We start from the raw sequence: 229,817 nt of genomic DNA, 5'->3' as shown, positions 1-229,817 counted from the left end.
TGCTGCACTATATTGCCTACGGGCTGGTCATGCTGCCGGTGGGGTATCTACTGGCCTTGCACGCAGGGCAGGGGGTGCCGGGTCTGATCTATGCGGCGGCTTTGGCCAGTTGGGTGTCGGCTACCTTGCTTCAGGCGCGCTTTATGTGGCTGGACAGGAAGGCGCTGGCGAGCCTCAAGCCCGCGGGCCCCACAGAATAAGTCCGGCCCCGATCAGGCAGACCAGCAAGCCCGACCCGTCCCACAGGTCGGGTTTTTGCTTTTCGATCAGCCACATCCAGCCGAACGAGGCGGCGATGTAGATGGCCCCATAGGCGGCGTAGGTGCGTCCGGCGGCCCCGTTTTCGGGCAGGGTCAGGAGCCACGCGAAGGCCATCAGGCACATCAGGCCGGGCACCAGCCACAAAGGCGACTTGTGCAGACGCAGCACCGCATAGAGGCTGAAACAGCCGCCGATTTCGCACAGGGCGGCCAGCGCATAGATGAGCAGGGTCTTCATACCCTGAGCCTGCCCGATCAGACCCCCAAAATCCACCCTTCTTCGCCCAGCGCGATGGCGGCTTCGTCGGCGTTGAGGTGGGCCGGGGCGGCGAATTTGGCCGCCAGCGCATCCTTGTCGTCCAGTTCCGCCAGAGCCGTGGCCGTCAGGCGCACCTGCGTCGCGTCCTTGACTTCGCCGGGTTCCGCAATGCCCGGATAGAGGGACGGATAGATTTCGGCCAGCACGGTGTTCACGCCGTCCAGCGTGTCTTCGTTCAGCGCGCCAAAGCCGGTGTCAAACGGCCAGATGACCGCCTTGCCGTCGAGGGCCGTCTTCATCGCGCGCACCGCCGGGATCCCCAGCAGGGTCTGACCGCCAACCACGCCCGCACCGTGCATCTGCCACACGCTCTTGGCCTGAGACGATTTGCCGAGCTTGCGTGCCGCCTCTTCGGTCAGGCGAAACTCCGGGAAGTCGCCGTAAGAGGCCGGTTTCAGCGTCGAAAGCCACTTTTGCGCCGCGCTCTTGGGGCACCCCCAGAAGGGATAGGCCTCATCGGTCATCAGCCGGTTCATCTTGGCGGCGACGGCAAAGCGGTTATTGGTGTTGTCGGGCTTGTCGACGACGTTTTTGACGACGAAGTCCCACATCTGGGCCCAGCCCTCAAGGCCGAGCCTGGCCGTCGTGCCGCGCGGGAAGCCGAAATTGAAGTCGAAACCCACGAAAACCCGGTCGCCGCGCTTGTGCAGATCGGCGAGGAGGGTCTTCAGAAGCGCTACGGCTTCGGCGCGGGTCGCTGGATTATACCCTTCGTAGGACAGACGAAAACGCACGTCGCGCTTCATCACGCCGATCCATACCGAAGACTCGCCGGTCTTCTTGCCCTCGGCGGCGCTCCAGTCAACGATCACATAGGCTCCGAATAGACGCGCCATAGGGCTACTCCGATGCGGGGTAAACAATCGGGCGCTTTTAGCCCAAGGTGGCGGCGCGGCCAAACCCTAAACTGTGCATTGTCGCCGCGAATACCGCTTTTATGGTTACACTCAGACGGAAATCCTGTGTACAACGAAGGCTGTATATTGGCTTGCAAGGGTGTGAAGCTCATGACCGTCCTACGCGCAGGGGTCGCCGGTGCCGGCGTTTTCGGGGGGTATCACGCCAACAAGTACAAGGAGGCCGAAGCGGCCGGTCGTGTACGCTTTGTCGGCATCTACGATCTCGATAAAGCGCGCGCGGAAGCCGCGGCCGAAAAGCTGGGGGTCAAGGCCTTTGGCGGCGATGAGTTCGAGGCCTTTCTGGCAGAACTGGATGTCATTACCGTGGCCGTTCCGGCGTTCGCTCACGCGGAGGTCGCCCTGAAGGCGCTGGCGGCGGGGGTGCACACCTATGTCGAAAAGCCGCTGGCCATCACGGTTGAAAGCGGTGAAGCCATGGTCGCCATGGCCGCCGAAAAGGGCGTGGTGCTGGCCTGCGGGCATCAGGAGCGCGCCGTGTTTGAAGCCATGGGGCTTTACGCCGTGCCGGAACGCCCGCTGCGTCTGGAATCTGTGCGCAATGGCACGGTTTCGACGCGCAATCTCGACGTGTCGGTGGTGCTCGACCTGATGATCCATGACCTCGATCTGGGCCTGACGCTGGCAGCCGGTGAGGCGGGCGGTATGGAGGTTTCGGCGCGGTTTCGTGAAGCCCCCGGCTATCGGGCCGTGGGGGCGGATGAGGCCGCGGCGGAGATCAAGTTCGACGATGGTTTCGTGGCGACCTTTGCGGCATCGCGCATGTCCGAGGCGCGCGAACGCACCATGCGGCTGGTCTATCCGTCGGGTGAGGTGTTTATCGACCTGCTGAACCGCAAGTTTGAGAACGGCACGCCGTTCGACCTTAACCCGGACTTTGCGCAGGCCGATATTGCGCGTGACCCGCTGGGCACCAGCGTGTTTCGCTTCCTCGATACGGTGGCCGGGCAGCGCGACCGCCCTCTGGCCTCGGGCGAAGAGGCGCTGAAGGCCTTGTGTCTGGCGCTGGCGATTGATGATGCGGTGTCGGGTAAGGACGCGGCTTAGGCTGAATTTTACCGGCTTTTGAAAATTACGGCAAAGGCCAGCACGGCATAGCCTGCGCCCATCAGCACATATTTGTACTGGGTCATGAACTCGACGCCTTCGCCCTCGAACGGGCGGAAATAGCCGATCAGACTGGCGAACACGAGGCTCACCGAGATCAGGAACAGCAAGATTGTCGTTGCCGTCAGTTTCATGAAATACCCGCGCGTTTACCCCGGTTCCGCATTCTATCCGCAGTTATTCAAACATTTGTGATGAGATCAATGGGGCATTAAGGATTTTTTTGCGGCGTTGCACCGAAGTCGGGAAGTGGCGCGCATCCGTTCCCGTGTCGGGCGAAAAATGCAACCGTCGGCGCCGTCTTTACAACGCCGGACGCAGGAACAGCAGTTCGTGCAGCACCACCAGACAGGTAAAGACCGAGGTGGCCACCATGACGCGGAGTACCCCCAGTTCCGACGGTTCGAAGCGTACCCGCTTCTGGGCGATGGCGACGAAGGGGAGGATGGAGGTGGTGCGGATAATCGCGCGATAGGCTTCGCCGTACTGCGTTTCCCGCTTGCGGTCGATACTGTTGGCCCCCAGGAGGCTTAACGCCAGAAGCGTACCGAAAAAGACCCAGGCCGCCAGAGTGCCGGTGGTGATCAGGTGCGTGGCCGACAGCAGCGCGATTCCCGCCAGCACAGGATGACGGCTGATGCGGATGATGCCGCTGACCGGACGGTCGGTCATCCGGCGCAACGAGCCCAACGCCGTCGGGCTGGGGCTCAGAGTGCCTACCACAATCAGCATAAGGCTGACGAAATTGACCCCAAAGGCAAGAATTTTCAGAACAAAAGGCGCCGACCACAGGTGCAGGTTGGCCGGGTCGCCGCGCGAGTCGTAATAGGCGGCGATCATCCAGAAGAACCCCATCGCCGACAACAGGCTGAACAGGATGAAATAGGTGCGGGCACCGATGGCACCGATCATCTGCTGACGCAGATCGGAGCCGGATACCAGAATATGAATCAGGATGAAGAAGGCGCAGGCCAGAGCCAGGGTCCACATAGGTAAATTCGCCTTACAGGTACTGAATCAGCGGGGAATTGAGCACATCACCGTCCTTCGGGGCGGGCTTGGGGGCCGGCGGCGGAGTGTCGTCTTCGTCTTTGGTGTCAGGACGGTGATCGTGCAAAGGCGGCTTTGGTGCAAGCTCCGGTGGAGGTGGCGGGGCCGGCGGCGTCAGTTCTTTTTCGATTTCGGCCAGGGGTTTACGGATAATGGCCTCGACATGATAGAACCAGCGGCGCGCGGTTTCCATGGCGGCTCGCGGACCTTCGGCGCGCGCCGTCAGGGCGTCATTTGGGTCCCACAGGACCAGCTCGAAATCGGGCTTTGACGGGTCGTTGAACATCAGGCGGATGGTGACGCGATCGACCTGCGGTGCAATATCGTCGAACATCTTGTGCGCGCCGCCCCGAATGATGCGGGCGGAGACCTTGTTGTTGACGAACACCTCCATGCCGATCATTTCGGCCATGGTGTATATACGGGTCGGCAGCTTACCAAATTCACGCACGATGACGCAGCGATTGCCGAGATAGGAGAGGGCGGCGGCGGCTTTGCGCGCCGGCTCGATGGACACGACGTCGGCCTTGCCGCCATTCAGGGCCTCGGCCACCTCGTCTTCAAGTTTCCTGGGGGCTTCGACGCGCGAATCCCATATCCGGTACAGGATAAGCAGGATGGCCAGGGCGGCTGCCGTCAGGATGATAATGGTCGGCAGATACTGGTTCACGGCGCTTGCGTTCAACCCCCAAATACGAACTGTCAGCGCATATTAACCACGAATTGGCGCAGCCGTTAAGAGCCCGCACGCCACAGGTGTGGATTTAATCGTGGGCAGGCGGGGGCATGTGTGGCTCAGATTGTGCCGGGCGGGCCGGTGGCGCCTTTGGGCCCCCACGTTTGATGACGGAGTCGATGTGCGACAGCCATTTGCGCCCCAGTTGCACCGCTTCGCTGGCGGTTTTGGGGTAGGCGGAGTGGGTCGTCAGGTCGCCGAACAGGGTGATCTCGAACTCCGGCGTTTCCAGATCGTTGAAGATCAGTCGCAACACCACACGCGAGGCCCCCGGATAGGTTTCTTCGAGGACGCGGCGCGGTTCACCTTTTTGCGTGCGGGCGACGACGCGCTCATCGACGATCAGTTCGGCCCCTTCGATCTCATCGAAACTGAAGACCAGACCGTGCCGCCCCAGATTCCACAGTATGGCCAGATCGCCGTGTGTGAAATCGAGGCCCGCTGCCTTTTTCGTACCGGTGTCGAACAGGATGGCGTCCGGGGCCTTGCCGATAGCCGCAGTCAGGCCGCGCGTCAGGCGACGCGTGCTCTCATACCACCACAGGGCCACTGACGCGACGAGGGTCAGGAGCAGGCCCGCAAAGGCAAACCACAAGATGACGCGGAAGGCTTCTTCCATCACACCGTTTCATGACCGATCATATGCTTAATCAGTCCTTACCGGTATCGGGTTAAGAATAGGTATAGTGCCTGCTAAACGTCCAGTTCCACGCCTACCGGGACGTGGTCCGACGGTTTGGCCTCATTGTGGGTGCGACCGCGGGCGTGCTTGTGGATTTCAAAGCCTTTGAGGCGGTCGGCGGCCTGCGGCGACAGCAGGTGGTGGTCGATGCGGATGCCCTCATTTTTCTGCCACGCCCCGGCCTGATAGTCCCAGAAGGTGTAGCGGTTGCCTTCAGGCGGCAGCAGGTCGCAGGCATCGCTGTAGCCGAGATTTTTCAATGATTGATAGGCGGCGCGCGTCTCCGGCTGATAAAGCGCGTCATCCAGCCATGCCGATTCGCGGTAAAGGTCAGCCTTGGTCGGGATCGTGTTGAAATCGCCCGATAAAATACTGATCTCTTCAAAGGCCAGTATTTCTTTCGCGCGCGCCTGCAAGCGCTTGTACCAGCGGTGTTTATAGGGGTATTTGTCGGTGCCGATCGGGTTGCCATTGGGTAGGTAGATCGAGGTGACGCGCACCGGCACCGGGCCATCGACCACGGCTTCGATATAGCGCGACTGCTCGTCCTCTGGCTCGCCCGGCAGGCCGCGCACCACATCTATCAAGGGGTGCTTGGACAGCAGGGCCACCCCGTTCCACGTCTTTTGCCCATGCACAGCGGCATTGTAGCCCAGCCGTTCAAAGGCCTCATAAGGGAACTTTTCATCGAGGCATTTCAGTTCCTGAAGGGCACAGACATCGGGCTGCGTCTCCTCGAACCACTCCAGGATCAGGGGCAGGCGCGCATTGACCGAATTGACGTTGTAGGTGAAGATTTTCATGCCGGACCCTGATGGTACCAACGGCCGAAGATGCTGAGCGCATCCGGCCGTTGAAGAAGCGATAATTTCCCATATGTATCAGCAATATGAGAAATTCTCGAATGGAATACCAAGAGTCATTTTCAATGACTCTTGGTATGAGTTATTGAACGCTTCCTACCCCGCTTTGCCGCGCGCCGCTACAGTTTGGGCTGTGGTTTTTTCGGCCCCTTGAGGAAACGCGGCAGGGTCACGCCCTGCGGTTTCAGAGTGTATTTCAGCTTATCGGGCCTTGGCGGGGTCAGAAAGCTGTCGTCCGGCGTGAAGGCCGGAATATTGGGGTGCAGGCTGATGCCCAGCTTGCGAAGCTGTGTCACCGGGTGCTCAAGCTGGGCCAGGCTTTGCACGCTGGTCTGATAGCCGGACTCCACCGCCAGATCATAGGCGTGCCATTCGCGGATTTCGACGCCTTCGGGTTCGGGAATGATCAAAAGGTCGCAGGCCAGACGGCTCTGTTCCAGATCGGCCGCCGTGGTGATGGTGGCCGAACGCATCAGGATGGAGACGATCGGCGGCCCTTTGCGCCAGTCGCCTTTGAGGAACCAGGTCGGCAGGCTTTTGGGGACGTGGACGCTCTTGGGGTCGATGCCCTTGGCGCGCGTCACATCGACGCCGATGACCGTCCCCAGATGCGAATTGCGCATCATCAGGGCCGGGAAGGAGCGCATCACCGCCCCATCGACCAGCACCTGATCGTCTTCGACCACGGGCGGCATGACGCCCGGCAGGGAGATGGAGGCGCGCAGGGCCTGACGCAGGCGACCGGTCTTGTGCACCTTGATGGTACCGGAGGTCAGATTGGACGACAGGCAGAAGAAGGGCAGGGGCAGGTCTTCGATCAGCACATCGCCAAAATGCTGCTCCAGCCGCTGATCGACCTTGCGCCCGCCGGTCAGGGCGACAAACGGGAAGGTGACGTCATCCAGTGGCGAGGAGACGACAAAGGCCTCACGGATGTGGGCGTCGATTTCGGCGTCGGACCAGTCGAGCGCCACGCAACCGCCGATGATCGCCCCCATGGACGAGCCGCAGATAAAGTCGATGGGGATATGGGCTTCGCGCAGGGCCTGCACCGCGCCGATGTGCGAAAAGGCGCGCGCCCCGCCGCCGGAAAACACCACGCCGATGGAATGGCCGGTGACGATGCGGGCGATGCGCGCCGCGTCGGGCAGCGAGTGTTCGCCGACGTGGAACCAGCGCGCCGGTTTGAAGGCGTCGAGCCAGTCGCGCGTATGGGCTATCACCTTACGCCCGTCGGCCTCCTGCGCCTGAATGAGGATCAGATCGGGCGCGCGTTGCAGGCCCAGCGGATCGAGCAGTTGCGAGTCTTCGAGGTTCAGCGTGCTGGCCGGCAGGCGCGCCGGGTCGCTGTGGTGGCGCTGCGAATGGTGGCGGGCGTCGGCGATCCAGAAGGTGTGATCGACCTGACGCGAACTGAGCAGCCGCCAGTGGCTTTCCGGCTTTTCGGCAACGTGCAGCACGTAGTCGTTGTGCGCCTCGGCCTCGGCAAAAATATCGGCCCCGGTGCCGTGGTGATCCTTGTCGAGCACGGCGACGCGATAACCCAACGCGCGTACCTGTTCGGCGATGCGTTCGACCAGCGGGCGGATGACAATGTCATTGAGCGCAAAAAAGGCGAAGACATTCGGGGTGTTGTGGCGGCGGCCTTCGCGCGGCGTGCCGGAGCGGGCGCGTTCGATCATCTGCTTCGACAGGGCCAGCAGGACGTCCGGCGCGGCTTCGATGGCCTTGAGGAAGTCGGCCTTGGGCAGGACCATCAGCTCGCAGTCGCGCAGGGCAATGACGGTCGAGGTGTGCGGCGTGTCGGCGATCAGCGACATTTCGCCCACCGGCTCGCCCGGCTTGATCACCCCGATCAGGTGCAGCCCCTGATGATCGTCGTCGTGGCGAAACACGCCCATGCGGCCGCTGCGCAGCAGGTAGAGGTGATCGGACTCGTCCCCGGCGCTGAACAGGCGTGTGCCGCCGGTCAGGGTGATCCAGCTGGCGGCCTTCAATCCTGTCGGTGTGTTGAACAGTCGGGCGAGGGCGGCTTCGAGAGAGGTGTCTTCCGCCATGCGGGTGGCCTTGAATTATGAGTCTCTTGCCCATAGATAGCCCCGGCGGGCGCTGTTGCCAATGTGGTTAAAAAGCTGAGCGCATTCCAAAAAGTGTGCAGCGGTTTTTGGACTCAAATGCGCGATCAATAATGAGGCCAAGCCTATGAGCGTTAATCTGGTCAAGCTGTGTGTAGGGGCCGATACGGTTGATGATTTGCGGCGCTGGGAGCAGGGGCACAGGACCCGCACTATCCACACGCGCCAGACGCCCAAACGCGCCGAAGAACTGCTCGATGGCGGGTCGCTCTACTGGGTGATCAAGGGCGTCATTCTGGTGCGGCGGCCGATCGTGGCCATCGACACGGTTGAGGGCGACCTGCCACAATGCCTGATCACGGTTTCGACCGAACACATTCTGACCGAGCCGCAGCCGCGCCGTCCGTTTCAGGGCTGGCGCTATCTGGAGGTCAAGGATACGCCCCGCGACCTGCCGCAGGGGGCGGGAGGTGAGGCGCTTCCGGCGGACCTGATCGCCGCCCTTCGCGACGCCGGGGCGTGGTAGGTTCTTAAACCCTTATACCGCGATATTGTCGATCAGGCGGGTCTTGCCCAGCCACGCCGCCGCCAGAAGGCGCAGGTTTGGCGTCTGTGCGTCGGCCATAGCCAGCGTATCGGCGTCGCGCAGTTCCACATAGTCCACCGGGCCGAAACCGGCGGCCAGCAGGTTGGCCTTCGCCGCATCGAGCGCCTTTTCACGGTCGCCACCTGAACGCACCGCTTCAGCCACGGCGTTCAGTTCGACGATCAGGCGCGCCGCCGTCTGGCGCTCATCGGTGCTGAGATAGGCGTTGCGCGACGACAGGGCCAGACCGTCGGCTTCGCGCACGGTTGGCATCCCGACGACATTCACCGGCAGATCGAGATCGCGCACAAAGGTCTTTACGACCTGAAGCTGCTGGTAATCTTTTTCGCCAAAGACGGCGACGTCGGGTTGCACCTGATTGAACAGTTTCATGACCACGGTGGCCACGCCGTCGAAAAACTGCGGGCGGAAGGTGCCTTCCAGTTCGCGCGCCGGGCCTTCGACGTGCACGCTTGAGGCAAAGACGGCGGGGTACATCAGATCAACGCTCGGCAGATAGAGCAGGTCCGCCCCGACGCTTTCCAGAAGCTGCGCGTCCTTGTCCTCGGTGCGCGGATAGCGGTCGAAATCCTCATGCGGCGCAAACTGTTTGGGGTTTACGAAGACCGACACCACCACCACGTCGCTCAAGGTTTTGGCGTGCCGCACCAGCGCCAGATGCCCTTCGTGCAGGGCGCCCATGGTCGGCACAAAGCCGATACGCAGCCCCTTGTGGCGAAAGCCGGAAACCGCGGCGCGCAGGGCGCTCAGGTCGCGGACGCGGAGCAGGGGGGAGGCAACGGAAGCGGGCATGGGGCATTAACCAAAATTACTAACGACGATTTAAACGGCTTGTGAGAGGATGGTCCTATGCGCTCTCTCTTTTCCGTTTCAAGACTGGCTCTGCTGACCGTCGTCTGCCTGGCGGCCGGGCTGTCGGGGTGCGATAGGCCTAAGGGCGACGGCAAGTATTTCCAGCGGATGGCCGCGCGTTTAGCGGAAATCGACATCGAAGGAAAGGGTGACCAAGCGTCATCCGCTTCGGAGTCGGCTTCTTCGGCCAAGCGGGACGAACCGATTCAACTGGCTTTTGAGACGGCCAAGGAACTGACCACGGGCAAGGACGGCTTGCTGGCCGCCGTGCCGAAGGACGCCGCCGGTAATCTGATCCGTGTGGTCAATCCGCTGGATATGGACCGCCCGGACGCCGCCACGCCGCTTGATACGGGCGTTACGGCTTCTGCGACCACGACATTGGCCCAGACGCAGACCCCGACAGAGCTGCCGGTAAAGACGGTGCCTGAAAAAGGCGCGAAAGCCCTGGTGCTCAAAACCGCGGCTAAGCCCACCGATAACGGTATCGGGCAAATGGTCCGCAGCGTTCAGGTGGGGTCGTTCAGCTCGCGCGCTGTGGCCGAAGCGGCGTGGCACGACCTGCGCGCCAAACATCCCGGTCTTGATAATTTCAAGCCGATCCTGCAACCGGTCACCGCCGCTAACGGGCAGGCGCTGGTGCGCCTGCGCATCGGACCTGTGAACTCGCCCGAACAGGCCGAGCGTCTGTGCAGCCAGCTCGACATACAGGATGCCTGGTGTCGTAAGGCGGGATAGCGGCGTTCGCAATAACGCGAAAACGATTTTAGCGAATCCCCGCGCCGTGTAAGGTTAGGCGCATGAAGCATCCCAAAGACATCAAAGCCCTCGTGCTTGACATGGCCGTGGTTGCCGTACCGAAGCTGATGGGCGTCCTGATGATGCTGGCTGGCGCCTTTTTGCTGGCCTCTGTTCTTTCCCCCATCGACCCGGAAGCCATGCCGTTCGTCCGTCAGTGGCTGCCGCTTGAGGTGGTGGAATTGTCGCACGTCGCCGGTGTGGCGACCGGCGTGTTGCTGCTGTTTGCGGCGCGCGGCCTGTGGGAGCGTCTGGATTCGGCGTGGTACATGGCGCTGGGTCTGCTGATCGCCGGGGCTATCCTGTCGATGACGCGGGAACTGGCCTTCGGTGTGGCGGAGGTGATGATCCTCTGTGCCCTGATGCTGTTGCCGTGCAAGCGGGCCTTTACGCGGCGGTCGCGCCTGATGAGCCTTACGCTCAAGCCGATCTGGCTGCTGGTGACCGCCACCGTGCTGATCCTTGTGGCCACGGCGGGATTCTACTTCTATGAGCGCACCCCCTATGCGCACGAGCTGTGGCAGCGCTTTGCCTATGAGGCCAGCGTCTCGCGCTTCCTGCGCGGTCTGGTGGTCATTGCCGTGACCGTGGCGCTGTTCGCCCTTTATCGTCTGTTCGGCTTGGCCCACGCCACGCCGGACCTGCCCGATGACGAGGATCTAGAAGACCTGCGCAGTGTGGTCGGACTGGCGCAGGACCCGCAGGCGTGGCTGGCCCTTACCGGCGACAAGCATATCCTGTGGAATGAGGCGCGCACCGCCTTTGCCATGTATGGCGTATCCGGCCGCAACTGGGTGGTGTTGTCGGCGCCGGTCGGCCCTGCCGAAGAGGTGGAAAAGCTGGGCTGGCGGCTGAAAGAGATGGCGGCCCTGGCCAATGCCAAGCTGTCCATCTATCGCGTGACGACGGAGTTCCTGCCTCTGGCCATTGATCTGGGCTTAAGGCCCTTCAAGATCGGCGAAGAGGCGCTGGTGCCCGTGCAGAGCTTCGATCTGGCCGGCAAGAAGGGCTACGGCTTCCGGCAGGTGTGGCGCAAGTTCGAACAGGCCGAGGCACAGTTCGAAGTGCTGCACCCGGAGGCGGTCGAAACCCATCTGCCGCGGCTGAAAGCCATTTCTGACGCCTGGCTGGAGGAAAAGAAGGGGAAGGAAAAGGGCTATTCTCTGGGCTATTTCGATCCCGACTATATCCGCCTGACGCCCATTGCGGTCATTCGTATCGGGGGCGAGATCATGGCCTTTGCCAATCTGTGGGCCGGTGAGGGGCGCACGGCCCTCAGTATCGACCTGATGCGTTATACGCCGGAAGCGCCTCCCAATATTATGGAGTATCTGTTCCTGCGGCTGATCTTTTACGCCCGCGACGAAGGCTATCAATGGTTCAGTCTGGGTATGGCCCCGCTGGGCGGGCTGGAGGCACGGCCTTTGAGCCCCATGTGGAACAAGATCGCCGCCCTGATCTACGCCTATGGCGGCGAGATGTACAATTTCGACGGTTTGCGGGCCTATAAGGAAAAATTCAAGCCCGTGTGGAAGCCGATCTACTTCGCCGTTTCCGGCAATGAAACGGCCCTGATGCCGGCGCTTCTGGCGGTGGTGCAACTGGGTGGGCGCGTCGATAAGGGCAAAGAGGCCTAAGCCTCTATCTCCAGCGCATGGCTGTGGGTAATGCCCTCGGGCGTGACGCGAAAGGCGTGGGCCAGAAATTCGACCCCGGCCTCACGCGCGGCCGCGTAGGCCCGGCCGAACGCCGGGTCGAGATCGCGCGCCACATCAAAACGAAACACATCGTCGCGCTGTACGCAAAAGACCACAACGGCGCGTTCGCCTGCCGCCACGCGCCCGATCAGTTCCATCAGATGCCTGGTCCCGCGTTCGGTCACGCTGTCGGGAAATTCCGCCAGTCCGGGGGTGCGGCTATAGTGGACGTTCTTGATTTCAACCCAGGCATCCGGTTGCTGCGCGTGCCCCTGCAACAGCCAGTCGATGCGCGAATTCTGCCCGTAGCGGACCTCCGGGCGCTGGCAGGCATAGCCGCGCAGTTCCGGCACTTTTGCGTCCCGGATCAACGCCCCGATCAGGCGGTTGGGCCATTGGGTATTCACCCCGACCCAGGTCTTGCCTTCGCGCAGGGCCTCCAGCCGCCAGCGCAGTGTCTTTGCGGGGTCGGTTATTTCGCTCAAAAGCGCAGGCGTGCCGGGTGTCAGCAGCCCCAGCATCTTGCCGGGATTGGGACAATGGCTTACGACAGTTGCACCGGTATCCAGTTCGACATCGGCGAAGAATCGTTTGTATCTCGTTACCAGACGGCCTTGGTTTAGTCTGTGCGCGAATGGCATGAGCGGTTCCGGGGGCTAGAGCGAAATGACTTAAGGTGGAAACGCCATTTCGCTCTATATTTTTGTTTTGTCGCGATGTTTTTGCGGAGAACCGCTCACACTTTTCCGCACATCGCTCTAATGTTCAGGGTCGTGATAAGGAGCCTGCGTCATGACGGTCAATACAGAAAATCCCACCGCCGCTGTGGTCATCATCGGTGATGAAATCCTGTCGGGCCGTACGCAGGACACCAATGTCAATACGCTGGCCAAATTCCTCGGTTCGCTGGGCATCGACCTGATCGAGGTGCGCATGATCCACGACGATGCGCCGCAGATCGTGCGCACGCTTAACGAACTGCGCAGCGCCGTCGATTACGTCTTTACCACCGGCGGCATCGGGCCGACGCATGACGACATCACTGCCGACTGTGTGGCACAGGCTTTTGGCGTAACGATTGCCGAGCGCGAGGACGCGCTGAAAATCCTGCTGGACCGCTATGGGGGCGACGCGCGCCTGCTCAATCCCAACAGCCGCCGCATGGCGCGTATTCCGGAGGGAGCGTCGCTGATCCTTAATCCGGTGTCCGGTGCGCCGGGCTTTCAGATCGAAAACGTCTTCGTCATGGCGGGCGTACCGCGCATCATGGCCGGAATGCTCAATGACGTGGCTCCGCGCCTGCGTCAGGGGCAGCAGGTCAAGGCGCGCACGGTGAAGGCGACCTTTGTACCCGAAAGTCTGGCGGCCGACATTCTGACGGCGCTGGACAAGAAATATGCCGATCTGTCGCTGGGCTCCTATCCCTTCGGCATCTTCCCGGAAGAGTTCGGTACACAGCTCGTCATCCGCGGGCGCAACCGCGAAGCCCTCGATGAGGCTTTTCAGGCCTTGCTCGACGGCCTGCCCGCCGTGGTCGAAAAAGCCCGCGAACGCTTCCCCGACGCCCGTTTTGAAGAAATCGTCACTCAGGATTGATCATGAAACTCAAGGCCCTTCTTCTTATATCCGCCGCATTGGGCTGTGTTGCCGTGCCCGCGCTGGCCAAACCGAAGGCCGCTCCGGTCAAGACGGTTGCCGCGCCTGAGGCCGTCGAAGTCACGGCCGCGCGCCTGCGTGACGCGGCGCTGACGTCGGACGTAGCCTATGGCTTTGTCTCTGACCTGACCACGCGCGTCGGCGCGCGTCCGGCGGGGTCCGAGGCGGAAAAGCGCGCGGCCTACTGGGCGGCCGAGGAATTGAAACGCCTGGGCTTTGCCAATGTGAAGGTCGAAAGTTTCCCGCTCAGCCTGTGGGTGCGCGGCCCCGAAAGCATCGAGATCACCGCCCCGTTCCCGCAGGCGCTGGTCGGTACTGCACTGGGACAATCGGCCGCCGGTGAGGCGGAGGCGGAGGCCGTGCTGTTCGACACCTGGCAGGAGTTTCTCGACTCCAAGGCCGACGTGACCGGCAAGATCGTCGTTCTGCTTCAGCCGATGGCGCGGGCCTCGAACGGATCGGGCTATGGCCGTCTGTCGGGCACCATTCGCGGGCGCGGGCCTCTGGAGGCCAAAAAGCGCGGCGCGGTCGGTTTCGTCATGCGTTCGGTCGGCACCGATACCCACCGCTTCCCGCATACCGGCACCACGGCGTGGCAAGGGGAGGGCGGCCTCCCGTCGATTGCGCTCAGCGTGCCGGATGCCGAGGCGATCAGCCGCATCAAGCGCTTGCAGGCCGAAGGCAAGGCAGGTCCGCTGCGTCTGAAGATGAAGACGGGTGGCAGCTTTCCCGGCGTGGGGGAGTCGCACAATGTGGTCGCTGATCTGATCGGCAGTGAACATCCGGAAGAGGTCATCGTCGTGGGCGGCCACCTCGATAGCTGGGATCTGGGCACCGGGGCCATCGACGACGGTGCGGGCATGGCGATCACCATGGGCGCCGTCAAGGCGATGATGGATCAGGGGCTCAAACCCAAGCGCACGATCCGCGTGGTGTTCTGGGGCTCCGAAGAGGTCAATCAGCCCGGCGGCAATCATTCGGCCGGCGGTGCGGCCTTCGCCAAGGCGCGGGAAGGCGAACTGGCCCAATATGTGGTGGCGGGCGAGTCCGATTTTGGCGCGGATAAGGTCTATGCCATCTCGCTGCCGGAGACGGACGACAAAACCTTTGCCGTTAAGGTCGCCAATGTGCTGGCCCCGCTGAGCATCTATGTCGATGCGACGGCCAAACCCGGCGGCGGGGCGGATACGGCACCGCTCCACGAAGCCGGCGTGCCGGCTATCGACCTGAAGCAGGACGGCTATGATTATTTCGATGTCCACCACACGGCAGACGATGTGCTGAATCGCATTGACCCGGCGCAAATGCAGCAGAATGTGGCGGCCTGGGCGGCGACCCTGTGGCTGATCGCAAATACGGATGTGACGTTTAAGGCCCCGGCGAAATAGCCAGAGCCCAACAGCGGTCATAAAACGGGCGGAAAACCGTTTACAGTTTTCCGCCCGTTGCTATAAGGGCCGACCGGTTTGCGGGCATGGCGGAATCGGTAGACGCAACGGACTTAAAATCCGTCGGAGCAATCCATGCCGGTTCGAGTCCGGCTGCCCGTACCATTTTTCCACGCACATTCACGCTCGCCGCTCAGCGGAGCGGCTAAGGCTGAAATATCAGGCGGCGACCATGCCGCGTTGCGACTTCACCGCCTGTTCGGCGATAGGCTGCAGGATGCGACCCAGGCCATCGACGTAGAGGCCATAAAGGCGCGCAAAGCCGCCCATATCATCCTGAAGCGTCTCAACCGTAGCGGTCTGAAGATTGACCATATCCTGTACGGAACGCACGCCCATGGCCTGACGCGACAGGCGGTCATAGTGCGAAATCGACTGATTGCCGAGTTCAGTCATGGCCTGATTGAGTTCTGACATCAGGTCGGCCGTCTGATGACCGGCGGTGACGCAGGCCTTCAAGGCTTCGCTGCCCATTTCGACGCTGCGCTGGCTGAGGCGCTGGGTTTCGGCCTGCGTGCGGTTCAGGGCGTCCTGACCGATTGCCATGCCGCGTTCCGTGGACTCCTTCACGGCGTCGTGTGTGCGGTGCAAGGCCTCGGAGGCCGCAGAGGTGGCGGTCTGCGCCGCACCGCTCAGGGTGTCGGCAGCCTTTTCGACGGGTTTTTCAGGCCAGTTTTGCGGCGTTTTCAGCGGGTCCATAGTCGAATCCTTTCAGTCGGCTACGTGCAGGCATAGCCAGAGGGGAGAAGGGCAGGGTGAGGCCGGGGAGGCGGCCTCTGTATAGCCCTTTGTCCGTAAGGATGTTGCGGTGCTTCCCGCAAAGCCGGGTAAGGATTGCCTAAGGCGTATCCGGTCAGGCGCGTCGGCCGTAGGCGGCATAGAAGGCAGCGAGGGCGGCTTCGACTTCGGCTTCGATTTCGACCTCGTCCGGTTCGGGGAGGTAGTTGAGGAAACGCGCCTTTTGATAGCGGCTCTGACACAGGGCGATAAACTGATGCGCCGCACGCAGGCTGTCTTCGATGACGAATTCGCCGGCGGCAGCGGCCTGAGCCAGGAAGTTGGCGACATTGCGCGCCCCGCGCAGCGGGCCGTTCTCATAAAAGGCCCTGCCAATGTCCGGCCAGCGTTCCGATACGGCCATGATGACCCGGTAATTGCGCATGGTCGAGTCGGACGTCACGATGCGCAGATACTGACGGGCCCAGCGGCGCAGGGCTTCGCGATACCCCCCGCCATCCACCTCAAACGAGTCGATCAGGCGCGCATGGATGGCACAGTGGCGATCCACAAAGGCTTCGAACAGTTCTTCCTTGTTTTTAAAGTAGTTATAAAGGGTGCCCTTCGACCCGCCCACGCGGGCGGCAATCGCCGACATGGAAGCCGCGTCAAACCCTTCTTCGAGGAAAATCCGACTGGCCACATCCAGTATGGCTTCGCGACGGGCGTCCTTGTCGGGACGGGATTTTAACTCTTGCATCTTACCCTCGGTGTGAGGCCCGTCCTGATTTCAATACGATCGGGCGCGTCACGTTTTTAATATGTGTCGCCGGTACATCAGCTTTTCGCAGTGCGGAAAAAATTACTGACCGTACCGTACGGTTCGATTGACAATATAGCGATCGCATCGTATATGCGCAACCTATAAATGACCGTACCGTACGGTTCGAAAAACTGAGGGCGTACCTGATGTTTGTATTGAAACGATCTTCGACGGTGTTGCTTCTTGGCGTTTCCGCTCTGGCGCTCAGCGCCTGTGCGGCCTTGCCGAAAAGCGAGCCCGTCTCTCCCGTGCCGACTGCCGCCGCTGTGCCTCAGGACATGCTGATCGGTCGCTGGTGGGAGACCTATAAGGACGCGCAACTGACCGATCTGGTCGAAACGGCTTTGCGCGACTCTCCCAATCTGACCGCCGCCGCCGGGCGGCTTCTGAAGGCCCGCGCGCTCGAAGATACCCAGAAGGCGACGCTTTATCCCACGGCGACGGCCCTTGGGGCCTCCCTGCAGATGGGCGGCAAAAATCCTGCAATCGATTCACTGACGCTCGGCGGGATCAATTTCGGCTGGGAGCTGGATTTCTGGGGCAAGAACCGCGCCGGGGTAAAGGCGGCGGTGTCGGCCGCCGAGGCCGCCCGCGCTGACGGACAGGAGGCCGTGCTGGTCCTTTCGACCTCTCTGGTCAGTGCCTGGTTTGAGCTGGGCCACATGTACAAAGACCTGGATGTTGCCGAACGCAATCTGGCCATCCGCACGGACACGCAGTCTCTGGTGTCGCAAAAGGTCGAGGGCGGTCTGCGCCCGCGCGCTGAGCTGGAACAGGCCCGCGCCAATGTCGCCAACAGCAAGGGCGAAGTGGCAGCGCTGAACGAACGCATCCTCATCCAGCGTCATCTGATTGCGGCTCTGGCCGGTCAGGCCCCGGCCTTCGGGGAGACCCTGCCGAGACCCGTCCTGCCCGATACGCACGATTTCAAAGCGCCGGCGCGTATTGATCTGGAGCTGGTTGCCCGTCGTCCGGACGTGGCGGCGGCGCGGGCGCGGGCGGAGCAGGCCGTGCACGGCACGCAGCGCGCCAAGGCGTCCTTCTATCCCAATGTCAACCTGATGGCCTTTGCGGGCAAGGTGTTCCTCAACGACCTGTCCGGGTCAGGCATGGACGCCATCAATGCCGGCCCGGTGATCAGCCTGCCCCTGTTCGAAGGCGGCAAGCTGCGCGCCAATCTGCGCGGCGCCGAAGCGGATCAGTCGGTGGCCCTGGCCAGCTATAATCAGGCCGTCATCAACGCCATGCAGGAGGTCGCCGATACCGGTGCCAGCCAGACGGCGCTGAGCGAGCGACTGAGCCTGTCCAACGAAGCCCTCGCCGCCAGCGAGGAGGCCTATCGCATGGCCCGTCTGCGCTACGAGGCGGGCTTGAGCGACTATGCCAGCCTGCTGGTCATCGAACAAAATCTCCTGTCGCAGCGGACCGCCAATACGGCCCTGCAAAGCCGCGCCCTGACCCTCGAAGTCGCCATGGTCAAGGCGCTTGGCGGTTCCTACTGATTTCCACGCTGAAGAAAAAGTGACGCACCATGTCCGATACTGAAAACACCCCGCCCGTTACGCCGGCTCAGACGTCCCCCGCCAAATCCAATGATCGCCGCCGTCAGCTTCTGACCGGTCTGGCCGCCGTTGTGGCCGTGGGCGTGCTGGGCTACGGCGCCTATTACATGTTTGTCGGCTCGCACTATGTTTCGACCGACAATGCCTATGTCGGGGCCGAAACGGCGCAGGTCAACGCGCTGGTCGCCGGGCCGGTGGCCCGCATCCTCGTCAAGGAAACCCAGACGGTGAAGGCCGGTGACGTGCTGCTGGTCATCGACGATGCCGATGCCAAGATCGCCGTGGAGTCCGCGCGTGCGGCTCTGGCCACCGCCGAACGCCGCGTGATGGGCTACTACGCCAACGACAAGGCGCTTGGGGGGCAGATGGGGGCCCGCGAAGCCGACATCGTGCGCGCCGATGCCGGAATCAAGGCCGCTGAGGCCGAGGTGAACCGCACCAAATTCGAGTTCGAGCGTCGCAAGAACCTCGCCACCAGCGGCGCCGTGTCTCAGGAAGAGGTCGTGGCGACCGAAAGCGCCTATGCCGCGGCCATAGCCAACCTCAATGCCGCCCGCGCCGCCCGTATTCAGGCGCAGGCTGCGCTGGCTTCGGCCGAAGGCAACCGTCAGACCAACGCCACCCTGATCGCGGGCGTCAAGCCGGACGAAAACCCGGAGATCATGGCGGCCCGTGCGCGTCTGGCTTCGGCGCAACTGGCGCTGGAACGCACCGTCGTGCGCGCCCCGATGGCCGGGGTTGTCACCCGCAAGTCGGTTCAGGTCGGCCAGCAGGTGCAGATGGGCTCGCCTCTGATGTCGGTGGTGCCGATTTCGCAGGCCTATGTCGATGCCAACTTCAAGGAAGTTCAGCTTAAAAAAGTCCAGCCGGGTCAGGAGGTTGAGCTGACCTCCGATCTTTATGGCGAGGGCGTCAAATACAAGGGCAAGGTCGTCGGCGTCTCCGGCGGTACGGGCTCGGCCTTTTCGCTGATCCCGGCGCAGAACGCTTCGGGCAACTGGATCAAGGTCGTGCAGCGTCTGCCGGTGCGCATCCAGATCGACGAAAAGGACCTTAAAGAGCATCCGCTGCGCGTCGGCCTGTCGATGAAGGCCAAAATCGACGTGTCGAAGTAATGGCTGAATAATACCAACGGCCGAAGATGCTGACCGCATCCGGCCGTTGGTATAAGGCCCCCTCCCACGGCTTTGCCGCCACCGCCCCTGCGCGCAGGGGCGTGTAAACGAGAGGGCATCACATCATACCTCCCCATTTTGGCTGCCGCCGAGGCTGGGGAGGGGGACCTCGGCCGCGTTAGCGGTCGGGGTGGTGGGAGCCTGGCTTCCACCACCCGTTCATGGAGCGCGCCTTATGGCCTCATCTTCTTCCTCTGCCGGACCCGCACCGCTGACCGGCGTGTCGCTGGCTCTGGCCGCCGTGGCGCTGGCGCTCGGTACCTTTATGCAGGTACTCGACTCGACTATCGCCAATGTCGCCTTGCCGACCATCGCCGGTAATCTCGGCGTCGCCTCCGATCAGGGGACGTGGGTTATCACCTCCTTCGCCGTCGCCAACGGTATCTCGGTGCCACTGACCGGCTGGCTGATGATGCGCTTTGGCGTGGTGCGCACCTTTGTCGTCTCGGTGGCCTTGTTTACGCTGGCCTCGTTCCTGTGCGGTATCGCGTGGAACCTGCCGTCGCTGATCCTGTTCCGCATCCTGCAAGGGGCGGTGTCCGGCCCGATGATTCCGGGCTCTCAGGCCCTGCTGATCATGATCTTCCCGCCCGATAAACGCTCCACCGCGCTGGGGGTGTGGTCGATGACCACCCTGGTCGCCCCGGTGCTAGGGCCCATTCTGGGCGGCTGGATCTCGGATAATTTCGCCTGGGAATGGATATTCCTGATCAATGTGCCGGTAGGGATCGCCTGTACGTGGATCTGCTGGCGCTTCATGCATAACCGCGAAACCCCAAGCGTGGCGCGTAAGCTAAATATGGTGTCCTTCTCGCTGCTGGTCTTCTGGGTCGGGACTCTGCAACTGGTGCTCGACACCGGTAAGGACGCCGACTGGTTCAACTCGGTCCATATCGTCATCCTGTCGCTGCTGGCCCTGATCGGGTTTGTGGCCTGGCTGATCTGGGAACTGAACGAAAAGAACCCGGTGGTCGATCTGTCGCTGTTCAAAAGCCGCAACTTCGCCTTTGGCGTAATCGCGCTCTGTGCGGCCTATGCCGTCTTCTTCGGCAATAACCTGCTTATGCCGCTGTGGCTGCAAACCAATATGGGTTATGTGGCGACGTGGGCGGGTCTGGCCGCCGCGCCATCGGGTGTGGTTGCCGTCTTCCTGACGCCGTTCGTCGCCAAGATTTCCAACCGTATCGACGCGCGCATCATGGCGACGATCTCACTGCTGTTGTTTGCCCTGTCCTTCTATATGCGCTCGCTCTATGCACCTGATATCGACTTTGGCCACCTGATCCTGCCGATGTTCGTGATGGGGGCGGCGATGAGCGCCTTCTTCACCTCGATGATCACCGTGTCGTTCCGCGATGTCGCCCCGCACCAGATGCCGGCCGCGTCGGGGTTGTCGAACTTTGCCCGCATCACGGCGGGCTCATTCGCCGCCTCTTTGACCACCACCTTGTGGGACAACTACGAAACCCACGCCCTGAATAACATCTCAGGGGCCATGGCGGGTGGTTCGGGCGGTGGTAATTCCGGCGGTGCCGGTGGCGTCGATCAGGTCATTAATCAGATGATGCAGATGGGCATGTCACAGGCGCAGGCCGTGGCCGCCATCACACGGCAAGTCAGTCAGCAGGCCTATCTGCTGGCGACGGTCGACATCTTCCGCATCTCGTCTATCATTATTGTGTGCCTTATCCCCCTGATCTGGCTCAGCCGAAAGGCCATGGCCAATGGGCAGGTCCACGCAGCGGACTGATCTTCATATAGGCTGAAAAAAAATAGAGCCGCCGGAAAGATTCGTCTGGCGGCTCATTTTTTTTGGGTTCACACAGCATGAGTTTTCTTCGGTGGGTGGAACTTCCATCGTATTTTGATCCCGTCGAACGAAGCGAAGTGAAACTGAGGGCGCGCAGGGGGGAGGCCGCGTGGCTTGAAACTGCGGGCCGATGAACAAGAACAAGCTACGAGGCATTACAGCCCATGGCGAGCCGTCCCGAAACCACAAATATATTGTGATCTTGGGGACCCGGCTAAAATTTTTCCGTTATGCGTTGAAGGGGGCCTCCTAATTGGGAAGGTCCCGCCTAGTGCTCGCCGACGAGCGCGTCTTTTTCTCGATTAACTAGAGAATGAGACGGTGGTCGAGTCATGTCCCATGGAATCAGAACCCGATCCAATGCGCCCTCTTGAACTGACGGTTATGTGTTAAATCAAATTACCGGTTAGATTTCCTAGAAGTGTCGTGACTGGTAACCTCCAGATATTGACCAGTTGAGCCCGCTAACGTGGGACGCTAATGCGCTCAGATCAATTGCATCCAGATCGAAATACTTACGAGATGGACTCTAGAATTGAGGTTCGTATACAGAGGATGACTTTCTGGAATAAAGAAACCCCCCACCGGTAACCCGATGGGGGGCTTGTTTTTATTGTCTCGAAAGTTCTTAGAACTTCGCGAACAACGAAACCTGGAAGGTACGGCCAATCGAGCTATAGATCGAGCCGACGCGCTCGTCGACGAAGCGAGTATTGGCCACGTTGTTAACATTCAGTCGAACTTCTGCCTTGTCCGTGATGTCGTACCCGAGGAACAGGTTGTAGATCGCATAGGCGTCGCGATTAAGGTAGGGGAATGCCTCAATCGTGTAGTCCACACCACCGTTTTTATAAACCGTCGAGCTAACGGTATTAATGTTCAGGCTGGTAGAGAACTTGTCACGGCTATAGCCAATCGTCGAGTTGGTCTGCCATTCCGGATAGTCCCAACCGCCAACGTAATCCTGCAGGTCGGCAGCCTGGCCAGAAGGGGTATAGCTGTATTCCAACGTGCGATAGGCGTTGCTGTTCAAGCTAAGACGGCCCCAGTTACCTTTTAGCCCGAATGTGTCCGCAATATCGAAGCGATATTGAACCACAATATTAACCGAGCGGACATTCTGCTTGGCCAGGTTCAGATATGTCGACTGCCAACCATCTTTGATGGTGAAATCAAGGCTGGTGTTCGGAGCGGGGTCGCTCAACTTGTTGTAACGAACGAATGAACCGCAGGTGTTCGTACCGTACGCTGCACTATTGTCAGGGTAAGACGGCGAGTCATAGCAGAAGTTTGCTAGGTCAGTGAGAGACACGCGGGTAAGCATGTCCTGAACCTGAATGTCGACGTAGTCTGCCGATATGCGCAAGTTCTTTACCCAACGAGGTGCAAGGATAAACCCAGCGGTCCAGCTTTTTGCGGTCTCCGGACGCAGGCCAGAGTTACCAAAGCGAGCGCCAAGAAGGCTAAGTGAGGCAGGAGCGTAGGTGTTGAGGAAACCATTGGCCTCCGTTTCGTTCGTCGCATAACCATATTTGATTAGGTCGGCGACACAGTTAGCTTTACGTGTCGTGGGGTTGGACGAGCTGTTGATGTTAGTCAGGGTACAGGGATCAGTAGGCGTGGTGAATGCTGGTTGTCCACCGAGGAACAGCTCCACACCATCCGGCTGGCGGATTGAGCGGGTCATGTTACCGCGGAACGAGATGTCCTTGACTGGCGAGAACGTGCCGGCCAACGAGAAAATCTGGGCCGTGTCCCCTTGATAACTTGGGGTAGTAAGCGCCCCTACACGACCTTCGACAGAACTCTGGCGGTAGTACTCGGGTGCGCTACCCTTCTGGCGAGACCAGCGTACCGAGGGGTTAATTTCAAGAGAACGCACAAAAGGAAGCGTGAAATCACCGCCAAACACAGGGATGTTTAGTTCCAGCCCAAGTTCCGTTGCCTCCGTCTCATAGTCGGTCCGGGCGATTGAAGCCGAACGCGTACGACCGAACTGCGAGATTTCATCGACGCGATACTTGTTCTCAGTGGTACGATGTTCTGCGGCAAGAGCGAAACCAACGGGGCCTCCAGGCGCCTGGAATATGTCCGTGGTTGCCGAGCCTTGCAGGAAGGTCTGGACATTCTCGAACGCATACGTCTGATCAGCAGTCACATAGGCTTTGGCTGCATCTGACATTTTGCCATAGCCAAACGGGTTCAGCGGCTGGCATTGGTCAATCATGTCTTGAGTGACCTTCGGTTGGAACGCGATTTTCGCCACGCGACCATCCGGCTGGATAACATCGACGAGATTCTTAGCAGTACCCGACAGCGTCTTACCAAGGTAGGAGCTCGGTGTCGTCTTAGCCCGGCACACAACGTCGTTACCAACTTTCACTACGTCAAGAGCCAGTTGATACTCAAGGTCTTTTATGCCCTTGAACTTAACGTCGCCGTCAGACTTCCCGTAGGTGTAAGACGCATCGAACTTCCAAGGATGTCCTGCCAGTTCAAAGTTTCCTTTGAGCCCTTGCGTGAAGTTAGAAGTGTTGGTTTTGCCGAAGAGCGGATTGTCACCAAGGATATCTTGGTTGGTGCGGCCAAAGACAAAGCTGCCGTTTGTCGCCACTGCGCCCGAAGCTGTCAAGACGGCCTTAGAGGCATCTGAAAGATACGGGTTGCTGATGTTCATAATCAGGCTGGACGACTCTTGAGCCGTTGAAGTGACCGAGTTGGCGGAAGCGGAGTTCCGGGGAAGGACCGTTTCCGTCCGTGACAAAATGTTTTGGGTGTAGAATGTCAGATCATCGTTGATCTTGTAGGTCGCAAAAAGGGACACGATATTACGTGTCTGCTCATTTTGAAGCAGATTGTAATAGCTGCTATCGAATCCGTTTTGAGCCGCACCGAACACGCCCGCCTGGGTCGGCGACAAGTTCGTAAACGAATAGTTCTCGGCCTCGCCGTTCGCGTTGAAGCGAACGGGCTTCGCTATGAACGGAAAGAGGTTGCTCGTTGCGGGATCAGTGTTTGCAATGCGAGGCATGCTCGGATTGAGCGTACCGATAATCATGTTGATATCGGTATTGGGGTTGGCCGCTAGGTATTCGCGCAAAGTCGGCAGCTTGCTTTGTAAGACATTGATTGCCAATGTATTTAGCTGAGCCGTGGTCAGGCCTGATGGCGGAGTGATCCCATAACGGGTGAAGACAGCGGCAGCTGTGACCCCAGGAGCAAGAGAGGTAGGCGCAAAATTCGGGAACGTCCCCGATGCAAAGGTGCCGTAAAGTCCATTTCCGGTCGGAATCCCCGGGACCAGTTGTGTTGCAGCTGAGAAGCTGAGCGGGGTGGTTCCCCAAACGCAAGTGCTAGTCCCAAAAGCGCCAGTGCCGGTTGCAACCGTGCTCCCGGGGCACGTCAGGCCTGCTGTGGTGTTGGTGCCAACAGTTGTGTTTGGAGAAAACACAATGCCCGACGGCCACACAGTCGAAGAACGACTGTTGTAAGCGTAGATGGTCGAGGGCAAACCATCATCCGCAGACCTCAGGAACGCCCCATTGTTCTGGCCCGTAACATCGATGATTGCATTAGCTGCGAAATTTGGATTGCGCTTGGAGCCATTGGCAAAGTTTGTAACGCCGACGGCAGTGTCGATAATCCACGGACGCGCATCTGCATACAATGCGTCTGTCTTATTGTACTCATATGCGATGGCGATGTTACCCTTGCCATCTGCGAAATTGCGCCCATGCAAGACGTTGAAGCTGTAACGACCTGCGTCGCCCTTTTCGGAGGCACGGTAGCTGACGCGGGCTTCAGTTCCCACGTATTTGTCTTTGATAATGTAGTTGATGACGCCGGCGATCGCGTCTGAACCGTACGCGGCAGCCCCGCCCACGGTCAGCGTATCGACGCGGTCAATCATCTGGGTTGGGATGCCGCTAAGATCGACTTGCGAACCCGCGTAGTTGCCAGAAACGAAGAGCGTGGCCGCATTAGAAGAGACGACGCGGCGACCGTTGACAAGGGTCAAGGTGCGTTGTGGCCCAAGCGCCAAAAGATCAGCGAAGGCCATCCCGAGGCTCGAGGTTTGACCGCCGTTGTTGCCGTAGGGGCTAGCACCGGAAGAGACCATCGGCTGGCTGAGGACGACATCGTACGCATTTGTAAAGCCGCGCTGAACGATTTCTTCCTTAGTGACTTGGATCCCTGGCACTGTGCCGTCAAATTGCGGGCGCTTGATGCGCGTCCCGGTAACGACGACTTCCTGAATGTCCTTGCTTGGTTCAGATGCGGTCGTCTTGGGGGCGGTGTCTTGGGCGTGAGCTACGCCACCGGTCAGGGCCGTAGCCAGAACGCCCGTCAGCACTGCACTGCAAAACGAGGTCGTACCCAACAGGCCAAGTCGCTTGGTTTCTTTTTTCACACTCTATCTCCGGGTTATCGGCTTTTTACTGCGCTGATGCCAGCCTTGACGGCTGTTGAAAGGGTATAACGCATCGGTGTCGCCCGGCCGTCAATCTCTTGCCACAAAATTGTCAATTACGAATGAAACCTGTTTCAATAAGGTCACACAGGCAACTATGACATTCAAAGTGGGTTGTTAGAACCTTCGGCAAAGCCTTTGTCTTTCACCCTTTCCCTGTCTTTACAGGGGTATTAGTTAAAAAAAGCCTCTGCACAGCTTAAGTTTGCTTCGCGCGAAATGTGGCGCAAAGGTGGTTAAAAGGCGGCATTGCTACTCAATGTGGTGTGAATTATATCGTTGATATGTGTTTTGCGGCGCACAATAGGCAGACCGTGCGTGAGGTGTTTGCCCTGTATCGCAAGCTGGTTTAGCGTGGTGGCGGTGTTAACGGCGGTCGCGGATGAACGGCTATATTCTTTTACTGGCAGCTGCGGCCTATGTGGCGGTATTGTTTGCCATCGGGGCCTGGGCCGAAGGGCGGGCGCGGCGTGAGGGCGGGCGTTCGCCGCTGAGACTCCCGGCCTACGCCCTGTCTTTGGGTGTCTATTGTACCAGCTGGACCTTCTTCGGGGCGGTTGGTTCGGCGGCCGGGGAGGGGTGGAGCTTCGTGCCCATCTATCTGGGGCCGATCCTGTTGTGGGTGTTTGCCGCCCCCTTTCTAACGCGCCTCATTGCCGCCGTGCGCGCAGAAGGGGCGACGTCGATTTCGGACTTTATCGGGGCGCGATTCGGCAAGAGCCGCGGCGTGCCGGCGCTGGTGACGCTGCTGGCCCTGTTCGGCACCATTCCCTACGTCGCTCTGCAATTGCGGTCTGTAGGCACCAGCTTTGCGGCGGTGGCGGGAGGTGAGCGTTTATGGCCCATGACCCTGACGGCGCTGGCTCTGGCTCTGTTTGCCATGCTGTTTGGCACGCGGCACTATGTGGCCTCCAGCCGGAATGAAGGCATATTCTACGTCATCGCCACCGAATCTCTGGTCAAGCTGGTGGCGCTGGTCGCCGTGGCCGGGTTTGCCATCCTCGCGATTATGAGCGCGCCGTCTGAGTTTCGTACCGCCGGCTGGGCCAGTTTTTCCGCCCGCTTTGCGCCGTCTCAGATCAATCTGGACTTTGGGGTCATGACACTTCTGTCGATGGCCGCTGTGGTGTGCCTGCCCCGTCAGTTTTACACCGCGGTCATCGGGGCCGACCGGCCGGAGGACGCGAAGAAGGCGCGCTGGCCGTTTGTGGGCTATCTGCTGGCGACGCTGGTCGTGGTGCCGCCCATTACGCTGGCCGGACTGACCCTGCTGGGGCCGCAGGTGCCGCACGACCTGTTCGTGCTCAACCTGCCCTATGCGGCCGGACTGGCCGGCCTGACCCTGCTGGCCTTTATCGGGGGCTTTGCGGCGGCGACGGGCATGGTTCTGGTTGAGACCATCGCCCTTTCGACCATGATTTCCAACGACCTGATCGCGCCCTTCCTGCTGCGTCACCGCAGCGCCTCGGCGGCGGCGGATTTCGGCAAGCTGATGCTGTGGGTGCGCCGCGCCTCGATCGCGGCGGTGATGGGGGCGGCCCTGACCTACGCCCTGTGGGTGCCGCCGGGGCAGCAACTGGCGGTCATTGGACAGATCGCCTTCGCCGCCATCGCGCAGTTTACGCCGGCCCTGCTTCTGGCCGTCAATGGCAAGGCGCGAGATGCCGCCGCCATTCAGGCCGGCTTGCTGGCCGGGCTGATCGTGTGGACCTATAGCCTGTTCTGGCCGACCATAGCCTCGCCGCAGTGGCTTGAAGGGGCGGCCCTGACGCTGTTCGATCCGCAGGGCCTGTTCGGCGTAAAGGCCCTATGGCCGGACCTCAATCCGCTGGTGCACGGGGTGGTGGCCTCGCTGGGGGCCAATGCCGCCGCCTGGGGTCTGGCCTCGGCTTTCGGGCGCACCCGCCCGGGCTTTGGTCTGCGCCTGACGCCCAGTGTGCGACAAGGCGCGGTCCACAGTCTGGGGCAGTTGACCACGCTCACGGCGCGATTTGCCGGGCCCGAAGCGGTCGCCGAAGCCTTTGGCCGCATACAGGACCACGCCCCCATCGACCGTGCCGCCGTGCGCCGGGCCGAGCGGCTGATCGCCGGGGTGGTCGGCGCGCCTTCGGCTCACGCCATCGTGTCGTCCGCTCTGTCCGGCACGGCGATCAGCGTCGATGAGGTGGCGCGTCTGCTCGACCGCTCGGGCCAGAGTTTGCAATTTTCACGCGGCCTTCTGGCGGCGACGCTGGAAAACATCGACCCCGGCGTCAGCGTGGTCGATCAGAACCTGCGGCTGGTGGCGTGGAACACGCGCTATCTGGAGCTGTTTCAGTACCCCCCTGAGCTTGTGCGTGTCGGCACGCCGGTGGCCGAGCTGATCCGCTTCAATGCCGAACGCGGCGAATGCGGGCCGGGCGAGGTCGAAAGCCACGTCGCCCGCCGACTGGACCACATGCGGCGCGGCACCCACCATGCTTTTCAGCGGCGGCGCAATGACGGGCGGGTGATCCGCACGGTCGGCGGCCCCATGCCCGGCGGCGGCTATGTCATGTGCTTTACCGATGTGACGGGCGAGGCCGACGCCCTGTTAGCGCTGGAAACGGCGCGGGCCGAACTGGAAAGCCGCGTAGAACGGCGGACGGCGGAGTTGCGTCTGGTCAATTCGGCTCTGGCGCGGGCGACCGAGGAAAAGACGCGCTTTCTGGCGGCGGCCAGCCATGATCTGCTGCAACCGCTGCACGCCGCGCGCCTGTTTACGGCGGCTCTGGCTGAGGAGACGCAAGGCGAGGCGCGGGCGCTGGTCGAGAATGTCGAACGCTCGATTGAGGCGGCGGATGCCCTGCTGAAATCCTTGCTCGATATCTCCAAGCTCGATGCCGGGGGCGTCACGCCGCGCCCGGTGCGCTTCGACTTGTCGGTTCTGGCGCGGGATCTGAGCCTGATCTTCACGCCCCTGGCGGCGGAAAAGGGGCTGAGCCTGCGCCTGATCGCGCCGTCGGTCTGGGTGGAGACCGACCGCACCCTGCTGCGTTCGATCCTGCAAAACTTCCTGTCCAATGCCGTGCGCTACACAAAAACCGGCGGCGTGTTTCTGGTGCTGCGGCCGCGCGCTGAGCAGGTGCGGATCGAGGTCTATGATACCGGCGTCGGCATAGCCGAGGCCGATCAGGACCGTATTTTCCGTGAATTTGAGCGGCTGGGCGTATCGGGTGAAGCCGGGGTCGGGTTGGGGCTCGCCATTGTTGAGCGCACGGCGCGCCTTCTGGGGCTGCGCGTGGAGGTTCGTTCGCGCCTGGGTCGCGGCAGCCGCTTTGCCGTGACCCTGCCGCGCGTTGCGGCGGTGGAGGCCGCGACGGCGGGACCGGTGGTGATTAACGCCCCGGCGCGGCGCGTGCTGATCGTCGATGATGAGCCGGCGGTGCGCGAAGCCATGTCCGCGCTTCTTACGCAGTGGGGGTGTGCCGTGCAGGCGGTGGATGACACGCAGGCGGCCCTCAGTCAGGCCGAAACCGCCGACTGCGCTCTGATCGACTATAATCTGAACGAGGGTCAGGACGGTCTGTCGCTGATCCGGCGCTTGCGCGGGCGTAATCCAGACCTGCGCGTCGCTCTGATTACTGCGGACCGCGACCCGGCGACCGAGGCGGCCGCCGAGGCGGCGGGCGTGCCTGTGTTTGCCAAACCCGCGGAGCCCAAAACCCTGCGGCAGTGGCTGGGGGTTTAACCCACTATCCCGATGCCCAGAGCGCGGGCGGCCAGCACGGCCTGAGTACGGTTTTGCACATCCAGCTTGCGCATGATGGCGGTCATGTGCGCCTTCACCGTGGCCTCAGAAATACTTAGGTCGTAGGCGATCTGCTTGTTGAGGCGTCCCGCCAGCACGCCCAGCAGGACGCGCAACTGCGTCGGGGTCAGGTCGGCGACCTTGGCAGCGACCGTATCGACCTCCGGGTCGGCGGGTGGCGTGTCGCTGACGCGGCCTTCCAGAGCGTCGCTGATGGCCTCCTGCATGCGCGGCAGGGGCTGATCCTTGCCGATAAAGCCCACCGCGCCGAAGCGCCGGGCTTCGCGCGCCGCCTTTTCGGCGTCGGCGGCGGAGACGACCAGCACGGGGACGTGCGGCACCTCGGCGTGCAGCAGAGCGACGCCGGAAAAGCCCTCGGCACCCGGCATACGCAGATCGAGCAGGACCAGTTTGAGGTTGGTGGCCTGACGCACGGCTTCCAGCGCCGCGTCCAGCGTACCGGCTTCGAGGATATGGGCGTCCGGGCGGACCTTGCGCGCCGCCAGTATCAGAGCCTGACGAAAGAGCGGGTGATCATCGGCGACCAGAATGGAGGGTGCCGAAACGGGAAGGGGGATACTCAAGACGAAACCTCCGGCCGCATTCTTTTTATTATTGAAAATGCTGGCGCACCCAATCTGTACCCTTGCCACTTACATGTCCAGACCCAAGTGCGGCTATGGGACGCATTCCGTACCTTCATTCGACCAAGGTCTTAACGACCAAGGTCGGGGGCCGTCTCGACCAAGGTCGCCCTTCAATTCCGGCCCCTTCGGTCTGATCCTCTGTCTCACCGCTGCCCATGCAAAACACAATAAGGGCAAACAAAAGCGGGGAGGTTCACATGCGATATACCCTGATCGGCCTGACCTCTGCGGTCGGGCTGGCGCTGGCGGCTGGCTCCGTCAGCGCGCAACAGACCGCGCCGTCTGAGGCGGCGGCGCTCGAACAGAGGCTGGCGGCGATGGAGGGCGAGATGAGCCGCCTGCGCGCCGAACTGGCCGGGCTGAAGGCGGAAAAGGCCACGCCGCCCAGCCCAACCCAACAGACTACCCCCGTCCAGACCTCCGGACCTGCCGTGCGTTTCGGCGGTTTTATCAAGACCAATGCTTTGTTCAGCCGATACGATTCCGGCGATCTGGCTTCCGGATCGCTGGGGCGCGACTTCTACCTGCCGTCGCAGATTCCGGTAGGCGGCGTCCGCGAACACAGCGACGCCGATTTCATCGCCAAGCAGACCCGGCTGACGGTGTCGATGGACAGCGGTTCGGGCTTAATCGGCTATGTCGAGGCTGATTTCCAGACCACGCCCGGCGGTGGCAGCGAACGCACCACCAATGGCTATAATCTGGCGCTGCGTCGCGCCTATATCACCTATGGCCGCTGGCTGTTCGGGCAGGACTGGACGACGTTTCAGAACGTCGCCGCCCTGCCGGAAAGCACGGACTTTGTCGGCCCCACGGAAGGCACGGTCTTCGTGCGTCAGCCGCAGGTGCGTTACACGTTGCCGCTGGGGGCGGGTTACAGCTTGGCCGTGGCGCTGGAAAACCCGGAAACGGCGTCGATTACGCCCACCGCCGCGACCCTGATAGAAAACGACGACGACCGCCTGCCCGATGTGACGGCGCGTCTCAGCCTTAAAAAGCCCTATGGCGATTTCGCGGTGGCCGTTCTGGCGCGACAACTGGCCGTCGATAATGGCGCGGTGGGGGCCACCGCGTCGGGCTACGGGCTCAGCCTGTCGGGCAAGGTGCCGTTCGGTACGAAGTCGCGTCATGATCTGCGCTTTATGCTGACCGGCGGGGAAGGGATCGGGCGCTATGTCGGGCTCAACTTCGCGCCTGATGTCGTCTATGCCGGGACGCAGGGCGCGAAGATGGAGGCAGTCGGCATCACCTCTGGCTTTGCGGCGGTGAAACTGGGCTGGACGCCGCGCCTGCGTTCGACCTTCGCGGCGTCGTTCCTGAGCGCCGACTATCCGGCAGGCAGCCCGGCTCTGGCGTCGAAATCGGCACAAAGTCTGGCCGCCAACCTGTTTTTCACGCCGGTTAGAGGGCTCGATCTCGGTATCGAACTGCGCACGGGTAAACGCGAACTGTTGAATGGACAGAGCGGACGGCTGGACCGCCTCGAACTGGCGGCGAAATACGCCTATTGAGTTGGGGTGCATTGACCCCGGCCCGCTGCGGTGCTTAGGCTCAGCCCTTCGTTTTTGCCCTGAGTATCCGCATGGCCGCTTCTGCCTCCGCCTCCCTGTCCCTGCCGTCCGCCACGGATCTGTCGTCCAATTTGACCAGTAACCACTGCCTGATCGGCATAGGCGGCATTGTCACCCTGCTGCTGATCGCGTTTCTGGTGTCGGCGGATCGCAAGGCCATTCGGCTGCGCATGGTGGTGTGCGCCTTTGCGCTTCAGGTGCTGATCGGCGTGCTGGTCCTGCACACAAGCTGGGGCAAGGCGGGGGTGCAGGCCATCGCGCACGGCGTCGAAGCCCTGATGGGCTATTCCAAAGGCGCCATTGACATGCTGTTCGGCGGGCTGGTCACTGTGCCGGGCGGGGCGGGCTTTGCCATCAATGTGCTGCCGGTGATCGTCTTTTTCGCCGCGCTCGCCTCGGTGCTTTATTACCTGAAAATCATGCAGTTGATCATCAAGGTGATCGGCGGGGGCCTGGGCTTTATCATCGGCATCAGCCGCGTTGAAGCGCTGGCGGCGGCGGCCAATGTGCTGGTCGGGCAAAGCGAATCGCCGCTGGTCGTGCGGCCCTATCTGGCGGGCCTGAGCAAGGCGCAGTTGTTTGCCATCATGGCCTCGGGCATGGCCGGTGTGGCGGGCACCATTCTGGCCGCCTATGCGCAGATCGGCATCAAGATCGACTACCTGCTGGCCGCCAGCTTCATGTCGGCCCCCGGCGGGTTGCTGATGGCCAAGATCATCATTCCCGATCCCAAAGGGGCGGTGATCCATTCGCCTGAACCGATCATGGAAGACGCCGACCACCACCCCAAAAGCCTGCTGGCGGCCATTTCCGACGGCGTGCAGGACGGTCTGAAAATCGCCATTTCGGTGGGCGGCATGGTGCTGGCCTTTGTGGCCCTGATCGCGCTGGTCAACGGCATTCTGGGTGGTATAGGCGGTCTGTTCGGCTATCCGGACGTGACGCTTCAGGGGATGCTGGGCTTTGTCTTCGCGCCGGTCATGTTTCTGATCAATATTCCGTGGAACGAGGCCGTGGCGGCCGGCGGCCTGTTCGGCGAAAAGCTGATCATGAATGAATTTGTCGCCTATCTGCACCTGATGGAAGAGAGCGGGCAGCTCTCGGCGCGTTCGACCGCCATTATGAGCTTTGCCCTGTGCGGCTTCGCCAATCTGTCGTCCATCGCCATCCAACTGGCGGTGATCGGCGGTCTGGCTCCCAATCAGCGTGATATGATCGTCAAGCTGGGGCCGAGGGCGCTTCTCGCGGCCACTCTGGCCAATCTGATGAACGCGGCGATAGCAGGGTTGTTGCTGTTCCATTAGGCCGCTTCTGCGGCAACGGCATGCCGTGCGCGTCGATATTGCCGAATTGCGCGTGGGTTACCTTGCCAAAACCCAAACCATCAGCCATCACTGAGCCCTGAGCAAGGCGGGGCTGAAAGGTCAGGGCTTTCAATGCGATGCTCGCATCATGGCGGATGGAAGCGCTTAAAACGCAAAAGCGAAGGCCACTAATGCGTCGAACGCGATCTGACCACCCGCTTCGCCTTGAGTAAAGCCAGCCATGGATGACTATAATGATCAAATCGTCTTCATTTGTGCTTCTGGCCTTAATGGTTTCTGGTTGCGCCGATATTCCAGACACAAAAGAACGTGCAATAAAACAGGTCGAAAACGAGGCCGCTCAGACCTTCAAAGACCCAGAGAGCGCGCAGTTTAAAAACGTAACCGCCTCGCCGCTCGACGACACGTTCATCGTCTGTGGTGAGATTAGCGGACGCAACGCCTTAGGAGCCTATTCTGGCTTTTCCCGGTTTATCGGTGTGCCAGATCAAAAAGATTCCCTTCTGATGGAAGACAGCGAGGTGATACCGGCAAGCCACTTTCAAAGTCTGTACGACGATTGCAAGGCCGGGACGTTTCGCAGACAGCCAACGAGACTGGAATAATCTCCCGACAAATATGCGGAATTTATAAATGGCCGATAAGGCTGTTATTTCGCTCGATTTTTATTCGGTTTACTCTGGCGGTTCAGACACCCTTGATGCCGCTGGATTGTTACGATGCGTTTTGCCCTCTGTCTCCTGTCGCTTGTGCTTGTGGCCTGTTCGCCCAAGCCTGACACCTCATCCCCCACCGAAGCGGAGGCCTCGGCCTCCAGCGCCGCCTCGACCAGCGCGTCGAAAGCCGCCGATGTTGCCGCTGGCTATGTCGGGCGCTGGACCGGGCCGGAAGGTACCTCGCTTGAGGTCGTAGCGCGTCAGCACGATTACGAGGTGACGCTGAGCGGTACGAGCACACCGGGCGTCTTTACGGGGACGGTCAATGGCAATGCCATGCAGATCGAGCGCAACGGCGAAACCCAGCTCATCCGTCATACGACCGGGGCCAAAACCGGCGTCAAATATCTGGCGGACAAGTTGGATTGCGTCTCGGTTTCCAACGGCGAAGGCTATTGCCGGGATTAATTTCCATACCTGTATTGTGGAAATGAGGGTGATCGGTTAGGCAGGGCGCCACTGAAGTTACAGGAGCCCCGCCATGTCCGATGAAGAACTGATCGTAAAGGATGCCAATGGCGCACGTCTGGCGGATGGCGACAACGTCACCCTGATCAAGGACCTTAAGGTCAAGGGGTCGGGCGGTGTGACGCTCAAGCGCGGCACGCTGATCAAGAATATCCGCCTGACCTATGACGAAGACGAAATCGAGTGCAACCACGAGAAGGTGCGCGGCCTTGTCCTGCGCACCGAGTTCGTCAAAAAGGCCTGATCTCCCTTTCGTGATAGCAAGGGCGTGAACGTAATCTCTCTGGCCAGCGTATAAACAGCATATCCACCAAAAGAGAGAGTCATATGGCCCGCACCCTCACCTCTACAGACTCCGTCAGTACCGGTCGTGTGCCAGCGGCCGGTTGGCTGCTGTTGCTGCTCGGTGTGGCGCAGATTTTCAGCGGTCAGGTGCCGGAGTGGCTGGGCATTGGCCGCAGCGTTGCCGAACAGTCGGCCCTGACCTCGCACCCTCTGGTGCCGCTGGGGCCGGCCTTTGCCATCTGGGGCGTCATCTATCTGTGGGCGCTGGTCGGCGCGGTGTGGGCCATCCGTCACGCCGACACTGAAGCGTTGAAGGTCGCCTGGCCGCATACGGCGGTGATCTGGTTGCTGAATACGGTGTGGTCGATCTGGGTGCCCATCCACGGCATCGACTGGGTGAGCTTTGCCATCATCACCGTCTCGCTCACCGCAGGCCTTACCGGGCTGATGCGCCTGAAACGGCTGAGCCTCAGTAAGAGCGAAACGGGTTTTGTTGTGGCTCCTCTGGCTCTGGTCACCGGCTGGATTTCGGCAGCGACGGTGGTCAACTTTACCTCGGCACTGGTGGCGGCAGGCCTGACGCCCGACCCGCGTCAGGTCATGGTGTCACTGGGCTTCCTGCTGGGCCTGATTGCTTTTGCGGGCATCATGCTGCGCCTGACGCGTTCGCGCATTTATGCCATGCCGCTGGTCTGGGCGCTGGGCTGGATCGCGGCGGCCAATGTGCAGCGTCAGGATGAGCCGCTGATGGCCTTTACGGCGGTTATCGGCATTGGCCTGTTGCTGGCTCTGGCCCTGACGGTCAGGCGTCGTGTTTAAGCAATAGCCCCGTCAGGTGAACTGACGGGGCTCTCGGCGCTGTTTATTTGTTGCTTTTCAGCGCCGCCCGGACACCCTCGGCGTAGTCCGGGTGGATGCGTTCGAAGTGGGTGAGGGCGCGCTCGACGATGACGTCGGGTACGCCGGTCATGGAGGCGGCGATGTTCGCAAACAGTCGCGCCTTCTGACCGTCGTCGAACAGGTTGAACAGGGCGCGCGGCTGGCTGTAGTCGTCATTGCCGTCGCGGTGGTCGTACCGGTCGGCGTCGCCTGAGATGCGCAAAGGCGGTTCGCGGTATTGCGGGGCTTCGGCGGGGCCGCCGAAGCTGTTGGGTTCGTAATAGGCGTCCGGGTTCGACTGGAAATTGTCGAAAAAGCGCATCGAGCCGTCGCGGTGATAATGGTTCACCGGGCATTTCGGCGCATTGACCGGCAGGGCCTCATAGTGCGTCCCCAGACGGTAGCGGTGGGCGTCGGCATAGGCAAACAGCCGCGCCTGCAACACCTTGTCCGGCGAAAAACCGATGCCAGGCACGATGTTGGATGGCGAAAAGGCCGCCTGCTCGATTTCAGCGAAGTAGTTGGAGGCGTTGCGGTTCAGCTCGATGACGCCGACGTCGATCAGCGGATAATCGCTGTGCGGCCACACCTTGGTCAGGTCGAACGGGTTGTAGGGCGTGGTGTCGGCCTCCAGTTCCGGCATGATCTGCACCTTGACGTCCCACTTCGGGTACTGATGCGCCTCGATGGCCCCGAACAAAGCCTCCTGATAGGTTTCGCGCGACTGCCCGATCACATCGGCGGCCTGGGCATTGGTGTAATGGGCGTGGCCCTGACGGGTCTTGAAGTGGAACTTGACCCAGAAGCGCTCACCATCCGCATTGAGGAAGCTGTAGGTGTGCGAACCGAAGCCGTCCATGTGCATGGGATCGGTGGGGATGCCGCGATCGGACATCAGTATGGTCACCTGATGCAGGGCTTCGGGAGATAAAGACCAGAAGTCCCAGGCGGCGGTCGAGGAACGCAGGTTGGTGCGCGGGTGGCGCTTCTGCGTGTGGATGAAGTCCGGGAATTTCAGCGGGTCACGGATGAAGAAGACCGGCGTATTGTTGCCGACGAGGTCCCAGTTGCCTTCGGAGGTGTAGAATTTGAGGGCAAAGCCGCGCACATCGCGCTCGGCATCGGCGGCCCCCAACTCTCCGGCCACGGTCGAAAAGCGCGCCAGCAGCGGCGTGGTGGCCCCCAGCGCGAACACCTTGGCGCGGGTGTATTTCGAGATGTCGTGCGTGACGGTGAAGGTGCCGAACGCGCCCCAGCCCTTGGCGTGGACGACGCGCTCCGGGATGCGCTCACGGTTCTGATGCGCCAGCTTTTCAATGAGCTGATAGTCCTGCATCAGAAGCGGCCCGCGCGGCCCGGCGCTCAGGCTGTTCTGATTGTCCGCCACCGGCGCGCCCGCGCTGGTGGTCATGGTTTTACCGTGCATTACGGGGCACTTGCTCTCGCTCATCATCTTGTCTTTCCTAAGCCTTCTGCCCTCTTTGGGACGTAGGGCGACTATGACGAAGCTACGGGAATAAATGAAATAGATAGTCTTTGAATTTTGAATAAGAAAAACTTTAGCGCGGGTGAGTGCCCTGCTGACGGGAACTGGCAGGATAGATACGGTGAATGGCACCCTCGCCACTGGACGTGCGATCGTTTCCACCGCAAGAGACGGGACGCTTGTTCGATGCGTTGCATACATCCTCCCCTGCGAAGTGGGGGGGATTTGAGGTATTTATGTCTGTTGCCAGCCTGATCCGTCTGTTGTCTCTGGCCGCCATCTGGGGCGGGTCGTTCCTGTTCATGCGCCTGAGCGTCGGGGCGCTGGGGCCGGTATGGCTGATCGCGATTCGGGTGCTGCTGGCCGCGGTGTTTCTGACCGGCGTGGGTACTGCGACGCGCCAGACGCTACAGATCAAGGGGTTTTACAAATATTTCCTGATCCTTGGCCTGTTCAATTCGGCGGTGCCCTTCGTACTGTTTGCCTTTGCAGCCGAGAGCCTGACGGCCTCTCTGCTGTCGATCCTCAACGCCATGTCGCCTCTGTTCGCCGTCATCATCATGGCGGTATGGTCGCGGCGCATACCCGATATAAAGACGGTGTGTGGTCTGTTGCTGGGGGTGGCGGGGGTCGGTGTGCTGGTCGGGCTTGATGCCACGCACCTCAGCGTGCGTGAAGCCATAGCGCTACTGGCGGGGCTGGTTGCGGCCCTGTGCTACGCCATTGCCTCGGTTTATGCCCGTCACGCGCCGCGCACGCCAGATCCGTTGTCGAATGCCCACGGCGGCATGTGGGCTTCGGTCGTGCTGATCGCGCCCTTTGTACCGGTCTTTGCCCCCTCAACGGCGCAACTGATGACGCTGACGCCTGTGGTGGTCGCCGGTGTGGTGGCGCTGGGCGTCGTGTGCAGCGGTATCGCCTATATGATCTATTTCCGCCTGATCAATGACATAGGCGCGGCCCCCGCCCTGACCGTCACCTTCCTGATCCCGGTCTTTGGCACGCTATGGGGCTGGCTGTTCCTGCACGAGGCGGTGGGCCTGAGCACACTGATCGGCGGGGCGCTTGTCCTGTGGGGTACGGCGCTGGTGGTCGGGTTCGACCCGCGCGCCCTGTTTAGAGCGAAATGATTTCTCCTGGACTCATTCCGTTCAAGCCGCCATTGAGGCGGTGGCCAAGGTGGCGAAGCCACCGCCCGGCGACGGGCTAAACAAAAATCTCAGGCGACCTTGGAGTAACGGTTCGGCGCTTCGGATTGCCGCGCATAGGTGTCGAAGGCGCAGGCGACATTGCGCGCCAGCATCTTCAGCGGCGAATGGAAGCGCACACGGCGGTATTCGACGCTCACCAGACCCGCCGCCACAAAGTCGGACAGCCCGGCTATATCGGCATCGAGATAGTCCGCCGCATAGCCATGGCGTTCCAGTATGGCCGGAATATCGGCTTCGAAATAGCACATCAGGTCGCTGATCACCGCCTTGCGCAGCGTGTCATCGCCCTGATAGGCCCAGCCGCGCACCGTGGCCCAGTCGCCGGCCAGAATGCGGTTCTGATAGGTGGTCGATTGCGGGATATTCTGCATGATGCCGCCGTCCAGTTCCCCGATGGACGAGGCTCCCAGCCCCAGCAGATAGTCATTGGGCAGGGTCGAATAGCCCATAAAGTTGCGACGCAGCGTCCGCGCCTCAAACGCCCGCGACATCTCGTCGTCCGGCTTGGCGAAGTGGTCGATGCCGATGGCGCGGTAGCCGTGCGACGTCAGATAGTCCGACAAACGCAGGAACATGGCCACCTTCTCTTCGGTGCCGGGCAGGCGGGCTTCATCGATCAGGGTCTGGTGCTTTTTCACCCACGGCACATGGGCGTAGGAGAAGGCCGAGATGCGGTCGGGGTCCAGTTCGGACACGTGGGCGAGGGTGGTGTCGAGGCTGTTCAAAGTCTGGCCCGGCAGGCCATAGACCAGATCAATGCCGATGCGATTGAGGCCATTGTCGCGTAGGTGGCCCATCACCGTCTTGACCTGCTCCAGCGGCTGGATGCGGTTGATGGCGGCCTGCACGACGGGATCGGTGTCCTGAATGCCGAGAGACACGCGGTTGAAGCCGAAGGCGGCATAGGCCTTGATCTTGCTGAGCGTAACGCGGCGCGGGTCCAGTTCGATGGCGATTTCGGCGTCGGGCTGCAGGTCGAACGCCTCATGCAGGGCCTCAAAAAGGCGTCCCATATCAGTGGGTTTGAGCATGGAGGGCGAGCCGCCGCCGAAGTGCACGCTGTGCACCGCCGGGCGGAAGCCCAGATGCGCACCGACCATCTGAATTTCGGCGACCAGCGCCCCGACATAGGCCTCGACTGGCGCGTATTTCAGCGTCGCGCGCGTATTGCAGCCGCAGAAATGGCACATCTGCTCGCAGAAGGGGATGTGCAGATAGAGGGCAATGGGCTGATCCGGACGCAGGGACGACAGCCAGCCCTTATAGGTCTCCGGCGTCAGGGCCCCGAAATGATGCGCCGACGGATAAGAGGTGTAACGCGGGGCTTCGCGGCCCATAAAGCGCATCACATCGTGCTCTTGCCACGATTTCTCTGGCCAGGATTTTTGAGCAAAAGACGGGGGGGGAAATGCGGTGTCGGGCATGAGCAGCGTCCTGAAGCGGTACGGTCTGCTCTTACGCCGGTTTGCCCCTAGGCTTTATGTGGTTTTTCGTCGCAGCTTGCGAACTCTACCTCCCGGCCTCAGGCGGGGAGGTATGAGAAGGCACGTTACGGCAGTTTGGCGCTGTCCATCGTCGCCAGCACGTCTTTCAGACTGGCGTCGTAATAGTGTTCGGCCGGGGCGATATAGACAATGTAGTAGCCAAGGCCGCCCTTGGAGGCGGCCTGCGCCACGCCGCGCAGCAGCAGGCCTTCCGAGGTCTTGGCGGTAATGTCGAAACGCACGGCGCGCTGACCGTTCAGATCGACCGGTTTGGGTGCCGAAGCCTCGACCTTCTGATAATCGAGGGCAGCCAGCGAGTTGGTGACAAACTCGATCTGTTCCGAATAGGACATATTGGCCTTGCCGCGCGGAGCAGGGGCGTTTTTGTTGTCGCCCTTGGTCGGGTGGACCATCAGCGGGTCGGCAGCGCTCAGCCCTTCGGAGACAAACAGGCGATTGAGGCCCGGCCCGTCGATCGACAGGATTTTGACCTTCTTGGCGCGGCTGTAATAGAGCGGCGAGATGTCGGACCAGTCGCGGCTGAGGCTTACGCTGTATCCCGTTCCGACGGCCAGAGCCCCCTTGGGGGCCAGGGTCGCGCCGCCACAACCGGCCAGAAGCGCGGCCGCAAGCGTGGCGGCAGCGATGGTTTTCAGAGCGGTGAATTTACGCATGAGTGTCCCCCGATAAATCAGTTCTTGGCAGGTGCAGGCGGCGGGGCTGCGGGTGCAGGCGCCGTCTTCAGGCCGTTAAGCAGGTCTTCGACCATCCAGGCGTCTTCCGCCTGAGGATAGGTCCTGAGATAGGTTTCGTAAGCCGCGATGGCTTCCTGCGTGCGGCCCATGCGGCGATAGACCTCACCCAGTTGCCGGCGGGTTTCCCGCGGCGCGTCGGGCAGGGCGGCGGCGTCGCTATAGGCATTGGCGGCGGCCAGCAGGTCCTGAGAGCCGAGATTGTCCTTGGCCCGCAGGCGATAGGCCTCACCGGCATAGAAGGTGAGCAGGCCGCGATCGAGGCCGTCCTGCTGGAGTTCACCGATCAGGAACAGGGTCTGGCCGTAGTCCTGACGGCGCAGATCGTCTTTCAGCCAGCGCCCGAGATAGGGGCGGATGTGGGTGCGATAGGCGGCGCGCTTCTCTTTTTGCACCTCATCGGAGTCGCCCTTGACTTTGAACCCTTCGGCCTGCTGGCTGAGGGCATCGACGCGCTCGCTTTCCAGCGGGTGCGAGCCGAAGACATTGATGCGTCCGCCGCGTTTGCGCGTGCGCTCATAGTCCGACGCCTTGGTCTCGTCGATCAGATAGGTCCAGATGCGCACCGAGGCATAGGGATCGTAACCGGCCTTCAGCGCATAGCTATTGCCGAAGCGGTCGGCCTCGCTCTCATTGTCGCGCGAATAGGCGAAGTAGGAGGCGATGGCCCCCAGATAAACCGCGTCGATCAGCCCGCCCGTCAGGTTCGATATGTCGCGGGCCGCCGAATAGCTGCCCGCATTGGCGGCGGCTCCGGCCCCAATGATGGCGATGACCATGCCGGCAGCGGCGGCGGCGTTCTGGTTCGATTTGACCGTCTCAAACGCTGCCGTCGAATGGTTGTGACGGTAATGGGCAAATTCGTGCCCCAGAACGAAGGCCACCTCATCCTCGGTCTGGGCCCGCAGCAGAAGGCCGCTCCACACCTCGGTATAGCCATTGGGGGCCATGGACGCGTTGAAGAAGGGGCGATCCATCACATAGAGGCGCAGGTCGCCTTTGTAATCTCCGGCCACCCGGTCCAGCACGCTGCGCACATAGGCATTGAGCGCTTCATCATGATTGCGTTCCCCGGAAGTGCGGGCGTCGCGTTCGGCTTTTTTGGTCTCTTCCCAGATGGAAAATTCCAGCGTTCCGGCCACAGGCGTCTGGCCCGGCTGGCGCTCCGGATATTTGTCGGCGGCCACGACCGGTTGCGCGGCCGTCATCAGCAGCGCGCCCGTGAGAGCTGTGAGCGCGCGGCGCATCAGAGCGGCAGGTCCTTGAACAGTTTTTCGACCGCCGCCGTCGCCCCTTCGGCTTCGCGGATGTCGGTGCCAGAGGCCACCATGTTGAACTGATACCACACGATCTGACCGGTATCGAGATCGACCAGTGTGGACTGAAGGCCCTGACCGCCGAACTGCATCGGCCCGCCCAGAAGCGCCATGCCGACGTTCAGCGCCGCCTTGGCCGAGCTTTGATAGCTGCCTTTACAATTCAGGAACAGGGCATAGCGCGGTGCCTTATCCGCCATTGCGGCGGGGACCAGCGTGCGCGCCCCGGTGCCCAGCGTCCAGTCGAATGTGGTCTTGGTCGGCAGGCGCAGCATGGGTAACTGCTGCCAGGCGATGGCCGACACCACCTCGTCGTTCAGCTTCAGCATCTGAAGGGCGCGCGGGTCTTCGTAGGTATCGAGCGCCACTTCGCTGACGGCGTATTTTTTGGCTTTGAGAGCGGCGGTCAAGGCGGCCGACAGGTGCCCCTGCGCCGCCTTCGACCAGTCCGAACGCGGCTCCTGAACGCCGCCGGCGGTCAGAAGGGACAGGCTGACTTCGGGGGTGACGATCAGAAGCGGCGCGCCTTCGGCGGGCTTGTCGATCTTGACGAAGGATTTGATCGTTTCGGCCTTGGCCGCGACCGGGACGACGGCCGGAGACAGCGCGCAAACGCTCAGGACGGCGAGCGCAGCCGCCGCAAACAGGTGCTTTTTCATCTGGATTCCTCCCCCCGAAGGCAAATAGAGCCAGCCCGGACCTTGGGCCAATCAATCATGAGTGTCACAATTGCAAGCACAAACGCTAAACGAAAACGGACAGCTTCGCAAGCGGCCATCCGTCTTGAAAAAATTTTCAACTACAAGGCGTTGTGCCTGTTCTATTTTTGCAGCGCCGCTTCCAGCGCCTCGGCAAAGGCCTGCGGCTGATCGTACATGATGAAGTGGCGACTGTCTTCGATGCCGACGATGCGGAGCTTGGGCGTGCCCTTATATTGCTGCTCGTAAAAGCCGTAGGTCTGCGGAGCCGTAAACGGCATGGAGGCGTGGTGCGGGACAAGGACCGTCACCGGAGCCGTGATCTTCGTAAGCTCAGGACGCAGATCCAGGGTCATGTCGTCATAGAAGGCCTGAGCCGAGACGCGGCGGTCGCTCAGTGCCGTCCACAGGGCGATGCGGCGTGGGTTGCGTTCGGCGTCGGTGGTAGCCGCCGCCAGAGCGGCGCGGGCGGCGTCCTGCTGCGCCTTATAGGTGGCGTCATCGACGTTCCGCATGGCGTCGCGCATCCGGGCGGCCTGCGGGGCGATCGTATCGACCGTGGCGACCGGGTTGAACAGCACGCCGATAAAGGGCAGGGCATCGACGACGACCAGCTTCGACAGGGCCTGCGGGTGGCTTGTGGCCAGCTTGAGCCCCATCAGCCCGCCCAGCGAATGACCCACCACGATGGGGTCTTTCAGCTTGTTTTGCACGATATAGGCGTTCAGCGCCTCGACGGACGGGGTGATGACCGGGCCCTCGGCATTGCCGGCGGCGGGCTCACCGGCAAAGCCTGCGATGTGCAGCAGGTGCAGGCGATAGCGACCTTTGAGGCGTTCGGCCGTGGCCTCCCACACCTCGCGGGAGCAGTTGAGGCCGGGGATAAGGATCAGGTCGGGGCCCGTGCCCACCACCTCAACCGAAAAACGCGCCGTGGGGGCATCAGGGAAAGGGGTGGCGGCCTTCACGCCCGACGCGCAGGCGATAACAATGGCGAAGGCGATGGTCAGCCAGAAGACAAGGCCGGGGCGCGAACGCGCGCAGGGGCTGCGTTTGAACATGGTGTTTTCCTTTGTAAATCTGAGCCTTATTCGCCTGTGTTCAGGCGGTGCGGATTTTCAAAAATCGCTTCGACGGCAAGGTCGAAAATGGCGGCGATGCGATAGGCCAGATCGAGCGACGGATCATGTTTGTCGGACTCGATGGCGATAACGGCCTGCCGTGAGACGGTGAGGCGGGCGGCCAGATCGGCCTGGGTCAGACCGGCCTCGGTGCGCAATTCTTTCAGACGGTTTTTCATTTCACGGTGCGGATGAAGGCGCAGGTGACGCCGTAGCAGGCCCAGAACAGGGCATAGACGAGGTAGAGCGGCATGATCTCTAATTCAGCGAAGTTTTCGACAAAGCCAATAGCTGTGCAGATAAACAGGGTCAGTCCGGTGGCAACGATGAACCGCTTGCTCAGAAGAAGGCGGAAATATTCATCGACCCGATCCAGAAAACGCAGGGCCGTGAAGATGGTGCCGCCAATGGGCAGGGCGGGCAGCACGGCCAGTCCATACAGCAGCGGACCGGTCGGGTGATTGGCCTTGATATACAGAATCGCGCCGATGAGCAGGCCGGCATAGAGCGCCATCCAGACCATCATGTGGATCGTGTATTCGGTGGCAGGGTTTTTCAGAGTCATGGGTGTCGTCCTTGAGGCAGATAAAAGGACATCTGGCCGGATGTAAGGTGTAGCTTACATCGCAAAAATGTAATGTCAACCTGACATGAAGAAAAAATGTCAGGTTTGTATTACATGTCAATCTGTCGCGGTTGTCGAAGCGCGAACGCCGTGATATTAAGTACTGACCAGTCAGTCAGTAACGCCCATGCCCGACCTTCTGCCCAAAAAAAGAGTGCGCCTGTCGCCCGATGTCCGCCGTGACGCCCTGTTGCAGGCGGCGCACGACCTGTTCAGCCGTCACGGCTATGCCGATACGCGCATGGACGATGTGGCGGCGGCGGCGGGCGTGTCCAAAGGCACGGTCTATCTCTATTTCCCCACCAAGGAAGCACTGTTCGAGGCCCTGTTGCGGCGCGACGTGCTGCCGCGCGTCGGACGCATCCTGTTTGTGCTCAACCATTATAACGGCCCGGTGGGCTGGCTGTTGAAGCGGGTGGCGCACTTCATCGGCGGCAAGATCGACGCCGGTACCGTGCCCCTCTATCCCAAGCTGCTGGTCCGCGAAGCCTCGCGCTTTCCTGAACTGGCGCGCTTTTATCATGAAGAGGTGATCACGCCGGTTCTGGGGGCGCTCGAAGACCTGTTCCGGCGCGCCATAGGCCGCGGCGAACTGCGGGCGGGGGATGCGAAGCTCTACGCCCATCTGTTTATCGCCCCGATGGTCAAGGCGGCCCTGTGGTACTTCACCTTCGGTGAGATCAGCGCCCCGGCGGTCAAGGCGCGCCCCTATCTGAAGGCCCATGTCGAGACGTTTCTGAGAGGAGTGAGGCCATGAGCCGTCGTTGTGCGCTTTTGTGTCTGCCGCTAGTGCTAAGTGCCTGTGCCCGCGAAGAGGCCGGGCACTATACGGGCTATGTCGAGGCGCAGTCGGTGGCGGTGGCCGCGCCGCAGTCCGGCTGGCTGACGCAGGTCTATGTCGATGACGGGGCGGCGGTCAGCGAAGGCCAGCCCCTGTTTACGCTCGATGCGACGCAGCAACAGCAGGCCTTGAGCGGCGCCGAGAGCCAGAGGCGGGCCGCCGAAGCGACCGCGAGCGACCTCAGCAAGGGCGCGCGCGAGGTGGATATCGCGCCCCTGCTGAAAGAACGCGATCAGGCGCGCGCTTCGCTCGACCTCGCCCGTTCCGAAGAGGCGCGCTACGCCAGGCTGGCACCGCAGGGCTATGTCTCTCAGGCCAAACTCGATCAGTTGAAAGCGACGCGGCAGGCGGCGGAGGCCAATGTTGCTGCCATTGAGCGCAATATCGAGGCGCGGCGTCAGGCGGCGCGCACGGATCAACTGGCCGCCGCTCAGGCACAGGCGCAGGCCGCCGGGGCCGAGGCCGCTCAGGCGCAATGGGTGCTGGACGAACGGGCGGTGAATGCGCGCCTCAGCGGGCAGGTCGAGCGGCGTCTGCGCGAGGCCGGGGAATTTGTCGCGGCGGGCACGCCGGTGCTGAGCGTCTATCCCAAGGGGCGAGAATTTGTGCGCTTTTACGTGCCGCAGGGCGATCTGCCTAAAATCAAGGTCGGGCAGTCGATCCGCCTATCCTGCGATGGCTGTCAGGCGCAGACGGCGAAGGTGCGCTACGTGTCGCCGGAGGCCGAGTTCACACCGCCGGTCATCTATTCGGTGCGCGAGCGCAAGAAACTGGTCTTTCTAATCGAGGCGACGCCGCAAAAACCCAACGCGCTCAAGGCCGGTCAGCCGGTGGATGTGGCCTTATGAAGACGGGCAATTCCCAAGTTTCAGTAAGTCAGCGAGGTACAAGAGATAAGGGCCTTTCTCCCTCCCTGCGCAGCGGGGAGGGGGGACCGCGAAGCGGTGGGAGGGGCAAACCGCGCCTATACGCCCCCCTTTGTGGGCGACTGCGCACTGACACCGCCTCCGTAAACCGGGGAGAATAAAGGATGACCGACCTTGCCATTGACGTGCACGGCCTGACCAAGCGCTTCGGCGATCGCGTGGCGGTCGATAATGTCGCCATCCGTATGCCCAAAGGGCAGGTCTGGGGCTTTCTGGGGCCGAACGGGTCGGGCAAGACCACCACGATCCGCATGTTGTGCGGCCTGCTTAAACCCGATGCGGGACAGGGCACCTGCCTCGGCTACGACCTCATCGCCGACAGCCGCCAGATCAAGCGACAGGTCGGCTATATGACGCAGAAATTCTCCTTCTGGGAGGATCTGTCGATCCGCGAGAATCTGGAGTTCGTGGCGCGGCTTTATGAGTTGAAGAATATAAAACAAGTCGTTGATCAGACGCTGGAAACGCTTGGCCTGAGCAGCCGTCAGAAGCAACTGGCCGGCACGCTTTCGGGCGGCTGGAAGCAAAGGCTGGCGCTGGCCGCCTGCACCCTGCACAACCCCGCCATGCTGCTGCTGGATGAGCCGACGGCGGGCGTCGATCCGCAGGCGCGCCGCGACTTCTGGGACCAGATTCACCGGCTGGCCGCCGAAGGCCTGACCGTGCTGGTTTCGACCCACTACATGGACGAGGCCGAGCGCTGCGACGAGATCGTCTATATCGCCTATGGTCAGTTGATGACGCAGGGGCCGGTCAGCCGCATCATCGACGAGAGCGGTTTGCACACATGGGTGGCCGAAGGGCCCGGTGTACGGGCGCTGGCCGACCGTCTGCGTGGCCGCGACGGGGCTGAACACGTGGCCTATTTCGGCTCGGCCCTGCACGTGTCCGACAGCGACGCCGCCAAACTCGACGCCCTGATCGCCAGTGAAGGCGGGGCGGGCACGCAGTGGCGACGCGAACGCCCCAGCCTTGAGGACGTCTTCATCAATCTCATGAGTCAGGCGGAGGATAAATCATGAAAAAAGACCCTGTGTTTGCCGCTCCGCCTTTCTATTCCATGTTTTGTCCTCTTTTCCTCACGGAAAAAGCGGACGGGGCGGAAGACAAATCATGATCGCCCCGCTGAAACGCATCCTCGCCATACTGGCCAAGGAATTTATCCAGATGCGGCGTGACCGCATGACTTTCGGCATGATGATCATGGTGCCGATCATCCAGTTGACCCTGTTCGGTTTTGCCATCAATTCCGATCCGCGCCACCTGCCGACCGCCGTCTATCTGGAGGAAACCAGCCCTACCGTGCGGTCCATCGTTGCCGCCATGCGCCAATCGACCTATTTCGACATCAAACAGCAGGTGTTCGACCCGGCGGAGGCCGATCGCCTGCTGCAAAACGGCGAGGTCGCCTTTGTTGTCGAGGTGCCGTCGGGCTTTACGCGCGGCCTGTTGCGCGGCGACCGGCCCCAACTGCTGCTGTCGGCGGACGCCTCTGACCCTTCGGCCGCGTCCGGGGCGGTAGGGCAGATGAACGAGATTGTGCGGCGGGCTCTCAATGAAAGTCTGGGGCGCGGCTGGTCCAGCTTGCAAGGGCAACCGCCTCTGGTCGATGTGGTGGTCCATCGCCGCTATAATCCCGAAGGCATCACCCAGTACAATATCGTGCCGGGGCTTCTGGGCGTCATCCTGACCATGACCATGATCATGATTACCTCCATGGCCATGACGCGCGAGCGCGAGCGGGGCACGCTGGAGAATCTTCTGGCCATGCCGGCGCGCCCGTGGGAGGTGATGGTGGGCAAGATCACCCCTTATGTCGGGGTGGGACTGATCCAGACCGGTATCGTGTTGCTGGCTTCGACCTTCGTGTTCGGTGTGCCGTTTCTGGGCTCGCCATGGCTGCTTCTGGCCTGTGTCGGCCTGTTTATCATCGCCAATCTGGCCGTCGGGTTCACCTTCTCAACCATTGCCCGCACCCAGATGCAGGCCATGCAGATGACCTTCTTCTTCTTCCTGCCGTCGATCCTGTTGTCGGGATTTATGTTTCCCTTCCGTGGGATGCCCGACTGGGCACAGTGGATTGGTTCGGTCTTTCCGCTGACCCACTTTCTGCGCGCCGTGCGGGGCATCATGCTTAAGGGGGCCGACGCAACAGCCGTCTGGCACAACATCTGGCCGCTGCTGATCTTCATCACGGTGGCCAGCTCTATCGCGCTCAAGCGTTACCGGGTGACGCTGGATTGATACCCAAGAGGTATTGAAAATGACCCTTGGGTATGCCTTTCGAGACTGTCTCATCTTTTCGAGACACATGAGACAGTCTCGAGTTTTCAACGGCCGGAGCCGGTCAGCCTTTTCGGCCGTTGGTGTAAGGATGAATTTTTTTATATGCGGCGCAAAATTTACTCAAATTAACCGTTAGAGTCGTAAAACGCTCCTTAGTTTTTTTTCAGAACGAGGCGGAAGATGACGGTTCAGGGTATCAAGCCCCTGCGCGACGGCGTGCTGGCGGGCGCATTGGTATTTGGTGTGGCGCTGGTGGCGTCGCTGGCGGTCTATATGACGGCGCAGCACGGCATGAAGACCGAGATCCGCGACAACCTTGTTGGCCTGTCCAATCAGGCGGCGGTGCTGCTGGATACGGAAACCCTGGCGACCTTCAAGTCGGGTACGGACAAGGCCGGGGTTGATTATCAGAAGGTCGCCGCGCCCTTTCAGAAGCTCGTCAATGCCGACAAGCGGCTGGCCTATATCTACGCCATGGTCGAGCGCGACGGTAAGATCTATTTCGTCATGGACGTGCAGCCCACCGGCAGCAAAGGCGAGCCTTCCGCCGTAATGGAAGAATATGCCGATGCGTCGCCCGCCCTGCATCAGGCCTTCCGCGACCGCAAGGGTGCCACCGAAAGCGAACCGGTAAGTGACAAGTGGGGCACCTTTCTGTCGGGCTATGCGCCCTATACCAATGCCTCCGGCCAATTTGCCGGCATGGTCGGGGTGGACATTACGCTGAAAGAATATGAGGCCAGCCTCAACCGCATCCGTCTGGCTCTGGTCATCGGTCTGGGGCTGGCGGCCCTGTGCGCGGCGGGGGTCGGCCTCGGCGTCTATCGGGCACGTCAGGTCATGGCCCGCTCGCGGCAGGCCGCCGCCGAGCAGGCACAGCGCATCAGCGACATGGAGCGCCAGCGTCAGGAAACCGAGGCGCACGAGGCCGAACGCGCGGCCCAGCTACGCCGCCGCACGCTGAATGCCCTGGCCGACGAACTGGAAGCCTCGGTGACGACGGTGGTTAGCGAGGTGGTCTCGGCCACGGCCCTGCTGAAAGGCGAGGCCGATAACGTCACTCACATCGCGCAGGACACCAAGACGCGCACCCATCGCGTTTCGGGCATTTCGCAGAACGCCGCCTCCAACTCGGCTCAGGTGGCCGCCGCGGCCGAAGAACTGACGGCCTCCATCGCCGCCATCCGCGAACAGGCCGAGCACGCCGCCGCCGTGGTGCGCGTGGCGTCGGACAAGGGCGATACGGCCAAGTCGGTGATTCAACGCCTGAGCGAATCGTCGGGGCGTATCGGTGATGTGGTCGGGCTGATCAACACCATTGCCGGTCAGATCAACCTCCTGTCGCTCAACGCCACCATCGAGGCGGCGCGCGCCGGTGAGGCGGGCCGCGGCTTTGCGGTGGTGGCCTCTGAGGTCAAGGCCCTGTCCAATCAGGTGTCGAAGGCCCTGGGCGATATTTCGGCGCTGGTCGGAGCCATTCAGTCCGAAACCCAGTTGTCGGTTGAGGCGATGAACGACATCCTGCGCACCATTGCCGAGATCGAGGCGGGCACTGGCGTCATCGCCGAGGCCGTCGGTCAGCAATCGCAGGTGACGGCGGAAATTTCGCATACCATCCACGCCACGGCGGCCGGGGCGCGCGAAATCGCCGACAATATGCAAAACGTCACCGACTCGGCGGAAAACACCGGCCTGACGGCGCAGAAGGTCGCCGGGGCAAGCGTTGCCTTGCAGGGCCGCGCCCGCGAACTGAGCGACAAGGTGGACGGTTTCGTGCGTCAGATTCGTGCCTGAGGCACGGCGCAGGAGGGAAAAGGCCCGCGGCGGTTTCGTCCGACGGGCTTTTTCCTTTGAGATTTGGCGTCAGAAGTGCCAAACAGTGCGCCGGTAAAAAGCCAAGGCCGATAAAAACCCAAGGTATCTGTGATGACGAACGAACAGGTCAACCCCATCCCCAACATACTGACGGCCACCCGTCTGGTGCTGGGGATTGCCATGTTTGTGCTGATGGCGGTGTCGGCTGACGCCATTCCGATGGTGTCGGTCTTGCCGGACATGATCTTCGGGCTGCAACGCTGGGCCTTCTATCTGTTCGTTCTGGCCGCCGCGACCGACTATTTCGACGGCTATCTGGCGCGTCGGCTGAATGCCGTTTCGGTCTGGGGCTCGATCCTCGATCCCATCGCGGACAAGATTCTGGTCTGCGGCACGCTTCTGGGCCTGTTCGCCATGCACACGGGCGACCCCATCTTCGTGCTGCCCGGCGCGATCATCCTTTTCCGTGAATTCGCCGTCTCATCCCTGCGTGAAGCCACCGCCGGGCGCAGCCTGTCCCTGCCGGTGACCCTGCTGTCGAAGTGGAAGACCGCCATTCAGATGACGTCGCTGGGGGCTTTGCTGATTACCGAAAGCTGGGCCGCCTTTGGTTTGGAAAAGCTGCTGCCTCTGTGGTACGATCCCTTCTTCACCATCGCCTATCTGGCCCTGTGGTTCGCCGCCCTGGCCTCAATCTGGACGGGCATTACCTACTTTATCCAAACGCGCCGCCAACTCTAAGAGATGCCCGGAATTAGAAGGCTTACCCGGTTTGTTGAAGGTTTGGCCTTGGTGGAAGGCGCTGATAAAGAAGCGCCTTCGGCAATTTATCGAAATACAGCGGGTGAGGCCCTATTTACGATAGATCAACTGGGCATCAGGGTCCATGCAACGGACAGGCCAATTGCCTATTCGGAAATCATATCTGTCCTCTGTAACCAAGGATCAAAGGTCGATTTTTTCGATGGAGCTGTAACCCTCGTTATGAGGGATGGGGAGGACGTACAGCTTTTCATCGACACGGGCAGAGGTCAATTCGCCGATATCTTTCCGATCTTTGCCTTTATCCGGCACAAGGTCGATTGCGCCAGATAGTCAGCCATCGGTCTCCCGCGAAAAGTTAATGCGCAAACCGTAATTCCAAACGCTTCGTTAACCATGTTTTGAGAGGCTTAGAGCCTGTATGGACTCATGGTGTCGGGCGGGCAATGGCCAAGAAAGAGAAACCCAAGAAGGAAGAGGCGCCGCCGGTTGACGGTGCCGAAGGCGAAGAGGGCGAAGCCCCAAAGAAAAAAGGCCTGCCGATCATGCTGATCGCCATTGCCGGCGGTGCCGTGGTGCTGCTGGGCGGAGGCGGAGCTGCGGCCTATTTCCTGTTCCTGAAGCCCAAGCCGGCTGCCGAAGCCGGTGCGCATGGCGAAGAGGCCAAGGGCGGCCATGGCGAGGAAAAGAAGAAGGATGACGGCCACGGCAAGAAGAAGGAAGAGAAGGGCGGCCACGGCGGCGGCGGTGAAAAGGTCGATCCCAAGACCCAGCCGGTGATTGCCGAAGGGCCCGACGGCATCACCTACTTCACCCTGCCCGACACGCTGGCCAATATCCAGACAACCGACGGCAAATCCACCTATCTCAAGCTGAAGCTCACCTTCGAGGTGGCCGATCAGGAGACGGTGGACCTGCTCAATGAGAGCCTGCCGCGCATCGACGATGTGCTTCAGGGCTTTTTGCGCGAACTGCGCCCGGAGGATGTGACCGGATCGCAGGGCAGTTATCAGTTGCGGCTGGAGATCCTGCGCCGCGTCAATCTGGTGCTGGCCCCGCACAAGATCAATGCGGTGCTGATTGAAGAGATGCTGATTACCTGAATCAGGGTAACAGCAGGTTTCAGGTAAGAGTCGGGAAGCAGGAGTTCATGGCGGAAGTCGATCAGGAAGCCTTGATGGCCCAGTGGGAGGCCGAGCTGGCCGCCGAGGCCGAGGCGGCGACCTCCGGCGGTGGCGGCGACGGCGGTGCGGGCGATCTGGCGGCCGAGTGGGAGGCCATGGTTGGCGGCGGCGGCGGCGACTCGCGCATGGCCTCGCCCACCGGTGCCGAACGCATCCTCAATCAGGACGAAATCGACAGCCTGCTGGGCTTTGACCTCAGCGACGACGACTACAATGAGCGGTCGGGCATCCGCGCCATCATCAATTCGGCGATGGTGTCCTATGAACGCCTGCCGATGCTGGAAATCGTCTTCGACCGACTTGTGCGCCTGATGACGACCTCCTTACGGAATTTCACCTCCGACAACGTCGAAGTGTCGCTGGATAATATTTCGTCTATCCGTTTCGGCGACTACCTCAACTCGATCCCGCTTCCGGCCATTCTGGCCGTGTTCCGTGCCGAAGAGCTGGATAATTACGGGCTTCTGACGGTCGATTCCAACCTGATCTATTCGATTGTGGACGTGCTTCTGGGCGGGCGTCGCGGCACGGCGGCCCTGCGTATCGAAGGCCGTCCCTACACCACGATCGAGCGTGTGCTGGTCCAGCGCATGGTCGAGGTGATCCTGCACGACGCCAAGATGGCGTTTGAACCGCTGACGCCGGTCAATTTCAATCTGGACCGTCTGGAAACCAATCCGCGTTTTGCCGCCATTGCGCGTCCGGCCAATGCCGCCATTCTGGTCAAGCTGCGCATTGACATGGAAGACCGCGGTGGCCGCGTCGAGCTTCTGCTGCCCTATGCGACGCTGGAACCCATCCGCAAGATGCTGCTTCAGCAGTTCATGGGCGAAAAGTTCGGCCGCGATAATATCTGGGAAAGCCACCTGGCCACCGAACTGTGGACGACTCAGATGGAAGTACGCGCTGTGCTCGACGAACAGCAGATGCCGCTGTCTGAGGTCTTGAACTTGAAGGTAGGTGAGACCATCGTGCTCAATGCAACGGCTGATTCTCCCATCGAGCTGAGGTGCGGTACGATTCCGCTGACCAATGGCAAGATGGGGCGCAAAGGCCATAATATCGCTGTCCGCGTCGAACACCCGCTGGCGGCCTCCACCAAACGCCGATTGACGCAGATCAGGAAGAAGTAATCCGTCACCATGCCCGCCGCCGCCGGACTGATCATGGATATGGTCCTTATGGGCCTGCTGCTGGTGGCCCTGTGGTACGGCATGCGCCTCAATGCGCGCCTGAAGGCGCTGCGCAACGGGCAGGACAGCTTCATCAAGGCGGTCGCCGAACTGGATCAGGCCGCCATCAAGGCCCACGCCTCCCTGCGCGAACTGCACACCAATGCCGATGAATCGCAGGAACTGCTGCACGGGCGCATTCTGGCGGCGCGCGACCTGTTGTCGAAGCTGGAAAGCCAGATCAGCCGCGCCGAACGTGCCCGCCGCGATCTCGAAGAGGTAAATGTCGCCCCGGTTACGCGCATCGTCGAACCCGAGCCGGAACCGCCTCTGTCGGTCGCGCGCACGGCGCAACGGGACACCTGGGCCGGGGCGCGCGGTGCCGAAGGACGTCAGACCTATGCCGGACGCGGCCGTCCCGCCTATGAGGACGATGACGCCGTCGATGAAGGCCTTAACCTGCCGCTTTCGGGGCGTCTGCGCGACATGAATGATCGCCTGTCGCGCGGTCAGCGCTCCGAAACGCCGCCTGCATCGCGCCCGGAGGCCGATGAAGAGGCCGCCGTCAGCGCCATCGGGCTGGAAGCGATTAACGAAATGTTGAGAGCGTTCGCCGATCCTGAGGACCGGCAACCCCAGCGTCCGGCCACCCGTGCTCCAACGGAGGCCCCGCCGCTACGCAATGAAGGCCGCAGAAGCGCGCCGCCCGTTTCCCGTCCTGACTCTCTGCGGCTGTCGCGTACGCGGCTGCCGTCGGCGCTTGATGACGAACTGTTCGACGGAGGCCTTACCGCTGAGCCGGACAGGCCCGCACCTGAAGCCGCAGAGGCGGCCCCCAAACCCGCGCGCCCCCTGTTCCGGCGGCTGCGTTGACCCAAGCACATTCCGAAACGGAGTTCGGCGAAGCCAAAAGGTGAAGCGGTTTTCGGATTCAAATGCGCGCTAAAGCAAAAGTCTGAGTAAGTAATGGCCAATAATCTTCGCCTCCTGCCGCTGATCGCCGTTGCCGTCGGCGGCGTTATCGCCGTCCGGGCCGTCGGTTCCATCGAGGCCATGCCGGCCTTCCTCAAGAGCGCCACCGCCTGGGCCGAGGCCCCGAAGGTCGATGGCGCGGCGAAGACCGCCGAGGCGAAGGATAAGTCCAGGGGAAAGGCCGAAAAGGCGACCTCTGCCGATGATACGGCAGCCGATGCGGCGGAGGCGGCTGCCGATTCGCCGTCTGGCGACGACAAGGCCCTGTCGGTGCTGGATACGGCTCAGCCCGCCGCCGCTACGGCCAAGGCGGCCCCGGTCTGCGCCACCTCGGTCGATGATCTGGCCAAGCAGGCGGGCATGTCCCCCTCGGAGTTGAAGGTCATTCAGGCCCTGGCGCAGCGTCGCGCCGAACTGGACGCCCGCGAAAAGCAGATGGCGACGCAGGAGCAACTGATCGCCGCCGCCGAAAGCAAGCTCGATGGCCGAATCAAGCAACTGGGCGACCTCAAGACCCAGGTGCAGGCCCTGCTCGATCAGGCCAACAAGACCGGCGACGAAGACGTGGCGCGCATGGTCAAGGTCTATGAATCCATGAAGCCGAAGGACGCCGCTAAGGTCATGGAAACGCTCAAGGACGAGGTACGCCTGCCGATCGCCGCCAAGATGAAGGAGCGCAATCTCGCCGCTGTTCTGGCGCAGATGCAGCCGGACAAGGCGCGCGATCTGACCGAAAAGCTGGCGCAGCGGATGAAGCGCGCCGATGATCTGCAAAACCGTCTCGATAAGGTAAATGCCGCCGGTGGGGCCGCTGCGCCCGCGCCGGCCAAACCCGCCGCGCAGGCCCCGGCGAAAAAGTAACCGGTGCCGTATGGCCTCCGGCGGGCTTTATTTGCCTCCGGCGGGCAGGGGCACGGCCGCTGCACCCGACTATTATACCTCCCCAGTTTACTGGGGAGGGGGACCGCACGAGCCTGATGAGCGTAGCGAAATCAGGTAAGATGTGGTGGTGGGGGCTTTGGGACGTTCCGGTGCGACCGTTAACCTTATGCAGCGTGTCCCCCTTTCTTTTTTTGCGCTCCGCGCAGCGATTTACCATCGGTTACCCGACAAACTGACGGATCATTGACTCCAAAAATCAATCTTCGTTACCCTGTCGTTAACCGTGCCTTAAGCCCAATCAGGGCAAGGATTCGAGCGTCATGACGCGCCCACCTCACGACCTGTCACGGCTGAAAGCCGCGCTGAACGCGGAAACGCAGATGCGTTACCCGTCGCGCGGGGCCGCGTCTGCGGGATTCACGGTGCGCAACATCCGCTTTGCCGCCGCGGCGGTCGCCCTGACCGGGCTGGGGGCCGCCGGTCTGGCCGTATCGGCACCTCTGGCCGATCAGGTGGCCGCCGCTCTCGCTTCCAAAAGTGAAATCGACCTGCGCGTCGGGCGCAATGGGGGCGTCAGCCGCGTCGAACTCTATGGCTCCGTCGGGTCGCGCGCCTCGGTGCGCAGCGACAAGGGGCAGGTGATCATCCGCCTGCCGGGACAAAAGACGCCTGATATTGGCGATTTGCGCGTCAATCCGCCGACGGGCATCAAGCTCGTGGAGATGCGCCGCGACGCCCGGGCCAGCGAAATCGTCCTGACCCTCGACGATGGGGCCAAGGCGCGTTTCGGCCGGTCCGACGGGGCGGTCTTCGTGCAGATCGACAGCAAGGACGATCACGGCGAAGCGGCACAGGTTCTGAAAACCGTGGCTGCCGAAGACCGCAAGGACGGCGAATTGCCGCCGACCCCGGCCACCGAAACCAAGGCCAGGGTCGCCGTGCCCGTTGTCGCGCTCAAACAGGTGCGCGTTCAGGATGGGGTGCAACTCGATTTTCCCTTCCCCGAAGTCACCGGAGCGGCCGTCTTTCGCCGCGGTGAAGCCGTGTGGATGGTGTTTGACCGCGAGGTCGATTTCCGTCTGCCGGCGGGCCTGAAAGACGGCAGCGTCGTCACCGAGGCCAACTGGGTCAAGAATGACGGCTTCACCGCCCTGCGGCTGGTGGCCCCGTCGGCGGCGGGCCTGTCGGTCGATACAGAAGGGGCGACCTGGCGCGTGCGGGTCGGCGGGCGTCCGCTGACCGCCGAAGCCAGTGAGGTCGCGGTCAAGCGCGACGACACCACCGGCTCACCCACCCTGACCCTCAATCTGGCCGGGGCCAAGCGCGTGGCGTGGATTCGTGACCCCATGGTCGGCGACCGCATCGCCGTTATTCCCGCGCCCGGTCCGGCCAAGGCTGTGCGCGACGATCGCACAACGCTTCAGGCCTCCATCGGGGCCACGGCGCAAGGCGTGATGGTCGAGCGCATGACGCCCGACATTCTGGTCACGGTCGAAGGCGATCGCGTGGCGGTCACGCGCCCCGGCGGTCTGCTGTTGTCGTCCAACGGCGAAGGGGTGCAGAAACCCGACCGCGCGGGTTTTAAGCCCGCCCTGTTCCCGACCCTGCCTGACCCGTCGTGGAGCCAGATGCCGGCGGACGGTTTCCTCAAGACCTATAACCGCCTTCAGGAGGCCGCCGCCGAGGAGCAGGGGGCCGGGGCCGAAGGGCCCTATGCCGCACGCCTTGATCTGGCGCGTTTTCTGATCGGGCAGGGGATGAATTTCGAGGCGCAGGGCGTGCTTGATCTTCTGACCAAAAACAACCCGCGCAGCCTTGGCGATCCGCAGGTGCGCGGTCTCAAGGTGGTGGCCAAGGTGATGGCCGGACGTTTGTCCGATGCCCAGGTCGATCTGGACTCCTCGGCCCTGCAAAACGATCCGGCGGCCAATCTGTGGCGCGGCTATATCGCCGAACGCGGTCGTCACTACGAAGAGGCGCGCAAGGCCTTTGCCGAGGGCGTATCGGCTATGGAGGGTTTTGCGCCCGAATGGCGCACGCGCTTTGCCACGGCCAATGCCCGCGCCGCTCTGGCGCTGAAAGATACCACGACGGCCTGGGACCTGATCGTTTATGCGGCCTCGCAGGACGTGCCACCGCTCGACCGGCTGGAGGCGCAGCTTGTGCAGGCCGAAATCATCGAGGCGCAGGGCGACAAGGCGCGCGCCTATCGCGTCTATGCCGCCATCTCCAAGGCGACCTCAGACCGCATCAACACACCGGCGCAACTGCGCGCGGCGCGTCTGAAGCTGGAACTGGGCGAAGCCAAGCCCGATGCGACGCTGCAACTGCTCAGTTCCTTGCGCTTCCGCTGGCGTGGCGACGAGACGGAGCTTGAAACCATCCGCACCATGGCCGACATCTACCTCACCCAGGGCCGCTATCGCGAGGCCCTCGAGGTGCTACGCGGGGCGGGGAGTTCCTTCTTCAACCGGCCCGATGCGGTTGATATCAATCAGAAACTTACCACCGCCTTCCGCAGTCTGTTTCTGGAGGGTATGGCTGATGGCCTGCAACCCATCGAAGCCCTTGGCCTTTATTTTGATTTCAGGGACCTGACGCCGGTCGGGGCCGACGGCGATGCCATGGTGCGGCGCATGGTCCGCCGTCTGGTCGAGGTCGATCTTCTGTCTCAGGCCGCCGACCTGCTGCAATATCAGATCGACAATCGCCTTCAGGGCGTTGCCAAGGCGCAGATGGCGGCCGATCTGGCGGCCATTCACCTGATGAACCGTCAGCCCGAAAAGGCGCTTCAGGCCATCTGGAAAACGCGCAACACCCTCTTGCCCAAGCCCGTCCTGACCGAGCGTCGCGTGCTGGAGGCGCGGGCGCTGAACGAATTGAACCGCCCCGATCACGCACTGGAGGTGCTGAGCACCGACATGTCGCCCGAAGCGCTGGATGTGCGCGCCGACATACTGTGGCGGCAAAAGGACTGGGCGAAGGCCGGGGCGCTGCTGGAGCGGCGTCTGGGCGACCGCTGGAAGAAGGACGGCGCGCTGGCCATCGGCGAAGAGGCCAATCTGATCCGCGCCGGGGTGGCCTACAGTCTGGCAAGTGACCAGAAATCGCTGGACCGCCTGTTGCAGCGCTTTGGCAAATACGCCGATACGGCCCAGAATGGCGATGCGGTGCGCGTGGCTCTGGCCGGTCTGGATAACGGGCCGCTGCGCGCCTCGGACTTTGCCACCGCGGCCGCCCAGACCGATAGCTTCACCGCCTGGGTCGCGGCCATGAAGCAGAAGTTCCGCACGCAGAATGCGCCACCCGCGCCTGCGGCCCCGGCCCCCAAGACGGCATGACGATCTGGTTTTATGGGCAGACGGATGCCTACGCCGAATTTTCCAACTTCTCGCCGCACGGCTTCCAGATGGAGGGTGTGTGGTGGCCGACAGTGGAGCACTATTTCCAGGCTTAGAAGTTTGTCGATCCAGACTATCGTGCGCGCATAGCCAAGGCCTCGACGCCTAAGATGGCCAAATCAATGGGGCAGTCTCGGGCTTTTCGATTGTGGCCGGACTGGGATGAACGGCGTGACATGGTCATGCTGGCCGCACTGAGGCAAAAGTTTTCGACGCATTACAAGCTCAAGGCCCTGCTCCTGTCCACGGGAGATGAGGAACTGGCGGAGGCGTCGCCCCATGATTTCTACTGGGGTATCGGCGGAGACGGCAGCGGTCAGAACCGTCTGGGTCAATTGCTGATGCAAGTCAGGGCAGAGTTAAGGTAGCTATTTCTTCAGCAGCGGGTCGATTTGCGCCGAAAGCTCGTCGATCTCATAGCGGTTAAGCTGAACCGTCTTGCCATTGATCAGGAAGGTCGGCGTGCCGGTGACGCCGTCTTTCAGCGCCTGCTGGTTCAACTCATTGAGGGCATTCAGTCCCGCCGGATCGGTGACGCAGCGGTTAAAGTCGGCCTCGCTCAGGCCCGCCGATTGTGCGATACGCAGCAGGACCGGGCGGGCATTGGCGTACTGTTCCGGCGCGCCGCCCTGATCCATTTCCGGCTGAGCGCGCATGATCGCGTCGATCACTGTCAGGGCCTTGTCGCGCGACACGCAGTTGGCCAGCATGTGCCCTGCAGCCGCGACCGCCGCATTGCCGGTCATCATGGGGCGATAGACATAGCGCACCTTGCCCGTTTCGACATATTTGCTTTTGAAAGCGGGCATCATCTTTTCATTGACCTGCGCGCAGATGGGGCAGGCCACAGAGGCGTATTCGACCACGGTTACCGGCGCGTCGGCCTTGCCTTCGCTCAGTTCATCGACCTTGATGGCCCCCTTTGACCCGGACTGACCACAGGCGGCCAGGCCCAGCATCAGGAGTGCCGCCACCGTCAGGCGCAGAGCGGAAAAGGTTTTGGTCATGAGGGCCCCCAAAGGTGCAACGGGTGTGTTTTGCCCTTTATCCATGATGAAAATGGCGGCGAAAGTGTGTCATGCGTCTCCCCTGATCACATCCGCGTTATCGTTGTCCGGATTCGCTTTGTGGCAAAGCTGTGACCCTGTAATATATCCACATTCTCCGGTGTAACGGAGTGTAACCAACGCAAAGGTCAAGGATCGCCAAACAAAAAGCATAGCCGCTCTGAACAGATGCGCGGCCCCTGAATGAAGATGGACAGGCTGGATTTGATTTATCTTACGCCTCCGTCTGCTAGTCGAAATCTCGGCCCAGCCCATATTTGCTTTACTTGCGATCAAGCCCCGAAACCCAGACGATGCCACCCCTTTTTCAGGGCGCGTATCCTTTTGTCTTTAAACCCGCTCTCAATCCTGGAAAGGACGGATCGCGCCGGCTACCGGCGGACCGCAAACGCTTATGAATCTGAATAATCTGAACTCCGTGCCTAAACTTCCGGCCCGCTGGAAGGTCTATGCGCCTCTGGGTGCCGTGGCGCTTTTGACGCTCATCGGTCTCGCCTCGTGCGGTCAGACGATCCAGCCCGGCAATGTCGGCGTGAAGATCCGCACGCTGGGCCCCAATGCCGGGGTGGACAAGGCCGCCCTGCCGTCGGGCTGGCACCTCAACCTGATCGGGGAGCGTATCATCGAATTCCCGGCCATTCAGCGCACCTATACCTATACGCGCGAAAAGGATGAGCGCGGCCCGGAAAACGAGGAGATCAACTTCTCGGACAACAACGCCCTGCCCATGACGGCGGACGTGCAGCTTGTCATGCGCATCGACGCGGGCAAAGCGCCAGAGCTTTACAAGCGTTATCGCCTGACCTTTGATCAGATGTTCGAAGGCCCGATCCGCAACGATGTGCGTTCGGCCATTGCGGCGGAAACCGAGCTGGTCAGTGTCGAGTTCCTCTATCGCGGCGGTCGTCAGCAGGTGATCCAGAAGGCGCTGGCCCGCGTCAACCGCAAGTGGGAGCCGCAGGGCGTCAATATCAGTCAGCTCGACTGGATCGGCACCATTCGCTACCCGCAAGTGATCCTTGATTCGATTCAGGCCAAGACCAAGGCCGACGCCGACGCGGCCGCCGCTCAGGCGCAGGTCGCCGTGGCCAAGGCGCAGGCCGATGCCAGGATCGAAGAGGCCCGCGGTCAGGCCGAGGCCAACCGCCTGATTGCCCAGTCGATCGCCGCCAGCCCCGGCGTGGTGCAGCTTCGCGCCATCGAAAAGTGGGACGGCAAACTGCCTCAGGTGACGGGTTCGGCCACGCCGTTCATCGACCTGAAAAAGGCGGATTAACTGTACTCAAAGCGGAAGGGCCTCTTTGGGATCATTCCGCTCAAGCCGCCAGTGAGGCGGTGGCCAGGGTGGCGGTGCCGCCGTCGGCGAGGGTCAAAAGATAATCCAGATCATTATGTTTCCGTCGGAAACCCTGATGATCCGGAGAGGGGCCTTGCGTCCCTCTCCATTTGCGCTAGGTTTGAAACCTCTGAAAGGGAGGGGGTATTATGAAACTTTCCATTGATTTTGCCTTTGCGGGCATCGAAATCATCAAGAAGAACCCGCTGGCGGTGCTGGTCTGGGGGCTGGTCTATCTGGCGGTCAGTGTGGTGTCGTCGCTGGTTCTGGTCGTGATGGCAGGTCCGGCCCTGACGGCGCTCCAAAACTATCGGACCACGCCTGATGCCGACCCTATGCAGGTGTTCGGCTATATGGGCAATCTGGCTCCGGCCTACCTGATTCTCATTGTGCTGGGTCTGGTCGTCGCGGCCATCATCCAGTGCGCGGTGTTCCGCAGCCAGTTGCAGCCGGGTGAGGGCGGTTTTGCCTCTTTAAAACTGGGGGGCGATGAGTTACGTCAGATAGCGGTCGGGATCTTGTGGGCGCTGGCCTTCTTTCTCTTCTATATCGTGTTCGGCATTGCGCTGGCCATACTGATCGGGATTGTTTCCATCGTGGGCCAGTTCAGCGAGATTGTGGCCGGTATACTGATCTTTCTGCTGGTCGTTGGGGGCATTGGTGCCTTTCTGTACATCATCAGCCGCTGGTCGCTGGCGGCGGTACAGTCTTTTGCGGAGAAGAAGATCAATATTTTCGGCAGCTTCAAACTGACCAAGGGGCAGGGCTGGAAGCTGCTGGGCGGCTATCTGCTGCTGGGGCTGGTGATGATCGTCATTGCGATTATCGTCTATTGCCTGATCTTCGCCCTGATGATCGGGACGAGCGGGGGCTGGACGCAGGCCATCACCCAGATGAGCCGCCCCGACTTCAGTTCGCTCAGTGCCCTTCTGACTCCGATGTATCTGGTACAGACCCTCGTAAGCGGTCTGCTGATGGGCGGCTTCTACGCGCTGATCTATGGCGCCTCGGCAGCAGCCTACCGTGCCCTAAGTGACAAGGGTACGCAGTCGGTTGACGTGTTCTGACCTTGATGTGACGGCGGTCGGACGATAGGCTCTGAGCAAAGGAGCCTTTCATGTTCGACCGTCGCACCCTGCTCTTATCGTCTCTGGCCCTGTCGGTGGCAGGGCCTGTGGCCGCCGGGACGCCCAAGCCTGTGTCGGTTATTTTCCATACCGACATCGGCGGCGATGTCGATGACACCTTCGCGCTCTTATACCTTCTGCGGCGGCCGGAACTGGCGCTCAAACTGGTGGCGACCGATGCGGGCAGCCCGCAGTACAAGGCCCGCCTGACGGCCAAACTGCTCACCCTGGCCGGGCGCAGCGACGTGGCCATCGCCATGGGCCGTCCGAAGGGCGAGGAGACGGGCGCACAGGCCGAATGGCTGGGGGATTACACGCTCGCTTCCTATCGTGGTGTGGTACGCAAGGACGCCGCTCAGGCCATGATCGACACGGTGATGGCCTCACCCGATCCGGTGACCATTATCAGTGTTGGCCCGGCCACCGAACTGGCCGAAGCCTTGCGCCGCGAGCCGCAACTGGCCCGGAAAGCGCGCTTTATCGGCATGTTTGGCTCGGTTCGTATCGGCTATAAGGGCGTTGCGCCGGCCGATGCCGAATATAATGTCAAGGTCGATCCGGCGGCGCTGCGCACCATCTTCGAAGCCGACTGGCTCGGCTGTTCGATCACGCCGCTCGATACCTGCGGTCTGGTGACGCTGGACGGGGCGGACTGGCAAAAGCTGTGGCATAGCCGTGATCCCTTCGCCGTGGCCTGTATCGAAAACAGCAAGGTCTGGCTGCCCAATGCGCCGTGGATGGCCAAGGACTTCGACCTGACGCAGCAAAGCTCGGTGCAATTCGACGCTGTGGCGGTTGAAATGGCCTTTGATGAGTCGAAACTGGCGATGGAGACCCTGCCGCTCCGCGTGACGGATGAGGGGATGACCCTGATCGACCCCGCCAAGGGTCGCCCGGTACGCGTGGCGACGCAGTGGAAGGACCTGCCCGGCTTCAAACGGCAACTGGTCGGGGGCCTGACGCGTGGCGCTTGAGAGCAGCGGCGAGCGATGTTACTATCAGTTAGTAACAGATAGGAACCTGCTATGCCGACCTCGGTTGCTCTCAGTCCGCATTTCGAAGCCTTTATCAAGGCGCAGATCGCCACCGGCCGCTACAACAATGTCAGCGAGGTGATCCGCGAAGGCCTGCGCCTGCTGGAAGACCGCGAGCTGGAGAAACAGCGTCAACGCGAAGCCCTGCGCGCCGAGATTGCCAAAGGGATGGAGGGCGAAGGTGTTGACTTGGACGCAGCCTTCGCTCAGGTGCGCACACATATCGATGCCGTTAGCCGAAAAGCGGGCTGATGAAGGTCATTCTCTCGCCCCGCGCTCTGAGTGACCTGATGGATATTGCGGGTTACATAGCCGCAGATAACCCACGCCGCGCGGTGAGCTTTACAGATGAGATTGAGGTCCTTTGCCGCAAGTTGGGCGATATGCCGTCGGCAGGCCTGCTCCTCGACGAAGAGTCAGGCGTGCATCGCGTCACCCATGCCCGTTATAATATCTATTACCGCATCAATATGGATCATGTGCGTATCCTGCGCATCCTGCACGGCGCGCGGCAAGTCGGTGAAGACGATATCTGACAGGCGCCGGCCGATAAGACCGTCGCCTATCCCCCCGCGCCACCGGCCTTGGTGAAACTTTCGACCAGCGAGCCGCACACCAGCCGCCAGCCATCGACCAGCACGAAGAAGATCAGCTTGAACGGCAGGGAAACCACCACCGGCGGCAGCATCATCATCCCCATACTCATCAGCACCGAGGCGACCACCAGATCGATCACCAGAAACGGGATGAACAGAAGAAAGCCAATCAGAAACGCCGTCTTCAGTTCCGAGATCATAAAGGCCGGGGTGATGACCGTGATCGGCAGGTCCATATTGTCCTTGGGCTTTTCGACCTTGGACAGGCGGATAAACAGGTTGAGATCGCCGGCATTGACCTGAGACAGCATAAAGGTCTTGACCGGTTCGGAGGCCGCATCGAAGGCCTGCGGCATTTCCATTTCCTGATCCATCAGGGGACGGATACCGGCGTCATAGGCCGCCTGATAGGTCGGGGCCATCACCACCGCCGACAGGAACATGGCCAGCGAGATCAGAACCGCATTGGGCGGGCTCTGTTGCAGGCCTAGCGCCGTTCTGAGGAGGGACAGCACCACCACGATGCGGATAAAGGAGGTGGTCATGATGACGATGGACGGTGCCAGCGACAGGACGGTCAAAAGCCCCAGCATCTGCACGACGCGCGCCGTCAGCGTGCCGCCTTGCCCCAGGTCGAGATTGACCGACTGCGCCAGCACGTCGCCGGGGAAGATCATCAGGGCGAAACCGAGAATGCCGCCCAGCAGGGTCACGGCATAGTCGCGTTTGCGCATCGGTTTGCCGAACTGGCGAAAGAGGTCGGGCATGGCCATTACGACACCGAACGGCTTACGGTGGGGGCGGGGGCCGGTTTGGGCTTGGGTGCTGGCAGTTGCCGCGGCTCGATCAGCTCCTGACCTTCGCCCAGCAGCAGCAGGCGTTCCTCGTCATCGACGCGCACCAGCACCAGACGGCGCGCCGGATCAAGCACAAGGGTTTCGACCACGCTCAGGCGGCGCTCTCCGCGCTCCCCCTGAAAGCGCGCCAGCAGTTGCGGAGCGTAGCGACGTAAGCCATAGGCGAGGCCCAGTACCAGCCCCAGAACGATGGCCAGCGCGAAGGCCGCCCGCAACAGACTTAAAAAGACATCCATCGGGCCAATCCCTCCATCCGCGATCGTCCCCCGATATGTGTTGCAAGGTCTTAAAGTCCCATTAACTAACAGGGGGGCATATTTTGCCTGCCGCTCTGCATAGGCTGAGTCGCAGCGGACAGGTAAGGCATCGCGCATGAGCACGGAAAATATCGGCCTCCTCGGGGCCCTGAAGCAAAAGATGACCTGGCTGGGTCAGCGCCAGAAGCTGGTGGCGCAGAACGTGGCCAACGCCTCGACGCCCGGCTTCAAACCGCGCGACCTCAAATCGCTCGACTTCGCGGCGGTCCTCAAGGGGCAGCAGGAGCAGACGGGGCTGGGCCTCAGTCTGACCAATGCCGGGCATATGAATGTCGAAGGCGGCGGGAGTTTCGCCCCCAAGGCGGTGGTTTCGCCGGACTCCGAAACCACCATGGACGGCAATTCGGTCGTGCTCGAAGAACAGATGCTCAAAATGGCCGAGAGCCGCATGCAGTATGAGGCGGCTCTGGGCTTTTACCAGAAGTCTCTGGGCCTAATCCGCATGGCGGGCAAGGCACCGGGTAGATAAAGGCTAAGGGCGCATCATGCCGATCAACAAAACCACAGACACCCATCCCACCCTTTCGGTCGCCGCCAGCGCGCTCAGGGCGCAGCAGGCGCGGATGCGGATTATCGCGGAAAACATCGCCAATGCCGACTCGCTGGCCAAGACCCCCGGCGGTGACCCGTACCGCGGTCAGATTCCGGTGTTCGAAGCGACCAAAATCGACGGGGCCATGGGGGTGAAGCTGGCCTCGGTTCGCCCGGACTCCAAACCCTTTCCGGAAGAGTACGACCCCAGCCACCCGGCCGCCGATGCGCGCGGCTATGTCAAACGGCCGAACGTCGAAAGCCTTGTCCAAAGCATGGACATGCGCGACGCCCAGCGGGCCTATGAGGCGAATCTCAATGTCATCGAGACGACTCGCTCTATGGAGCAGAAGACGCTCGATATTCTGAAGCGTTAGAGGCTCGATAAATGAACCCCATGCTCGTCGCCAAGGCCTACGGGGCCGTTCAGAAGCAGGTCTCCGGCCTGCACGAAGAGGGCTCGCGCACGCACGACGTGGGGGCGGCTTTTTCCAAGGTCCTCAACGGGGCCATGGAACAGACCATGAAGTCCACCCAGAATGCCGAGTCGCAGATGATCGCGCATTCGCAAGGCAAGGCCGAGCTGATTGACGCCGTGACCGCTGTGGCTTCGGCGGAAGCCTCTCTGGAAAGCGTCATCGCCATCCGCGATCAGGTCATCAGCGCCTATCAGGAAATCCTGAGAATGCCGATTTGAAAATTGTGGCCAGCTCTCCATTAACGCCAAATTAACCACGTTGTCGGCAAAATCTGCCCAGCGGATCGGTGGGGTCCGTGGTTTAAGTGTAGGGCGATTTCTCATGACCGGTACAGAAGTTCTCAGCGTCGGGCGCGACGCCATCTGGCTGACTATTCAGTTGTGCGCACCGGTTCTGATCGTCGGCCTCATCGTCGGTGTGGTTATCGGCCTGTTTCAGGCCCTGACCCAGATTCAGGAACAGACCCTGATCTACGCCCCCAAGATTATCGCCGTCTTCGTGACACTGCTGCTGGTCCTGCCGCTGATGGGGGCGCTTCTGTCGGGCTTTATGAAAGAAATCGCCACCAAGATCGCAGGCATCTGACGCGCTGTCTGAGCGGCAAGAATCGCGTCATAGGTGGCGGTTATGATCCCCGTTACGCCCGCTCCGGATTTCCCGACCGAAGTCACCTCCTTCTTCGGTACGTCACAGGTGGTGTTCACCGCCATGCTGATATTTGTGCGCGTGGGGTCGGTCGCCATACTCATTCCGGGGCTGGGGGATCAGGCGGTGCCGCCGCGTATGCGCCTGTCGTTTGCCTTTGTCTTCACCCTGATGCTGGTGCCGGTGGTGCAGTCGCAAATGCCTGCCCTGCCGCCGAAACTCGGGGCCATGGCCGGGCTGATCATCCATGAGGCGGTGATTGGCCTGATGCTGGGGATGCTGATGCGCACTTTTCTGGGGGCACTGGCCATTGCGGGGGAGGTCGTGTCGCTGCAAACCACCCTGTCCTTTGCCCAGACCGCCAACCCTGCGCAGGCCCAGCCCTCAACCTCGATCGGCACTTTTCTGGCCATGCTGGGCCTGGTGCTGATCTATGCCACCAATCTGCACCACCTGTTCATCGCCGGGATGCGCGACTCCTACTGGGTGTTTCCACCGATGCGCCCGGTCATGGTCGGCGATGCGACGCAACTGATGATCCGCACGGTAGGCGATACCTTCATGCTGGCCATCCAGATGACGACGCCCATTCTGGTGTTCGGCCTGATTATCAATATCGCGGCCGGCTTTATCGGACGCATCATGCCGGCCTTTCCCATCTTCTTCGCGGTCACCCCGGTCAGCGTTCTGCTGGGGCTGGCCATCTTCGCCCTCAGTCTGGGCGGCACCGGTCTGGTCTTCCTTCAGCACTATGAGGAATTCCTGCGCCTCTTCGTCAGGGGGGCGTAGATGGCCGAAGAAGGCGAAGACAAGACAGAAGAGGCCTCGGCCCGAAAACTCGAAGAGGCGCGAAAAAAGGGCGATGTCGCCAAATCCAGCGACATCCCTCAGGCCCTGTCGCTGATCGCGGCCTGCGCGCTGGTCATGCTCTATGGTGACAAGATCGCCCTGTCGCTGACCGAGACCTTAAGGGTCTTCATTGCCGCGCCGCATCTGTTGCGCGACTCGCTGTTGGGCGATGGCGGGCTCAGCATTGCCCACCATCTGATGGGGCAGGTCCTGCCCATTATCGCCCTGATCCTGCTGGTGGCCGGTGCCGCCGGGGCCATAGGCAGTCTGGCCCAGACCGGGCTGATGTTCACCACCGAAAAGCTGAAACCCGACTTTTCCAAACTCAACCCCATGGCCGGGTTCAAGCGTCTGTTTGGCGTCGATGCACTGATCCAGTTTGCCAAGACGGTGATCAAGCTGATTGCCGTCGGCGTCATTACCTGGATGATCCTGAAAGGGCGCGCGGTCGATGTGGCAGGCCTTGCCGGGGCGTCGCCGCTGATGGTGCTGCCCTATGCCAAGGAGGTCTTCTTCTCTCTGGCGGTGGCGGTGTGTCTGTTCATGCTGCTGGAAGGCGGGGCCGACTATTTCATCCAGAAATTCCGCTTTGCGCAGCGCATGAAGATGTCGAAGACGGAATTGAAGGACGAATACAAGCAGACCGAAGGCGACCCGCACGTCAAGGGCCGCCTGAAACAGATCCGCATGGAAAAATCGCGCAAACGCATGATGGCCAATGTGCCCAAGGCGACGGTGGTGATCACCAACCCGACCCACTACGCCGTGGCGCTGCGCTATGATGAGGAAACGCCGGCACCGATGTGCGTGGCCAAGGGGGTGGACACGCTGGCCTTGAAAATCCGGGAAGTGGCGGGGGAGCACGAGATCGCCATTGTCGAAGACCCGCCGCTGGCGCGCGCCCTCTATGCGGCGATCGACGTCGATGAGATCATCCCCGAAGCGCATTTTCAGGCCGTGGCCAAGATCATCTCCTTCGTCATGGTGCGCAAGCGACGGGGATTTTAGAGCGCTTGCCGAAAACTGTGACGCCCTTTTCGGATAAAAAAGCGCGTCAAAAACATAGGGCCATGAGGCGGCTCATCTGAGCCGACGAATGCTCTAAGCTAAATCCGGGCAGGATTCGCAAATTAGGTTAAACTCTGGCGATTCGTTTTGGTGAAAGGTTTCCACCTTGTCTTCGTCTCCCGCCCAGACATCTACACAGACACCTACCCAATCACCTGTGCAGAAACCCACCGCTGCGGCGGCTCCGAAAAATCTGCTGGAGCGGCTGCGCGATTTTGCGTCGCCGGCGGCCCTGACGGTGGTGGCGATCATCGTGATCTGCGCCTGTGCGGCCTTCTGGTTCATTGCGGGAGAATTGCCGGTCGGCGTCGTCCTGACCATTCTCGTCATCGTGATGGGGGCGGTGGTGTCGGTGGCCCTGTTCGCGTTCAGCAACGACGAAGAGACCGAAACGCGCGGACCGGGGGTCACCGCCCTTGTCGAGGCTCTGGCTGAGCCTGCGGCCATTGCCAGCTTCGATGGTCGCCTGAACGCCACCAACCCCGCCTGGCGCGATGCCGGGGGGAATGAAAAACGCCTGCCGGGCGGTGAGGGCAGCGCCGCCCTGTTTGTCGCCATGCGTGAGGCGCGTGCGCAGGGCAGCAGCCGTGCCCTTGTGCGGCTGGGGAGCTTCGATTTTGAGATGCTGCTGGCGCGGCTGGGCGATGAGCAGGTGCTGGTCCGTGCCGCGTCGCCGGGCGTTCTGGGCACCGGATTGCTGCTCAATCACGAACTGCCCGCGACGGAGGGCATGGAACCCGTTGTTGAAACCGAGGTCGTAGCACCGGCAGTGTCCCCGGTCACTCCGGCCTTTGACGGCTCCGACGCGCCCTTTGGTCAGGCCCTGCTGGAGGGCGACGCCCTGCTGACGGCGAAAATCACCCGTATCAACCCGGTGTTTGCCCGCCTTATGGGGGCTTCTGTCGCCGAGCTGACGGGCAAGGTGTGGGGCGACCTGATCGACGCCGCCTCGCGCGAAGAGGCGCAGGCCAAGCTCGATGCGAAAAAGACCGCCTTTGAGGTCAAGTTGCTGTCCAATAAGGACCTTCCCTTACAGGTGCGTCTGGCGCACACGGCGGGGGGCTTTATGCTCTATCTGTTCGATATCAGCGAGCAGAAGCAGCTTGAGCAGTCTCTGGCGCAGGTACAGAAGATGCAGGCCATCGGGCAGTTCGCCGGCGGTGTGGCGCACGATCTCAATAATCTGCTGACCGGGCTCAAGCTGCGGGTTGAAGACCTGCTGCACAACCATCCGCTGGGGGACCCCTCCTATGGCGGGCTGAACGAAATCCGTCAGATTTCGACGCGCGCCGAGGACCTGGTGCGCAAGCTGCTGGCCTTTTCGCGCAAGCAGACGGTCAAGCGCGTCACGCTCAATCTCGGCGAACTGATCTCCGAGTCGGAGGTGCTGCTGCGCCGTCTGATGCGCGAAGACGTGAAGCTCGAAACCGAATATGGCCGCGATCTGCCCGACATCCATGCCGACAAGGGCCAGATGGAAATGGCGGTCATGAACCTCGTCGTCAATGCGCGCGATGCGGTGCATTCGTCTGGCGGCGGGCGCGTCAAAATCCGTTCGGCGGCGCTGACTCAGGCCGAGGCTGTGGCGCAAGGCTGGGCCGACGCTCCGGCGCAGGGCGCGGCCCTGATCGAGGTGTCGGACAATGGCCCCGGCATCCCGCCGGAGATCATGACCAAGGTCTTCGAGCCGTTTTTCACCACCAAGCCGCTGGGCGAGGGGACGGGGCTGGGGCTGGCGACCGTCTATGGCATCGTCAATCAGGCCGATGGTCATATCGCCATTACCTCGGTGGTCGCTCCCGACGAGGGGCATGGGGCGACTTTCAAAATCTTCCTGCCGATCAAGGTGCACGTGGCAAAGCCTGACGCCCCGAAGGTCGAAGCGGCGGCGGCGTCTCCGCCCAAGGTGACGCCGAAGGACATGTCGGGTGCCGGGCGCATCCTGTTTGTCGAGGATGAAGAAATCGTGCGCGGCATCGCCGCCCGCCTGCTGCGTCAGCGCGGCTATGAGGTGACCGAGGCGTCGGACGGTGAAGAGGCGCTCGACATCATCCAGAGCGGCGACAAGTTCGACCTGCTGATTTCCGACGTCATCATGCCGGGGCTGGACGGGCCGTCCATGCTCAAAAAAGCGCGGCCCTTCCTCGGCAATGTGCCGGTGATGTTCATTTCGGGCTATGCCGAGGCCGAATTCTCGGACCTTCTGGAAGACGAGGTGGGCGTGTCCTTCCTGCCCAAGCCGCTGGATATCAAGACGCTGGCCGAACGGGTCAAGGCGCAACTGGCGGCGTGAGTTTGGCGTTCGCCTTATACCACGCCAGTACGCTCTCAAGACCCTCAACAATGTGGGCCAGCCCCGCCGCCGGGTAGGCCAGGCTGATGTCGCGTAGCTGCGCGGTCAGACGCGCCAGCCTGTCGCCGGGGAAGGCGATATAGGGCAGGGGGCAGCCGGGGATAGCCAATACGGCAGATTGTCCAGCCGTCGTCAGAAGCTGTGCCTTTCCGAGATCACCGGTTGCGGGGTCCAGACCTTCGATCATGGGTAAGCCGAGATCGCGGCTGCCCAACCAAGCCAGACGGCCCTTCTTATAGGCCTCGGAAGTATAAAGATCGGTAGAGGCCATTATCAGGCAAAGACACAAAGCCTGAGCGGCGTCAACGCCATAGGCGTTCTTCGGCTTTTTTGCGCCTAAGCCTTCGATGAGGAAGGTACAGGCCCATCTGGCGTCCGTCTCCGCAAAGGGCCGCCAGACATAGAGATCAACACTCCCGTCCTCGTCCAGTTCAAACTGGCGATGCAGGATGGCGTCTTCTTTGCGATGGTCGATCGTCCCACCCCCCGGACCGTGCTTACTCTCCGACCGCCGGATCGTAGGTCTTGATCAGTTCCAGCGATTCCAGCAGGATGGCGCGCATGGCGTGCAGGGCCCCGTCGGCATCGCCTTTTTCAATGGCGATCAGCACGGCTTCGTGGGCCGGGATGGAGGCGGTGTGGCCGGAAATCTTGTTTGTGACGCCGATCGACAGGCGCAGGGCCGTATTGATCAGTTCGCGCAACTGCCAGAAGAAGGGGTTGCCCGACGCGCGCAGGATGGCAACGTGGAATTCGATATCGGCGGCAAGCGCCTGATCGTGTTCGGCCGCGTGCTCGCGCATTCCGTTCAGGCCGTCGCGGATGGCCTTGATGTCCTTGCGGTCGGCGTGCTGGGCGGCCAGAGACGCGGCCACGGGCTCGATAGCCAGCCGCACCTCGGTGAATTCGCGGTAGATGGTGTTGGAGAAGGGGCGTTCCATCAGCCAGCGCGTGACGTCCGGATCGAGCAGGTTCCAGCGGCTGACGGGTTCGACCTTGGTCCCCTGACGCGGCCGGGCGCTCAGAAGGCCCTTGGCGGTCAGCATCTTCACCGCTTCGCGCGCGACGGTGCGGCTGGCGGCGAAGCGCAGGCACAGTTCGGCCTCCGTCGGAAAGCCGGTGCTGTCATAATGACCGGCCACGATGGATTGACCGAGCGTTTCCAGAAGTCCGTAGGTGAGGCTGACGCCGTGTTGCGTACGCATGAATAAGGGGCCTGTAGGCATATCTGAGTCTTGTTATAAGATGAGTAATCACCGATGTTTCCGCCGCTTGTCCAGCATTAATGACAAATAAGACCAAGGGTCATTGAAAATGACTCTGGGTATGCCTTTCGAGACTGTCTCATGTCACTGACACATATGAGACAGTCTCGTGTCTTCAACGACCGGATGCGGTCAGCATCTTCGGCCGTTGGCATAAGACGCTACAGAGGGGGCCGGACACGCGCGCACATGTGAAAACGATTGAAAATGATAGCGTTATCATTTTTTGCCCTTGCGCCCTAATCCGATGATGATTAAGACAATTGTATAATAAAAAAAATGCCGCTTTGCTCAGCGGCGTACAAGGCGAGGGAACAGTGCGGTGCAGACGCACCGTCTAAAAAAAGGCGGGCGGCTGTTTATCCCTCAAGCGAAGTTCAGACGCGGACCTCAGGTGTCCGTCAAAAAGCCGCTGCGTCGCATCGGCCAGTCAGGGGAGCCGTGCATGGGTATAAGAGTATCGCGCCGTCTGTGGATGTCCGTCGCTGTGGTCAGCGTGGCTATGTGTCTTGTGCCCGCCGTTGAGGCATGGGCGCAAAACAAGCCATTGCCGCAGGTGGTCAAAAAGAACGGCAAGGCGGCGCTGATGGTCGATGGCGCGCCGTACCTCATTCTGGGGGCGCAGGCCAATAATTCGTCCAACTACGTGGCGCAACTGCCCAAGGTGTGGCCGGCGATCAAGGATATTCAGGCCAATACGCTGGAAATTCCGATGGCCTGGGAGCAGATCGAGCCCAAGGAAGGCCAGTTCGACTTCGCTTATGTCGATGAGCTGGTGAAACAGGCGCGTCAGAACCATGTGCGTCTGGTGCTGTTGTGGTTCGGGACGTGGAAAAACACCTCGCCCAACTATACGCCGGACTGGGTGAAGCTCGACAACAAGCGCTTCCCGCGTATCACCAAAAAAGACGGTACGATGTCCTATTGCCTGTCGCCGATGGAGCGCACGACGCTGGAGGCCGACAAGAAGGCCTTTGTCGCCCTGATGACGCACCTGAAAAAGATCGACGGCGACCAGCACACGGTCATCATGATCCAGCCGCAGAACGAGTCCGGCACCTATGGCAGTGTGCGCGACTATTCGCCCAAGGCGGAAAAGGTCTTCAACGGGCCGGTGCCTCAGGCGCTGCTCAAAAAGAAGGGGATCAGCAAGGGCGGCACGTGGAGCGTGGTGTTCGGCAAACACGCCGACGAATATTTCCACGCCTGGCATATCGCCAGCTATATCAATGAGATCGCGGCCGCCGGTCGCGACGTCTATGACCTGCCCATGTACGTCAATGCGGCGCTGCGTGAGCCGTTGATCGAGGTGGGGCCGGAGACCTATTCGTCAGGTGGGCCGACCCACAATGTCATCGACATCTATCAGGCGGCAGCCCCGGCCATCGATATCATCGCCCCCGATATTTATAAGCGCGACTCGGCCAATTACGAGGCTGTGCTGAGCCTCTATTCGAAGTTCGAGAATCCGCTGTTTGTGCCGGAAACGGGCTCTGATACCGAATTTGCCCGCTATATTTTCAGCGTCTTCGGCCGCGGCGGCATCGGTTTCTCGCCGTTCGGTATCGACTATACGGGCTATACCAACTACCCGCTGGGCGGCAAGGACATGTCGCCGGAGGGCCTGAAGCCGTTTCGGGAAAAATACGCCCTGTTTGCGCCGATGATGCGCGACTGGGCCAAAATCGCCTATGAAAACCCCGTCTGGGGTGTGTCGGAGGCCGATGACCGCAAGCCGCAAACGATCGACCTGGGCGGCAAGTGGAAACTCGACGTGCTCTATGGGGAGTGGCAGTTCGGCCTGACCGAATGGACGTGGATGGGCAAGGTCGATCCGGTGCCGGGCCGCGAAAAGCCCAATGGCGGCGTGGTCGTGGCGCAGCTTTCCGAAGACGAATTTCTGGTGACCGGCGTCCACGCCCGGCTGAATTTCGGGCTTGGCCCCAAAACCAAGGGCAAGAACCTGATCTTCCGTTCGGTCGAGCAGGGGCACTTTGAAAACGGCCAGTGGGTCGTCGATTTCGTGTGGAATGGCGACCAGATCGACTACGGCCTGAACCTGACCGGCCAGCCGGCCGTGCTCAAGGTCAAACTGGCGACGTATTAATGTTCAACCCCCTCTCCCCTGCGGGGAGAGGGTTGGGGTGAGGGGACGCTCAGGCCGTCCTGAATGCCCCCTCATCCGGCGCTGACGCGCCACCTTCTCCCTCAAAGGAGAAGAGATATTCGGGAGAAGACAGATGAAACCCTATATCTACGCCTCGACGCTGGCCGTCGCCATGATGGCCTCCACGGCGCTGGCCGGGACCTACAGCCGCACCGATACCGGCATTGTGGTCAAGCCGGATACCGGCACGGCGAAGGAAATCCGCCTCAATGTCATCAGCGACTCGATCATTCAGGTGGTCGGCGTCGATGACCCGGCGCGCGAACAGCTGCCGTCGCTGATGGCCGTCGCCAAGCCGGACGGCAAGTTCACCGTGACCGATGGCAAAGGGTCCGTCACCCTTAAGGCCGCCGCCGCCTCGGCGCAGGTGGACCTGACGACCGGCCGCCTGACCTTCTTCAACGCCAAGGGCCAGCCGGTGCTGAAAGAGGTCAGGAGCGCCATCACCCCGGTGACGGTCGAGGGTAAGCCCTATGTGGCCACCAGCGCCCAGTTCAACCCCGGAACGACCGAGGCCTTCTACGGACTGGGGCAGCACCAGAACGCCCAGATGAACCTCAATGGCGAAGACATCGAGCTGCGCCAGCACAATATGGATATCGGCATCCCCTTCGTGGTGTCGGACAAGAATTACGGCGTGCTGTGGGACAACAATTCGGTCACGCGCTTTGGCAATCCGGTGCGCTTCGGTCTGGCCAGCCGCGATCTGAAACTGACGGCGCTCGATGGTTCCAAGGGCCTGACCGCCAAATATTACGTCGATGACAAGCTGATCCTGACGCGCGTTGAGCCCGACATCCGCTATCAGTTCCTGAGCGATGTCGATAAGTACTGGCCGACCGATCCGGCGCTGAGCAAGGCCGCGACGACGGGCAAAAAAGTTAAGGTCGTCTGGGAAGGCTCGGCCACCTCGGACACGCCGGGCGTGCACAAGATGCGCCTGTTTGCCTCGGATTATGTGACGATGAAGGTCGATGGCAAGACGATCTTTGATCACGGCATCTGGCGGATGGGCTGGAACGCCTGGTACAACAATTTCGAGCAGACCTTCGCCAAAAACAAGCCGGTCAAGCTTCAGGTCGAGTGGCTGCCGTCGGGTGGCCTGATCTCGCTGCACCATTCCAACCCGGAACCGGCGGCGGACACACACTCGCTGCGCTTCACCTCAGAGGCGGGCACGGGCCTGACCTACTATTTCATCTCCGCCGACAGCCTTGAGGGCGTCATTTCCGGCTATCACACCGTCACCGGCAAGCCGCCGATGATGCCGAAATGGGCCTATGGCTTCTGGCAGTCGCGCCAGCGTTACGAGACGCAGGATCAGCTTCTGGGGGTGCTCAAGACCTATCGCGACAACAGGTGGCCGATCGACAATATCGTGCAGGACTGGTTCTACTGGCCGGAAGACCAGTGGGGCAGCCACAAGTTCGACCCGGTTCGCTTCCCCGATCCGCAAAAGCTGGTTGATGAGGTGCACAAACAGAATGCCCACATCATGATTTCGATCTGGGGCAAGTTCTATCCCAATACCGACAACTACAAAGAGCTGGACGCCAAGGGCTATATGTGGCGCCGCAATGTCGAGCTGGGCTTCAAGGACTGGGTGGGGCCGGGCTATCTCAACAGCCACTATTCGCCCTATAACAAGGAAGCGCGCGACATCTATTACCGCCAGATGAAGGAAGGTCTGGTCAAGTACGGCTTCGACGCCTGGTGGATGGACAATACCGAGCCGGACGTGCGCTCCAACACCAGCCCGGAGGAGTTTGCCGAGCTGATCACCCCGACCCAGATGGGGCCAGGTGCGCTGGTCCACAACGCCTATGCGACCATGAATTCTCAGGCCATGTATGACGGCCTCAAAGCCGATCAGCCGGACAAGCGTCAGTTCATACTGACCCGTTCGGGCTTTGCCGGCGTGCAGCGTAACGCCGCTGCCGTGTGGTCGGGCGATGTGGTTGGCACCTGGGACAATCTGTACGATCAGATTTCGGCGGGTGTGCAGACCGGCTTCTCCGGCGTACCCAACTGGACGCATGACATCGGTGGCTATGCGCAGGAAACGCGCTTTCAGGGCAAGGATGTTGGCGGGCTTCAGGAAAACCGCGCCGCCGGTGGCACGGGCACGGCGGAGGACCTGAAGGAATGGCGTGAGCTGAACCAGCGCTGGTGGCAGTTCGGGGCCTTCTCGCCGCTGTTCCGCTCGCACGGCGAAGGCGTGAAGCGCGAAATCCACGAAATCTCGCCCCCGGGTTCGCCCATGCGCGCCAATATGGTGTGGTTCCTTGAGCTGCGGTACCGCCTGATGCCGTACATCTATTCGGCGGCAGCAGACGCCCATTACGAGTCGGCTCCGATCATGCGCGGCTTCGCGCTGGACTTCCCGACGGATGCCAGGGGCAAGGACGTCAAGGACGCCTATATGTTCGGCAAGTCGATACTGGTCGCGCCGGTCACCAAGTATCAGGCCACGTCACGCAGCGTCTATTTCCCGGCGGGCACCAACTGGTACAATGCCTATACGGGCGAGACGGTGAAGGGCGGTCAGACGCAGACCGTCGCGGCTCCGCTCGATCAGTTGCCGCTGTTCGTCAGGGCCGGGGCGATCCTGCCGATGGGTCCGGTCATACAGTATGTCGATGAAAAGCCGGACGCGACGCTGACGATCAATGTCTATACGGGTGCCGATGGCCGCTACAGCCTCTATGAGGACGATGGTGTGTCGAATGGCTATGAGAAGGGCAAGTTCACCCGCATCCCGTTCAGCTATAATGACAAGACCGGCGAACTGACCATCGGGGCGCGCACGGGCCAGTACGACAAGATGGTGGCGGCGCGGACCTTCAAGGTGCGCTTCCTGAAGGCGGGCGACAAGACGACCGACTTCGACGCCCCGGCCATCAGCGTCGCCTATTCGGGCAATGCGGTGAAGGTGAAGCGGCCGTAATCACGCATGGCTTATACCTCCCCGGCTTGCCGGGGAGGGGACCATCAAGCGAAGCGTAGAGGGTGGTGGGGGCTTCTTTAGAGCGATGTGCGGAAAAGTGTGAGCGGTTTTCCGCAAAAACATCGCGACAAAACAAAAATTTAGAGCGAAATGACGATTCCACTCAAAGTCATTTCGCGCTAGCTTCAACGATCAGAGGATATGTTGAAACACTCGCGACGCCCCCTCCGTCATCGCGCTTCGCGCGGTGCCACCTCTCCCGGCACACCTGGGGCGTAGGAAGAGGGGAGCGGCTGACCCACGCTGAACACGTCCGGGGCATGTTTGGGGCCGGGGCGGTATTTGACGCCCTTGAGCCAGATTTTCAGCGCTTCCCAATGGATGCCCCACACGACCTTTAAGGTCATCAGCGGCATGGTGAGGAAGTATTTCATCAGCACGCGGTCGTTCAGCGCCTCGCGTTGGGCATTGAAGCTGGCGACCAGCATCTTTGCGCGGCCTTCGGGGCGCACCTGCTCCAGCAGGATGCGCAGACCAAAGCGCGCCTCCGGCGGGGTCAGGTCGAAGCTGTAGGCCATGTCCATATCCATAAACGGCGAGACGTGCAGCCGCTTGCCCGCCGCCTGATGCAGGCGGCCCTTGTCCTGCACCGGCAGGACGTAGCAATGGCGGTCGCCGAAGGTGTTGTTGACCTGATAGACCACGGCGCGCAGGTCGCCATCGGCCTTTTCGACGAAATAGAGGCTGATCGGGTTGAATACGAAGCCCAGAACGCGCGGCATGGCCAGCAGGAACAGCCGGTCGCCCGCCTCGTAAAGACCCTGTGGCGTCAGGAAGGCGATGATCCGCTCGCGCAGCGGTGTAGCCGTGTCGCCCCTGACCGGGCCGTGATCACGCTCATAAAAACCCAGCAGATTGAGACGGTTGAAGCCGAGCGTCTTTAAGGGTTTCAGGCTTTGGTCGAGGTGGTCGAGATCGAACAGGATCTGAAACACTGAATATTCCAGATGGTGCACCCTGGGCGCAAAGCGGTGGTGCATGACGGGGCCGGCATAGAGGGCCGGGCGCATCATTCCGCCGCCTCCAGCAGGGTGCGGGCCGGTTGCCAGAAGATGCGCGAGCGGCCCCAGTCGAAGGCCCACGGACGCGAAACGCCGCTGATGGCCTCGGCGACGGCCAAACCCGATTGCAGGCCGTCCTCGTGGAAGCCCGCGCCGAAATAGGCCCCGCAGAACCAGGTGCGGTTGACGCCCTGTAAGGCTCCCAACTGCGTCTGGGCGGCGATGGCGGCCTGATCGAACAGGGGATGGTCGAACATCATGCGCTTGATCACCTTGTCTTCGGCAATCGGCGTGACGGCGTTGAGCGTCACGAACACGTCCCGACCCGGCAGGTTTTGCAGCAGGTTCATCCAGTAGGTGACGCACAGCATACGCCCCGCCGTCATCTCGTCCTTGCGGCCAATATAGTTCCAACTCGCCCAGGCGTGACGGCGTCGCGGCATCAGGCTGGCGTCCGTGTGCATCACCACTTCGTTGTCGGTGTAGCGGAAGGCCGACAGCACCTTCGCTTCCTGCGGTGTGGCATTGTCGCCCAATATACGCAAGGTGTCGTGCGCGTGCGTGGCGAACACCACCTCATCGAAGTGATGAACCTCGCCGCGCGTATCGGTCAGGGTGACGCCCTCGGCGTGGCGTTCGGCCGTCACAATGCCACAGTGGGTGCGGATGCGGTGTCTGAACGGGGCGGTCAGACGCTCGACATAGGCCTGCGAGCCGCCGGTGACGGTGCGCCACTGGATGCGTTCGGCCAGATTGAGCTTCAGCAGGCCGTGGTTTTCAAAGAAGGTCATGAAGGCGCGGAACGGATAGTCCATGACCTCGGCGGCGGAGGTGGACCAGATGGCAGCGGCCTGCGGCACCAGATGATCCTCGATAAAGGGCCGTGAATAGCGCCGGCTGATCAGATACTCGCCCAGGGTCAGGCGCTCGTCCTGACGCGCCTTGTGATCGAGCGGGGCGGTCTTGTAGAAGCGTACCAGATCCCACATCAGGCGCAGGAAACGCGGGCGCACCACATTGCCCCATTGCGCCAGAAGCCCGGCCAGAGACACTGAAGCGTATTCCAGTCGCCCCTTGTCGATGGAGACGCCGAACGACATGTCAGAGGACTGATGCGGTGCGCCGATATGATCGAGCAGGGCCGACAGATTCGGGTAGCAAGGGATATTAAAGACGATAAAGCCCATATCGACCCACAGTGGGCTTTCGGTGCTGCCGATATTGACGCTGTGACTATGGCCGCCGGGCCGATCTTCTTTTTCAAACACCGTGATGTCGGCATAGGTATCCAGATGCCACGCCGCCGACAATCCGGAAATCCCGGTGCCCACAATGGCGATGCGAGGGCGGTCGCGGGATTCTACCGGGCGGCTTGCGTCGTACATCAGCATCTCCTGTAACACTATAGAAACGCTTACGCTAGGCGACGGGCGCTGGATCAGCCTATCCGCTTTTCCGGAAATGGTATGCTCTTTAATGACGACGGCTGAAGATGCGGGTGGCATCCGGGCGAAACGCCGCTTAAAAAGTCATTTTCAAATGACCCCCGGCATAAATCCAAATGTGTGGTGGCGGCGTAAAAGCATCATGACCACAGCCAAGTCCACATCGACTCCTTACGGGCGGCCTCAAATGTCCTTTGACCGCGACGATATAATCGGGTCTTCTGCGCGGATGATCGTCGCAGAGACTGGCCTGAGCCGGGGAGGGCGCCCCTTGGGCGTGCCCGAAGCCCTGATTTTACGCATCGCCGAAGGGCGTGACCGTGCGGCCTATGCGCAATTGTTCAGTCAATACGCGCCCAAACTCAAGGCCTTCATGATGGGCCGCGGTCTGACCGCCATCGAAGCGGAGGATCTGGCGCAGGATGCCCTGCTCAATGTGTGGCGAAAGGCGTCGTACTTTGACCCGTCCAAGGCGTCGGCGACAACGTGGATCTATTCCATCGCGCGCAACCTGCATATCGACGGCGTGCGCAAGCAAAAGCGCGCCCAGACCCTGCCGGAAGACCTGTGGGCCCCGGAACCGGAACAGGCCCCGGATACGCACCTGATCGGGGTGCAGGATGCCAAGACGATTGGCGTCCTGATGCAGACCCTGTCGCCGGAGCAGCGCGAAGTGGTGCGGCTGTCGTTTTTTGAGGACCTGTCGCATGGCGACATCGCGCAGGCCCTGTCCATCCCTCTGGGGACCGTGAAATCACGTCTTCGGCTGGCGCTTCTGCGGCTGCGGGCGGCCTTTGAAACCCGTGCTGAAAGTAAAAGCGTATGACGTCGATTAATCACCACCTCGATGAGGTTATCCTGCTCGACTATCACCGTGGCCGTCTGAACGCCGGTCAGTCCCTGCTGGTCGAAACGCATCTGGAAATGTGCCCGAATTGCCGCACGTCGCTGCGCCTGTTTGACGCCATCGGCGCCTCCATGCTCGAAGAGGTCGTGCCGGTCGATATGGCCGATGACGCGCTGGAGCTGGCGCTGGCGCGTATCGAGCGCCCCGAAGAGGCCCCTGAGCCGCGCGTTGCGCCCGAACTTCCCGCCTATCTTAAGGGTATCGACCTGCCGGAATCTGTGCGCGCGGCGGCCTTCAAGCCGCGCTACTGGGGCGCGCCCGGCGTGTGGATGGCGCATCTCGATGCCCCCAGGGACGGACGTGGCCTGACCTATCTGATGCACGTCAAGGGCGGCATGCAGATGCCGGTTCACGATCACCAGGGCCTTGAAATGACGCTGGTCCTGACAGGGTGTTTCAGCGACGATCGCGGGGCCTATCACCCCGGTGACTGCGTGTCGTGTGAGGCGGGGGATCACCATTCGCCGCTGATCGCGGCCGATGATTGCCTGTGCCTGATCGCGGCGAACGCGCCCATCGCGCCCCGTACACTTTTGGGTAAACTGTTGCAGCCTTTCGCGCGTATCTAAAACACACAACCTCTTGCCGTTGCGGGATATCCTGCGGCGGCACGGGGTGCCCATCCCTACCCACAGTCCCGAAGGTGAGGCATGAAGATGTTTCTGAGCGCGCTCGTCCTGACCCTGATCGCTTTTGCGGTGATAGACACCGTGTGGCTGAGCCTCACCGCCGGTCCGGTCTATAAGCCGCTGATGGGCGATCTGATGGCCACGCGCATCAATATGCCTGCCGCCATTTCCTTTTATCTGCTCTATGGCCTCGGCGTGACGTGGTTTCTGACCTTTCCGGCCCTTTCCGGCCAGTTGCCAGTGCAGGGCCTGCCGGCGGGATGGTCGCTGACGGTCAGTGCGGCCCTGCTGGGGCTGATGGCTTATGGCACCTATAATCTGACAGCCATGGCGGTGATCCGCGACTGGTCCCCGAAACTGGTGGCCATTGACATGATCTGGGGGGCGGTTTTGACTACGGCGGCGTCGCACCTGGTCGTGTTCGCCGGGCGGCTGCTCAAGATATAGATTTTTTGCAGCGCATATTTCCAATATAATAAAAAACTCAGACGGAGGCGGCCCATGTCCAGCACCTCGACATCCCTTGGTCCCCATTTCGCCACAACGAGTGCCGACCTGCATCTGGTGCCGAAGGCCCTGCGCCGGCCGTTGAAGACGCTGCGCCACAACTGGCACCGCGGCAATCTCGACATTATCCTGCCGAGCGGTACACCGTTTGAAATCCGCGGCCGCGAGCCGGGCCCGCACGGCGTCTTGAAGGTCAATGATTTCCGCTTTCTGCGCCGCGTTCTGGCGGCGGGCGATGTCGGCTTTGCCGATGGCTATGTCGCGGGGGAGTGGGACACGCCCGACCTGCCCGACCTGCTCGAAGTCTTTACGCTGAATATCGACCGTCTGACGCGCTTCTTTATCGGCAATCCGTTCATGCAGATGATGAGCCGTCTGCTGCACAGCTTCAACCGCAACACCAAGGAAGGGTCGCGGCGCAATATCTTTGCACATTACGATCTGGGTAATGCCTTCTATTCGCAGTGGCTCGACGCCACCATGACCTATTCGTCCGCCCTGTTTAAAGGCACCGAAGACCTTGAGCGGGCGCAGACGGCCAAGTACGCGGCGCTGGCGAGGCTGGTCGATCTCAAGCCGGGGCAGCGGGTGCTGGAAATCGGCTGCGGCTGGGGCGGCTTTGCCGAATACGCGGCGAAACTGGGCGCCAGGGCCACCTGCCTGACCATTTCACCGTCGCAGCACGACTATGCGGTCGCGCGTATGCAGCGGCTGGGTCTTTCCGATCAGGTCGAAATCAAGCTGCTCGATTACCGCGATGTGACGGGCGAATACGATGCCATCGTCTCTATCGAGATGTTCGAGGCGGTCGGGATGGAATACTGGGACACCTATTTCCGCAAGGTGTCGGACTGCCTTAAGCCGGGCGGCAAGGCGGCGTTGCAAATCATTACGATCCGCGACGAGCTGTTCGAAGATTACCGTCAGCGCCCGGACTTCATCCAGCGCTATATCTTCCCCGGCGGCATGTTGCCGTCGCCGTCAAAGCTGCGCAGCCACAGCGCCAAGGCTGACCTGTCGGTCCTGTCGGATCAGTCGTTCGGCCACGACTATGCCCGCACGCTCAATATGTGGGCGCGTCGCTTCGATGCCGCGTGGGCGGAGGGGCGCATCAGCGGCTTCGATGAAGCCTTCCGCAAGATGTGGCTGTTTTATCTGGCCTATTGCGAGGCAGGTTTCCGCACCGAGCGCACGGATGTGGTGCATTTCACCCTCCAGAAGGCGTGACGTCTGCCGCGTCACTTCGACAGCCGCCTGCCTCGCTACGGTGATTTAGGCACTTGTCTCCCCCCATGCGGCGGGCTACCAAACCTCTCAATGAAACGGAGCCGGAATCGTTTGCGATTCCCGCAGAGAGGCAGCGGTTTGGCCAAGAGCGGCGCAGCGCAGACACGAAACGGGGCGATTACCCTCGTGCGGCACGGCGAACCGGCCCTGTCGCGGCGCGTCCGGCTGACGGCGGCGGGCTATCGCGACTGGTGGGGGCGCTACACGCTGGCCGGTCTGCTCGAAGGCCAGATTCCGCCGCCGCAGCTGATCAAATGGGCCGAAGAGGCCGGTTTTGTCTATTCTTCGACCCTGCAACGCTCCATCGAAACGGCGCGCGCGGTGTGCAAGGGCAAGCCGTTCGAGTCGCTCGACCTGTTCGTCGAAGCGCCCCTGCCGCCGCCGGATTTCCCGACCTTCCTGACCTTTTCACCCAAATACTGGGGCGGGATTTCGCGCTTCTGGTGGTGGGCCTTTAATCACCACGCGGGCGAGGAAACGCGTAAAGACGCCGAGGCCCGCGCCGCAGAGGCCGCGCGCTTCCTGCACGAAAAAGCGCAGACGGGCGAAGACGTGCTGCTTCTGGCGCACGGCTATTTCAACTGGATGATTTCGCTCGAACTGGGAAAATTAGGCTATAGCCAAACCTGTGAGCAGGGGTTTAAGTACTGGGGCTGCCGTCGCTATGAACGGCGTGCCTGAGCGGCCGCTCCCGGACGCCGCCATCCTCCGTACCCTGTCGAGTGCGTAACGAAAGGCCGATCATGACCGAAACCCCAGCGACCCTGCCCCCTGAGACAATGTCCTTCGAAGAGGCGCTGAGCCAGCTTGAGCGCATCGTGGCGGAGCTTGAGTCCGGTCAGGCCCCGCTGGAAAAGTCTCTGGAACTGTATAAGCGCGGTGCGGCCCTGAAGGCCCTGTGCGAGGAGCGCCTTGAGGCCGCCCGCCTTCAGGTCGAAAAGATCACCCTGACCCGGACCGGTCAGGTCGAGGGCACGGCCCCGGCGGAGTTCAACTGATTTGATGCCGGTCGCCGCCAATTCCGACCTGCCGCCCCTGCATCAGCGGATGCAGGAGACCGCCGATCTGGTGACGATGGCGCTCGATGAGCTTCTGCCGCGCGCCGAAGGCTTCGAGTCGCGCCTGACCGAAGCCATGCGTTATGCCGCCCTGGGGCCGGGTAAGCGCCTGCGGCCCTTCTTTGCGCTGGAAACCGGGCGTCTGTTCGATGCGGATTCTCAGGCCGTGCTGCGGGCGGCGTGCGCGCTGGAATGTATCCACGCCTATTCGCTGGTGCACGACGACCTGCCGTGTATGGACGATGACGATATTCGCCGCGGGCAACTGACCGTGCACCGCGCCTATGATGAGGCGACGGCGGTTCTGGCCGGGGATGCGCTCCAGACGGTGGCGTTCGAGATTCTGGCTTCCGAAGACACCCATGAAGACCCGCGCGTACGCGTTGAGCTGATCTCGCGGCTGGCCCTGGCTTCGGGTGCGCAGGGCATGGCCGGCGGTCAGATGATCGACCTCATCGGGGTGTCCGACGATCTGGGCGGCGTGGCGCGGATGCAGCGCATGAAAACCGGCGCGCTGATCGTCCATGCCTTTGAAATCCCGATTATTATTGCCGATGCGCCGGAAAAGGAGGCCAATGCCCTGATCCATTTCGCGCAGGATCTGGGGCTGGCCTATCAGATTGCCGACGACCTTCTGGACGTCGAGGGCGATCCGGACCTGCTGGGCAAGGCGGCGGGCGGCAAGGATGCGGCCAAGGGCAAGACCAATTTCGTCACGCTGCTGGGGCTGGATGAGGCCAAGGCGCGGGTGCGGCTCCTGTCCGACCAGTGCAAGGCGCGGCTGGATATTTTTGGGACCGATGCCGACATCCTGCGCGACAGCGTGGATTTTGTGCTGAAACGGCAGAGTTAAGCGGGTACGTCTGCGCCGCCACAGGCAAAGTCTTCGCTACTGGACAAAACCGCCTCACAGTTTTATGTCGGTTGCGGTAGAGACGAACAAAACCATTGCCGGTTCTGATCCCGCCTGTGAGTGCACCGCTTATGCCCCAACCCGAAACGCCGGTCCTGGACACGCTGACGGTCCCGGAAGCGATCCGCCATCTGTCCGCCGCTGAGCTGAAGACGCTGGCGGATGAAGTGCGCGCCGAAACCATTGATGTGGTGTCTAAGACGGGCGGGCATCTGGGCTCGGCGCTGGGCGTGGTCGAACTGACCGTGGCGCTGCACCATGTGTTTGAAACCCCGCGCGATATTCTGATCTGGGATGTCGGGCATCAATGCTACCCGCACAAGATTCTGACCGGGCGGCGCGACCGCATCCGATCCTTACGTCAGGGGGGCGGCCTCAGCGGTTTTACCAAGCGCTCGGAAAGCCCCTACGATCCGTTCGGCGCAGCCCACGCGGCCACCTCGATTTCGGCGGCGCTCGGCTTTTGCGCGGCGCGCGACCACAAGGGCGAGACGAATAAGGTCGTGGCGGTCATCGGTGACGGCTCGATGTCGGCCGGCATGGCCTATGAGGCGATGAACAATGCCGCCGAAACGACCAAAAATCTGACGGTTATCCTCAATGATAACGACATGTCGATCGCGCCCCCGGTGGGCGGCATGAGCGCCTATCTGGCCAATCTGGTCTCCGGCGGCGCCTATCAGGCCGTGCGCCGCTTCGGTAAGAGCGTGGCCGAGCGTCTGCCGCGCCCGCTATTTGAAATGGCCAAGAAGTCGGAAGAGTTTTCGCGCACCTGGTTCACCGGCGGCACCTTTTTTGAGGAACTGGGCTTCTACTATGTCGGTCCTATTGACGGGCACGACATGGAAAACCTGCTGTCGGTCTTAAAGCGCGTGCGCGACATTACCGACCGTCCGGTGCTGGTGCACGTCGTGACGCAGAAGGGCAAGGGCTATGCCCCGGCTGAGGCCGCCGCCGACAAGTATCATGGCGTGGCGAAGTTCGACGTCATCACCGGTGAACAGGCCAAACCCAAGGCCAATGCCCCCAGCTATACCGAAGTCTTTGCCGCCGAACTGATCAAGCAGGCGCAGATCGACCCGAAGGTGGTGGCCATCACCGCCGCCATGCCGTCGGGCACCGGTCTTGACCGCTTTGCCGAGGTGTTTCCGTCGCGCTGCTATGACGTGGGCATCGCCGAACAGCACGCCGTGACCTTTGCCGCCGGTCTGGCGGCAGACGGCATGAAGCCGTTTTGCGCGCTCTATTCCACCTTCCTGCAACGCGGTTACGATCAGGTGGCGCACGATGTGGCGCTTCAGGACCTGCCCGTGCGCTTTGCCATCGACCGCGCCGGTCTGGTCGGGGCCGATGGGGCGACTCACGCCGGGACGTTCGATATCGGCTATCTGGGCACCCTGCCCGGTATGATGATCATGGCCGCTTCGGATGAGGCGGAGCTGGCGCGTATGATCGCCACGGCCACCGCCTATGATGATGGCCCTTCGGCGTTCAGATACCCGCGCGGTGAAGGTGTCGGCGTTGAAATCCCGGCCGTGCCGGAAACGCTGGCTATCGGGCGCGGGCGGATCGTGCGCGAAGGCTCAAAGGTGGCCATCCTGTCGCTGGGGGCGCGCCTGCCGGAGGCCTTGAAGGCCGCCGATCTTTTGGGGGCGCGCGGGCTTTCGACCACGGTGGCCGATGCACGTTTCGCCAAGCCGCTGGATAAGGCACTGATCCTTCAACTGGCGCGCCACCACGAATGCCTGATCACGGTCGAAGAGGGCGCCATGGGCGGCTTCGGAGCCTTTGTGCTGCACTATCTGGCGGCTGAGGGCGCGCTGGATAACGGCCTGAAAATCCGCACCCTGACCCTGCCGGATCGCTTCCAGGACCACGACAAGCCGGAAAAAATGTATGCCGATGCGGGCCTTGACGCGCAGGGCATAGCGGCTTCGGCCATGAAAGCGCTGGGGTTCAGCGAGGCCGATATCGCCAAGGCAGCGGTGCAGGGATAAAGAAACGGCGCCCCAATGGACGCCGTTTCTCATTCAATGCCTTAATTACTAAGCACGATGGCCGCAATCAGGCCCGTGGCCACGGCCGCCAGCACGTAGCGGTCATCGACCTGACGCCACTCATAGCCGCGCGGCGGCGCGTAGAGGTGGCGGTGGCGGCGGTAATCCACCTCATAGCCGCGATCCCAATCGCGATAGGCGACATAGCCACCGCGACGCCATTCGGAACGCTCGCGCCAGCCATAGTGGCGGCCACGATCATAGCTGCGGTAATAGTCGTAACGCCCGCGGCGGTCGTCGCGATCCCAGCGGTCGTACCGGTCATGGTGACGTTCGTGACGATCATAGCGGTCGTGGTCGCGCGGGTGAGCGGTGGCCACGTCGGCCATCAGCAGGGAGCCAGCCATCATGGCCAGCAAGGACGTAGTCATTATGCGTTTCATAACGGTCTCCTGTCTTGCCCCATCCCAATGCTACCCACACTAGTGCGGCGTGCCTGAACCGTGCATGAACGCAAACGGGTCGGCGTTATTCAGTCATTTCACCGAAGGATAAAGATGTAATGCCCGAAGGCCACGCGGCGACGAAGCATAGCCATCTTTATCGGTTTTCTATTTTTTGACGATTGCCATCGTTTGCACGAAATCGGAGCGGTTTACAGGCGGAAAACCTCCGCTAACCTGTGGCTTTGCAGTAAAGGAGCGCAGGGTGAACGGGCCTCAATCGCAAGACGCCATACGGCGATCCAAAGGTTTTCTGGGGCTGGTCGAAAAGGCCGGCAATCTGCTGCCTGACCCGGTGATGATTTTCGTCTGGCTGATACTGGGCCTGATGGTGCTTTCGACCATCGGCGCGCATTTCGGCTGGTCGGCCTCCATCCCCTACAGCGGCGACGAAGCCCCGCACTGGGCGATGCTCGACAACGGCGTGGTGACCTACACGGCGACCAGCCTGTTTACTGCCGAAAATATCGGGCGGCTTCTGGTCGATATGCCGAAGACCCTGACCGGTTTTGCGCCGCTGGGCGTGGTGGTCGTGGTCATGTATGGGGCGGCCGTGGCCGAACGCTCAGGCCTGTTTTCGGCGCTGATCCGCTCCTCGCTGCGCAATGCCCCGCGCGCCATCCTGACCCCGTGCGTGATCATAACCGGCATGGTGTCGCACCATGCGTCCGATGCGGCCTATGTGGTGTTCATCCCTCTGGCTGGGCTGATCTATGCCTCGGTCGGCAGGCACCCGCTGGTGGGGATCGCCGCAGCCTTCGCCGCTGTTTCCGGCGGCTATGCGGGCAATATCACACCGGGGCAGATTGATGTGCTGCTGTTCGGGTTCACTCAGGAGGCCGCCCGCATCATCGACCCGGAATGGACGATGAACCCGCTTGGCAACTGGTGGTTCATCCTCGCCATTGTCGGCCTGTTCACCCCGGTGGCGTGGTTCATTACCGATAAGGTTGTCGAGCCGCGTCTGGGCAAGTGGGGCGGTTCGCCGGACACCGAACTTCAGGCCGAACTGGCCAAGTCCGAAATCGCACCCGCCGAGACAAAGGGCCTGAAACGCGCCGGGATCGTCGCGGTGCTGGTCGTTGCCGGATTCGCGGCTTTGGCGTTGTGGCCCGGCTATACCCCCCTGATCAAGGAAGAGGCCACAGGCCCGGCGCAGCTTCAGCCCTTCTATGCCGCCCTGATCGCCGGCTTCTTCCTGCTGTTTATCACCACGGCTATCGCCTTTGGGACGGCGGCAGGGACCATCAAATCCGACAACGACGTAGTGAAGATGATGGGTGAGGGGATACGCTCGCTGGCGCCCTATCTGGTCTTTGCCTTCTTCGCTGCGCACTTTGTGGCCATGTTCAATTGGTCACGGTTGGGGCCGATCACCGCCATCAATGGTGCCGAAATCCTCAAGGCGTGGGGTTTACCCGCTCCGCTGCTTCTGGTCAGCGTGTTGTTGTTCTCGTCGATACTCGACCTGTTTATCGGCTCGGCCTCGGCCAAGTGGTCGGCGCTGGCCCCCGTGGTGGTGCCGATGTTCATGCTGGTCGGCATTTCGCCGGAAATGACCACAGCGGCCTACCGCATGGGTGACAGCTACACCAATATCATGACGCCGCTGATGTCCTACTTCCCGCTGATTCTGGCCTTCACGCGCCGGTGGGACGCCAGTATGGGCGTCGGCTCCCTGCTGGCCCTGATGCTGCCCTATGCGCTGAGCTTCATGGTGGCGGGGATCGGCCTGACGGCGGCCTGGGTGGCGCTTGACCTGCCGCTGGGGCCGGGCGCACAGGTGCACTACACCCCGGCGTCCTGATCCGGTGAGGTGGTCAGTTCACTCCACAGCGCCGCCATATCGCGCACGGCGGCCTGAGCGTGATCGACCACCCCGGCAAACAGCGGAAAGCCCAGAGGCAGGGTGTCATAGCGGCGATAGAGGGTGTGCGTGCGGCCTTCCATCAGACGCCGCGCATAGCGTTCGGCCTGAGCCGCCAGCGGATCAAGCCCGCCGGAGACGATCAGGGTCTTGGGCTGACCATTGATCACCTCTTCGCGCAGGGGGGACAGGGCGACATCGCTCAGGCCCGTGCCCGCGCCGGCATAGTGGCCGATCATGATATCAAGATCGGCGGCGCTGATCGGCCAACTTCGGGCGAAGCGGCTCGTTTTCAGGTCTGGGTCCGACAGGTCAAGCAGCGGCGTGACCAAAAGCTGCGCCACGGGCAGGGGCTTGAAATCGCGGCGCAGATCCAGACACAGGCGCGCGGCCATATTGCCGCCCATACCAATGCCACCGATGGCCGCCTGACCCGAGGTCGCGCCTAATCGGCCCAGATTGGCCAGCGCCCAGTCCCACGCCATTCGCGCGTCGTCATACCCCGCCGGAAAGCGGTGTTCGGGGGCCAGGCGATAGGCGGGTAAAAACACCGGACAGCGCGCCTCATGCGCCAGCAGGCTGGCGAAGGCGAGGCTCAGTTCGGGGCCGCCCAGCACGCCGCCCCCGTCATGGAACAGCACCAGCAGCGGGGAATTGTGGTCGATACGCTGCGGCCGGATCAATTGGCCATTGACCAGCCCGCCATCTCCGGCGGTTTCGACCTTCACCCGGACCTCAGACCCCGCGCTCATCAGGGCCGCTGCTTCCTGCCAGTCTTCGCGCGCCCCTTCGACCGAGGTGCCGGTCAGGCTGAGCGGCGTGCGCTGATCCTGACGCGCGAAAAAAGTCTTCCAAAGAAAGGTGATCTGCGTGTCGAGCGTGCGCCCGTCTACGTGGACGATGCCGCCGCCGGAGAGGAATTTCAGCACGGCAAACGGCAGGCGCAACACCTGACGCAGAAGCAGGCGTCTCAGGACGGATTGACGGGGCGGCGACAAACGCATGGCAGCCTTTGAAAGCAATAGGCGGCTATTGTTAGGCGTGTTCGTGCGAACCGACAAGCACCTTGGCGGTGTCAAGGGAGGGGCGGCTCTCATCTCATGCGGTAAAGTAACACATGATGGCCCAGAGTAAGTATTAATAATGAACTTTAACAGTCCGTCCCCGTAACAGCGATTTATTGCCGCATCCGAGGAAATATATGGGATTTTTATTTGACCGCTTCCGAAAGCTGCGTCTTACTCTCTGTCGCAATTCGTGATCTGGCTGCCGACTGCTCGGAAGCGGGATTTCCCGGTTTCCTGAACTCAAACTGCGCTACCGAGAACGACGATTGTAGGGGAGGTTTGCTCCCGAACACCTCGATACTGCTTTTGACTAAGGAGAGCACATGGCCGAAGGTACGGTTAAGTGGTTCAATGCCACCAAGGGTTTTGGTTTTATTCAACCGGCCGAAGGCGGTAACGACGTCTTTGTCCACATCACCGCTGTTCAGCGCGCGGGCCTGCAAGGGCTGGCGGACGGTCAGAAGCTCTCCTACGAGCTTCAGACCGAGCGCGGCAAGACCGCCGCTGTCAATCTGCAACTGCTGTAATTCCCTTATCTTTAAGGGTTTTCAAAAAGGCCGTCCCGTTCTGCGGGGCGGCTTTTCGTTATCCGTGGTGAGACTCTTTCACGCCTTCGGCGTCGCTGCGATCAGGGCTCTTATCGCTTCGGCGTCCATGCCTTCGTGCCGGTAGTCACGTAGGCTTTTGGAGTCCTTGCGTTTGGCAAGTCGTCTTCCCTGATCGTCGAGCAGCAAGGCGTGATGCCGATACACCGGCGTCGGCAAACCCAGCAAACCTTGCAGCAGAACCTGCGTATGGGTGGCGGCAAACAGATCGTGGCCACGGTGGATGTGCGTAATGCCCTGCCGCGCATCGTCAATCACCACCGCCAGATGGTAGGCGACGCCGATATCCTTGCGCCCCAGCACCACATCGCCATTGACCTCAGGCCGCGCCGTCTGCGGGCCGGTTTCGCCGTCGGGTCCGTGACCGTTTTCGACAAAACCCAGCCGGTCCCATTTTGCGCCCAGCGCTTCACGCGCCGCCGCCAAGGACAGACGCCACGAGGGTTCGCGCTCAGCAGGTCCATTCTCCGCTACGGCGTCCCCTTCCTGCGGGGCCCCCTGCGCTGCCTGCGCCAGCTCCTTGCGCGTCTTGTAACAGGCATAGACCAGCCCGCGTGCCCGCAAAGTCTCCAGCGCCGCCTCATAGTCGGCCAGATGATCGGATTGCCGCAATACCGGTTGCGGCCACCCCAGCCCCAGCCCGCGCAGGTCTTCATAAATCCCCGTCTCGTATTCCGGGCGGCAGCGCGTGCGGTCTATGTCTTCGATCCGCAACAGGCACTCCCCGCCCGCCTGACACGCCGCCTCAAACGCCGTCAGGGCCGCATAGGCATGACCCAGATGCAGATAGCCGGTCGGCGAGGGGGCAAAACGGGTGCGGTAGGTCATCCTCTTGATCTATCAGATTAAACAGGTACGGTCATGGTGAAAGCGCGGTGGAAAGGCACCGTCGTGGCAATTAGGGGGGAAGTTTATGGGCCGGACAATTGAAATTCCCAAAGTGCAAACGCCTTGGGGTTTGGGCGGTGTTATTGAAGATCGCTATAAGCCTATGGTCGAGCAACTGGAGGCCTTTTCACGAGATCATCCGGAGGCCTACCGCTGGCGGGTGCTGGGTGCGGCGCTGATGGGCTACGCCTTTCTGGCGTTGGTATTGGGCGGGCTGATTGTACTGACTGTAGGGGTTGTCGTCATTGCCATAGCCACACATCTGGTGGCGTTGCTGGCCAAGGTGGCAATTGTCTTTCTGGTAATGGGTTTCTACCTGGTGCGCGCCTTGTGGATAAGATTTGAAACCCCAAAAGGTGTCGTTGTCGCCGCTCGTGAGGCTCCGGCTTTGTTTGCTGCACTTGAGGAGATTCGACGCCTGACCAGAGGTCCCAAGGTTAAAAAGGTCCTGGTCACTGACGAGTTCAACGCCGCTATCGTGCAGGTTCCGCGTTTAGGTATATTCGGTTGGCACGACAATTATCTGTTGCTTGGCTTACCCTTGCTGATGGCCTTATCCGAAAGCGAGGTGAAGGCGGTGATCGCGCATGAGTACGGCCATCTGGCGGGTGCGCACGGTAAGTTATCGGCTTGGATTTATCGGGTGCGTCAAACGTGGGCGCGCCTGTCCTATGCCTTTGAGACCGGTGGCATGGCGTCTGTGCTTAAGGGCTTTTTCAACTGGTATGGTCCTTGGTTCAATGCCTACAGCTTCGTCTTGGCGCGCTCGAATGAATACGAGGCCGATCGGTGCGCCGCTCTGGTGGCGGGTCCGGCAACGGCGGCGTCGGCTCTGGTGCGAGTCAGTGCGGAAGGGCATCGCTTTGCCGCGCACTGGGACGCCCTGCAAAACTATAATCGCACGGCGAAAGCACCGGCGACCTTACCCTATGCAGGACTGGCCATGCGTTTCGCCGAACAGCCCGCAGAGGCCGATCAGGCACAGGCCTTATCTGAGGCGCTAAAAAGACAAACAGACTTGCACGATACGCATCCCTGCCTCTCAGACCGGTTGGCCGCCCTTGGAGAAGCGACACCGGCACTTGCAGTCGTCGAGTATAGCGGCGCTAAGGGATTTCTAGGCGACGCGCTTACGACGCAACTGGTGGAACGTTTTGACGCCGAGTGGTGGCGCGAAGCGGCGCCGGTATGGGAGGATATTTACAAGCAAGCCGAAAGTATGCGTGCCCGTCGGCGGGAACTCGATACGATGGCGGCGCAAGGCTCGCTTGATGAAGAGCCTTATTGGGAGCGTGTCAACCTTATCGAGTATGAAGGCGATGTGGCGACGGCACAGGCTCTGGCAGAAGCTTGGGCGCAGTCTCATCCTGACGATCTGATTGTGCGGCGCCGTGTCGCACAATTCTACCTGGATCAAGGGGATGCAAAGGGGGTTGAACACATGCAACCCGTACTTGACGGTGCCGATCATGGTCAACGCGGACAGGCTTTGTACGGTTTAGCCGCGTATTATGCGCAGTTTGATCCGGACAATCCGAAAAACGCGCAGATTATCGAAGGCATAATAGAGGCCGAGCGTTTCAGGGAGCGTGTACAGGATCATTTTTCGCGGTTACCACCCACCACGACGCTTGAGCCACCGCATCTGCCGGAAGCTACACTGAGCGCGCTCAAGCGGGTCCTTGCCGTACATTATGCCATCAAATCCCTATGGATCGCCAAGCGCAGCTTCCCGGATGATCCGGCGATCGTGCAATATATCGCCCTTTATATCTGTCGTGACCGTAAGGCGGAGATGGATATCAAAAACGAATTTATGGACGACGTGCTGAGGGTGCTTCAACCGCACGGGGCGGCACTGGCAGTTGAAAGTGTACCGGCATATGACTGGTTGCGCAGACGTTTGGTTCATCTTGAAGGCTCGGAGGTCCGCCGCCACAGTACATCTGGGGCGTAATCCTCCCTGTCATGCAAAGTTCACTGTTTTCTTTTTGTGGAATCGGGTTCTTACTGAGCTTGTGGATAAGCTTCTCAGCTAGAAGGAGTTCGGTCTTCCGGTACGATTATCCCGTTGCATCTCCGATCGCATGGAGGCGTCCATGCAGGTCCTGAAAAATCCGCCCTCTGACTGGCGGGCCCTGGTCCTGAACGCCGATTTCAGGCCGCTCTCCTATTACCCGCTTTCGACCCGGCCGTGGCAGGATGTCGTGAAGGCGGTGTTCGAAGGTCGCGTCGATGTGGTTTCGACCTATGATGTCGAAATCCGCTCGCCCTCGATGACCATGCGTCTGCCCAGCGTCATCAGCCTCAAGACCTATATCGACCAGAACCGTCCGCCGGCCTTCACGCGCTATAATGTCTTCCTGCGCGATCAGTTCAGTTGCCAGTATTGCGGCTGCCGCCACGACCTCACCTTTGACCATGTGCTGCCCGTTTCGCAGGGCGGCAAGTCCACCTGGACCAATATCATTACCGCCTGCGCCCCCTGCAACTTGCGTAAAGGGGGAAAAACACCCCAACAGGCACAGATGGCACTGGCCAAAAATCCACACCGCCCGACAATGTATCAGCTTCAGGAGCTGGGACGGCGTTTTCCGCCTCACTATCTTCACGAAAGTTGGGTAGATTACCTGTATTGGGATACGCTGCTCGAACCCTGACGGGGTGAGGGGCGTATATGGGTATTCTTCGGGCTGAGTAAGACATGTCGCAGCGCGTGCGCTTTGAGTTGGATCGCCGGAACTTCGGCGTGATACGCTTTCCCCGTGACAAGGGACAGACGGCCATTTCCCTTAAGTCGATTGAGGCGGCGCTGGCCCGGACGCTGGACGTGCAGGTCGAGGCGCGGCGTGAGCGCCTGTTCGGCCCCAAGGTGCCGCGCTTTGCCTATATGGGTGAGGTGCTGGCGGTGCGTGTGCTCGAGTCCGGCGATGCGGTGCTGGACCTGTCGCACGCCGATGATGAGGCGCGTGAGACGATCATCGAACATATGCGCCTGTCGGAAGATTTCGAGAGTTTTTGAGGGGTTTTAAACCACGGATAGACACGGATAGCCGCTGGCGCGGCCTCACGGATATTCATTGTGCGCCTGAGAGGTTCGGTGCGCGGATCATCTGTGTCAGGCGGGCTTTGCCCGCCGCATCTGTGTCATCTGTGGAGATTCTCTGCTTTGGAGTTTCAAACGCCGGTGCGGACGTCTTCGCTCTTATCTCTTCGGGCGAAGCCCTTTGTTTTTTCACCACGGATGTACACGGATAGCCGCTGGCGCGGCCTCACGGATATTTATTGCCCGCCTGAGAAGCCCGGAGCGCGGATCATCCGTGTTCGGCGGGCGAAGCCCGCCATCCGTGTCTATCCGTGGCAAAAATCTATCCCCGCAGAGACAGACGCAATTTCAACCGCTTAAGCGCATTTTCTCACAATCTGTCCCCGCCGCAGAAACCTCTGTCATGCTGCGTCCATGACACAGATCGCCGCTCACATCCCCGCCGCCCACACCGCTGCCTATGCCCGCCTGACCCGTCTCGCGGATCAGATTCTGACCGCGCTCGAAACCGCGCCGCGTCCGACCACGGCTATCGAGATTGGTCGCACCGCCCGCGCCATCATGGCCGTCGAGCGGATGTTGCGGGGGATATACACGCCGTTGCTGAAGGCGAAACCGAAGCCGGTCAAGGAAGCAACAGCCGAGACGCCCGCTGCGTCTCGCCGCCTTCGCGCCGATCCACCCGCTCCGTTGCGCCCTGACGGGCTTACAGGGGAGGAGACAGGCCGCCCCGTGACGGTAGGGGAGAAAGCCCGTGAACCGTCAGAGGCGGCAAAGTCACAAGCAGCGCCCGCCGCTTCTCCGCATGGCGAGTGGTCAAAGGGCTTGGCCGATAAACAGGCTCAGATGCGCGAACAACGCGCCGCCCGCATCGGCAAATGGCCCGACGGTTCGCCGTATAAAAAATCTGGCTAACCTCTCCTCCCTGCGGCCTTGCCGCGGGGATCGGGCCGCCGGTGCGGGTGGCAGCGAACGCCGTGAGCGGACGGAGGGGAGACTCGGAAGAGGAGCCTGCACTGGCTTTTGAAGTGCGTACCTCCCAAGTGCCGTGTATGTGACTACTAACGGCGCAATCCCCCTCCGTCTCCTCGTTTCACTCGCATCCACCTCCCCATCGCTAACGCGACAGGGAGGAGAGGACGGAGCCAGATCGAGAAAAAACCCGAGGATGGTCCATTTCACGGCTTTTCCTGTCCCGGCAACATGTTCTATACATGTTCCATGTCTTCTGCGCCCCATGACCTGTTTCAGGCGGCTGGCCTGACGCCGTCCGCCCCGACCCTGACCGCCGCGCCCGAAGGGTTCAAGCCGCTGGCTGAGCGTTTGCGGCCGCAGGCCCTGTCCGAGATCGTGGGGCAGGATCATCTGCTGGGCGAAGGCGGGGCTATTGCGCGCGCCGTCGATCGCGGGTTTTTGCCGTCGCTGATCCTGTGGGGGCCGCCGGGCGTCGGCAAGACGACCATTGCGCGGTTGCTGGCCGCCAGCGTCGGCTATGAGTTTCAGCAGATTTCGGCGGTTTTTTCCGGCGTCGCCGATCTGAAAAAGGCCTTTGAATATGCGCAGGCCCGTCGCAATCAGGGGGTGCGCAGCGTCCTGTTTGTCGATGAAATCCATCGCTTTAACCGCGCCCAGCAGGACAGCTTCCTGCCCTATGTCGAAGCCGGCGTGGTCACCCTGATCGGGGCGACGACGGAAAACCCGTCGTTTGAGCTAAACGGCGCGCTTTTGTCGCGCTGTCAGGTGTTTGTGCTGAAACGCCTCGACGATGAGGCGATGGACAAGCTCATCACCCGCGCCGAAACGCATTTGGGGCACGCCCTGCCGCTGCTGGACGAGGCGAAGGAGACGCTGAAAGGCCTGGCTGACGGCGACGGGCGCTATCTGTTGACCCTGATCGAGTCTCTGGCGTCTATGGGGTTTGAGGCGCCGCTGAACAGCGAGGCCCTGCTGCAAAACCTGCAAAAGCGCCGCCCCAATTACGATAAGGACCGCGAAGGCCACTACAACCTGATCTCGGCCCTGCATAAGTCGGTGCGCGGGTCCGACCCCGACGCGGCGCTCTACTGGTTCGCGCGGATGCTTCAGGGGGGCGAAGACCCGCTGTACATCGTGCGGCGGATGCAGCGCATGGCCTCCGAAGACATCGGCAATGCCGATCCCATGTCGCTGATCATGACCAATGCGGCGCGCGAAACCTATGAGGTGCTGGGCTCTCCGGAAGGCGAACTGGCCATTGCTCAGGCGCTGGTGCACATGGCCTCGGCCCCCAAATCGAACGCCGTCTATACGGCCTTCAAGGCGGCGATGAAGGCGGCGAAGGACACCGCGACGCTGGACCCGCCCGAAGTCATCCGCAATGCCCCGACGAAATTGATGAAACAACTGGGCTATGGCGAAGGCTATATCTACGACCCGGATGACCCCGACGGGTTTTCGGGGCAGAACTATTTTCCGGACGGTATGGCAAGGCCGCGCTTCTACGACCCGAAGGGCGAGGGGCACGAGGGCAAGACGCGGCAAAGGCTTGAATACTGGGCGCAATTGCGGGAAAAGAAACAACAGCAAAGGGGGGAGTGATGTACGATCTGGGGGGAGAGTCTTACCTTTATCTTGCGGCTGTTTCTGTGTTGCCATCTGCACTGGCGATTGCGTGGTTTAATCTCAAAAAACCTGCGGATGCCCTTCGTTTCGGAGCTCCGCCGTATGGACGGTTAAGCCTCGGCAGCGGTGTCGTGACGGCACTGGTGCGCGGGCTGAATTTCACAGGTCGCGCCACCCGCTCACAATTCTGGTGGTTTGTTCTGATCTATCTCACGGTGCTGTTTCCTGTCGGTTTTCTGGCCAAAGATTACAATCCCGTCTTGGGCGATATCGTCTATGCTCTGATTGCCGTGCCGATGCTTTCCGTGGGCGTGCGCCGTCTTCATGACATAGGCCGCAGCGGGTTGTGGTGGTTGCTTTTGCCGACAGTACTGGGTGTTCTGCCGCTGATTGTCTTATGGACCTTACCGGGGCAAAAGCGACAGGCGGAACCGGAGTCTGTGTTTTAACCAATCAAGTCACACTCACCTCTCACTCCTGTGATAATCGCTCCCCATTTCCGGCCCATTTCGCGCCCAGACTTGCCTTCACGCTGATGAAGGAGGCGCGCTATGTCACCGGAAACCCTGCAACAACTGGCCGTTCTGCTGCTGTGGATTGCGCCGGCTTTTCTGCCATTTGTCATTCATCCTAACGGACCCAACCGCTTTGGCGCGCCGCACCGCACGGAAGGGTTTGAAGCGGCGGTACGCGGCGGCCTTGCGCGCGCCTTCGATTTCAAAGGCCGGGCGTCGCGCGGCGAATATGGCGGCTTCCTGCTGCTGTTTGTCGGCGTCTATTGCGCCGCGGCCCTGATGGACGGTGCTTTTGGGCTGAGCGGCTTTTATATCGCGCCCATGCTGCTGCTGGTCCCTTATGTGGCGGTTACCACGCGGCGTTTGCACGATCTCAACCGGTCCGGCTGGTGGCAGTTGCTGGCTCTGGGGGCGGGCGTCTTCGTGCTGTTCTTCCTGCTGGCGCAACCGTCGCCGCAGCCTTTGCGCCAGACCCTGCGCCGTCCGGTGGGGCCGGTACGTATGGCTGGTCATCGTTAGATAAAGCCTGTACCGTCACCGATCAGAGCGGGATGATTTTCAAGCGGAAATCATCCCGCTCTAAATTTTTGTTAGGTCGCGATATTTTTGTCGAAAATCGCTCACCTTTTTCGACATATCGCTCTGGCGAGAGGTGACGAATGAACCGGGTCAGACAGGTTCTGAAGATACTGGCGTGGGGCGTAGCGGTGGCGTTTGCCGCCGTGGTGCTTGTGGCCCTCTATGCCCCGTATGAGGCCGGTCAGGTGTTGCGCGCCCTCAATATCGGCATCAGCGGGCAGGGGCTGGCCGTCTGGGCCGCCTTTGCGCTGGGGGCGCTGATCATCCTGGCCGCCCTGTTCGGTTCGCTGAGCGGCTCCGGCTTTCAGGGCCGTCGCGGTGCGGGCAAACGTCGTGAGGACTGAAAGGCCTATGGGCAAGCGCACACGGCTATAGTATGAGCCGCGCATGACCCCGAAAAAGCAGGACAAGCTCAACCGTAAAAAGGCCTCGCGTCAGTCGCCGCAGCACAAAGCCGCCATTGCCGAGCGCGAAGCTAGGGGGTGGGCGCGCCCCGTCCAGACGCCCAAAAACCCCAAGGCCATCGACCGGCCGCTGAAACTGTCCGACGAAGAGATCGTGTGGGTGAAATCCATGCTGATCCACGAAGATGGGGTGATTATGGGCTTTAACAAGCCGTCCAACCTGTCGTCACAGGGCGGGCGCGGCAATTTCCATAATCTCGATGACATGCTGTGGGCCTTCGCCCGCTCGAACGGCAATAAGCCACGTCTGCTGCACCGGCTGGACCGCGACACGTCGGGCATTATTCTGGCGGCCAAAACGCGCACCTCGGCGGCCTTTGTCGGCAACGCCATTGCGGCGCGCGATGTGCATAAGACCTATGTGTGCATCGTCGCCCGTCCGCACAACCTCAAAGACGAGGGCGTTATCGACGTGCCTCTGCGTCGTGAAGAGATCGGGCGCGAAGCCTATAGCCGCGTCTGCGCCGCCGATCATCCCGAAGCGCTGAGAGCCCGCACCACCTATCGCGTGCTCAGCCGCACGGACACGTCGGCGCTGGTGCAATGTGAACCCTTTACCGGGCGGATGCATCAGATCCGCGTGCATATGGCGCATCTGGGGTGCCCCATTGCGGGCGATGTGCGGTATGGCGGCGCGCTCAGCCTCGACGGCGTGCGCGTCCCGCGCCTGATGCTGCACGCCCGCGCCATAGAGTTTCCGCATCCGGATGGCGGCCGCCGTCGCTGGGAAGCGCCGCTGAGCCCCGACCTTCAGGCGCTATGTGCACAGGCCGGGCTGAATCTTGAGAAAATCTAGGTAAGCCTCTCATTTATTTACCATAAATCCGCATATTGCTTAATGCGTCATTAGGCAGATTTCTTGCCGCTTCGTTAACGTCCCAACTGTCATAGGTGCGCGGGTATGTGTATCTGACGGGCTGAGTGACATGCTGGAACCATTGCGCAGAGGTTGGCGTCAGTTGGAGCAGACGGCGCGGTCGTTGCTGTTCTGGCGCGATGTCCGGGGCAATACCGTCATCGTCTTCGGCCTGATCGCGGCGACTCTGGCGGCAGCGACAGGGGCGGGCGTCGAGTTCAGCCAGGCGCATGAGCAGACCAACCGTCTTCAGGACGCCGCCGACGCGGCGGCCCTGCGCGGGGCCTTGATGGCCAAGGACGAGACGGCGGCCAAAAGCGCTGCCGATACCGTCTTTGCCCTTAATCTGATCGACAGCGGCATTACGCCGACGTCCAAAGGCCTGAGCTTTGAAACCAGCGGATCGCACAAGACCGCCATCTATGCGGCCCGCGCGCAGATACAGACCTCTTTTCTGCGGTTGATGGGCATCAATACGCTCACTGTTGCCGCGACCTCGACCGCCGAAGCCGAACTGCGCAAATCCGAGATCGCCCTGGTGCTCGACTCCACGGGGTCCATGTCGCGGGATTCGCGCATGACCAATCTCAAGGCTGCGGTCGATAGCGTTCTGGCCTCCCTGCTGGTCAACGGCCAGAATGTGTGGGGCGCCAAGGTCGGCATCGTCCCTTTCGATACGCAGGTCAATATCAAGGGCGTGCCGGCGAGCGGCATTGCCGGGGAGTTCGGCGAAACGCCCTACAGCTATAGCTGCACGGGCAGCGGCATGAACGCCGATAGCTGTACGTCTTTGGGGACGACGCGCGATCTGATGTGCAGTGGAAGCGCCGATGTGGCGGCGTGCAAGGCCAATGCCCGTCTCTATGCCTATACCTATAACGGCAGCTATCGGGTCTTCGTGACCTCCTACTTTGCGCAGAACAACGGCTATTGCTGGGTCAATTACAGCTACAGCTATTGCGGTTATACGGTCGTGTCGCGCACCGACGCCTATTCGACGACCAACTGGGCGCGGACCTCCAGTTCCAGCAATTCGACGCCGTGGTCCTATGCGGCCTATTACAGCCGCCCCAACAGCAGCTACGCCCAATATACCGGCACGATCACCGCTACACCGACCAGTGCCGGGGGCTACGGGTCGGGCTCGACGACCACCATCAAGGACAACAGCACCATTACGGCCAATGCCGACCTTTTGGGTGTCGGCACCGATAGCTGGAATGGCTGCGTCATCGACCGCAAGCAGCCCTATGACGTGTCGGGGCAATCCCCGATCGCCAGCACGCCCGATACCCTCTACCCGGCGGCAAAATGCGCCACCAACAACCTGCTGCCCGTCATGGGTCTGACGACCGATATTGCGGCCGTGCGCGCCCACGCCCAGAAACTCACCCCGGCAGGCAATACCAATATTACCATCGGCGTACAGTGGGGGATGGAGCTTCTGTCGCCGGAACTGCCGTTCAATACGGCACAGTCCTACAGCGACAAGAGTAATTACAAGTATATGATCGTCATTACTGATGGCGAGAATACGCAGAACCGCTGGACCACCTCGGCGACCTCGATCAATCAGCGCACGCTTCTGGCCTGTCAGGCGGCGAAGGATCTGGGCATCACGGTCTATACGATCCGCGTGATGGAGGGCAATTCCGATATGCTGAAGGCCTGCGCCAGCCGTCCGGACTACTTCTACGACGTGACGGCGGCCAGCCAGCTTTCCTCCACCCTGGCCAAGGTTTTCTATTCGATCCAGAGCACGCGCCTGACGAAGTAGAGGGCGCAGCGCTATCGGCGGGCAGTAGAATGAATATTAAGCATTGGCCCATATATTGCACAGTTGATGCCGATGCGAATAACCGGATAAGCCCATGCGCCTGCCTGCCTTTCTCTTAGATCGTCGTGGAAACACGGCCGTTATGTTCGGTCTGTTTGTCTTTGTTTTGGCGGCTGCGGTGGCCGGAGCGGTCGATTTCTCGAACGTCGTGAGCCGCCGGAGCAAGGCGCAGGATGCGCTGGATGCGGCGACCCTGGCCGTTGCCATTCTGCGACCGACAACGGTTGATCAGGCCAAGGCGGCAGTTACTCTGCGTCTGAAGCAGGAGTTGGGGGACAATCCGGACGGCGTTCAGATTGATCAGTTTAATTATGACACAACCACGCGCACCTATTATGTAACGGCCAAGGGCACCTACAAGCCTTATCTGCTGGGGGTGGTGAATATCACAGCCCTGCCGTATCAGGTGCTAAGCAAGACGGTTCAGGCCGCCAACGGTACGCTGGAACTGTCGCTGGTTCTCGATAACACGGACTCGATGGGGCAACTGCTGTCCGGGAGCAAGACGCGACTGGATGTCTTGAAGACGGCGGCCACCAATCTTGTGAACACGGTGATGACCCCGGCAAACAAAGACTATGTGAAGGTCGCCATCGTACCCTATGCCGACTACGTTAATGTCGGACTGGCCAATCGCAGCCAAACGTGGATATCGGTAGGAGCCGACTACACGGTGCCGGCGGCGGCACAGACATGTACCACGATTTCGACCAAGCAGGTCTGTACAGGGGGCAAAACTACCACCTGTACTGGCCTCAAGGACGGTGTGCCTTACACCTACTCCTGTACAACAGGTCAGGTTTGCACGACCGTAAACATAACGCCCTACACTTCCTGTAATAACCCGCAACCCACGTATTACAAATGGTATGGGTGTGTGCGCCATCAGGTCGATACGAAAACCAAGATGGTGCTTATGCCGGATCCCTTGACAGCCTATACCGGAGTCCTCGATACCTCGCAAAAGTGCCCTACGGCCATACAGCCGCTGACCAATGACAGTACGGTGGTCACCAATGCTATCAAGGGGTTGGTTAACAGCATAGGTAGCTATAAGCCGGACACCTTCATTCCCGGCGGGCTTATCTGGGGGGTCAACACTCTTTCGCCACCGGCGCCATTCAAGGAAGGGCAGGCCTATGATACCAAAAACAAGGAACCGAAGAAGGTTATCGTGCTGATGACGGACGGGGCAAATACCCTCTACACAAATGCCTCCGGACAGATCGTATCGGCAGCGAGCGGAAGTCCTCCGACCATCAGTTCTACACTGATTGCCCCCACCTATACGGCTCAGGCCAATGTCTGTAACTACGCCAAGGGCAAGAATATCGAAATTTTCGTTATCGGCCTTGGGGTTACGGATGCGACCGCGCTGGCGTCCCTCAAATCCTGCGCGTCGGATGCTCAACACTATTTCGATGCGCAGAACGCCAATGACCTGATTAATGCCTTTGAGGTCATCGGCGGCAAGCTCAGCGTTGTGCGCCTGATGCAGTAGAGCGATATGTCGAAAAGTGTGAGCGGTTTTCGACAAAAATATAGCGACAAACCAGAAATAAAGAGCGGGAAGATTCTTCCATCTGAAATCCTCCCGCTCCAGCCGTGACAGAAAAGCGGCGCTGCCTCAGATAAGCGTCTTTTCTCAACCGGTTGACGGTGTTAAGCGAAGAGGAGGAAACGACGGTTTCCGCCTCTTTTGCTTTTGGATAGCCCATGACTCAGAAAATCGACTGGAGCGAACTGTTCTTTTCGTCCACTGGACGGGTGCGTCAGACGCCGTTTCTGATCGCGCTGGCGGTGCTGGTCGGGTTGTTCATGATCTATGACTCGGCCATTACCGGCGCACCGCGCGTCCTGACCGGGTGGGTGGTCTATCCGGCTCTGTTGTTCTGCGCGGCGTGCGTTTTGTCGAAGCGCCTGCACGACCGGGGGCGCTCCGGCTGGTGGGCGGCGGTAATCCTTATTGCGTTTATGATGGTGTGGCCACGCCCGGATAATTTTCTCGATTTTGTCGGCGCGCTGGTGCTGCTGTGGGCGGCTATTGACTTGGGCGCGATGCCCGGCGAGAGGGGCGCGAACAGGTATGGGCGTTCCACGCGGTTTGCATCGCCCATCGAGCAAAACTAAAAACCGAGAGAGGCGCGAACAGGTACGGGCGTTCCACGCGGTTTGCCGAGCCCCTCGAGACGATTTGACGCTTATTCGGCCAGATCCACCGGCCCGAAGCGTTCGATAAATTCCTGACGCAGGGCGTAGTCCACCTCATCCATGTTCACCGGCAGGCCCAGATCAATCAGGCTGGTCACCCCGTGTTCGGAGATGCCACACGGCACTATGCCATTGAAATGGCTGAGGTCCGGCTCGACGTTCAGGCTGACGCCGTGGAAGCTGACCCAGCGGCGCAGCTTGATGCCGATGGCGGCAATCTTGTCTTCCCGATAGCGCTGCTCAGGCGCCGCAGGGGCTCCTCGCAGGGGCTCGGTCGGCCGGTCGGCCTTGCCGGGTTCTAACGAACCCGGAGAGGGAACCGGTGTGACGCCCTTGTCGCGGCGTTCGACCCACACGCCGACGCGCCCGTCGCGGATATGACCTTCGACATTGAACTGCCACAGGGTGCCGATGATCCAGCCTTCCAGCGCCTTGATAAAGGCGCGGATGTCCTTGCTGCGCCGGTTAAGGTCCAGCATCACATAGATCACCCGCTGACCGGGGCCGTGATAGGTGAACTGCCCGCCGCGCGCGCTGTCGAACACTTCGAAACGATCGGGCTCCAGCAGGTCTTCGCGTTTGGCCGACACGCCGGCCGTATAGAGGGGCGGGTGTTCGATCAGCCAGATCAGCTCGCGCGCCTCGCCCTTGAGGATGGCTTCGACGCGCGCCTCCATCGCGGCCACCGCGTCGGGATAGGACACCTGACCCGCTGAGACGCGCCATTCCGGCAGACCCTTCTCCGGGTCTTTCAGGAAAAAGTCCGGCGACACAAAATCGGACGGAGTGTCATTGGAATCGGCGGGGCTTAACCTGTCGTTCAGCATGTTCGGCCATTCTGCGGCGGTGGGGTAGGACTCCTCCCTATATGGGTATTCAAGGGATCAAGTCGAGCGTGTCGTCTCAGGTCAATTCCGTACCGGTGGAAATCTCAGTGCTTCTGGGGCGATCCGTCCTGCCGATGCAGCAGCTTCTGCGCATGGGCCGCGGCGCGGTCATCCCGCTGGACGCGCGTGAGCACGATGAGGTGTGGATACTGGCCAACAACCACCCGGTGGCGCGCGGCGAAATCCAGATTTTTGAAGAGAAGATCTCGATCGTGGTGACCCGCCCGGCCAATGTCTATGACTTTATGGCCCTGGGGAATTAACCCCCCTCTGCTCTGCATTTTTCCGTTTGCCTCAGACGATTCAGTCGTAAGGCGTTTGCGTTTTACGTTTGTTCGGCTTAATGCTGAACCAAATGGCTCAGTATTCCAGCGCGCGCCTTGATGCTTCTTTTGCCGCTCTTTCGGACCCGACCCGCCGCGGGGTTCTGGAGCAATTGGGGCGCGCGGACGCGTCGATTACGGACCTAGCTGACCGGTTTCACATGACCCTCACCGGTATGAAGAAGCATATCAGCCTGTTGGAGAAGGCCGGCTTTGTCACGACAGAGAAGGCCGGACGAGTGCGCACATGCCGATTAGGGCATGAGCGGATGGAGGAAGAGGTCGCTTGGATCGAAAACTACCGCCGGCTTTGGGACGCCCGCTTTGAGGCACTGGATCAGGTGGTCGCGGAATTGAAGCAGAGGGAGGCAGATAATGACGCAGGCTAATCAGACTGCAATGGAGCGCATCTCCGATCGCGAATTTGTGGTGAGGCGAACCGTCGATGGTTCAGTGCGGCTGGTGTTCAAGGCGTGGAGCGAACCGGAGTTGTTCCGGCGCTGGTGGACGCCGAAATCGTTCGGCATGACCATCCATTCCTGCGAGATGGACGTGCGCACCGGCGGCGGCTACCGGCTGGTGATCAGCCATCCGTCGATGCCGGAGCCGATGGCCTTCTTCGGCAAATATATCGAGGTAGTCCCCGGCGAGCGTATCGTCTGGACGAATGAAGAAAGCGGCGAAGAGGGGGCCGTGACCACGGTGACCTTCGAGGGGCGCGGGGAGCAGACTCTGGTCGTCTGGCGCGATCTTTACCCGTCGAAAGAGGCGCTGGACGAGGCCATGGTGTCGGGGGCCACAAGCGGCTTCGACGAGCAGTTCGATCAGTTGGATGAGATGGTTGCGGAACTGGGGGCGGAGTAAATCATACATCCCCGTCTATGCCGGGGAGGGGGACCGCACGAGCCACGAAGTGGTGAGATGTGGTGGTGGGGTATCTTGAGGGGGATAGAATGAACGACGCCGTTAAGCGCAAGACTGCGTCGGCGCGGCAGATGCGCAAGGCTCTGACCACTCCGGAATGGTTGCTGTGGGAACACTTGAATCACCGCACCGATGGTCTCATCTTTAAGCGCCAGTTTGCGATAGGTCCGTATATCCTTGATTTTTATTGCTTCAAGGCACGGCTGGCTGTGGAAGTGGACGGCACCTTGCACAGTCTGGATGACCGCGCGAAAAAGACGCGGCGCGCGATGCGTGGTTACACTTGCAGGGCCTTGAGGTTTGCCGCCTGGCCGCCGCTGATTTGTACCGGGATGCTGACGGCGTCGCGGATGGGGTGAGGCTGCTGGCTTTGGAGCGAGCGGCGCGCTTTTCAAAGATATAAGAACCCCCACCACCTCATCTCACCGCCTTCGGCGGCTCGTGCGGTCCCGCTCCCCAGCAGAGCTGGGGAGGTATAAGATAGGTATTTCAACATAGTAGAACGTGGAAGACGGTTATGACCAAACGATACATTTCCGACTTTCTGTATCGCCGTCAGCGTCGAACCAAGACAATAATGCGAAACACGAAGGTGTGGTCGCAAACGCTTGCCGATGAATGGCCGGAGGCAACACCGCGTGGACGGGGATTTAATAACTGGAAAACGCCTGTTTGGAGCGGGCTGATCAATCCGCCTCGATCCTCGCTGCATACCCAGCGTCGTTATATAGAGCTTATCCTGCGCGCAGCGGCAAAGATGCAATCCTGCAAACCTGAACACCTCCGTCATGCACGGGTAACGGCCATAATCTCTTATCCAGACCTGTTTCGCAGTAGCGTCGATGTGTTTTTCGATCAGGATTATTGGGCGGCTTTCGCAATCCGTTCGGATGTGAATGATCTATGGGTGCCCATACCGACCTCGCGCAGTCTGATGAAGTCTTACGGTCTGAAAATAAAAGCAGGCTTTAGGGAGCAAGGCTACAGCACCTACTGGCGCGACGATGACTTTGATCCGCCGTATGAAAACCGTCAACAGGTCTGGATTTACAGCGAAGTGATGTAAAAAAGAGCGGGTCTCACGACCCGCTCTTTCCACATAAGACTCGAAAATTTTTCGAAGAACCGCTTCGAGAAAAATTTCCTCGCTATGGACCTTTGTCCACGTCCCGATCCGCAGGATCGGGACGTGAGCCAAATTAGAAGTCCATACCGCCCATGCCGCCCATGCCGCCGCCGGGCATAGCCGGGGCCGCTTCCTTCTTCGGGGCTTCGACCACGGCGGCTTCCGTCGTGATCAAGAGGCCCGACACCGAAGCGGCGTCTTGCAGAGCGGTACGCACAACCTTGGCCGGGTCGATGACGCCATCGGCGACCAGGTCCACGTACTTTTCGGTCTGAGCGTTGAAGCCGAAGTTGGCTTCGTTCGATTCCAGCACCTTGCCGACGACGATCGAGCCTTCGACGCCTGCGTTTTCCGAGATCTGACGGATCGGAGCCTGCAGAGCCTTGCGCACGATGGCGATACCGGCGGTCTGATCGTCATTGTCGCCGGTCAGGTCGGCCAGCTTCTTCGACGCCTTCAGCAGAGCCGTACCACCGCCCGGAACGATACCTTCGTCCACGGCCGCGCGGGTCGCGTTCAGGGCGTCATCGACGCGGTCCTTCTTTTCCTTCACTTCGACTTCGGTCGAGCCGCCGACGCGGATGACCGCGACGCCGCCGGCCAGCTTGGCCAGACGCTCTTGCAGCTTTTCCTTGTCGTAGTCCGAGGTGGTTTCTTCGATCTGTTGCTTGATCTGAGCCACGCGGCCTTCGATTTCCGCCTTTTCACCGACGCCATCGACCACGGTGGTGGTTTCCTTGGTGATCGTCACCTTCTTGGCGCGGCCCAGCATGTCGAGGGTCACGGTCTCAAGCTTGATGCCGATGTCTTCGGAGATCACCTGACCGGCGGTCAGGATGGCGATGTCTTCCAGCATGGCCTTGCGGCGGTCGCCGAAGCCCGGAGCCTTGACGGCGGCGACGCGCAGGCCACCACGCAGGCGGTTGACGACGAGCGTGGCCAGAGCCTCGCCTTCGACGTCTTCGGCGATGATCAGCAGCGGGCGGCCCGACTGAACCACGGCTTCGAGGATCGGCAGGATGGGTTGCAGGGTCGAGATCTTCTTGTCGAAGATCAGGATGTACGGGTCTTCGAGGACCGCTTCCATCTTGTCCGGGTTGGTGACGAAGTAGGGCGACAGGTAGCCGCGGTCGAATTGCATGCCTTCGACGACGTCCAGCTCGGTTTCGGCGGTCTTGGCTTCTTCGACGGTGATCACGCCTTCGTTGCCGACCTTGGCCATGGCGTCAGCGATCATCTGACCGACTTCGGTGTCGCCGTTGGCCGAGATGGTGCCGACCTGAGCGATTTCCGAGTTCGAGGTGACGGGCTTGGACGAAGCCTTGATTTCGGCGATGGCAACGGCCACGGCCTTGTCGATACCGCGCTTCAGGTCCATCGGGTTGCGGCCCGAAGACACCGACTTCAGACCTTCGACGGCGATGGCCTGAGCCAGAACCGTGGCGGTCGTGGTGCCGTCACCGGCCTTGTCGTTGGTCTTGGAGGCAACTTCACGGATCAGTTGCGCGCCCAGGTTTTCGAACTTATCGGCCAGTTCGATTTCCTTGGCGACCGAGACGCCGTCCTTGGTCGAGCGCGGCGCGCCGAACGACTTTTCAAGGATGACATTGCGGCCCTTGGGGCCAAGCGTGACCTTCACGGCATTGGCGAGGACATTGACGCCGCGCAGGATCTTGTCGCGCGCGTCCGAGGAAAACAGTACGTCTTTAGCAGCCATTTCGGGTGTTCCTTTGGTTGCGTATTATCGGGATAGGGAGGGACAGAGCGGATTAACGCTCAACCACACCCAGGATGTCGGATTCTTTGAGGATCAGCAGGTCTTCGCCGTTCAGCTTGACCTCGGTGCCGCCCCACTTGCCAAACAGAACGCGGTCGCCGACCTTCACGTCCAGAGCGACTTGCTCGCCCTTTTCGTTGCGGGCGCCCGGCCCGACAGCGACGACTTCGCCTTCTTGCGGCTTTTCCTTGGCCGTATCAGGGATGATGATCCCGCCCTTGGTCTTGGCTTCTTCTTCAACGCGCTTCACGAGAACGCGGTCGCCCAGCGGACGAAAGCTCATATGATGTCTCCGATGTTATTCAGATGAATGTTAGCACTCAGTATGTCCGAGTGCTAACGCGCCCCTGAGTTAGGGTCGGTACCGGAGAGAGTCAAGAAGTGCCGCAGCGAATTCGTGTGAAATTTTTTCGCCGGGCTTGAGGTGAAATGAGTGGGTCAAACCACAGATTTCACAGACGGCACAGATTAAGGGACTTAGGCCGAAAGCGCTTCGGTTGCCACCTCACAGGCGCGAAGCGCCCATCTGTGAAATCTGTGTCACCTGCGGTTACCTATACCTATTTCAGCTCGATATCGGCCACGATGGGGAAGTGGTCGGAAATGACCTTGCCCGAAAAGCTGTCGGTTAGGGTGGCAAAACGGGTCACAGTCAGAGCGCGTTCGACAAAGATGTGGTCGATGGCGTCGCCATCGGTCTGATGGATATCAAAGTCGTTGAAGGTGCCCGTCGGGCCGAAGCGGCGCAGGCTGGCGACGCGGGTATCTTTCAGCGGGCTGGTGTCGGCGGTGAAGCGCTTATAGGGCGCGCTGGTGAGGCCGCTGTTAAAGTCGCCCAGCACGATCAGATGCGCGCCCGGCACAGTCGGCAGGCTCAGAATCTGCGCCGCACAGTTTTCGCGCGCCTTGACACCGACATGGTCGAAATGGGCATTGCGCACATCAAAGACCTGACCACTGCGTTTGTCCTTGAGGATCAGACGGGTGAAGGTGCGCGGCAGGGCGGCATCGGCGTCCTTCGATGGCGTATCGGGCGTCTGACCGCACCACTGCGTCACGGCTGAGACTTTTTCAAAGCGGCTGCGGTGCCAGAAAACGGTTGTGCTTTCGCCGGCCTTGGCGCCGTCATCGCGACCGACCCCGTAATGGTCATAGTCTTGAAGGGCTTGCGACAGGTCATCGACCATCGGCAGCAGGGCCTCCTGTAGGCCCAGCACGTCGGGCTGAACAAAGGCGATCTGCGCCGCCATGCGCGGGCCGCGCTCCGGCCAGGGCGGCACGTCCTGCGGATTGGCGTAGCGGATATTGTAGCTCATCAGGCGCAGGGTCTCGGCAGAAACCGGTGAGGCGATAAGCAGGGCGGCGGCGAGGAGGGGTAGCAGCTTCATGGGGTCAGTTTAGGGCGTGGGATGCGCGGGGTCCAATGACATTCATATGACGTCAAAGCGCGGGTGTGGTTACGGTCGCGCCCTGCTGTTCCAGTTGCTGCAACGCTCCGCCGGGGGTGAGCAGCGCCGACAAGGGCAGAACCATTATCGACTTGCCCGGTGTTTCCAGCGCCTTGTTGATCGCTCCAACCGTCTGTTCGACCGACTGCCCCAGCATGGCCTTGGTGGACGGTGCGCCTTCGAGGCAGGCCAGTAGCGCCGAATCCGGTGACAAACGCTGCACGGCCTTAAGGTCGCCAATGGCCCAGGCCTTGGTGGCGGCGAGGGCGTTTTTGACCGCAAAGTCGATCTCATCCAGCGTGGCGGCGACGCAATACGCCTCCTGTTGCGCGCTGAAATCGTCGATGCGCCCCAGAGTCTTGGCCACGGAGAAGCTGCCCGACGGTCTGGTCTTCAGCTTCTGCGCCTTGGCAAACCGAAGCAGCGTCTTTTCCGGGTCGCGCGTGGCAATCCCCGCCTTGTCATAGACGTCTTCGCGCAGTGTGGCTGCGGCCCAGATGGACGACAGTTTTTTGTACTTTTGGCGGTCCAGACCGTAGGTGTCGGCCAGCGCATAAAAGCGCTTCGACAGATCGGGCCGCAAGACTTCATCCAGCGTTTTGCCCAGCGGCAGGCGGCGATCCATCAGCAGTCGCGCGCCGCCGATCAGCCCGCCTTTGGCTTCGGGCGCGGTGAGCAGTACATTCGACAGGCCGATAACGCGCTCGACGCGCTTCGAATCCCACGGAATACGCTTGGTCATCACCGGCATGGCCCCCAGCACATAGACCTCACTATCGCCCTTGCGCACCCGCCACAGGGCCGGACCGGGCAGGCGCGCGGTCACCACCACGTCGGTGACCCACGCTTCGCCGTCCCTGACGGTGGCACCTTCGCGGAGTGTTTCCTGTGCGAAGGCCATGGGCGCGCTCAGGACCAGCACAGCGAACAGGACGGGTTTGAACATGGTGAGGCTCCTTGTCACCCCTATATAGGCCGCACGGACGTGACCGGAATGGGGCAGGGCTCAGTCGCCGGCCTTAAGGGACAGATCCGCTGGGTCGGGAAGATATTCCATGATATCGGCGGGCTGACAGTCCAGCAAAAAGCAGATTTTCGACAGGGTATCGAAACGCATCCCCTTCACCTTTCCGGTGCGCAGAAGCGACATCTGGGTTTCCGAGATGCCGACCTGTGCGGCCAAATCCTTGGCGCGCATCTTGCGCCGGGCCAGCATCACATCAAGCGTTACATTGACCGGCATATCAGACGTACTGCTCCAGTTCCGCCGACAGGGCCTCGCGCGCCGTCTGAAGCGCGCGGATGCGCTGGCTTAGGCCAAGCAGGATGAGGCCCAGAGCCACAAATGTCAGGGTCAGCAGGACGTCATTCGTGACGCCGGGCTGCCGACCGGTATTGTTATAGACCTCGCCCCATACCCAAGGTGTGGCGTTCAGACCTATAGCCAGACCGCCAAGCATCAACCCCGCCCCGCTGCGGCCTAGCCCTTTGCACAGGACCGGCTCCCGCGGTGTATGCGGACGAAAACGGGCGATCGTGTCGGCGGCGAACCACAGGGCAATCGCGAAGAAGCCATATGGCAACAGTGGTAAGCCGCCCTGCAACAGCGCCAGACCGAAAACGTCGGGCCGATGGCCGGTATGCGCCCACAGTTTCGGCGACTGAACGATCATCAGCAGACCCATGATCCCCATCGGCAGGCCGATCATGATTTTAAGAAAAAGGGCCTTCATACGAAGCTCTCCATATCGGTTTGCAGCTTCGCCCCGGCCTGCGTAATCAGCCACAGCATCAGGCCGATCAGCAATCTGAATGAAGACATAACGACATGCCCCCGAAAAATTAATCCCGGGGGTATATAAATTTAAATCAGAATTAAAGTCAAGAGCCGGTGAGCCGCAGGCCCAATGCCTGTTTGACCTGCCGGGCCTGACGCGCCAGATCGGTCAGGGCCCAGCCTGGCACGACCATCAGCACCACGGAGGCCACGGCAAAAACCAGTGTCCGCAAGGCGCCATTATCGCCAAACATAAAGCTCAGGGCCGCCATAGCCAGCCACCCAACCGAGGGCACAATCATCCAGTCGCGGCGGCACGCCGCTCCGGTCACGGCGCTGATCAGGGCAAACACGATCGCCAGAAAGGCCATGTTTGACACAGGATTGTAGCTGTTGGCGAGGACATTGCCGATCGAATAGACGAAGATACCGGCGGCGGCGAACAGCCATGCCGCTGAGACCGCCTCGGTTCGCCAGTTGGACAACAGGCTGTGTTTGCGCACGCGCAGGGCGATGACCACTGTGCCGATCAGTCCTGCGGTAAAATAAAAGAGGCCATAGGGCAGGGCCGGCAGAAGTCCGGCATAGGCCAGACTCAGGCACAGATGGCCGATCCCCAGCACACTGCCCCACCACAGCAGGATCGGTCCCCCCGCCAGCCCGGCCGATTCTCCACGTTCCATCAGCCGTCGCAGCCGCGTCAGCTCGTCATCCATCCCGGCGACATCCTCCGCCGTCAGGGGCGGTAGCAGGTTATCGAGCCTTGGGCCCTGGATCATGGCGCGCTCCTCTTTGTTAGTATAAGCGTTACCACTGATTGCCTGAACGTAAAGCGGAATCGTGAGGGTGAACCCGGTTGCCAAGCCCGCCCGCTTTCCGATAGTTTTACCGTCATACAGGGAGCACAGTATGACGCAGCGGCGGCAATGGATGATCGGTATGGCGGCACTAATGGGGGCGACGCTCCTGCAAGGCTGTTTTCCCTCCCAACAGAAACCGGCTGAAAACGCCGAGGCTGCCAGGCCCGTGCCTGCCAAGCCCAAGCCGCTCTATCGTGACCTGCCGGTGCCACCGGACAGCGTGCGCGTACTGATCCAGACGACCAAGGGCGATATTGTGGTGGAGCTCGATGGTAAGCACGCGCCCATTTCGACCGCCAACTTTCTGCAATATGTCGATTCCGGCAAGATGACCGACGCCCAGTTCTGGCGCGCCATGAAGTCGGGCAAGGGCGGCTTCATTCAGGTCGAGGCGGCGGGCCATCGCTATCAGCCGATCCCGCACGAACCGACCTCGCAGACCGGCCTGTCTCACACCGACGGTGCGCTGTCCACGGCGCGCTATGCGGTGGGCACGGCCAGCAATCAGTTCACCATCTCCGTCGGCGACATGACCTATATGGACGCCGGGCGTGATCCGGAAGGCGACAATCAGGGCTATGCCGCCTTCGGCAAGGTGGTGTCGGGCATGGACGTGGTGAAGAAAATCCTCAACGGCAAGATCACCAAAAAGAAGATCGAGGGCGGCTGGGATGGGCAGAATCTCGAAAATCCGGTGAAGGTGCTCTCGGCTAAGCGGCTGAATTAGGCGGCGGCGTCCTCGCCGTTTCTTGAGCCTTCCTCCACGCTAAGGGGGTGAAGACTAAAAATCTGTATAAAATATCTCCAATCCGCCTTTATTAACAAAAAGCAACTTGACGCTTTTTTGACGGGGTGATCGTCTCAGCCGTAACGGGGCGGGCGCGATGCGTGGCGTTCCGGAGTATCCTTTCATTCCGGACATCTTTTAAGGAGATACGCCGTGCACAGACGCGACTTTCTGGCCATGACCGGCCTGACGGCGGGCACCCTGCTCGTGCCGTCGCTTTACGGGCGGGCCGTCGCCGCCGAAGCGCTTCAGGAGACGATCGACGTCAAGGTGAAGAAGACTCTGGCCGATGCCGGGCTGAACGCCGCGACGGCCTCCGGCGCCAGCTATTGCGACGTGCGCGTCGGGCGCTATCTGCGTCAGTTCGTCATCACGCGCGAAGACCGCGTCGAGAACGTGGTCAATACCGAGTCGCTGGGTGCCGGTATCCGCGTCATCGCCGACGGCGCCTGGGGCTTTGCGGCGACCAACGACCTGACCACCGACGCCGTGGCGAAGGCCGCCAAACAGGCCGTCGCCATCGCCAAGGCCAATGCCAAGATCCAGACCGTTCCGGTCAAGCTGGCCCCCGTCAAGGGCGTTGGTGAGGTGTCGTGGAAGACGCCGATCAAGAAAAACAGCATGGACGTGCCGATCAAGGAAAAGGCCGACCGCCTGATCGACGTCAATACCGCCGCGCTGAAGGCCGGGGCCGACTACGTCAATTCGATGATGTTCCTCGTCAACGAGCAGAAGTATTTTGCCTCGACCGACGGCTCCTACATTGATCAGGACGTGCACCGCATCTGGGTGCCGATGACGGTCACCGCCATTGACAAGCAATCGGGCAAGTTCCGCACGCGCGATGGCCTGTCGGCACCGATGGGTCTGGGCTATGAATATCTGGATGGCGAAGCCAAACACAAGTTCACCGATCCGGCGGGCGTCACCGGCTATGGCCTCAGCTATGATATGAAGGAAGACGCCATCGCCGCCGCCAAACACGCGCGCGAAAAGCTGAAGGCCCCTTCGGTCAAGCCGGGCAAGTACGATCTGGTGCTCGACCCCAGCCACCTGTGGCTGACCATCCACGAATCGGTGGGGCACCCGACCGAGCTTGACCGCGTTCTGGGCTACGAAGCCAATTACGCCGGCACTTCGTTCGCCACGCTGGACAAGCGCGAAGCGAAGTTCCAGTACGGCTCGGAAAACGTCAATATCGTTGCCGACAAGACGCAGTTCGGCTCACTGGGCTTCGTCGGTTACGACGACGAAGGCGTCAAGACGAAGAAGTGGGACATCATCCGCGACGGCAAGCTGGTCGATTATCAGGCCATCCGCGATCAGGCCCATATTCTGGGCAAGACGGAATCGGACGGCTGCTGCTACGCCGACTCGTGGTCGTCGGTGCAGTTCCAGCGTATGGCCAATATCTCGCTGGAGCCGGGCAAAAAGAAGCTCAGCGTCGCCGACATGATCAAGGGCGTCGAAAACGGCATCTACATTGTGGGCGATGGCTCCTTCTCGATCGACCAGCAGCGCTACAATGCGCAGTTCGGCGGACAGCTCTTCTATGAGATCAAGAACGGCAAGATCACCCAGATGATCGAGGACGTGGCCTATCAGATCCGCACGCCGGAATTCTGGAACGCCTGTTCAGCGGTCTGCGACGAAAGCGACTATCGTCTGGGCGGCTCCTTCTTCGATGGCAAGGGGCAGCCGGGTCAGGTGTCGGCGGTGTCGCACGGTTCCTCCACCAGCCGTTTCAACGGCATCAACGTCATTAACACCGCGCGTTCGCTCGGTTAATCGGCCGATTGGGAGATTACAGATATGGGCATCCTTACCGAAGCCGAAGCCAAGGCCATTCTCGACAAGGTCATCAAGCTGTCGAAGGCCGACGAATGCACCGCCACCCTGTCGGGGGCCATCAACGGCAATATCCGCTTTGCGCTGAACAATGTCTCGACCAGCGGCGTCGTGACCAATACCGAGCTGGGGGTTCAGGTGGCCTTCGGCAAGCGCGTCGGCATCGCCACCATCAACGCCTTTGACGACGCCTCTCTGGAGCGGGTGGTGCGCCGGGCCGAGGATCTGGCCAAACTGGCGCCGGAAAACCCGGAATTCATGCCGGCCGTAGGCAAGCAGACCTACACGCCGACCAACACCTTCAGCGAAGCGACCGCCGCCATCACGCCGGCGCAGCGCGCCGAAGTGGCCGCCAAGTCGATCACCCCGTGCAAGCAGGCCAAGCTGATCGCTGCGGGCTTCCTGTCGGACGGTCAGGGCTTCTCGGCCTTTGCCAATTCCAACGGTAATTTCGGGTATCAGAAGGCCACCTCGGTGGACTATACCTGCACGGTGCGCACCGAAGATGGTCGCGGTTCGGGCTGGGTGGCGCGCAACCTTCAGAACGTCGCCGACTTCAAGCCGGACACAGAAATCCAGATCGCCATGAAGAAGGCCGCCGACTCCGCCGACGCCAAGGCGCTGGAGCCCGGCAAATATACGGTCATTCTGGAACCGGCGGCCTCGGCGGGCCTGATCTCGTTCATGATGAACTATTTTGACGCGCGCTCGGCCGACGAAGGCCGCAGCTTCCTGTCGAAAAAGGGCGGCGGCAACAAGCTGGGGGAACAGGTCTATGACCCGCGCGTCACCGTCTATGCCGACCCGTCGCACCCGGACGCCGCCGTACTGCCGTGGGACGGCGAAGGTCTGCCGCGCAAGCGTCTGCCCATCATCGAAAAGGGCAAGGTGGCCAGCCTGCAATATTCCCGCTACTGGGCGCAAAAGCAGGGCAAGACCGCCGACGCCTCGCCCGGCAACCTGATCATGGAAGGTGGCTCGAAATCGACCATGGACCTCGTGCGTTCGACGCAAAAAGGGATTTTGGTCACCCGCACCTGGTATATCCGCATGGTCGATCCGCAAACCGTGCTGCTGACGGGTCTGACGCGCGACGGCACCTTCTATATCGAAAACGGCCAGATCAAGTATCCGATCAAGAACTTCCGCTTTAACGAGTCGCCGGTCATAATGCTCAACAATATCGAAGAGCTGGGCAAGCCGGTACGTGTCGGCGACGATGAATCGCCGTTCGTGATGATGATCCCGCCGATGAAGCTGCGTGACTTTACCTTCACGTCCTTGTCGGATGCGGTGTAGTTGCAAACATCCCCTCTCCCTTGAGGGAGAGGGTGGCGCAACGCGCCGGGTGAGGGGGAGGTCAAAAGACTCGGTATGCCGTCTGTGACTCCCCCCTCACCCCAGCCCTCTCCCTCAAGGGAGAGGGGGCTGAATCGTGCAGCGTTTCTGTCTCTGCTTGCCGGGGGGCTGGCGGCGGCGCTGGTACGTCCGGCGCGGGCGGCCAGCTATGATTTCTGGTTCACGCGCCTGAAATACGCCTCCGGTGACTGGGACGTCGATCAGCGGATGCCGGCCAATCTGATCACCTCCCTGATCGACTACACGACCCTGCGCGTTGATCCGAAGGAGCACGTGATCGACCTGTCCGATCCGAAGATGCTCAGCGCACCCTTCTGCTACATGGCCGGGCACAAGCTGGTCGATTTCAGCCCGGCAGAGCGGCGCAATTTCGAGACCTATGTCAGAAATGGCGGGTTTGTCTTTGTCGATGACTGCAATCACGACATTGACGGCCTGTTCGCCAAGTCGTTCGAGCGGCAGATGGCGACGATCTTCGGTCCACAGGCGCTGAAAAAACTACCCAATACGCACGCCATTTATAAGAGCTTTTTCCAGTTCGACGGCCCACCCAATACCTCGTTTGAGTTGAACGGCTGGGGCGACGATCTGGTTCACGACTATCTGAAGGGCATAGAGATCAATGGCCGTCTGGGCGTCCTCTATTCCAACAAGGACTATGGCTGCGAGTGGGATTACGACTGGCGCAACAAGCGCTTTCTGGCCGAAGACAATACCAAATTCGGCGTCAATATTGTCATCTACGCTTTGTCGAGTTGAGACATCAGACGGCCTTCGCCTCCGGGGCCGGATTATGGGGATTATGATATGTCGATCAGTGAAACCGAGATCAGGGAAAGGCTGGCCCGCCTCGGCCACCTGCGTCAGGCCATCGCTCAGGCCATTGTCGGTCAGGCCGATGTGGTCGAGCAGCTGCTGATCGGGCTTCTGGCCGGCGGGCATTGCCTGCTGGAAGGTGTGCCGGGGCTGGGCAAGACGCTGCTGGTGCGCTCCCTAGGGCAGGCGCTGGAGCTGCAATTCCGCCGCGTGCAGTTCACTCCCGACCTGATGCCCAGCGATATTCTGGGGACCGAGCTTCTGGAAGAGGATCACGGGACCGGCCACCGCCATTTCCGTTTCCAGCCGGGGCCGGTCTTTACCCACCTGCTGCTGGCCGACGAACTGAACCGCACGCCGCCCAAGACGCAGGCCGCCCTGCTGGAGGCCATGCAGGAGCGCACCGTGTCCTACGCCGGGGTGACGCACACCCTGCCGTCGCCCTTTTTCGTGCTGGCGACGCAGAACCCGCTGGAGCAGGCCGGGACCTATCCGCTGCCCGAAGCGCAACTCGACCGCTTTCTACTGCATATCCGCGTCGATTACCCCACGGAATCCGAAGAACACGATATCCTGCGCCAGACGACGGGTGCGGGCGGCGGGGCCGTGCCCAAGGTGATGGGGGCCGAGGACGTGCTGGTGCTGCAAAAGCTGGTGCGTGATGTGCATGTGGGCGAAGACCTGCTGCGCTGGATCACGCGGCTGGTGCGCGCCACGCGGCCGGGTGAGGCCGCCCCGCAGGCCGTCAACACCTATATCAAATGGGGGGCGGGGCCGCGCGCCGGGCAATCTCTGGTGCTGGCGGCCAAGGCGCGCGCCCTGTTGCAGGGGCGACTGGCGGCGACGCGCGACGACGTGATGGCGCTGGCGGCCCCCGTCATGCGCCACCGCCTGCTGATGTCGTTTGCCGCTGAGGCCGAGGGCGTGGCCCCCGATACGGTCGTGGCCGCTATTCTGAGCGCCGTAAAGCTCTGAACGCATGGTGTACGACCCGATCCCTCCTGAGGTGCGCCACAGGCTGAAAGGCCTGCGCCTGTTCGCGCGCCGCGCGTCCGGGGCGTCGGGGATCGGGCTGCACGCGTCGCGTTCACGCGGCGCAGGGCTGGAGTTTGCGCAGTACCGTGCCTATGAGCCGGGCGACGAACTGCGTCAGATCGACTGGAAGCTCTATGCGCGCTCGGACAAGTTTTTCGTGCGTGAATCCGAGCGTGAAAGCCCGCTGCGGGTGTGGACCGTGCTCGACCTGTCGGCCTCGATGGGGCAATCCGACGGAGCATTTCCAGAAAAAGTAGGTACCGGTTTTTCGCCCGGAAATGCGACCACTCAAAAAGCCCTCAAGCCCGGTTGGAGCCGCCTTGAGGCCGCCAAGGCCATGGCGGCCTGCGTCGGCGAACTGGCCCTGCGTCAGGGGGACGCCTTCGGCCTGATCACCCTCAGCGATCGCGGCGTGGCGGTGGTCGAGGCCGCGGCGGGGCTTAAGGCGCGCGACCGTCTGCGGCTGGAGTTGTTCAAATTGAAGACCGAGGGCGGGTTTCCGTCACTGGCGCAGTTGTCGCCGGTGTGGGGTCGCATCCGCGCGCAGGACATGGTCATGGTGTTCAGCGACGGCTTTGATGAGGCCTGCACTGAGCTGATGACGCGCCTGTCGGCGGCCGGGCGCGACGTGCTGATGGTGCAGACCCTGACGGCCGAGGAGCGCGATTTTCCGTTTCAGGGCGGCTATCGTTTCGATGATCCCGAAGGCGGGGCCGAGGTGCTGGGTGACGGCAAGGCCCTGCGCACTGATTTCCTCAAGCGCTTTGCCGCCGCCCGTCAGGCCTTTGAGGCGCGGCTGTTCGCGGCGGGGGTGCGGCACACGCCCTACTGGCTGGATGAGCCGGTGGATGCGCCGCTGTGGCGACTCTTTGGCCAAAAGCCATCAGGAAAGGAGACGGCCTGATGCCCGCCCTCCTGTTCCCGTTAGGTCTGGCGGCCCTGCTGGCCGTGGTCGTGCCGCTGGTCATCCACCTGATGCGGCGCGACGAGCTGCGTCCGGTGGTCTTCGCCGCCCTGCGCTGGCTCGATCCGCGCCCCAAACCGCGCCAGCGTATCCGGTTCAGCGAATGGCCGCTGCTGTGGGTGCGGCTGTTGCTGATCGCCGTGCTGGGCCTGCTGCTGGCGCGGCCCGTTCTGACCGCACCGCTCAGCGACAAACCCTATGTGGCTGTGGTGCCGGGGGCTGATCCAAAGGCGGCGCAGCAGGCGGCAAGGGAAGACGCCGAGGCGCATTGGCTGACGGCGGGTTTTCCACGCTTAAGCGACACGCCGGGAGCAGTGGGCGAGGTGAGCAGTCGTCTGCGGCAGCTCGATGCGCAATTGCCGCAAGGGGTAAAGCTGACCGTCGTGGTGCCGCAAACCCTTCAAGGGGTGGATGCTGAGCGCCCGATCCTCAGCCGCACGGTCGATTGGCGCATCGTGGCCGGGGCCATGCCCGCCGCTCAGTCCATGACGACGAAACTGCCCGTTCTCAGCCTGCGCTATGCGCCGGACCGCGCCGCCGATGTGCGGTGGTTCCGCGCTGTCTCCGCCGCCTGGCAGACGCCGTTCGAAGCCGCCGGGGCGGATGCCGCCCTGCCGCCAAAGGATCGGGTTTTGGTGTGGCTGGGCAGCGGTAACGTCCCGTCTGCCGTCAGGGAGCGCGTGAAATCCGGCGGAACGGTCCTCGTGGGGGCGCAGACGGTCTGGCCTGCGTCACCGCAGCGCCGCGTCGTGTGGCGCGATGCCACCGGCGCACCTTTGATGGAGGCCCAGGGCGAGGGGCGGGGGCAGTGGCTGCGCCTGACGCGGCCCCTCGGTCCGGCGGTTTTTACGGAATTGCTGGAGCCGACCTTTCCGGATCAACTGGCTGCCGTTCTCAGTCCGAACCCATCACCGGCGCGTGTCGAGGCGCGCGATTTGATCCCGGTCGTGGGGCGCTCTATTTTCACCCGCCCGTCTGAGGACCTGACGCCGTGGCTGGCCCTGCTGGTGGCGGTCTTGTTCGGGGTTGAGCGCCTGCTGGCCACTGCCGCCCGCCGGAGGGCCGCGCCATGACGCCTCAGCGCTTTACCGGCCCGGCGCGTTTGCGCAGCCTGTTGAACGACGGGCTGACGGCCCTGCCGCTGATCGTCGCTATGGCCTTTGCGGGTTGGGCCGTGGGCGCAAAGGCGGGGCTTTTGATGGCCCTGTGCCTCGGCCTGTTCGTGGCCTTCGGGCTGGCTTTGTGGCGATTGCGGCGCTTTGACCGCGCCTGGGTGATTGCGGCGCTCAATGCTCACCGTGCCGAGATGGAAGACAGTGCCGATCTGTTGTTTGCGCGCGCCGAAAACCTCAACCCCTTGCAGATCCTGCAACGGCAACGCCTGATCGAGCGCCTGCCGTCTCCGGCGGTGCTGACACCCCCGTGGCGCTGGAAGCCGGTTGGCTTGGCACTTGCGGCGGGGTTGGGGATAGCGGTGCTGACGGCGGCGTTTATCTGGTGGCCGCATCCGCACTCGACCGCCGCTGGTTCCGGTATGACGGCCATTGGCGCGCCCAAACTGATCTCCACCGAGGTCGCTGTCACTCCGCCCGCCTATGCGCGGCAGGCGGCACACCGCGAAACGACCCTCGATCTCAAAGTGCCGCAAAACACCCGGCTGACTTGGCGGCTGCGTTTTGCGCCGGACGCCACCAACGTGCGGCTGGTCTTCCATGATGGTCAGAGCGTGGCCCTGCGCCGCGACGGCAACGGATGGACCGCTACCCTGAGCGCCGACCGCTCGCGCCTCTATCGCCTAGCCGCCGACGGCCTGCCGGCGCAACCGCTGCATCGGCTGGAAGTCACCCCGGATGCGCCGCCAAAGGTCGAGGCCGTCCTTCCCGACCGCGCCCTGACCCTCGTTACGCCGGGTCAGACCCAGTGGCCGCTGGTCTTTGCCGCCAGTGACGATTACGGCGTCGCGCCCACCGCCGAACTGCGCATCATTCAGGCGCAGGGGCAGGGCGAAAACATCACCTTCCGCGAGCGGACGATGACCTTGAGCGGCACTGGCGGCGCGACCGATAAGCGCTTTGCGACGCGGCTCGACCTCAAATCACTGGGCTTCGCCGTGGGCGATGACCTGATCGTGCAGTTGACCGTGCATGACAATCGCACCCCCGCACCGCAGGAGGTGCGCTCGCCCAGCCTGATCCTGCGCTGGCCGTCCGATCTGGGGGCCGAAAGCACGGGGCTGGAGGCGCTGGCGCGTAAAACCCTGCCGGCCTATTTCCGCAGCCAGAGGCAGATCATTATCGACATCGAAGCCCTGCTGAAGGAGAAGTCGCGCCTGAAACCCGATACCTTCCTCAGCCGTTCGGACGCCATTGGCGTCGATCAGCGCCTGCTGCGCCTGCGTTATGGGCAGTTTCTGGGCGAAGAGGCCGAGGGCGAACGCGAAGCCCCGCCGGGTCAGGAGGGGGCGCACGGCGATGAGCACAGCGCCGGGGACGGTCATGATCATGGCGAGTCAAAGGGCAATGCCGCACCGGTGTTTGGTGACGGCGGCAACGTCACCGCGGAGTATGGCCATACGCACGACGAGCCCGAAGCGGCGACCCTGCTCGATCCGGAAACGCGCGCCACGCTGAAAAAGGCGCTGGATGAGATGTGGCAGTCGGAACTGCATTTGCGACAGGGGAACCCGCAAACCGCGCTGCCGCACGCCTACAAGGCGTTGGGCTATATCAAGGAGGTGCAGCAGGCGACGCGCATCTTCCTGTCGCGCGTCGGGCCGGAACTGCCGCCAATCGACAACAACCGCCGCATGACGGGCAAGCGTGAGGGCATTGCGCCCGTGCCCTTGGCGGTGACGGCGGCCCCGTCACCGGATGCCCCCGTCGTGGCCCTGTGGACGGCACTGGCCGAGACATCGGGAGCGAAGGCCAATCTGCCACTGGCGGCGCTCGATGGCTGGCTGCGCGCCAATGAAGGCCGGGTTAGCGACCCGCTGTCGCTGCTGGCGGCGGTCGAGGCGGTGCGCGCCGATCCCGGCTGTACCTCGTGCCGTCAGACGCTGCGGGGGCAGTTATGGCGCGTCCTGACCCGCCCGCCTGCGGGTGTCGTGCGCCGCCCGGCGGTGACGGCGTCCGGTGGCCGGTATCTGGATGCCCTGGAGCGACCGAGATGACCCCGTCTGTGATCGTGGCTCTTATGCTTCTGGCCGCCGTGGTTTTATCCACGGCACGGCTGGGTCTGTGGTGGCGAAAGGCCGAGGCGGCCGAACGCTCCCTGCCGCGGCTTGTGATCCTTCTGGCCCTGACGCCGGTGTCGGCGCTGTTGCTGTATCTGATCCTGTTCCCGCCGCGTCTGGCCGCCGCCCCCGGCACGCTGATCGTTGCCACGCGCGGGGCGCAGGCGGTCGATGCGCAGGCGGGCGACCGCGTCGTCGCCCTGCCGGAAGCCAATGTGCCGGGGGCTGAGCGCGTGCCCGATCTGGCCACGGCGTTGCGTCTCCACCCCGAAGCGACGCGTCTGACCGTGGTGGGCGACGGCCTGACGCCACGCGACCGCGCGGCGGTCGAAGGGCGAGCCCTGCGTTTTGTGCCGTCAGCCCTGCCGCGCGGCGTGGTGCGGCTCGATACGCCGGAGCGGGTGGCCCCCGGTGGCGCGTTTCAGATCGGCGTGACGGTCAATGGGGTGAAGGGGGGCATGGTCGAGCTGCTCGATCCGGCGGGCGCGGTGGTCGATACCCAGACACCGGATGCCAGCGGTCTGGCCGTCCTCGCGGGCACGGCCAAGGCGGCAGGGCCGGTGTCTTTCACTGTGCGGGTGCGCGATTTCACAAAAGCCGTGGTGGAAACCGCCGAAGCGCCGGTGTGGGTCGATGAGGCGCTGACGGCGCGGGTGCGGGTGATTGGCGGCGCGCCGGGGCCGGAGATCAAATATCTGCGCCGCTGGGCCGCCGATGCCGGTATCGACATGCAGGCGCAATTCGCTCTGGGCGGCGGTGTAGCGGCGGGCGATGCGCCGCAGCCCCTGACGGCCGCCACGCTGAGCCAGGCCGACCTGCTGGTCATAGATGAACGTGGCTGGGAAGGTTTGGGCGACAGTGGCCGCGCCGCCGTGGTCAGCGCTGTGCGCGGCGGTATGGGCCTGTTGCTGCGGCCCACAGCCCTGCCGTCGGAAGCGACGAGCGCCCAGTGGGCCGCGCTTGGCCTGCGGCTCAGCGGCACCGGTGATCCGGTGACGGTCTCCCTGCCTGTAGCGGCGGGCAGCAAGGACAAGGCTCCCACCGTGACGCGACTCAACCTGCGCCTCGACAGCGCCGATGCGGTGCCTCTGGCCGTGGACAGCAGCGGGCAGCCTCTGGGCCTGTGGCGGGCCGAAGGGCGTGGGCGGGTGGGCCTGTGGAGCGTAACTGACAGTTTCGCCCTGACCCTCAGCGGTGAGGCCGGTCGGCATCAGGCCCTGTGGAGTGGCCTCTTTTCAACTCTGGTTCGCCGTTCAAATGCCGCCCTGCCGACCGTCACCGCAGGCCGAGTGCATCAGCGCGTCAGCCTGTGCGGCCTGAGCGGTGCGGCCGAGGTGCTCGACCCGCAGGGCGGTGTCAGCCACCCCGTCGTAGATACGGCCACGGGGGAGGCGCGTTGCGCGGCCGTGTGGCCTGCGCAGGCCGGCTGGCATGTGCTGCGCGTGACGACCTCGGATACGGTGCAGGCCGTGCCTTTTTACGTCCTGTCGGACAAGGCCTTGCCGGGCGTACAGGCGCTGGAGGCGCGCGAATCCACTCAGGCTCTGGTGGCTGATGACGCGCGACCGACAGAGACAAAGGGAGAGGGCCGTCGCGGCACCGCCGGGCCGTGGTTCCTCGGCTGGTTGCTGGTCAGCGCGGTCCTGTGGTGGGTGGAGCGCAATCCGATAAAGGGAGTATCCCTTTTCGGAAAAAAGGCGCGACCAACAAAAAGCTGACACGTAAAAGCGGTCCGCAGCCCTGATCTGCATATCAGAGCCATCGACTCATATTTTATCCTTATCTCCATAGCGGCAGAACCAAGGCTCAATGTGAGTAGTGCGCCCGGACAGTTGAACCTCCGGCGGATGGATATATGTCGGACGATCAAACACCCAAGACACAAGCCTCTACCCCGTCAGCCGATGACCGGCAGACCCTGCACGATCTGAACAATATGTTCGGTGCCGCCAAGGGCAGCGTGCAACTGATGCAGATGCGGCATAAGGACGACCTGCAAAGCCTTCGCATCACCGACATGGCCCTGCAAAGCCTTGAAAACGCGCAGACCTATGTCTTGCAAAAGCTGGTCCGCACCGATGTGCGCGACACCTCAGGCGGCATTTCGGACTCGCCGGAACGTCTGGCGGCGCGCCACGGCGTTGTGGAGTCGAACGACCGTCACGACCTGTTTTTTGCCGCGATCGAAATGACGCGGATGCCGATGATCGTCACCGATCCCAACCGGCCCGACAACCCCATTGTCTTTGCCAATCAGGCCTTCCTCAACACCACGGGCTATCAGATGGAAGAGGTCCTGGGGCGCAACTGTCGCTTCCTGCAGGGCGAGGGGACCGATCCCCAAATGATCGCCAACCTCAGCCGTGCCATCCGCGACCGCACCGATATTGCGGTGGAAATCCAGAACTTCCGCAAAGACGGCACGGCCTTCTGGAACGCCCTCTTTGTCAGTCCGATCTTCGACCGCGACGGCAAGCTGCTCTATTTCTTCGGCTCGCAGTTGGATGTCACGCGGCGGCGGGAGGCCGAGATGGCGCTGCGCCGGGCGCAGAAGATGGAGGCCATCGGTCAGCTCACCGGCGGTATTGCCCACGATTTCAACAACCTGCTCCAGGTGATCATCGGCAATCTTCAGATGGCGCGCACCGTTACCGAGCAGCCGGACAAGCTCAATCGCTACCACGAGGCGGTGATGCAGGCGGCTCAGAAGGCGCGCGTCCTGACGCAGCAATTGCTGGCCTTTTCGCGCAAGCAACCGCTGGAGGCGCGCATCGTCAATCTCAACCGCGTGGTGTCTGACCTCAACGACCTTTTGTCGCGCACCCTGGGCAGCTTTATCGAGATAGAGCTTGATCTCGACCCTGATCTGGCCAATGCCCGCATCGACACCGTGCAGCTTGAAATGGCGCTGATCAATATTCTCGCCAATGCGCGCGACGCCATGCCGGAAGGCGGGCGGGTGACGATTCGCACCGCCAACCGCAGCGGGCCGGAGGGCGAACAGGTCGAACTGTCGGTCAGTGACACCGGCGAAGGGATGCCGCCGGAAGTGCTGAGCCGCATCACCGAGCCCTTTTTTACCACCAAGGAGGTGGGCAAGGGGACGGGGCTGGGGCTGGCCCAGGTCTATGGTTTCGTCAAACAATCCGACGGCGGTTTTGAGGTCGAGAGCACGCCGGGTCAGGGCACGACGGTCCACCTCTATTTCCCTATGGTACAGGGGGCCGACGACAAGGCCCCGGCGCCTGAACGCACCTCTCAGACGCGGGGTAAGGGCGAGCGAGTCCTGCTGGTTGAAGACAATCGCGAGGTGCGCGAACTGGCCTGTGCGATACTGGAGGCCGATGGCTATGAGGTCGTGGCGCGTGAAAACGCTTCGGCGGCGCTCGACTATCTCAAAGGGCCGGACGGGGTGGACCTTCTGTTCACCGACATTGTCATGCCGGGCAAGATGAACGGCGTCGCCCTCGCCAAGGAGGCGCGGCAACTGTTTTCCGACCTGCCGATCCTGATTACCACGGGCTTTGCCGACGATGTGCACGGCCACACCAATGCGCGTGAGTTTGAAACCATCTACAAACCCTACATGCCCGACGAACTGTCCACGCGGGTGCGCGGTGTGCTGAACCGCAAGGATGATCACGGAGCCTGACCGGCTCTTTTCGGAGTGTGGCCCGAATGTCGCATTGTCTGTAAGCGCTTACATGATGAATTGACAGCGCTGTTGTAAGCGCTTACAGAACGCAAAACGGCGATGTAAGCGCTTACATAACAGGCAACAGGGTTTCGGTTCTTATGGCAGCAGGCGTAACGCTCAATGACGTGGCCAAGGCGGCGGGGGTGTCCATCGCGTCGGCATCGCGCGCCATCAACGGCCTCGACAACGTCACCGAAGAGGTGCGTGAGCGCGTACTGGAGGCTGCCGGCAAGCTGAAATACGTGCCGCATGGCGCGGCGCGGGCTCTGGCCATGAGCCGCACCAATACCATCGGCGTCATCCTGCCCGATATTTATGGCGAGTTCTTCTCGGAGATCATTCGCGGTATTGACGTTGCCGCACGCGCCAGCGGTCTGCATATTCTGGTGTCCGGGTCGCACGGCGACGTAAAGGAGGCCGTCAAGGCGGCGCGCGCCATGGCCGGTCGCGTCGATGGCCTGCTGGTCATGGCCCCCTATGCCGATGCCGACGACCTGTCCGGCAAGCTGCCGTTCAACCTGCCGCTGGTCATGATGGGCGGGGTGGGCGGTCAGGCCGACCTGCCGAGCCTTGTCGTTGACAACTATTCCGGCGCGCTGGAGGCCGTGCGCCACCTGCGTGAACAGAGCTGCCGCCGCATCGCGCACATTGCGGGCCCTGAGAGCAATCTGGAGGCGCAGGACCGTCTGCGCGGCTATCTCGATGGGCTGAAAGAGGCCGATCTGTCGCCGCAAGTGCTGCCTGGCGACTTCACCGACGCGGCGGGTTATGCGGCCGTGCAGACCCTTCTGGCGCAGGAACAGATGCCCGACGGCCTGTTTGCCGCCAATGACATGATGGCGCTGGGGGCGACCCTGGGCCTGCGTGAGGCGGGCGTGTCGATTCCGGACGACATCGCCATCATCGGTTTCGACGACATTCCGGTGACGCGCTACGCCTCGCCGCCCATCTCCACCCTGCGCGCCGGCGTCTTCGATATAGGGCGGCGCAGCCTCGAACTTTTGTCCGTGCTGATCGAACGGGGCTCTGCCGAGGCCTCGACCTCGGCCGCCAGCCTGATCGTGCGGCCTGAACTGGTGGTGCGAGCGTCCAGCCGCCGCCGTTAAAGCGTTTCTGCAAACGCTGTAAGTATCGCGTTTTATACAAATAAAACAGTCCTTTGGGAGAACAGGATATGCTTCATATGTCTCGTGCACGAGGTCTGAGCCTCGGGGTTTCGGGCGTCGCTCTGGCGGCCGCCCTCGTGATGGCGGCCCCGGTCTTTGCCGCGGAATCCGATGCCACGCTTCAGGGCCGCGTCTCGGCGGCTCCGGCGGGGACGGTGGTCACCGCGACCGATGCCAATACGGGTGCCAAGGCGACCGCTACGGTGCGTGCCGATGGCCGCTATGTGATCGTTGGTCTGCGTCCGGGCACCTATACTGTGACCTTCCGCGCGCCGGACGGCACGACGCGCACCGAACAGGCCGTGCTGCCCGTCGGTCAGACGATCGAAGTCGATGCCGACCTCGCCGCTGCTGAAGCGCCGGTGCAGGAAGTCACCGTCGTTGCCTCGCGCCGCAACAATCCGCGTCAGTCGGAAGTCTCCACCTCCATTTCGCGCGCCCAGATCGAAAACCTGCCGCAAAACGGTCGCAACTTCCTCAACTTCGCGGCTCTGGCCCCCGGCGTTGCGGTGTCCACCGACCCGGAGCGCAAAACCTTTCAGGCCGGTGCGGTCAACGCCAACCAGGTCAACGTCTTCATCGACGGTATGAGCCAGAAGAATCAGGTGCTGCAAGGCGGAGTGACGGGTCAGGACGCCTCGCGCGGCAACCCGTTCCCGCAACTGGCCGTGCAGGAGTTCAAGGTTTCGACCCAGAACTTCAAGGCGGAATATGAACAGGCGGGTTCCGCCATCATCACCGCCGTCACCAAGACCGGCGGCACCGAATTCCACGGCACGGTGTTCGGCACGCTCCAGACCAAGAGCATGATCGGTCAGAACTATTATGACACCGGCCCCAAACAGGATTTCGAAAACAAGGAATACGGCTTCGACATCGGCGGCCCGATCATCAAGAACAAGCTGCACTTCTACATGTCCTACGAAGGCCGCAAGGACGCGCGCCCGTCGGATTCGGTGGATATGCGCAACAATGGCAGCTTGAATACCCTGAACCCGACCCTCGTTACGGCTCTGTCTAATGCCTATAACGGCAGCTATGCCAAGAACTTCCAGCAGGATATGGTGTTCGGTAAGCTGACCTGGTTTGCCGATGACAACAATACGGTTGATCTGACGGTCACCAACCGTAAGGAAGACGATGTTCGCAACTTCGGCGGTCTGACGGCCTATGAGCGCGGTTCAACACTCAATCAGGAAATCAAGGCCGTTGGTGTCAAATGGCGTCACCGGGCGGGCAATCTGCTCAATGACATGCAACTGAATTATCAGGATGCGCAATGGCGTCAGGCACCGCTGTCCACCAACCCGGCTATCACGCTGATCAATGGGCAAAATATCAATAACCAACTCGCCTTCTTCGGCGGTACGCCCTATTCACAGGTCAAGGCACAGGAAAGCGTTACCCTGCGCAATGACCTGACTCTGACCGGTATCGAATGGTACGGCACACACGTGATCAAGGGTGGCTTCAAGCTGGCGAACTATAAGTACACGGCTGAAGAAAACGATCGCAGTCGGAGCCCTGAGTATTTTTATGATGCGGCGACACACGTTTATGGCGGAACCAATACGCCCGTAGCCGTGAAAATCGCCGATGGTGATCCGCGGATCACGTCTAACAATATGCAGTTTGGGGCCTATATTCAGGACGACTGGACCTTCGACGATCACTGGACCTTCAATCTGGGCGTGCGTTGGGACTACGAGTCCAACATGCTCAATAACGAATATACGACGCCTGCCGATATTGCGACGGTCATGCGCAACACGGCGGGCTTCAACAAGGCGTTCAACCCTAATGACTTCATTTCAACGGGGTCGAACCGCAAGGGCTTCAAGGGCGCTATCCAACCGCGTATCGGCTTTGCCTATGATGTAAATGCTGACCGTGATCTGGTCATTTTCGGCGGCTATGGTCGCTATTATGACCGGACTATCTACGATACGGCGCAACTGGAAACCCGTCGTGCCCAGATACACGTGGCCACCATCTATTTCCCGCAGGTTGCCGGGCAGGCTAACACAGCGAACTGGAATGCCAGTTATTTCGGCAATCCGACGGCTCTGGTGGCGCTCGCCAAGTCTTTGGGCCTGAAGGGCGAAGTGTTCGCGCTGAACAACGACGCCAAGGTGCCCTATTCGGATCAGTTCAATCTGGGTGTCCGCAAGCGTTTCGGCGAGATTTCGACCTCGGCCACCTTGTCCTACATCAAGTATCAGAACCTGTTTAACTGGGTGCTTGGTAACCGTCTGCCGGACGGCAGCTGGTGTCAGTACGGCCCGCAATATGCCTGCCAGCCGTGGGGTAATGGCCTGCCGGGCTATGGCAGCCTGATTATCTCGACCAATGAGCGTCAGGCGCGTTACAAGGCCCTGTATCTCACCGCCGAGAAGCCGTGGACGCCGGCGTCAAAATACGGCTTCAGCACCACCCTGACCCTGACTGACGCCGAAATGACCGGTCATAACGACCCGTTCATCTTCGACTATGCCAGCCCGTCGGCCACCGGCTGGCACAAGGCGGAAGGCGTCGATAAGTGGCGCTTCGTCGGTTCGGGCATCCTGTCGGGGCCGTGGGACACCCGCGTCTCGGCCATTGTGACGCTGGCTTCGGGTACGCCCTATGGCCGTGTGCTCGATACCGCTCCAGCGCTTCAGATTCAGGAAGGGTACTTCTGGCCGGGCAAGACCTTCAAGCAGGTCGATCTGCGCGTCTCCAAGGACTTCAAGCTGTGGAACGGTCAGACGGTCACCGCCGACGCGCAGGTCTATAACCTGTTCGACACGTGGAACCGCGCCTATTCGCAATGGACCGGTGGCTATGACAACGGTACGGGCGCCAAAAAGATCCCGGACCCCAATGCCCAGATCGGTCCGTCGCGCTCCTTCCAGGTCGGCCTGACCTATAAGTGGTAACGCTTCTGGCGCGGTGGTTTCCGTCGCGCCGCTCCCCATGCCCAGCGGTGTCTCATCCCCTGACGCGCCGCCGGACATCTGCCCGCCAGCCCTTTTCTTCCTCGGCTTATGCGGCGCTGACTTGCCTGATACCGGGGGCTTCTCCTCCCGTTGGAGCCCCCGGTTTTTTTTGGTTTTGTTGTCCCTGATGGACCGCCGGTGTCACCCACAGACACCGTGTCGAAGGGAGTTTTTTATGTCCTTGTTGCATCCGTCCCGTCGGGCTCTTGGCCGGGGTCTTCTGGGGCTCAGCCTGTTGCCCCTGGGGGCCTGCGCGTCTCTGCCGAGCCTGTCGCGGGCACCTGCGAGCGACCCGCTTCTGAGCGATCTGCATCGGCGCACGTTTCAGTTGTTCTGGGACGTGACTGACCATCGCACTGGCCTGACGCCGGATCGCTGGCCCACGCGCACCTTTGCCTCGGTGGCCGCTATCGGATTTGCCTTCAACGCCTATATTGTCGGTGCGGAGTCCGGCTATATCCGCCGTGAGCAGGCGGCGGAGCGTACCTTTAACACGCTGAATTTCCTTTATAACCTGCCGCAGGGCGAGGCCGCTTCGGGCACGGCGGGCTATAAGGGCTATTTCTATCACTTTCTGCGTTTCGACGACGGCACGCGCTACAAGACCTGTGAACTGTCGTCCATCGACACCTCGCTTCTGCTAATGGGGGCCCTGTGCGCCGGGCAGTATTTCGACCGCGACACGCCTGTGGAACGCGATATCCGCCGCCTGTCCACCGCCCTTTATGAGCGCGTGGACTGGACCTTCATGATGCGCCCGTCGGGGCGGCAGACCATGGGCTGGCACCCCGAAGACGGCTTCATCAAGGCCGAATGGCGCGGCTATAACGAAGGCATGATGGTCTATCTGCTGGCTATGGCCTCACCGACCCACCCGATTGACCCAAAGGCCTATCAGGTGTGGTGTTCGACCTATGATGAGACATTTGGCCCCAATCACGGGGAGCCGCATCTGGGCTTCCACGCTTTGTTCGGCCATCAGTACAACCACGTCTGGATCGACTATCGCGGCATAGCCGACGCCTATATGCGCGCCAAAGGTCTGGATTATTTTGAAAATTCCCGCCGCGCCACGCTGGCCCAGCGCAACTATGCCATTCAGAACCCGATGCGGTTCAGGGACTATGGCCCGGACATCTGGGGCTTTACAGCCTGCGACGGCCCGGCGGATGTCAAGCTGGTGATCGACGGCGTCGAGCGGCAATTTCGCAGCTATTCGGCGCGCGGACCGGGTGATCTGCACCCGTTCGACGACGGCACGATTGCGCCCACCGCCGCGCTGGGCTCGATCATGTTCACGCCGGTGGAATCCCTGGCTGCCGCCAGGGCCATGCAGGCGCGCTACGGCACCGATATCTATGGCCAATATGGCTTTTTCGACAGTTTCAACCCGACCTTTGTCACCGACTATCCGTCGCGCGAAGGCCATCAGACCCAACGCGCCGGCTGGGTGTCCAACGACTATATCGGCATAGACCAGGGGCCGATCCTGTGCGGTATCGAAAACCTGCGTTCAGGTCTGTTCTGGCGGCTGATGAAGGGCTGCGCGCCGCTTCAGCGCGGCCTGAAACTGGCCGGGTTCGAGGCGGTAGCCTGATGCGCCCTCATCTGTCCATAAGGGCGCTGATACTGGCCGCCGGGCTGCTGGCGACGCCTTTGGCGGCGCAAACCGCCCTGATCGCGCCGACGCCGTGGACCGTCGGGGCGTCAGAGGGCGTCGCCTCAAAGGCCAGCGGCGGCGAAACCGCCCGGCTTGACTATGGGTTCAAAGGGGCCGGCTATGCCTTTATTGTGCATGAGCTCGACTTTGCGGCCCCCGATAACTTCGTTATCGAAATACCGGTAAAGGGCGAGGGCGCGGGCAATGATCTTCAGATCAAGTTCACCGATGCCTCCGGCGACAATGTATGGTGGGTGACGCGCCCGGCCTTTGTGCCGACACCGCAGGGTACGGTGCTGCGCATTCGCCCGCGCCATATCGAATTTGCCTGGGGGACGACAAAGGATCGCACCTTCCGGGGTGGCAAGCGCATGGAGGTAGTCGTCGTCAAGACCGCCAGGGGTGCAGCCTCCGGCTGGCTGGGGGTCGGGCCGATCCGCTGGCGCGCCGAGGCGCCGGAACCGAAGACCGAGGCGCTTTTAAAAGCCGATGTGAAGGCGGCGTTGGATGGCGATGCCCGAACCGGTACTCCCGCGACGTCAGTGACGCTCGACCTGTCGCGTGTGAGGGCCTTTGGCGGGCTGAAACTCGACTGGGGCCGGGTGCCCGCTCGGTATAGCCTCGCGGTGTCCGATGATGGGCGCAGCTTCCGCGAGTTGCGCACCGTTGCGGGTTCCGACGGCGGGACAGACTATGTGACACTGGGTGAGGTCGATGCGCGCTATGTCCGCGTGAGCGGGCAGGGGCAACTCAATGAGGCCGCGCTTCTGCCGCTGGTGATGGGGCTCAAGCCGAACGCCCTGCTGACGGAACTGGCGCGCACCGCACCGCGTGGCGATTATCCGCGCGGCTTTACGGAGCAGGCCTACTGGACCGTGGTGGGCGTGGCACATGGCGGCCCGCGCGCGGCGCTCCTGTCCGAAGACGGGGCGGTCGAGTTGGGGCCGGAACGCCCGTCGCTGATGCCCGTGCTGAAGGTCGGCGGCAAGCGTCTGACCTGGGCGCAGGCCACGGTCACACAGGGCATGGACGCCGAACGCCTGCCCTTGCCAACGGTCGAATGGCAGGGGGAGGGCGTGCAGATGCGCGTTGCCCCTCTGGCCTTTGGCGAGGGCAAGGCCCCCTATGCGCTGGTGCGTTACGAGGTAAGCTCCGATACGGCGCAAACGGTGCGGCTGGAGCTGCACGTGCAGCCGATGCAGGTCAATCCGCCGACGCAGTTCCTGACGCGGCCGGGGGGCTATGCGCCGATCCGCCGCCTCAGCCGTGACGGCGATACGGTCAGCGTCGATGATCAGCCGCTGTGGCTGCTGACGCCGCCGAAGGATTTTACGGCAGCGGGCTTCCTGAGCGGGCCGCAGGGGGCCAGTGCCTCCGATACGGACGGTCTGGCCTCCGGCGTGATTGGCTATGACCTGAACCTCACCCCCGGTGTGGCGCAGAGCGTCATTGTCGCCTTTCCGCTGGGCGGGCAAACGGCGCGCCCCGTCATCACCGGGGACGCGGCGAAGTGGGCCGAAGCGCAGGCCGAAAGCGTCAGGGCCGACTGGCATCAGCGGTTGGGGGATACCAGGCTTGTTCTGCCGGCCGGTGCGCCGCCCATTGCCGACAGCGCGCGTCTGGCGCTCGCCTACCAACTGATCCTGCTTGATGGCGACTGGCTGAAGCCCGGCGCGCGGTCTTACGACCGGTCGTGGATACGCGACGGTGCCATGATGTCCGAAGGCCTGCTGCGAATGGGTCTGCACAAGGAGGCGCTGGCCTATTTCAAGGCCTATGCCCCGATGAGCTTCGAGACAGGCAAGGTGCCGTGCTGCGTCGATGCGCGCGGGGCCGATCCGACACCGGAAAACGACTCCAACGGGCAACTGCCGTGGCTGGCCGGGGAACTGATCCGCTTTGGTGTATCGCCCGCCGAGATCGCGCCCTACTGGCCTCAGGTGTCCGGTGCCATCGCCTATCAGGAGGGCCTGCGTCAGGCCAATCTCACGGCGCAAACCGAAGCGCGCTATCGCGGCCTCATGCCGCCGTCGATCAGCCATGAGGGCTATTCGGACAAGGCGGCCTATAGCTACTGGGATAATTTCTGGGCCCTGAAAGGCTATCGCGGGGCGGCGGTGACGGCCCGCGCTTTGGGCAAGACGGCAGAGGCCGAACGTTTCTCTGCGCAGGGCGAGGCCTTTGCCCGAGACCTGAAAGCCTCGATCCTTGCCACCGCGGCGCACTATGGGCAGGCCGTGGTGGCCGGGGCCGCCGATCGCGGCGATTTCGACCCGACGTCAACGACCATGGGGCTGACCTCCGGCGCGCATACGGACGACGTTCCTGAGGCATTGAAGCGTCAGACCTTTGAGTTCTACTGGGCGGATATTCTGATGCGCCGCCGTCAGACGCCCAACAGCTACACGCCCTACGAACTGCGCAATGTCGGGGCCTTTCTGCGGCTGAAACAGCCCGAACGGGCGCGTCAGGCGCTCGATATGTTCTTCGCCGATCAGGCCCCCAGGGCGTGGTTTCAGTGGGGGGAGGTGGTCACCGTCCCCTATCGTCAACCGTTGTTTATAGGCGATCTGCCCCACGGCTGGGTCGAATCCGACTATCTGCGGGTGGCGCTTGACCTGTTTGCCTATGAGCGGGCCGAGACGGCGCAGATGGTGCTTTTGTCAGGGTATGACCCGAAATGGGCCGACAAGGGCGAAACGCGGCTGGAGCGGCTGCGCACGCCATGGGGCCCGTTATCGCTTACGATTAACAAGGCGGGTTCGGGCCTAAAAATCAATATTGATTCTGATGCACCGCCCTCCGGTGGCTATGTGATTGACGTACCCTCCCTGATGGGGCGAGATGTTCGTGCGCGGGTGGGAGGTCAGCCCATGGCTTTGCGCGATGGCGAACTGATCATCAAAACGGCAAAAGCCGAGATTATTCTGGGAGATGGCCTATGATCTTCACGCGGTTCCCCTCAAGGGCTCTGGTCGCCCTTTTTAGCCTCTTTGTCCTCACCGCCTGCGCCAGCCTGCCTGTAGCGGACCTGCCGCGTGGCGAAACGCCCAAATCCCTGACGCTGAAAGATGGCACCCGTATCGGCTATATGCAGTACCTGCCGGCCGATCTGAAAGGTAAGGCCCCGGTGCTGGTATTCCTGCACGGATCGGGTGAGATCGGCACCGACGTGACCCTGACCACGGTGCACGGGCCTTGGGCTTACAGCCGCGCCCATCCGAACAAGGCCCCTTTCATCATTCTGGCCCCGCAACTGAGCGAAAAGGTCGAATGGAACCCGGCGACGCTTGACGCCTGGCTGAGCACGGCTCTGAAAGGCCTGCCCGCCGACCATAGCCGCCTATACCTGACCGGCCTGTCGCGCGGCGGTCGGGGCACCTGGAGCTGGGCGATTGCCTATCCGCGACGCTTTGCCGCCATTGCGCCGGTGTCCGGAGACTCGCTTTATCGTGACGGGGCCTGCGCGCTCAAAGATGTGCCGGTGTGGGCCTTTCACGGGGCAAAGGACGACATCGTCTTCTATCAGCCCGAAGACCAGTTTGCCGATGCCGTCCGCGCCTGTGGCGGTGAGGTCAACTACACCCTCTATCCCGAAGGCAATCACAATGCCTGGGATGCCGCCTATGCCACCCCCAGCCTCTATGCGTGGCTGCTCAAACATAAACGTTGAATTTTTCCCCGCAGATACCAAGGATAACCCATGACCGCTTTCACGCCTTCACGCCGGTTCTTCCTCAGGGGCGCCGTCGCCACGGCCGTCTTCCTTCCTGTCGTCGCCCCCGGCCTCGCCAAGGCCGTGGCCGCGCCGGACCCCTTTATCGAAAAGCTGATCGCGTCGCTTTCGCTCGAAGAAAAAGCCGGTCAGCTCAGCCTCTATGCCGACCTGACGCGGCCGGACTTCGGCAATGTCAATCCGGCCGCCGTCGCCCAGACGAAGGACGAGGTGAAGGCGCGCATCCGTCGCGGCGAAATCACCGGCCTGTTCAACGGGATCGGTGTCGCCGGGGCGCGCGAACTGCAAAAGGTGGCGGTCGAGGAATCTCCGCATAAGATTCCGCTGATCTTTGCCGCCGACATCATCCACGGTCTGCGCACGACCTTCCCGGTGCCGCTGGGCGAAGCGGCGGCGTGGGACGCCGATCTGGCTTACCGCACGGCGCGCGCCGCGGCTATTGAGGCGACCGCCGTCGGCCTGCACTGGACCTTTGCGCCGATGGTGGACATTGCCCGCGATCAACGCTGGGGTCGCGTCGTCGAAGGGGCGGGCGAAGACACCTATCTCGGCAATGTGCTGGCCGTCGCCCGCGTCAAGGGTTTTCAGGGCAATGACCTGAAGGACGGGCGCAACATGCTGGCCTGCCTCAAGCACTTCGCCGCCTATGGCGCGGTGCAGGGCGGCATGGAATATAACACGGTCGATATACCGGAAACCACGCTGTGGGAAACCCACCTGCCGCCGTTCAAGGCCGGGCTGGATGCCGGGTGTTTGTCGGTAATGTCGAGCTTCAACGACATTTCGGGCGTGCCCGCGACGGCCAACCGCCACCTGCTGACCGAAATCCTGCGCGAGCAGTGGGGCTTCAGGGGGCTGGTGGTGTCCGACTACACCTCCGAGGAAGAGCTGATCCTGCACGGCTATGCCGCCGATGGGCGTGACGCCACCAAAAAAGCCATTATGGCTGGGTGTGATATGTCGATGCAATCAGGTCTTTATTTCAAACACCTGCCATCGCTTGTGAAGGACGGCGAAGTGCCCCAGGCGGTGCTGGATGAGGCGGTGCGCCGCGTCCTGCGCGTCAAGAAGGCGCTGGGCCTGTTCGATAATCCGTACCGTTCGATGGACGCCAAACGCGAAAAGGCCGATGTGCGCAGCGACGGGATCGTCGCCCTGTCGCGCGAAGCGGGTCGCCGCTCGATCGTGCTGCTGCGCAATGAAGGCAACCTTCTGCCGCTCGCCAAAACGGGCAAGAAGATCGCTCTGATCGGACCCTTGGGGGCGGATCGTCACAATCTGCCGGGGCCGTGGTCGGTCTTCCCGGACCGGGCCAAGGGCGTCACCATCGAGGAAGGCCTGCGCGCCGTGGTGAAGGACCCGGCCGCGATCACCGTCGTCAAAGGCGTGGACTTCGAAGCGGCCATTCCGGGCGGCATCGACGCCGCCGTTGCGGCCGCCAAAGCGTCTGACATCGTGGTGCTGGCCATGGGTGAAGCCGAGAACATGTCCGGCGAAGCGCAGGCGCGCACCGATATCTCGCTGCCCGCACCGCAACTGGCGCTGATCGAAGCGGTGAAGGCGACCGGCAAGCCGACCGTGCTGCTGCTGCGTCACGGACGGGCGCTCGCGCTCACCGGCGGGGCGCGGGAAGCCGACGCCATCCTCGCGACCTGGTTCCTAGGGTCAGAAACCGGCAACGCGATTGCCGACATTCTGTTCGGCGACTACGCCCCCTCAGGCCGCCTGCCGGTCAGCTTCCCGCAGGCGTCGGGCCAGCAGCCCTACTATTACAATCACCGCATCACCGGGCGGCCGCAGATTGATCCGAAGGTAAAGGAATATAAGGCGCGCTACCGCGAAGTCACGAACGAAGCGCTATATCCGTTCGGCTATGGCCTGACCTATTCAACCATTGAATACGGTCCGACCATGGTCAGCGCCCCGGAACTGGGCTGGGACGCCACCCTGACGATCAGTGCCGAGATCGTCAATACGGGCCCGCGCGACGCCGATGAGGTGGTGCAACTCTATATCCACGACAAGGTGGCGAGCCTCGTCCAGCCCATCCGACAACTCAAGGGCTTCAAGCGTATCAGCCTGAAGGCCGGGGAGCGCAAGCGCGTGGAATTTACCCTCAGCCGCGCCGATCTGGCCTTCGTGCACCCTGATCTGAAACCCGCAGCGGAGCCGGGCGCGTTCAATGTGTGGCTGGCCCCGTCGGCGGTGGGCGGCACGCCCGCTGAATTTACGCTTAAGGCATAGATGACGCGCAAACCCAGCGAGATAGGCTTAGGCGGCGCTGCGGTTTACGGGCTGGGTGATTTTGCCTGTAACCTCTACTGGCAAAGCCTCAGCCTGTTTCTGCTGTTTTATTATACCGAGGTGGTCGGGCTTGAACCGGCCACGGCGGGCCTGATCTACCTGATTGCCTCGGTGTGGGACGGGCTGATCGACCCGCTGATAGGCGCGGCGGCGGACAAGACGCGCACGCGTTTTGGGGCCTATCGCCCCTATCTGCTGGTCGGCGGGCCGTTGTTGGGGCTCAGTTTCTGCCTTCTCTATTATCGCCCGCCGCTGGAAGGCACGATGCTGACCCTGTGTTTGCTGGCAACGCATCTGGTCTTTCGCACCTTCTATGCGCTGGTCAATGTGCCCTATGCCGCCCTGTCGGGACGTATTACCAGCGATCCCGACCGACGCGCGCAGTTGTCCGGCTTTCGTATGTTCTTTGGCGCGCTGGCGGCGGTGCTGGTGTCGCTGATCACCCCGGCGGCGGGGTCGGGCGGCTATCTGCTGACGGCGGCGGGGTTTGCGGCGGTGGCCACCTGTGTGTTTCCGCTGGTCTTTATGGTGACGCGTGAGCCGCCGGTGCAGGCCACGTCGCGTCCTCCGGCCCTGCGGACCCTGATCCGCAGCCTGGCGCGCAATTCAGCCTTCTGGCGGCTGAATCTGGGGGCGCTGGCCTTCGCCATTTCCGGCACGGTCCTCACCAAGTCGGTGCTGTATTATTTCAAATATCAGCTTCATGATGACCGCCGGGGCGCGGTGGCGCTGGCGGTGATGGGCATGGCCGGGCTGGCGGCCATACCGGCCTGGACGCTACTATCCCGGCGCATCGGGCGACGCGGTGTATGGATCGCGGCCAGCGCACTGGGGCTGATGGGACTGGCCGCCCTGCGCTTCGTGACGGCCGGGCCGTCGCTGACCACGGCCTTCCTGATCGCGATCAATAGTGGATTTCTGGGGCTGTTCTTCGCCTTCTGGTCGCTGCTGCCCGATACGGTGGACTATGGCGAACAAACCACGCAGGTGCGCGCTGACGGCTTTGTCTTCGGCGTGGCGGGGATGATTTCCAAGATCGCCATGGGGCTGGGCGCGGGCCTGTTCGGCTGGGGGCTGGGTCGTACCGGCTATCAGCCCAATGTCACCCAAAGCCCCGACACACTGGCGGCGATGAAGACTCTGATGACCGGCCCACCGGCGCTCGGCTTGTGCCTGTGCGCGGCCCTGATGCTGTGGGACCTGTCGGCCCGCCGGCGATAGAGCGGATTTCGTAAACCCTCGCACATTTTCTGGAATACGCTCTAACCGGCGATACGCGACCGGCCGGGTGATAGACGTTCGGACAAGGCGTCGGCGCGCAGCGGGCGGGAGAAGAGGTAACCCTGCATGGCGTGTACGCCGGCGGCCTTGAGGTTCTGATGCTGGGCCGGGGTTTCCACGCCTTCGGCCACCACCTGCATCCCGAAGGCGCGCCCTATGCCGGAAACGGCCTGAATAATGGCCAGGGCCTCCAGCGCCTTGCGCGGCTCACCGTCCAGACCGCGCACAAACTCCTGATCAATCTTGATCTTGTCGAAGGGGTGGCGGTGCAGGGCCGTCAGGGAGGAATAGCCGACGCCGAAGTCATCAAGCGCCAGTTTAAAGCCGTGGGCCCTCAGCCGTTCGAACAGCCGGTTCATATTCTCCGGATCGCCGAGAATGGCGGTTTCGGTAACTTCGATGACAAAGCGCGAAGGCAGTAAGCCTGCGGCCCGGACGGCCGCCAGCAATTCCGCCTCAAATTCGGGCTGATCCAGCTCGACCGGCGACACATTGATGGCCAGCGGCACTTCGCCCAGACGTGCGGCATCGGCAAAGACCATGGTGCGCACCAACTTCCCGACCTCGATAATGCGACCTGTGCGTTCGGCCAGTGGTACGAAAATGGCCGGGGTGACGGGGTTCGGATCTTCACCCGGCCAGCGGACCAGACATTCGGCGGAGATAATCGCTTCGCCCATCCGGTCGTAGATCGGCTGATAGACCACATCCAGACGACCGCGGGCAAGAATGGCGTCCAGACGCGTCAGCAAGGCCGTATCTTCGTCATCTAAACGAAGCGGGACCGCAGGCGCGGGGGCGGGCAGGCGTTGGGCAATTTCGGTGAGAGTCGCGGTCAGGGCGTCGGTCAGGGCCTCGCCATCGCCCAGCCGCAAGTCCTGGGGCGTCTGACGCGCCAGCGCCTCGATACTGCCCGCCAGATCGGCCAGCCGCCGCGCCCCCAGATTGAGGCTCATCGAGCGCAGAGCGTGGGCGGCCGAGGCCACCTGCGCGGCGTCCTCATCCCTCAGCGCCGCCACCAAGGCTTTCAGGGTGAGGGGAGCATGGGCCCGATAAAGCGCAATGACGCGGTCGCGGAAGGGAGCGGCCTCGCGCAGCAGGGTGGCGAAGGTCTGATCCAGCCAGTCACTTGTCAGGGGGGTGGCCGCCGATGCGGCGTCTTCGGACCGGGGGGATGGCCCTTCGACGGCCAGAGGCGACAGGAAGCGGTCGAGCACCTCACCTAAGGCCTGAAGTGTGAAGGGCTTATGCAGAACGCCGTCCATATCGGCCTGACGCCATTCCTCGGCGGCCTTGCCCACCACATGCGCCGTCAGGGCGACGATAGGCAGTCGGGTGCCGTCTTCCTGCGCCCGCCAGCGTCGCGTTGCCTCGAAACCGTCCAGTTCCGGCAACGAGCCGTCCATCAGCACCAGATCGAAGGGCTGGGCGGCCATCTGAGCCAGCGCCTCCGCACCATTACTGACCGTGACGCAGGTCATACCGAAGCGGCTCAGCGCCTCGCGCGCCACCTCCAGATTGACCTCGGAGTCGTCGGCCACCAGCACACGGGCCTGCGGATAATGGACGGTGGCGTTTTCCGGCGCCGTCGGTGCCGCCTGATGCAGGGGCGCGCTCTCGGCAAAGGCGTGGATCAGACGGTCGAGATCACCGTGACGCAAGGGCAGGCCAAGCACCGCCGCGCAGCGTCCATCCTCGCGCCAGACTTCGGCTTCCGCGTCGCGTATATCGGCCAGCAGGACCAGCGGGATTGTCGCACCGGTGAAGGCTTCACGGGCGTCGGCATCGGCCAGTATGAGGTCCGGCGCGTCCGTGTCGATGACGAACCCGGCCGCCTCCAAGCGCGCCTTCAACAGGCCTGCCAGTGCCGGGGCCCGGACGGCCAGATGCAGCCGGGCGGGCGCCGGGAGACGCGGCGGCGCGGCGGTCGGTGCGTTAGCCTGACGCGGCAGGCGCACATGGAACGACGTCCCCTTGCCCTGTTCGCTGGTGACGGCAATGGCCCCGTGCATGGCCTCGACCAGCCGCCTGGCGATGGACAGGCCCAGCCCCGTGCCGCCGAAGCGCCGCGTCGTGGTCTGGTCCTCTTGGGTGAAGGCGCCGAACACGCTGCCGAGCTTGTCCGCCGCAATGCCGATACCGGTATCGCTGACCACCAGCCGCCAGTACTGCGGGTTTCGGTCGGGCACGAGTTTAAGCACGACCTGTCCGCGTTCGGTGAATTTGACGGCGTTGGAGACCAGATTGGCGACCACCTGCCCCAGCCGTACCGTATCGGCCGGCACAAGGCGCGGCGCGTCCGGGTGCACCAAGGCCACCAGTTCCAGCCCCTTTTCGCGTGCCCGGTCATAGAAGAGGGCGATGACCTCGTCGATCAGGTCAACGATATCGACTTCGCCGATTTCGACGTCCATGCGCCCGGCCTCGATCTTGGAAAAATCGAGAATGTCGTTGATGACGGCGAGCAGGTTACGCCCGGACCGCACAATGGTGTCGGCGTGGCGGCGGGCCTTCGGCGGCAGGGGTTCGCTGGCCAGCAGTTCGGCCATCACCATGACGCCGTTCATCGGTGTGCGGATTTCATGGCTCATGGTCGCCAGAAATTCCGACTTGGCGGCATTGGCGGCATGGGCCTCGTCGCGGGCGAGGCGGTAATCTTTGGTGCGCGCTGCAACCTCGTCTTCAAGGTGCTGCACCTGCGCTTCAATCTGACGGTCGCGTTTGTCGATCGCTTCCGCCATCAGGTTGAAGCCGTCTACCAGCGTGCGCACCTCGTCCTCGGCCTCAGTGTCCACGCGGGTGAAGGTACCGCTTTGCGCCACCTGCGCGATGGTGCGCGTCAGGTCGCTCAAGGGCCGGACGAGGCGGCGTTGCAGCTGGTTGGCGACGACAAGCGCGATGACGGCCGCAGCCACGGCCATCAGTCCGATCCCGGCCAGTGTGCTCAGAAGCCCCGCCGAGATGCCAGTGGCCTTGTGAACGACGACCACATGGCCAAGGGTCCGGTTGTCGTGCCGGATGGGCGCGCGGATTTCGATGGAGCCGGTGCTGAGCAGATGACCGAGCGAAGGCCGTGTCCCGTTGTCGTCAATACTGACGTCGGACCTCAGCCGCACGCCCGCGCCGGTTTCGGCCAGTACGCCGTGCGGCGTTTCCACCCGCGCATAGACGATTCCGGGCGTGCGGGTGACGGCGCGCAGGGCGCGAAAGGCCCCCTGAGCATCCCCCGTTTCGACGCTTTCGGTGGTGCTGGAGGCCAGCACATCGGCGGCGGCCTTCAGGGTGGACCAGCGGTTTTCGCCATAGCGACTGGCCTCATTGGCCACGAACAGGGCCACGACCGGCAGGCAGGCCAGCAGCACGCAGCCGATAACCAGCCGGTTCAACCGGCTGTGAAAGCCCGGCTGGCGTCCGTGGGGCGTGCTGATTCGGGCGGGTTTACGCATGATACGACGCTAATAGATGTACCTTGAAAGAGGAAACCGGATTTTCGCCCGTTTCGTCGGGCTGAGGCGAAAAAATAAAAAACCTGTAAAGAATATAGAGGTTTATCCTGTGGAAAGGCCCTGTTAACAGCCCTGTGTTACAACGCAGACATGAAATCCGGCTGGTTCGATCACCAAACGCGCATTCTCCGACGCTTTGCGGCGACGCAGAAAGGCCACGCCGGGATCACGGTCGCCATGGTGGCCGTGCCCCTGATGCTGGCCGCGGGTGGTGCCATCGAACTGAGTGCCTATAACCGCGACAAAAGCGCCTTGCAGGACGCTGCCGATGCGGGGGCGCTGGCCGGAGCTGGTCGTCTGACCCTGGCGACCTATGGCCAGAACACGACCGGCATCACAAACTTTGCCGTCCAGACCGCTGCCATGCAGGCCAAGGGCTTGCCCGACGGCGTGAGTGTCGAGTTTTCCGCCACCGCGGACCTGCAAAAAGGCATGGTTGAAGTGACAGGCGTTGCGCATCGCAAGCCGATCTTCAGCGCCATCGACTTCGGTACCGAACTGAGGGTTAAGGCGCGGGCCGAAAATATGCAGAAAACGCCCCTGTGCGTCCTGCAAACCCAGGACGGTGGCCTGTCGGTGCAGAATACGGCGCAACTGCGCGCGCCCGGCTGTGCGGTTCACGCCAACCACAATATTGCGGTTGAGTCGTCCGCCATGATCGAGGCAGCGCGTATTCAGGCCTCCGGCACCGTCAGCGGAGTGACGCGCCCCAGGGCGGGTGAGGGGGCCATGACCATTGCCGACCCCTTCGCCAATCTGGATCTTAAGCCGCCCTATCCCTGCCCCCGTCTGCCCGTGCAGATACAGGTGCTGAACAATCAGTCGGTTATCCTGCCGCCGGGCGTGCATTGCGGCCTGATCACGGTGGGCGGGTCCGGTCGGATACACCTGCTGCCTGGCGAACATTACTTCATGTCCAAGGTGCAGATGTCCAATGTGGCGCAACTGACGGGGGACGATGTGGTGCTGATCTTCGGCGGCGATGACAAGATTGATATTGCCGACAAGGGCGAGGTGCGTCTGACCGCGCGTAAATCCGGGCGCTTTGCCGGCTTCCTGATGGCGACGTCACGCGACAATACCGAAACCTTCAGCATTCGTTCGGACCGCGTCAGCCAGCTTCTCGGGACCATCTATATTCCCAATGCCGAGCTTCAGATCGAGACGTCGGGCAAGGTGGCGCAGGATTCCGCCTGGAGCGTTATCGTGGCGCGCACCCTGACCCTGCGTAAGGACCCGGTGCTGGTGATCAACAAGAACTATGCCGGTTCCGGCGTGCCGGTGCCCGAAGGGGTGGGCCCCAACCGCTCCCTGCCCGCCCTGACGCAGTAAGGAGGGACAATGAGCTATTTCGTTACCTTCGAAGCGGCCCGCCTGCTGGTCGTTGATGACGACCCCATCCTGCGTGAATTTGCCCTGACGCATCTGGCAACGCCCGAAGTCAGCGTCGAGGTGGCCGAAGACGGCGCCGATGCGTGGACGAAGATGGGCCGCGCCACCTATGACATCGTTCTGCTCGATCTCGACATGCCGCGCATGGACGGGTTTGAGCTGCTGAGCCTGATGCGGGCGGACCCGACCCATCGCCATGTGCCGGTTGTCGTGGCGACGGGCCGTGAAGACATGCTGGCCGTCGATAAGGCCTTTGCCAACGGGGCGACGTCGTTCGTCATCAAGCCGCTCAACTGGCGGCTGGTGTCGCATCAATTGTCCTATGTGCTCAAGAGCGCGCGCGAAGAAGCCGCCCTGCGCAAAACCCTGCGCACGCTTCAGGACGGCAATCGCCTGCGCACCGAAACGGTGAGGCTTGCCCTGTTAAAGCTGGAAGAGTCGGCCAAAGACCTGGTGGATATGCTGGCGCGGCCCGAAGCGGTCGAACTGGAAGAGGCGCAGGCGGCGACGGTGCGTGTCGCCCGTCTGTGCGAGGCCCTGACTCAGGTGGCGAAGGCGGGCTGAACCGCCTTACCGGCGCGTCGGCGTCCCCCAGCGGCTGCGGTCCAGATACGGGCCCTGATAAGGCGGGCGCGGCTCCACCGCGTTGCGGCTGTCGGGGTGGTTATCCGGGCTTTCGGCGGCGGGAACCCCGCCATTGCGGCACACGGACGGGTCCATGCCGTAGAGCCCGGCGGCAAAGTCATAGACGCTGCGTTCAACCAGGGTGCGCACCCCCAACTGGATAGGCTCCATTTCGCTGAACCCGCCCGACAGGTCGAGCATAGTCCCGTCGAGCAGGGTGAATAAGCCGGGCTTCACCTCGCGCCCCACAATCTGCTTCTGATAGGCGGTGACGCGCCGGATCTCCTGAGAGCGCGTGTCGATCAGGCGCAGATCGAGCGCGATATTCATCACGAAGCGCCGCGATACGAAGCTGCCCGCCGGATCGTCGCTGCCGGTGCCACCGGCGCGCAGATCGACGCCGTCGGAGCGGATATTGTAATTCAGTTCGGTCAGGCCGCCGGAGATATAGTAGTCTGAACCGGCGATCTGACCCGCATAGACCTTGCGGAAATTGTCCGGCTCGTTACCCGCCTGATCCGGTGTGTCGGACAGGACGTGCTCCATGGCGGCCTTCAGTTCATAGTCGGAGATGTCGCGGTCACCGCGCTCCACCTGTGGCAGGCCGGCGCGCGACAGGGCCGACTGCGCGAACAGGGCGATGCCCTGCGTGATATTGGCCCCTGTGTAGAAGTCGCGCTTGCCCGTCAGGTCGTCGATGCGGCCCACCGCCACGCGCGGCCGGGTCTTATGGCTAGTCAGCGCCGCCTGCTGAAGGCAGATCAGATCGGGGCTATAGGGCGTCAGATTGGCCGTCGCCGGAGCATTGCCCACCGGCCTGGCATAAAGGCCCGTCTGCGGATCGGCGGTAACGCTGGCGCAGGCCGAAAGCAGCAGCGGCAGGGCGATCACAAGGCGTCTCATGGCTGCGTCTCCTTCAGTCCGGCCTCACCAAGGCAGGCGCGTCCATCGGCGGCGGTCCACAGCGGCGCGATCAGATGATAGACCGAGCGTTCGACCAGTTCGCGCACCGACATTTGCAACGGTTCCTGACGGCTGTTGCCGCCTTGCAGCAAAAGGCCGATATCCTCGCTGCCTCCAGTGAGGCGACGGTCGTTGGTGACGCCGATCACCTGCTTCTGAAAGGTGACGGTGTCCACCACCTGCTGGGTCTGGGTGTTGACAAGCCGCAGATCGACGGCGACGTTGAGCACATAGGTGCGGCCGCTGATCTGGCCCTGTGCGCCGGGCAGCGCCTGTGAGCCGATGGCCGCGTCGTAGCCGTCGGAGCGGATATTGTAGTTCAGTTCGGTAATGCCGCCGACAATGTAATAGCGCGACCCGGCGATCTGCCCGGCCAGAATGGGACGGAAATTGTCGCCGCTTTGCCCGGCGCGCTCCGGCGTATCCGACAGCAGCTTTTGCCGCGCATAGTTCAGTTCAATCTCCGCCACGGAATTGTCGAGGCGTTCGACCACCGGGACCCCGGCATAGCCCAGCGCACTGACGGCAAACAGCGACGCACCCTGGGTAATCTTGGCTCCTGTGTCGAAATCGACCTTACCCGTCAGGTCGCCAATGCGCCCGACCGCCAGACGCGGCAGGCCGTTCAGAGATGGGCGGCGGGCGAGGCAGCGCAGGGCGGGCGTCACCGGCGTCTCATTAAGCGTCACCGCGGCCGGCGGCGGTGGGGCGGCGGTGGCCAGACCCGGCATGAGTGCGCCTGTGGCGCAACTCAGGGCGAAGAAGAGGCGAAGGGAAGGTGTCATCAGCGCGTATCCGGGTGGGGGTGAGGGCGGGGAGCGTCTTATTCACCGGTCGTTTTGCGTCCGTTGAGGACAGCAGAAACCGTGCCGGAATTGTCCTGACGGCTATTGAGAATGACCGTGTTGTGGCTGCCGCTGACCGTGACCGACAACAGGTTGCCAATGGCTGTGGCCGTAGCCATGCCCTGTGTCGTCAGGGCATCGGGGGCGGCCAGGAGCGTGCCGCCGCTACCGTTTGATGGGATGTAGCGGTTGTTGGCGTCGTCGTACTGGATGATGCCGTTGACGATCAGGCGGTTGCCATTGGCATCCCGCGTCGTCGGGGTGAAGGGCTGGTTTTCCAGCCGCCGGCTGTTGCCATAGCCGTTTTCCAGCGCCCGCAGGTCCGAGGTCTGGGCCGTGGCCGCAAAGGCCACGAACGGGCAGGAAAAGGCGAGGCTGGTGAGGAGATAAGGCTTGCGCATGGTGGTTGCTCCGCGAAGGAGAAGAGGAGCCCGCCTGTGCGGCAGGCTCCCTTCCGGATCAGAAGCCCTTAACCGTCAGGGTGTTGCCGATGGCGGCTGCGGTGGCGTCCACCTTGCCAGCCACGCCACCGATGGTGGTGTTGGCATAGGCATTGACCGCGGCTGTATTGACCTGAGTCGAAGCCAGGCTGCCGAAGTCGGTGGTGAAGGTGGCCGAGTTGCTGATGGCGGCGGCGGTGGCGCTGACCGACTTGTCCGCATTATAGACCGTGGCGTTCAGCACCGCCGTCGGGTCGTAGTTGACGTACTGGGTGTTCGAAACGGAACCGACCCACTTGGTATTCACCGTCGCCGTATTGGCAATGGCCGCTGACGTCGCGCTGACGTCGCCCGTCACATTGGTGATGGTCGTCGAAAGGTTGGACGTCGCATCGCCGAAGAAGCGCTGATAGTTGTTCAGGCTGTTCAGGCTCGACCCGTCGGCGGTGAAGCTGTTGCCGATGGCGGCGGCGGTCGCCGACACGTCATTGGTGACATTGTCGATCTTGGCGTTCAGTTGCGCCTTGATGTTGGACGAATTGTTTTGGTTGTTCGAGGCGGTCTGCGCCTGAGCCGAACCGGCCAGAACCAGACCGGCGACAGCGATTACGGAAAGATATTTCATCTGAGTCTCCTGTGTATTTGCCCCCAAGCGGGCCACAGAAGAACAGCAATAGATAGGCCGTTGAGCGCGGTTAATTCTTTATTATAAAGTGAATTAAATGAATTATGAATATATTATTATTTAGGAGAAATTAACTTTTATTAAAATTTTAATTCGCCACAGTTTTGATTTATTAACGAATGGCAAATCATAATTTTTAATTTTCAAATGACCTTATATTGTTTCGTCTTAATACATGTATTTATTTGGGAAAAACCCATGGATGCGTCGGGGCTGCACGCCCTTCAGTCGTGTATCAAACCGGGACGCCAGTGGTAAAAAGTTACGGGTCTGTGCCGGCGGAACGGGAGGAGAGCAGAGGCCTTACGGCTCCTGCTGTTGCACCGTCTCAGGGCGCGAGGGTCTCGATGGTGAAGCTGTAGCTCTGCGGCTTCAGCGGAATGCGATACTTGACCAGAGACCGCGCCTCCAGTGACCAGCCCGTATCCCCACCGACACCGATCTGTACCAGGTCGATCAGCAGGGTCCCGTCGCCGTGCGGCGTGATGTCGGCTGAGCGCCGTTCACCGCGCGGGCGGGCATAGAGGTCTTCATAAGGGAAGGCGAGGGCATTGGCGCTCAGGGGCTGAGCGCCCGTGACCTTCACGCCCTGACCCGACGGGTCGGAAAGGGCAATCCAGCGCACATCGGTCTTGTTGCCGGTTTCCTGCGGGCGGGCATAGTCGTGGAACTGCTCAGCCACCGTGCCCTTGTAACGGCCAATGGCATAGCCGGTCTGACGATCGACGTAGGATTCCTGCGGGCCGCGCCCGTACCATTCCAGATTGGCCAGAGACGGATCGGTGTCAAAGCGCAGGCCTACGCGCAGCGGATCGGGGAGGTCATCCTTGACCGGATCGAAGTCGGTGGTAACCATCAGCTTGCCGTCGGTGCGCAGGCGGTAGGTGACAGTGACCTTCACCTGACCGGGGCCGTGCACGAACAGCACCTGTACGCGGTCAGCCTCGACCTTGAGATCGCGCACGCGGCGGTTTTCGGTCAGCCCCTTCCACACGCCGTGGCTGCGCGCGACGCCTGCCCCTTCGTCGTTGTCGGTCAGGCCGCGCCAGAAGTTGGGTGTGCCCCCTTTCAGCAGGGGCTTTCCGCTGCTGTTCAGCGCGATCAGGCCGGTATCGGCGTCGATGCTCAGCGTGCGACCGGCGGCGCTCAGGGTGATGGCCTTGCCCTTCTGCTGCGGCTTGACGAAGGCCGTGGCCTCCACCGGGGCCGAGGCTGGGCGCAGTACAAACTGGCTCCAGCCGACCGTCGCGCCCGCCGGCACGCCACGGATGCTGTCGCTCTTGGCGATGGCGGCCAGGGTCAGGATATATTCGGCCCCGTCCTGCGGCAGGGGCGGCAGGGCCAGCGGCACGTCGGAGGTCGCATCGGGGGCGGCATTGACGCCGCGCAGCGTGCCGCGATCGGCGACCACGCCGTCCTTCAGAAGGGTCCAGCCAAAATCGAAGCCCGACAGGTCGCGGAAATTATGACGGTTAACGACGGTTACCTTGCCCGACTTCGGATCGCCTTCGAACACCACCGGCGAATAGACCTTCTGAAGCTCGTAATATTCCGGGTCCGGCGTGCGGTCGGCCTGCACCACGCCGTCGCCCACCACCGAATTGTCGCCGCGTTCGGGGTTTACATCGAAGCCTGAAGCCCAGTAGTGACGGCCTTTGGAGTCCGTTCCATCCACGAACTGATCAATGAAATCCCAGACGAAGCCGCCTTGCAGCTTCTTTTTGGCGCGGATGGCGACCCAATAATCCTCCAAATTGCCGAGGCTGTTGCCCATGGCGTGGGCGTATTCGCACTGGATCAGCGGCTGGGTATAGCGCGGGTCTTCGGCATAGTCGTTGATGCGGTCGATATCGTCATACATTGGGGCATAGATATCGACATAGGGGTTGGGCTGATGGTCACCATACAGGGTGCCGTGGCCCAGATAGGAGATCAGCCGTGTGGGGTCGTTCTGGCGAATCCACCTGGCGGCGTTTTCAAAGTTCGGCCCGGTCCCGGCCTCATTGCCCAGCGACCAGAAGATGATCGAGGGGTGGTTCTTGTCGCGCTCGACCATGCGGCTGACCCGGTCGAGATGCGCGACGGCCCAGTGCGGCTTATAGCCCAGTTGGATCTGCTCGCGCAGTTTCGGGTCATTGCCCCGCGCCGCCTGATCGTCGCCCATGCCCATATATTCATGGCTTTCGATATTGGCCTCATCCATGATGTAGAGACCGTATTCGTCGGCGAGGTCGTAGAGATACGGGTCGTTGGGGTAGTGCGAGGTGCGCAGCGCATTGACATTGGCCTGCTTCATCAGCTCGACATCCTTGCGCATCAGCTCCGGCGACATGACGCGGTAGGTCTTCGGATCGTGCTCGTGACGGTTGACGCCCTTGATCAGGATGCGCTTGCCATTGACCTGCACCTCACCATTACGGATTTCCACCGTGCGGAAGCCGATCTTCCTGGCGGTGGCCGAGATCAGGTTCCCCTTGGCGTCCGTGACCTCGATCACCAGCCGGTAGAGGTTGGGCGTCTCCGCCGTCCACGCCTTGACGCCTTTGAGCGTGCCGCTCAGTTGCGCGGGCTTGCCGACATTTGCATTTGCTGACGTTTTAAGCACCTGCGTCTCGCCGTCATAGACGGTGGCGGTCACCGTGGCCGCACCCTTCTGACCGGCCAGTTCAGCCTCCAGCGCAAAAACGCCGTCCGTATAGGTCTTGTCCAGCGAGGCGCGCACGGTGAAATCGCGCAAGCGCGTCTTCGGCTCCGCATAAAGATAGACCGAGCGCTCGATGCCCGACAGCCGCCAGAAGTCCTGATCCTCCAGATAGGAGCCGTCGGCGTAGCGGTAGATTTCCAGCGCGATCTCGTTATGACCGGGCTTGAGGAACTTTGTGACATTGAATTCGGACGGCAGCTTGGAGTCCTCCGAATAGCCGACCTTCTCGCCATTGACCCAGATGTAATAGGCCGCCCCCGCCGCCCCGATATGCAGGAAGACGTCCTGACCGGCCCAGTCGGCCGAGACGGTAAAGCTTCGTTTGTACGAGCCCACCTCGATCATATCGTGCGGGATGAAGGGCTCATTGGCCGGGAAGGGGTATTTGATATTCCAGAATTCCGGCAGGCCGAACTTGCCGTCACCCTGCGCCTGAATCATACCGGGGACCTGAATTTTATCCCAACCGCTAAGGTTCGCGCCGGTTTTATAGAAGTCCCTGGGGCGGTTATCGACGCCCTTGGAGAATTTGAAATCCCAGGTGCCGTCCAGCGACAGGAAGCGCTTTGACGCCGATTTGTCGCCCTTAAGCGCCAGATCGCGGCTCTCAAAACTGAAGAAGGTCGCCTTCATCGGTTCCCGGTTCACCCCCACCACCTCAGGCTGTTCCCACTCCGCCACGGGCGCGGTTTGCGCCAGTACGGGCGCCGCCAAGCCCAGCAATACCCCGGCCGCCACCGACCCCATCACCATCTTTCTGAGCGACTGAGACATATCCTTACCCTTTTTTGTCCGATTATTTGTCTGATAAAATATGACCTCACACTCACGGTCTGGCCAGTAAAAAAGACCAAAAGGGGACTGAAAAATGGCGAGGCGCGCCCTTTGTGGCGTTTTTCATCTGACCGATTGGGATAGGTGAGGACGAAAGGTCAGACAAGCTGCGAGGGCAAGAGAGGGCGGACGCTGATGCGGCCCTGACAATTTTCAGGCTTTTGCGCGTCGCGCCCTTGCCCGACGCGGCGTATGATTTGACTCACAGGTCAAAAGTCAGATCTGAAACAGTGAACCGCCCAAGGAGGCAAAGATGAGAAGCGTCGCCCTTCATACCGATCACAGCCCTGACGAGTCCCTGCACGAGCGGGCGCAGGGACTGCTGATGGTGTCGATCTTCTCCGCCGCCATGTGGGGCCTGCTGGCGCTGCTGGCCTAGCCGACATTCAGCGACACGCTGGCGGCTTTCAGGCCGTCGGCGGAGGCCGTGACGGTTACACGCCCGGCCGAACGCGGGCTTTGCACAATGGCCTGAGCCAGGCCGTTGAACAACCGACGCTCAGACGCCTTGTCCGCCTCGTGGCTGGCGGGATTGCCGTTACCCACGCCGATCACGCTACCGCCGCCCGACAGAGAGAATGTCACCAGATTATCGGCTTTCGGCACCGGGCGGCCCTTAGCGTCAAAGGCTTCGACCTTGAACACCGCTACATCGCGGCCATCGGCCTTGAGCGTGGTGCGATCGGCTGTCAGAACCAGTTTTGTCGCCAGTCCGGCGGTTTCACGTACCGCCTTCATAACGACCTTGCCGTTCTTATAACCGAAGGCTTGAATCCTCCCCGGCTGATAGGACACATCCCATTCGAGGTGGCGGTTTTTGACGACGGTCTTCTTGCCCTGCGACCGCCCATTGACGAACAGTTCGACCGCATCAAGGTTGGAATGGACCCAGACCGGAATGTTTTGCCCTTCCTTGCCTTCCCAGTTCCAGTGCGGGAACAGGTGCAGAAGTGGCTCATTCTTCCACCAGGCGCGGTAATAGAAGGTATTGTCCTTCGGAAAGCCGCAGGTGTCGAGGATGCCGAACTGCGACGAAATGGCCGGCCAGCGGTTATAGGGCGTGGGCTCCCCGCGATAATCGAAGCCCGTCCAGATAAAGCCACCCGCAATAAAGGCCTTCTCATCAAACAGCGGCCAATAGTCTTCGGCGGTCGAAGCCCACCACGGATGCTCGGTGTCATAGGCGCGAATAACCGACCGTGACGGGTCGTTGACGTATTCGCCGCGCGTCGAAACGGTTGAACCGGTTTCCGACCCATAGATGGGAATGGTCGGATAGTCGGCGTGGAACGTTTCCATCAGCTTGTGGCGGTAGTTGAAGCCCAGCACATCGACGACCGAAGTGATGCCCCTGCCGTAGGAATTGTCGAGTGCTGCCGTCACCGGACGGGTGGGGTCAAGGCGCTTGCACAGGGCCTTCATGGTTTTGGCGACTTCGATGCCGCGTTCGGTGCCCTGCAGCGGTTCTTCGTTGCAGATCGACCAGGCGATGACCGATGGATGGTTGCGGTCGCGGCGGATCATGGCGTCGAGTTGATAGAGACCGTCTTCCGACGACGACATTTTGCGCGTTTCGTCGATGACGAGGATGCCCAGCCGGTCACAGGCCATGAGCACTTCGGGCGTCGGCGGATTGTGCGAGCAGCGATAGGCGTTGGAGCCTATGTCTTTAAGTTGCTGCAACCGCCAGACTTGCAGAGCATCGGGGATGGCGGCGCCGACCCCGGCGTGGTCCTGATGGTTGTTGGTGCCTTTAAGTTTGACCGGCTTCCCATTGAGCAGAAGGCCTTTTTCGGCGTCAAAGCGGATATCGCGCAGGCCGAAATAGGTCACGACCCTGTCCTGAGCGCCGTCGTCTGCCTCAACCGTTGTTTCCAGCCGGTAGAGGTGCGGTCTATCCACCGACCACAGGACAGGATCGCTCAGTTTCAGCGTCTGGCGCACCGTGGCGGACTCGCCCGCCGCGACCTCGGTCGTAACCGAGGCCTGCGCCGCCTTGTCCCCGATGGCCGAGGTGAGTTTGACGCTGCGCGGCTGAGCGGAGGCATTGCGTAACGTGGTTTCAATCTCGACCGTCCCGTCGGTCTTTCCGCGCACGCAGACGCCCCATTGCGGGACGTGTACGGCGTTAGTCTTAATGAGCCAGACGTGGCGATAGATGCCCGCGCCTTCGTAAAACCAGCCTTCGCCTTCGGTCGCATCGACGCGCACGGTCAGGATGTTCGGGGTGCTGTCGGTATTGATGAAGTCGGTGATATCGACCTGAAACGAGGTGTAACCGCTTTCGTGACGCTTCAGGATAAAGCCATTGAAGACGATCAGCGCGTTGCGAAACACGCCGTCGAACTCGATCCACAGACGCTTGCCCTTATCCGCCGGCGACACCGGCACCACGCGACGATACCAGCCGATAGAGGTTTCGGGGAAGTCGCGTCCGATGGGTTTATAGCCGTGCGCCGCCAGCATGTCGGGTTCATCCTCGCCATTGGCGATGGGGCCTTTGACGCCTTGCGCAAAGGGCAGGGCGACCGCCCAGTCGTGGGGCACGTCGATCTTTTGCCATTTGGAATCGTCAAAATCCGCACCGACGCAGGTGGCGACCCGCGCGCCCTGCTTGGCGTGGGTACGTAGCGCCAGCCCGTAATCGAAATCGCGGCTCATATCGCTGGCGTGGCCAAAGGTGAAGCGCCAGTCGAGATCAAGCGAAAGACGCTCACGCGGGCCGAGGTCGTCTTTCGGGAAAAAGTCGATGACGGGCTCGGTCGCCTTCGGGGCCGCTACGGCGTGCGCTGCCGTCAGGGCCGCCCCGGTGACGGCAGCGGTTTGCAGCAGGCGACGGCGGTTGAGATCGGTCATGACGGTTTCCTCTGGTTTTGAAATTATCTTACAAATAAAAAAGCCGGGTCTTCAAGTGAAAACCCGGCCCCTTAATCCTGTGAAATCGATTAGAACTTGTAGGTCAGATCGAACAGGAAGCGACGGCCATAATAGGACATGTCGCCCACGCGGTTTGACTTATAGTCCGTATAGACCTTCATCGGCGTATCCAGCAGGTTGCCCGCCTGGAAGCGCAGCGACACACTGGAGTTGATATTATAGCCCGCCGAGAAGTCGAGCGTCGTTTCCGGCATCACGCGCACCAGATTGGTCGAATCCCAGCCGAGGATGGCGGTGTATTCCGAATGGTACTTGGCCCCCAGACGCGCTTCGAACTTTTTGTCCGAATACCACAGATCCAGAATGGCTGTGGTGTCGGCCACGCCGTTCATCGGCAGCGGGTTACCCGCCGGGACAAATTCCTTGATGTTGGAATTGACCAGAGCCAGGTTGGAATAGATGCCGAAGCGGTCCAGCCACGACACGTTCGGCAGGAAGGTGTCGAACGGCGTCTGGAAGGTGAATTCGACGCCCGAAATGAAGCCGCCCTTGCTCGAATTGACCGGCGAGGTCAGGGTATAGACATTGCCGTTGATCGTTTCGGTGCGCTGGTTATAGCCGACATAGTTCTTGACGTTCTTGTAATAGCCCGCCACCGCGAACAGCGAGTCCGGACGGAAGTAGTATTCATAAGAGACGTCGATCTGATCGGCCTCAAACGGCTTCAGATAGGGGTTCCCGGACGATCCCGTATAGGGGGCTGAGGTCGAGATGGCGCGATTGGCCTTCAGCTCATTCAGCGGCGCGCGCGACATGACGCGGGCCAGACCGAGCTTCAGGAAGCCGTTGTCGATCACCTGCACCTTGACCGAAGCCGAGGGCAGGAGCTTGGTGTAGCTGACGCCGCCCGTGGTGGGGGTCAGGGTCACGCGCTCAACCCAGTTGCCGGGGGTGGCTTCGACCCAGACACTGGTGCGCGAGTCGCCTGACGACTGGCTATCGACATTGACGACCCTCAGGCCGACATTACCCGTGACCGGGGCGTCGATGACGGTCGAGGCGAAATTGCCCTGCACATAGGCTTCGCCAACCTTTTCCGAGACTTCGGAATTGTAGGCGATCTGATCCGGCGACAGGCTGAAGGCGTTGGGCCCATAGACCTGCGTGCGCAGGGCGTCGAAACTGCCCTTGAGCATGGCCGGAATGTTGAAATTCTCCAGCTTGTAGGCGGTCAGGGTCGAGGCGTTCAGGCTGGCCGTAACGGGGCCCGCAGCCTGCGTATAGCCGGTGGCCTCCGACTTGGTGCGGTCGGCATAGCGGGCGCCGAACTGCAACGAGGTCCAGAAGTCACCGCTGAATTCCCGGCGGAAATCCAGCTGACCCGAGGTCAGTTCGTCCTTGACCTTACCCACATCATTGGTCCCGGCCACGGTGGACAGGGTGGCTGTTTCCGGTTGCTGCGTGACAGTGATGAACGGGTCTTCGCTCAAAAGCCACGTCATGCTGGACGGATAATATTCCATCTTGATGGCGCGCCAGGTGTTTTCACGCTCGGCATTCGAGTAGGAGAGATCGGCGGTGACGGTCCACTTTTCGCTGGTCCACTTGCCGTTCAGACCGGTGACCAGCAGCGACTTGTCTTCGGCATAGCGCGCCACGACCGGCATCAGACGCGACCAGGCGTTCGTCGCCCCGACCAGATCGCCATTGACGATGACCGGATTGCTGAAGCTGCCCGTATTGCCGCCGGCCCAGTTGCCCCAGTTGTTTTCGCCGTACCAGGTCTGGTTCTGGTCTTCCTTGATCTTGTATTTCGAATAGAGCAGGTCGTAGGTCAGCTCGAACTGCGCGTTCGGGCGGTATTGCGCGCCGAGCGAGGCCGAATAGCGGTCGGCATCGAGGAATTTGGCTTCGGACCCCGCGCCCCACGGCGTCGGCACCTTGGGCCCACCGGCGACGACCGGACCGGTCGAATTACCGGCGCGGATCGAGTCGTCGTTGAAGCCCCAGCCACGGAAGCTCTCATAGCCGTTCTTCTGCTTCTGACCCGTCAGGCCGAGGACAAAGGCGAACTGGTCATTGACCTTCTTCACCCATGAGCCCGAGGCGCGCCAGCCGAGACCGTCATAGCCCGGAAACGCCTTGCCGCCGTCGTAATAGACGGCCCCGGCGCGGGCCACGAACTGCGGTCCCGAATAGGCGAGGGGACGGATGGTTTGCAGATCGACCGTGCCCGAAATGCCGCCCGACAGAAGACGCGCTTCGGAGGATTTATAGACAGCGGCCCCGGCGACCACTTCCGACGGATAGATTTCCCAGCGGACGTTGCGGTCGGGCTCGGAGGTCGCCACTTCCCGGCCATTGACCGTGCCCAGCACCATGCGCGGACCGATGCCACGGATCGAGGCCTGACTGTCGTTGCCGCGATCGCGCGAAGTGGTCACGCCCGGCAGACGCGCCAGAGATTCGGCGATGGTGACGTCGGGCAGCACGCCGATTTCCTTGGCCGAGATAAATTCCGCAACCCCGGCGCTGGAACGCTTCTGGTCGATGGCGTCGCGCAGCGACTTGCGGATACCGACGACGGTGACTTCTTCGGGCTCACTATTGGCCACTTCGGCCTGTGCGGTGTCGGCGGTGCGTTCAATACTGGCGGCAGAGGCGCGTACCAGTACGGCGGCGCGGCCATCGTTCGATTTGATGCTGAGGCCCGTGCCGCTGATCAACTGGTTGAGGGCCTGATCGACGGCCAGCGTGCCTTCGACGGCATTGGTGCGCAGACCGTTCAGGTCATCGGCGCTGGCCAGCACCTGAAGGCCGGACTGCTGGGCGAAGGCCTGCACCCCTCTGGCGGCGGGCTGCGCCGGAATGGCGAAGGCCTTGCTCTGGGCAAAGGCAGGGGCGGTGTAGGCGGCGCTCACGCTGAGCGCGGCGATCAGGGCGGCTTGTGAGGCACCGGAGAACTGGATCATGGTGGTGTTTCCCGTAGGACCGCGCCGTGGAGTCGGACTGCGGTTGCTTTTTATCGGGTGTGCCGGTCTGGCGGCATTCACCCCTCCTGCTATCCAAGATGAAGCTGAAAACGCTTTCCGCCGCCTCATTCGATATTTTTATCTTATTTATTCTTTGCCGATGACGATGCGCTGGTCGTCGATCTGCACGGGGACATCCAGCGCCAGATGTACCGAATGGGCAAAGGTGTCCGGCTGATCGGCACGGAACCAGCCTACCAGCTTCTGTTCGCCCAAAGCCGGATCGGCAATCACGATCTTGCGGCTGTTGTAGCGGTTGAACTCGGCCGCCGCGTGGGTCAGGCTGTCATTATCGAGCGCGATCTGCCCTTCGCGCCACGCCAGACGGCGATCGACCGCATCGGGGGCATATTCCGCGCGGATCGGCTGCGGCGCATAGGGCACAAAGACCCGGCCCCCGGCTTCCAGTCGCACCGGGGTGTCCGGAGCCTGCGTGTTCCACACCTCGACCACGCCCTCGCTCACCATGACCTCGGCCCCGTCGGGATAGCGGCGCACGCCAAACGCGGTACCCACCGCGCGGGCACGCACCGTATCGGCCTCTACCACAAAGGGACGGGCCTTGTCCTTGGCGACCTGAAACCACGCTTCGCCCCGGATCAGGCGGATATCGCGGCGTTTCGCCCCCAGCGCTACGTCCAGCGCGGTGTCGGTATTGACGCTGGCCACGCTGCGGTCTTTCAGCGGTACTTTGCGCAGTTCGCCCACTTCGGTCTGAAGCCGCTGGTGCGTCAATGCGGGCGGGATCAGCGCGGCCCCTGCCACGGACGCGGCGATCAGGCCGCCACCCGCCAGCAACTGGCGACGGGTGGGGTTGCGGGGTTGCGGTGCAAGGCGCTCGAACGGCGATCTGTAAACGGTGTCGGCGGCGACGCCCGCGCCCATCACACTGGCGCGGTCGAGCATCGCCCAGGCGGCTTCGGCGCGAAAAAAGGCGCCCTGATGCCGCGTATCGGCCGCCAGCCACGCCTCAAGCCCGGCCTGATCGGCCTCACTCCAGCCCCCGGCGGCGCGTGCCGCTATGTAGGCCGCAGCCTGTTCGTCAATGGCCGACATGCCGGGTCCGGGCGGGTTGAATCGGTGCCAGAGCGGGCGCATCGCCTTCGGCGACCTGCTTCAGGATCAGGGTGAGGCCGCGTGCCGTTTCCTTTTCCACCACGTTCTCGCTCAGGCCTAGCCGCGCGGCGGTTTCGGCCTGAGACAGGCCGTGCACCTTGCGCAACTCGAACACCGCCTTGCAGCGGGCGGGCAGGCTTTCGATGAAGGCCATGACGCGCGACAATTCGCGACGCGCTGATACGGCCTGCTCCGGTGTGGGCGACAGGTCCGCCCGGCCCAGCTCATCGAGATTATGAACGGTGGTGATCGACACGACGCGGGTTTTCCTGATCTGCTCCAGCATCAGATTGCGCGCCATCCGGTACAGATAGGCGCGCGGGTCCGTGATATGGGCGTAGCTGGTCTGGCGCAGCAGGCGGTAATAGACCTCCTGAACCAGATCGTCGCGCTCGGACGGCGAAAGCCCCGCGCGTGACAACCACTGCCGCAACCCGGCCTCATGCGGCAGGATGTGCGTCCCGATGAAAGCCAGACGTTCGTCGTGCGCGCTCATGCAAGGCCCGCCCGGCAAACGTCTCTACGGTATAAAATGCACGAGCGGCGCGTTTCCGCCGCGTCAGCGCACATTTTTTGGCAAATGGCGACTCGCATGAACACTGTGGCACTCCCTGGGTCCCCGTCTATAGGCGAGGTTGTCTCACAGAGTAAGCACGTCAGGCTCTGTTTGGCCAGATAATTGTATGATAATAAGCGCGCGAAGCGCCTTGTGTGATTATTTTGTCGATAGAGTCGCCACGGCGGCCTTTGTCGGCACGGTGATTTCAGAGGCGGGGGCGTCTTTCAGGGCCTCAGGCGTTTCGGCGGCCCCGGCCAGCAGGGACGTGCCGGGGCGCTGCCAGCTGCGATAGACGAACCAGCCTTTTTCGCGTGTCATGGGCACGGCCAGACCGCCGGTGAAGTCGCCGCTGACGAACAGGGCCGATTGGCCTTCGTCCTTCACCCGGAAGGTCATTTCGACCGGATAGACGTATTGGGCCTTGGGCCAGTCCAGCGCGGGGAGGGCCTTGCCCGTAAAGTCGAAGAAGGTGGCGTTTTCCCAGTTGGAGCCGCTGCCCCAGCGCGTTTTGCACTGGGTGGACACCCACGCCGGTTCCCAATAGACAACGCCCGCGCCGCCGTTGTCGAGCGTCAGTTGCATCAGGTCGTGCAGGTAGCGCGCCTGACCTTCGGGCGAAAAGCCATAGGCGGGGAAGGTTGAATCCTCGCCCATAAGGTTGACGTTTTCGTCCATATGCTTGTCGGTATAGGGATAGGCGGTTTCGACCACCACAATATCCTTGCCCGGATAGGTGTGGCGCAGGCGGTTGATAACCGCCCCAAGGCCCGCCATGTCCATTTTCGACCACTTTTTGTAATAGCTGATGCCGATCAGGTCATAACCGGCGATCCCGGCCCTCGTCGCCTTGAGGAACCAGTCTTCGACGTTTTCCGGCTGAGCGATGTGGATCATGATGCGCGGCGTCTTACCGGCCTTTGCGCCTGCGTCCTTGACGGCACGGATACCGGCGTTGAACAGGCGGGCATTGCGCTCCCAGTTGATCGGCTTGACCGGATCGCCCTGTTTCCACGTCACCGAGCCCATCATCTCGCCATTGGTTTCATTGCCGACCTGTACCTGATCCGGCATCAGCCCTTGCGCGTTGAGGGTCATCAGCGTGTCGTAGGTGAATTTATACAGGGCTTCGACCTGCTGATCGGTGCTGAGATGGGCCCAGGCGGCGGGCACAAGTTGCTTGTCGCCATCGGCCCAGTCGTCGGAATAGTGGAAATCGAGCAGGACGGGCAGACCGGCGGCCCTGGCCCGTTTCATGGCATTGGTCACGTCGGCCAGATTGGAATAGGCCGTCCATTTGGGATCATTCCACAGCCGCAAGCGCACCAGATTGGCCCCGGATGACTTGAACAGCGCATAGACGTCCTCTGGCTTGCCGTCGCGGCTGTAGGTCGCCCCGCAATCCTCCATCTCATTCACATAGGACAGGTCGCTGCCGAAATAGTAGGTGCGGGCTTCGCGCGCTTCAGCAGCGGGCATAACGCCCAGCATCAGCAGCAGGGCGGCAGGAAGGGCGCGCAGCGGTCGGGCAGCGGTCATGAAAAAACTCCGAAAGAGACTGTCCCTTATCAAGATGAAGGGCGAAACCTTTTCCGCCGATTTTCCCCTCTCAGGCATGATTGAAAATTTATGCACGCCATATTAGCAATGAGGCTTCCTTACTCTTCCCCTCCAAGGTCTGAATGCCCGCCTGCGATGACGCACACCCTGCGCCCCGATCCGATGGCGGCTATGCCCGCAGTCTTCTTACCGTCGGCGGTGCCTGCGGTCGCCTGATCGCGCAAAAAGACTGGTCCCAGACCGAACTGGGGCCCATCGAAGACTGGCCCCCCAGCCTGAAAACCTGCGTCAGCCTGATCGTGGCGTCGCACGTGCCGATGACCCTGCTGTGGGGCCAGTCGGGCTTGCTGATCTATAATGACGGCTACGCCGAAATTTCCGCCGGGCGTCATCCGGAGATTCTGGGGATGGGCGCGCGAGAGGCGTGGCCGGAAGCGTCCGACTTCAACGATCACGTTATCCATAGCGGGCTCTCCGGTCAGACCCTGGCCTTCCGCGATCTGGAAATGACGCTCAACCGATCGGGCACGCCCGAGTCGGTGTGGTTTGATATCGACTATTCCCCGGTGCGCGATTCCGACGGGGCGGCGGTCGGTATTCTGGCCATTGTCGTAGAGACGACGCGCAAGGTGCTTGTCGAGCGCGCGGCCGCTGCCGAACGCGAAAGTCAGGCGCGGTCGCTTCGCCACATGCCGGGGTTCGTTGCGACGCTGGACGGTCCGGATCACGTCTTCACCTATGTCAATGAAGCCTACCGCACCATTGCCGGGGCACGCGACTATCTGGGCCATACGGTGCGGGACATCTTCCCCGATGTGGCCAGTCAGGGCTTTTATGAACTGCTGGATCAGGTGTACCACAGCGGACAACCCTTCGTATCGCGCAGCTTCCCCCTCGACCTCTCCAATCAGGCGGAAACGCGCTATATTGATTTCATCTATCAGCCGGTGTTCGACGACAAGGGCGCGGTAACGGGCATCTTTGTCGGGGGCTATGACGTTACCGAACACAAACGCGCCGAAGACGCCCTCAAGGCGCTCAATGCGACCCTCGAAGAACGGGTGACGCAGGCTCTGGCCGAACGCAAGATTCTGGCCGATGTGGTCGAAGCGACCGAAGCCTTTATCCACGTGATCGACACCGACTATAACTGGCGGGCCATCAACCGCGCGACCATTGCCGAATTTGAGCACCTGTTTGGGGTCACGCCGCGCGTAGGGAGTAACCTTCTTGAGGTTCTGTCCGCGCACCCCGACGCGGTTAGTCATGTACGCGCCTTGTGGGACCGCGGCCTTGCTGGCGAAAATCTTGTCACAATAGACGAATTTGGTGGCGAAGGGCGGGAGCGCCGGGCCTATGAAATCCGCATAGCTCCCCTCTACGACACGGAGGGCAGGATTATCGGCGCCTATCAGTTCGCCTATGACGTCACCCAGCGTTTGGAGCAGGATGCTATCCTGCTACAAACCGTGCGCGAGCTTGAGGAGCGCGACCGGCTGTGGTCGCTGTCGCAGGACCCGTTCCTGATTGCCAACAGCGACGGGCGCTGGCTCAAGGTCAGCAGCGCCTGGACGCGGCTTCTGGGCTGGACAGCCGAAGACCTGATTGGGAAAACCTCGCACTGGCTCGAACATCCCGACGATCACGAAAAGACCCGGATCGAGCTGCGCTCCCTGTCTGCCGGCGGTAACACCTGGCGTTTTGAAAACCGCCTGCGTGACCGCGAAGGCCAGTATCGCACCTTTTCGTGGACGGCGAATGAGGAAAACGGCCTCCTCTATTGCGTGGCTCGCGACATTACCGAGGACATCAGACGGGCTCGCGAACTGGAGGACAGCCGCGACTTTGCGCGTCTTGCCCTTGGCGCGGTCGATGGCATCGGGGTGTGGACCTACGATGTGGCCAGCGACCTGTTCCACTATGATGAGGGCATTGCCAGCGTCTACGCGCTCGACCCGAAGGCGGGGTTGAGCGGGATCGGTCGCAAGGCGTTTCTGGCGCATGTGCATCCCGAAGACCGCGACGCCTTGCGCGCCACCATGGCCGAAGGCCTGACCCGGCAGGGCGATATAGAGCTGGAATACCGCTTGATCCACCCGGATGGCTCGGTACATTGGGTGCTGTCGCGCGGCCATACCCATTTCGAAAATGGCAAACCGGTGCGCCGCATCGGCGTCGGTATCGACGTAACCGCCAAGCGCCAGCTCGAAGAACAGTTGCGACAGTCGCAGAAGATGGAGGCCGTGGGGCAACTGACCGGCGGCATTGCGCACGACTTCAACAATATGCTGGCCGTGGTGATGGGCTCGCTGGAACTCCTCAACCGGCGCATCGGGCCTGAAGACGTGCGCGCCCGCCACTATGTGACTCAGGGGCTGGAGGGGGCCAAGCGGGCCGCCAACCTGACCCAGCGCCTGCTCGCCTTCTCGCGTCAGCAGCCGCTGCGGCCAGAAACGGTCAATGTCAATCGTCTGGTGGGCGGTATGTCGGAGCTTCTGGCCCATTCGCTGGGCGGGGCCATTCAGCTTGAGACCGTGCTGGCCGCCGGGGCGTGGCCTGTGCACGTCGATCCGAACCAGCTTGAGAACGTCCTGCTCAATCTGGGGGTCAATGCGCGCGACGCCATGCCTGACGGCGGGCGTCTGACCATCGAAACCCAGAACGCTCACCTCGATTCGCGCTACGTTGCCGAAGAGATCGGTGTGGCGACCGGTCAGTATGTGTTGATCGCCGTCACCGATACGGGCTGCGGCATGCCGCCGGACGTCATGGCCCGCGCCTTCGATCCCTTTTTTACGACCAAGGGCGTCGGTAAAGGGACCGGTCTGGGCCTCAGTCAGGTCTATGGCTTCGTCAAGCAGTCGAACGGCCACGTGCGCATCTATTCGGAACCGGGGCAGGGAACGACGGTCAAGATCTACCTGCCACGCCTCACCGGCGCCGATGCGGTGGCCCCCGATAACGGGCCGTCCGAGGGCATTTTGCTGCCCGGAGAGGCGCGCGATGTCATTCTGGTCGTTGATGATGAAGCCGTGGTGCGTCGCTTCAGTTGCGATGCCCTGACCGAGCTGGGTTATCGCGTGCTGGAAGCCGACTCGGCGGCGACGGCCTTGCGCCTGCTGGACGAGCATCCGGAGGTCCGGTTGCTGTTCACCGATATTGTCATGCCGGAAATCAACGGGCGCAAGCTGGCCGATGCCGCGCAGAAGGTAAGACCTGATCTGAAGGTCCTATTTACTTCTGGCTATACCCGCAATACCGTCGTGCATAATGGGGTGGTCGATGCCGGAGTCGAGCTGATCGGTAAGCCGTTCAGTATCGAGGAGCTGGCGGCGCGGGTACGGGAAATGCTGGATCGCAAGCCCTGAGCCGGTGTGGCCAGAATGGGGGCGGCAACCGCCATCAGAGCGAGCAGGAGGGCAGGGACAAGACGCATGGCGGGATTCTCTTCGACGTAAGGGCTCACGCACGGACGCTAAAGCTCTATCAAGGCGGAGATAAGTCCACCATATGGCCTTCGCCGGAAGCAGCAAGGCCATAGGCTCAAAGAAACGCCCCCGCTTGCGGGCGGAGGCGTTGAGCGTTCATCGGATATAGGGGTTTTACTTGTGTGCCGCGCTCCAGGTGAGGTCGGACAGGGTGATCGTCACCGATTGCGGCAGGTCGTCTGCCGCCTGACCGAAAAGGACCTGATAGGTCCCCGCCCGGATGCGCCAGCTATTGTCCGCCACCTCATAGGTGGCCAGTAGGCGCGGGTCGATCTTTTGCATGAAGGTGCCTGATGTGGCCCCGGGCGCGACGGCTTCCTTACGGAAGGCCACAAAACGTTTGGGGGCTTCCCAGCCCACGGCCTTATAGTCGGCAGGGGCAACATAGACCTGAATGACGCCCTTACCGGCGGTCTTGCCGGTATTGCGGATGGCGGCGGAGATGGTCAGTTCGCCCTTTTCGACCGTGGCCCTGGCGTCAGACACCGCAAACGTGGTGTAGCTCAGGCCGTGCCCGAAGGCGAACAGGGGCGTGTAGCCCTTCACATCATACCATTTATAGCCGATCGCCGCGCCTTCGTGATAGGTGATGTTGACCGCCACGCCATCCGGCTTGCCGAAGCCCGGAATGGTGTCGTGCGCCAGTTGCGCATTCGACGCCGGGAAGCTGATCGGCAGGTGGCCGGACGGATTGACCTTACCGGTCAGGATGCGCGCAATGGCCTGCCCGCCGCGGATGCCGGGATAGAAGGCCTGAAGGATGGCCCCCACATTGTCCTTCCACGGCATGAAAATGGCCCCGCCGGACTGCACCACCACGATGGTGCGCGGATTGGCGGCCGCGACCGCTGCCACCAGCGCGTCCTGATTGCCTTTCAGTTCCAGCGTCCCGTCCATGCCTTCCCCCATCCACTGGGTGACAAAGACGATGGCGACCTCCGAGGATTTGGCGAGAGCCACGGCAGCGGCAATATCCTCACCGCCGGCATAGGCGATCTTCGCCTTGGGCAGTTCCTCCTTCAACGCTTCGACCGGAGACGAGGGCATATAGGTGACCGGGCCGGGCCAGGATTTCGGTTCCAGTTGTCCTTCGACCGGGTTGCCGCCCACCGGCGTCACGCCGGATGAACCGCCGCCGGACATGACGCCCTTGTCGGCGTGCGCGCCGATCATCGCCACCGATTTCACGCCGCTGAGCGGCAGCAGATTGCCCTCGTTCCTCAGCAGCACCAGTGACTCTTCGGCGGCCTTTTGCGATACGGCGGCATTGGCCTTGAAGTCGATCGGCCCGACCTTGGCCGGGTTGTCGAAAACGCCGGTGGAGAACAGCGGCCACAGGACGCGCTGCGCCATATCATCAAGGCGCTTTTGTGAAATATCGCCCTTGTCCAGCGCCACCTTGACATTCACCGGCGCAAAATAGGGCTGACGGTCGCCGCAGCAGGGGAAGCCGGTGAACTGATCGAGCCCGTAATTGGCCGAGTCAACGGTGGAATGGACGGCGCCCCAATCGGCCATGACATAGCCTTTGAAGCCCCAGTCCTGTTTCAGCGTCTTGTTCAGCAGGTACTCGTTTTCGCAGGCCCACCGCCCGTTGACGAGGTTATAGGCGCACATGGCTGAGCCGGGATTGGACTGCTCAAGGATGAATTCGAAGGCGAGCAGGTCCGACTGACGCATGGCTTCGGGGGCGATGGTCACATTGACCGTCGTGCGCTGGCTTTCCTGATCGTTGACGGCAAAATGCTTCAGGGTCGAAACCATATGCTGCGACTGAATACCATTGATCAGGCCAGAGGCCATCTGCCCGGCCAGCCAGGGATCTTCACCGACATATTCGAAATTGCGGCCATTGCGTGGTTCACGCGCCAGATTGGCGCCGCCAGCCAGAAAGGTGTTGAACCCCGACAGACGGGCTTCCTGCGCGATCATGCGGCCCCCGGCCTCGGTGACAGCCGGATCAAAGCTGGCGGCGGTGGCCAGAGACGAGGGCAGCGCCGTGCGCGCCATGCCCTGCACCCGCACGCCGATCGAGGCGTCGGTTTGCCACTGGGCCGGAATCCCCAGTCGCGCAATGCCCGGCACATAGCCTGCCGAGCCCCGGATATGTTCCTTGTTCACCATGGCCTTGACCTCAGGCGACACGATGGAGTCGGGTTGTTTGGCCAGTTGCTCCGGATCGGTGAAGCTGAGGATCAGGGTCAGCTTTTCGTCGAGGGTCATGGCCGCAACGGCCGCTCTGGCGCGCTCATCGGCCGACTTTGACTTATCGAACCACGCCTGGGTTTGCGCCAGTGCGACGCTCGACACCCCGGTCAGCAGAAGGGCGCTCGCCGCCATCCACTTTAAACGCATGTGTTTACTCCCCTTGTTTTTTGATATTGCCGTAACGCTAACCGCATTTTCGACATTCGGGAAGGGGCAGGGCGTTTCGCAGGGTAATTTAAAACCGCATCGGTTATGCGCGTCAGACCTACAGAATATTCAAGGCCTTGAGAATGTGGCCCGACAGGCGCTGATTCAAGGTTGTCATATCGGCCCACGGATCGGCCTTGCGCCGTTTCAGGTGCGCGGGCGTGTTTTCAAGTGTAAAGCCCGCCGGATCGAGGTCGGGGCTGAGGGCGCCCCAAGCTACGGGCATGGCCACGGGCGCACCGGGACGCGCGCGCACAGCATAGGGGGCCACGGCGGTGGCGGTATGGTCATTGCGCAGATAATCGACAAAAATCCGGCCTTTACGCTTGGCTTTTGAGGCTTGCGCCACAAAGCGTTGCGGGCTGTCGTGCGCCATGGACTCGGCCACGGCGCGCGTAAAGGCCTTTATGGCGTCCCAGTCGTGCTCAGGCTGAATTGGGATTACGATGTGCAGGCCCTTACCGCCCGTGGTTTTGAGGAAGCTCTGAAGCTCGAACTCGGCCATACGTTCGCGCACCTCCGCCGCTCCGGCCACCACATCGGCCCAGTTGGCTTCGGGATCGGGGTCGAGATCGAAAATCAGGCGGTCCGGACGGTCGGGCGTGGCGGCTAGGCAGCCCCAGGGGTGAATCTCCATCACGCCCCATTGGGTCAGGCTGATCAGGCCGCGTTCATCCTCGATCATCACAAAGTCGTCTTCGCGGCCATTCACCTGAATACCCGTGTCTTCGACGTGAGGAACGGCGGCCTGGGTGAGGTGGCGCTGAAAAAAGCACTGCCCGCCAATGCCTTCCGGGCAGCGGATCATCGAGATGGGACGCCCGGCAATGTGCGGCAGGATTTGTTGGGCGACGCTGAGATAGTATTCCGCCACATCCTTCTTGGTAATGTCGGAGCCCGGAAAAACGACACGACCCGGTGACGAGATGGCGACCCCATCAACCTCGTCTTTTGCCGATGTTTTCGAGACCGGCGCGCGGCGTCTGGGCTTACGCGCCGTCGGTTCGTCTTCGGTTTTGCGGACTTCGGTTGGCCTGAGCGGGCGGTCGCGGTGGATGTCCTGCGCGGGCTTGTCTTCACGCAGCCCCTGAAACGAGGGGTGGCGCAGGCGGCCGTCGGAGGTCCATTCGCCGAACTGCACCTCGACCACAAGGTGGGGTTCGACCCAGTGGGCACCGCGTTTAAATTCCGCCGGAATATCACTGAACGGATTGTCTTTTTGAGCAATCAAGTCCAGTCTGCGGCGCAGGTCGATGGCGCTGTCCTGAGTAAAGCCCGTCCCGACCTTACCGGCATAGGTCAGGCGTCCCTCCTGATAATAGCCGATCAGCAGAGCGCCCATCCCCTGCCTCCCCGCCTTGGACAGGGTGAAGCCGCCGATGACGAATTCCTGCCGTTTGTGGCATTTGACCTTCAGCCACGCGCGATGGCGCCCGGAGCGGTAAGGGGCATCGGCACGTTTGCAGATCAGGCCTTCCTGATCCAGCGCGCACAGCCGGTCTTTCAGGTCAGCGGCGTCCTCCGTAAAGTGTTCGCTGTAATGAATACGTCCGCCGAAATCCCTGCCTTTAAAAAGCTTTTGTAATTGAGCCTTGCGTTCCATCAGTGGCAGGCCGCGAAGGTCCTCGCCATCCCTGTGCAGAATATCAAAGACATAATATTGCAGCGGCACGTCGGCTTCACCGGACAGGGTGGCCTGCAGGCTCTTGAAATCTGCGCGGCCCCCTTCGTCTACCGCGACGATCTCGCCGTCCAGTATGGCGCTTGTGACCCGCATCTGCGCCAGATAGTCGGGCAGGGGGCGGAAGCGGTGCGTCCATTCGAGACCCGTGCGCGTCAGGAACCGCACCTCGCCGTTTTCGATCAGGGCCTGCGTGCGGTAGCCATCGAACTTTATCTCATGCACCCAATTCTTGCCTCTGGGCAGCGATAACGCCAGTGTCGCCAGTTCTGGCTCAATAAATTCAAGTGTTGATTTGATCTTTTGGCGATTGGGTGGCGTGTCCCTCGGTCGTGATCGCCACTCGCTGTGCGTATTGGCAGCGATCTCTTCCATGCGGCGTCCCGTGGTGATGCTGGTCGCCTGTGTCTCCAGCCACGCCTCGGCCGCATCCTCGCGCGCCGCCGCATCGTCGTGCTTGATCAAGAGCCAGTTGGCGCGACCGCCGTCCTGGGGTCGCGGCTTCATACGCACCAATGCCCATTCGCCTCCGAGCCGTTTGCCATGTACTCGAAATTTGAGATTGCCCGCTTTCAGCCCCTTATGCGGATCGTCTAGCGGCTCCCAGGTGCCTTCGTCCCACATCATCACCGTGCCGCCGCCGTACTGGCCCTTGGGAATGGTGCCCTCAAAGGTGCCATAGGCGACGGGATGGTCTTCCACCTCGACCGCAAGCCGCTTGTCCTGCGGGTTGAGGCTTGGGCCGCGCGTTACCGCCCACGATTTCAGCACGCCGTCCAGTTCCAACCGGAAATCGAAGTGCAGACGAGTGGCATCGTGCTTTTGGATGAGGAAGCGGTTGCCGCCCTTGCGCCCCGGCTTGCCCTCGGGTTCGGCGGTTTTGGCAAAGTCGCGCTTCTGATTGTAAAGGTCGAGACCCATCTAGCTGGCCTTCTCGCGGGCGGCCGTCTTTGCGAGGGTCTTTTTGCGTTTGGCAGAAGTTTTGGGCGTACCCTTTTCGGCCTTTGGCGGCGCCGGTTCAGGGTCTTTCAGGCTCTTGCGCAGGGCATCCATCAGGTTGATGACCTTGGCTGCCGGCCGGTCCTCTTCAACAGCGACCGGCTCGCGGTTTTCCACCTTGGCCTCGATCAGCTCTTGCAAAGCTTCACGGTAGTGGTCGTGGAAGCGACCCGGATCGAACTTCGCGGTTTTGCGCTTGATCAGTTCGCGCGCCAGATCAAGTTCCTCGGAGGCCGCCGCCTTTTTCGTGATGTCGTCGAAATAGGGGTCGGAGTCGCGCAACTCATTTTCGTAGCGAAGGGTTTGGAGTATCAGGCCTGAGCCGCACGGCCGGATGGTGCACAGGCGCTCACGCCCGGCGATAGCCAGTTGCCCTATGCCGGTCGTCTTTGATTGCCTTAGCGCGTCGCGAATGACGGCAAAGGTCTGTTGATCGGCGTTTTTCTGCGGCGCGACGAAGTATGGCGCGTCGAAATAGAGGTCGTCAATCTCTTCGGCGGGGACGAACTGCACGATATCAAGTGTGCGCGATGACGGGATTTTCAGGTCCTTGATCTCGTCCGGCTCGATCAAAACGTACTCGCCCTTTTCAACCTCATACCCCTTGATGATCTCGTCGCGTTCGACCTCGGTGCCGTCTTCGGTGACATTGAGCCGGTGCACGCGCTCGCCCGTCTTGCGATAGATTTCTTTCAGCGGAATCTGACGCGAACGGTTGAGCGCCGAATAGACATTGACAGGCAGCGTAACGAGCGACAGTCGCAGATTGCCGCTCCAGTAGGGGCGAAGCGCCATAACGGACCTCCGGATCAGGAGGTCAGCCTAGTACGAGGCCGCGTAAGACCGCACTGCGCGCCTTTAGGTCAGGCGTAAGGATGTGCTTAGTCTAATGCCCGGCGGGCCAGTTCGATGGCCCCCAGCATCCCGGCGCGATCGCCCAGATGTGCGGCCTGAATATAAATGTCCATACTCTCGGCAGACTCTAGCGCCTCCAGATAACTATTGAGCAGCCGGTGGCAGGTCTGACGCGACGCCCGCAGGACCGGTTCGTTCAGCCCGACACCGCCGCCGACCAGAATTCGCTGAGCCGAGGTAATCAGGGCCAGATTGCAGAACAACTGCCCCAGATAGTCGCCCACCATGCCCCAGACACCATGGACTGGCGGCAGGGTTTCGGCCTTCTGCCCGGTGCGCGCTTCGATGGCCGGGCCAGAGCTTAAGCCTTCGCAGCAGTCGCCGTGGAAGGGGCAATGGCCGGCATAGGTGTCGTCCGGGTGGCGGCGCACGCGGATATGCCCGGCTTCGGGGTGCAACAGGCCATGCACCGGCTGATCGGCAACGACCAGCCCGACCCCCAGACCCGTGCCCACCGTCACATAGACAAAGGTGTCAAGGTCCTTGGCCCCGCCCCAGCGCTTTTCGCCGAGGGCCGCGCCGTTAACGTCGGTATCGAGGCCAATCGGTACTTCGGGATAGGCCTCGGTTAGGGGGCTCAGCAGGTCGAAGCCGCTCCAGCCCGGCTTGGGCGTCTTGCGAAAGCGGCCAAAGGTGGGGCTCTGGGGATTGACGTCTATGGGACCGAAACTGGCTATGCCGATGGCGTCGAAGGCGCGCCCTTGCGACAGGGTTTCCAGCGCCCGCAGCACTTCTGGCCACGTCTCTTGCGGCGCGCGCGTGGGGATGCGCAGGGTCTGAAGGTCGTCGGGGCCGGAACCGGCGGCGACATTGACCTTGGTGCCGCCCACCTCAAGGGCTGCGAAATAGGGCATGATCAGGACTCTTCGATAAACCAGCGCAGCCCGTAGGCCGGGAGGGTGTCGTTATCCGACCCTATCAGTACGCGGCCCGCGACCTTATGGATGACGGGTTCGGCGCTCAGATTGGCGACGCAGACAAAACGGCCCGCCGCGAGTGGGCGTTCGATGATCACAAGCCGCTCCTCGGCCTCGGTACACACGGACTGTCCGGGCTTGAAATCAATCGCCGACAGGGTGTCGGCCAGTTGCCGATGGAAGGCGTACATGTCGTGTTCGACGGAGCCGGGCGCATGGCGACGCCCGGCCGTGTCCCAGTCCATCACCGGGCGATGCAACCAGCGCACCTCGTCCTTCAGGTCCGGATCGTCGCGATAGGCGTCGAAATTTTCCAGCGCGATTTCATCGCCCATATACAGCAGCGGCACGCCTTCCAGCGCGTAGGTGAGACCGTAAAGCAGCTTGAGACGCGCGGGCATCTGCGGGTCATCTTTGCCGCCGCACAGGCTGGCCGCCATGCCGCAACCGGAGGCCGGGAAGCCTTCCGGGGCCTGAAACGCCTCGCCCTTCGCATAGGAGCCCTTACCCGCAAAGAAATCGGACCAGTGTGTGAGGCGTTCCGGCGCGGCCGTATCGGACAGGGCCAGCCAGATGATGTCGTCATGGCAGCGCACATAGTTCAGCCAGTGGCCATGCGCCGGCTTTTCCCCGGCGCGCGCGATCGTGGTCTTGAGCACGCCGGCCTTCTGATCGGCCAGAGCCCCCCACAGGGCGGTCATGACGCCATTATTATAGGCCAGATCGCATTCGCGCGCCTGCGGCGTACCGAAGAAGGGCAGGACCGAGGCCTGCGATTCGATGGCTTCGGCCAGCAGGAAGGTCGAAGGCGCGACAAGGGTGAGCAGGGCGCGCAGCGCCTGAAGGATCAGGTGCGTTTCCGGCAGGTTGCGGCTGATCGTGCCCTTGCGCTTCCACAGATAGGCCGTCGAATCGAGACGGAAACCTTCCACCCCGGCATTGGCCAGAAAGAACAGGCTGTCAGCCATTTCGACAAAAACGCGCGGATTGGCGTAGTTCAGGTCCCACTGAAACGGATAGAAGGTCGTCCACACATAGCCACCGGCTCCGGCGTCATAGGTGAAGCTGCCCGGCGCGGTGTCCGGGAAGACGTCCTGAAGCGCCGCTTCCCATTCGGCGACCTCATTCGCTGAGTCGAGCACGATATAGAAGTCGGCAAAGGCGGGGTCACCGGCCAGCATCTTTTGCGCCCAGGGGTGTTCGCGCGCCGTGTGATTGCATACCATATCTAGCACCAGCGACATATCGCGCGCCCGCAGCTCAGCCGCCAGCGCCCGCAGATCCTCCATCGTCCCCAGACGCGGATCGACCTCACGGTAATCGGCCACGGCAAAGCCGCCGTCCGAATTGCCTTCGCGTGGTTTCAGCAGGGGCAGGGGGTGGAAGATGCCGACCTTAAGCCCTTCGAGATAATCGAGATGTTGCGCCGTGCCTTCCAGTGTCCCGGCAAAACGGTCGATATAGGTGCAATAGGCCGGGCGGCCGGGCTTGAGGAACCAGTTGGGCGTATTGGCGCGCGTCATATCGAGGTGACGCAGAGCGGTCGGACGCGCGCTGCACGCATCGGCCACGCGGGCTTTCAGATCGATGAGGCTGTGTTCAAAGCGGTGATCATCGCCATAAAGCGTGCGCAGGCAGGCCTCCGCCTGACGCCACAACGGGTCGCAGGACAGATCAGCAGAGGCATGGATCGTATCGGCCATCAGAGCGCTTTCCGAAAAGTTTGACGCACTTTTCAGATGAAAAAGCGCGTGAACATCAAAAATTTAGAGCGATACTTCGTGTTAATATGAACGAAACGCGCTCCAGGGTCCCGATGAAAAAGGCGGGCCGCCGTAACGCGGGCGGCCCGGCACTAGGCAAGGATAGGGAAGATTGGATCGCACAGCGTTCCGACTTCAGATAAATCGAAAATGAAAAGGATTACAAGAAAAATCTATCAAAAAGGGAAGGTTTTAGACGCCGCCGTGGCATTTTGTGTGGCAAAAAAGTCATTTTTGGCAAAAAATCCAGTCCTTCTGTGTCCCAAGTCGAATAATTAACTTGTAATCGATTACATTTGGTGATGTCCTGTTATCCAAGTCAGGAGCTGACTCGTCGTCGCTCCGGCGTAAGCAAAAAAGCAGGAAGCTGCGCGCTTCATCAGGAGGAATTGATATGTCTAAGTCGATCTGGACGACCGGCGGCGTTTCGTTGGTGGCACTCATGGCCGTGGTGGGCGCTCCCGCTCTGGCGCAGGATCAGGCCGCCGATTCGGGGGTCACCGAAGTGGTCGTCACCGGTGTGGCGCGCAAGGCCAACAAGCTCGACAGCTCGATCTCGGTCAGCGCCATTCAGGTAGAGGAAATGCAGAAGTTTGCGCCGCGTTCGGCCGCCGAAGTCTTCCGCAACATCCCCGGCGTGCGCTCCGAATCGACGGGCGGCGAAGGCAATGCCAACATCGCCGTGCGCGGTCTGCCGGTCGCGGCTGGCGGCGCCAAGTTCCTCCAGCTTCAGGAAGACGGGCTGCCCATTCTGGAGTTCGGCGATATTGCTTTTGGTAATGCCGACATCTTCCTGCGCACCGATCTGAGCGTCGGTCGCGTCGAAGCCATCCGCGGCGGTACGGCATCGACCCTGGCCTCCAATTCGCCGGGTGGCATCATCAACATCATCTCGAAGACCGGCGCGAAGGAAGGCGGCACGCTGCAACTGACGCAGGGCATCGACTTCGGTCAGACGCGCGGCGATTTCGAATTTGGTGGCGCGCTGTCGGACAAGATCGACTTCCATATCGGCGGCTTCTACCGCTCCGGTGAAGGGCCGCGCAAGGCGGGCTATACCGCCAATCAGGGCGGGCAGATCAAGGCCAATATCACGCGCAAGTTCGATAACGGTTTCCTGCGTCTGGGCGTCAAATATCTGAACGATAAAGCGATTGGTTACCTGCCCATGCCGATGAAGGTGACGGGCACCAATGGCGATCCGAAATGGTCATCGGCACCGGGTCTGGATGCCAAGTCTGACACCATCCACTCGGTCTATTTCATGCAAGACGCCGGTTTGAACGGCAGCAACAATCGCTCTGTGACCAATGTGCGCGACGGTATGGCCCCCAAAAGCCTCGTCTTCAATGGCGAAGCGCAGTTCGATGTCGGCGGCGGCTGGACGCTGAACGACAAGTTCCGCTTCGCCAAGACCGAAGCCAACTTTATCGCGCCCTTCCCGGCGACGGTCGGCACCTCGGCAGACGTCGTGTCGGGCATCAACGCGGCTCTGGGCACGGCGGGGACGCGCCTTGTGGTGGCCAATGGACCGAACGCCGGTGCGACCTACACGGGTCTGGCTATGATCATGCACACCTTCAACACCCGCCTGAACAGCCTCGACAATTCGGCCAACGACCTCAAGCTGCAAAAGACGTTTGACGCCATGGGTTCGAAGATCGACCTGACCTTCGGTCTCTACAATTCGTCGCAGACGATCAATATGGACTGGGTGTGGAACAGCTATGCCATGGAAGTGGCCGGTGACAATGCGCGCCTGCTCAACCTCTATGCCGGCAACACCAACCTGTCGCAGAACGGCCTGTTCGCCTATGGCGTGCCGGTGTGGGGCAACTGCTGCACCCGTCATTATGATGTGCAGTACGACATCGTGGCTCCCTATGTGATCGCCAGCGGCGAATGGGGCAAGCTGACGCTCGAAGCCTCGGTGCGTCAGGACGAAGGCAAGGCGCGCGGCACCTATGCCGCCTCGACCCAGATGGCCAATTTCGACGTCAATGGCGACGGCGTGATCTCCAATCCGGAAAAGAGCGTCTCCTTCGTCAACTATGCAGCGGCCAAGCCGGTCAACTATAACTGGAGCTACACCTCCTACTCGCTGGGGGCCAATTACCGCGCCACGGACAACCTGTCCTATTTCGCCCGCTATTCGAAGGGCGCGCGCGCCAATGCCGACCGTCTGCTGTTCGGCAAGGTGCGCGACGACGGCTCGGTGTCGCGTGAAGACGCCATCGACTTCGTCAAGCAGACCGAAGCCGGTGTGAAGTACCGCAGCGGTCCGCTCAGCCTGTTTGCAACGGCGTTTGCCGCCACGACCGAGGAGCAGAATTTCGAAGCCACCTCGCAGAAGTTCTTTGACCGCGTGTACGAAGCCAAGGGCATCGAGTTTGAAGGGGCCTATCGTATCGGCAATCTCAGCCTCAATGGTGGGGCCACCTACACCAGGGCCGAAATCACCAAGGACGCCCTGAGCCCGACTGCGGTCGGCAAGCGTCCGCGCCGTCAGGCCGAGTGGGTGTTCCAGTTCACGCCGACCTACAAGATAGACAAGCTGGAATTCGGCGCGAACTTTGTTGGCACCACCGACGCCTACGCGCAGGACGACAACAAGCTGGTCATGCCGGGCTATGTGCAGACCAACCTGTTTGCCGACTACAGCCTGACCGAGGACCTGACGGTCTCGCTGAACGTCAACAATGCCTTTGACGTTCTGGGGATCACCGAGGTCGAAGAAGGCGCGATCACGGACAATGCGACCAACTACGTGCGCGCCCGCGCTATCAATGGCCGCACCTCGACGATCAGCCTGAAGTATCGGTTCTAAAGCCTCATGCCAAAAAGTGGGCACCATTTTTTGGATACACATGAGGCGTGAAAAAAGCCTCATACCAAAAAGTGGGCGCCATTTTTTGGATACACATGAGGCGTGAAAAAAGCCTCATGCCAAAAAGTGGACACCACTTTTGGGATACACATGAGGCGTCAAAAAATGCCTTGGCGTGAAGGCATCGGGAGCGGGTCGCATCCCCTCTGCGGCCCGCTCCCGTTCTTTTTTTCTCGCCTACGGCTTCTGAACGTATAACAACAAAATACAGAGAACCGCTCCATGACGACATCTTCGCCAAGTCTGACCCGGCCGGCCAATATCGCCCTGATCACCGGGCTGACCTATCTGATGTTCATGATGTTCGCCATGACGACGGATGCGGTGGGCGTCATCATCCCCGAAGTCATCCGCGACTACGGCCTGAGCATGACCGAAGCCGGGGCATTCCATTATGCCACCATGGGGGGCATCGCCATTGCCGGTCTGGGGCTGGGGTTTCTGGCCGATCGTCTGGGGCGCAAATGGACGATCATTCTGGGCCTGAGCCTGTTTGCGCTCAACTCCTTCCTGTTTGCCGTTGGCAATGATTTTCTGTTCTTTGCCTGTCTGCTGTTCATCTCGGGTTTGGCCATCGGGGTGTTCAAAACCGGGGCGCTGGCCCTTATCGGCGACATCTCCACCTCGACCGAAAGCCATACGCGCGTCATGAATATGGTCGAGGGCTTTTTCGGCGTGGGTGCCATCATCGGCCCGCTGATCGTTACGCAGCTTCTGGTGTCGGGCGCGTCGTGGAAGTGGCTCTACGTCATTGCCGGGACGCTGTGCAGCCTGCTTATCCTGACGGCCTTTGTGGTGCGCTACCCCGAACGGCAGACTTCGACCAGCGAAGGCTTCAGTCTTAAGGCCTCTTTGGGTCTGGTGCGTGATCCCTATGCCCTTTCATTTTCGGCTCTCGCCATGCTCTATGTCGGGGTGGAAACCGCCATCTATGTATGGATGCCAACCTTGCTTAAGGGGTATCAGGGGCCGGCCGTGTGGCTGGCGCTTTATGCACTCAGCGTCTTCTTTGTGCTGCGCGCGGCGGGGCGTTTTCTGGGGGTGTGGATGCTTGCGCGTCTGAAATGGACGCTGGTCCTGCTGCTGTGCGCCGGGGCCATTCTGGCCTGCTTCGTAGCGGCCCTGATCGGCGGGCAGGCGGTGGCGGTCTATAGCCTGCCCCTGTCGGGCCTGTTCATGTCGGTCATGTACCCGACGATCAATTCCAAGGGCATATCGGGCTTCCGCAAGGCGCAGCACGGCGCGGCCGGCGGCGTGATCCTGTTCTTCACCTGTCTCAGCGCCGTCGTCGCCCCTCTGGCCATGGGCGCGGTGTCGGACCTGTTTGGCGGCGCGCAGTACGGGTTTGTGCTGGCCACCGGTCTGGCTCTGATCCTGTTTGTGGCGCTGATCTTCAACCACCGTCATGACCCGGCGGGCGCCCGGCTTAAGGCGCTCAATTCCGAGTACTGATCAGGTCGAGGCCCGCTCGATCAGTCCGGCGGCCAGAACGGCGGACGAGGTCTTTTCTCCCGCCAGTCGCCGGAACAGCAGATCGACCATCAGTTGCGCCCCCAGCCGTAAGTCCTGCTTCACGGTCGTCAGGGCCGGGGACATAGTCTTCGACATGGCCACGTCGTCGAAACCGCAAACAGCCACATCCTCCGGCACGCGCCGCCCGGCATCGCTCAGGGCATGAATAGCGGCCAGGGCGATGACGTCCGACGCCGCAAATATGGCATCGAAGCGCCGGCGCGAGGCGATCAGGCCCTTGACCGTCTCATAGGCCGAATCCGGCGTGAAGTGCGTCTCGATGATCTGCGCGGGCGTCAGTTTGTGCCCCGCCTGAGCGAGCCCTTCGCCAAAGCCCTTCAGACGCGCCGCCACCTCGGGCACCTGAGCCGGGCCAAGGAACAGGACGTGCTTGCGGCTCTTACTCAGCAGATGCTCCGCCGCCAGACGCCCGCCATGCACATTGTCCACGCCGACCGAACAATAGCCCTGATCCGGTAGCCGCTCGCCCCACACCACCATCGGATTATAGTGAGTCGAGATGGCGTTGATCTCTTCGTGCTGATCGCTTTGCCCCAGGACCAGCATGGCATCGAAACGGTGCGACTTGACCAGCGTGTTCAGCCATCCGCTTTGCGGCGACAGATTTTTCGACACCAGCAGGTCGTAGCCGCGCCGGAACACTTCTTCCGACAGATAGCCGACCAGTTCGAGCAGGAAGGGATCAGTCATCTGCTGACCGGTTTCGTGCCCCAGCGGCAGGACCAGACCGATGGTCCGCGTCGTTTGCATCCGCAGGTTCCGCGCCGCCTGATTGACGGCGTAGCCGTGCGCTTCGGCGATGGCGATGATGCGCCGCTTCTGAGGCTCCGGTACTAGCGGACTGTCGGCCAGAGCGCGCGATACGGTGGCCAGAGATACGTCCGCCAGACGGGCGATATCCGTCATCTTGACTTTGGCAGGAGGGGTGTCTGTCATCGCGCAGCCCGTTTCATGACGCAAAACCTATCGGTATTTGGTCGGTGTATCAACGGTCTATACGGAGATTCGCGCCTATGCCTTGTATATCTTACACAGGGTCTCCATCAGTCTTTGCGCCGCCGGATCGCTGATGGAATAGTAGATGGTCTGACCGTCGCGGCGGGTGGTCACGAGATTCTCCGCCCGCATCTTGGCCAGATGCTGTGACGTGCCGGCAATCGCCTGCCCCAGATAGTCGGCCAGATCGGAGACGCTGGCCTCTCCCTCGAACAGGCGGCAGAGAATCATCAGCCGATGCTCACTGGCCAGAAGTTTCAGCATTCGCGTCGCGCGCTGCACGTTCGGCTTCAGGTTTTGCAGGTCCTGGGCGGTGACGGTCATGACTCAACACTTTCACGGGCGTCGTCTGTAAGGGCAAAAGACATAGCCAATAGGGTCAATCCGGTCGAGACAAAAGACGGTGACGTCGCAAGCGGGACAATACCCGGCGAGGATGGCGCGATTGTCTCAACGAATCGTGGGCAGGCCTGCGCTCTTCCAGCTATTGATACCACCCTGAAGGTGATGATCGACCGCCGCCCCGAAGTCGCGGCAGGCCTTAACCGCTTGCGCCGAGCGGCCGCCCGCCAGACACTGCATGACCACCGTGCGCGCCTCTGCCGCGACGATCGCGGTTTGCAGCGCCTCAGACGACAGGCGAGACAGCGGCAGATTGACGGCACCCTCAATATGTTCGGCCTCAAATTCCGACGGTTCGCGTACATCAATCAGCAGGAGTGTTTTGGTCTGTAACCCCGTGTGCACTTCGGCCGGGCTCAGGTTGGTGATGGGTGTTTGGGGTTTGAACAGGCCGAACATGGGGCAACCTCGAAAACTTTAGGCTTGACTATTTCGTATTTAAGATAATAGGCAATTACGGGCAAGCCTTTTTTAGGTTTGTCCCTATCATGGAGTAAGAGCATGTCTCTTGAACGTCTCGTTCTGGCCTTTGCGGGGACCGTCGTACTGGTGTCCGTGGCCCTGACGCATTTTGTGCATCCCAACTTTATGTGGCTGACCGTCTTTGCCGGCGCCAATCTCATCGTACTGGCCTTTACCGGTTTCTGTCCGGCGGCCATGGTCTTCCGCGCCCTGGGCGCCAGGGCGGGGGCGGTGTTCAAATGAGCAAGCCCTACCCTGAGATTACCGCGCGCCTTTCGGCCAATATCAAGACCTTGCGCAAGGATATTCCCGAAACCATGGCGGGTTTCTCGGCTCTGGCCAAGGCCGCAACCGCAGACGGCGCGCTGGACAAGAAGATGAAGGAATTCATCGCTCTGGCCATTGGGGTGGCTACGCGTTGCGACGGCTGTATCGGCTATCACGCCGAGGCACTGGTGCGGCTGGGGGCCAGTAAGACGGAGATCGAAGAGCTGCTTGGCATGGCCATCTATATGGGGGGCGGACCGTCCCTGATGTACGCCGCCGACGCCCTTATGGCTTTTGAGCAGTATTCGGCGTCTGGGACGTCCAGCGTATAAGATCGGTATTGTACCCCAATTCCCGCGCGCGGTTACGCAGGTCTTCGCGCACCTTGAAGGCGGGTGATGGCGCGCGGGTCAGGATCCACAGATACTTGCCCGACGGCTCACCGACGATGGACCAGCTATAGTCGTCGGCGTGATCCAGCACCCAGTAATCGCCGACATAGAAAGGCCCGAAGAAGGAGACTTTCAGCTTGGCATTGCCGCTGTCGCTGACGATCTTCGCCTTGCCTTTGGAGGCTTTACCGGGTTCGCCCTTGCGCCAGCCGCAGGTGTTGAGAATGTTGATCTTGCCGTCTTCGGCCAGACTGTACTGCGCCGTGACCTGATCGCAGTCCTTCTCAAAGCGGTTCTCATAGCGCCCCAGTTCGTACCACAGGCCCAGATAGCGCGTCAGTTCCACCGGCTTGGCCGGTTGGGGCACGTTGGGATTACCCACCGGCATGGCGGTGACGGCCTGAGCGCTGAGGGCCAGAAGGGCGGCAGAGGCGAGGGCGAGGGGCAGGGCGTAGTCGCGCGGTTTCATGCAGGTCTCCATATCTGTGATCAGCTTGCCGGTGCACGTGTAAAGATACGATCCGGCGGCGCAGGATGTTCATGTGCGAATAGGTAGGATGGTGCGTCCATAGATGAGATAAGGGGTGAAGGGCTCGCCCTGCGCCGCTTCGGTCAGGGCCGCGTGCTGGATATCGAGGCCGCCGGTGAAGCTGCCGAAGGCGGGCAGGATCAGGCGATTGCGGTTAAGCGCAAAGCATTTGCCACTGACCTTGTGACCGCGTACCCGCGTCGTCAGCTTGGGGTGGAAATGGCCGATGATCTGCGGATAATCCGTCGGCTCGGCCTCGTGGCGGAAGGCGATACCCTCCACCACATGATCGTCCACAAAGGTGAGACAGTCGTCGCGGATCAGGCCGACATCGTGATTGCCTTCGACCCACAGGCACGACTCGACCGTGCCGCACAGGCTGAGCAAATGGGTGCGCGTGTTGGGCTCCAGCCTTTGCCAGGCACCGCGATCGTGGAAGCTGTCGCCCAGCAGGACAAGGGTACGCGGCTGATAACGCACCATCAGGGCTTCGAGGCGCTTGAGCGTGTCCAGCGTATCGTAAGGCGCGATGGCCGATCCTAACTGCGCCAGAAAGGTCGATTTCTCGAAATGCAGGTCCGATACGGCCAGCAGGCTGTGCGCCGGCCACCACAGGGCCAGGTCGGCATCGAGCACCATGCGGTGGCCCGCAAACTCTACCTCAGCCGTCGAGGCCATCGACCACCTCCTGCATCAGGCGTTCGGCCGCCGCTTCGGCGCTTTCCTGCTGCAACAGGGCCTCGATACCGCCACCGGGCAGGCGCTCGATCCGCACATCCAGAATAACGGGCAGGGACAGGGGCGAGGGACGCGGCAGGTCGCAAAAGGCGATCCGCTCGCGGAAGGTCAGGATGAGGTCGGTCAAACGGTCGAGGTCCAGAAGTTCGCGTTCGGCATCGGCGCGCGACAGCCGCAAAAGGACATGACCGGGCTCGTACTTGCGCAGCACATCATAGATGAGATCGGTTGAAAAGGTCACCTGTTTCAGCGTCTTGCGCGCCGCATTATTGTTCTGTTCGACCAGACCGGCAATGGTCGCCACGCGGCGGAAGGAGCGTTTGAGCATGGGCGAGTCCGCCAGCCATTCCTCCAGCTCGTCGGCCAGAATATCGGTCGAAAACAGGTCATGGATCATGCCGTCGGTCACCTGTTCGACGCTGTTGATGGCCAGCCCGTAATCGGTGACGGTGAAACTCAAGGGATGAAGCTGATAGCGCTCCATGCGTCGCGACAGCAGCATTCCCAGCGTCTGATTAGCGCGGCGGCCCTCAAACGTATAGAGGACCAGCGTATAGAGCTTGCCGCGCGGAAAACTCTCGATCAAAAGGTCCTGACGGTCGGGCAGACGCGAAAAGCGCGTTTGCAACCTCAGCCAGTCGCGCACCTCAGCGGGCAATTCGCCCCTCGTGTCCTCCGACTGCAACAGGCCGCGCACTCCGTCGGCGAGGAAGGTCGAAAGCGGCATCTGCCCGCCGGAATAGGTGGGCAATAATGGCTCCTTAGCGGCACTGGGGCGGGCATCCAGCGTCATGTCGTGGATGCGCTCGAAGGCCAGCACCTCACCGGCGAAGAAGAAGGTGTCGCCGGGTCGCATGGACTGTCCGAACTGTTCCTCGATTTCCCCCAGATATTTGCCGCCGCGCCCGTGCAGGCGCCGCACCTTGAGCTTTCCGGCCTCGATAATGACGCCGATATTTTGCCTGTGGCGGCGGGCGATCTGGGGGGAGGCCGGTATCCACCCCTGTTCGGTTTCGCTCAGGCGGTGCCAGCGGTCGTAGTTTCTCAGCACATAACCGCCATCGACGACGAAGCGGAACAGGGTCTCGAACTGTTCATAGCTCAGGTCGCGATAGGACCACGCGGTGCGGACAATGGCATACAGGGCTTCGGGCGTCACCGGCGCGCTGCACGCCGCATTGAGGATGAATTGCGCCAGCACATCCTGCGCCCCCGGCTGCGGCACATCGCCGTCGAGTTTCCCCGCACGGATAGCGGCAATGGCCGCTTCGCATTCCAGCACTTCAAAGCGGTTGGCCGGGCACAGAAAGGCCTTCGACGGCACATCGACGCGGTGGTTTGAACGACCTATGCGTTGCAAGAGGCGGCTGACGCCCTTGGGGGCCCCGACCTGTATGACCAAATCGACATCGCCCCAGTCGATGCCCAGTTCGATGGCCGAGGTGGCGACCAGCGCCCTGAGCTTGCCCGCCGCCATCAGGCTGATGGTCTTCAGGCGCATCTCGCGCGTCAGCGAAGCGTGGTAGATGGCAATGGGCAGGGACTCTTCATTGGCCTCCCACAGGAACTGAAACAACAGTTCGGCCTGTGCGCGCGTATTGACGAAGACGATGGCGGTGCGCGCCTTTGCGATCTCGGACAGGATTTCCGGCACCGCGTATTGCGCCATGAAACCGTTATAGGGCGGCGCTTTGCGCGTCGGCAATATGGTGACCTCCGGGGCGGCCTCGGCCATGCCCAGGGTGCGGCTGTCGAGAGGGTCAACGGCGTTAGCCTCGCGCCCCAGCCAGTCGCAGAACCGCTCAGGCTCGGCCACCGTGGCCGACAGGCCGATGCGGCGAAAGCCGGGACTGAAGGCCTCAAGCTGCGCCAGCGCCAGCGCGATAAGGTCGCCGCGACGTGACGCCGCCACCTGATGGATTTCGTCGATAATGACGGCCTTCAGCGTGCCGAACATCTGTGCCGCTTCCGGATAGGAGAGCAGCAGCATCAGCGACTCCGGTGTCGTCAGCAGAATATGCGGCGGTTTGGCGCGCTGGCGTTGGCGGCGATATTGCGACGTATCCCCCGTGCGGCTTTCCACACGCACGGTAAGGCTGAGCGCCTCAATCATCGCCGTGACATTCCGTTCGATATCGTAATTTAACGCCTTCAGCGGCGAAATATACAGGGTATGCAAACCGTTTGGCCGCGTCTGCGTAATATCAATGAGTGACCCCAAAAACCCCGCCAGCGTCTTTCCGGTGCCGGTAGGCGCGGTCAGAAGCGTCGAGCGCCCGGCGGCAAAGCGCGCCGTCATCTCACGCTGATGCGGCAAAAGGGTCCAGCCTTGCGAGGTAAACCAGGACTGGAAGGCATCAGGTATCGTCATGGGACGCTTTTAACGTGAACGGTCATAAAAAGGCAGTTATGCCGCCTGTTACGTTCAGGATCGCGGGGGTGATCAGTGACCCACCCGCGTGACTGGATCGAAGTGCGGCCTGAAGGCGTATGGTGCCGGCCCGGTGACTTCTTTATCGACCCCATGCAGCCGGTCGAAAGCGCCGTTGTGACGCACGGCCACGCCGATCACGCGCGCGCCGGTCACCGGCATGTGTTTGCGACGCCGGAAACGCTCGCTATTATGCGCAGCCGCTATGGCGACAACCATTTCAGCGACGCCGATCACCCGCTGACCTATGGGCAAAGCGTTGACATCAACGGCGTGCGCCTCAGCCTGCACCCGGCGGGTCATATCCTCGGTTCGGCGCAGGCGCGGCTCGAATACGACGGAGCCACCATTGTCTTTTCCGGCGATTACAAGCGCCGGGCCGATCCGACCTGCGTGCCGTTTGAGCCGGTGCCGTGCGATGTCTTCGTCACCGAGGCAACCTTTGCCCTGCCGGTGTTTCGTCATCCGCCGCTGGAAGACGAGATTGCGCGCCTGTTGGCTTCGCTGCGGCAGTTTCCGGATCGCTGCCACCTCGTCGGGGCCTATGCTCTGGGCAAGTGTCAGCGCGTGATCTGCGCCCTGCGCGCGGCGGGCTATCTTGAGACCGTCTATCTGCACGGCGCCATGCAGCGATTGTGCGAGCTTTATCAATCGCTTGGGGTCGATCTGGGGCCATTGGAGCCGGTGACGGCGGAAAACGCCCGGACTCTGGCGGGGCGGATCGTCCTGTGCCCGCCTTCGGCGCTCAAGGACCGCTGGTCACGGCGACTGCCGGAGGTGCTGACGGCGGCGGCCTCCGGCTGGATGCGGATACGGGCGCGCGCCAAACAGAAGGGCGTTGAACTGCCTCTGGTGATTTCCGACCATGCCGACTGGGACGAACTGATCCAGACCCTGACCGATGTCGGCGCGCCGGAGGTGTGGGTGACGCACGGCCGCGACGACGCGCTGGTGCATCAGGCGACACAGATGGGGCTTAAGGCCCGAGCCCTGCACCTGATCGGTTACGAGGATGACGCAGAATGAAAGCCTTTTCCCGTCTGCTGGAAAGCCTCTATTACGAGCCCTCGACGCTCGGCAAGACGCGGCTGCTGCTCGACTATCTGCGCACCACGCCCGATCCCGACCGCGGCTATGCGGTGGCGATCATCGCGGGAGACCTGTCCCTGCCCAATTTCCGGCGCGCAATGGTGCTGGAGCTGATCCGCGCCCGCGTCGATTCAACGCTTCTGGCCCTCAGCCACGACTATGTCGGCGAACTGTCGGAAACCGTCGCCCATCTGTGGCCCGCGCCGCAAGCCGAACAGAGCGACCTGCCGCGGCTGCATGAAGTGGTTGAGGCCTTGCGCCATACGCCCAAAGCGCAGTTGCCTGACTATGTGGCGGGGTTGCTCGATCGCATGACCTCGCCCGAACGCTGGGCCCTGCTCAAGATCGGGGCCGGGGCCCTGCGCATCGGCGTGTCGGCGCGCCTGCTTAAACAGGTACTGGCGAAATTCGGCGATCAGCCTGTCGAGCGCATCGAGAGCCTGTGGCACGGCATAGACCCACCCTATCTCCCCCTGTTTGACTGGCTGGAAGGGCGGGGGCCGGAACCGGTCGTCACCGAGCGCCTGACCTTTACGCCGGTCATGCTGGCCCATCCGCTGGAGGCCAGAGACCACGCCCTGATCATGCCCGACACCTATGCCGCCGAATGGAAGTATGACGGCATCCGCGTGCAGGTCGTGCATTCGGGTATCGGTCGTGCCCTGTTTACGCGGACAGGTGACGATATTTCCGGCTCATTTCCGGACGTTCTGGCGCATCTGAATTTTCATGCGGTGCTGGATGGCGAACTGCTGGTGCAGCGCGGCGAAAAGACGGGGACGTTCAACGATCTGCAACAGCGGCTGGGGCGCAAGGCCCCTTCGGCAAAATATATGGCCGACTATCCGGCGGCGATTGTCGCCTATGACGTGCTGTTTCTGGAGGGTGAGGATGTGCGCGCCTGCTCCTATGACCAGCGCCGCGCCCTGTTGCAGGCCGCGCTGGAGCGTCATCGGCCCGAAGGCATCCGTTTGTCGCCGCAACTGCCCTATGGCGATTTTGAAGAACTGGAGGCCTTGCGCGCCAGCGTCGATAACGCCTCGGTCATCGAGGGCCTGATGCTGAAACGCCGCGACAGCGCCTATGTCGCTGGTCGGCCGACCGGACCGTGGTACAAGTGGAAGATCAACCCCAAGCTGGTCGATGCGGTGCTGATGTACGCGCAGCGCGGATCGGGCAAGCGGTCGAGCTTCTATTCGGACTTTACCTTCGGCCTGTGGGCGGGCAATCAACTCCTGCCCGTCGGCAAGGCCTATTTCGGCTTTACCGACGCCGAGTTGAAAGACCTCGACAAATGGGTGCGCCACAACACGCTGAACAGTTTCGGGCCGGTGCGCGAGGTGAAAAAAGAACTGGTGTTCGAGGTGGCCTTCGATGCGGTCAATCCTTCCAAACGCCACAAGTCCGGCTACGCCCTGCGCTTTCCGCGCATCAACCGCATCCGTTGGGACAAGCCCGCACAGGAGGCCGATAGGCTGGACGCGCTGGAGGCCCTCGTTGCGGTGAGATGAGTCTTGTCGAAAGTTTCATTTGATGAGACTGTCTGTTGCAAATCAGAGGGGGCAACATGGCCGGAATTGATCTTTACGCACCGCGTCCGGCAAAGGCGCGCCGTACCTGGACGTGGGCGGCGATTGTGCTCACGATCGTCTTCATCATTCTGGGGCAGATCCCCGTCGTGATAGCGATGACGTGGTTGAAGATGCCTTTGGAGACGGGGATCGACTGGCGCGCCGACGCGCTGATGCTGGTGTTCTTTGCTCCGATAGCCCTGATCTTTTTCCTCTGGACCTTTGTGTTCGAGCGGCGAGGGATAGCCGCGCTCGGCTTCAACCGGGATGGTCTGAAACGCTATCTGAGGGGGCTGGTTATCGGCTTCGGCTTTGCCGCTGCGGCCATTGCCGGTATCTGGCTGGCCGGAGGCTATACCGTCGAAAGTCTCGGCGCGTGGGGCAAGCCCGGCCTGATGACCTTCGTTCCCATCGCCGCCGTGTTTATCGGCTTTATGGTGCAGGGCGCGACCGAAGAAGTCGCCATGCGGGGCTATCTGATGCAGGTCGTGGCGTCGCGTCACGGCATCTACTGGGGCATAGGCGTGAGTATGCTGGTCTTCTCGCTGCTGCACGCCGCCAATATCCCGCCGTCGAAGGAACTGCTGCTGGGTCTGACCAATATCGTTCTGGTGGGTATCTTTTTCAGCCTCTACGCCATTCAGGAACGCTCGCTTTGGGGCGTCTGTGCGTGGCATAGCGCGTGGAACTTCCTTCTGGGGGCCGGGTTCGGCGTCGAAGTCAGCGGTCAAAACCTTGATGTCCTGCCGCTCGTCACCGATCTCAAATCGACAGGCGCTGCCTGGTGGATCACGGGTGGCAAGTTCGGCCCGGAAGGCAGCGTCATAACATCGGTCGTGCTGATCCTCGGTATCGTGTATTTGGTACGCAAGGGGGCCCTGAAGCCTCAGCCCTTCGCGGCCGAAACGGCTCAGACCGCCGCCTGATCTCAATCCAGAAGGATATCGCCCGACAGAGCCGAGGGACGCAGCTTCTCCCCGCTGTCGGCTGGCGCGTTGGTGATCTGAGCCAGATAGGCATGACGGTCCGCGGCGGTGAGCCAGTTGAAGGCGTGCGGATAGCTGGTGAACCGGCAAAGGGTTTCATTCGGAAAGCCGGGCAGGGGACTCGCTTCGTGCCAGCGATCGCATCTGTGTGGCGAAACCAGCGCCACATGGGCATAGCTGGCATGGCGCCCCCGCAGCGTTTGCCAACGTTTGGCTACCGTGGCTACGTGTTCCGCGCTGAAATGGCCTTCATAGCGCCGCACATCCACCAGACGGTGATAAAGCCACGGCTGTTCGACGCGCGAGAGAGACGTAAAAAACTGTTCGATAAGATCTTCTGCCGCCACCCGACCGATTGGACGCAGGATCATCACGCGCAAATCGCTGCGCGCCATGAAGATCAGCCGTTCCCTTTCCGTGGACTGCGCCATTCTATCCTCCGCCGGTTGGTATAACATGAAAATAGTTATCAAATCACAACCGATAGTGGCGTCACGCTCCGGTTATCGCCGGTGTCGGTGGCCCGCCGTGCGCGCAAACATCTGTGTATAAATGCCGCAGAGCGCTTTTTAGACCGCTCTCCCTTTTCGTATGGACTTAAGCCTGCCAAAATGGCGTGCTTCGCTGCCCACGATTCGTGAACGCGCAACTACAGGATTTTTGAGGTCATGGTGGAAGACAACGAACGCGGCACCTACACGCCGCCGACCGAGGATCATCTGAGCTACGACAATCGTCGGCCCGCACCCAAGCGGGATCAGACCCCGATCACCCTGATCGCGTCGTTTATCGTGCTGGTCGTTCTACTGCTGGCGGTCGTGCTGTTCTATAATTCGGGCCTCAATACCCGCAAGGTGACCGATGTGGGCGACCCGCTCACGGCCTATAAGGATGGCAATATCGAAGAGGCCAAGCCGCTGAGCGACGAAGATCTGCTCGACCCGGCGGTCAATCAGGAGGCTCATGCCTCTGCCACTGCGCCGGTCTTCGCCAATGATACCGAGGCCCCGCAGGCGCGTGACGCGGCCTCTGCGGTGGCACCGTCGCCGGCCACCGCCAACGAAAACCTGCTGCCGCCTGCCCAGACCAGTCAGGTCACCGCCCCTCCGGCCGCACAGCCAGCCCCGGTGGCCAAGCCAACGCAACCGGCACCCGTGGCCGCGAAGCCTGCCGAACCGGTCAAGACCGCCGAGGCCAAGCCTGAACCGAAGCCCGCTGCGACCGCTTCCGGCGGCGCATCGGTGCAGATCGGCGCCTTCTCGTCGCAGGCCATTGCCGACCGTGAATTTTCCGCGCTCGCCTCCTCCTACGGCCTGTTCGTCGGCGGGACGCGCAAGGTGGTCGAAAAGGTCGATCGCGACGGATCGACTTTTTACAGAACCTCCTTTAGCGGCTTTGCCTCCAAGGATAAGGCGCAGCAGTTCTGCAATGCGCTGAAATCGGCTGGCAAGACCTGTTTCGTGAAGTAAGAGTCCGGTAAAACATGCTGAATATCAAACAGAAAGCCAAGGTTTCCGCGGCCATTTATGGCTGCGCCGGGCTTGAGCTGACCGCCGCTGAACAGGCATTTTTTGCCGCCAAAAGGCCGCTGGGCTTCATCCTGTTCAAGCGCAATATCGACACGCCGGAGCAGGTCCGTGCCCTGATCAATGCGCTGAAAGCCGCCGCCGGGCACCCCGACGTGCTGATCCTTGTGGATCAGGAAGGCGGCCGCGTGCAGCGTTTCAAAGCCCCGCACTGGCCGTCCTATCCACCCGCCGCCGCTTATGAGGCCGTGGCCAATTCGCCGTTCGAGCAGCGCGAGTATGTGCGCCTTGGCGCGCAACTGATGGCGCACGATCTGCGCGCGCTGGGCGTCAATGTCGATTGTGCGCCAGTGCTGGATGTGCCGCAGGCCGGTACCCACGATGTGGTCGGTGACCGCGCCTACGGTCTGACCGCCGAAACCGTCGCCGTCATGGGGCGTGCCGCCGCCGAGGGCTTACTGTCGGGTGGCGTCCTGCCGGTTATCAAGCACGCCCCCGGTCATGGCCGCGCTCAGGTCGATTCGCATCATGAGTTGCCGGTCGTAAAGGCGCGCCGTGAGGAACTGGACAAGGTTGATTTCCTGCCCTTTGCCGTCAATGCCGATATGCCTTTGGCCATGACAGCGCACGTCGTTTACACGGCGATCGACCGTCGCAACCCGGCCACCACCTCCAAAAAGGTGATCAGGCTGATCCGCGAAGATATCGGCTTCGACGGCCTGCTGCTCAGCGACGACATCTGTATGGGTGCGCTCAAAGGGCCGGTCGCGGCCCGTGCCCGCGCGGCATTGCGCGCCGGGTGCGACATCGTCCTGCATTGCAGCGGCGACCTTGAGGAAATGAAGGCTGTGTCGGTCTTTGTGCCGGTGATAAGGGGCAAGGTTCAGGTGCGTCTGGACCGCGCTCTGGCGCGCCTGAAGCACAAGGTCGAGCCGCTGAACGTCGAAGAGGCGCGTGGTCGCCTTCAGGTGTTGCTGCACCGTCCGGTCACCGTGCGCGAAGAGTACGAGGATTTCGTCGATCCGACCGCCTATCAGGAGGTTTACTAAGCCGTGAACGGGCGCGGGGGCGCTTTGCCGGGGCTTGAAAACGAGGTGTTTCAGCACCGCCTCGATTTCACCGCCGATGCCGCGCCCGCGCCGGAGATCGAGGCCGACGACGCCCTTCTGCTCGATCTCGATGGCTACGAAGGCCCTCTGCACGTGCTGCTGGAACTGGCGCGACAGCAGAAGGTTGATCTTCTGAAAATCTCGATCACGCGGCTGGCCGAGCAGTATCTGGCCTTTATCCAGCAGGCACGACGTCTGCGTTTTTCGCTGGCCGCCGACTATCTGGTGATGGCCTCGTGGCTGGCCTATCTCAAATCGCGTCTGCTGCTGCCGGTGCCGGAGCGTAAGAAAAGCGATGAGCCGGAACCGGAAGAACTGGCGGCGGCGCTGGCCTTTCGTCTCAAAAAGCTGGAGGCCATCCGCAAGGCGGTGGACGCCATCACCTCGCGCCCTCAGCTCAAACGCGACGTGTTTGCGCGCGGTGATCCGCAGGCCACGGTCATCCTGCCATCGTCGCGGCTGGATGTGTCGCTGTTCGACCTGATGGGGGCCTACGTCACCCAGAGGCAGCGCGAAATCGCCCGCCATTACGACCCGACCATGCGCGTAGAGGCCTTCCCGCTGGAGGATGCCCGCGACCATCTGCGCGATGTGCTGCCGCAGTTATCGGACTGGACGCCGCTCGATGAGATCGCGCCGCAGCCGGTGGGCGAGGGCGGTCCGCGCCGTGCCTCCTACGTCGCCTCGACCCTGTCGGCCGGGCTGGAACTGACGAAAGAAGGCCTGATGCAGGTGCAGCAACTGGGCACGTTCGACACGCTTTACCTTCGCCGCCGCCCGCCGCTGATGGAGGGACGATGACCCCCGACCTGACTGCCAAACTCGATATCGAACGCGCCATTGAGGCGCTGTTGTTTGCCGCCGCCGCCCCTTTGTCGGCGGCCGATCTGGCGCGCCGGCTGCCCGAGGGGGCGGATGTGGGCAAGGCTTTGGCGGCGCTCAAAAGCCGTTACGCTGACCGGGGCGTGACCCTAGACGTCGTGGCTGACAAATGGCAGTTTCGCACCGCGCCCGATCTCGGCTACCTGATGGTCGAAGAACGCGAAGAACCGCGCCGTCTGTCGAAGGCGGCTTTGGAGACTCTGGCTATCATCGCTTACCACCAGCCGGTCACGCGGGCGGAGATCGAGACGATTCGCGGCGTCGGCCTGTCGCGCGGCACTCTGGATGTGCTGCATGAGATGAACCTGATCCGCCTGCGTGGCCGCCGGCGTTCACCGGGCCGTCCGGTCACCTATGGCACGACCGAGCATTTTCTGGAGGTGTTTTCCCTGCCCAGCCTGCACGATCTGCCCGGCGCGGCGGATATGCGCGCGGCGGGTCTGCTCGATCTCAATGTCCCGGCTGATTTTGTCATCCCCGAACCTGGCGGCGCGCGTGAGGTCGAAGACCCCATCGGCCTTGAGGAGATGGAACAGGTCGAATTTGCACAGGATTTCTTCGAAAGCGCCGAGGGCGAAGCGCATTAGGGTCCAAACCCAATCAGGATTTGCGGCGTGATATGAGCGCAGATCGTTCCGTTTCAGGAGCCAAATCACAGGAAGGGTGACCCCTTTCAAGATTTTGCGACGCCAAACTGGGCGATCTGCGCCATACCCCTTAGGGGCGCGGTGACTTTTGCGCCCGGAGGCGTCGGTTGTCGCTTGTGGAGGTCACTCCACGGCGCGCCAATCTCCTGTCCGGACACAAAAGTCACGTCGCGTAACGTCCGAAACCTGATTGGGTTTGGACCCTAGTCCAGCAAAAAGGGCTTATTTTCGCTTTGATGTACGCCGACAATACGCCTATAAGAGAGTAATACTTGTATCCCGAAGATGCGCCGTCGAAAGACAGCGCCGCGCGTATGGAGATCTGACATGGGTAGCATGAGCATCTGGCACTGGGCCATCGTCGCGGTTGTCGCGCTGCTGCTGTTCGGCGGCCGTGGCAAGCTGTCGGGCCTGATGGGCGATGCCGCCAAGGGCATCAAGGCGTTCAAGGACGGCCTCAAGGACGAAGACGTCAAGAAGGACGAGCCGAAGGCCGACACGGCCAAGACCGTCACCGATAAAGACGCGGCCTGAGCCTTTTTCGCTGGTTTCTGCGTGACCGCCTCTCATTGAAAAGGGGCGGTTGCTTTTTCATGTTCTGACCCTAAGGCGTAATTTGAATGCTGCCCGGTATTGGGGGCTCTGAGCTCATAGTCATTGCGGTGGTCGCCCTGATCGTGGTGGGGCCCAAGGATTTGCCGAAGCTGTTGCGGCAACTGGGCCGCTTTACGGCCAAGATGCGCTCCATGGCCGACGAATTTCGCACCTCCTTCGACGACATGGCGCGGCAGTCGGAACTCGACGATCTGCGCAAGGAGGTTGAGGCCCTGCGCTCCGGCAATGTGACCACGCCCGTCATCGACGACATCCGCGAAGACATGCGCCGCATTGAGGGCGAGATCAACGAGACGATCCCGCCCAAGGGGCATTATTACAGCAGCAGCACCGATGTGCCGTCGCCGGATGCTTACGATCATAACCCTTATCAGGCCCCAACGCCGGCGGATTTTGGCAAGCCCGCGCACATCGACGAACCCGAAGTGCCCAATCCCGCGCCTGACCTGACCACGGCGGAGCCGGCAGCAAAGCCGCGCCGATCGCGCGCGAAGAAAGCCGTCGAAGCCTCTGAAAACGCAACGGTTATTGCCGAGACAGACGAACCTGCGGCCAAGCCCAGGCGCAGCCGCGCCAAGAAGACGACTGAGACTCTCCCGTCATGAACGATCTGGTGACCAAAGACGACCTCCACCCGGACGAGGCCGAAATCGAGGCGTCGCGCGCGCCGCTGATGGACCACCTGATCGAGCTTCGCTCGCGCCTGATCTGGATGGTCGTGGCCTTTGTGGCGGCCTTTCTGCTGTGCTTTGGCTTTGCCGAGCCCATCTACATCTTCCTGACCCATCCCTATGAGATGGCGAACCGCATGTTCGAGGCGTCGCGCGCCCACGGTGGGCATGGGGCCGGGCCGTTCGATCTGATCGAGATTATTCTGGGCCTCAAAGAGGTGCCGCAGGCCAAGAACAGCGTGGCGCTGATCACCACGGCGCCGCTGGAATTTCTGTTCACCAAGATGAAGATGGCGGGCTTTGGCGCGGTGATCCTCAGCTTTCCGGTGATCGCCTGGCACCTCTATCGCTTCGTGGCCCCCGGCCTCTATAAGCGCGAGCGCATGGCCTTTCTGCCGTTCCTGATCGCCGCGCCTGTGCTGTTCGTTCTGGGGGCGCTGCTCGTCTATTTCATCATCCTGCCGATGGTGCTGTGGTTCTCCTTAAGCCAGCAAATTCTGGGGGCAGGGGCCGTGACGGTGCAACTGATGCCCAAGGTGTCGGAATATCTGTCGCTGGTCACCACCCTGATGCTGGCCTTCGGCGCGTGTTTTCAGTTGCCGATCATTCTGACGCTTCTGGGCCTGACGGGGATTGTGACGTCCAAAATGCTGTCGTCCGGCCGCCGCTACGCCATTCTGGGGATCGTGGTCGTCGCCGCCGTGGTCACGCCGCCGGACCCCATCTCTCAGATGATGCTCGCCATCCCGATCGTGCTCTTGTACGAAATCTCGATCCTGTGCGTGCGGGTGATCGAATGGCGGCGTAAAGAGCCGTCGATCGTAAGCTAACCCATCCCCCTTCCGTCTTTCTCGTCAATGAAGCATTGACGAGAAATCCACCTTCCCCGTAAACGGGGAAGGATTTTTCCTCCCTCCCGGCGCAGCGGGGAAGGGGGACCGCGAAGAGGTGGGTGGGGCGACCTGTCCATCGAGACCTTGAGGACACTTCCATGCACGATATCAAAGCCTTACGCGAAACACCTGAAGCCTATGTCAAGGGCTGGTCATCGCGGGGCCGCGAGTCGGCACAAGCGGATGTTGATGCGCTGCTCGCTCTGGATAAGGCCTTGCGCGCCGCCAAGACGGCGTTCGAGACCAATCAGGCGCAGTTGAAGAAGCTGTCCGGCGAAATCGGCAAGGCCAAGGCGGAAAAGGACGAGGCGCGGGCTGCGGAACTGATGACCGAGGTCGAGGGCCTGAAAGGCGCGATTGCCGAGGCACAGGAAACCGAGCGTCAGACCGAAGAGGATCTGCGCACCCTGCTGGCCTCACTGCCCAATATTCCGTTTGACGACGTGCCGCTGGGTGAAGACGAGGCGGGCAATGTCGAAATCCGCAAACACGGCGCGCCGAATATCCTCAGCTTCCCGGCCAAGGATCACGCCGATCTGGGTGAAGCGCTCAAAGGGCCAACTGGCCCATTGATGGACTTCGAAGCGGCGGCCAAAATGTCCGGCTCACGCTTTGTGGTGCTCAAGGGGCAACTGGCGCGGCTTGAGCGCGCCATCGGTCAGTGGATGCTCGACACCCAGACCAGCGAGCACGGCTATACCGAGGTCAATCCGCCGGTTCTGGTGAAGGATCATGCGCTGTTTGGCACGGGCCAATTGCCCAAATTTGAAGAAGATTTGTTTAAGACTGAAAGCCTTGATCATTCTGCATACGCCGAGGCGTATCGTAATTTAGCTAACGCGGATCAGCAATTTCAATCTTTGTATGAAAATCGCACGCAGCAACTCGTGAATCACGAAGAAGAGGCTAATTTTCAATCTGCTATGCATGAATTGTTCAGTGCAAGACAGCATTTTTCAAATATAAATATCAACAATGGCCACTACCTCATCCCCACCGCCGAAGTGTCCCTGACCAACCTTGTCCGCGAAGCCATCACGGCGGAAGAGGAACTGCCGTTGCGTCTGACGGCCCTGACCAACTGCTTCCGTGCCGAAGCCGGTTCGGCGGGCCGCGACACCAAGGGCATGATCCGTCAGCATCAGTTCCAGAAGGTCGAACTGGTCTCGATCACCACGCCGGAACAGTCAACGGCGGAGCACGAGCGCATGACCGAATGTGCCGAAGCCATCCTCAAAAAGCTCGACCTCAGCTTCCGCACCATGCTGCTGTGCACCGGCGATATGGGCTTTGGTGCGCGCAAGACCTATGACCTTGAGGTGTGGTTGCCGTCGCAGAACACCTACCGCGAAATCTCGTCCTGCTCCAACTGCGGGGATTTTCAGGCCCGCCGTATGGACGCCCGCACGCGCAAGGCCGGCGAAAAGGGCACGCGCTTCCTGCATACGCTGAATGGCTCAGGGCTCGCGGTCGGCCGCACCCTGGTGGCCATCATGGAAAACTATCAGGACGAGGGCGGTCGCATCGCTGTTCCGAGCGTGCTGCAACCCTATATGGGCGGGCTGACTCACATCGGGTGAGCCCCACAGGGTAAACGCGCCTGTGGATAGATTTTTTATAAAAACAGTGGCATAATTTCACTCTGTTTTCGAGTGAGTGCCATGCAGACCCATCCGTCGTTGATTGAACGTGCGGTCGGTGCCACGCTATGCGCCTTTACGCGCCGGGACCTGCCGCCTGAAGAAGCCGAGCTTGAACTGGTGGAAATCATCGCCAGCCAGATTGACGGCAAGACCGACTATGCCATGGCCGTCATCGGCTATTATGTGCGTCAGATGCTCAAGGCGCTGGCGGCAAAACAAATGGCGCTGGCCGATGCGTTTGATGCCGTGGTTGATGCGGCGGCCTGCGCTGCCCTCGGCCATATGCAGGCGGCGCTCAAACTGTCAGAGCCGGTGTCCCGCTTAAGGCATTGACCCATCATCTGATTAAACGGTGTGCGTGACCCGGCACGCGCCCTTAGTGCCTACGCATTATTTCCCATAACATATATTATGCGTATTTTACGTGCTGGTAGGTGGACTCTATTTTGAAGTGCGAATGATCAACCAAATCAGTCGCCTCTTCAAAAGCGAGATATAACATTGGGCCATCATTACCGCCACATCGACATGGCTGAGCGTCGCCAGATTATGAAGCTTCTGGAGCGCAAGGTTCCGTTGTCGCAGATCGCAAAGATCGTTGGACGCCATCAGTCGACGATTTATCGTGAACTGCGCCGCAATTTTTTCCGAGATAAGTACCCGGAATTTTCAGGCTGGTTTCCGTGGACAGCCAGCGAACTTGCCCGCAAACGGCGGTTTAAACAGCGCAAGCTTGAACGTAATCGTACCCTCCGGGCTTATATCATCGACAAGCTTCAGCAACATTGGTCACCAGAGCAAATCGCTGGAAGGCTGAAACTTCATCCAAGGCTCGAAGCCCAGACTGGACGTGTTTGCTCCGAGACGATCTATCGTTTTGTCTATGATCGCAGCAACCGTGACATGGCGCTATATACGCTTCTTGCCAAACGAAGACGTAAACGACGTGGATTGCGGGGGCGGAAACCACGCGGCTCCCATATTCCGTTGTATTGCAACATAAATAAGAGGCCTGAAGATATCGCTAGTCGCGAGACCTTCGGTCATTGGGAAGCGGATCTCGTGATTTTCCGCCGTGAATACGGCAAGGCAAATATTACCAGTTTGCTAGAGCGAAAGAGCCGCTATCACATTGTCATACGCAACAAGGACCGTCACTCGGTCGGTGTACTTGGTGCGATTGAACAATCTTTACGGGCCCTTCCATCACAAGGCCGGCAGACCATTACTTTTGATCGCGGAACTGAGTTTATGGCCTGGCGCAGCCTCCATGAAACGTCTGGCATCAAAAGCTACTTCTGCGACACCGCTTCTCCCTATCAGAAAGGCTCTGTTGAAAATGCCAACGGTCGCCTCAGGCGCTATCTGCCATTGGAAACGAACCTGGCCATCGTCGAGGACGCGAAACTGTCCGAAATGGCTCGGCGGATGAACAATACGCCCCGCCAGTGTCTAGGTTACCGGACACCGAGTGAGGTGTTTCAGGCCGAACTGGCGCAGATACCCCTGCCCTGATAAGATAAACCGACCATTCGCACTTCAGGTAGAGATCACCGTATCAGCGCCCGAACAATTGCAGCAGATAGGATTGTGAACGGTTGGCTATGGCCAGGGTCTGGATGGCCAGTTGCTGTTTGATCTGCAACGCCTGAAGTTTACTGCTCTCCTTGGCCATGTCGGCATCGACCAGCCGTCCGATACTGGCTTCCAGCGTATCCTGTAGCTTGCCGATAAAGGTGCTGTGGCGATCCAGCGCCTTTGAAGACGTCCCCAGACGCGCCAGTGCGCCGGACAAATTTCGGATCGAGGTGTCCAGCGTCGCCACCAGACTCTGGGCCGAACCGGCGCTGGCAAACCCGGCGGCGGCGCTCAGCGTAATGATGCTGCCGCCCAGCGACAGGTTTTGCGCCATGATGGTGAACGGGTCGCGGCCATCGGCATTGGCCAGAGCGGCAATCGAGGTCCGCGTGCCATCCAGCAGATTGATGCCGTTAAAACTGGCGTTGCGCAGTGACGTGGTAATCTGGTTGCGAATGGCGACAAAGTCGTCATTGAGCGCCCTGCGTGCCGTGGTATTGAGCGACGTATCCGACGCCGCCAGCGCCTTTTCCTTCAACTCCGACAACAGGTCCGAGATCGACTCACCGGCCGTCAGGGCCACGTCGATCACCGAGGCATTGCGCGACAGGGAGTCCTTGACAACATCCAGAGATCGTAACTGCGACCGCTGCCCCTGAGCGATGGCCCAGGTGGCGCCGTCATCCTTGGCGCTGGCGACCCGCAACCCCGTCGAGACACGATTCTGGGTCGCGATCAGCTCTGCGGAGATCGCGTTCAGACTCTGCAAGGCCTGCATGGCCCCGACATTGGTGTTGATCGAGTTCACCCTTCGCGTGTCCCCTACCCTATGACCGTCAGTCTTCTGTCTGACGGGAGCCTGAGGCTCCACCACAGATTGATCTCAGAGATTTAACTTCCCATTAACGCCCCTGCGGAAATAGCACGATCATTTCCCAGTGAAAAAATATTTTACTATTGAATATCCGATTGATCAATTGTATGACATTCGTATCGGTGCGCTGCACCGTTGCCCTTCCGGGCATTTCCTCCCTGTTTTGACTTTGCAGCCGCGCGGTTTCGCGCGGCTTCTTTTTTGCGTCCCGTTTACGCACAGGGGTAATTATTAAGAATAACAGTGTATTCGGTAGGCCATTCCCTTATCGCCGTAAGCGGCGCATACAAAACGAGGCAAGCATGGCTGAAGGACTGGCGCTGGTTATCGAAGACAGCATGACCCAGGCAAATATCGTCGGGCGGATGCTCAAGGACGAAGACTGGGACTATGTGGTCGCGCGCTCCCTGGCCGAATGTCACGACGTGCTGCTGCAACAGCGGCCCAACCTGATCTTTGTGGATGTCTTTCTGGGTGAAGACAACAGCCTCGACCACATCACGCAAATCCGCGACCGTGCGCTGGACGCCACCATTGCCATCATGACCGCCGGATCGCGCGACGCATCGGTGGACAGTACGCTGAAACTGGCGCGCAGCACCAATGTCGATTACGTTCTGCGTAAGCCCTTTTCTCGGCAGCAGATGCGCGCCATCGTCGAGTCGGCGCAGGCCGACGCCTCCGAAGGTCGCAAGCGCAAGCACGCTCTGGTCATCGACGACAGCCATACGGTGGCCACGCTGACCGCGCAAACCCTGTCTGACAACGGCTACCGCGTGTCGATCGCCCACAGCATGGAAGAGGCGCTGGACAATGAAGACATCGCCCACGTCGATCTGATCGTTTCGGATATCTTCATGCCGGGTATGGGCGGGCTTCAGGGCATCCGCGTGATCAAATCGACCTGGCCCAATGTGCGGATTCTGGCCATGTCCGCCGGGCTGGATGCGCGCGTGACGTCGGATCGCGCCACTTCGGCGGCCATGGCCGCGGGGGCCGACGCTGAAATCCAGAAACCGTTCCGCCCGGTCGAGTTGATCAATACGGCTATCAAGCTGATGGCCTCGTAAGAGACCGCACAGCCATAAAAAGAAGCCGGCCCCGGAAACGGAGCCGTTTTTTTTTAATCGCGGCAATAGCCTTCGTTGGCGGCAACGACCAGACAGTCGGATTTTTCCGCCAGCCATTTCATGCCCGTCGCCTCGCCGTCTCCGGGCACGATCACCCGCGGCGTGCCATTGCGCTCGATATGCAGACCGTCGGCTTGCAGCGTCCCCGCATAGGTTTTTGGCCCGTCCAGATCGGTGATCACCACCTGATAGGCATTGCCCGTCTGAGGCGTGATGGTCATAAAGGTGCCCTCTACGCCCATCCAGCGCCCGGCATAGGCCGGCTGCGCGGCGGTCGAAGCCGCCGCCGAAGCGCTTTGCGGTATAACCGGCGCAGCGGATTCGGCCACGGCGCTCTGGGTCTGTTCATCCACGGTGTCCGGCTGAGAGGTTTCGGCGGAACAGGCCGCCAGCAGTGCTGAGACCGCGATCAGGCTGAGGCCCGGCTTCCACATCTGCGTCATGAAAAGGCTCCTTCTGTTTACCGCCACGACTGTAAAGGCCGGGAAATAAACGCGCCATACTGCGTCTTGCCGATGTCAGGCTTCCGCTGCGACGGAAAATGCGTTACGCGGGACATATAAGACACATCACAGGGATTTCGGGATTCCGTTCATGTCCAATGCCTCTTCGGCGGCTATCACCGGCCACAAACCCGTCAATTCACCGGCACAGGTCCTTCTGGCCAGCCTGATCGGCACAACCATCGAATTTTTCGACTTCTACGTCTATGCCACGGCGGCCGTGCTGGTGTTTCCGTCCCTGTTCTTTCCGACCAGCGACCCGACCTCCGCCCTGCTGCAATCCTTCGCCACCTTCTCCATCGCCTTTTTCGCGCGTCCCGTCGGGGCCATGGTGTTCGGTCACTTCGGCGACCGCATCGGGCGCAAGGCCACGCTGGTGGCGGCGCTTCTGACCATGGGCATTTCCACGGTCCTGATCGGCTGCCTGCCCAGCTATGCGCAGATCGGCGTGGTGGCCCCGCTCCTTTTGTCGCTATGTCGTTTCGGTCAGGGCTTTGGTCTGGGCGGCGAATGGGGGGGCGCGGTACTGTTGGCCACCGAAAATGCACCGGAAGGCAAGCGGTCGTGGTACGGCATGTTCCCGCAACTGGGGGCGCCCATTGGTCTGCTGCTGTCGTCCGGGGCCTTCTGGGTGCTGCTGCACTTCATCTCGCAGGAAGACCTGCTGAGCTGGGGCTGGCGCGTGCCGTTTATCGCCTCGCTGGCCCTGATCGCAGTCGGTTTGTGGGTGCGTTTGTCGATCACCGAGACGCCGGAGTTTCAGGCGGCCATCGACAAGGAAGAGCGGGTCAAGGTGCCGCTGGTGGAAATCTTCGGCCGGCATAAGCGCTCGCTGTTCCTCGGCACCTTTGTCGCGCTGGTCACCTTTGTGCTCTTCTATATCGGCAGCGCGTGGCTCCTCTCCTATAATGTAAAGGTGCTGAAGATCCCGTTTGTCGAGGCGCTCGAAGTGCAGATTCTGGGCTCGATTGCCTTTGGTCTGTTTATCCCCTTGTCGGCCAAGCTGGCGGAGCGCTTTGGCCGCCGTGAAATCCTGATCCTGACCACGGCGCTGATTGCGGCCTTCTCGTTCGCCCTGGCCCCCTTGATGGGTAATGAGGACGGCATCTTCGTCTTTTCGGTCGCCGCCATGGCCCTGATGGGCATGACCTATGCCCTGATCGGCACGGCGCTGGCGGCCCCCTTCCCGGCCAATGTGCGCTATACAGGGGCCTCCCTCACCTTCAATTTCGCGGGCATTGTCGGGGCGTCTCTGGCCCCCTATGCCGCCACCTGGCTTCAGGCCAATTACGGGCTGAGCTATGTCGGCTATTATCTGCTGCTGGCAGCGCTGATCACGCTGGCCTGCATCTTCGCCTCCGGTAAGGACGCAGTCTGAGCATGGCGGATGAGGGGCGCACCGCGAAACGCATCACACTAAAAGACGTGGCCAGGGCCGCCGACGTGTCTCTGGCCAGTGCTTCCTATGCCATCAACGGCACGGGCTCGCTGGGCAGTGAGGTGCGCGCCCATATCCTCAGGGTCGCTGCCGATCTCGGTTATCGCCAGAACCTGTCGGCGCGGGCGGTGCGTACCGGCCGCACCGGGACGTTGGGCCTGATCCTGCCCGACTTTGCCAATCCCTTCTTCACCGCCCTGGCGCAAGCCGTCATGCGACGGGCGCGCGCCAGCGGCCACTACGTCATCATTGCGGATACCGAAGGCAATATCGGCCTTGAGCAACAGGCCATAGCCAGCCTGATCGAGCGTGGGGCCGATGGGCTGGTGTGGTTCCCTGTGCGCGATCTCGACGCCCAGACCCTGACGCCGGAATTGCCGACGGTCGTGATGGATCGTAAGGCGGCAGGCCTGTCACTCGTTCTGGCTGACTATTTTGGCGGCGGGCAGCAGGCGGCGGCGCACCTGATGGCGGGCGGTCACCGCAAGGTCGGTATCGTGTCCGGCCCGATGAGCCTCAACAGTATGGCTGAACGCTGCGAAGGCTTCCGCGCGGGCTTACGCCCTGACGCCGACTGTGTGTTTCACGTCGAAACCACCTTCTCAGACGATCTGGAACCCGCTGTGGGGACGGCCATTGACCGGCGCGAGGTGACCGCCATTTTCGCCGGCACAGACCAGATTGCACTGGCCATCGTCCGGCGCGCCGCGCGCAGCGGCATCAGGGTGCCCGAAGACCTGTCGATCATCGGCTTTGGCGACGCCCCGTGGGTGGGCACTTCGGCTCCGGCTCTGACGACGGTCGAAATGCCCATCGAAGACATGGCTAATGAGGCCGTTGACCGCCTGTTACAACGCGACACCGGCACCCCTGCGCGGGTCGTTTTTGACACCACGCTGATCGTGCGGGAATCGACGCGAACGCTCCCGTAACGACGTTTGCAAAAAATTACGATTTTTATGAGAGGCTTACTTTCATCGAAAGTGCGCACATCTGTGTCCGGACCGCGTTCATACGTTTCGGAAGGCGCACGCCAGTTGGAGTACGTCTATGATTGTTCGCGTTTCGCTTGGCACCCTCGCCCTGGCCGGTATCGCCGGCGGTGCCCGCGCCGACAGCTTTTCCGAAGCCCTCACCAAGTCCAAGCCCATCCTCGAATCGCGTCTGCGCAGCGAAAGCGTTTCGCAGGCGGGCCTGAAGGACGCTGATGCCCTGACGTGGCGCAACCGCGTCGGCTTCGAGAGCGGTCAGTTCGGCAAGGTCAAGATCCTTGTCGAATTTGAGGATGTCCGCGCTCTGAAGGACGACTATAATTCGGGTTATAATGGCAAGACGGCCTATGCCGCCGTCAACGACCCCGAAGTCACCGAACTGAACCGCCTGCAACTGACCTGGACGCCCAATGCCGCAACGACGGTGACGGCCGGGCGTCAACGCATCCTGATCGACGACAACCGTTTCGTCGGCAATTCCGGCTGGCGTCAGGACGAAATGACCTTTGATGCCGTGCGCCTCGACGTCAAAAAAGGCAAGTGGTCCACGACCTACGCCTATCTGACCAAGATCAACCGCACGGCCGGTGAATATGCCGACTGGGATTCCGACAGCCACCTCCTCAATGTCGGCTATGCGGCCACTCCGGCCCTGAAGGTTCAAGGCTTTGTCTATGCGCTCGATTTCAAGAATTCGGCCTATAACTCGACCCTGACCACGGGCTTGCGTTTCAGCGGTGAAAAGCCGCTCAGCAAGACGACGAAACTGACCTATGCCGGTGTCATCGCCAAGCAGGTCGATCACGGCAATAATCCCAGCGATTTCAGCCTCAAGGCCGTGAATGGCGAGGTGGGCGTCAATCATGGACGCTGGAAGGTCGTCGCGGCCTACGAGAAGAATGAAGGCAATGGGGTGCGCGGCTTCATCACCCCCATCGGTAGCGCGCACAATATCCGCGGCTGGGCCGATGCCTTTTCGACCAATGGCAACAAGGTCCTGCCGGATGGTCTGAACGATCTGAATTTCACGACGACCTACGCGCATCCGACGCAGATCGGGCCGCTGAAAAAGCCGACCCTAACCGTCAGCTATCACGACTTCAAAACGGATCGTAACAGCCGGGCTGTGGGTAAGGAATGGGACGCGCTGGCCTCAGCGGCTCTGACCAAGAACCTGACGGTCAGCGTCAAATACGCCGATTTCGACCGCGCGGATTCGTCCATGCCCGCCTCACGCCGCAAGGTGTGGGTCGGTCTGGAATACAAGCTCTAGTCCTGTAAACCCTGTGAAATTGCGGCGTCCGGAGCGATCCGGAGCCTTTTCTTCTAGATCATTATGATTTCTGGTAGAAACATAATGATCTAGATTTTTGTTTAGCCCCTCGCCGGGTGCGGGCTCTGCCACCTTGGCCGCCGCCTCAATGGCGGCTTGAGCGGAATGATTCCATCAGAAATCATTCCGCTCTAAAATAGCCAGCGTACACCAATGCTTACGCGGTTCTCTTCATCTTCTTTTCCCGCCGACCGCGCGCGTTTGGCCGTGTCCCCCAGCTTGCGCTGATGATCAAGTTGCACGTAGGGCGCAAAGCGACGGTTGACCTCATAGCGCAGTTGCAGAGCCGCGGTTGCATCGGTCAGGCCAGAGCCGGTGCCGTGCTGCGAATCGGCCTGACTGACCGCATTGATTTCAAGCGAGGGCGACAGGATCAGGCGGTTGGTCAGCAGCAGGTCGTTTTCCTGCCGCAACCGCGCGCCGACGGTCCCGTCCTCCCCCAGCAGCAGATGCGCCTCGGTCTCGAAGAAATAGGGCGCCAGACCATTGGCGCCCACCGCCAGCCAGGTGCGATCCCCTGCCCCGAAATCGTGACGCACGCCGACCTGCGCGTCCCAGAAGATCGAGACATTGCGGCTGTAGAGCGCCCAGACTTCGCCTTCGCTATCGCCGTCGCGCACCTCGCCTTCGCTTTTGAGCCACAGTTTGTGCGTATCGCCACCGACCCAGCCGTCGGCGTCCCAATGCGCCGTGTCCTGCCCATCGTGCCGGCTGTAGGCGGTTTCCAGCCATACGGCGTGATAGGTGGCCGAATGGTCGTGTTGGGCCACAGCCGCTGAGGGGAGCAGCAGAAAGCAAACCACTTTTTTAATGATGTGCATGATGGCCCTCCCCGTGTGACGTGTAGTCCGGAGCGGGTTGCGCTGCCGGGGGCACAAAACCCGCTTCCGGTGCAGCGACGCGTAAGGTCGTCATCATACCCGACTGCATATGGAACATCAGGTGGCAGTGATAGGGCCAGTCACCGGGCTCGGTGGCCGAGAGCAACACCGACACGGTCTGACCCGGCGGCACAATCACCGTATGCTTGTCCGGCAGGCGATCCGCATCCTGTCCGTTTTCAAGCTGCACAAACATGCCGTGCAGATGCAGGGGATGCGCCATCATGGTTTCATTGACGTAGATCAGCCGCACCCGCTCATTATAGCCTAACTCAATGCCGTTTTCGGGGGAGAAGGTTTTGCCGTTTATCGTCCAGATATAGCGCTCCATATTGCCGCCCAGCACCACCTTGATAAAGCGCGTGGGGGCGCGCGTATCACTCTGAGGCGTCAGGCTTTTCAACTGAGCATAGTCGAGCACCACGGCCCCTTTGGGCGCGCCGCTGTCGGCCCATCCGCTGTCGTGGTCCATCTGGCTCATATCCATATTGGGATCGTCGCGCATCATGATATCCATATTCATGTCCCCCATCCTGAGCACGGCACGCGGGCGATGCGTCAGGATGTCCCCTGTCATCCCTTCACGCGGGGCCAGCGTCCCCAACGCAAAGCCCTCTCTGTCTAGTGACTCAGCCGCAATCGTATAGGCACGGTCTTCGCGCGGCGTGACGATGACATCATAGGTTTCGGCATTGCCGAAGCGGAACTCATCGACCTCAACCGGCTCCACCGGACGGCCATCGGCGGCCACGACCGTCATTTTCAGGCCCGGAATCCGCACATCGTACATCGTCATGGCCGAGGCATTGATAAAGCGCAGGCGCACCCGCTCACCCGGCCGGAACAGGCCCGTCCAGTTCTGGGCATTGGTCAGGCCGTTGACCAGAAAACGGTAGCCGGTGACGTCAGACAGGTCGGTGGGGAGCATACGCATCTTCCCCCACTCACCGGCTGATTTCAGAGCCTTACCAAGCCCCTTTTCATGCGCGTCCTTAAGCAGGTCACCCACCGTGCGGCGTTTGTACTGATAATAGTCGGATGACGCTTTCAGATTGGCCTGAATGCGTGCGGCGCTGTCCTGATGATAGTCGGACAGCAGCACCACATAGTCGCGGTCGGCCTGAATGGGGTCCGGTGTTTTGGGGGCGATGACAATACCCGCATAGAGGCCGTCCGCCTCCTGCCCCAGCGAATGCGAGTGGTACCAGTAGGTGCCCGACTGACGGATCGGGAAACGATAGGTGAAGGTCTCACCGGGGGCTATGCCCTTGAAGCCGTTGAAGCCCGGCGCGCCGTCCATCACGCCCGGCAGCAGCAGACCGTGCCAGTGGACCGAGGTCGGTGTTTTCAAGCGGTTGGTGACATGGATCACCGCCTCATCGCCTTCGGTGAAACGCAGGACGGGGCCGGGAATGGTGCCGTTGACGGCGATCTTGGGAACGGGTTTGCCGCCAATGGTGGACTGGACCTGCGATATAGTCAGGTCATAGGTGCGGGTTTCGGCCAGGACCATAGAGGCGCACAGGCTGAAGAAACCCGCCAAAAGCATGGATTTCATGAGTGTTTTCCTGAAAAACGTGAGGATCCGCGCCCGCTGTGGGCGACATACGAGTCCGGTTTTCAGGCGCGCGGCGGGCGCATCAGGTCGTCGCTGAGGGCAAAGCGCAACCGTTGATCGCTGCCAAAGCCGGTACGTATGCGGCCTTCATAGACCCCCAGTGACGCCACCGGCGGCAGACTCAGCGCTCCGGCGGCACAGTGGCTGACCGGACACTGACAGGCGCTGCCGCAATCGTGGTGCGACGTTTCGACAGGGTGTTTGTCGTGCGGCGCTGCCTGTTCACCCATCTTCATCTCGTGACAGGGCATGGGCTCGGCAACGCTGGCGTTTTGCGCTTGCGCCATGACCGGGCCCGCCATCGTCACCAGGACGAAGGCCAGCAATCCGGCAATACGGCTCAGTCGCTTCCACATGCGCTCTCCTTAGCAGGAATTCGCGTGCTTGCCTATCGCTCGGCGCAATCGGGGGACGCCGAACCTTTGACCGAGGCCTTGAGCGGAGCCTGCGGGGTCACGGCCAGGGCCTGCCACTCCTGCGCCGCCACGGCGGCATAGGTCTTGCCATCGGTCGAAGCGTCGAACACGGCGCGCAGACAACGGGTGGTTACCGGCGCAAACGAGACAGGATTATAGGCGTTGAGACGACTTCTGTAGGCCGTCGTGGCTTTGACGGGTTTCCACGTTTCTCCGTCACGATATTCCAGATGCCAGTCCTTTGGCGGTGCGACGCCGACACCGGACCCTGCCGGCTGATCGCCCCAGAAGTAGAGGCTGGCCCCATTCAGCGTCACCGGCTGATCCCACTGATACAGCACCCATTGCTGCTTCGGATTGTTCGGCGACCAGGTGGCCCACATGTCGGGCGGCAGGGGGGCTATGTGCACCTTGCCGTCATTGAGGGCGCGCAGCCAGTACTGCACCGGCACCGGGGCATTGGAGGCGGTGATGCGGGCGTGCGAGGCAATATTGCGAATGGGCGTGGCGTCAAAGGGCGCGCCGCCCGTCGGGACGACCTTTTGGGGACGCGGTGGTGACACGCTGTCGTCCCATCGCACCTCATCCAGCGCCACCGAGCGACGGAAATGCCCACCGCCTTTGGCATCCGCCGTATGATAGGCGATGTACCACTTGTCCTTAAAGGCGATAAGGCCTGAATGCGAGGTGGTCGAGGACACTGGATCGAGCAGGACGCCGCGATAGGTCCAGGGTCCCAGCGGCGAAGGCGCTGTGCCATAGGCGATGCAGGCGTAATAGACGGCCACGGTGCACTCGGAATTGGGCCCTGCCCTGTTCCCGGCATAGGCCATGTAGTAGGTGCCCTTGCGTTTGAAAATCCACGCGGCCTCAAAGAAGCCGGTCAGGCTGGTGACATCAATGGGCGTGCCTTTGAACGTCAACATATCGGGTTCCAGCTCGACTCCTTTCAGGCGGCCAAACGTCCCCCAGTAGAGATAGACGCGGTCATCCTCATCGACCAGCACGGTCGGGTCGATATTTTGAATGGTGTTGGGCACAGGCCACGATTGCGACACGACCGGTCCCGACGGGTGGGCATCGACCCACGGCCCGGTAGGTGTATCCGAAACGGCAACGCCAATGGCGAAGCCGTCCTTGTTCGTAGAGTCCTTCTGCATCACCGGGGCGTAGAGATAGAAGCGCTTATCCGGCCCCTGCACGATCTGAGGGGCATAGGCGCGGCCTGGCGTCGCCCATTTGAACACCGCATCCGGTTTCAGAAAGTGCGGATAATGCGTCCAATGTCCCGATTGCGGATCATCGCTGACCAGCATCTGCCATTCGGGCATGATGAAGTCATTGACGCCCGGTTCCGCCGTATCTCGTCCGGTAATTATATACATCCTGCCCCCGGCCACCAGCGGCGCGGGATCGGTCGTATAGTCAGCCCCGTCTTTGAGGATGGGGTTTGAGCGGGCACTGACCGCGCGTGCCTCTAGCGCCGGATTGGGCGCATAGACGACGGGCTCGGCCTGCGCCGCACAGGCGGCCAGCCACGGCAGCAGGCTGATCAGGGACAGGGGGCGCATCCGGATGCCTCAGGCCGGTTTGGCTACGGGAGCCGTCGTAAACAGGCGCACCCCAAAGACCGGACCGGCGGATTTCCCTTCCTGTGGATTGAACTTGACCGTGACCTTTTGTTTGCCGCGCGTCAGCTCATAGGGGATGGGGTAATCGACGTCGATCCACGCGCCCGGTTGACGACCCGACAGGCGCTCATGCGCGATGACCGTGCCGTCGATCTCGATGGTGAAGCTGCGGTTGAATTCCGAGCCCCAATAGGTCGCCTGAAGCGCCAGCGGGCCAGAATCGTTTTTGCCGTCCTTGGTCGTCTTCATCTCAAAGCTGAAGAAGCCCCCGGTGCGGGCGTCGCGGCCATTGCGGGCGCGATAGACCACGGGGTAGGAGTTGCCGCCGGTTTGCAGGTTGTGGTCGCGCTCGGGCTGCATTTCGCCCAGATGCATGACATCGACCGAACGGTTGGCGATGTCTTTCAAACGGGCCTGTTCGGCGCGATAGGCGACCTGAGCCTGCGCCCATTCCGCGTCGCTGTAGCGGTTGAAATAGACCGCTGTGCGGCGTTCGTACTGCGCATAGAAAGGACGGAAAGTCATATCCCCCGGACGTCCTGAGCCTTTGGATACATATACCGCTTCGGTCGCCGAGACGGGTTGGAAGCTGCCGATCAGGTCGGAACCGACCAGTGCCGGCGCATCGCCTTCCCACGGCTGATCCGCTGGCCCCAGATCGGCAGCGAGCACCATCGGGCCGCGCAGCAGGGCCACGACCTTGTCATCACCCGCTGCGGTCTCAAAACGCAGGTCCAGCGGCAGGTCGAGCGTCACCACGTCGCCCGCGCGCCATTTGCGGGTGATCAGGGCATAGCCGTCGTTCATCCTGGCCAGGGCCGGCTTGCCATTGACGCGTAAGGTTGAGGATTTGGCCCAGCCCGGGATACGCACGGCCACGGTGAAGGTCTTCGTGCCCGAAAGCTGGCTCAGTTTCAGCGCCACCTGCCCCTCATAGGGGTATTTGGTGGTCAGTTCGAACGCCGCTTTTTGCTCCGCCCAGTTGACCTTTGACGGGATAAACAGGTTGATGAACAGCGTCTTGTCCTGCTGCCAGTAGATCGAATCCCCATGCTTGGAATGGGTTTCAATCCCCGACAGGACACAGCACCAGAAGGAGTTTTCCTCATCCGAGAAACCGCGCGCCATGCCCGACATCAGCGGCATCATATAGGTGAACATGCCGGTTTTCGGGTTCTGATGCGCCAGCATGTGATTGAGGTGCGCACGCTCGTAATAGTCGAACCACGCCGCCTTCGGCGACCAGCTATACAGGTGGCGCGTCAGCTTGAGCATATTGTAGGTGTTGCAGCTTTCGCAGGTCTGCTCGGTGATATGGGCCGAGATGGTGTCCGGCTCGAAGAAATATTCCCGGTCGGCATTGCCGCCAATGACGAAGCTGTGGTGGTTGACGACGCGCTCCCAGAAGAAGCTGGAAGCGGTCTGATACTGCGGCTTCTGCGTCAGCTCATAAAGGCGCGCCAGACCGATCAGCTTTGGCACCTGCGTATTGGCGTGGTTGTTGGCCAGCTTGTCTTCACGGGCCGCCAGCGGGTCGAGCATCCGGTGATGATAGAGCCGCTCCGACAGTTTCAGCCAGCGCGGATTGTTCGTGCGGCTATAGAGTTCGGCGAAGCTCTCATTGATGCCGCCGTGTTCGCAATCGAGCACCTTCTGCGTCTGGGCGTCGTCCAGCGCCGCAAAGACCTTTTCGATATAGCCGCCCAGCTTTTCGGCCACCGGGATGCCGCGGTCGATACCGCAATAGGCCTGCGCGTCCAGAAGCCCGGCAAACAGCTTGTGCCAGTTATAGAAGGGCACCCAGCAGCCATTGAGATCGAAGCCCGCCGAGCGGATATCGCCCGCCATGATTTCGGGGAAGATTTCCTTGCCATCGACGATAGAGCCGTCCTTACGCTTGCGCATAAAGCCCGCCGCATAGCCGTCGCCCTGCGCCGCCTGCACCTTTTCGAGTTCGGAAATAATGTAGTGGATGCGGGTCACACATTCGGCATCACCCGTCTGGGCGTGCATCAGCGACAGGGCCGACAGATAGTGCCCCAGCCCTTCGCCGGCGATGGTGTCGGATTCCCAGCCGCCGTAAATCTCACCCTTCACCGGCAGACCGGCGAACTTGTGATAATTGTGCAGGAAGCGGTCGGGCGACAGGAACAGCAGGTAGCGTCGGTTGGCCTCTACAGCGTCAAGGAAGGGCGATGGCAGCAGGCGCACCTGAGTCAGCGGGATGGGCGTAGCGACGATGGGGGCTGAGGCTACGGCCGGGCCGCCGATGGCGGTCAGAAGCGTCAGGGCCCCGGCCCCGCAGAGCAAGGCGCGGCGATCGGTTTGAAAGGTCGTGCGGATCATCTGGCGTTTCCCTGTGTCAGGCGCGGATCAGGTCTATAGTGACGGGTTCGGCTTTCAGCGGCACCGCATAGGCGCCCAGAGCCTTATCGGCCTTGAGGCTATAGGGCCTGGCCCCCTTCACCGTGGTTTCAAAATTCACGTAGGCGACGGGCGTCTGGGCGTCGGCAGCGCCCAAAGTCAGGTGCACCTTGCCGCTGACGCTGTCATAGGCGACCTCCGCGATCTTACCCGCATCCAGCGTGATCCACAGACCCGCCGGGGCGATAAAGACGCGACGGCGGGCGCTGTCCTTCGGCGCAAGGCGGATCACGCCATCGGACGTTTTGACTACGCCGCCAAAGCCGGTCCAGCCGAACACCGGGTGTTTGACCAGATACGAGGCCGAGGTCACGGCGTGACCGAAGAAGCTCATACCATAGTCGCCATTGATGGCGTCCCACTTCATGGCGTCCGGGAAGGAATGGAAGGCCGCCGAGGCAAAACCCTCTGCGTCGATATTGGTCAGCGAGCCCATCAGTCCGCCATAGGCGACGCGCAGCATATAGAGGTCATCCGGCGTTTCGCGGTAGGCGTCGAACAGCGGTACGGCATTGAGCGACGAGCCGTAATGGTGCAACTGACGCTCAATCCGCGACAGCTTGCCGGCATAGAGGAAGTCCCAGAAGCGTCGCGCCGAGCCGTTATAGCCCCAGTGCGGGATGGCCGGGTCATAGGCCATGATGACTTCGCGCGTGACATCGGCCTTATCCTGATGGCCGAAGTAGCGCATCCACATATAAACTTCGGCCTGACCGGTGGAATCCCACGGCATTTCCGAGCCGAACGGATATTTCAGCGTCTTCCAGATTTCGACGCGGCCTTTCATCAACGCCTCGACCTCTGCGGCCAGTTCGGTCCAGCCTTCCCGTTTCAGATCGAGCAGGATGTAGAGGAAGACATCGCCTTCCATCTGCCCGAACTGCGTATAGTAGGGGGCTTTGCTCATCATGGCCTTGATGGTTTCGGCTGCCCGCGTCAGATAGGTCTGCCAGGTTTCGCCCGCCGTCATGCCCGTGTGGTAGCGGCCGAGGCGATACAGCGTCCACCACGCGGCGGCCGGATGCGGATAGTTGTAGGACCGCCCCAGATCGGCAGCGTGCTTACGGTCCCAGGCCGACCAAACCTTCCAGTTCAGAGACGCATCATAGGTGCCCTTGGGCATCCCTTCGGGGTCATAGAACATCAGCGATTTGCGCACGCCGTACTTATCGGGCCCGTCCGGCGTCTGGATTTGCCCCCACAGGGTGGTGTTGGCGAAGCGCTCGAACTTTTGCACCTCTTCGGGCTTCGGATTGTCGAGCTGCTTCATGATGGCCGCCAGCCACGCCCCGGCCCCGCCTTCGTCCGACAGGCCCGACACCCAAACGCGATTGTCCTGAAGCACCAGCGCCTGTTTTTCGCGGTCGTAAATCAGGATCGACGGCGAACGCTTGAACGGATCATCCGGGTTTTCGTACCACTGCTTGGTGGTCAGAAAGTGCCCCATATCGGCCACGGCCTCGGCTTGCGGCTTGGTCACCTTGTAATGGACGGTCTGCTGTGTGCCGCCGGCATAGGTCAGGGTCAGGCGCGCGCGGCCCAGCGTCTTGCCCGCCACGCTGAATTTCAGCCAGCCGCCTCTGATATCGCCCGCAGGCGTGACCTCCAGCGCGCCTTGCGGATGCACGGCGAAGGCTTTGACCGGCTTGGGGGCATGGACAAAGAGGTCGGCGGGCAGGTCGGTCGGGACGACATAGCCGGGAATACCGACGGCGACCGGACGACCCTGTTTGATCAGGGTCGGCTCGATCTCTCGGATCGAGGGCGACAGCACGAATTTCAGCGCCACACGGGTCGATTGCCCCGGCCTCAACATCAGAGACGTGGGCGTGTTCCACTGTTCGACGCCCTTCCATTCGCTGTCGGCAAAGCCCTTGGCGTGCGTCATCCAGCTGTAGAAGCCTTCGAACGTCATGTTGCGCGGTTCGATATCGCTGTAAATGGCCGGCTTTTTGTCGGCGTCGCGCGTGTTGAGGATCGGCTTGTACAGCTCGAACTTCGCCGTATCGCTGGCGGGCAGAACCAGCAGGGACGGCCCCTGCCCGTTAAGACGGTTGACCTGAAGATAGCCGGCATTCAGGCCGACATATGGATCATAGAAGGAGGCGACATCGTGGGCCTCATCGAGGTGACGCCCGCTGATGATATTGTCAAAGACCATGGCCATGCCCAGCCCGCCGACCTCAATCGTCTTTTGGGTGGGGTTCGTCAGGGTAAAGCTCAGGACCAGCTTGCCCCCAGACACGCTCCACGTCCGCACCACCTTCAGCGGCATATCCGCACCGAGGCTGGCGGTAATGTCCGCTGAGGCCAAAGCACCATTCGGTTTTGGCAGGGCCCTGACCTTCACGCGGCGATAGGCCGTCGAATGGTCGCGCCACGTCTCGTCATCTTCGACGCGCACGCGCAGGTCGATATCCCCCAGACGGTAGCACCCATCGCCCAGACGCTGGGTGAAACGGTGCCGCGGGGCGAAGTCGAAGCCACCCCCTACACCCTTGGGGGCCAGCGAGACGAGGGTCTGAGAGGTTTCCTGAAGCTCGATATGAAAATCCGGCGTTTCGTGGACCGTGGTCTGCGCCTCGGCGCTGTTCCACGCAAAGCCACCCGTTTCAGCGGCCTGCGCCAGAGTGGGCGCGGCCAGTGCCGCGGCCATGGCCGTCAGGCTGGCGCGGCGGGTGAGGGTCGAAACGGCGGATGGCGTCATGGTTCACTCCGTCGGGTGAAAGGGGTTTTACTTGCGAAAAATACTCAGGGTTATTTTTCGTTGCAGGACGCGACACATGATAAGCGGCTGGCCGTCACTGCCCGTGAAAAGGGGTGTCCACCGCCTCGCCAGGGACGGGAGCCGGTGGACATCCAGGGTCTGGAGAGCCCTGACAACCCGGAGGAAGTCAATACTGCCATCAGAGACCTCAGCCAGACAGGCAGACCGCTCATCACCGGAATTGAGAGCCGTCTACCCGCCAAAATCTAACCTCGCTTTGCGCGCACGGTCAAATATAAAATATACGATTGTCCAAAATAATTGTCGGAGTTATTGTACAATTATTCCGCCTTGGAGATCAGGTTTTCGTAGAAATAGCCGCTCAGCTTGCGCCAGTAATAGGGCTGCATGACCGCGTGGTTGGTGTTGGGCAGAATGACCAGCTCATGCGGCTTACCCGCCTTGATCAGGGCGTCCGACAGGCGTAGCGACGCGACCACGGGCACGTTGTCGTCGATATCGCCGTGGATCAGCATCAGCTTACCCTTGAGGTTGGCAGCCACCGACATGTTGGAGTTACGTTCCCACGTGGCGTTGTCGGCATTGCCCATATTGACCTCCGGCCACCACGCCTTGTCCAGCCTCAGATCGTGATTGCCCGAAGAGGCCACGCCGACCTTGTAAAATTCCGGACGGCGCAGGATGAAGCGCGCGGTGTCATAGCCCCCGGCCGAACCGCCATAGACCCCTACCCGGTCAAGGTCGAAATAGGCATATTTCGCCTTCATGGCCTTCAGCACCCAGATATGGTCGTCCAGTCCGACCTCACCCAGATTCTGCCAGGCCGATGAGCGGAAGGCCTTGCCGCGCTGGGACGTGCCGCGCCCGTCGATCGTCACCACAATGGCCCCGAACTGCGCCAGCGCATTGGTCCCGGCGATCATATTGTCCTCATAGGACTCACCGAACCGGTGCGTGGTTGGCCCGGTATAGACGTTCTCGATGACCGGATAGGTCTTTGACGGATCGAAATAGGCCGGGCGGTGGATCATGCCGTACAGCTTCGTCTTGCCGTCATCCGCCAAAGTCTCGAACGGTTCCGGCGGCGTGAACCCCGTGGCCAGCAGGGCCGACGGATCAGCCTTGCCCAGTTCCAGTACGATCTGCCCGTCTGAGGTGCGGCGCAGCAGGGTGCGTGTCGGGACCGTCGGTGAGGACATGCGGTCTATGAACCATTGACCGTCGTCGGAGACCTTGACCTCGTGATCGAGCGGCTCAGGGGTGAGGTTGCTGATCCTGCCGTCCATTGTGACGCGATAGAGGCTTTTGAAATAGGGGTTTACGCCCGCTTCGCGACCAATGCCGGTGATCAAGGCGGGGCCGTCCTTCGTGATGTGTTCGATCGTCAGGACTTCCCAGTTGCCGCGGGTAATGGCCTTGCCACCGTTCGGGTCTTCGCCGCGTTTGATCAGATAAAGCTGCGCCCAGTCGCTGCGTTCGGAAATAGCCAGATAGCCGCCCCATTCCGGTGCGTTTCTCAGCGCGCTGGAGGTGACGGCGACATTGGGTTTCAACGCCTCGCGCACCCGCACCTGCGCCTTGCCGGTTTCCGGATCGGCTTCGTAGAGCGCGATTTCGCTATAGCCGCGCGCCTGCCACTCATAGATGATGTGACCGGCTTCGTCCCAATAGAGCAACGGATCACCGGGCCATAACAGCGACTGAGCCGGTACATCCGGCAGGCTGAGGGCCGGCTTTTGTGCCCGCGTCACTTCGATATTTATGACGACCGGATGCAGTTGCGGGATGTCCTTGGCCCCGGCGGTGGGATAGACGTAGCTGAATTCGCGCGGGAACCGGCTGCCGGGCGGGTTTTGTTGCACGGCGTGCCAGATATAGCTGCCATTACGATCCAGCCGGTAGGTCAGAAGACGTTTGGAATCGCCGGTCCATTGAGCGGATACGCTCATCTCCGGGGTTTCGGAATTGGCGGCGGCCATGGCCCCCAGCATGGGGTAGTTCTGACCGTAGCGACGGTCGTAATTCCCATCCGAGGTCAGCGGTGTTTCGCGCCCTGTGGCTGTATCGACCAACCACAGATTATAGTTGCGGGCAATGACGCGCGACTTGCCGTCCGGAGAGACAACACCCGCGACTTTCGGTGCCGGATCGACAGCCGTCACCTTGCCAGACGCCTTGTCCAGCGTCCATTCACGCCCGGCGGCGGAAAGGCGCAACGTCCCCTTCGCAGGGTCGAAATCGAGGGGCCGCATGTCCGCCACGCCGTCTATCTTGGCCCCTTGTGCCACCAGTAACGGCGTCAGGGCGGCTTCTGTCGCCAGTTCGCGGCCTGTTGCGGTCACGGGATCGGCCAGCATTAGCCGCCCCTGCCCTTTCGCGCCCAGACGATAGACGACGCTCTTGCCATCGGAGGTGAACCGGGCCCGAACATCAAGATCAGTGATCAGGCTGTTGATATTACCCGGCAAATACCGGTCGGCCCTGGCCGCCAGCGCATCAAAGGCGGACGGCGCGACAGCTACCGGCGTTTGCGCCAGCGTGGCGGTGGAAAGGGACATGAGAGGAAGGCACAGGGCCAGCACAAGCGGCTTCATCGGTTGTAACCTGCTAAGCGGAAGAAAAGCGACCGATAGAGACTACCGGCCGCTTGCAGACTGTTGGTGAACGAACGCGAGCGGTGTTTTGGCCGCTCGCGCCTCTTAAGGTTAGAACTTCGCCGTCATGCCCACGCGCAGGGTGCGACCCAGCGCATCATAGAAGGACGGGTAGGTGTTGAAGGTGTTGCCAATCGGTTCACCGAGCAGCGGCGGTTCGGTGTCCAGAAGGTTCTGAACATTGAAGCGTACTTCGACCTTCCTGGTCACCGGCACGCGCACCGCCAGATCGAAATAGCTGCGGGCCGGCATCTTCTCGGCCAACGGGAAGAGGTTGGTATTGCCGGGGTTCGGCTTAGCCGCCAGCGCCTTGTCCGGCGACAGGCGATCGTTCTTGGTTTCGCCGACATAGCGCCAGTTCAGACCCACGGAAATATCTTCCCACGGCGTCAGCCAGTTGAGGGTGGCGGTGTGACGCCACTTGGTCCACGGATCACCGCAGGTCGAACCGAAGTAACCAACGCAGGAAATGGTCGGCGCAGAGGCGATGTACTTGCGTTGGTTCGACAGCGTCCGCGTCCCGTTCAGGCCGAAGCTGAAGCTGCCGACCTTCACGCCATTGATGCCTTCCGGCAGACGCAGGGTATAGTTGGCGCTGATGTCCACGCCCTTGGTCTTGGTCATACCGGCATTGACCCAACGCGCATCCACAGTCTCGATGCGTCCCGATGTGGCGTTACGCTTGTAGAGATCGCAGTAGGTGGTGATCTTGTTATCGTAGCACTGGGTGAATATCTGATCGGCGCGCACCCATTCAAAGGCATTGGTGATGTCGATGCTGTACCAGTCCGCCGTCGCCGTGAAGTCACGCCAGAAGGTGGGACGGAAAACCACACCCGCCGTATAGCTGCGCGCCGTTTCCGGCTTCAGGTCCTGACGCCCGCCATTGACCAGCGTACCCGTATTACAGAAGCCCGCTGTATCACAGCGGTAGCCCGGATCATTGGTCAGAGCGTTGTACTGCGCCTGAGTCATATTGATCGAGCATTGTTCGTAGGTATAGCGGGTATAGACCGAACCGGCGGCCGGCGGGGCACAAAAGTCAAGGAAACGCGAGTCGGGATATTCGTGTATCCCTTCCAGCCGTTCCTTTTCCGCCACGCGGAAGGCCTCATTGACGCTTGCGCGGAAGCGCACATCGTTCGTGGGTTGCCAGCTCAGTTCCGCCTTCCAGGTTTTGACAACGCGGTCGTGCGTCGAATAGTCGGACAGGCGGTAGCCCCCGTTCAGGGTCAGGTCGCGGATAAAGGGCTTGTCCTGAATCAGCGGGATGTCGATTTCGACCGCCGCCTCCTTGACGTCCTGCGTGCCGGTATAGGCCACAAACCAGCTATAGCCGCCGGTGCCGCCCGTGGTCACGGTATCCTTGCGGTATTCACCCGACAGGGCGTAGGCCACGGGGTCATTGGCCCACGGACTTTTCAGCCCGAACTTGCCCAGCTCGCCGGAAATGGTCGCCACGAAGATTTCGTTCTCGCGCGTGGTCTTGGTTTGACCGGCTTCGTCGTAATAGGCGTAAGCGGCGTCGCCCAGCCCCTTGCCGTCGTAGCTATAGATATTGCCGGGGACGCATTGGGTATTGGTGCTGCCGCTCGGGGGCGCACAGGTCCCCGAAGCCCCTACCCCTTCGATCCCCTCGGCCACGCGGTTCTGGAAATTGCCGATGAAGATGTGGTTGGATTCGTAAACGTCATCGCGGGTATAGCGCGCATAGCTGACATTATAGTTCAACTCGTCGGAAAAACGCCCGCTGATGCCCAACTGCGCATTCAGCGTCCTGGCACCGAAAGAGAAATCCTGATCGGCCTGCGGCCGCCAGATGGCGGTATAGAGCATCCCGGTCGTCGGGGTGACCCCACCCGTTGTCGGGCAAAGCAGGGATCTTTGCTGCGCGCTCAGAAGCGAGTTGGCGCATTGCACCTCGACCTCGACATAGTCCACGGGGATGCGCCGTGCCTGACTTTTTGTCTCATTCTCGGTATAGAGAACATTCAGGTTGAGTTTCAGGCGTTCCGAAAACTTGTAATTGAAGAACAGACCGCCGCGATACACCTGATCGGAGCGCTGCATATAGTCTTCAATGGGCGCCCGCTGAAGGTCGTTCTCGTTGAACGGCACCCAGGTTTTGGAGCCGTCCTTGGCCAGCTGGTACTCCGAGCCGTTGACGCTGAACCAGCCGTAAGGACGGTATTCGGTGAAATTACAGTCGAACGTATCGTTCTTGAGCTGCGTCGGCGGCGTATAGTTGCCGTAACCCGACTGCTGGTTCATGTTCAGGCGGCAGGCAGCGTGGTCAATTTCGGACCATTGGATCGGGGTGGTTTCCTTATAGCCCAAAAACCCTGAGATATTGCCCTTGCCCTGATTAAAGTCCGTGCCAGCCGTGACGTTGAAATAATACTGCTCTCCCCCGAAGAAGTTCTTCTTGGGGGTGGCGTATCCACGCTTTTGCAACAGATCCAGCATAAACTGGTTATCGTTTTCGTGCTGCTGTGCGGAGACTTCGGCATCGACCGTCACACCGTTAAAGCGCGTCTTGGTGATGAAGTTGACGACGCCGCCAATGGCGTCAGAGCCGTAAACCGCCGACGCCCCGCCGGTCAGAATATCGACGCGCTCAATAAGTGAACCGGGGATCGTCCCCACATCGTTAATCGTGCGCACCCCGTTGATCAGGGTCAGGGTGCGGCCGGCGCCCAGACGGCGCATATTGATTTCGTGTGCCCCCACCGTTTCCCCGGACGTCTTCATACCCATCATCGGATGGACCTGAGGCAGGGTGCTGATAGCGTCTTCGATACGCCCCAGACCGCGATTTTGCAAATATTCAGAGTCAATGACCGTAATCGGACTGTTGCTGGTCAGATTTGGACGCTTGATGCGCGTGCCGGTCACCACAACCGTCTCAATCTCGCTCTTATCCTTAACCTTGGTCTCGTCCTCTTTGGCCTGCTGAGCCAGGGCCGGGACAGCGACGGCCAGGCTGATCAGGCCGGTAAAGGCCAACATAGCCGAGCGGCGGTGTTTACGAATTTGCATAATAACTCCCCTGAATACGATCTGACACACATCCGACAAATGTCTGTCAAATATGTTATACGATATATTTCATACGAAAAAAGGGGAGCGAAAAACAATTCCATATGCGTGTTTATTATGACACATATGTCATAAATATTCGTATCCAGAGAAACGAATATTAGGGTAAATATCTATTTTTGTTCAGTTATATTTCTCTGGCGCTCCATTTCACAGGCGAATTAACCCACTATAAATTTTTTACAGCGCGCCAATTATGTCTGATTATATCGGGAAATCTGTATGGTAGCGCTATCGGCAAATGACGGCCGATAAACGAAAAAAGGGAGCGTCACGAAGACGCTCCCTGATCAAAAGAGGCTGCTTAACGCCGCCTGACGTCGAAGCCTTTAGATCTCCTGATTGAAGGCCCCCACCTCCGGGTGATTGGCCAGGCGCGGCTTGATCTCTTTACGGAACAGGTCGCGCATGTCGTCTGCCGAGCGCAGCGACTCGACCACCACCACCAGTTCCGGCTTGTTGGAGGACGCACGCACCAGCACCCACGACCCGTCCTCAAGGTGCACGCGGGCGCCGTTGACCGTAATCACTTCAACGATCTTGCGGCCGAGAATTTCACCACCCGCCGCGTGCAGATCGACATATTCCTGCACAATCTTTTCCAGAACCTCATACTTCACCTCATCGCCGCACTTGGGCGACATGGTCAGCGAGGTGTAGGCGACCGGCAGCGAGTCTTTCAGATCGCTCAACGACTTATCCGGATTGCGGTCCAGCATGGCCAGAACCGCCGCAGCCGCCACCAGACCATCGTCATAGCCGAGGCCGATGGGCTTGTTGAGGAAGAAGTGTCCCGACTTCTCGAAGCCTGCCAGCGCGTTCAGTTCGGACGTCTTGCGCTTGATGTAGGAGTGGCCGGTCTTCCAGTACACCGTCGTCGCGCCGTTTTTCTTCAGGATTTCATCGGTCTTGTAGAGCCCCGTGGACTTCACATCGACGATAAAGGTGGCATTGGGATAGATGTCCGACAGGTCGCGCGCCAGCAGAAGGCCGATCTTGTCAGCAAAGATTTCCTCACCCGTATTGTCCACGACGCCACACCGGTCGCCGTCCCCATCAAAGCCCAGTGCCAGATCGGCACCGTGTTGTTTCACCGCCTTGGCCATTTCGACCAGCATTTCGTGGTCTTCGGGGTTGGGATTGTATTTCGGGAAGGTGGCGTCGAGATCGCAGTCCATCTCGATCACTTCCGCGCCCATAGCGCGCAGGGCCTGCGGCGCGAACGCACCCGCCGTGCCGTTACCACACGCACACACAACCTTCAGCTTGCGCTTCAACTGCGCCTTGGACGCCACGTCGGCCAGATAGCGCTCCTGAACGCCCTTGACCAGTTCCAGCGTACCACCAGGACGGGTGACGCCGGTGCCGGTCATGACAATTTCCTTCAGGCGCGTCATTTCGTCCGGACCGAAGGTCAGCGGGGCCTGGCAGCCCATCTTCACGCCGGTCCAGCCGTTTTCGTTGTGCGAAGCCGTCACCATTGCCACGCAGGGCGCATCAAGGTCAAACTGCGCAAAATAGGCGATGGGCGACAGGCACAAGCCTATGTCCAGCACTTCGCACCCCGCCTGAACCAGGCCGATAATCAGCGCGTTCTTGATATTGATCGAGTAGGAACGGAAGTCGTGGCCGACGACGATGCGCGGCTTCACGCCGCGTTCCTGCACATAGGTGCCCAGACCCAGCCCTAGGGCCTGAATACCGAGAAGATTTATTTCCTTGCCGAACAGCCAGCGAGCATCATATTCGCGGAAGCCGGTCGTCTTGACGAAGGCCTCGGTTTCGAATTCGTAGGTGTTGGGAACCAGGTCCGTGCGGGGGAGAAGGACGGTCATTGCTATATCTCGTGCGTATCGTTGAAGCTGTATTCAGGCGAAGAAGGGCGACAGGGCCGCACGCGCGGCGTCACCCAGGTCGGCGCGTTTGAGCGCCAGAGCCACATTGGCGCGCAGCAGGCCGATCTTGTCGCCGCAATCATAGGTCACACCCTCATATTCGAGCGCGTGGAAGGCTTGGGTTTCCATCAGGCGGAACATGGAGTCGGTGAGCTGGATTTCACCCCCTGCCCCGCGTTCCTGTGTAGCCAGCAGATCGAAAATTTCCGGCTGAAGGATATAGCGGCCCGACACGATCAGATTTGAGGGTGCGGTGCCTTTGGCTGGCTTTTCGACCATGCCGGTCATCTTGTTCAGACGACCGCTCTGCGATTCAAGCGCCACCACCCCATACTGATGCGTCTGATCGTGAGGGACGGGCTCGACGACGATGATGTTGCCGCCCACCTGATTATAGGACTCTACGGCCTGACGCAGGGCGGGCACTTCGGCGTCCATCACCATGTCCGGCAGGATGACCGCAAACGGTTCGTCGCCGATAATGTCGCGCGCGCACCATACTGCGTGCCCAAGACCCTTCGGCTGCATCTGGCGCACAAAGCTCATCTCACCTTCTTTGGGCAGTTCCGCCAGAAGCTGATCCAGAATGGCCGTCTTTTTCTTGGCCGCCAGTTGCGCCTCAAGCTCAACCTGATGGTCGAAATAGTCTTCTATGGCGCCTTTGGATCGACCCGTCACGAAAACGAAGTGCTCGATGCCGGCGGCGCGCGCCTCTTCGACCACATACGCGAGAATGGGGCGGTCAACCACATTCAGTAGCTCTTTGGGAACCACCTTCGTACCCGGTAAAACCCGCGTACCCAGACCAGCCACGGGAACCACGGCCTTACGTATTTTTTTGAACATCAAATCAATCCTGAGGATTCAGTGTGTGAATTTGGAAGTTAAAAATCGAGGAATAAAAATCGGTTTATGTGGTCTTAAACAGATTTCTGCGTTCGCGCAACCAAGCGAGAGGGTTAACGCCCCCAGTCACAACAAAAAATGCTGCAGTGCACACGGTTTTGTGATCGCGTTTATGATTTCCTTATATGCCAGGGGCTATAAACAACCTTCACTTACAATCATACCCGTTTATGAGAACGTATTGCGGGCCATTTACGCCGAATGTGGCCCTCACTCGAGCGCTGTGGGGCGAGATTTTCGTGACCGCTTTCCTAGTCTTTCATCACGCCTAAAACCGCGTAGCCCATCCCGACGAATACCAGCGGAAGTCCGCACACCTTCGGCCTTCATCCAGTGATGCACCCCTGCCGCGACCTGTTCGATCAGGGCCGTTTGGCCGTGCCGGCCAGAGTCAGTACGCTGATCCAGCTGACGAGCAAGGCCATTATCAGGCCTGCAGCGTTCTCTTGCCCGTCAGCCTGTTCTAGCACAACGATCACAAAACAACTTGGCAGGCCGGCGCGCCTGAAGGAGATCGCTTCGGACAGGGTGGTGGCATGGACGACTTCCTCAAGGGTATGACTGTTAAGAACACCATCTTCACGGCCATTTCCGCCGCCAGCACCGCGGTCTTCTTCTTGGGAGAAAATGTAGTTCAATATCCGTTGCCCCCAAGATAAATCCCCGGCCGTTGTTATCAAAGTCGTGAGCGCATGCTCTCTGACACGTTCGAACGCGGCCCTCGGCGCTATGCGGCAAATCATAACAGATACGGTAACAGCCCTCGACCTCGCGAGCGACCACAACTTCCTCACGGGACGGTCGGGCGGTGCCGCCGAAAGCTACGCTCTGACCCTGCAACCGCGCATGGTGTGGGGTGCGATCGCCACCGCCCCCGCCTTCTGGTTGACGCGTCAGGTCTTAACAGGATCGATGTCCGGCTAGGATCGTCACGAAACCCAGAATCGCGGACAATCCAACGACCCGTCCAAAGAGGCGCAGGCCCTCACCTGTGTACATCAGACCCTGGTTGATATCGCCCTGTTGGATATGCTCAGCAATGTCACCACCTTCACCTCCTCGGATTTTTCGCGCGCCTTTTAAACCAACGGCGACGCTTCAGATCATGCCTGGGAAGGACCTCACCTCATTTTGGGCGGCGATATCTACGGTCATCAGCCGACCGCCGGTATGGATATCAACGGCTTTTCAAACCCTTCTATGACAAATGCCGCCTTTATCCCTATCGGTCGATCAGTACGCCGTCGCACCCGGGAAATGGTTTGGTGTGTCGTTTTCGGATCTCAACACTAACCTCCCCTATCTGCGCAATTTCTCGCAGAGCGACCTCGGCTTCCTGTGATTTCACAGCGGCGGCATGTATAGTGGTTTTGGCAGCGAATCGCAGATATTCTCCGTTCAAGGATCAGTGGTTCGCGTCCGTAACAAATCTGACAAACTTAACTGTTAGAGCCGCCTGACGAAAACCCAGCTGCGTAACCGAGCCGAGAGTGGGGTTCGTCGGCGCGCTGTGTCGAATGTAATGAAGGAGCAGCCCGTGCGGGCAGGTTTGAAGGCAGCGGGAACGATGGCTGCGGTGCTCTGCGCCGCGCTACCGGCGGCGGCTCAGGTGTTCGAAGTCGGCACCGATGGCAGCTACAGCCCTCTGTGCGCGTCTCTGCCGCCCATGGCGCACCGTTCGACCGCCACACCCTATCAGACCTTCATTGAGTCGGCGGCTACCCGCTACAATCTCAGCAGCGAGTTCCTCATTGCCGTCATCCGTCAGGAATCGGGCTTCAACCCAGCGGCCGTGTCGCCTCGCGGCGCCATCGGCCTGATGCAACTCATGCCGGCCACCGCCGCCGAATTGGGTATTGATCCGTTCGATCCGGCGGCAAACATATATGGCGGAGCGGCGTATCTGCGTCGTCAGCTCGACCGCTTCGATGGCCGCATTGATCTGGCGCTGGCGGCCTATAATGCTGGTGCCGGGGCGGTCAACCGCCACGGCGGTGTGCCCCCCTATGCCGAAACCCAGGCCTATGTCGCCCGAAGCCTTGACCGCCTCAGCGCAAAGACCGATCCTCAACCGACCGAGACCTGCTCGTAAGGACAAGACTATGAACGCCCGTAAATTCCTACCCGCCCTTCTTTCTCTGCTGGCCGCCTCTCCGGCCTTTGCGCAGGATCCCGCCGGCTCCAGTCCCATCGTCAACGCTTTGGGCTGGATTCAGGGCACGCTGCTCGGCAATGTGGCCACGGCTGTAGCTGTGATCGCCGTGGCCGCTGTTGGCTTCATGATGTTGTCGGGCCGTATGAACTGGCGCTTCGGGGCCACCGTCATTCTTGGCATCTTCATTCTGTTCGGCGCGGCGACCATCGTGGCAGGTATCCGCACGGCGGTGGGGTGAGGCATGAGCGAGGATAATGTCGCACTGGTCAAGGCGCCCATTTTCCGGGCGCTGACCCAGCCGCAGATGTTTGCAGGTGTGACCTATTCCTATTTCATCCTCAACTTCATGATCACCACCGAGGCCTTCCTGGTCACGCGGTCGTTCTGGGCTCTGGGGATTGCCGTCCTGGTCCACGTGGTGGGCTATCTGGCCTGCCTGCGTGAGCCACGCCTGTTCGATCTGTGGTTCACCAAGGTGAGCCGCACACCGAGGATCCGGAACTACAGGTTCTGGCGCTGCAACTCGTACCAGCCGTAAGGGCTGGTCATCCGTAAGGTTTTCGCATGAGTAACGGCCTGTTCGGGCAAGTCATGAGTTTGGGCGCCAGGGAGCAGCGGATCGGTGACCGCCTGCCCTATGCGCACCTTTATAATGACCACACGGTTACCCTGCGCGACGGGTCGCTGATGCAGGCCCTCTATATCGACGGTTTCGGCTTCGAGACGGCGGACACGACTGATCTCAACAGCCTGCACGCCCTGCGGGAAAGCGCCCTGCGCGCCATTGGGGATTCGCGGCTAGTGTTGCATCACCACATTCTGCGCCGTAAGGTCTCGGTGACCAGCAGCGGTCAGTATGACGACCCCATAGCGGGCTATATCAATGATCGCTGGCAGGATCGTCTGCAATCGCGCGAACTGTTCGTCAACGACCTGTTTATCACCATCCTGCGCCGTCCGGCGCGCGGTAAGGCAGGGCTGTCCGAAAGTCTGGGCAAGTTGTTTGGCGCGCAGTCGGGGGCCGATCGTGACGGCCTGGGGGCGGAATTGCGTGATCTCGATGCGGCGCGCGAAGCCCTCATGGCGGCGCTGGGGCGTTATGGCCCGCGCCTTCTCACCTCTTATGAAACGCGTGGCGGGCGTTGTTCCGAACCGCTGGAACTGCTATCGGCCCTGATGCATGGTGAGATGCGCCCGGTTCTCAAACCCGATCCGCTGGCGCGTGACGATGTGGGACAATACCTCCCCTATCAGCGCATGAGCTTCGGGGTCGATGCCTATGAGTTGAAAAGCGCGGGCGGAGACAAATCGTTCGGTGCGCTCGTCTCGGTGAAGGAATATCCGCCGCAGGCCGCGCCGGGGATGCTGGATGCCCTGCTGCACCTGCCGTATGAAATGACCGTGTCCCAGAGCTTCCAGTTCGTCGATCGTCAGATCGGTCTGGAGCGCGTCAATCTGGCCTTGCGCCGTCTGCGCGCCGCCGATGACGACGGCATTACCCTGCGCGCCGGACTGATGGCTGCGAAGGATGAGCTCGCCTCGGGCCAGACGGCTTTGGGCGAGCATCACCTGACCGTCTGCGTGCGCGCACCGGGCCTCAGCGCTCTTGATCAGGCGGCCGCGCAGGTGACCTCGGCTCTGGCCGATACGGGGGCCGTGGCGGTCCGCGAAGACATCAATCTCGAACCCGCCTTCTGGGCTCAATTCCCGGGCAACGAAGCCTATATTGCGCGCAAGGCCCTGATCTCGGTCTCGGCCTTTGCCGGTCTGGCCAGCCTGCACGGCTTTGCGCTGGGTCAGGCCACCGGCAACCACTGGGGCGAAGCGATCACCGTCTTTGAGACGACGGCGGCCACGCCCTACTTCTTTAACTTCCACGCTTCGGACCTCGGCAACTTCACCCTGATCGGACCGTCGGGATCGGGGAAGACCGTGGTGCTCAACTTCCTCGCCGCGCAGGCCCAGAAGGCGCGTCCGCGCACCATCATCTTTGACAAGGATCGCGGCTCAGAAATCTTTATCCGCGCGATCGGCGGCCACTACGCCACCCTGCGCGCCGGGGAACCCAGCGGCTTCAACCCGCTGCAACTGCCCGACAGCGCCGTCAATCGCGGCTTCCTGCGCGACCTGCTGTCGCGCCTGATCGCGGGCGAAGGCCCGGCCCTGCCGCCGGAAGACGAGGCCATCATCGCCTCGGCCATCGACGCCATGTACGCACAGGCCCCGGCCTATCGCCGCCTGCGCTATTTTCAGGAGCTTCTCGGGGGCTTCCGTCGCCCCAGCCAGACCGATCTGGCGGCGCGTCTGGCCCCGTGGGTGGGATCGGGTGAATGGGCGTGGCTGTTCGATAACGAGGCGGATCAACTCGACCTGTCGGCGCGCGTTCTGGGCTTCGACATGACGCAGTTCTTAGACGCGCCGGTCCTGCGCGGGCCGATCATGATGTACCTCTTCCACCGGATCGAAGAGCGTCTGGACGGTACCCCGGCCATGATCCTGATCGACGAGGGCTGGAAGGCGCTGGACGATGAGGTGTTTGCCGCGCGCATCCGCGACTGGATGAAGACGCTCAGAAAGCGTAACGCCATCCTCGGTTTCGGCACGCAAAGCGCCGGGGACGCCCTCGACAGCCGCATCTCTTCGGCGATCATCGAGCAGGCGGCGACGCAGATCTTCATGCCCAATCCGCGCGCCCGCTTCGAAGACTATGGCGAAGGCTTTGGCCTCAGCGCTCACGAGGTCGGTCTGGTGCGCGCCCTGCCGCCCCATTCGCGCGCCTTCCTCGTCAAGCACGGCAACCACTCGGTCGTGGCGCGTCTCGACCTGTCGGGGACGCCGGAAATCCTGACCCTGCTTTCGGGGCGTGAATCGACGGTGCGCAAGCTGGACGAACTGCGTGAAACGCATGGTGACGCGCCGTCGGCATGGTTCGAAGCCCTCACCGGCACGCCGTGGCCCGGCTTTGGCCAAACGGAGCGTGTATCCGCATGATGCCCCCGCCACCCGCCACCTGCCCCGGTATGCCGCTCAGCGGCGACACGGGTATTTCTGGCGCGCTGATGAGCGTGGACTGTCAGATCGGGCGCGTGGTCGAAGACAGCTTCGGGCGTTTGTTCGGCGATGGCGGCTATCTGGGCACGGCCCTGACCTTTTGCCTGACGCTCTATATTGCCTTTCTGGCCTTCGGACTGATCACCGGGCGCACGCGCCTGACGCTGACCACCATGACGCCGAAGGTGCTGGCTATCGGACTGGTCCTGACCTTCGTCACGGCCTGGCCCGCCTATCAGACCGTGGTCTATAACCTGCTGACGCGCGGCCCGGATGAGATCGCTGCTGCCCTGACGGGGTCTGACGAAGGGGCCAGCGCCGCCTTTGCCAAGCGACTCGACGTGCTGTTCTTGCACTTTGCCGATGCCGCCACTGCCTTTGAACAGACCTCGCAGGCGTCCCCTACGGCCGCACCGACGACCGCTCCCAGCGTACAAAACCCGCAGCCCGTCGCGCCGCCCATCCGTAATGGCAAGTCCTCGGCCTCGGACATGCTGTGGAGTTCGGGCCTGATCCTGCTGCTGTCCACCGTCGGCGTGCTGGTCCTGTCGCGCCTGATCCTGACGCTTCTGCTGGCCCTGGGGCCGCTGTTCGTCGTTTTTGCCCTCTTTACCCAGACACGCGGCCTGTTCGAAGGCTGGCTGCGCACATCCATCGGTTTTGCTTTTATCCCCATGCTGGTGACACTGGGCGGTTCGGCGGCCCTGTCGCTGCTGACGCCTGCCATTCTGGCCATATCCGGCGACCCTATGCAGACTGTGCGCGACATTCAGCCGATCGTGATTTTGTTCATGGGTTCCGTGATTTACGCGGCTTTCCTCATTATGCTGATGGTGGTGGCCTTCAATATCGTCAAAAACTGGAACCCCTTGCGCGGTCGCGGCGACAGCGCCGCCGACGTGCAGGCCGCCGCCGTGACCTCCGCCGCCGTCATCGCCGCCGCCGGTGGCTCCACCCTCATCACGCAAGGTGGCGGGACGACCGGCCCCGGTGGTCGCAGCAGTAGCCGCGACACGCGGGTTCAGACCGTGACCACCACCCTTTCTTCTGCGCCACAGGCCGGACAACTGTCTGGCGGGGTGACGCGCCGACAGGGGCTCGGCCAGAGATTCCGAAGCGCCCCGGGCTCAGCGGCCCCGTCTTCTGCATCCCCCAAAACACCTCCGACCCCGACGCCCCTTTCAAAGGCCCCCGGTTCATGACCTTCGCCCGTTCCCTTTCCCTGATGATCGCCGTGCCCCTGCTGGCCGTCGCGCCCGCTCAGGCGCAGGACAGCCGCATCCGCACCATCACCTATGCCGATGGCGAGGTTATCCGCCTCGACACCTGCGTCAGCTTTCAGACCATGATCACCTTCGCCGACAACGAAAAGATCGAGAATGTCGCCGTGGGCGATGCCGCCCAGTGGCAGGCGACGCCTAACAAGCGCGGTAATCTGATCTTTGTGAAGCCGTTTCAGCGCGGCGCCTTCACCAATATGTCGATTGTCACCAATCGTCGCACATACGCCTTTGAACTGCGCACCAAGGACGCGACGGCGTGCAAGCGCGGTGAAGTCATCTACGATCTGCGCTTTACCTACCCCAAGGACGAGCAGGAAGCCCGCGAAGCCGCCGAAAAAGCCGCTGCCGCCCCGGTGGCCCCGGCCAAACCCGTCTCCACCCTTCCGGAAAAGCGTAACACCAACTATACCTATGCCGGAGACCCGTCTCTGGTGCCCATGCGGTTGTTCGACGACGGGCAATCGACCTATCTCCTTTGGGGGGAAGGTGTCCCCTTTCCAGCCATCTATGCCGTTCTGGATGGTAAGGAAGCTCTGGTCAATTTCGGTTACCGCGAAGGCTTTATAGTCATCGAACAGGTCGGTCCGGCCTTTGTGCTGCGCCGGGGCGACCTGACGGCTACGGTCTATAATGACGCCTATGTCCCGCCCGCGCTCGATGCTCTGTCGCCGCAGCCGCGCCCCGAAACCCTGCGCAAGGCCGATGCCGCGACTACGAAGAAGCGTACCGGCTGGTTCGGGCGCAAGGAGGACTGAGCATGAAGACCCGTCTCCCCTCCAGCGACCCGCAAAGTGATCCGCGCAAGACGACAGACCGTTCGGATCTGGGCGTGGCCTCGGTCAATGCCCTGCCGCAGGTGGCTTCGAAATCGTCCCTGAAGGACAGTCTGGTCATGGCTGGCGGTCTTATGGGGGCTGTGTTTCTCGGTGCCCTCACCCTGATCTTCATGAACAATAACCGTCAGGCCGCGCAAAACCAGCCGCCGCAGGCGCAGGCACCTCAGTCCGCCCCCGGGCAACCGGGGCAGAAGGGCACGGTGGTCGAATTGCCCCCGCTGGCCCTGCCCGAGGGACCGCAGGCGATCCCGCCGCAACCTCAACCGGGACAGGCGGGCGCCATCACACCGGTGCCCGACGTCAATGCCGCGCGCGCCAATGCCCTCGTCTATGACGTGTCGGCCCCGGATCCTGACCCGGCCGCAAGCGCCACTCAGGCCGTCGCCGCGTCGGCCCACGCCGAAGGTAATGTCATGGATGGCAATTCCGTCGGCGCACTGACCAGCCTCGATCCCACCCGTCAGGTCCGTGCAACCCGTATCACCACGCCGTCGCGCACGGTGTCGCAGGGCACTCTGATCCCGGCGGTGCTGGAAACGGCGCTCAATTCCGACCTGCCCGGCTATACACGCGCCCTCGTCTCGCGCGATGTGCGCAGCTTTGACGGCACGCGCGTCCTGATCCCGCGCGGCTCGCGCCTGATCGGGTCTTACCGCTCAGGCCTGCAAAGCGGTCAGAATCGCCTGTTCATCACCTGGTCGCGTCTGATCCGCCCGGATGGCACGGCTATCGTGCTGACCGACCCCTCGACCGATAATCTGGGTCAGGCGGGTCAAACCGGAGAGGTCGATACGCACTTCTTCAAGCGCTTCGGCTCGGCCATGCTGCTGTCGATCATTGGCGGCCTCGCCAATTCGTCGACCGGCGGGGACCGCAACACCATCGTCATCGGCACGGCACAAGGGGCCAATAATGCCGCCACCGCCGCGCTTCAGGCCGATTCCAAAATTGGCCCCACCGTGCGCGTGGCGCAGGGCACGCCGATTCAGGTCTTCGTTTCCCGCGATCTCGACTTCTCCCTATGACCGAAACCCTACCGACCGAAGGCGTCTATCTCAAGGCCTATATGGCCCCCTTCCGGCAGTGGCTCGACCGCGCCGAAGTCACTGAGGTCATGGTCAATCGT

Annotated in this window: 198 protein-coding genes, 1 tRNA gene and 1 pseudogene (2 of these 200 cut by a window edge); 124 read left to right on the top strand and 76 right to left on the bottom strand. The window is 61.5% G+C overall.

The window, feature by feature from the left end; genetic code table 11:
- Positions 1–200: the final stretch of an MATE family efflux transporter gene (locus tag AACH73_RS06905; protein ID WP_272742216.1), read on the top strand. 1,174 nt of this gene lie to the left of the window's left edge; only the last 200 of its 1,374 coding nucleotides appear in the window; its start codon lies off the left edge, out of view; its stop codon occupies positions 198–200.
- Here the strand turns inward: AACH73_RS06905 and AACH73_RS06900 are convergent.
- Both AACH73_RS06900 and AACH73_RS06895 read right to left on the bottom strand, forming a co-directional pair.
- Positions 175–498, bottom strand: coding sequence for a YnfA family protein (locus AACH73_RS06900; protein ID WP_272742215.1), 324 nt, complete (start codon positions 496–498; stop codon positions 175–177). The genes AACH73_RS06905 and AACH73_RS06900 overlap by 26 nt on opposite strands.
- A gap of 17 nt (positions 499–515) precedes the next feature.
- Positions 516–1,415 carry a cobalamin biosynthesis protein CbiG gene (locus tag AACH73_RS06895; RefSeq protein WP_338734416.1) on the bottom strand — a complete coding sequence of 300 codons (900 nt, stop codon included), beginning with the start codon at positions 1,413–1,415 and terminating at the stop codon, positions 516–518.
- Between the two features lie 171 nt (positions 1,416–1,586).
- Here AACH73_RS06895 and AACH73_RS06890 point away from each other — a divergent pair, with 171 nt between their 5' ends.
- Positions 1,587–2,543, top strand: coding sequence for a Gfo/Idh/MocA family oxidoreductase (locus AACH73_RS06890; protein WP_272742213.1), 957 nt, complete (start codon positions 1,587–1,589; stop codon positions 2,541–2,543).
- Between the two features lie 8 nt (positions 2,544–2,551).
- Here the strand turns inward: AACH73_RS06890 and AACH73_RS06885 are convergent, their stop codons facing one another.
- The 6 genes from AACH73_RS06885 to AACH73_RS06860 form a co-directional block, all read right to left on the bottom strand.
- Positions 2,552–2,737, bottom strand: coding sequence for a hypothetical protein (locus AACH73_RS06885; protein WP_272742212.1), 186 nt, complete (start codon positions 2,735–2,737; stop codon positions 2,552–2,554).
- Positions 2,738–2,906: 169 nt separating this feature from the next.
- Positions 2,907–3,593 (bottom strand): NnrU family protein, encoded by a 687-nt coding sequence (locus tag AACH73_RS06880; RefSeq protein WP_338734415.1) that lies wholly within the window; start codon positions 3,591–3,593, stop codon positions 2,907–2,909.
- Positions 3,594–3,606: 13 nt separating this feature from the next.
- Positions 3,607–4,323 carry a hypothetical protein gene (locus tag AACH73_RS06875; RefSeq protein WP_338734414.1) on the bottom strand — a complete coding sequence of 239 codons (717 nt, stop codon included), beginning with the start codon at positions 4,321–4,323 and terminating at the stop codon, positions 3,607–3,609.
- A gap of 94 nt (positions 4,324–4,417) precedes the next feature.
- On the bottom strand, positions 4,418–5,008 hold the full coding sequence (locus AACH73_RS06870; RefSeq protein WP_272742209.1) for a hypothetical protein: 591 nt from the start codon (positions 5,006–5,008) through the stop codon (positions 4,418–4,420).
- A 74-nt stretch (positions 5,009–5,082) separates the two neighbouring features.
- The gene (xth, locus tag AACH73_RS06865; RefSeq protein ID WP_272742208.1) at positions 5,083–5,874 is read right to left on the bottom strand and encodes an exodeoxyribonuclease III; all 792 of its coding nucleotides are present in this window, start codon (positions 5,872–5,874) and stop codon (positions 5,083–5,085) included.
- Positions 5,875–6,053: 179 nt separating this feature from the next.
- Complete coding sequence (locus AACH73_RS06860; protein ID WP_338734412.1) at positions 6,054–7,991, bottom strand: patatin-like phospholipase family protein; 1,938 nt, start codon at positions 7,989–7,991, stop codon at positions 6,054–6,056.
- 145 nt (positions 7,992–8,136) lie between these two features.
- Between AACH73_RS06860 and AACH73_RS06855 the strand changes: the two genes are divergently transcribed.
- On the top strand, positions 8,137–8,535 hold the full coding sequence (locus AACH73_RS06855; protein ID WP_272742206.1) for a DUF1489 domain-containing protein: 399 nt from the start codon (positions 8,137–8,139) through the stop codon (positions 8,533–8,535).
- Between the two features lie 12 nt (positions 8,536–8,547).
- Here AACH73_RS06855 and panC read toward each other — a convergent pair whose 3' ends face one another.
- Positions 8,548–9,408: a pantoate--beta-alanine ligase gene (gene panC, locus AACH73_RS06850; protein WP_272742205.1), complete on the bottom strand. Its 861-nt coding sequence runs from the start codon at positions 9,406–9,408 to the stop codon at positions 8,548–8,550.
- A gap of 57 nt (positions 9,409–9,465) precedes the next feature.
- On the opposite strand from panC, the gene AACH73_RS06845 reads away from it, so the two are divergent.
- Entirely contained in the window at positions 9,466–10,206 is a 741-nt protein-coding gene (locus tag AACH73_RS06845) for an SPOR domain-containing protein (protein WP_338734410.1), read from the top strand.
- 62 nt (positions 10,207–10,268) lie between these two features.
- Positions 10,269–11,903: a phosphatidylglycerol lysyltransferase domain-containing protein gene (locus AACH73_RS06840; RefSeq protein ID WP_338734408.1), complete on the top strand. Its 1,635-nt coding sequence runs from the start codon at positions 10,269–10,271 to the stop codon at positions 11,901–11,903.
- Here AACH73_RS06840 and sfsA read toward each other — a convergent pair.
- Complete coding sequence (gene sfsA, locus AACH73_RS06835) at positions 11,900–12,604, bottom strand: DNA/RNA nuclease SfsA (RefSeq protein ID WP_272742202.1); 705 nt, start codon at positions 12,602–12,604, stop codon at positions 11,900–11,902. The genes AACH73_RS06840 and sfsA overlap by 4 nt on opposite strands.
- Positions 12,605–12,755: 151 nt before the next feature.
- On the opposite strand from sfsA, the gene AACH73_RS06830 reads away from it, so the two are divergent.
- From AACH73_RS06830 to AACH73_RS06820, 3 genes are all read left to right on the top strand, one after another.
- Positions 12,756–13,559, top strand: coding sequence for a molybdopterin-binding protein (locus AACH73_RS06830; RefSeq protein ID WP_272742201.1), 804 nt, complete (start codon positions 12,756–12,758; stop codon positions 13,557–13,559).
- Positions 13,560–13,561: 2 nt separating this feature from the next.
- Positions 13,562–15,007, top strand: coding sequence for a M20/M25/M40 family metallo-hydrolase (locus AACH73_RS06825; RefSeq protein ID WP_338734407.1), 1,446 nt, complete (start codon positions 13,562–13,564; stop codon positions 15,005–15,007).
- Between the two features lie 80 nt (positions 15,008–15,087).
- Positions 15,088–15,172 (top strand) — tRNA-Leu (locus AACH73_RS06820).
- Positions 15,173–15,226: 54 nt separating this feature from the next.
- On the opposite strand, the gene AACH73_RS06815 is transcribed toward AACH73_RS06820, so the two are convergent.
- Both AACH73_RS06815 and AACH73_RS06810 read right to left on the bottom strand, forming a co-directional pair.
- Positions 15,227–15,766 carry a phasin family protein gene (locus AACH73_RS06815; protein WP_338734406.1) on the bottom strand — a complete coding sequence of 180 codons (540 nt, stop codon included), beginning with the start codon at positions 15,764–15,766 and terminating at the stop codon, positions 15,227–15,229.
- Between the two features lie 154 nt (positions 15,767–15,920).
- Complete coding sequence (locus AACH73_RS06810) at positions 15,921–16,544, bottom strand: TetR/AcrR family transcriptional regulator (RefSeq protein WP_272742198.1); 624 nt, start codon at positions 16,542–16,544, stop codon at positions 15,921–15,923.
- Between the two features lie 209 nt (positions 16,545–16,753).
- Between AACH73_RS06810 and AACH73_RS06805 the strand changes: the two genes are divergently transcribed.
- The 3 genes from AACH73_RS06805 (at position 16,754) to AACH73_RS06795 (ending at position 21,094) form a co-directional block, all read left to right on the top strand.
- Positions 16,754–18,109: an efflux transporter outer membrane subunit gene (locus AACH73_RS06805; RefSeq protein ID WP_338734405.1), complete on the top strand. Its 1,356-nt coding sequence runs from the start codon at positions 16,754–16,756 to the stop codon at positions 18,107–18,109.
- 29 nt (positions 18,110–18,138) lie between these two features.
- Entirely contained in the window at positions 18,139–19,284 is a 1,146-nt protein-coding gene (locus tag AACH73_RS06800) for an HlyD family efflux transporter periplasmic adaptor subunit (protein WP_338734404.1), read from the top strand.
- 235 nt (positions 19,285–19,519) lie between these two features.
- Entirely contained in the window at positions 19,520–21,094 is a 1,575-nt protein-coding gene (locus AACH73_RS06795; protein ID WP_338734403.1) for a DHA2 family efflux MFS transporter permease subunit, read from the top strand.
- 688 nt (positions 21,095–21,782) lie between these two features.
- Here AACH73_RS06795 and AACH73_RS06790 read toward each other — a convergent pair.
- On the bottom strand, positions 21,783–25,565 hold the full coding sequence (locus AACH73_RS06790) for a TonB-dependent receptor (RefSeq protein ID WP_338734402.1): 3,783 nt from the start codon (positions 25,563–25,565) through the stop codon (positions 21,783–21,785).
- 442 nt (positions 25,566–26,007) lie between these two features.
- Here AACH73_RS06790 and AACH73_RS06785 point away from each other — a divergent pair, with 442 nt between their 5' ends.
- Positions 26,008–29,334, top strand: coding sequence for a PAS-domain containing protein (locus AACH73_RS06785; RefSeq protein WP_338734401.1), 3,327 nt, complete (start codon positions 26,008–26,010; stop codon positions 29,332–29,334).
- On the opposite strand, the gene AACH73_RS06780 is transcribed toward AACH73_RS06785, so the two are convergent.
- Positions 29,331–29,978 carry a response regulator transcription factor gene (locus AACH73_RS06780; protein WP_338734398.1) on the bottom strand — a complete coding sequence of 216 codons (648 nt, stop codon included), beginning with the start codon at positions 29,976–29,978 and terminating at the stop codon, positions 29,331–29,333. The two genes, AACH73_RS06785 and AACH73_RS06780, sit on opposite strands and share 4 nt — an antisense overlap.
- 260 nt (positions 29,979–30,238) lie before the next feature.
- On the opposite strand from AACH73_RS06780, the gene AACH73_RS06775 reads away from it, so the two are divergent.
- The 6 genes from AACH73_RS06775 (at position 30,239) to AACH73_RS06750 (ending at position 35,225) form a co-directional block, all read left to right on the top strand.
- Positions 30,239–31,552, top strand: coding sequence for a DcaP family trimeric outer membrane transporter (locus tag AACH73_RS06775; protein WP_338734397.1), 1,314 nt, complete (start codon positions 30,239–30,241; stop codon positions 31,550–31,552).
- 71 nt (positions 31,553–31,623) lie between these two features.
- Complete coding sequence (locus AACH73_RS06770) at positions 31,624–32,916, top strand: nucleoside transporter C-terminal domain-containing protein (protein WP_338734396.1); 1,293 nt, start codon at positions 31,624–31,626, stop codon at positions 32,914–32,916.
- Positions 32,917–33,170: 254 nt separating this feature from the next.
- Positions 33,171–33,542, top strand: coding sequence for a hypothetical protein (locus AACH73_RS06765; protein ID WP_338734395.1), 372 nt, complete (start codon positions 33,171–33,173; stop codon positions 33,540–33,542).
- 114 nt (positions 33,543–33,656) lie between these two features.
- On the top strand, positions 33,657–34,061 hold the full coding sequence (locus tag AACH73_RS06760; protein ID WP_338734394.1) for a hypothetical protein: 405 nt from the start codon (positions 33,657–33,659) through the stop codon (positions 34,059–34,061).
- Positions 34,062–34,134: 73 nt separating this feature from the next.
- Positions 34,135–34,365 (top strand): alkylphosphonate utilization protein, encoded by a 231-nt coding sequence (locus AACH73_RS06755; RefSeq protein WP_013478955.1) that lies wholly within the window; start codon positions 34,135–34,137, stop codon positions 34,363–34,365.
- An 83-nt stretch (positions 34,366–34,448) separates the two neighbouring features.
- A complete protein-coding gene (locus AACH73_RS06750) occupies positions 34,449–35,225 on the top strand; it encodes a hypothetical protein (RefSeq protein WP_338734390.1) in 777 nt (258 codons plus the stop codon).
- A gap of 43 nt (positions 35,226–35,268) precedes the next feature.
- On the opposite strand, the gene AACH73_RS06745 is transcribed toward AACH73_RS06750, so the two are convergent.
- Positions 35,269–36,711 carry a catalase gene (locus tag AACH73_RS06745; protein ID WP_338734389.1) on the bottom strand — a complete coding sequence of 481 codons (1,443 nt, stop codon included), beginning with the start codon at positions 36,709–36,711 and terminating at the stop codon, positions 35,269–35,271.
- 296 nt (positions 36,712–37,007) lie between these two features.
- On the opposite strand from AACH73_RS06745, the gene AACH73_RS06740 reads away from it, so the two are divergent.
- On the top strand, positions 37,008–37,901 hold the full coding sequence (locus AACH73_RS06740; protein ID WP_338734388.1) for a DMT family transporter: 894 nt from the start codon (positions 37,008–37,010) through the stop codon (positions 37,899–37,901).
- A gap of 89 nt (positions 37,902–37,990) precedes the next feature.
- Here the strand turns inward: AACH73_RS06740 and hemN are convergent, their stop codons facing one another.
- The 7 genes from hemN to AACH73_RS06705 all read right to left on the bottom strand — a co-directional run bounded on the left by hemN (position 37,991) and on the right by AACH73_RS06705 (position 43,918).
- A complete protein-coding gene (gene hemN / locus AACH73_RS06735) occupies positions 37,991–39,328 on the bottom strand; it encodes an oxygen-independent coproporphyrinogen III oxidase (protein ID WP_338735720.1) in 1,338 nt (445 codons plus the stop codon).
- Between the two features lie 203 nt (positions 39,329–39,531).
- Complete coding sequence (locus tag AACH73_RS06730) at positions 39,532–40,140, bottom strand: hypothetical protein (RefSeq protein WP_272742184.1); 609 nt, start codon at positions 40,138–40,140, stop codon at positions 39,532–39,534.
- Positions 40,141–40,157: 17 nt separating this feature from the next.
- Positions 40,158–41,465 carry a M48 family metalloprotease gene (locus AACH73_RS06725; RefSeq protein ID WP_338734386.1) on the bottom strand — a complete coding sequence of 436 codons (1,308 nt, stop codon included), beginning with the start codon at positions 41,463–41,465 and terminating at the stop codon, positions 40,158–40,160.
- Positions 41,465–42,193 (bottom strand): hypothetical protein, encoded by a 729-nt coding sequence (locus AACH73_RS06720; RefSeq protein ID WP_338734384.1) that lies wholly within the window; start codon positions 42,191–42,193, stop codon positions 41,465–41,467. Before AACH73_RS06720 ends, AACH73_RS06725 begins: the two co-directional genes overlap by 1 nt.
- Positions 42,194–42,354: 161 nt before the next feature.
- Positions 42,355–43,293 carry an alpha/beta hydrolase gene (locus AACH73_RS06715; RefSeq protein ID WP_338734382.1) on the bottom strand — a complete coding sequence of 313 codons (939 nt, stop codon included), beginning with the start codon at positions 43,291–43,293 and terminating at the stop codon, positions 42,355–42,357.
- A gap of 26 nt (positions 43,294–43,319) precedes the next feature.
- A complete protein-coding gene (locus AACH73_RS06710) occupies positions 43,320–43,532 on the bottom strand; it encodes a helix-turn-helix transcriptional regulator (protein ID WP_272742180.1) in 213 nt (70 codons plus the stop codon).
- The gene (locus AACH73_RS06705) at positions 43,529–43,918 is read right to left on the bottom strand and encodes a hypothetical protein (protein ID WP_272742179.1); all 390 of its coding nucleotides are present in this window, start codon (positions 43,916–43,918) and stop codon (positions 43,529–43,531) included. Before AACH73_RS06705 ends, AACH73_RS06710 begins: the two co-directional genes overlap by 4 nt.
- 187 nt (positions 43,919–44,105) lie before the next feature.
- Between AACH73_RS06705 and AACH73_RS06700 the strand changes: the two genes are divergently transcribed.
- The 13 genes and pseudogenes from AACH73_RS06700 to AACH73_RS06640 all read left to right on the top strand — a co-directional run.
- Positions 44,106–44,735 carry a TetR/AcrR family transcriptional regulator gene (locus AACH73_RS06700; protein ID WP_338734381.1) on the top strand — a complete coding sequence of 210 codons (630 nt, stop codon included), beginning with the start codon at positions 44,106–44,108 and terminating at the stop codon, positions 44,733–44,735.
- Positions 44,732–45,667: an HlyD family efflux transporter periplasmic adaptor subunit gene (locus AACH73_RS06695; RefSeq protein WP_338734380.1), complete on the top strand. Its 936-nt coding sequence runs from the start codon at positions 44,732–44,734 to the stop codon at positions 45,665–45,667. Before AACH73_RS06700 ends, AACH73_RS06695 begins: the two co-directional genes overlap by 4 nt.
- A 182-nt stretch (positions 45,668–45,849) precedes the next feature.
- Positions 45,850–46,767: an ABC transporter ATP-binding protein gene (locus tag AACH73_RS06690; RefSeq protein WP_338734379.1), complete on the top strand. Its 918-nt coding sequence runs from the start codon at positions 45,850–45,852 to the stop codon at positions 46,765–46,767.
- Between the two features lie 91 nt (positions 46,768–46,858).
- Complete coding sequence (locus AACH73_RS06685; RefSeq protein WP_338734377.1) at positions 46,859–47,989, top strand: ABC transporter permease; 1,131 nt, start codon at positions 46,859–46,861, stop codon at positions 47,987–47,989.
- Between the two features lie 222 nt (positions 47,990–48,211).
- Complete coding sequence (locus tag AACH73_RS06680; RefSeq protein WP_338734375.1) at positions 48,212–49,825, top strand: methyl-accepting chemotaxis protein; 1,614 nt, start codon at positions 48,212–48,214, stop codon at positions 49,823–49,825.
- Positions 49,826–49,957: 132 nt separating this feature from the next.
- A complete protein-coding gene (gene pgsA / locus AACH73_RS06675; protein ID WP_338734374.1) occupies positions 49,958–50,587 on the top strand; it encodes a CDP-diacylglycerol--glycerol-3-phosphate 3-phosphatidyltransferase in 630 nt (209 codons plus the stop codon).
- Positions 50,588–51,054: 467 nt separating this feature from the next.
- Positions 51,055–51,711 carry a flagellar basal body-associated FliL family protein gene (locus AACH73_RS06670; protein ID WP_272742172.1) on the top strand — a complete coding sequence of 219 codons (657 nt, stop codon included), beginning with the start codon at positions 51,055–51,057 and terminating at the stop codon, positions 51,709–51,711.
- A gap of 47 nt (positions 51,712–51,758) precedes the next feature.
- Entirely contained in the window at positions 51,759–52,925 is a 1,167-nt protein-coding gene (gene fliM, locus AACH73_RS06665) for a flagellar motor switch protein FliM (protein ID WP_272742171.1), read from the top strand.
- Between the two features lie 9 nt (positions 52,926–52,934).
- A complete protein-coding gene (locus AACH73_RS06660; protein ID WP_338734371.1) occupies positions 52,935–53,837 on the top strand; it encodes a DUF6468 domain-containing protein in 903 nt (300 codons plus the stop codon).
- A 93-nt stretch (positions 53,838–53,930) separates the two neighbouring features.
- Positions 53,931–54,797 (top strand): hypothetical protein, encoded by an 867-nt coding sequence (locus AACH73_RS06655; protein ID WP_338734369.1) that lies wholly within the window; start codon positions 53,931–53,933, stop codon positions 54,795–54,797.
- 341 nt (positions 54,798–55,138) lie between these two features.
- Positions 55,139–58,159, top strand: coding sequence for a tetratricopeptide repeat protein (locus tag AACH73_RS06650; protein WP_338734367.1), 3,021 nt, complete (start codon positions 55,139–55,141; stop codon positions 58,157–58,159).
- The gene (locus AACH73_RS06645; protein ID WP_272742167.1) at positions 58,156–58,275 is read left to right on the top strand and encodes an NADAR family protein; all 120 of its coding nucleotides are present in this window, start codon (positions 58,156–58,158) and stop codon (positions 58,273–58,275) included. Before AACH73_RS06650 ends, AACH73_RS06645 begins: the two co-directional genes overlap by 4 nt.
- A 15-nt stretch (positions 58,276–58,290) precedes the next feature.
- Positions 58,291–58,587 (top strand): annotated as a pseudogene (locus AACH73_RS06640) (NADAR family protein); the annotation flags it as partial.
- Here AACH73_RS06640 and AACH73_RS06635 read toward each other — a convergent pair.
- Positions 58,588–59,226 (bottom strand): thioredoxin domain-containing protein, encoded by a 639-nt coding sequence (locus AACH73_RS06635; protein WP_272742166.1) that lies wholly within the window; start codon positions 59,224–59,226, stop codon positions 58,588–58,590.
- Positions 59,227–59,680: 454 nt separating this feature from the next.
- Here AACH73_RS06635 and AACH73_RS06630 point away from each other — a divergent pair, with 454 nt between their 5' ends.
- The 5 genes from AACH73_RS06630 (at position 59,681) to AACH73_RS06610 (ending at position 63,319) form a co-directional block, all read left to right on the top strand.
- Entirely contained in the window at positions 59,681–60,562 is an 882-nt protein-coding gene (locus AACH73_RS06630) for an SPFH domain-containing protein (protein WP_272742165.1), read from the top strand.
- A 209-nt stretch (positions 60,563–60,771) separates the two neighbouring features.
- Complete coding sequence (locus AACH73_RS06625; protein WP_272742164.1) at positions 60,772–61,689, top strand: hypothetical protein; 918 nt, start codon at positions 60,772–60,774, stop codon at positions 61,687–61,689.
- Positions 61,690–61,739: 50 nt separating this feature from the next.
- Positions 61,740–62,723 (top strand): nucleoside hydrolase, encoded by a 984-nt coding sequence (locus tag AACH73_RS06620; RefSeq protein ID WP_338734362.1) that lies wholly within the window; start codon positions 61,740–61,742, stop codon positions 62,721–62,723.
- 51 nt (positions 62,724–62,774) lie between these two features.
- Positions 62,775–63,035 (top strand): type II toxin-antitoxin system ParD family antitoxin, encoded by a 261-nt coding sequence (locus tag AACH73_RS06615; RefSeq protein ID WP_272742162.1) that lies wholly within the window; start codon positions 62,775–62,777, stop codon positions 63,033–63,035.
- Positions 63,035–63,319: a type II toxin-antitoxin system RelE/ParE family toxin gene (locus AACH73_RS06610; RefSeq protein WP_338734361.1), complete on the top strand. Its 285-nt coding sequence runs from the start codon at positions 63,035–63,037 to the stop codon at positions 63,317–63,319. Before AACH73_RS06615 ends, AACH73_RS06610 begins: the two co-directional genes overlap by 1 nt.
- 26 nt (positions 63,320–63,345) lie before the next feature.
- On the opposite strand, the gene fliP is transcribed toward AACH73_RS06610, so the two are convergent.
- Together fliP and AACH73_RS06600 are read right to left on the bottom strand one after the other, a co-directional pair.
- Positions 63,346–64,152 carry a flagellar type III secretion system pore protein FliP gene (gene fliP, locus AACH73_RS06605; protein WP_338734360.1) on the bottom strand — a complete coding sequence of 269 codons (807 nt, stop codon included), beginning with the start codon at positions 64,150–64,152 and terminating at the stop codon, positions 63,346–63,348.
- Positions 64,152–64,472: a flagellar biosynthetic protein FliO gene (locus tag AACH73_RS06600; protein WP_272742160.1), complete on the bottom strand. Its 321-nt coding sequence runs from the start codon at positions 64,470–64,472 to the stop codon at positions 64,152–64,154. Before AACH73_RS06600 ends, fliP begins: the two co-directional genes overlap by 1 nt.
- Before the next feature lie 136 nt (positions 64,473–64,608).
- Here AACH73_RS06600 and flgB point away from each other — a divergent pair, with 136 nt between their 5' ends.
- The 7 genes from flgB to AACH73_RS06565 all read left to right on the top strand — a co-directional run bounded on the left by flgB (position 64,609) and on the right by AACH73_RS06565 (position 70,418).
- A complete protein-coding gene (gene flgB, locus AACH73_RS06595; protein WP_272742159.1) occupies positions 64,609–65,022 on the top strand; it encodes a flagellar basal body rod protein FlgB in 414 nt (137 codons plus the stop codon).
- A 16-nt stretch (positions 65,023–65,038) separates the two neighbouring features.
- The gene (gene flgC, locus AACH73_RS06590; RefSeq protein ID WP_272742158.1) at positions 65,039–65,461 is read left to right on the top strand and encodes a flagellar basal body rod protein FlgC; all 423 of its coding nucleotides are present in this window, start codon (positions 65,039–65,041) and stop codon (positions 65,459–65,461) included.
- Between the two features lie 11 nt (positions 65,462–65,472).
- On the top strand, positions 65,473–65,781 hold the full coding sequence (locus tag AACH73_RS06585; RefSeq protein WP_272742157.1) for a flagellar hook-basal body complex protein FliE: 309 nt from the start codon (positions 65,473–65,475) through the stop codon (positions 65,779–65,781).
- A 103-nt stretch (positions 65,782–65,884) separates the two neighbouring features.
- The gene (fliQ, locus tag AACH73_RS06580; RefSeq protein ID WP_107870319.1) at positions 65,885–66,148 is read left to right on the top strand and encodes a flagellar biosynthesis protein FliQ; all 264 of its coding nucleotides are present in this window, start codon (positions 65,885–65,887) and stop codon (positions 66,146–66,148) included.
- Positions 66,149–66,190: 42 nt separating this feature from the next.
- Complete coding sequence (gene fliR / locus AACH73_RS06575; RefSeq protein WP_338734358.1) at positions 66,191–66,997, top strand: flagellar biosynthetic protein FliR; 807 nt, start codon at positions 66,191–66,193, stop codon at positions 66,995–66,997.
- Positions 66,998–68,065 (top strand): flagellar biosynthesis protein FlhB, encoded by a 1,068-nt coding sequence (gene flhB, locus AACH73_RS06570; protein ID WP_338734357.1) that lies wholly within the window; start codon positions 66,998–67,000, stop codon positions 68,063–68,065. It abuts the gene before it with no gap.
- A gap of 166 nt (positions 68,066–68,231) precedes the next feature.
- A complete protein-coding gene (locus AACH73_RS06565; protein ID WP_338734356.1) occupies positions 68,232–70,418 on the top strand; it encodes an ATP-binding protein in 2,187 nt (728 codons plus the stop codon).
- On the opposite strand, the gene AACH73_RS06560 is transcribed toward AACH73_RS06565, so the two are convergent.
- Positions 70,396–70,749 carry a hypothetical protein gene (locus AACH73_RS06560; RefSeq protein WP_338734355.1) on the bottom strand — a complete coding sequence of 118 codons (354 nt, stop codon included), beginning with the start codon at positions 70,747–70,749 and terminating at the stop codon, positions 70,396–70,398. The genes AACH73_RS06565 and AACH73_RS06560 overlap by 23 nt on opposite strands.
- 226 nt (positions 70,750–70,975) lie before the next feature.
- Positions 70,976–71,683, bottom strand: coding sequence for a FadR/GntR family transcriptional regulator (locus tag AACH73_RS06555; protein ID WP_272742150.1), 708 nt, complete (start codon positions 71,681–71,683; stop codon positions 70,976–70,978).
- Positions 71,684–72,188: 505 nt separating this feature from the next.
- Between AACH73_RS06555 and AACH73_RS06550 the strand changes: the two genes are divergently transcribed.
- Both AACH73_RS06550 and AACH73_RS06545 read left to right on the top strand, forming a co-directional pair.
- Complete coding sequence (locus tag AACH73_RS06550) at positions 72,189–73,850, top strand: DUF5597 domain-containing protein (protein WP_338734354.1); 1,662 nt, start codon at positions 72,189–72,191, stop codon at positions 73,848–73,850.
- A gap of 133 nt (positions 73,851–73,983) precedes the next feature.
- Complete coding sequence (locus AACH73_RS06545) at positions 73,984–76,857, top strand: TIM-barrel domain-containing protein (RefSeq protein WP_338734353.1); 2,874 nt, start codon at positions 73,984–73,986, stop codon at positions 76,855–76,857.
- A gap of 230 nt (positions 76,858–77,087) precedes the next feature.
- Here AACH73_RS06545 and AACH73_RS06540 read toward each other — a convergent pair whose 3' ends face one another.
- Both AACH73_RS06540 and AACH73_RS06535 read right to left on the bottom strand, forming a co-directional pair.
- Complete coding sequence (locus AACH73_RS06540; protein WP_338734352.1) at positions 77,088–77,930, bottom strand: DUF1365 domain-containing protein; 843 nt, start codon at positions 77,928–77,930, stop codon at positions 77,088–77,090.
- Complete coding sequence (locus AACH73_RS06535; RefSeq protein WP_338734351.1) at positions 77,927–79,303, bottom strand: FAD-dependent oxidoreductase; 1,377 nt, start codon at positions 79,301–79,303, stop codon at positions 77,927–77,929. Before AACH73_RS06535 ends, AACH73_RS06540 begins: the two co-directional genes overlap by 4 nt.
- Before the next feature lie 247 nt (positions 79,304–79,550).
- On the opposite strand from AACH73_RS06535, the gene AACH73_RS06530 reads away from it, so the two are divergent.
- The 8 genes from AACH73_RS06530 (at position 79,551) to dxs (ending at position 86,661) form a co-directional block, all read left to right on the top strand.
- The gene (locus AACH73_RS06530; protein ID WP_272742145.1) at positions 79,551–80,189 is read left to right on the top strand and encodes a sigma-70 family RNA polymerase sigma factor; all 639 of its coding nucleotides are present in this window, start codon (positions 79,551–79,553) and stop codon (positions 80,187–80,189) included.
- The gene (locus tag AACH73_RS06525; protein WP_338734349.1) at positions 80,186–80,839 is read left to right on the top strand and encodes a ChrR family anti-sigma-E factor; all 654 of its coding nucleotides are present in this window, start codon (positions 80,186–80,188) and stop codon (positions 80,837–80,839) included. Before AACH73_RS06530 ends, AACH73_RS06525 begins: the two co-directional genes overlap by 4 nt.
- 81 nt (positions 80,840–80,920) lie before the next feature.
- Positions 80,921–81,346, top strand: a complete 426-nt coding sequence (locus AACH73_RS06520; protein WP_338734348.1) for a DUF2177 family protein — start codon at positions 80,921–80,923, stop codon at positions 81,344–81,346.
- Between the two features lie 54 nt (positions 81,347–81,400).
- Positions 81,401–82,633, top strand: a complete 1,233-nt coding sequence (locus AACH73_RS06515; RefSeq protein WP_272742142.1) for a cyclopropane-fatty-acyl-phospholipid synthase family protein — start codon at positions 81,401–81,403, stop codon at positions 82,631–82,633.
- 138 nt (positions 82,634–82,771) lie between these two features.
- Positions 82,772–83,374: a histidine phosphatase family protein gene (locus tag AACH73_RS06510; protein WP_338734347.1), complete on the top strand. Its 603-nt coding sequence runs from the start codon at positions 82,772–82,774 to the stop codon at positions 83,372–83,374.
- 62 nt (positions 83,375–83,436) lie between these two features.
- Positions 83,437–83,691, top strand: coding sequence for an exodeoxyribonuclease VII small subunit (locus AACH73_RS06505; RefSeq protein WP_272742140.1), 255 nt, complete (start codon positions 83,437–83,439; stop codon positions 83,689–83,691).
- A gap of 4 nt (positions 83,692–83,695) precedes the next feature.
- Entirely contained in the window at positions 83,696–84,604 is a 909-nt protein-coding gene (locus AACH73_RS06500; RefSeq protein WP_272742227.1) for a polyprenyl synthetase family protein, read from the top strand.
- A 131-nt stretch (positions 84,605–84,735) separates the two neighbouring features.
- Positions 84,736–86,661 (top strand): 1-deoxy-D-xylulose-5-phosphate synthase, encoded by a 1,926-nt coding sequence (gene dxs / locus AACH73_RS06495; RefSeq protein WP_338734346.1) that lies wholly within the window; start codon positions 84,736–84,738, stop codon positions 86,659–86,661.
- A gap of 41 nt (positions 86,662–86,702) precedes the next feature.
- On the opposite strand, the gene AACH73_RS06490 is transcribed toward dxs, so the two are convergent.
- Complete coding sequence (locus AACH73_RS06490) at positions 86,703–87,104, bottom strand: RcnB family protein (RefSeq protein ID WP_338734345.1); 402 nt, start codon at positions 87,102–87,104, stop codon at positions 86,703–86,705.
- A gap of 265 nt (positions 87,105–87,369) precedes the next feature.
- On the opposite strand from AACH73_RS06490, the gene AACH73_RS06485 reads away from it, so the two are divergent.
- Positions 87,370–88,971: an AbgT family transporter gene (locus AACH73_RS06485; RefSeq protein WP_338734344.1), complete on the top strand. Its 1,602-nt coding sequence runs from the start codon at positions 87,370–87,372 to the stop codon at positions 88,969–88,971.
- On the opposite strand, the gene AACH73_RS06480 is transcribed toward AACH73_RS06485, so the two are convergent.
- Entirely contained in the window at positions 88,953–90,035 is a 1,083-nt protein-coding gene (locus tag AACH73_RS06480; RefSeq protein ID WP_272742136.1) for an alpha/beta hydrolase fold domain-containing protein, read from the bottom strand. The genes AACH73_RS06485 and AACH73_RS06480 overlap by 19 nt on opposite strands.
- A gap of 386 nt (positions 90,036–90,421) precedes the next feature.
- Here AACH73_RS06480 and AACH73_RS06475 point away from each other — a divergent pair, with 386 nt between their 5' ends.
- Complete coding sequence (locus AACH73_RS06475; RefSeq protein WP_013478897.1) at positions 90,422–90,625, top strand: cold-shock protein; 204 nt, start codon at positions 90,422–90,424, stop codon at positions 90,623–90,625.
- Between the two features lie 78 nt (positions 90,626–90,703).
- On the opposite strand, the gene gluQRS is transcribed toward AACH73_RS06475, so the two are convergent.
- Positions 90,704–91,531: a tRNA glutamyl-Q(34) synthetase GluQRS gene (gluQRS, locus tag AACH73_RS06470; protein WP_338734343.1), complete on the bottom strand. Its 828-nt coding sequence runs from the start codon at positions 91,529–91,531 to the stop codon at positions 90,704–90,706.
- Positions 91,532–91,616: 85 nt separating this feature from the next.
- On the opposite strand from gluQRS, the gene AACH73_RS06465 reads away from it, so the two are divergent.
- From AACH73_RS06465 to AACH73_RS06410, 12 genes are all read left to right on the top strand, one after another.
- Positions 91,617–93,548, top strand: coding sequence for a M48 family metalloprotease (locus AACH73_RS06465; RefSeq protein ID WP_338734342.1), 1,932 nt, complete (start codon positions 91,617–91,619; stop codon positions 93,546–93,548).
- A 142-nt stretch (positions 93,549–93,690) separates the two neighbouring features.
- On the top strand, positions 93,691–94,251 hold the full coding sequence (locus AACH73_RS06460) for an HNH endonuclease (RefSeq protein ID WP_272742133.1): 561 nt from the start codon (positions 93,691–93,693) through the stop codon (positions 94,249–94,251).
- A gap of 44 nt (positions 94,252–94,295) precedes the next feature.
- Positions 94,296–94,613, top strand: coding sequence for a hypothetical protein (locus AACH73_RS06455; RefSeq protein ID WP_272742132.1), 318 nt, complete (start codon positions 94,296–94,298; stop codon positions 94,611–94,613).
- A gap of 438 nt (positions 94,614–95,051) precedes the next feature.
- Positions 95,052–95,552 carry a hypothetical protein gene (locus AACH73_RS06450; protein ID WP_338734341.1) on the top strand — a complete coding sequence of 167 codons (501 nt, stop codon included), beginning with the start codon at positions 95,052–95,054 and terminating at the stop codon, positions 95,550–95,552.
- 306 nt (positions 95,553–95,858) lie between these two features.
- Entirely contained in the window at positions 95,859–97,214 is a 1,356-nt protein-coding gene (locus AACH73_RS06445) for a replication-associated recombination protein A (protein ID WP_338734340.1), read from the top strand.
- A complete protein-coding gene (locus AACH73_RS06440; protein WP_338734339.1) occupies positions 97,214–97,687 on the top strand; it encodes a DUF805 domain-containing protein in 474 nt (157 codons plus the stop codon). Before AACH73_RS06445 ends, AACH73_RS06440 begins: the two co-directional genes overlap by 1 nt.
- A 102-nt stretch (positions 97,688–97,789) precedes the next feature.
- Complete coding sequence (locus AACH73_RS06435) at positions 97,790–98,272, top strand: DUF805 domain-containing protein (protein WP_338734338.1); 483 nt, start codon at positions 97,790–97,792, stop codon at positions 98,270–98,272.
- Positions 98,273–98,412: 140 nt separating this feature from the next.
- A complete protein-coding gene (locus AACH73_RS06430) occupies positions 98,413–98,676 on the top strand; it encodes a hypothetical protein (protein WP_338734337.1) in 264 nt (87 codons plus the stop codon).
- Positions 98,677–98,719: 43 nt separating this feature from the next.
- A complete protein-coding gene (locus tag AACH73_RS06425) occupies positions 98,720–99,592 on the top strand; it encodes an RluA family pseudouridine synthase (RefSeq protein ID WP_338734336.1) in 873 nt (290 codons plus the stop codon).
- 130 nt (positions 99,593–99,722) lie between these two features.
- On the top strand, positions 99,723–101,429 hold the full coding sequence (locus AACH73_RS06420; protein ID WP_338734335.1) for a VWA domain-containing protein: 1,707 nt from the start codon (positions 99,723–99,725) through the stop codon (positions 101,427–101,429).
- Between the two features lie 94 nt (positions 101,430–101,523).
- Positions 101,524–102,990 (top strand): pilus assembly protein TadG-related protein, encoded by a 1,467-nt coding sequence (locus tag AACH73_RS06415; RefSeq protein WP_338734334.1) that lies wholly within the window; start codon positions 101,524–101,526, stop codon positions 102,988–102,990.
- A gap of 215 nt (positions 102,991–103,205) precedes the next feature.
- Positions 103,206–103,619: a DUF805 domain-containing protein gene (locus AACH73_RS06410; protein WP_338734332.1), complete on the top strand. Its 414-nt coding sequence runs from the start codon at positions 103,206–103,208 to the stop codon at positions 103,617–103,619.
- Positions 103,620–103,690: 71 nt separating this feature from the next.
- On the opposite strand, the gene lipB is transcribed toward AACH73_RS06410, so the two are convergent.
- Positions 103,691–104,527, bottom strand: coding sequence for a lipoyl(octanoyl) transferase LipB (gene lipB / locus AACH73_RS06405; protein WP_338734331.1), 837 nt, complete (start codon positions 104,525–104,527; stop codon positions 103,691–103,693).
- A 41-nt stretch (positions 104,528–104,568) separates the two neighbouring features.
- On the opposite strand from lipB, the gene AACH73_RS06400 reads away from it, so the two are divergent.
- The 5 genes from AACH73_RS06400 (at position 104,569) to AACH73_RS06380 (ending at position 106,900) form a co-directional block, all read left to right on the top strand.
- Positions 104,569–104,850, top strand: coding sequence for a FliM/FliN family flagellar motor switch protein (locus tag AACH73_RS06400; protein WP_013478892.1), 282 nt, complete (start codon positions 104,569–104,571; stop codon positions 104,848–104,850).
- Between the two features lie 92 nt (positions 104,851–104,942).
- Positions 104,943–105,299, top strand: a complete 357-nt coding sequence (locus tag AACH73_RS06395) for a metalloregulator ArsR/SmtB family transcription factor (protein ID WP_338734330.1) — start codon at positions 104,943–104,945, stop codon at positions 105,297–105,299.
- Positions 105,286–105,774, top strand: coding sequence for an SRPBCC domain-containing protein (locus AACH73_RS06390; protein ID WP_338734329.1), 489 nt, complete (start codon positions 105,286–105,288; stop codon positions 105,772–105,774). The genes AACH73_RS06395 and AACH73_RS06390 overlap by 14 nt, the downstream gene beginning before the upstream one ends.
- Positions 105,775–105,863: 89 nt before the next feature.
- Positions 105,864–106,193, top strand: a complete 330-nt coding sequence (locus AACH73_RS06385; RefSeq protein WP_338734328.1) for a DUF559 domain-containing protein — start codon at positions 105,864–105,866, stop codon at positions 106,191–106,193.
- A gap of 158 nt (positions 106,194–106,351) precedes the next feature.
- Positions 106,352–106,900: a DUF3916 domain-containing protein gene (locus AACH73_RS06380; RefSeq protein ID WP_338734327.1), complete on the top strand. Its 549-nt coding sequence runs from the start codon at positions 106,352–106,354 to the stop codon at positions 106,898–106,900.
- A gap of 133 nt (positions 106,901–107,033) precedes the next feature.
- Here the strand turns inward: AACH73_RS06380 and groL are convergent, their stop codons facing one another.
- The 7 genes from groL to AACH73_RS06345 form a co-directional block, all read right to left on the bottom strand.
- Positions 107,034–108,677, bottom strand: a complete 1,644-nt coding sequence (gene groL / locus AACH73_RS06375; RefSeq protein ID WP_272742117.1) for a chaperonin GroEL — start codon at positions 108,675–108,677, stop codon at positions 107,034–107,036.
- A gap of 52 nt (positions 108,678–108,729) precedes the next feature.
- Positions 108,730–109,020 carry a co-chaperone GroES gene (gene groES / locus AACH73_RS06370; RefSeq protein WP_013478704.1) on the bottom strand — a complete coding sequence of 97 codons (291 nt, stop codon included), beginning with the start codon at positions 109,018–109,020 and terminating at the stop codon, positions 108,730–108,732.
- Positions 109,021–109,297: 277 nt separating this feature from the next.
- Positions 109,298–110,125, bottom strand: a complete 828-nt coding sequence (locus tag AACH73_RS06365; RefSeq protein ID WP_338734324.1) for an endonuclease/exonuclease/phosphatase family protein — start codon at positions 110,123–110,125, stop codon at positions 109,298–109,300.
- A gap of 52 nt (positions 110,126–110,177) precedes the next feature.
- Complete coding sequence (locus AACH73_RS06360; RefSeq protein WP_338734323.1) at positions 110,178–111,131, bottom strand: TraB/GumN family protein; 954 nt, start codon at positions 111,129–111,131, stop codon at positions 110,178–110,180.
- A 60-nt stretch (positions 111,132–111,191) separates the two neighbouring features.
- On the bottom strand, positions 111,192–111,428 hold the full coding sequence (locus AACH73_RS06355) for a helix-turn-helix transcriptional regulator (RefSeq protein ID WP_272742114.1): 237 nt from the start codon (positions 111,426–111,428) through the stop codon (positions 111,192–111,194).
- A 1-nt stretch (position 111,429) separates the two neighbouring features.
- Positions 111,430–111,918, bottom strand: a complete 489-nt coding sequence (locus tag AACH73_RS06350) for a hypothetical protein (RefSeq protein ID WP_338734322.1) — start codon at positions 111,916–111,918, stop codon at positions 111,430–111,432.
- 148 nt (positions 111,919–112,066) lie between these two features.
- Entirely contained in the window at positions 112,067–112,741 is a 675-nt protein-coding gene (locus AACH73_RS06345; protein ID WP_272742112.1) for a hypothetical protein, read from the bottom strand.
- Positions 112,742–112,871: 130 nt separating this feature from the next.
- On the opposite strand from AACH73_RS06345, the gene AACH73_RS06340 reads away from it, so the two are divergent.
- The 17 genes from AACH73_RS06340 (at position 112,872) to AACH73_RS06260 (ending at position 139,625) form a co-directional block, all read left to right on the top strand.
- A complete protein-coding gene (locus AACH73_RS06340; protein ID WP_338734321.1) occupies positions 112,872–113,549 on the top strand; it encodes a peptidylprolyl isomerase in 678 nt (225 codons plus the stop codon).
- 213 nt (positions 113,550–113,762) lie between these two features.
- Positions 113,763–115,397, top strand: coding sequence for a TldD/PmbA family protein (locus AACH73_RS06335; RefSeq protein ID WP_272742110.1), 1,635 nt, complete (start codon positions 113,763–113,765; stop codon positions 115,395–115,397).
- Between the two features lie 24 nt (positions 115,398–115,421).
- The gene (locus tag AACH73_RS06330) at positions 115,422–116,756 is read left to right on the top strand and encodes a TldD/PmbA family protein (RefSeq protein ID WP_272742109.1); all 1,335 of its coding nucleotides are present in this window, start codon (positions 115,422–115,424) and stop codon (positions 116,754–116,756) included.
- A gap of 75 nt (positions 116,757–116,831) precedes the next feature.
- Positions 116,832–117,575 (top strand): DUF4159 domain-containing protein, encoded by a 744-nt coding sequence (locus AACH73_RS06325; protein ID WP_272742108.1) that lies wholly within the window; start codon positions 116,832–116,834, stop codon positions 117,573–117,575.
- A 48-nt stretch (positions 117,576–117,623) separates the two neighbouring features.
- Positions 117,624–118,607, top strand: coding sequence for a MoxR family ATPase (locus AACH73_RS06320; RefSeq protein ID WP_272742107.1), 984 nt, complete (start codon positions 117,624–117,626; stop codon positions 118,605–118,607).
- Between the two features lie 4 nt (positions 118,608–118,611).
- On the top strand, positions 118,612–119,571 hold the full coding sequence (locus AACH73_RS06315; protein WP_338734320.1) for a DUF58 domain-containing protein: 960 nt from the start codon (positions 118,612–118,614) through the stop codon (positions 119,569–119,571).
- Positions 119,571–120,704, top strand: a complete 1,134-nt coding sequence (locus AACH73_RS06310; protein ID WP_338734319.1) for a BatA domain-containing protein — start codon at positions 119,571–119,573, stop codon at positions 120,702–120,704. The genes AACH73_RS06315 and AACH73_RS06310 overlap by 1 nt, the downstream gene beginning before the upstream one ends.
- Positions 120,701–122,800 (top strand): DUF4175 family protein, encoded by a 2,100-nt coding sequence (locus AACH73_RS06305; RefSeq protein ID WP_338734318.1) that lies wholly within the window; start codon positions 120,701–120,703, stop codon positions 122,798–122,800. Before AACH73_RS06310 ends, AACH73_RS06305 begins: the two co-directional genes overlap by 4 nt.
- Positions 122,797–124,581, top strand: a complete 1,785-nt coding sequence (locus AACH73_RS06300; RefSeq protein WP_338734317.1) for a hypothetical protein — start codon at positions 122,797–122,799, stop codon at positions 124,579–124,581. Before AACH73_RS06305 ends, AACH73_RS06300 begins: the two co-directional genes overlap by 4 nt.
- Positions 124,582–124,718: 137 nt before the next feature.
- Positions 124,719–126,515 (top strand): histidine kinase famiy protein, encoded by a 1,797-nt coding sequence (locus AACH73_RS06295; protein ID WP_272742102.1) that lies wholly within the window; start codon positions 124,719–124,721, stop codon positions 126,513–126,515.
- 143 nt (positions 126,516–126,658) lie between these two features.
- Entirely contained in the window at positions 126,659–127,666 is a 1,008-nt protein-coding gene (locus AACH73_RS06290) for a LacI family DNA-binding transcriptional regulator (RefSeq protein ID WP_272742101.1), read from the top strand.
- Positions 127,667–127,743: 77 nt separating this feature from the next.
- Complete coding sequence (locus AACH73_RS06285) at positions 127,744–130,644, top strand: TonB-dependent receptor (RefSeq protein ID WP_338734316.1); 2,901 nt, start codon at positions 127,744–127,746, stop codon at positions 130,642–130,644.
- 235 nt (positions 130,645–130,879) lie between these two features.
- Positions 130,880–132,301 carry a glucoamylase family protein gene (locus tag AACH73_RS06280; protein WP_338734315.1) on the top strand — a complete coding sequence of 474 codons (1,422 nt, stop codon included), beginning with the start codon at positions 130,880–130,882 and terminating at the stop codon, positions 132,299–132,301.
- Entirely contained in the window at positions 132,301–135,309 is a 3,009-nt protein-coding gene (locus tag AACH73_RS06275) for a discoidin domain-containing protein (protein WP_338734314.1), read from the top strand. Before AACH73_RS06280 ends, AACH73_RS06275 begins: the two co-directional genes overlap by 1 nt.
- Entirely contained in the window at positions 135,306–136,037 is a 732-nt protein-coding gene (locus tag AACH73_RS06270) for a phospholipase (protein WP_338734313.1), read from the top strand. Before AACH73_RS06275 ends, AACH73_RS06270 begins: the two co-directional genes overlap by 4 nt.
- Before the next feature lie 30 nt (positions 136,038–136,067).
- Positions 136,068–138,344 (top strand): beta-glucosidase BglX, encoded by a 2,277-nt coding sequence (gene bglX / locus AACH73_RS06265; RefSeq protein WP_338734312.1) that lies wholly within the window; start codon positions 136,068–136,070, stop codon positions 138,342–138,344.
- On the top strand, positions 138,345–139,625 hold the full coding sequence (locus tag AACH73_RS06260) for an MFS transporter (RefSeq protein ID WP_272742095.1): 1,281 nt from the start codon (positions 138,345–138,347) through the stop codon (positions 139,623–139,625).
- Between the two features lie 41 nt (positions 139,626–139,666).
- Here the strand turns inward: AACH73_RS06260 and AACH73_RS06255 are convergent, their stop codons facing one another.
- Positions 139,667–143,131 (bottom strand): EAL domain-containing protein, encoded by a 3,465-nt coding sequence (locus AACH73_RS06255; protein WP_338734311.1) that lies wholly within the window; start codon positions 143,129–143,131, stop codon positions 139,667–139,669.
- A 150-nt stretch (positions 143,132–143,281) separates the two neighbouring features.
- On the opposite strand from AACH73_RS06255, the gene AACH73_RS06250 reads away from it, so the two are divergent.
- Both AACH73_RS06250 and AACH73_RS06245 read left to right on the top strand, forming a co-directional pair.
- Complete coding sequence (locus tag AACH73_RS06250) at positions 143,282–144,523, top strand: pilus assembly protein TadG-related protein (RefSeq protein ID WP_338734310.1); 1,242 nt, start codon at positions 143,282–143,284, stop codon at positions 144,521–144,523.
- Between the two features lie 9 nt (positions 144,524–144,532).
- A complete protein-coding gene (locus AACH73_RS06245; RefSeq protein ID WP_338734309.1) occupies positions 144,533–145,147 on the top strand; it encodes a response regulator in 615 nt (204 codons plus the stop codon).
- A gap of 6 nt (positions 145,148–145,153) precedes the next feature.
- Here the strand turns inward: AACH73_RS06245 and hfaB (AACH73_RS06240) are convergent, their stop codons facing one another.
- From hfaB (AACH73_RS06240) to AACH73_RS06220, 5 genes are all read right to left on the bottom strand, one after another.
- Complete coding sequence (hfaB, locus tag AACH73_RS06240) at positions 145,154–146,110, bottom strand: holdfast anchoring protein HfaB (RefSeq protein ID WP_338734308.1); 957 nt, start codon at positions 146,108–146,110, stop codon at positions 145,154–145,156.
- Positions 146,107–146,955, bottom strand: coding sequence for a holdfast anchoring protein HfaB (gene hfaB / locus AACH73_RS06235; protein WP_338734307.1), 849 nt, complete (start codon positions 146,953–146,955; stop codon positions 146,107–146,109). Before hfaB (AACH73_RS06235) ends, hfaB (AACH73_RS06240) begins: the two co-directional genes overlap by 4 nt.
- Positions 146,956–146,993: 38 nt before the next feature.
- The gene (gene hfaA / locus AACH73_RS06230; protein WP_272742089.1) at positions 146,994–147,416 is read right to left on the bottom strand and encodes a holdfast anchoring protein HfaA; all 423 of its coding nucleotides are present in this window, start codon (positions 147,414–147,416) and stop codon (positions 146,994–146,996) included.
- Between the two features lie 58 nt (positions 147,417–147,474).
- Entirely contained in the window at positions 147,475–148,080 is a 606-nt protein-coding gene (locus tag AACH73_RS06225) for a hypothetical protein (RefSeq protein ID WP_272742088.1), read from the bottom strand.
- Between the two features lie 388 nt (positions 148,081–148,468).
- Positions 148,469–151,618: a glycoside hydrolase family 2 TIM barrel-domain containing protein gene (locus tag AACH73_RS06220; RefSeq protein ID WP_338734306.1), complete on the bottom strand. Its 3,150-nt coding sequence runs from the start codon at positions 151,616–151,618 to the stop codon at positions 148,469–148,471.
- A gap of 313 nt (positions 151,619–151,931) precedes the next feature.
- On the opposite strand from AACH73_RS06220, the gene AACH73_RS06215 reads away from it, so the two are divergent.
- Positions 151,932–152,057, top strand: coding sequence for a hypothetical protein (locus AACH73_RS06215; protein ID WP_272742731.1), 126 nt, complete (start codon positions 151,932–151,934; stop codon positions 152,055–152,057).
- On the opposite strand, the gene galA is transcribed toward AACH73_RS06215, so the two are convergent.
- The 5 genes from galA to AACH73_RS06190 all read right to left on the bottom strand — a co-directional run bounded on the left by galA (position 152,054) and on the right by AACH73_RS06190 (position 160,798).
- Positions 152,054–154,534: a beta-galactosidase GalA gene (gene galA / locus AACH73_RS06210; RefSeq protein ID WP_338734305.1), complete on the bottom strand. Its 2,481-nt coding sequence runs from the start codon at positions 154,532–154,534 to the stop codon at positions 152,054–152,056. The two genes, AACH73_RS06215 and galA, sit on opposite strands and share 4 nt — an antisense overlap.
- 89 nt (positions 154,535–154,623) lie before the next feature.
- Positions 154,624–157,527, bottom strand: a complete 2,904-nt coding sequence (locus AACH73_RS06205) for a TonB-dependent receptor (RefSeq protein WP_338734304.1) — start codon at positions 157,525–157,527, stop codon at positions 154,624–154,626.
- Positions 157,528–157,674: 147 nt separating this feature from the next.
- Positions 157,675–158,643, bottom strand: a complete 969-nt coding sequence (locus AACH73_RS06200) for a FecR domain-containing protein (RefSeq protein ID WP_338734303.1) — start codon at positions 158,641–158,643, stop codon at positions 157,675–157,677.
- The gene (locus AACH73_RS06195) at positions 158,630–159,199 is read right to left on the bottom strand and encodes an RNA polymerase sigma factor (protein ID WP_272742735.1); all 570 of its coding nucleotides are present in this window, start codon (positions 159,197–159,199) and stop codon (positions 158,630–158,632) included. The genes AACH73_RS06200 and AACH73_RS06195 overlap by 14 nt, the downstream gene beginning before the upstream one ends.
- Positions 159,200–159,418: 219 nt before the next feature.
- Positions 159,419–160,798 (bottom strand): arabinogalactan endo-1,4-beta-galactosidase, encoded by a 1,380-nt coding sequence (locus tag AACH73_RS06190; RefSeq protein ID WP_272742736.1) that lies wholly within the window; start codon positions 160,796–160,798, stop codon positions 159,419–159,421.
- Between the two features lie 143 nt (positions 160,799–160,941).
- Between AACH73_RS06190 and AACH73_RS06185 the strand changes: the two genes are divergently transcribed.
- Positions 160,942–164,187 carry a PAS domain-containing protein gene (locus AACH73_RS06185; RefSeq protein ID WP_338734301.1) on the top strand — a complete coding sequence of 1,082 codons (3,246 nt, stop codon included), beginning with the start codon at positions 160,942–160,944 and terminating at the stop codon, positions 164,185–164,187.
- A gap of 234 nt (positions 164,188–164,421) precedes the next feature.
- On the opposite strand, the gene AACH73_RS06180 is transcribed toward AACH73_RS06185, so the two are convergent.
- The 5 genes from AACH73_RS06180 to AACH73_RS06160 form a co-directional block, all read right to left on the bottom strand.
- Complete coding sequence (locus tag AACH73_RS06180) at positions 164,422–166,662, bottom strand: glycoside hydrolase family 3 C-terminal domain-containing protein (RefSeq protein WP_338734300.1); 2,241 nt, start codon at positions 166,660–166,662, stop codon at positions 164,422–164,424.
- A gap of 118 nt (positions 166,663–166,780) precedes the next feature.
- Positions 166,781–169,324 carry a DNA ligase D gene (gene ligD / locus AACH73_RS06175; RefSeq protein ID WP_338734299.1) on the bottom strand — a complete coding sequence of 848 codons (2,544 nt, stop codon included), beginning with the start codon at positions 169,322–169,324 and terminating at the stop codon, positions 166,781–166,783.
- Positions 169,325–170,197: a Ku protein gene (locus AACH73_RS06170; RefSeq protein ID WP_338734298.1), complete on the bottom strand. Its 873-nt coding sequence runs from the start codon at positions 170,195–170,197 to the stop codon at positions 169,325–169,327.
- Positions 170,198–170,283: 86 nt separating this feature from the next.
- On the bottom strand, positions 170,284–171,171 hold the full coding sequence (locus AACH73_RS06165; RefSeq protein ID WP_338734297.1) for an ROK family protein: 888 nt from the start codon (positions 171,169–171,171) through the stop codon (positions 170,284–170,286).
- 2 nt (positions 171,172–171,173) lie between these two features.
- On the bottom strand, positions 171,174–172,937 hold the full coding sequence (locus AACH73_RS06160; RefSeq protein WP_272742742.1) for an alpha-amylase family glycosyl hydrolase: 1,764 nt from the start codon (positions 172,935–172,937) through the stop codon (positions 171,174–171,176).
- 454 nt (positions 172,938–173,391) lie between these two features.
- Between AACH73_RS06160 and AACH73_RS06155 the strand changes: the two genes are divergently transcribed.
- Together AACH73_RS06155 and AACH73_RS06150 are read left to right on the top strand one after the other, a co-directional pair.
- A complete protein-coding gene (locus AACH73_RS06155) occupies positions 173,392–175,824 on the top strand; it encodes a TonB-dependent receptor (RefSeq protein WP_338734296.1) in 2,433 nt (810 codons plus the stop codon).
- 282 nt (positions 175,825–176,106) lie between these two features.
- Entirely contained in the window at positions 176,107–177,336 is a 1,230-nt protein-coding gene (locus AACH73_RS06150; RefSeq protein WP_272742744.1) for an MFS transporter, read from the top strand.
- Here the strand turns inward: AACH73_RS06150 and AACH73_RS06145 are convergent, their stop codons facing one another.
- The 3 genes from AACH73_RS06145 to AACH73_RS06135 all read right to left on the bottom strand — a co-directional run bounded on the left by AACH73_RS06145 (position 177,337) and on the right by AACH73_RS06135 (position 179,214).
- Positions 177,337–178,323 (bottom strand): substrate-binding domain-containing protein, encoded by a 987-nt coding sequence (locus AACH73_RS06145; RefSeq protein ID WP_272742745.1) that lies wholly within the window; start codon positions 178,321–178,323, stop codon positions 177,337–177,339.
- 105 nt (positions 178,324–178,428) lie between these two features.
- Positions 178,429–178,737 (bottom strand): metalloregulator ArsR/SmtB family transcription factor, encoded by a 309-nt coding sequence (locus AACH73_RS06140; RefSeq protein ID WP_272742746.1) that lies wholly within the window; start codon positions 178,735–178,737, stop codon positions 178,429–178,431.
- A 126-nt stretch (positions 178,738–178,863) separates the two neighbouring features.
- Positions 178,864–179,214, bottom strand: coding sequence for a rhodanese-like domain-containing protein (locus tag AACH73_RS06135; RefSeq protein ID WP_272742747.1), 351 nt, complete (start codon positions 179,212–179,214; stop codon positions 178,864–178,866).
- 102 nt (positions 179,215–179,316) lie between these two features.
- Between AACH73_RS06135 and AACH73_RS06130 the strand changes: the two genes are divergently transcribed.
- Positions 179,317–179,520, top strand: coding sequence for a DUF2892 domain-containing protein (locus tag AACH73_RS06130; protein WP_272742748.1), 204 nt, complete (start codon positions 179,317–179,319; stop codon positions 179,518–179,520).
- On the top strand, positions 179,517–179,876 hold the full coding sequence (locus AACH73_RS06125; protein ID WP_272742749.1) for a carboxymuconolactone decarboxylase family protein: 360 nt from the start codon (positions 179,517–179,519) through the stop codon (positions 179,874–179,876). The genes AACH73_RS06130 and AACH73_RS06125 overlap by 4 nt, the downstream gene beginning before the upstream one ends.
- On the opposite strand, the gene AACH73_RS06120 is transcribed toward AACH73_RS06125, so the two are convergent.
- The 3 genes from AACH73_RS06120 to AACH73_RS06110 all read right to left on the bottom strand — a co-directional run bounded on the left by AACH73_RS06120 (position 179,830) and on the right by AACH73_RS06110 (position 183,574).
- Positions 179,830–180,405, bottom strand: coding sequence for a lipocalin family protein (locus AACH73_RS06120; protein ID WP_272742750.1), 576 nt, complete (start codon positions 180,403–180,405; stop codon positions 179,830–179,832). The genes AACH73_RS06125 and AACH73_RS06120 overlap by 47 nt on opposite strands.
- A gap of 69 nt (positions 180,406–180,474) precedes the next feature.
- On the bottom strand, positions 180,475–181,143 hold the full coding sequence (gene pdeM / locus AACH73_RS06115) for a ligase-associated DNA damage response endonuclease PdeM (RefSeq protein WP_338734294.1): 669 nt from the start codon (positions 181,141–181,143) through the stop codon (positions 180,475–180,477).
- On the bottom strand, positions 181,127–183,574 hold the full coding sequence (locus tag AACH73_RS06110) for a ligase-associated DNA damage response DEXH box helicase (protein WP_272742752.1): 2,448 nt from the start codon (positions 183,572–183,574) through the stop codon (positions 181,127–181,129). The genes pdeM and AACH73_RS06110 overlap by 17 nt, the downstream gene beginning before the upstream one ends.
- Positions 183,575–183,649: 75 nt before the next feature.
- Here AACH73_RS06110 and AACH73_RS06105 point away from each other — a divergent pair, with 75 nt between their 5' ends.
- Genes AACH73_RS06105 through AACH73_RS06095 form a run of 3 tightly spaced genes read left to right on the top strand, consistent with a single transcriptional unit; the run spans position 183,650 to position 187,220 of the window.
- Positions 183,650–184,660, top strand: a complete 1,011-nt coding sequence (locus tag AACH73_RS06105) for a ligase-associated DNA damage response exonuclease (RefSeq protein ID WP_338734293.1) — start codon at positions 183,650–183,652, stop codon at positions 184,658–184,660.
- Entirely contained in the window at positions 184,657–186,234 is a 1,578-nt protein-coding gene (locus AACH73_RS06100) for a cisplatin damage response ATP-dependent DNA ligase (RefSeq protein WP_338734292.1), read from the top strand. Before AACH73_RS06105 ends, AACH73_RS06100 begins: the two co-directional genes overlap by 4 nt.
- A gap of 56 nt (positions 186,235–186,290) precedes the next feature.
- On the top strand, positions 186,291–187,220 hold the full coding sequence (locus tag AACH73_RS06095) for a type II CAAX endopeptidase family protein (protein WP_338734291.1): 930 nt from the start codon (positions 186,291–186,293) through the stop codon (positions 187,218–187,220).
- A gap of 2 nt (positions 187,221–187,222) precedes the next feature.
- Here the strand turns inward: AACH73_RS06095 and AACH73_RS06090 are convergent, their stop codons facing one another.
- Positions 187,223–187,711 (bottom strand): hypothetical protein, encoded by a 489-nt coding sequence (locus tag AACH73_RS06090; RefSeq protein WP_338734289.1) that lies wholly within the window; start codon positions 187,709–187,711, stop codon positions 187,223–187,225.
- Positions 187,712–187,948: 237 nt separating this feature from the next.
- On the opposite strand from AACH73_RS06090, the gene AACH73_RS06085 reads away from it, so the two are divergent.
- The 10 genes from AACH73_RS06085 to AACH73_RS06040 all read left to right on the top strand — a co-directional run bounded on the left by AACH73_RS06085 (position 187,949) and on the right by AACH73_RS06040 (position 196,781).
- Complete coding sequence (locus AACH73_RS06085; protein WP_272742757.1) at positions 187,949–188,749, top strand: SPOR domain-containing protein; 801 nt, start codon at positions 187,949–187,951, stop codon at positions 188,747–188,749.
- Positions 188,750–188,763: 14 nt separating this feature from the next.
- Positions 188,764–189,855, top strand: a complete 1,092-nt coding sequence (nagZ, locus tag AACH73_RS06080) for a beta-N-acetylhexosaminidase (protein WP_338734287.1) — start codon at positions 188,764–188,766, stop codon at positions 189,853–189,855.
- Positions 189,856–189,858: 3 nt separating this feature from the next.
- Entirely contained in the window at positions 189,859–190,716 is an 858-nt protein-coding gene (locus tag AACH73_RS06075) for a ScpA family protein (RefSeq protein WP_338734286.1), read from the top strand.
- On the top strand, positions 190,713–191,384 hold the full coding sequence (gene scpB, locus AACH73_RS06070; protein ID WP_338734285.1) for an SMC-Scp complex subunit ScpB: 672 nt from the start codon (positions 190,713–190,715) through the stop codon (positions 191,382–191,384). Before AACH73_RS06075 ends, scpB begins: the two co-directional genes overlap by 4 nt.
- 387 nt (positions 191,385–191,771) lie before the next feature.
- A complete protein-coding gene (locus AACH73_RS06065) occupies positions 191,772–191,978 on the top strand; it encodes a twin-arginine translocase TatA/TatE family subunit (RefSeq protein ID WP_272742761.1) in 207 nt (68 codons plus the stop codon).
- 86 nt (positions 191,979–192,064) lie between these two features.
- Complete coding sequence (gene tatB, locus AACH73_RS06060; RefSeq protein WP_338734284.1) at positions 192,065–192,664, top strand: Sec-independent protein translocase protein TatB; 600 nt, start codon at positions 192,065–192,067, stop codon at positions 192,662–192,664.
- Positions 192,661–193,560: a twin-arginine translocase subunit TatC gene (gene tatC, locus AACH73_RS06055; protein ID WP_272742762.1), complete on the top strand. Its 900-nt coding sequence runs from the start codon at positions 192,661–192,663 to the stop codon at positions 193,558–193,560. Before tatB ends, tatC begins: the two co-directional genes overlap by 4 nt.
- A gap of 161 nt (positions 193,561–193,721) precedes the next feature.
- Positions 193,722–195,203 (top strand): serine--tRNA ligase, encoded by a 1,482-nt coding sequence (serS, locus tag AACH73_RS06050; RefSeq protein WP_272742763.1) that lies wholly within the window; start codon positions 193,722–193,724, stop codon positions 195,201–195,203.
- 81 nt (positions 195,204–195,284) lie between these two features.
- Positions 195,285–195,599, top strand: coding sequence for a hypothetical protein (locus AACH73_RS06045; protein WP_338734283.1), 315 nt, complete (start codon positions 195,285–195,287; stop codon positions 195,597–195,599).
- A 168-nt stretch (positions 195,600–195,767) separates the two neighbouring features.
- Complete coding sequence (locus tag AACH73_RS06040) at positions 195,768–196,781, top strand: IS30 family transposase (protein ID WP_338734282.1); 1,014 nt, start codon at positions 195,768–195,770, stop codon at positions 196,779–196,781.
- Between the two features lie 43 nt (positions 196,782–196,824).
- On the opposite strand, the gene AACH73_RS06035 is transcribed toward AACH73_RS06040, so the two are convergent.
- Entirely contained in the window at positions 196,825–197,652 is an 828-nt protein-coding gene (locus tag AACH73_RS06035; RefSeq protein ID WP_272740059.1) for a flagellin, read from the bottom strand.
- Between the two features lie 368 nt (positions 197,653–198,020).
- Here AACH73_RS06035 and AACH73_RS06030 point away from each other — a divergent pair, with 368 nt between their 5' ends.
- Complete coding sequence (locus AACH73_RS06030) at positions 198,021–198,788, top strand: response regulator (RefSeq protein ID WP_272740060.1); 768 nt, start codon at positions 198,021–198,023, stop codon at positions 198,786–198,788.
- A 53-nt stretch (positions 198,789–198,841) separates the two neighbouring features.
- Here AACH73_RS06030 and AACH73_RS06025 read toward each other — a convergent pair whose 3' ends face one another.
- Positions 198,842–199,291 carry a hypothetical protein gene (locus tag AACH73_RS06025; RefSeq protein WP_338734281.1) on the bottom strand — a complete coding sequence of 150 codons (450 nt, stop codon included), beginning with the start codon at positions 199,289–199,291 and terminating at the stop codon, positions 198,842–198,844.
- 151 nt (positions 199,292–199,442) lie between these two features.
- Between AACH73_RS06025 and AACH73_RS06020 the strand changes: the two genes are divergently transcribed.
- The 3 genes from AACH73_RS06020 to AACH73_RS06010 all read left to right on the top strand — a co-directional run bounded on the left by AACH73_RS06020 (position 199,443) and on the right by AACH73_RS06010 (position 203,054).
- The gene (locus AACH73_RS06020; RefSeq protein ID WP_338734280.1) at positions 199,443–200,729 is read left to right on the top strand and encodes an MFS transporter; all 1,287 of its coding nucleotides are present in this window, start codon (positions 199,443–199,445) and stop codon (positions 200,727–200,729) included.
- Positions 200,730–200,731: 2 nt separating this feature from the next.
- Positions 200,732–201,721 (top strand): LacI family DNA-binding transcriptional regulator, encoded by a 990-nt coding sequence (locus tag AACH73_RS06015; protein ID WP_272740063.1) that lies wholly within the window; start codon positions 200,732–200,734, stop codon positions 201,719–201,721.
- 118 nt (positions 201,722–201,839) lie between these two features.
- The gene (locus tag AACH73_RS06010) at positions 201,840–203,054 is read left to right on the top strand and encodes an alginate export family protein (RefSeq protein WP_338734279.1); all 1,215 of its coding nucleotides are present in this window, start codon (positions 201,840–201,842) and stop codon (positions 203,052–203,054) included.
- A 191-nt stretch (positions 203,055–203,245) separates the two neighbouring features.
- Here the strand turns inward: AACH73_RS06010 and AACH73_RS06005 are convergent, their stop codons facing one another.
- The 11 genes from AACH73_RS06005 to AACH73_RS05955 form a co-directional block, all read right to left on the bottom strand.
- Positions 203,246–203,935 carry a copper resistance protein B gene (locus tag AACH73_RS06005; protein ID WP_338734278.1) on the bottom strand — a complete coding sequence of 230 codons (690 nt, stop codon included), beginning with the start codon at positions 203,933–203,935 and terminating at the stop codon, positions 203,246–203,248.
- Positions 203,922–205,553, bottom strand: coding sequence for a copper resistance system multicopper oxidase (locus AACH73_RS06000; RefSeq protein WP_338734277.1), 1,632 nt, complete (start codon positions 205,551–205,553; stop codon positions 203,922–203,924). The genes AACH73_RS06005 and AACH73_RS06000 overlap by 14 nt, the downstream gene beginning before the upstream one ends.
- 62 nt (positions 205,554–205,615) lie before the next feature.
- On the bottom strand, positions 205,616–205,969 hold the full coding sequence (locus AACH73_RS05995; RefSeq protein WP_338734276.1) for a hypothetical protein: 354 nt from the start codon (positions 205,967–205,969) through the stop codon (positions 205,616–205,618).
- A gap of 32 nt (positions 205,970–206,001) precedes the next feature.
- Positions 206,002–207,600 (bottom strand): family 43 glycosylhydrolase, encoded by a 1,599-nt coding sequence (locus tag AACH73_RS05990; protein ID WP_338734275.1) that lies wholly within the window; start codon positions 207,598–207,600, stop codon positions 206,002–206,004.
- Between the two features lie 9 nt (positions 207,601–207,609).
- The gene (locus tag AACH73_RS05985) at positions 207,610–210,006 is read right to left on the bottom strand and encodes a glycoside hydrolase family 127 protein (protein WP_338734274.1); all 2,397 of its coding nucleotides are present in this window, start codon (positions 210,004–210,006) and stop codon (positions 207,610–207,612) included.
- Between the two features lie 16 nt (positions 210,007–210,022).
- On the bottom strand, positions 210,023–212,791 hold the full coding sequence (locus tag AACH73_RS05980; RefSeq protein ID WP_338734273.1) for a DUF5695 domain-containing protein: 2,769 nt from the start codon (positions 212,789–212,791) through the stop codon (positions 210,023–210,025).
- A 341-nt stretch (positions 212,792–213,132) separates the two neighbouring features.
- Positions 213,133–215,370, bottom strand: a complete 2,238-nt coding sequence (locus AACH73_RS05975) for a prolyl oligopeptidase family serine peptidase (protein ID WP_338734271.1) — start codon at positions 215,368–215,370, stop codon at positions 213,133–213,135.
- A 147-nt stretch (positions 215,371–215,517) separates the two neighbouring features.
- The gene (locus AACH73_RS05970) at positions 215,518–218,505 is read right to left on the bottom strand and encodes a TonB-dependent receptor (protein ID WP_338734270.1); all 2,988 of its coding nucleotides are present in this window, start codon (positions 218,503–218,505) and stop codon (positions 215,518–215,520) included.
- 389 nt (positions 218,506–218,894) lie between these two features.
- On the bottom strand, positions 218,895–220,400 hold the full coding sequence (locus AACH73_RS05965; RefSeq protein WP_338734269.1) for a phosphomannomutase/phosphoglucomutase: 1,506 nt from the start codon (positions 220,398–220,400) through the stop codon (positions 218,895–218,897).
- Positions 220,401–220,433: 33 nt separating this feature from the next.
- Positions 220,434–221,306, bottom strand: a complete 873-nt coding sequence (gene galU, locus AACH73_RS05960) for a UTP--glucose-1-phosphate uridylyltransferase GalU (protein ID WP_272740074.1) — start codon at positions 221,304–221,306, stop codon at positions 220,434–220,436.
- Positions 221,307–221,728: 422 nt separating this feature from the next.
- On the bottom strand, positions 221,729–222,004 hold the full coding sequence (locus AACH73_RS05955) for a hypothetical protein (protein WP_338734268.1): 276 nt from the start codon (positions 222,002–222,004) through the stop codon (positions 221,729–221,731).
- 91 nt (positions 222,005–222,095) lie between these two features.
- Between AACH73_RS05955 and AACH73_RS05950 the strand changes: the two genes are divergently transcribed.
- From AACH73_RS05950 to virB11, 9 genes are all read left to right on the top strand, one after another.
- The gene (locus tag AACH73_RS05950) at positions 222,096–222,290 is read left to right on the top strand and encodes a hypothetical protein (RefSeq protein WP_338734266.1); all 195 of its coding nucleotides are present in this window, start codon (positions 222,096–222,098) and stop codon (positions 222,288–222,290) included.
- A gap of 643 nt (positions 222,291–222,933) precedes the next feature.
- Positions 222,934–223,458 (top strand): lytic transglycosylase domain-containing protein, encoded by a 525-nt coding sequence (locus tag AACH73_RS05945; protein ID WP_272740076.1) that lies wholly within the window; start codon positions 222,934–222,936, stop codon positions 223,456–223,458.
- A 10-nt stretch (positions 223,459–223,468) separates the two neighbouring features.
- Positions 223,469–223,759 (top strand): TrbC/VirB2 family protein, encoded by a 291-nt coding sequence (locus AACH73_RS05940; protein WP_272740077.1) that lies wholly within the window; start codon positions 223,469–223,471, stop codon positions 223,757–223,759.
- 3 nt (positions 223,760–223,762) lie between these two features.
- Positions 223,763–224,059, top strand: a complete 297-nt coding sequence (locus AACH73_RS05935; protein ID WP_272740078.1) for a type IV secretion system protein VirB3 — start codon at positions 223,763–223,765, stop codon at positions 224,057–224,059.
- Between the two features lie 26 nt (positions 224,060–224,085).
- Positions 224,086–226,512, top strand: coding sequence for a VirB4 family type IV secretion/conjugal transfer ATPase (locus AACH73_RS05930; protein ID WP_338734265.1), 2,427 nt, complete (start codon positions 224,086–224,088; stop codon positions 226,510–226,512).
- Entirely contained in the window at positions 226,509–227,774 is a 1,266-nt protein-coding gene (locus AACH73_RS05925; RefSeq protein ID WP_272740080.1) for a type IV secretion system protein, read from the top strand. Before AACH73_RS05930 ends, AACH73_RS05925 begins: the two co-directional genes overlap by 4 nt.
- Entirely contained in the window at positions 227,771–228,610 is an 840-nt protein-coding gene (locus AACH73_RS05920) for a TrbG/VirB9 family P-type conjugative transfer protein (RefSeq protein ID WP_338734263.1), read from the top strand. The genes AACH73_RS05925 and AACH73_RS05920 overlap by 4 nt, the downstream gene beginning before the upstream one ends.
- A 2-nt stretch (positions 228,611–228,612) precedes the next feature.
- The gene (locus AACH73_RS05915; protein WP_338734262.1) at positions 228,613–229,716 is read left to right on the top strand and encodes a TrbI/VirB10 family protein; all 1,104 of its coding nucleotides are present in this window, start codon (positions 228,613–228,615) and stop codon (positions 229,714–229,716) included.
- Positions 229,713–229,817 carry the 5' portion of a P-type DNA transfer ATPase VirB11 gene (gene virB11, locus AACH73_RS05910; protein WP_272740083.1) on the top strand. It continues 882 nt past the right edge of the window, so 105 of the gene's 987 nt are visible here — the first part of the coding sequence; it begins with the start codon at positions 229,713–229,715; its stop codon lies beyond the right edge, outside the window. The genes AACH73_RS05915 and virB11 overlap by 4 nt, the downstream gene beginning before the upstream one ends.

This window comes from Asticcacaulis sp. DW145, from assembly GCF_037101385.1.
Classification (GTDB): domain Bacteria; phylum Pseudomonadota; class Alphaproteobacteria; order Caulobacterales; family Caulobacteraceae; genus Asticcacaulis; species Asticcacaulis currens.
Note: the sequence above shows the minus strand (reverse complement) of the source record. Positions and strands in the feature narration are given on the sequence as shown.

What these genes read in the sequence shown, in the direction of transcription:
- scpB (WP_338734285.1), top strand. Translation starts at nt 190,713, where the DNA reads ATGACCCCCGACCTGACTGCCAAACTCGATATCGAACGCGCCATTGAG.
- AACH73_RS06185 (WP_338734301.1), top strand. Translation starts at nt 160,942, where the DNA reads ATGCCCGCCTGCGATGACGCACACCCTGCGCCCCGATCCGATGGCGGC.
- AACH73_RS06830 (WP_272742201.1), top strand. Translation starts at nt 12,756, where the DNA reads ATGACGGTCAATACAGAAAATCCCACCGCCGCTGTGGTCATCATCGGT.
- AACH73_RS06480 (WP_272742136.1), bottom strand. Translation starts at nt 90,035, where the DNA reads ATGCGTTTGTCGCCGCCCCGTCAATCCGTCCTGAGACGCCTGCTTCTG.
- AACH73_RS06125 (WP_272742749.1), top strand. Translation starts at nt 179,517, where the DNA reads ATGAGCAAGCCCTACCCTGAGATTACCGCGCGCCTTTCGGCCAATATC.
- tatB (WP_338734284.1), top strand. Translation starts at nt 192,065, where the DNA reads ATGCTGCCCGGTATTGGGGGCTCTGAGCTCATAGTCATTGCGGTGGTC.
- AACH73_RS05940 (WP_272740077.1), top strand. Translation starts at nt 223,469, where the DNA reads ATGAACGCCCGTAAATTCCTACCCGCCCTTCTTTCTCTGCTGGCCGCC.
- AACH73_RS06765 (WP_338734395.1), top strand. Translation starts at nt 33,171, where the DNA reads ATGATCAAATCGTCTTCATTTGTGCTTCTGGCCTTAATGGTTTCTGGT.
- flgC (WP_272742158.1), top strand. Translation starts at nt 65,039, where the DNA reads ATGCCGATCAACAAAACCACAGACACCCATCCCACCCTTTCGGTCGCC.
- AACH73_RS06435 (WP_338734338.1), top strand. Translation starts at nt 97,790, where the DNA reads ATGTCACCGGAAACCCTGCAACAACTGGCCGTTCTGCTGCTGTGGATT.
- AACH73_RS06415 (WP_338734334.1), top strand. Translation starts at nt 101,524, where the DNA reads ATGCGCCTGCCTGCCTTTCTCTTAGATCGTCGTGGAAACACGGCCGTT.
- AACH73_RS06895 (WP_338734416.1), bottom strand. Translation starts at nt 1,415, where the DNA reads ATGGCGCGTCTATTCGGAGCCTATGTGATCGTTGACTGGAGCGCCGCC.
- hfaB (WP_338734308.1), bottom strand. Translation starts at nt 146,110, where the DNA reads ATGAGACGCCTTGTGATCGCCCTGCCGCTGCTGCTTTCGGCCTGCGCC.
- AACH73_RS06190 (WP_272742736.1), bottom strand. Translation starts at nt 160,798, where the DNA reads ATGACCGCTGCCCGACCGCTGCGCGCCCTTCCTGCCGCCCTGCTGCTG.
- AACH73_RS06155 (WP_338734296.1), top strand. Translation starts at nt 173,392, where the DNA reads ATGTCTAAGTCGATCTGGACGACCGGCGGCGTTTCGTTGGTGGCACTC.
- AACH73_RS06165 (WP_338734297.1), bottom strand. Translation starts at nt 171,171, where the DNA reads ATGCCCTATTTCGCAGCCCTTGAGGTGGGCGGCACCAAGGTCAATGTC.
- hemN (WP_338735720.1), bottom strand. Translation starts at nt 39,328, where the DNA reads ATGCGCTTTATGGGCCGCGAAGCCCCGCGTTACACCTCTTATCCGTCG.
- AACH73_RS06465 (WP_338734342.1), top strand. Translation starts at nt 91,617, where the DNA reads ATGGGCCGGACAATTGAAATTCCCAAAGTGCAAACGCCTTGGGGTTTG.
- AACH73_RS06390 (WP_338734329.1), top strand. Translation starts at nt 105,286, where the DNA reads ATGACGCAGGCTAATCAGACTGCAATGGAGCGCATCTCCGATCGCGAA.
- AACH73_RS06225 (WP_272742088.1), bottom strand. Translation starts at nt 148,080, where the DNA reads ATGAAATATCTTTCCGTAATCGCTGTCGCCGGTCTGGTTCTGGCCGGT.
- AACH73_RS06130 (WP_272742748.1), top strand. Translation starts at nt 179,317, where the DNA reads ATGTCTCTTGAACGTCTCGTTCTGGCCTTTGCGGGGACCGTCGTACTG.
- AACH73_RS06170 (WP_338734298.1), bottom strand. Translation starts at nt 170,197, where the DNA reads ATGGCGCTTCGCCCCTACTGGAGCGGCAATCTGCGACTGTCGCTCGTT.
- AACH73_RS06275 (WP_338734314.1), top strand. Translation starts at nt 132,301, where the DNA reads ATGCGCCCTCATCTGTCCATAAGGGCGCTGATACTGGCCGCCGGGCTG.
- AACH73_RS06505 (WP_272742140.1), top strand. Translation starts at nt 83,437, where the DNA reads ATGACCGAAACCCCAGCGACCCTGCCCCCTGAGACAATGTCCTTCGAA.
- AACH73_RS06385 (WP_338734328.1), top strand. Translation starts at nt 105,864, where the DNA reads ATGAACGACGCCGTTAAGCGCAAGACTGCGTCGGCGCGGCAGATGCGC.
- AACH73_RS06630 (WP_272742165.1), top strand. Translation starts at nt 59,681, where the DNA reads ATGAATCTGAATAATCTGAACTCCGTGCCTAAACTTCCGGCCCGCTGG.
- AACH73_RS06650 (WP_338734367.1), top strand. Translation starts at nt 55,139, where the DNA reads ATGACGCGCCCACCTCACGACCTGTCACGGCTGAAAGCCGCGCTGAAC.
- AACH73_RS06200 (WP_338734303.1), bottom strand. Translation starts at nt 158,643, where the DNA reads ATGTCGGCCATTGACGAACAGGCTGCGGCCTACATAGCGGCACGCGCC.
- AACH73_RS06900 (WP_272742215.1), bottom strand. Translation starts at nt 498, where the DNA reads ATGAAGACCCTGCTCATCTATGCGCTGGCCGCCCTGTGCGAAATCGGC.
- dxs (WP_338734346.1), top strand. Translation starts at nt 84,736, where the DNA reads ATGCCCCAACCCGAAACGCCGGTCCTGGACACGCTGACGGTCCCGGAA.
- AACH73_RS06545 (WP_338734353.1), top strand. Translation starts at nt 73,984, where the DNA reads ATGAAACCCTATATCTACGCCTCGACGCTGGCCGTCGCCATGATGGCC.
- AACH73_RS06700 (WP_338734381.1), top strand. Translation starts at nt 44,106, where the DNA reads ATGCCCGACCTTCTGCCCAAAAAAAGAGTGCGCCTGTCGCCCGATGTC.
- AACH73_RS06520 (WP_338734348.1), top strand. Translation starts at nt 80,921, where the DNA reads ATGAAGATGTTTCTGAGCGCGCTCGTCCTGACCCTGATCGCTTTTGCG.
- AACH73_RS06785 (WP_338734401.1), top strand. Translation starts at nt 26,008, where the DNA reads ATGAACGGCTATATTCTTTTACTGGCAGCTGCGGCCTATGTGGCGGTA.
- AACH73_RS06280 (WP_338734315.1), top strand. Translation starts at nt 130,880, where the DNA reads ATGTCCTTGTTGCATCCGTCCCGTCGGGCTCTTGGCCGGGGTCTTCTG.
- AACH73_RS06090 (WP_338734289.1), bottom strand. Translation starts at nt 187,711, where the DNA reads ATGGCGCAGTCCACGGAAAGGGAACGGCTGATCTTCATGGCGCGCAGC.
- AACH73_RS06535 (WP_338734351.1), bottom strand. Translation starts at nt 79,303, where the DNA reads ATGTACGACGCAAGCCGCCCGGTAGAATCCCGCGACCGCCCTCGCATC.
- AACH73_RS05990 (WP_338734275.1), bottom strand. Translation starts at nt 207,600, where the DNA reads ATGCGCCCCCTGTCCCTGATCAGCCTGCTGCCGTGGCTGGCCGCCTGT.
- AACH73_RS05975 (WP_338734271.1), bottom strand. Translation starts at nt 215,370, where the DNA reads ATGTCCCTTTCCACCGCCACGCTGGCGCAAACGCCGGTAGCTGTCGCG.
- AACH73_RS05945 (WP_272740076.1), top strand. Translation starts at nt 222,934, where the DNA reads ATGGCTGCGGTGCTCTGCGCCGCGCTACCGGCGGCGGCTCAGGTGTTC.
- AACH73_RS06110 (WP_272742752.1), bottom strand. Translation starts at nt 183,574, where the DNA reads ATGACGATACCTGATGCCTTCCAGTCCTGGTTTACCTCGCAAGGCTGG.
- AACH73_RS05935 (WP_272740078.1), top strand. Translation starts at nt 223,763, where the DNA reads ATGAGCGAGGATAATGTCGCACTGGTCAAGGCGCCCATTTTCCGGGCG.
- AACH73_RS05985 (WP_338734274.1), bottom strand. Translation starts at nt 210,006, where the DNA reads ATGATCCGCACGACCTTTCAAACCGATCGCCGCGCCTTGCTCTGCGGG.
- AACH73_RS05980 (WP_338734273.1), bottom strand. Translation starts at nt 212,791, where the DNA reads ATGACGCCATCCGCCGTTTCGACCCTCACCCGCCGCGCCAGCCTGACG.
- AACH73_RS06560 (WP_338734355.1), bottom strand. Translation starts at nt 70,749, where the DNA reads ATGGCCTCTACCGATCTTTATACTTCCGAGGCCTATAAGAAGGGCCGT.
- hfaA (WP_272742089.1), bottom strand. Translation starts at nt 147,416, where the DNA reads ATGCGCAAGCCTTATCTCCTCACCAGCCTCGCCTTTTCCTGCCCGTTC.
- AACH73_RS06585 (WP_272742157.1), top strand. Translation starts at nt 65,473, where the DNA reads ATGAACCCCATGCTCGTCGCCAAGGCCTACGGGGCCGTTCAGAAGCAG.
- AACH73_RS06380 (WP_338734327.1), top strand. Translation starts at nt 106,352, where the DNA reads ATGACCAAACGATACATTTCCGACTTTCTGTATCGCCGTCAGCGTCGA.
- nagZ (WP_338734287.1), top strand. Translation starts at nt 188,764, where the DNA reads ATGCTGAATATCAAACAGAAAGCCAAGGTTTCCGCGGCCATTTATGGC.
- AACH73_RS06340 (WP_338734321.1), top strand. Translation starts at nt 112,872, where the DNA reads ATGACGCAGCGGCGGCAATGGATGATCGGTATGGCGGCACTAATGGGG.
- AACH73_RS06150 (WP_272742744.1), top strand. Translation starts at nt 176,107, where the DNA reads ATGACGACATCTTCGCCAAGTCTGACCCGGCCGGCCAATATCGCCCTG.
- AACH73_RS06250 (WP_338734310.1), top strand. Translation starts at nt 143,282, where the DNA reads ATGAAATCCGGCTGGTTCGATCACCAAACGCGCATTCTCCGACGCTTT.
- AACH73_RS06140 (WP_272742746.1), bottom strand. Translation starts at nt 178,737, where the DNA reads ATGACCGTCACCGCCCAGGACCTGCAAAACCTGAAGCCGAACGTGCAG.
- AACH73_RS06355 (WP_272742114.1), bottom strand. Translation starts at nt 111,428, where the DNA reads ATGCCGGTCAATGTAACGCTTGATGTGATGCTGGCCCGGCGCAAGATG.
- AACH73_RS06420 (WP_338734335.1), top strand. Translation starts at nt 99,723, where the DNA reads ATGCTGGAACCATTGCGCAGAGGTTGGCGTCAGTTGGAGCAGACGGCG.
- AACH73_RS05930 (WP_338734265.1), top strand. Translation starts at nt 224,086, where the DNA reads ATGAGTAACGGCCTGTTCGGGCAAGTCATGAGTTTGGGCGCCAGGGAG.
- AACH73_RS06450 (WP_338734341.1), top strand. Translation starts at nt 95,052, where the DNA reads ATGACACAGATCGCCGCTCACATCCCCGCCGCCCACACCGCTGCCTAT.
- AACH73_RS06430 (WP_338734337.1), top strand. Translation starts at nt 98,413, where the DNA reads ATGAACCGGGTCAGACAGGTTCTGAAGATACTGGCGTGGGGCGTAGCG.
- AACH73_RS06345 (WP_272742112.1), bottom strand. Translation starts at nt 112,741, where the DNA reads ATGATCCAGGGCCCAAGGCTCGATAACCTGCTACCGCCCCTGACGGCG.
- tatC (WP_272742762.1), top strand. Translation starts at nt 192,661, where the DNA reads ATGAACGATCTGGTGACCAAAGACGACCTCCACCCGGACGAGGCCGAA.
- AACH73_RS06755 (WP_013478955.1), top strand. Translation starts at nt 34,135, where the DNA reads ATGTCCGATGAAGAACTGATCGTAAAGGATGCCAATGGCGCACGTCTG.
- AACH73_RS06010 (WP_338734279.1), top strand. Translation starts at nt 201,840, where the DNA reads ATGATTGTTCGCGTTTCGCTTGGCACCCTCGCCCTGGCCGGTATCGCC.
- flgB (WP_272742159.1), top strand. Translation starts at nt 64,609, where the DNA reads ATGAGCACGGAAAATATCGGCCTCCTCGGGGCCCTGAAGCAAAAGATG.
- ligD (WP_338734299.1), bottom strand. Translation starts at nt 169,324, where the DNA reads ATGGGTCTCGACCTTTACAATCAGAAGCGCGACTTTGCCAAAACCGCC.
- AACH73_RS06005 (WP_338734278.1), bottom strand. Translation starts at nt 203,935, where the DNA reads ATGCACATCATTAAAAAAGTGGTTTGCTTTCTGCTGCTCCCCTCAGCG.
- AACH73_RS06525 (WP_338734349.1), top strand. Translation starts at nt 80,186, where the DNA reads ATGACGTCGATTAATCACCACCTCGATGAGGTTATCCTGCTCGACTAT.
- AACH73_RS06840 (WP_338734408.1), top strand. Translation starts at nt 10,269, where the DNA reads ATGAAGCATCCCAAAGACATCAAAGCCCTCGTGCTTGACATGGCCGTG.
- AACH73_RS06725 (WP_338734386.1), bottom strand. Translation starts at nt 41,465, where the DNA reads ATGCGCCGCGCGCTCACAGCTCTCACGGGCGCGCTGCTGATGACGGCC.
- AACH73_RS05995 (WP_338734276.1), bottom strand. Translation starts at nt 205,969, where the DNA reads ATGTGGAAGCGACTGAGCCGTATTGCCGGATTGCTGGCCTTCGTCCTG.
- AACH73_RS06320 (WP_272742107.1), top strand. Translation starts at nt 117,624, where the DNA reads ATGTCGATCAGTGAAACCGAGATCAGGGAAAGGCTGGCCCGCCTCGGC.
- AACH73_RS06475 (WP_013478897.1), top strand. Translation starts at nt 90,422, where the DNA reads ATGGCCGAAGGTACGGTTAAGTGGTTCAATGCCACCAAGGGTTTTGGT.
- AACH73_RS06540 (WP_338734352.1), bottom strand. Translation starts at nt 77,930, where the DNA reads ATGATGCGCCCGGCCCTCTATGCCGGCCCCGTCATGCACCACCGCTTT.
- AACH73_RS06205 (WP_338734304.1), bottom strand. Translation starts at nt 157,527, where the DNA reads ATGATCCAGTTCTCCGGTGCCTCACAAGCCGCCCTGATCGCCGCGCTC.
- AACH73_RS06490 (WP_338734345.1), bottom strand. Translation starts at nt 87,104, where the DNA reads ATGAAACGCATAATGACTACGTCCTTGCTGGCCATGATGGCTGGCTCC.
- groES (WP_013478704.1), bottom strand. Translation starts at nt 109,020, where the DNA reads ATGAGCTTTCGTCCGCTGGGCGACCGCGTTCTCGTGAAGCGCGTTGAA.
- groL (WP_272742117.1), bottom strand. Translation starts at nt 108,677, where the DNA reads ATGGCTGCTAAAGACGTACTGTTTTCCTCGGACGCGCGCGACAAGATC.
- AACH73_RS06815 (WP_338734406.1), bottom strand. Translation starts at nt 15,766, where the DNA reads ATGGACCCGCTGAAAACGCCGCAAAACTGGCCTGAAAAACCCGTCGAA.
- AACH73_RS06720 (WP_338734384.1), bottom strand. Translation starts at nt 42,193, where the DNA reads ATGAAAAAGCACCTGTTTGCGGCGGCTGCGCTCGCCGTCCTGAGCGTT.
- AACH73_RS06300 (WP_338734317.1), top strand. Translation starts at nt 122,797, where the DNA reads ATGACCCCGTCTGTGATCGTGGCTCTTATGCTTCTGGCCGCCGTGGTT.
- AACH73_RS06215 (WP_272742731.1), top strand. Translation starts at nt 151,932, where the DNA reads ATGAGAAGCGTCGCCCTTCATACCGATCACAGCCCTGACGAGTCCCTG.
- AACH73_RS06660 (WP_338734371.1), top strand. Translation starts at nt 52,935, where the DNA reads ATGCCCGCCGCCGCCGGACTGATCATGGATATGGTCCTTATGGGCCTG.
- AACH73_RS06635 (WP_272742166.1), bottom strand. Translation starts at nt 59,226, where the DNA reads ATGACCAAAACCTTTTCCGCTCTGCGCCTGACGGTGGCGGCACTCCTG.
- AACH73_RS06350 (WP_338734322.1), bottom strand. Translation starts at nt 111,918, where the DNA reads ATGAAGGCCCTTTTTCTTAAAATCATGATCGGCCTGCCGATGGGGATC.
- pgsA (WP_338734374.1), top strand. Translation starts at nt 49,958, where the DNA reads ATGACGAACGAACAGGTCAACCCCATCCCCAACATACTGACGGCCACC.
- AACH73_RS06680 (WP_338734375.1), top strand. Translation starts at nt 48,212, where the DNA reads ATGACGGTTCAGGGTATCAAGCCCCTGCGCGACGGCGTGCTGGCGGGC.
- AACH73_RS06120 (WP_272742750.1), bottom strand. Translation starts at nt 180,405, where the DNA reads ATGAAACCGCGCGACTACGCCCTGCCCCTCGCCCTCGCCTCTGCCGCC.
- AACH73_RS06655 (WP_338734369.1), top strand. Translation starts at nt 53,931, where the DNA reads ATGGCCAATAATCTTCGCCTCCTGCCGCTGATCGCCGTTGCCGTCGGC.
- AACH73_RS06550 (WP_338734354.1), top strand. Translation starts at nt 72,189, where the DNA reads ATGGGTATAAGAGTATCGCGCCGTCTGTGGATGTCCGTCGCTGTGGTC.
- AACH73_RS06260 (WP_272742095.1), top strand. Translation starts at nt 138,345, where the DNA reads ATGACGCGCAAACCCAGCGAGATAGGCTTAGGCGGCGCTGCGGTTTAC.
- AACH73_RS06290 (WP_272742101.1), top strand. Translation starts at nt 126,659, where the DNA reads ATGGCAGCAGGCGTAACGCTCAATGACGTGGCCAAGGCGGCGGGGGTG.
- AACH73_RS06705 (WP_272742179.1), bottom strand. Translation starts at nt 43,918, where the DNA reads ATGACTCTGAAAAACCCTGCCACCGAATACACGATCCACATGATGGTC.
- AACH73_RS06400 (WP_013478892.1), top strand. Translation starts at nt 104,569, where the DNA reads ATGGGTATTCAAGGGATCAAGTCGAGCGTGTCGTCTCAGGTCAATTCC.
- AACH73_RS06715 (WP_338734382.1), bottom strand. Translation starts at nt 43,293, where the DNA reads ATGTTCAAACGCAGCCCCTGCGCGCGTTCGCGCCCCGGCCTTGTCTTC.
- AACH73_RS06410 (WP_338734332.1), top strand. Translation starts at nt 103,206, where the DNA reads ATGACTCAGAAAATCGACTGGAGCGAACTGTTCTTTTCGTCCACTGGA.
- AACH73_RS05950 (WP_338734266.1), top strand. Translation starts at nt 222,096, where the DNA reads ATGCGGCAAATCATAACAGATACGGTAACAGCCCTCGACCTCGCGAGC.
- AACH73_RS06610 (WP_338734361.1), top strand. Translation starts at nt 63,035, where the DNA reads ATGAAGGTCATTCTCTCGCCCCGCGCTCTGAGTGACCTGATGGATATT.
- AACH73_RS06695 (WP_338734380.1), top strand. Translation starts at nt 44,732, where the DNA reads ATGAGCCGTCGTTGTGCGCTTTTGTGTCTGCCGCTAGTGCTAAGTGCC.
- AACH73_RS06255 (WP_338734311.1), bottom strand. Translation starts at nt 143,131, where the DNA reads ATGCGTAAACCCGCCCGAATCAGCACGCCCCACGGACGCCAGCCGGGC.
- AACH73_RS06145 (WP_272742745.1), bottom strand. Translation starts at nt 178,323, where the DNA reads ATGACGGATATCGCCCGTCTGGCGGACGTATCTCTGGCCACCGTATCG.
- AACH73_RS06160 (WP_272742742.1), bottom strand. Translation starts at nt 172,937, where the DNA reads ATGGCCGATACGATCCATGCCTCTGCTGATCTGTCCTGCGACCCGTTG.
- AACH73_RS06445 (WP_338734340.1), top strand. Translation starts at nt 95,859, where the DNA reads ATGTCTTCTGCGCCCCATGACCTGTTTCAGGCGGCTGGCCTGACGCCG.
- AACH73_RS05925 (WP_272740080.1), top strand. Translation starts at nt 226,509, where the DNA reads ATGATGCCCCCGCCACCCGCCACCTGCCCCGGTATGCCGCTCAGCGGC.
- AACH73_RS06065 (WP_272742761.1), top strand. Translation starts at nt 191,772, where the DNA reads ATGGGTAGCATGAGCATCTGGCACTGGGCCATCGTCGCGGTTGTCGCG.
- lipB (WP_338734331.1), bottom strand. Translation starts at nt 104,527, where the DNA reads ATGCTGAACGACAGGTTAAGCCCCGCCGATTCCAATGACACTCCGTCC.
- AACH73_RS06295 (WP_272742102.1), top strand. Translation starts at nt 124,719, where the DNA reads ATGTCGGACGATCAAACACCCAAGACACAAGCCTCTACCCCGTCAGCC.
- AACH73_RS05970 (WP_338734270.1), bottom strand. Translation starts at nt 218,505, where the DNA reads ATGCAAATTCGTAAACACCGCCGCTCGGCTATGTTGGCCTTTACCGGC.
- AACH73_RS06365 (WP_338734324.1), bottom strand. Translation starts at nt 110,125, where the DNA reads ATGAAGCTGCTACCCCTCCTCGCCGCCGCCCTGCTTATCGCCTCACCG.
- AACH73_RS06615 (WP_272742162.1), top strand. Translation starts at nt 62,775, where the DNA reads ATGCCGACCTCGGTTGCTCTCAGTCCGCATTTCGAAGCCTTTATCAAG.
- AACH73_RS06095 (WP_338734291.1), top strand. Translation starts at nt 186,291, where the DNA reads ATGGCCGGAATTGATCTTTACGCACCGCGTCCGGCAAAGGCGCGCCGT.
- AACH73_RS06795 (WP_338734403.1), top strand. Translation starts at nt 19,520, where the DNA reads ATGGCCTCATCTTCTTCCTCTGCCGGACCCGCACCGCTGACCGGCGTG.
- AACH73_RS06880 (WP_338734415.1), bottom strand. Translation starts at nt 3,593, where the DNA reads ATGTGGACCCTGGCTCTGGCCTGCGCCTTCTTCATCCTGATTCATATT.
- AACH73_RS06460 (WP_272742133.1), top strand. Translation starts at nt 93,691, where the DNA reads ATGCAGGTCCTGAAAAATCCGCCCTCTGACTGGCGGGCCCTGGTCCTG.
- AACH73_RS06710 (WP_272742180.1), bottom strand. Translation starts at nt 43,532, where the DNA reads ATGAAAAACCGTCTGAAAGAATTGCGCACCGAGGCCGGTCTGACCCAG.
- AACH73_RS06180 (WP_338734300.1), bottom strand. Translation starts at nt 166,662, where the DNA reads ATGCGTTTAAAGTGGATGGCGGCGAGCGCCCTTCTGCTGACCGGGGTG.
- fliP (WP_338734360.1), bottom strand. Translation starts at nt 64,152, where the DNA reads ATGGCCATGCCCGACCTCTTTCGCCAGTTCGGCAAACCGATGCGCAAA.
- AACH73_RS06000 (WP_338734277.1), bottom strand. Translation starts at nt 205,553, where the DNA reads ATGAAATCCATGCTTTTGGCGGGTTTCTTCAGCCTGTGCGCCTCTATG.
- bglX (WP_338734312.1), top strand. Translation starts at nt 136,068, where the DNA reads ATGACCGCTTTCACGCCTTCACGCCGGTTCTTCCTCAGGGGCGCCGTC.
- AACH73_RS06220 (WP_338734306.1), bottom strand. Translation starts at nt 151,618, where the DNA reads ATGTCTCAGTCGCTCAGAAAGATGGTGATGGGGTCGGTGGCGGCCGGG.
- AACH73_RS06670 (WP_272742172.1), top strand. Translation starts at nt 51,055, where the DNA reads ATGGCCAAGAAAGAGAAACCCAAGAAGGAAGAGGCGCCGCCGGTTGAC.
- fliQ (WP_107870319.1), top strand. Translation starts at nt 65,885, where the DNA reads ATGACCGGTACAGAAGTTCTCAGCGTCGGGCGCGACGCCATCTGGCTG.
- AACH73_RS06825 (WP_338734407.1), top strand. Translation starts at nt 13,562, where the DNA reads ATGAAACTCAAGGCCCTTCTTCTTATATCCGCCGCATTGGGCTGTGTT.
- AACH73_RS06555 (WP_272742150.1), bottom strand. Translation starts at nt 71,683, where the DNA reads ATGCGTACGCAACACGGCGTCAGCCTCACCTACGGACTTCTGGAAACG.
- AACH73_RS06425 (WP_338734336.1), top strand. Translation starts at nt 98,720, where the DNA reads ATGACCCCGAAAAAGCAGGACAAGCTCAACCGTAAAAAGGCCTCGCGT.
- xth (WP_272742208.1), bottom strand. Translation starts at nt 5,874, where the DNA reads ATGAAAATCTTCACCTACAACGTCAATTCGGTCAATGCGCGCCTGCCC.
- AACH73_RS06800 (WP_338734404.1), top strand. Translation starts at nt 18,139, where the DNA reads ATGTCCGATACTGAAAACACCCCGCCCGTTACGCCGGCTCAGACGTCC.
- AACH73_RS06600 (WP_272742160.1), bottom strand. Translation starts at nt 64,472, where the DNA reads ATGGATGTCTTTTTAAGTCTGTTGCGGGCGGCCTTCGCGCTGGCCATC.
- AACH73_RS06135 (WP_272742747.1), bottom strand. Translation starts at nt 179,214, where the DNA reads ATGTTCGGCCTGTTCAAACCCCAAACACCCATCACCAACCTGAGCCCG.
- AACH73_RS06860 (WP_338734412.1), bottom strand. Translation starts at nt 7,991, where the DNA reads ATGGCGGAAGACACCTCTCTCGAAGCCGCCCTCGCCCGACTGTTCAAC.
- fliM (WP_272742171.1), top strand. Translation starts at nt 51,759, where the DNA reads ATGGCGGAAGTCGATCAGGAAGCCTTGATGGCCCAGTGGGAGGCCGAG.
- AACH73_RS06770 (WP_338734396.1), top strand. Translation starts at nt 31,624, where the DNA reads ATGGCCGCTTCTGCCTCCGCCTCCCTGTCCCTGCCGTCCGCCACGGAT.
- AACH73_RS06805 (WP_338734405.1), top strand. Translation starts at nt 16,754, where the DNA reads ATGTTTGTATTGAAACGATCTTCGACGGTGTTGCTTCTTGGCGTTTCC.
- AACH73_RS06775 (WP_338734397.1), top strand. Translation starts at nt 30,239, where the DNA reads ATGCGATATACCCTGATCGGCCTGACCTCTGCGGTCGGGCTGGCGCTG.
- flhB (WP_338734357.1), top strand. Translation starts at nt 66,998, where the DNA reads ATGGCCGAAGAAGGCGAAGACAAGACAGAAGAGGCCTCGGCCCGAAAA.
- AACH73_RS06310 (WP_338734319.1), top strand. Translation starts at nt 119,571, where the DNA reads ATGCCCGCCCTCCTGTTCCCGTTAGGTCTGGCGGCCCTGCTGGCCGTG.
- AACH73_RS06620 (WP_338734362.1), top strand. Translation starts at nt 61,740, where the DNA reads ATGTTCGACCGTCGCACCCTGCTCTTATCGTCTCTGGCCCTGTCGGTG.
- AACH73_RS05965 (WP_338734269.1), bottom strand. Translation starts at nt 220,400, where the DNA reads ATGACCGTCCTTCTCCCCCGCACGGACCTGGTTCCCAACACCTACGAA.
- AACH73_RS06270 (WP_338734313.1), top strand. Translation starts at nt 135,306, where the DNA reads ATGATCTTCACGCGGTTCCCCTCAAGGGCTCTGGTCGCCCTTTTTAGC.
- AACH73_RS06645 (WP_272742167.1), top strand. Translation starts at nt 58,156, where the DNA reads ATGACGATCTGGTTTTATGGGCAGACGGATGCCTACGCCGAATTTTCC.
- AACH73_RS06530 (WP_272742145.1), top strand. Translation starts at nt 79,551, where the DNA reads ATGTCCTTTGACCGCGACGATATAATCGGGTCTTCTGCGCGGATGATC.
- AACH73_RS06195 (WP_272742735.1), bottom strand. Translation starts at nt 159,199, where the DNA reads ATGAGCGCGCACGACGAACGTCTGGCTTTCATCGGGACGCACATCCTG.
- AACH73_RS06845 (WP_338734410.1), top strand. Translation starts at nt 9,466, where the DNA reads ATGCGCTCTCTCTTTTCCGTTTCAAGACTGGCTCTGCTGACCGTCGTC.
- AACH73_RS06020 (WP_338734280.1), top strand. Translation starts at nt 199,443, where the DNA reads ATGTCCAATGCCTCTTCGGCGGCTATCACCGGCCACAAACCCGTCAAT.
- AACH73_RS06360 (WP_338734323.1), bottom strand. Translation starts at nt 111,131, where the DNA reads ATGTTCAAACCCGTCCTGTTCGCTGTGCTGGTCCTGAGCGCGCCCATG.
- AACH73_RS06440 (WP_338734339.1), top strand. Translation starts at nt 97,214, where the DNA reads ATGTACGATCTGGGGGGAGAGTCTTACCTTTATCTTGCGGCTGTTTCT.
- galA (WP_338734305.1), bottom strand. Translation starts at nt 154,534, where the DNA reads ATGACCGATCTCAACCGCCGTCGCCTGCTGCAAACCGCTGCCGTCACC.
- fliR (WP_338734358.1), top strand. Translation starts at nt 66,191, where the DNA reads ATGATCCCCGTTACGCCCGCTCCGGATTTCCCGACCGAAGTCACCTCC.
- AACH73_RS06325 (WP_272742108.1), top strand. Translation starts at nt 116,832, where the DNA reads ATGCCGTCTGTGACTCCCCCCTCACCCCAGCCCTCTCCCTCAAGGGAG.
- AACH73_RS06030 (WP_272740060.1), top strand. Translation starts at nt 198,021, where the DNA reads ATGGCTGAAGGACTGGCGCTGGTTATCGAAGACAGCATGACCCAGGCA.
- AACH73_RS06500 (WP_272742227.1), top strand. Translation starts at nt 83,696, where the DNA reads ATGCCGGTCGCCGCCAATTCCGACCTGCCGCCCCTGCATCAGCGGATG.
- sfsA (WP_272742202.1), bottom strand. Translation starts at nt 12,604, where the DNA reads ATGCCATTCGCGCACAGACTAAACCAAGGCCGTCTGGTAACGAGATAC.
- AACH73_RS05920 (WP_338734263.1), top strand. Translation starts at nt 227,771, where the DNA reads ATGACCTTCGCCCGTTCCCTTTCCCTGATGATCGCCGTGCCCCTGCTG.
- AACH73_RS06690 (WP_338734379.1), top strand. Translation starts at nt 45,850, where the DNA reads ATGACCGACCTTGCCATTGACGTGCACGGCCTGACCAAGCGCTTCGGC.
- AACH73_RS05915 (WP_338734262.1), top strand. Translation starts at nt 228,613, where the DNA reads ATGAAGACCCGTCTCCCCTCCAGCGACCCGCAAAGTGATCCGCGCAAG.
- AACH73_RS06810 (WP_272742198.1), bottom strand. Translation starts at nt 16,544, where the DNA reads ATGCAAGAGTTAAAATCCCGTCCCGACAAGGACGCCCGTCGCGAAGCC.
- pdeM (WP_338734294.1), bottom strand. Translation starts at nt 181,143, where the DNA reads ATGGCCTCGACGGCTGAGGTAGAGTTTGCGGGCCACCGCATGGTGCTC.
- AACH73_RS06025 (WP_338734281.1), bottom strand. Translation starts at nt 199,291, where the DNA reads ATGACGCAGATGTGGAAGCCGGGCCTCAGCCTGATCGCGGTCTCAGCA.
- AACH73_RS06730 (WP_272742184.1), bottom strand. Translation starts at nt 40,140, where the DNA reads ATGCGTAAATTCACCGCTCTGAAAACCATCGCTGCCGCCACGCTTGCG.
- AACH73_RS06015 (WP_272740063.1), top strand. Translation starts at nt 200,732, where the DNA reads ATGGCGGATGAGGGGCGCACCGCGAAACGCATCACACTAAAAGACGTG.
- AACH73_RS06330 (WP_272742109.1), top strand. Translation starts at nt 115,422, where the DNA reads ATGGGCATCCTTACCGAAGCCGAAGCCAAGGCCATTCTCGACAAGGTC.
- AACH73_RS06100 (WP_338734292.1), top strand. Translation starts at nt 184,657, where the DNA reads ATGAAAGCCTTTTCCCGTCTGCTGGAAAGCCTCTATTACGAGCCCTCG.
- AACH73_RS06885 (WP_272742212.1), bottom strand. Translation starts at nt 2,737, where the DNA reads ATGAAACTGACGGCAACGACAATCTTGCTGTTCCTGATCTCGGTGAGC.
- AACH73_RS06685 (WP_338734377.1), top strand. Translation starts at nt 46,859, where the DNA reads ATGATCGCCCCGCTGAAACGCATCCTCGCCATACTGGCCAAGGAATTT.
- AACH73_RS06760 (WP_338734394.1), top strand. Translation starts at nt 33,657, where the DNA reads ATGCGTTTTGCCCTCTGTCTCCTGTCGCTTGTGCTTGTGGCCTGTTCG.
- AACH73_RS06245 (WP_338734309.1), top strand. Translation starts at nt 144,533, where the DNA reads ATGAGCTATTTCGTTACCTTCGAAGCGGCCCGCCTGCTGGTCGTTGAT.
- galU (WP_272740074.1), bottom strand. Translation starts at nt 221,306, where the DNA reads ATGTTCAAAAAAATACGTAAGGCCGTGGTTCCCGTGGCTGGTCTGGGT.
- AACH73_RS06455 (WP_272742132.1), top strand. Translation starts at nt 94,296, where the DNA reads ATGTCGCAGCGCGTGCGCTTTGAGTTGGATCGCCGGAACTTCGGCGTG.
- hfaB (WP_338734307.1), bottom strand. Translation starts at nt 146,955, where the DNA reads ATGACACCTTCCCTTCGCCTCTTCTTCGCCCTGAGTTGCGCCACAGGC.
- AACH73_RS06315 (WP_338734320.1), top strand. Translation starts at nt 118,612, where the DNA reads ATGGTGTACGACCCGATCCCTCCTGAGGTGCGCCACAGGCTGAAAGGC.
- AACH73_RS06285 (WP_338734316.1), top strand. Translation starts at nt 127,744, where the DNA reads ATGTCTCGTGCACGAGGTCTGAGCCTCGGGGTTTCGGGCGTCGCTCTG.
- AACH73_RS06045 (WP_338734283.1), top strand. Translation starts at nt 195,285, where the DNA reads ATGCAGACCCATCCGTCGTTGATTGAACGTGCGGTCGGTGCCACGCTA.
- serS (WP_272742763.1), top strand. Translation starts at nt 193,722, where the DNA reads ATGCACGATATCAAAGCCTTACGCGAAACACCTGAAGCCTATGTCAAG.
- AACH73_RS06890 (WP_272742213.1), top strand. Translation starts at nt 1,587, where the DNA reads ATGACCGTCCTACGCGCAGGGGTCGCCGGTGCCGGCGTTTTCGGGGGG.
- gluQRS (WP_338734343.1), bottom strand. Translation starts at nt 91,531, where the DNA reads ATGACCTACCGCACCCGTTTTGCCCCCTCGCCGACCGGCTATCTGCAT.
- AACH73_RS06625 (WP_272742164.1), top strand. Translation starts at nt 60,772, where the DNA reads ATGAAACTTTCCATTGATTTTGCCTTTGCGGGCATCGAAATCATCAAG.
- AACH73_RS06745 (WP_338734389.1), bottom strand. Translation starts at nt 36,711, where the DNA reads ATGCACGGTAAAACCATGACCACCAGCGCGGGCGCGCCGGTGGCGGAC.
- AACH73_RS06395 (WP_338734330.1), top strand. Translation starts at nt 104,943, where the DNA reads ATGGCTCAGTATTCCAGCGCGCGCCTTGATGCTTCTTTTGCCGCTCTT.
- AACH73_RS06085 (WP_272742757.1), top strand. Translation starts at nt 187,949, where the DNA reads ATGGTGGAAGACAACGAACGCGGCACCTACACGCCGCCGACCGAGGAT.
- AACH73_RS06740 (WP_338734388.1), top strand. Translation starts at nt 37,008, where the DNA reads ATGTCTGTTGCCAGCCTGATCCGTCTGTTGTCTCTGGCCGCCATCTGG.
- AACH73_RS06515 (WP_272742142.1), top strand. Translation starts at nt 81,401, where the DNA reads ATGTCCAGCACCTCGACATCCCTTGGTCCCCATTTCGCCACAACGAGT.
- AACH73_RS06305 (WP_338734318.1), top strand. Translation starts at nt 120,701, where the DNA reads ATGACGCCTCAGCGCTTTACCGGCCCGGCGCGTTTGCGCAGCCTGTTG.
- panC (WP_272742205.1), bottom strand. Translation starts at nt 9,408, where the DNA reads ATGCCCGCTTCCGTTGCCTCCCCCCTGCTCCGCGTCCGCGACCTGAGC.
- AACH73_RS06855 (WP_272742206.1), top strand. Translation starts at nt 8,137, where the DNA reads ATGAGCGTTAATCTGGTCAAGCTGTGTGTAGGGGCCGATACGGTTGAT.
- AACH73_RS06870 (WP_272742209.1), bottom strand. Translation starts at nt 5,008, where the DNA reads ATGGAAGAAGCCTTCCGCGTCATCTTGTGGTTTGCCTTTGCGGGCCTG.
- AACH73_RS06750 (WP_338734390.1), top strand. Translation starts at nt 34,449, where the DNA reads ATGGCCCGCACCCTCACCTCTACAGACTCCGTCAGTACCGGTCGTGTG.